This is a genomic window from Sporolactobacillus terrae (genome assembly GCF_019930545.1).
GTDB lineage: Bacteria > Bacillota > Bacilli > Bacillales > Sporolactobacillaceae > Sporolactobacillus > Sporolactobacillus terrae.
Map to the genome: position 1 here is coordinate 230,687 of NZ_CP082837.1, position 230,686 is coordinate 461,372.

The following is a 230,686-nucleotide window of genomic DNA, read 5'->3' on the forward strand; positions in this document are numbered from 1 at the left end:
CTAAAAATGCAAAGGGTTCGTTTGACTGAAAATTGCTGCCCCTGCGTTTAGTTTAGCTTAGCTTATCAACAGAAAAACGGTCCAAATCCGATAAATATCAATGGGTTTGGACCGTTTATGGCTGCAAAACATTAGCCTGTTTCTAACGTCAAGCATCAACGGTATGGTGCTGTTTGTTGAGCTCGCGAATGATCTGAGTCTCGTGTTTGTCAACATGGTGAAAACACAGGGCAAGGGCAGCAATGGCAAAGCCAATGGCCGGCAGCCAGACAAAGTTGAATTCGATTGCAGTCAGAGCCGCTGAAGACTGAACGGTACCAGGTGTATAGCCTGCATGGGACATGATCAATGCGGATACGGCACCACCGATGCCCATGCCGAATTTCGCTGCAAAGCTTGAAGCGGATGTAAGCAGTCCTTGCGCACGTACGCCACTTCTCCATTCACCGTAATCAACCGTGTCGGCAAGCATCACCGACATCAGTCCGAAGATGAAGCCGAACCCTAATTGAACGACGATGGTTCCGCTAATAACGGCGGTAATGTTACTTGCATGAGCACCAATGCCGGTGATCATTTGGCCGAAAATTCCGAGTCCAAGTCCTAACGCCATTGTGTTGCGTTTCCCGCTATGTTTCGCTATCATCGGGATAAAAAAGATCGAAATCATCGAAACAAAACTAAGCGACATCACAATTGGAACCAAGTCGGAACGGTTCAGATTATAATTAAAATAATAAACGGTGGTTTGCTGCCGAATTGTAAAAGCAAGAAAATAAATCAAGTTGATGATGATCATCACAAACCAGGGAATGTTGCCTTTTATCGCTTTAATCCCATCTTTAAAACGGACAATACCTTTGCTGGATTGCACCCGTTCTCTCGTGTTTTTAAACGTGATTAGGAACATGACCAGAGCGATACCAGCAAAAATCATCATCGTTAAGAAAAATCCTTTTTTGTCATTTCCACTTCCTAAAACGCTTACAATTGGAAGCGCAGCAACAGATACAACGAGACTACCCACGTTACCGCAGATGGAGCGTACAGAGCCAAGCACGGTTCGTTCTTGGCTGTTACTGGTCAGACTCGGCAAGATCGAGGTGATGGGAATATTGATCCCTGAATAGAGAATACCAACAAGGATATAAGTGACATAAGCATAGATGACTTTTCCTGCCGGACTTAAATCCGGGGTCGTGAATGTAAGAACAGCCAAAACGGAGAAAGGGACGGCCAGCCATAGAAAATAAGGGCGGCTTTTGCCCCACTTGGTGTTGGTACGATCGATGAGAATACCGAAGAGCGGTCCATCGAAGGCATCAATCGCTCTGGCTACAAGAAACAATGTACCAACGGTCGCAACGCTTAATCCATAGACATCGGTGTAAAAGTACATTAAGTAAGTGGTAATCAAACCAAATACGAGATTACTCGCTGTATCACTTAAACCATAGCTTACGCGCTCTTTCCATGAAACAACATTGTTCATGATTCACCCTCCTAGGTTTTATGAATGATACGAAAAAGCAGTTAAGAAAATCTCAAATCAATAGTAAACGCTTACGTAAAACGTTTACATCGCTAATGTATTCTGATTCTTTAAAAATGTCAAGCTGAAAATCTGGAACTGTCTCTTCTTTTTAAAGCAAAAATTCATAAAAAAAGTCCGGTGGATAGCTCGAAAATTCACCAAAAGGATGCTTTGCGGGTCAAAAAAACTTGACAAAATGAAGAAAAGTATGTAATTTTAGCCTTGAGTAAACGTTTACAAAAAGGTGATCCAATGAATGCGACGATTAAAGACGTTGCCCGTGCAGCAAAGGTTTCCATCGCGACCGTCTCACGAATCTTGAATAATCAACCCGGTTATAGTTTGAAAACAAAACAACGCGTGCTCAAAGCGATCAAGACCTTGAACTATCAGCCCAATGCTGTTGCGAGAGGCTTGATCAATAAAAAAACGAGAACGCTGGGGATTCTTGTTCCCAATGTATCGAGCATGTTTTCATCGCTGCTTCTAAAAGGTGTTGAGGATGCAGCCTATACGAGAGGGTATAGTGTGATCATGTGTCATACCGCAAACAGTGGTGTGCGAACGATGGATTACCTGCATGTTTTGAAAGAAAAACGGGTGGATGGGCTGCTTTTTACCAGTGAAGTACTTAAGGACGCTTATTATGATGAGATTCGCAGAATGGGTGTTCCGCTTGTGTTGCTGGCGACGCAGTCTTTGAACGATTCGATTCCCTACGTGAAAGTGGATGACCGGATGGCTGCTTATCATGCAGTCCGTTATCTTATCGCAAAAGGACACACGAAAATTGGCATGATCAGTGGGAATAAAGAGGATCGGATCGCCGGGCAGCCAAGAATCGACGGATTTATCCAAGCATTGAAGGATCACAACCTTTCCTTTAATCAGAAGCAGATTGTCTACGGGCCCAGTTTTTCTTTTGATGATGGAAAACGATTATTGCTGGACCTGCTCAGTAAAAACAGGGGATTAACCGCCATCTTTGCGGCCAGTGATTTTCTAGCCGTTGGGGCACTCTCAGCGGCTTATTCCTCTGGGCTGCGTGTTCCTGATGATCTATCAATTATCGGTTACGACAATCTGGAAATTGCAAAAATGTCGCTTCCACCATTAACGACAGTAGGACAGCCGCTTTTTCAAATTGGAAGTGTCGGCGGCATGATGCTGATCGACATTATTGAGGACAAAGGAAATGTCGAAGGACGGATTCTGCCGCATCAAATTATTGAGCGGCAAACGGTCAGCGAACGATCAAAAGCGTTGACTGAGAAAAATTATGATAAGCAATGAAAATGAGCCCTTTTTTTTACAAAGGGGGTATGAAGAGCGTTTTGCTTCTCTTTTTTGGTGGATGAACGTAAACGTTTACGATGATCACTTTAACTTTAGAGAAAGGGTGGTTTTAATGGAAAAGAACTGGTGGAAAGAAAGTGTTGTCTATCAAATCTACCCGCGCAGTTTCAAAGACAGTAATGGAGACGGTATCGGTGATCTGCCGGGAATCTTGTCTAAACTCGATTATCTGAAAGCATTAGGTATCGATGTCGTCTGGCTTTCGCCCGTCTATCAATCGCCAAATGATGATAATGGATATGACATCAGCAATTACCGGGAAATTATGGATGATTTCGGTACTTTAGAAGACTGGGAGAAGCTGCTTCAGGGCATGCATGAACGCGGGATCCGTCTGGTTATGGATCTCGTTGTTAATCATACTTCCGACGAGCACGCGTACTTTGTTGAATCACGCAAATCAAAGGATAATCCTTATCGCGATTACTATATCTGGCGCCCACCGTTAAATGGGAAGCAGCCAACGGATTGGACCTCCGCATTCAGCGGTTCGGCATGGGCCTATGATGAACGCACGGGTGAGTATTACCTTCATCTGTTCTCGAAAAAACAGCCCGATCTGAATTGGGAAAATCCGAAAGTCCGCCATTCCGTATTTGAGATGATGAAATTCTGGCTGGATAAGGGTGTTGACGGATTCCGGATGGATGTCATCAATATGATTTCAAAAACAGAGTTCCTCGCGCCTTACGATGAATTTGTTAACGGTACTGCAAAAAACAAGGCTTATCAGCCGAACGGTCCTCGCGTTCATGATTATCTGCAGGAAATGAACCGTACCGTCCTGTCTAAGTACGACATCATGACCGTTGGTGAATGCCCAGGTGTCACGCCGGAAATTGCGCAGCGCTATACCGGTACCGATCGCAAAGAGCTCAACATGGTTTTTCAGTTTGAACATATGGGGCTTGATCATCAAGAAGGAAAAGAAAAATGGGATTTGAAGCCTCTTAATCTATTAGACTTAAAAGAAAACCTGAGCAAATGGCAGAAGGCCCTTCATGAAAAGGGTTGGAACAGTCTGTACTGGAACAATCATGATCAGCCGCGGATTGTTTCTCGGTTCGGCAATGACGGAGAGTATCGCGCGGAATCGGCTAAAATGCTGGGCACTTTACTGCACATGATGCAGGGGACACCCTATATTTATCAGGGCGAGGAAATTGGGATGACCGATGTCCGTTTTCCGGCCATTGATGATTATCGCGACATTGAAACATTGAACATGTATCAGGAACGTGTCCACGAACAAGGCGCCGATCCTGCAGAGGTCATGCGGTCAATCTATGCCAAGAGCAGGGACAATGCACGGACGCCGATGCAATGGGACGACTCGGAACAAGCCGGGTTTACATCCGGAACGCCGTGGATTGCCGTTAATCCCAATTATCCATCGATCAATGTGAAGCAAGCGCTCGAAGACAAACAATCGATTTTCTATTATTATAAGAAATTGATTGCACTGCGCAAGAAATATGAGATCATCGTCTACGGTGACTACGCGTTGATCTTGCCGGAGCATCCGCATGTTTTTGCTTATCAACGTACCCTGAATGGTCAGATGCTGCTCGTCCTCTGCAATTTTTATGAGAATAAAGAAACGGTTACTCTACCTGAGTTTTCAAAGTACAGCACGGAGCAACTTCTAATCAGCAACTATCCCGATGATGGAGCAAGCGAGCTCATCGAAACGCTTGAGCTAAAGCCGTATGAAGCCAAGGTCTATCTGTGTTCTTAACGGCTGAAAAATAAATGAAATAAAGCCAACAAAAGGCAGAATGCTGAGAAACCAGCTTCTGCTTTTTGTGTAAACTGATTTCCTATGGATGATTAAGTTCGATGCTTGTTTAGAAACAGCGTCACAAATTGGATGACCTTGTCACGCTCATCGCCTTGACAAATGTGATGCCGCGCATGAGGCAGATAGTGCAGTTCTTTTTCGTTCGAAGCAGCCGCGTGAAAAATCAGTTCAGCGCTTTTCGGATCGATGGTTTCATCCCGTTTCCCGTGAATGATGCAAATTGGGACATGAATGTTATGGAAAATCCGTTTTGCCTGCCCGACCACTTTGCGAAACTGAAAGACATTGGCAACCGGAATCTTTTGAGTGAATTGCGAAGGGTTGAGCAGTTCCGGATCATCGTCTTCCGGTCTTCTTTTCTTCCGTTGATGAAATCTTTCCCATCTCATTTTGAAGACATGAGGGGTCAGCACATAAACAGCTGGAGAAAGCAAGACAAGAGAAGCGATCGGATACTTGGAAGCCATAATTGAGGCGATCATCGCACCCATTGAAAAACCGATCAGATGAATTTCTTTCTTATCGTCTTTTGCGCGTGTAACCATTTTTTCAATCGCTTGCAGCCAGTCTCGCGCAGTGATCTTTTCCATATGCTTTTTGTCCCGATCATGACCGGGCAAAAGCGGGGTGATGACATCAAATCCGGAATGTTCGAGCGCGTGCGCCAGCGGTTCCACTTCCCAAGGATTTTCGGCGAATCCATGAATAATAATGCATAATGGTTGCTTCATTTAATCACTTCCTTACACTCCTAGTCTGCCGTGTCCACAGTGCATCATTCCAGATTGCCCCAAAAAAATTGAATAAAAACAAACAGTTTGGGGGAAATTAGGTGCAATTCATTTCTCTGAGGTGACCGCGATGTCCTATTTCAAGGTAGATGATTGCCAACTCTACTACAACGTTCAAGGTCAAGGAATTCCGATCCTTTTCGTTCATCCTCCTTTACTGACCCATTTCAATTTTTTAAATCAAATGAAGGAACTATCTAAGAGTTATCAGATCATTACTTTCGACATACGCGGTCATGGAAGAAGTTCAGCAACGGATGAGGCCTTGACTTACCCACTCATCGCGGATGATATGCTGCATTTGCTTGATCATCTGAACATTCCTCAGGCCTATATCTGCGGTTATTCAACCGGCGGATCAATCGCGCTCGAGTTTTTCTTGAAGTATCAGAACCGGGCATTGGGCGGAATCCTGGTCAGCGGACTGTCTGAAGTCAGCAACGCGGCATTAAAAAGTAAACTGGTTCTGGCAGCGACACTCGCACGTTTCAAGGCGCTTTCTCTATTAGGTTTCTATATTGCCGGAACAAATATGGCGACACTTTCTTCGTTTTGGAAAATGTTGCGGGAAGAACGACGAGGATCGGGGAAAAATGTGGCCGAGTACTATCAATACAGTCTCTCCTACACCTGCACCAGTCAATTGAATCAGATTCAACTGCCCATATTACTGATTTTTGGGCGCCAAGATCACGGATTTTTTCGTTACGCAAAAATACTGCATGAACACCTGCCGAATAACGAACTGAAATGGATTCAAAACGTCAAACACCAAATTCCAACAAAGGCGGCGTCAGAACTCAACCGCTTTATTAAAGAGTTTGTAAAAAAGAAAGCAGCTAAGTAATGATGCGCTTTTCGATAGGACCTTTGATCAGGTCGCCGATGGTCACTAAAAAACGCGCAAAGCACAAAAAAACACAAGATTATGAAGATCCTGCGCTTTTTTACGTAAAATATGCCACCTCAGCATCTGGAAAATAGTGATGGATGTAGCCTTCAATTGTTTCTTGCAGCAGTGCTTCATCTTCTTTTTGATAGATGTATTTTCCGATCCCGTAGCGTCCCCATTTATAGCGGCGTTCGTCTTTATTCATGACCAGTTTTGAATTCGGGTAATTCTTTTCAATCACGCGTTTGGCCGGACCGGTGAAGCGATGCTGGATGAGTTCAAATGTGATCGGAACGGCCGTTTTTTCCGGAAACTGGTCATGCAGTGTTTCAAAAAGCTGGCGGTAGCCTTCCTGCCAGCCATCGTGAATGTAGATCGGTGCAATAATAAAGCCAAGCGGATAGCCGGCATCAGACACCTTTTTTGCCGCTTCGATCCGTTCAACTAGGCGGGATGTTCCTGCTTCGAAAAATTTAATCACGTACGCATCATTGAGGCTGAAACGAAATCGGGTTCGTCCGTTGTGTCGCGCGTCTAGTAAATGATCCACATGAGCGAACTTTGTCACAAAGCGCAGCTCGCCGAGATCTCGCGCGCCAAAAAATTCGATTGCCTTTTTCAGAGAATGGGTCAAGTGGTCAATGCCGACGATGTCAGAAGTACATGCCGCTTCGAATCGTGTGATCTCAGGTGCTCGTTCGGCCATGTATTGATCGGCGCGTTCGAGAATTTCATCGACGTTGACATAAGTTCTTATATACGGTTTCGATCCCATTGTGGTCTGCAGGTAGCAATAGTGGCAGTGACCCATGCATCCGGTTGCAAGCGGAATGGCATATTCGGCTGAAGGTTTGGAGCTTTGGAAGTCTAAGGTCTTTCTCACGCCAACGACCAAAGTTGATTTGGCGTTACGGTATTTTTGAAAATCATTATTCCCAGGTAAATTGCGTACTTGATTATGCGAGGTCGTTTCACGAATCTCGATCCCCATATTTTCAAATTTATCCTTTAGCGTTTGACCAAGCGGGTAGTCCAACGCACGTGGCTCAATGTAGACAAGCTGGGGAACAAAGGGCTTTACCATGAGTACTGCGCATCTCCTTAATCTTCATCATATATTTGCTTATATACGCGTTTCGCGTCGTCGATCGTTGGGAACACCGCGTCATCCTCGGCAAATTCATAGTACATATCATTTAGGGAGAGCACCTTGTCCTCTTTTTTATTCGGATTTTCAACTACTTCTGCTTCCTGAATCAATGTAGCGGTTGCTGTGTGCGGATTTCGGCAAATGACATAGACAAGATCGCCAACCCGTGTCTCCTCTTTTTTCAAATGGTTTACCCCCCGTTCAAATCGTATATCTATTAATTATGTCCAGAAAAAAACGGATTATGTTCTGGAATCAAGGCAGTGATTATAGAGACTCCTCAACGGCCAGAACCTCCATTTAATATGCTTTTTTTCTTGATTAGTAAAAAAGGCATGGTGTTTCTTGTCGAAACATGTCTAATATGCTTTGTTTGATGAAAATTCCCCATTAATTCAGGAGTTTTGGCTGTGTTCAAGGAGCCGTCACATTTTGTATACTACCAGTAACCAAGAAAAAACATCTCCGGTGAGACCCATACACGAAACACCTCAAGATTTTCTTCATTTTTCTTTCAAGCATAACGATGGCTAAGCGCAAAACCGTCTCAGGACGGATCCATATAATTTAAGAACTGTGATTTTTGAAGACTCTTGCATAACGCAAAGGTCGCTCCATTCTGTGAAGGTTCCAACACACATGCGACAAAACAAGGAGGCTATTTATTATGGCAGGACAAATTCGATTAACTCCAGAAGAATTGCGCAGTTACGCGGCTAAATATGGTCAGGAATCATCGAACACAGGCGAACTGATCGGTCGTCTCGACGGGATGATCAATCAACTGGCCCAAGTTTGGGAAGGTGCGTCCAGCCGCGCGTTCAAGGACCAATACGAACGGCTCCGTCCTTCATTCCAACAGATGCAGCAGCTCCTGGAAGACGTGAATCACCAACTCGCCAAGAGCGCGACGATCCTCGAAGATACCGACAACCAGATTGCCGGACAAATTAACGCTTAACGCGATACAAACAAAAGGACCGGGCTCTAGGTGGAGTCCGGTTTTTTTACATAGGTAATAAAGTTTATCGTTTTGCCTCGCTGGTACGACGATCAGGTAAGCGCAAATCCAAATCTGAAAAATAACCGGAAAAATCACCTTTATTTACCTGCGAAACAAGCGCCATGATGCATTTAAGCGGAAAATCTCCGTTATTTATAAAGGACCTAAATCCCCTGTGAATCTAGGGTTCAAGGTCAAAAGAAAGGAGGTGCGTCCCATGGGCGCATCGGCAACATTGAAGGCGATTTCCCGCACGCTGGCTCATCAGTCGGCAGCGGTGGACGACCAAATTGATCGATTAAAGCGAGCAAACCGCAAGCTGGGTCAGGAACAAGCGGCAGGGATGCATGCACTGCGCATCCTGACCAAGCCGGAACTTGGCTCGGATTGGACCGGATCCAAGGCGCGCACATTCCAAAAGAAACGTGATGTTGCTCAGGACAAACTGCGCGCGAAATTAACAACCAGTGTGGACAGTTATCAGCAGCGCATTGAGGCGAAAATCCATGAGTTGCAGCTGAAACGCGATTTTCTCGCCGGAACGCGTGCGATGGCCTACGAGGCAAGCGACTTGCTTCATAAAGGTGAAAAGGCAGCAGACACTCTGGAACATAAGTTATCTAAAATTAAAGGGCGGTTGTTCTAATGGTCCAAATTGAACTCAATACTCATGTTACAGAAGCACGTATTGCAGCGGCAGAGCAGGCACGCCAAGGTGTAGTGCCGCTCCAATCCGTCTCCTGCGGACGAAATCATCTCGCCGCGACCTCTGCTTGGCAGGAAGGCGAGCGGATGATGGCACAGCTTTTATCCGCCTACCTTGCTGGTGTACAAAAAAACATCTCCGATACGCAGGCGAACGTTGCGCTTCTGCAACGACAGGATGAGGCGATTAAATGAGAGCAAACCTAGGCGGTGCTTCTGGTTCGGCCACCGATACGCAAACGTATACGGCCGAATCGCTGATCGCGGCCGCTAAAGCACATGCCGCGCACTATCAAACGCTGCGTGGCCAATTCCATACCTTGCGTCACGCGTTCCAGCAAATCTCAGGACTTGGCCCTGACTTTCAGGGGAAAGGCGCCGAGGCAATCAAACAGTTCTATACCGCGCAAGTGAATGTGGTTGACGCCTGGCTACGGCTGATTGATAAGAAGATTGCCTACTACCAAGGCGTTTCCGGAACGATTGAGGAGAAAAATTTGGCTGGCGACACGCAGATTCAAGTGCCCTTTCTGAATGAAGATTTATCCATGGGGTATGCGCGCGCCAAAGAAATGGTGAGAGAACAACGGGCGGACATTTCCAAAACCCTAAGTAGTATTTCCGATCTGGTACCGATCAATGTCTTCTCCAACCATGAGGTGGATCAGGCACTGGACGTCGCCGATAAAAAACGTGCGCAAACGGTGCTTGACGTTCAGGATCTCGACCAGAACCTGACCAATGAATACCGACAAGTGAATGAAGACCTGCCCTACATCGCGTCGCTGTATGGCGAGCTGATCAATGCTACGCGGCAAGGCGCGGACGTTCAGCCGATGCACTTTAATGCGCAAGCCTACCACGACAGCAAAATCGTTCACGTTCAAGATGAAATGAAAAAGGAGACACAACACTATCTCCGGTACAAGCAGCAGCAGGAAACGGTTCGTGAGATGGAGAAGCAAAGAGAAGCGGAAGTCAACCGGCCATGGTATCAAAAGGCGGGTTCCGCTGTTGCCACATTTGCCGGTGAGCTCTCCGGCTATTATGATTATCTTAGAGCGGTCGAGGGTGTTGATCCGGAGACCGGACGAAAGCTGAGCGCCGGCGAACGCGTAGCCGCCGGGGCCATGGCGGCCTCAACATTCATCCCAATCATCGGCTGGGGCGGACGGATTGCCAAAGGCGGCGCGGCCATCTACAAAACGGCGCGCGGCATGGAAGCAGCCGGAAAAGCACTAAATGCCAACGAACAAGCAAACCGAACGCTCAAGGTCCTCAGCCAAAGTGAAAAAGGAATCAACGCCCTGTTCGCTGCAAACGGCATCACCCAAGCCGCCACCGGCAGAGATCTGTTCGGCAAGCAACTGACCAAGGAAGAGCAACAAAACAGCCTCCTTCAAGGCGTGTTCATGATGAACCTCTTCACCCGGAAACTCGTCATCTCACCTGTACAGAAAGCGATCGTGCATGAGCAAGGGCAAGCGTTTAAAGACCATGTGACTAAGATTGTGCACAATGCAAGAGGGACTGTGCGGTCAAGTAAATGGAAACCGGCGATGACCGGAGTATCCAATGGCTTCACGAAGATGGGTGATGATGTAGAGGATACAGCGAAAACGCATCGCATGGCGAAAAGTGAAATGGATGTTACCCAAGCAGACGAAGTGAGCAAAGATAAAATTGAAGGTTCAAGAAAAAATGAAGTTCATGGTATCGAACTAGATAGATCTAACCATGGAAGATATACAAACAGATTAGATTATTTGCATAATAAATTTGGAGCAATGTCTGCAAGTGAATTACACGCTGAAATTAATAGGCGTCAGTTAAGAAGAATGTTAGAAGATTATAGTCCATCTGATTATGCGAGAAACTGGCAGGGAAGTACTCCTTATTTTGGAATAGATGAGTATGTAGATAAATTTTATTCAAAGGGTACCGTACTATATGCAGGAGAACCATCTCCTTCAGGGTATTTTTCAGAAAATGAGGTTATCTTGAACTCCGGAAAGGATGCACAAAAACTCTTTGAGGGTCTACAAGTAAAACCCTTTTTTGCTGAAGGTATGGATAAAGCGATTTACAGAGAGAAAATGGGAGCATATCGATTAAATGCTGATTTAATAGGAGCAAATGGTTTCGCAAAAGCAAATCCACAGTTTGGAAAAGGTGGCTTAGAACAAATTTTTATGCCTGATTTTCAAGAGTTATTGCATAATAAATTTATAAGTAGAATTGATGGTGGAGAAATAGAGCTGAAAAATATAGAGGTATCATTAGATGAGTATGACGAAATGTTAGAGAAAGTAGAATTATTATCTAAATGAAATAGTTTAAGAGGTGTTTAAGTTATGAATAGCAACGGAGAAATAAGTGAGGGTTTGGGGCCAAATATTACAAAGGAAAAATTTTTAAGTCATTTTGGGACAAAGTTATATTGTAATAATTCTACTAAGAATATTTTTCGATTTAAGGAAACGATTAAAATTAATGATGCATCATTTTGGATAAATGTTATTTTTGATGACAATCGAATGAAAATAGTTGAATTAAGTGATGCTAATGAAACATTTCAAAACTCATATAATGATTGGTCGAATTATCGAAACAAGAAAAAAAGAGAAGCACACGATAGGTGGCTCTTACAACAATTAGGGAGACCGGTTGAAAAAAAAACAAATGCATTAACTTTTAATCGGAGTTGGGGAAGTGCTACTTCCTATACTGATATGAAAAATGGCGAAGTGAAAATTATGATATCTTATAAATAAATTAGCTTGCAAGTCTTCTAAAGAATCACAGGAACAAAAATGATGAATGCCAAAAGCTAGTAAAGGTGAACAATGTATGGAGTATCTAAATCTCATTTTAAGCAAATAGGCTATTCTTTACTCTGTAACCACGCCACGCTCCAAAGAATCAATAAGTAAAATTTGAAGAAGTAAGAGACTATGTTTACTTAATTCATATGGGACCAATTAAATAAAAGACAATAATAACAGCACCTTATCATAAATCATAAATGTGAGAGTGCTCTTTTTTTGCTTAAATGTAAGGTGAGCAAAAGCAGCGCAGCCATCTACAAAACGGCGCGCGGCATGGAAGCAGCCGGAAAAGCACTAAATGCCAACGAACAAGCAAACCGAACGCTCAAGGTCCTCAGCCAAAGTGAAAAAGGAATCAACGCCCTGTTCGCTGCAAACGGCATCACCCAAGCCGCCACCGGCAGAGATCTGTTCGGCAAGCAACTGACCAAGGAAGAGTAACAAAACAGCCTCCTTCAAGGCGTGTTCATGATGAACCTCTTCACCCGGAAACTCGTCATCTCACCTGCACAGAAAGCGATCGTGCATGAGCAAGGGCAAGCGTTTAAAGACCATGTGACTAAGATTGTGCACAATGCAAGTGAGGCTGTGGGGGCAAGTAAATGGAAACCGGCAATGGCCGGAGTATCCAATGATTTCGCCAAGATAAGTGATGGTGCGGAGAATATAGTGAAGACGCGTAGTATGGCGAAAGTTGATGAGGTTAGGAAATCCAGCGGGGCTAACAGTAGTTTTACACCTAAAAAAGTGGTTCTAAGTAATGGAGAGATAGCTTTTACTTCTAAAGAAGGTGTACTTGTGCGTTCGTCGAATTATTTGGATGAAGCAGGTAACATTAAATGGCCAGAAGCAGATGGTTTTGTTGTTGACAGTAATGGCAAAGCTATAACCTTTAACGCCAATCTAAAATCAGGTCAAATTATTGATAGATATGGTGATGTAACAGGGAGGTTTACTAGTCCTTTGGTTAACGGAGAACCAATACCCTATGATTCTAGAGCCCTTCCATATCCGGAAAGTACTATGGGTTATCATAGATATGAAGTTGTTAAAGACATAAATATTGAAAATATGACCAAAGGTTTTGAACGGTTATCACAATTGGAGAAAACTGAATTAAGTATTTTGATGGAAAGATATAATTTTTCATTAGCTGATATGGCAAATGCACAAAAAGGGACAATATCAGAAGTCTTCGGTTCTGGTGGGGGAATTCAAATTAAATTTGAGTCATCAGTTGATTGGTATGAAAAATTAGGACTGATAAAGGAGATAAAATAATGGATATGCTCAGTGATAAAAAAAAATTACTTAATAGAGAAATTCAGAAATTAGGTTATGATAGTCTACGTGTAGCTATTTTTAATCAAAAAGATAAGAATAGGATGGAGTGGCAAACAAGAATTGAGTATGATTTAGATACAGGAATATATCAAATTTATTCTTTGGGAGATAGAGCTAGTTTGATTGGAAAAATCACTAATTATACAGACTTTGACAGTGCAAAAAATATTTTTTTAAATAAATTAGAATTAACGGTCAAGTATAATAAGTTAAGGGTTAGCAGAGGGAAACAGCCAGAGTACTCTTCTCCACTATGGGACGGTGAATGACAGACAATTAAATTTTATTCTTGCTGCAAGAATAAAATTTTGATAGTCAATTAATAACTAAAACTTGAAACATCAATAACATCCTTCATTCCTCGTCAGATAACGAAAATCAATCGGCCATGGTATCAAAAGGCGGGTTCCGCTGTTGCCACATTTGCCGGCGAGCTGTCCGGCTACTATGATTATCTTAGAGCGGTTGAAGGCGTTGATCCGGAGACCGGACGAAAGCTGAGCGCCGGCGAACGCGTAGCCGCCGGGGCCATGGCGGTCTCAACATTCATTCCAATCATCGGCTGGGGCGGACGGATTGCCAAAGGCGGCGCGGCCATCTACAAAACGGCGCGCGGCATGGAAGCAGCCGGAAAAGCACTAAATGCCAACGAACAAGCAAACCGAACGCTCAAGGTCCTCAGCCAAAGTGAAAAAGGAATCAACGCCCTGCTCGCTGCAAACGGCATCACCCAAGCCGCGACTGGCAGAGACCTGTTTGGCAAACAGCTGACCAAGAAAGAGCAAAGAAGCAGCCTCTTTCAAGGCGTGTTCATGATGAACCTCTTCACCCGGAAACTCGTCATCTCACCTGCACAGAAAGCGATCGTGCATGAGCAAGGCCAGGCGTTTAAAGACCATGTGACAAAGATTGTGCACAATGCAAGTGAGGCTGTGGGGGCAAGTAAATGGAAACCGGCAATGGCCGGAGTATCCAATGATTTCGCCAAGATAAGTGATGGTGCGGAGAATATAGCGAAGACGCATCATATGGCGAAAGTTGATGGGTATGGGAATTTTAGTGAGGTTGAGAAAGCGAGTAGACTTGATGGAACTTTAATAAGAGATTATGTTAGGGATATAGAAATACAAACTGGTAGAAAGCTAAATAATTCTCAGGAGAAAAACTGAAAAATGCTCTTAGAAACAATAAGTACACCAAACTATCTACGCAAGAAACCAAAATACACAGACGAAAATTTAATAGAATAAAGGATTCGTTAATTAATGAATGGGAGGAGAATACCGATCAAAAATGGCCAACGTATGAGGAGGATGTTCTTTCTGAGAAAACCGGAAAGGTTCTCAGAAAGAAGGGAGATCCTTATGATGCTCACCATATAATTGAAAACTCATATGGCGGAGAACATGAATGGTGGAATATGCATCCTGCTAGGTTCCCAAATGAACACCAAACTGGAATACATGGTTCTGAATCACCAGCTAGTGAACTATTCAAATAAATTTTTAAGGGGGAAATTTTTATGAATTACGAATACTTAGTGACTAATAAAAATAATACCTTTTTTCCAGTATCACTAAACGAAATAGAAGGGGTTGAGAAGGAACTATCTTTGAAAATTCCTAAAGAGCTGAAAAATTTTTTCCTAAATGTTGGTTATGGATTTATTAATAAAAATAAATATAACATTAATCGTTTGATGGACCCGTATTCTATAAGAGATTTCAAATTAAAACAAAATGATTATGAATTTTTTCCTGATATTGAGGTTTATGATGATTTAGAAGATGAATTAATTTTTTTTGAAGCAAATGAAACTGCGATGATATCAATAAAATTATCCGATGCTGAACAAAGCCAGATTTATTATGATGATTCTAAAATTGCAGATTCGTTGGAAGAATTTTTGGGGAAAATATCAGAAAATGATATGTATTACATGAATCTAATAGGTTGATTGTCCAAATGGATATCATTTAAAATCATGAAATAGCGCTCTCTTAAGGTTTACAGATAAGCAGCTTGCATCTGTATCCTTAGAGAGTTTTTTATTTATTCACGCCGCCCATCAATTAAAAATCTGGCCTACATTGCATCACTGTATGGCGAGCTGATCAATGCCACTACAAGCAGCAGCAGGAAACGGTTCGTGAGATGGAGAAGCAAAGAGAAGCGAAAATCAATCGGCCATGGTATCAAAAGGCGGGTTCTGCTGTTGCCACATTTGCCGGCGAGCTGTCCGGCTATTATGATTATCTTAGAGCGGTTGAAGGCGTTGATCCCGAGACCGGACGAAAGCTGAGCGCCGCCGGAGCCATGGCAGCCTCAACGTTCATCCCGATCATCGGCTGGGGCGGACGGATTGCCAAAGGCGGCGCAGCCATCTACAAAACGGCGCGCGGCATGGAGGCAGCCGGCAAAGCACTAAATGCCTACGACCAAGCAAACCGAACGCTCAAGGTCCTCAGCCAAAGTGAAAAAGGAATCAACGCCCTGCTCGCTGCAAACGGCATCACCCAAGCCGCGACCGGCAGAGACCTGTTTGGCAAACAGCTGACCAAGGAAGAGCAACAAAACAGCCTCCTTCAAGGCGTGTTCATGATGAACCTCTTCACCCGGAAACTCGTCATCTCACCTGCACAGAAAGCGATCGTGCATGAGCAGGGTCAAGCGTTTAAAGACCATGTGACTAAGATTGTGCACAATGCAAGAGGGACTGTGCGGTCAAGTAAATGGAAACCGGCGATGACCGGAGTATCCAAGGGCTTCACGAAGATGGGTGATGATGTAGAGGATACAGCGAAAACGCATCGCATGGCGAAAGTTGATGGGTATGGGAATTTTAGTGAGATTGAGAAAGCGAGTAGACTTGATGGAACTTTAATAAGAGATTATGTTAGGGATATAGAAATACAAACTGGTAGAAAGTTAAATAATTCTCAGGTAGAAAAACTGAAAAATGCTCTTAGACCTGCATTTTTCGATTATAATTAACGAAGCAACACGTTGGGGTGATTGCGATCGTGGCATATGCGAAACAAGGGCAGTGCCATGATATGGTGATGCTTGAGCGTCCGCATCAATTGGGTAAGGAGATCGAAATTCTGATCAGCAAGACGAATTGAGTGATTGAAACGGGAGGAAGAAAAGATGCAGACCCCGCATAAGAGAAAGACATTGTTTTGTTATGTACTGATCGTTTTGCAACTGTTTCTCGGCATTGGTGCACTGTTTGGCGGCGGACTATTAATGATTGCTCCGGACGGCTCTCTGCTTGGCATGCCTTTATCGCTGCTCAAGTACAGTTCCTTTAACACTTATTTAATTCCTGGAGCGATATTATTTTTCGCGTTGGGCGTTTATCCCGTGCTTGTCGCTGTCTTTTTGATGACTGAAAAGCCCTTGCGTTTAGCAGAAACCGTGAATCTTTACAAGGAGACACACTGGACGTGGATGCACTCGCTTTATATCGGTTTCATCCTCATTATCTGGCTAACCATCGAGATCTATATTTTGCAAGGGATTGCGATCGTGCATCTCGTGTACATGTTTCTTGGACTCGCGATCCAGGCAGTTACGCTGCTGCCTTCGGTGAAAGCGCACTATACGGACACGGTGAGTGGGTAATGAGCAGGAGGCGTGGTTTGTGGATGCTCACTAAGCGAGGCTACCCCCTCAAACTTGTGACAAACCCGCGGGGAGTTGTAATGAATCAAACGCAGCAACGGGATGATGAGCGATTTGCTTTTTTTTTCACGTTAATGCGCACCTCGTCGAAAAGTGTACGCGGTTTTCTGTACAATAAAAAGGTGATACAATGAAGCAATGTTAGAGACAAAAATTATGAAGAAAAGTGATCGATAATGAACATAGCTGTATTTGATTCCGGCATTGGCGGCATGACCGTTTTGCAGCAAATTAGGAAACTAATGCCGAATGAAGATTTTCTCTACTATGCAGATACTGCGCATATTCCGTATGGAGAAAAGCCGAAAAATGAATTGAAAACGTATATTTTTGAAGCGGTTGATTTTCTCGTTGCCCGTGACATCAAAGCGCTGGTAGTTGCCTGTAATACGGCAACCAGTGCGGCGATTGAGGACTTGCGCAAGAACTATCCGATTCCAATAATCGGAATTGAACCGGCTGTCAAGCCCGCAGTGATTGAAAGCGAACCGGAGAAGAAAAAAGTTCTGGTAATGGCGACGAGGCTGACGCTAAAGGAAGAAAAATATCACCGCCTGGTTGAACGGATCGACACGCATGACATTGTCGACCCGCTTCCGATGCCGAAACTGGTTGAATTTGCGGAAGCGTTCGATTTTAACCCGGATGATATTGTTCCTTATTTACAGAAGCAGCTGCAACCGTTTGACCTGAATCAGTATGGCACGGTAGTGCTTGGCTGTACCCATTTCCCGATTTTTAAAGACATCATTGAGCAGCAGTTTCCTAAAGAAACCCATGTCATTGACGGCAGCCTAGGCACCGCACAGAATCTGAGACGAACGCTGGAAAAGCTTCATCAAATCGGCGGCGGCAGTGGTAAAATTACCTTCTTTAAATCTGGTGTGGCAGTCAAGGATGAAGAAACGTTAGCACTTTATGATCAGCTCTTGGAAAAGTTGAATGCAATCCTTTGATTGCAGGAACATAAGTAACCAAAAACAATCCGCTCTGACGACCTAGCGGATTGTTTTTTAGTCTTCAATCGTTAAGATAACTTTGTACTGATAAACCATGCATCATCAAGGGGTTATGACGTTTATTCAGAAAATTAATAATATTGTATAATTATTGACAAGTGAATTTTTTATGGCTATAATATTTTTATCCTTATATTCGTTCGTGATCTTGGATTCTTCCGTTAACCGGCGGAAAGCCCCTGGGGTCATCCGAATGGATAGAAGAACGATAGTAAAGCGCAGATTAACAAATCCTTATTGATCTGCAGGAATAGAGATCCGCGCATTGGGTTCTAATCGTCATCGATGATGATAGCCGTAAAATCGTTTAGATCATGATTTTTGGATAAATCAGCCGCTTTGTCTAAATGTCCTAGACAAAATCCAGCTCCTATGATTTTATAGAGCTGGATTTTATACATTTTTAATGCCTTTGAAAATTAATTTTCTGAAAAATAATTCAAGTCTAAAACAAATGCCAATTTTAAATAAGGGAAGGTTCCTCTATGCTGCGCTTTGTCTTAAATCGTTTTCTTGCAATGATCTTAACACTATGGGTAATTGCTACATTGACATTCTTGCTCATGCATGCGATTCCCGGATCACCCTTTAATAATTTGAACGGGAAAGTATTGAGTGATGCTGCAGTGAAAAACCTTGAGGCACATTACCATATTGATCAACCGCTGCCGATTCAGTACTTCATTTATCTTAAATCGATTGCAACGTTTACATATGGCCCGTCGATCAAGCAGCCTGCTCAAACGGTGAATGATCTGCTGGGCAGAGGTTTTCCGGTGTCGTTTGAACTGGGCATGTGGGCGCTTGTTGTGGCTGTTCTCACAGGTGTTTTGCTCGGAATATTTGCCGCATTAAAGCATAATGGCTTGATTGACTATCTGGCGATGACGCTGGCGGTTCTCGGCATTTCGATTCCAAACTTTGTCCTGGCAACACTGCTGATCCAGGAATTTGCCGTGAATCTTCATTTGCTTCCAGCCGGTACATGGCAAGGACTTTCGTACATGATTATGCCGATTATTGCGCTCGCAACCGGTCCAATGGCGATTATTGCGCGGCTGATCCGCTCCAGCATGCTGGAAGTTCTGACACAGGATTATATACGAACGGCTCAGGCTAAGGGGTTGCCCCCGTTTATCATTGTGATGAAGCATGCATTGAAAAATGCCCTTCTTCCTGTGGTTACCGTACTTGGAACCTTGGCGGCAAGTATTTTGACCGGAACGTTCGTTATTGAGAAAATTTTTGCAATCCCCGGGATGGGGAAATACTTTGTCGACAGCATTAATTCAAGGGATTATCCCGTCATTATGGGGACGACGATGTTCTACAGTGCATTGCTGATCTTGATGCTTTTTCTCGTCGATCTCGCTTACGGATGGCTTGATCCGCGAATCAAGCAAAGCAAGGAGGGGAGCAAATGACTCCTTCAAAGGGGATGCAAGAAAAAATAACGGCTCAGAATGTTCCGAATGCATGGTTTCACCTTCTTGATCGCAAAAAAACGGTACAACAATCGCTTGTCCGGCCGAGTGTTTCATATTGGAGCGATGCGTGGATTCAGCTTAAGAAAAATAAATTAGCGATGCTTGGTTTGGGTTTCCTGATTTTGCTGGGGATTGCCGCGCTCTTTGGACCGATTTTATCGCCGTACTCGGTGACTGCACAGCATTTAACTTTGCAGAACTTGGCGCCTTCGCCTAGTCATTGGTTCGGCACCGATGAACTCGGACGTGATGTGTTTACACGGACTTGGTACGGCGCACGCATCTCATTATTCGTCGGTGTGGTTGCTGCATTGGTTGATCTTCTCATTGGTGTTGCATATGGCGGAATCTCAGGTTATATCGGCGGGAAAACGGATCTTGTGATGATGCGAATCATTGAGATCCTTTACGGACTGCCTTATCTCTTGGTCGTCATTTTACTCATGGTTGTCATGGGCCCCAGCTTATTAACGATTATCGTCGCCTTGACGGTGACGGGATGGACGGGCATGGCGCGAATTGTCAGAGGGCAAGTGCTTCAACTGAAAAATTATGAGTTTGTTACGGCGTCCAAATCCTTCGGAAGTAAGCCCTGGCGTATTGTGCGAAAAAATTTAATACCCAATACAATGGGTCCGATTATTGTTCAAATGACATTAACCGTTCCATCCGCTATTTTTTCCGAAGCTTTTTTAAGTTTTCTTGGATTGGGCGTCCAGGCGCCTTTTGCAAGTTGGGGCGTCATGGCAAATGATGGTTTATCTGCGCTGCTTGCCGGATATTGGTGGCGTTTGTTTTTCCCGGCACTCTTTATTTCGTTAACTATGTTTGCGTTCAATATTCTTGGTGACGGCTTGCAAGACGCACTCGATCCGAAGTTAAGGAGATGATCCCCTGTGAAGAAACCATTGGGCAAGCTGCTTGAAGTGAAGAATCTGCATGTTTCTTTTCAGACGCATGGCGGAGAAGTCCATGCGGTTCGGGGTGTTGATTTTGACATTGAGCAAGGCGAAACGCTGGCGATTGTCGGCGAATCCGGATGCGGCAAGAGTGTCACGTCTCTGGCCGTGATGGGGCTGATTCCGAAACCACATGGGAAAATTGTCGCGGGATCGATTCAATTCAAGGGCACCGAGATCAGCACGCTTTCAGCAAAGAGGATGCGGCGCATTCAAGGCTCGGATCTATCGATGATTTTTCAAGATCCGATGACCGCGCTGAATCCGACCTTAACGATTGGCTCTCAGCTTACTGAAGGCATTATCTATCAAAAAAAATTATCCCGACAAGCGGCCCATCAGAAAGCGATTGAAATGCTTGAATTAGTTGGTTTATCCAATGCGGAGCAGCGCATGAAACAATACCCGCATCAATTCAGCGGTGGGATGCGGCAGCGAATTGTCATTGCCATGGCGTTAATTTGCAAGCCAAGCCTGATCATTGCCGATGAACCGACGACGGCACTTGATGTAACGATTCAAGCGCAAATCTTGGAGCTGTTCGATCAAATTCAGGAAGAGACAAACGTCTCCATGATCATGATCACGCATGATTTAGGTGTTGTTGCCAAAACCGCAGATCGCGTTGCGGTGATGTATGCCGGAAAAATTGTCGAGATGGGCGACAAACGCGATATTTTCTACCATGCCAAACATCCCTACACGCAGGCATTGCTGAATGCGATTGTCCGTCTCGATTTGCCCTCGGACACCTTAAAGCCGATTGAAGGGGCGCCGCCGGATTTATTTGCGCCGCCGCAGGGCTGTTCGTTTTGCGACCGCTGTCCGTTTGCAATGGAAGTTTGCCGTCATGTTCAACCGCCTACGACTGCAGTTGATGATCACCATACTGCGGATTGCTGGCTTTTAGATAAAAGAGCAGATGCTGCTTTGGCAAAAGGTTGAAATCTATTAATAACGGGAGGAATTCATTTGAAAAAGTTGTGTAAGAACGGTTTCATGCTGGGTATGGCTCTTTTACTCGTGTTCGTGCTTGGCGCGTGTACCGCAAAGCCGAATTCATCAAATGAAAAGTCAGATGGCAAACAGGTTTTGAAGTTGAACAATGGCGCAGAGCCAACATCATTTAATCCGCCGATCGGTTTTGATGCTCAATCTTGGAATGCGCTGAACAACTTGATGGAAGGGCTGACGCGTCTCGGTAAAGATCACGAACCACATCCGGCATCTGCTGAAAAGTGGGATGTTTCTTCGGATGGCAAGACCTATACCTTCCATATTCGCAAAGATGCGAAATGGGATAATGGTGACGACTTAACGGCCGGAGACTTTGAATATGCATGGAAACAACTCTTAAATCCGTCAACCGGCTCACCGGCTGCGTTTCTCGGTTACCTCATTGAAGGCGGCGAAGCCTATAATATGAAAAAAGGCTCTGCCGATGCTGTACAAGTGAAAGCCGTTGATGACAAAACCTTAAAGGTTACGCTGACCGCACCGCAGTCCTATTTTCTTAATATGATCTCGAACCCGGCGTTCTTTCCGGTGAATCAAAAAGTTGCGGAAAAGAATCCGAAGTGGTATGCCAATGCCAAGACATTCGTTGGAAATGGTCCCTTTAAGCTTGCTTCCTGGAAGCATGATTCAAACATGGTCTTTAAAAAGAGCACGACCTACTGGGATAAGAAAAGCGTGAAGCTTGACGAAGTCGATTGGGCAATGGTTAACGATACCAACACTGAGTACCAAATGTATAAAACGGGTGACCTCGACTCGGCGAGTGTTCCGCCGGATCTGGCCAATCAGCTGTTTAAAGAAGGCAAAGTTAAGGTTGACCCGCAAGCCGGCACCTATTTCTTTAGCATGAATGTGAAGATGAAGCCTTTTGATAATGCCAAAATCAGAAAAGCGTTTGCGCTTGCCGTGGATAACAAGCAAATTGTCGATTATGTCGTGAAGCAGAAAAATGATCCGGCGTACGGTTTTGTTTCTCCCGGATTTAAAGATCCGAGCGGGGAGGATTTCCGTAGTCACAATGGCAATCTTTATAAATATGACCCTTCAGAAGCGAAAAAACTGCTTGCAGAAGGGATGAAAGAAGAAGGCTACAAGACGCTGCCGCCAATTACGCTGACCTACAATACAACCGATATTAATAAAGCCATTGCAGAAGCAGTACAGGAAATGTACAAGAAGAATCTCGGCGTATCGGTGAAACTGGCCAACATGGAATGGAATGTTTACGGCGTGGATCAAAAGAAAGGCAAATTCCAATTCTCACGCGGTTCTTTCCTCGCGGATTACGGCGATCCGATCAACTTCCTTGAAAACTTCATCACCGGCATGCCGATGAACAGCATGCAGTGGAGCAACAAGGAATACGATCAGCTGATCAAACAGGCGAAGAATGAGAAAGACGATGCGAAACGTTATGCGCTGATGTATCAAGCAGAAAAGCTGCTCATCAAAGAAATGCCGCTGTTCCCGGTTTATTTCTACAATCAAAGTGAACTGCAAAACAGCAAGGTTAAAGGCATCGTTCGTCATCCGGTCGGTTATATGGAATTGAAATGGGCCACCAAGTCGAACTAACCGTTGCCCCTATGGCTCATGTTTCATCAAGCCGTTTTCCGCGCTTGTGGAAAACGGCTTTTCACAGGAAAAGAAAGTATAGAATTTGCCCTGTCTTCAAATCAATAGCTCAGTGTCTTGACCGAGAATCAAAGCGGAGGTGTGGTGCGCCCGCGGCAAGCGAGTAACCGAAGCGACGATTCAGCACCGAAAAGACACGAAACCATCACATGTGGCTGGAGATAAAGGACCAAGCACAGCTTGGTTTTTCTCACAGGTAAAGAAAGTTTATGATTTTGCTTTGGTGTAGAACGATAAGCGGCAATTTCATCAATAAGAGTTAGCTCGAGACACGAAAGCGCGAGACGCCTGCGGGAACAGCGAGCCAAGGAAGACCCCGCAGATCAATTGCGTGTCCGAGGAGGCTTCCGGATCGCCCGCGGCAAGCGAGCAGCTGGAGTGTCGTTTGTGCACAAGGTGATGAACAAAGCCCGAATGGAAGGCGGAAGTAAGGACCGGGCGCTTTTTGCCCGATTTTTCTTAAAAGACAAAACGATCATGCAATAGGAATTGAAAAGCGGATTGATCCGGTGCAACACGGACGAGTATTCTGCAGATCGAAAAATGCATTTGGGCATATAGGCTTTTGTGGAAGGAATGATGGCTGATGGGGACCTCCCCGCTTCTAAAAATAGACCACTTGAAAAAATATTTTGAGGTTGATCGAAATCAAACTTTGAAAGCCGTTGATGATGTTTCGATCGCCATAAATTCTGGTGAAACACTGGGCATTGTCGGCGAATCCGGCTGCGGTAAATCGACACTCGGCCGCACAATCATGGGGCTTTATGATAAAACAGAGGGACATATTGCGTTCAATGGCCGCGCGGTCGATCAAATGACGGCTTCAGAACAGTTTCGGCTGCGTCGCAACATGCAGATGATTTTTCAGGATCCCTATGCCTCTTTGAATCCGCGTTCAACCGTGCTGGAACTGATCGCTGAACCGCTGGATATTCACAAAGCTTATCAGAACGGTAAGGAACGCAGAGCAAAAGTGGAACAGCTGCTTGAGGAGGTCGGCTTAAATGTCAGCTTTCTGAATCGATACCCGCATGAATTCAGTGGCGGCCAAAGGCAGCGTATTGGGATTGCACGTGCGTTGGCACTTGATCCTGAATTCGTTATTGCCGATGAACCGATCTCTGCTTTGGACGTATCGGTACAGGCCCAGGTGGTTTTTCTCTTGAAACGGCTTCAAGAAGAAAAGGGCTTGACGATGATGTTCATCGCTCATGATCTCTCGATGGTTAAATACATCAGTAACCGAATTGGGGTCATGTACCTTGGTCATCTTGTCGAGTTGACGACAAGTGAGGCATTGTATGAGAAACCGCTGCATCCGTACACGCAGGCACTGCTTTCAGCCATTCCGATTCCTGATCCCGACATCGAAGAAAAAAGGGAACGGATTATTTTAAAGGGAGAAATTCCAAGCCCAATCGATCCGCCAAGCGGCTGTATTTTCCGAACCCGCTGTCCGTTTGCCATGGATGTGTGTGCAGAGAAACGTCCGGCGTTTGTGGAAGTGGAAAATGGCCATTTTGCAGCCTGTCATCTTCACACCAAGAAAACGCCGAAAGTCACCATTCGTGCTTAAGCTGCGATTCTAGCCGTTCTGCAAGGCGATTGTTTCATCACTCTTCCGCTAAGCCATGATCACTCTCTTTTTTACTGCCTCTCTAATTCGGAGAGGTTTTTTATTATTTAAGTGTGCAGCGGATAAGGGTGTCTCAAAAGTCAATTGACTTTTGAGACACCCTTAAAAAAACGTCTATTTTGGGATTAAGCGCGAAGATGCGAGACGCCTGCGGAGCGTTCCCGTTGATCGCGAACCAAAGGAGAGCCTGCAGGCTTTACAGGATCAGCTGAGGAGGCTCCTGGATCGCCCGCGGTTGCGCTCTGTTGATCGAGCAATCGGAGCACAGTATAAATCCAACCCCCTTTTGGATCGTCCGGGGTCGCCTTAGTTTAAAAACCATTTTTCAAGGATCTGTGCGACGCCATCCTCATCATTTGTACCGGTACGCATTGTTGCATCTTTTTCTAATCCTGGTGTTGCATTGCCCATTGCAACCGAGTAGCCGCAAGCCTTGAAAAGATCGAGGTCATTCCAATCATCACCAAAGGCTGCAACCTGGCGCATTGAAATGGCATGTTTTTGACAAATTGCTGAGACTGCGCTTGCTTTAGATATCTGTTTTTCCATAATTTGCAGCAGTTCGCCTGCATCGGTTTCAACGACACTCAGCTGCGCTCCAAAATTCATGATATAGTGCTTTGTCTCTGTGGAACAGTGAAAAAGTAGCAGTTTATTTGCGGGAATCGATGCAAGTCTTTTTTCTGAGACAATGGTCGGCGGAACAAACATGTGCTTGCGGTTTTGTTCATAAACGGCGTTTGACAGAGCGTATAGTACGTCCTCAGATTCAATAGACAGTTTATCTTGTTCCTTGTTGCGGCAAACTTGGGTAATGATTTTTGCGGCGATTGCCGGGGAAATCGTGAAGCTCGATGTATTGCCACTAAGATCACGACAATAAGCGCCATTATAATAAACAGCGGAGACATTCTTCATAATGATAGAAGGAAGCAACGCTTTTACCGAACGTGGCGGACGAGCCGTCGCGATAAATAGCGCGATGCCTAATTGCCCGCAGCGCAGCAAAGCGTTTTGTGTCCGTTCTGATAGTTTCTTTCGAGAATTGAGCAGCGTACCGTCTAGATCAAAGACGAGTGCGCGAATGGATCGGAAATGGTTCATCGATCGCTCACCTCTTGCCTTTCTGTTATCATGCTAGTATCAGAGTGCATGCCGCTTTTTTTCGTGTGTTTTGCTTGAAGGAAGTGTACAGGAGAACCTGAGAAGTGTCAATGATTGCGGACCGGTAAACGAGTGATCCCAGCCATTTTTTATCGCTTTTTCGAAATGAAAAATGCCCACTTCAGCGCAACAGATCGCATGCATCTGTTGAGGCGAAGGGGCTTTTGATTTTATAGAGTGTTTTGGGAGTTGTTTTCGTTAATGATCAGATCAGTGAGATTCGGTTGTTGTTCTGAATCGGGATCAGATGCGCCCGCGTCAGCACCGGCAGTAATAATTGTAGTAATATAGTCAGCAGGATTGTCTCAATCGGCAGCATCACGAGATTTTTGATTAAGCTGTTGACAAAGAAAAACCAGTAGCCTTTGCCAAAAAGCATTTGACTCCAAAGGCATCCGAGACCAACGTTCACACCCAAGTTGACAACGAGCTTGGCAGTAAAAAGACGCAAAACGGAGATCCGTCTTCGATAGAGAAACAAGCCATAGATGAAACAACCAAGGATGGAAGAAAGCGTATAACCAGGGAAAAAGACACCGAATGGGTGGGCGATGTAGCCGACAAGATCCATTACAGCACCGGCAAAGATGCCAAGTAACGGACCATAGATCATGGAGCCGAAAGCAACGATGAGAAACGTGAAGGAAAGATGCAGATTCTGAGCAATAGGGATGGAGAAATAACCGATCACAACACTGAGCGCAACGATGATTGCTGCAAACGTCAGCCGGTTCAATTTGCGTAGTTCCGCAGCGGATGCCTTCCAGTAGGCAGCGGTAAATACAGAAAAATCTTTATCCATTATAAAATCCTCCTCATGTTTGGCAAGGTTGCCACATAAGGGAGGACAAAGCTCCGATATGCGGCAGCGGGATGCGATTCTTGCACGGCAAACGGTGCCAGCACCGTTTTTCGTCCCGGGGACAACTCCCCGTCCCCCAGGCACGTAACCCACAACAATCTACTCTGCCATTGATCAACTCTATTTTAGTCAATTCTAGCGACTAACGCAATTATTTTAAGGATGGATTGATGCTGGAGAGGCAGAGCATGATCCGGATCAATGCCGGTGGGGAAATTTGCGATTCCTCGATCAGTATTGTAATCTGCTTGTCTATTGTTAAACTAAAAGAAATGAAGAAGTGAGTGCCTCTGTCCCAGTCTGAATACGGAGGACTTGGCTACCGATACACAGAAAGGCGCGCTTATGACGTACCTCAATCACTTAAACGCGTTTTAGTAGGAAGGGAAAAAGAATTTTGTGAAACATTTTGCCTATAGATTTTTACAATGGCTCGTCTTTCTTGGCGAATGGCTGCTGTTTTTCAAACTCATGGAGTTGACACCTTTGCTGTATCTGTCGGGATTCATCGAATGCTTATCTATCCTTCTTGTTACGATTCTTGCATTCGCAGTGACCGTCATTGTCTTTCGTAATCGTTAGTTCTCGTGAGGAGTGAATCGAATGAATGTTTCGGAAAAGCGTGTCGAAGCTTCTGGGCATAAGATTAATTATACGCACATCGACGTGGGCTCAAATGCGGTATGCTTCATGTTTTCCGGTATCGGCTATTTGTACGACAAACCGCTTCTATACTATGCGACGATGGAAATGCTTGAGCATGGCATCGATGTCGTTCATGTGCACTATCATTTTAAGAAAAAAATACTGAAAAAATCTTTTGCAAAAAAATGTCAGGACATGATGAACGTTATTCGGCCGGTCATCGATGCGGTTCTGGCGGATCAGGCCTATGAACGCTGCCTGTTTTTAGGTAAATCGATCGGTACGATTCCGATTGCCGGCGCGCTAGTAAATCAGGAAAAATTTAACGATGCTCCGATTATTTTGTTGACGCCGCTGATCACGTATGATGAAGTGTTCATGAACTTGCTCGAATGCAGGCATCAAGGATTGCTTGCGATTGGTGATAGAGATCGTTTTTACGATGCAGACCGGGTGAAGCAGTTAAAGCGGACGCATTTGACTATTGAGGTTATCCGTAATGCCGATCACTCGCTGAATGTCGGCACATTGGATACCGCTGTCTCCATTACAGCACTGGCTCAGGTGATGAGAAGTCTTGATGCAGTGATTCAAAAGTTTAAACTACAAGGGTGAATGTGATGATTCGTTATGAAGGAAAACAAATCGTTGTTCGGGACTGGATACCGGCAGACAAGGACGATTGGATCTACTGGACGTCGCCAGGCCGGTACTGGCAAACGTTTGACGGCCCGTATTACCCGCGCCGATCAAAAGAGGAAGTGGTTGAACAGGTCGAGGCCCATTATGAAAAAATAAGCAATGGCACATTAGCATCGCCACGAACCCGGCTAGCGATTGCCGATAAAAGGACGGACAAGTTGCTCGGGAATGTCGGCTGGTATTGGGAGAGCAAGGAGACGAACTGGCTATGTGCCGGGATCGCCATTTTTGATCCAAAGTTCTGGGGCGACGGACGCGGCTATGAAGCCTTTGGTTTATGGACCGATTATCTGTTTCAAGCGATGCCGGAGATCGTTCGCGTTGACCTGCGCACCTGGTCCGGGAACTTTGGCATGATGAAGCTGGCGGAGAAGCTCGGCTATACCAAAGAAGCCTGCTTCCGCAAAGCGCGCATTGTTGACGGAAACTATTATGATTCAATTGGATTCGGCGTACTGCGCGAAGAGTGGGAAGCCTGGCATCCTGAAGGATTTCAAAAGGAATTGGTGGATCAGGCTTCATCCTAAAATTCACTTTATGCGGAAGTGGTAACGAAACGTTTTAAAAGCGTTTGATACAACTTTACCGGCATTAGCTACGCTTTTTCGTGCGTTTGATACAACTTTTCCGATTTTGGATACAACTTCCTGCGTTTGCTTTATTGCGGATTTAAACGATTAAGAAAATCTTTATAGAGAAGGAGGCTCCCCTTGAATGGAAGCCTCCTTTTTCTGTTATTTTGATGCTGATTATCATTTTTTACTTGATTTTTTTCTTGCCTTTAACCGGCGCAACAACTAAAGGAACGACTTTGCCTTTGTTGACATCAATCAACCCAAAGTCGGTGATTTTCAGTGCCGGGCTGACGGCTAGGGAGTGTGTGCACAAGGACATGATCGGATTGTAGTGAACATACCCCAGCTGCTTCATTGTGCTGCGTAATTGAGCGACCGCTTGGCCTGCTTCTTCAAAGGGCAGTTCGGTAAGAATACCGCCGAGCGGAAGTGCAAGCATGGATAGGACGCGGCCGTCACGTACAACGCAAATGCCGCCTTGATGACGGATGACCGCATTGGCGGCTCGTGTCATATCGGATGTGTTATGACCAATGACCATCAAGTCATGATTATCATGGGAATAGGTGGTCGCAATCGCACCTTCTTTGATCGTGTCGCCGCTAACCAGACCGAATCCCTTGTTGCCGTTCTTGCCATACCGTTCGAATACGCTGATTAACGCATAGGGACTCGACGCCCAATCCAGTTGTTCATTTCTAATCATCAATGTGTCGAACGTTTCTTCAGTAAACGTTGTTCCATCCTTAACGTCCATGATTCGGCAGCGATAACGCCCATCCGGGTAGGAGAGACGCACATTAAAGTCCTTTTCAGATAACGGCGCAAGTTTCACAGATTGATAAAATGCCTGCGGAAATTGACCGCTATGTGGATGATCAGCAGCTGAATACTCAGCATCATAAACTCTTTTTCCCTTTTTAAATACCGATGCGATCGTAAATGCTTTGAGCGAGGAGAGCAGGACAAAATCAGCGAACCGTCCGGGACTGATTGCACCGCGATCCGATAGTTTCATGCGCTGTGCCGGAGCGTATGTACTTGCATAAATCGCATCTTCAGGACGCATGCCCATCTGAATCGCTTTTTTAACAAGATGATTCAAATGACCGGTTTGGGCGAAAGAATCCATCATGACGTCATCAGTGACGAAGCAGAAATGTTCCTTAAACTCATCATGATCGATCAAATAATGCATGACCTCTTCCGACATCGACTTTTCCTGAATTTCAACGAAAACGCCTTGCTTGAAACGCTCCTTGAGACCTTCAACCGTTTGCAGTGTGTGATCTGAATTCACGCCTGCATAGACGACTCTGCTAAGATCAAGGTCAAGCAGTTTTGGGACATGTCCTTCAATAATCATCTCCGGGTAATGGGTCTTTATATGATGAATAATGCGGCTGATCTTTGCGTTCGGCTTTGAAATCACATCAACGTAGTTCATCACTTCACCGAGGCATCTGACCTTGCCGCTCTGAATTAATTCATCAATCGCTTTTATATCAATGTCGCCGCCATTCGTTTCCAGGCTTGTCGCAGGAACGGAGCTAGGAATGGCATAGAACATATCCGCAGTGCAAGATTCGCTGGCACGGATCATTGCTTGAACCCCTTTTAAACCGAAAACATTAGCGATTTCGTGAGGCTCAGGGATAATGGTGGTGACTCCGTTTTTGATTAAACCGTATGAAAAGGTACTCGGGGTTACCATTGAACTTTCGATGTGCAGGTGAATATCAATCAGACCGGGAATAAGATAGCCGCCATTCCCGTCCATTGTTTCCGATGCGTCGAATTGATCGATTGATTCCGTTCCCACGTAGAGAACGCGATCACCGCAAACCGCAACATCTGCTTTGATAAACTTTTTTAAGAAACTGTTGAATACATTGACATGTTTGATTAAACGATCAACATGCATGATGAGACCTCCTATTAATCAACGTTGACCAGCTTGTCCATTGGAAAGAAAAGATGAATCGTGGTTCCAACCGCAAGTGGCTCGGTTTCGCTGCCGCAATTGACGTGGAAAACGCCGAGCGGGGTGAGCACCTTGTACTGGTAGGCTTTTCCCAAGAACGTACTCAGCTGGATTTGTCCGGTCAAGAAATTCTCGCCAGCTGTCTTGGCATCCGCAGGGGCACACAGTTCGATATCATCCGGACGGATCGCCAATTTAAGTGAGGTTTCCGACTGCACGTCGGCATTTGGCGTTGTACGAAATTGTCCATGCGCTGTGGAAAAAACAACGTCATTGCCGTCGTTGGCGCGTTTGCTACAGGTAATGAAATTTTTAAAACCGATAAATTGGGCGACAAATTCGCTTTTCGGATAGCGATAGATTTTTTTCGGCTGGTCGATCTGTTCAATCATTCCATGATTTAAGATCGCGACTTTATCGGAAATTGAGAAGCATTCTTCCTGATCATGAGAGACATAAATGGCGGTAATTCCCAGTTCTTGCTGAATGCGACGAATTTCTTCGCGCATCGTCACACGCAAGTTTGCATCGAGGTTGCTTAACGGCTCGTCAAAGAGCAGAAGATCCGGTTCGATAACCAGTGCGCGGGCGATCGCTACCCGTTGTCGTTGTCCTCCTGATAATTCAGCGGGAAAACGTTTCTCGAAACCCGTTAGATTGACGACTTGAAGGATGGCTTTTATTTTCTTTTCAATCGTTTTTTTGTCCATTTTGCGCAGACGAAGACCAAACGCGATATTATCAAAAACTGTTAGATGCGGGAATAAGGCATAGTTTTGAAAGACGAAGCCGAAATGGCGTTTGTTGATCGGCAGGCGTGTGTAGTCTTTTGCGTTAAATAGAAACTGTCCTGTTTTTGCTTGCAAAAAGCCGGCAATCAGGCGCAATGTCGTGGTTTTTCCGCAGCCGCTCGGACCTAAGAGCGACAGAAGCTCGCCCTTTTCCACCGTTAAATTGAGATCTTTTAAAATCGTATTTGGACCGTAAGCGACGGATACATCATTTAGAGAAAGAAGTGACATCAGTATGCCTCCCTTAGTTTTTCGTGAAGTAGGATAAGCCCATTAATCGTTCGATTACATACATTAATGCAGCGGTCAGCAGCATCATCAGTACGGAAATGGCTGCGATGGTCGGATCAAAATAGTTCTGCACATATTGCAGCATCTGGATCGGCAGCGTACTGACACCGGGTCCGGTCATGAAAATTGAGATGTCGACGTTATTAAAGGATTCCAAGAATGCCAGCACCACAGCAGCGATTAATCCGGAGCGAATGTTGGGCAGGACAACTTTGAAAAAAGTGGCAAACCTGCTTGCGCCAAGACTGATTGCTGCTTCCTCGATTGAAAAATCAAAATTTGCTAAGCTTGATGCGATGACACGAATGATAAACGGCAGCATGATGATGGCGTGCCCAATTAATAGACCGGTGTAAATGGAAAACTGGTAGGCAACAATCACGTATTTGAGCAGAGCAAATCCCAGTACAATGCCGGGAATCAGCAAAGGCGAGATGAAGAGCGAATTTAAAAATTTCTTACCCCAGAATGGATAGCGGCTGAGTGCGTACGCTGCTGGCAGCCCAACCAATAATGCAATTAAATTGCCGATAATCGAAACAATCATTGATGTTTTAAAGGTTGAGAGAAACCCTTCAGTCTCGAAAATATGCCGGTACCAGTGAAACGACCAGCTTTTCGGCGGGAAGCTAAGGTAGCTGTCTGCACCGAATGAGGTCACAATAATAATCGCCAGCGGACCGAGCAGAAAAATGAATGTGAGAATGGTAAACAGAGCAAGAACGGGATTGTGTTGCTTCATCGACCGTTACCCCCTTGAATTTAATTTGTTGGCAGCCAAATTCATCAGCCCAACAATGGTAAAGGTGACAGCTACCATGATCGTTGCGACACTGGAAGCAGTATGCCAGTCATTTAAGGTCATTGCATTCTGATAGAGATAGACAGAGATGACTTGTTCTTTGCCTCCTAAAAGTGCTGGCGTGGTATAAGCAGTCAGACTGCCAACGAACACCAAGATGCTGCCAATAATCAGCCCGGGCACGCATAGTGGAAAAATAATTTTGCGAAATGCGACGAAACGGGAAGCACCCAGACTTTCCGCGGCTTGTACCAAATCATCACTGATGTTCTCCATCACACCGACCAAAGAAATGATCATTAATGGTAAAAACAAATGAACCAAGCCAATAATCATCGACGTCGGCGTGTATAAAAGGTTGAGCGGCTCCTTGATTAGGTGCAGATTCAGAAGCAGTTCATTCAGAAGGCCTTTTTTGCCTAAAATGATCATCCAGCTGAATGATCGGACAATTGCACTCGTCAATAATGGAAAGACCGACAGTCCGATTAAGACGGATTTGATTCGACCATGCAGTTTCGCGATATAGTAAGCAACAGGCAAGCTGATTACGATACACAGCAGTGTGGTAAGGAGGCTTACTTTCAGCGTGTTGATCAGAATTTGAATGAAATACTTATTTTTAAAGAATTCCATGTATCCATTAAAGGAGATCTGCCCTTGATCGCTAAACGTCGAACGGATAATCAAAACAATAGGGATAATCATAAACAAAAAGAGAAAAACAAGACCGGGCAGTAAAAATAAAAAAGCTTTATTTTTCTTCATGAAACGATTCTCCTTTTAAGGTTTGCACGAAAAGATTTAAAAAGCGTTCACTCTGAACCGCGGTACAGACATGAATCGTTGCTGCCTTGCCCCAGCGATTCTGAAAGTCGCAAATCGTCTGTCCGTCACATAAATCACTGTTTGTTTCAACATCCACATAGTATGCCTGCTTCTGGAGGAGTGACGGATCAAGGGCAGCACCGACAGCGAGCGGGTCATGCAAGGCACAGGCGCGCACGCCGGTACGCCTTTCCGACACCGCAAGATATTGTGCGGTTGCCTGCCGAACGAATGCTCCAAAAGGAGAGGAATCCAGCTTCAGAAGATGCTTTTCGTTTAAACGGACTTGCCGAGTGACATCCAGTCCAACAAGCGTAATCGGGAGACCGGAGTGAAAGACAATTTTTGCTGCTTCCGGATCGACATACATGTTGAACTCGGCAACGGGCGTGATGTTTCCATAACCCTGTACAACGCCGCCCATGATGACCGTTTCTTTAACTAGAGCGGCGATCTCCGGTTTTCTCGTCAGTGCTCGAGCAAGATTGGTCAGTGGAGCAGTCATGATTAGCGTCAGCTCATGAGGATTTTCCTCGATTTTCTGAATAAGAAAATCGATTGCATCTTCTCCTTCAGAAAGCCGTACCGGTTGATTGGCGAGCGCCCCACCTAATCCGTCCTTTCCATGGACGCGATGCTCATAAACCGGGGTGCGGTTCAATGGTTTCTCAGATCCTTTGCGTACCGGAATGGACGGTTCAGGATTCATCCATTGAATGACTTTGTTGGTGTTGAGAAAAGCCTGATCAAGTGAGACATTGCCTGAGGTCACGGTAATGCCGAGAATATCAAAGGCATGGGATTGTACGGCTAAGATGAGCGCAAGTGCATCATCAACTCCGGTATCTACATCTAATAGAACCTTTTTCTTTGTCATTGGCTTAACCCTCCTGATGGCCGAGAAAATCAAATGGGTGAGCCAGATTCTGGATCACCCATTTGATTTTTCAGGCAAGAAATCGTTTGTTCTCAAGTGGCGGACAATCAATTAGTGAATTTCTTGATTCCAGCGATTGGTCCAAGATTTCAGATTTTTATTAACGAATGCCATGTCCATTTTTTTCAATGACTGAATTGCATCAGATCCATAAGTAAGTCCGGAAGCTTGTGCATTGGTTAACTTAACCGTCTGATTCGTTGGCGAGTCAATTTTCGCTTTGGCAGATCGCTCTTGGGCTTCTTTACTGATGACCCAGTTCATGAATTTTTCCGCGAGTGCTTTGTGTTTTGTACCTTTGACGAGGTTAACCGTGTTTTGAATTGCATAGGCGCCTTCTGAAGGGACAACGAATTTCGCAGCAGGTTCTGCTTTTTTTATATCGCCAAAATACATTTCCATCATTGGTCCGGCGGCCGCTTCACCTTGTGAAAACATATTTACGAATTCAGAGGTTTGGTTGTAATATTTAACGACCTTTTTATTCAGTTCGTTTAAGTTGTTAAAGGCATGATCCTCATTAAAAGTATTACCGGAATGACTTGAAGCGATGTCAACAAGCATTGGCCCGGATGTTGACGTAATATTTGGCAGTGTCAATTTTCCTTTTAATTCAGGTTTCCACAGATCTTTCCAAGAATTAATCGGTGTTTTCACTGATTTCGTGTTATAGACGATACCAAGTCGTGAAATCGTATAAGCCGGACCATAGGATTTGCCAAGCGGTGCTTGAGCGATCGGGTACAGTTCTTTAAGATGGGTTAGCTTGCTTGAACCAATTTTTTCAAAAAGGCCTTCATCAATCGCTTGCTGAGCAAAGTAGTCCGACAGATACATAATATCTACCTTCGAGTTGCCTTGACGAATTTTATTCAGCCGATCCGCATTGTTTCCGGATTCTACAACAATTTTGACATGGTTCTCTTTTTCGAATGGCGCATAAATTTCTTTGTTGAAGAAATCTTGATCAAAACCCCAAGTCGAAACGACGAGTTCCGTGGGCCCTTTGCCGGATTTGTTTGATGAACTGCATCCTGATAAGGCGAGCATGGCAACGAGTACTGCAGAGACAATGACACTGAGTTTTTTCATGAGTATTTTCTTCCCCCAATAGCGGATGGTTTATATAAAATGAATAGTACCGGTGGTTAGCGTTTGGATTGAGCCGTGCCAATCCAATACAACAAAAAAATCTGAACCCCGAAATTCCGGTTGTTCAGACTATGAGAGGGGAGCCTTAAGAACCCTAGTCGAGGATTCTTGAACTCCTTTTTCTTCATAGTCCGATGTTTGCAGTGGTATCGGGTAGAGACGCCCGGACCGTATTACCGGGCATATATGAATAGCTATTCAGTTGTAAAAAAACAAAGAGACTCCCGGTTAGAAATGAAGCATTTCCAACCAAGAGCCCTTTCTCGTAAACAAAAAACAGCCACTTGACAGATCAATAATGTGGGACCTGCAATTAAGAATCAATCAAAAATGCGGGAACCCGGCTATTTGATTTTAATCGGATGTAATCACGTTAGTGATTGTCCAAGGGGTTGACGGATCGTAATCCCGTAGAACCGTTTCGACCGATAAACCCAGTTCAATCTCTAAACGTTCTCTAAGTCGCTTTTTAAAAATCCGCGACATTTGTGCATCGACTTCTTGCTGCAAAGAGGGAACTTCCTGCTCCAAAATCCGAGAGCGGGGAGAGCGCCGATGCTTCGAGCGGAAAACGATCAAGTCCTCCAGAATTTCAACCCGAAGCAGTACCGCACCCATTCCGAATAATTCTTTTGAAATCTGATTGTAGATTCGAGATAGGTTTTTCTTCAAGTCGCTCGAGTCATTTGAAATGGTGATCACCTTACAATCAAGCATACTATTGGGTACTCGGTTATTATAAAATAGAATGTTCCGGTTATGCAAGTATCTTTTTGGAAAAAGACGAATAATAGATGGAAGATAATTAGATACGTTCGGACTTTGAATGCGCAATTACGCAGTAGTCATCAGAAATTGGGAGTATAAGTCCCTATTTCAATGAAAAAGGCATAGCCATGGTCTTAGCAGACGTTATGTACTTTGCGTAAAACGTATGGACTTGAAAATGACAACGATACAGAGAATCATCGGAAAGTACGTAAATCATTCGCTCTCATCAATGGTAAACCGGACCACTTGATTGTTTTTTGTTGGCGTGATGTATTTTCGGATTGGAAGATCTTGCTTAGTTTCGGCAGGTGCATGGTGATTCGCGGTTTCTTTGTGTTTCTTTTTCATGGCTTGGATCGGATTGTTGACGGAAGCTGACAGATCGATCCGATACTCAGATTCTTTGTCTAGAAGAAAGGATGCCGTTGTCTTTTTTATCCAATTGATCCGATAATACATGAGCGTGTTGGGATCTGGATGCGTTTTGTTGATACTGATTCCGAAGTAGTGAAAACGTCCGGTATGATCTTCAATGTGAATCATTACGTTCACTTTTTTTACTTGAAGCGGCAAGTCTTTTGTTGGATGAGCCTGCGTACATCCTAATAAAAGAATGACTAGCCCGATAAACAGCAAGCAGATTTCTTCATGTTTTTCCCACCTCGCTCTTTGTATTATAATAATCTTTAGAAAGATCGGAAAGATGTGACCTTTGTGAACTACATCGGTACTAAAGTACCGAGCTTCTGGGAACACTGCTTACTTACTCCTGATCTTTCAATCAGGAGCAGAGGTTACAGTTCTTTTACCAAGGCTTATACCAAGCCCATTGTTTAAGATGTTTTTCGCTGCGTTTATGTCGCGGTCATGATGTGTTTGGCACGAAGGACACGTCCATTCCCGGATGTCTAACGTGTGTTTCCCATCATCATGCCCACAATGAGAACAGATTTGTGAGGTCTTGTGGGGATTAACGACAATAAGCTGCTTCCCATACCAAGCACTTTTGTACTCAAGCATCCGGCGCAGTTCCCGCCAGGCTTGGTTTGCGATTGCCCGTGCCAACTTGTGATTGTGCAGCATATTTTGGGTTTTTAAATTTTCAATAACGAGCAGATCATACTTTTTAACCAGTTGCGTCGTAATCTGATGCAGATAATTCTGGCGTTGATTGGCGATTTTTTCATGATAGTTGGCTACCATTAACTTAGCTTTTTGAACGTTTTTAAAGTCGGAAAACTGCCTTGGATGGAGCACGTGATTGCGGTTGTCCCAGGCCATTTCTTTTTTCGCTCGTAAGCTGCGTCTTGCGAATCGTTTTTCCCAATAACGCTTTTTTGGGGCGAGCTTTTTATCAAACCGAATACTGGGGAATCTAATGCCATCCGAACCGATGAGCAAATCACTGACGCCCATATCTAAGCCGATTTGCTTATTTGTTTTCTCAAATGCTTGGTTTTCGCATTCGACGAGTAAGACGGCGTAGTATTTACCGGTAAACGATTGTTTGATCGTCACTGATTTAATGGTATCGGGGATGGATATTCCTGTTTTAAGACGCATCACGCCTAGTTTGGGGCATTTTAGGTAATGAGGTGCGACCTGCCTTATGTTCTGATTGACGCATTTCGATTGATAGGATTGCTTTAAAAACTTCTTTGACTTGAACTTTGGGAACCCGCGCTTCTCTTTAAAGAATTTTTTATAGGCTTCAATTAAATCATGATTGGTGGCCTGAAGGCTTGTACTTTCTGCTTCTTTTAACCAGGGGAATTCGTTCTTCAATGCAGGAAGCAACAGATTTAAGGCATAGGCATTTAAAAATGGGGCTTGTGGGTTGTTTTTATAGCGCTCGATCAGCATGTTCAGCATTTGATTCCAAACAAAGCGGTTATAACCAAAGTTTAAGTGCATCATTAATTTCTGTTTTTCGTTTGGGTAGATGCGTACTTTAAGTCCTTTTAAGGTCATGGATTCACCTCTTTTCACGACTTAATTATAGCACGTACGTTCGTTTTTTAACAACGATTTAAACGGTTACCAAACAAAGAACGGAGACCCTAGACGCCGATTCACCTAGGTAATGAATTGCCGAGTTTTCTCAGGCTGGTCTCCTCTATAAAGTGTCGGCTGGGGTTTCGCTCATCATTCATGGCGGGGGACACCGCCATGAATGATTTGAATGCTGTGGTGAAAGCGTTCTGAAGGGAGTGGATGATGTTGTCATCTGTTTATTTCCGCGAAGTTCAAAAAATGAAGCAATGGTGGTTATGGATTGTGGTTCTGGGCATTTCGGGACTCATTTGGTATGGCTTTATCAGTCAGATTTTTTTCAATAAACCGTTTGGCACGAATCCAATGCCCAATGCGATGATGATTGTTTTCTTTATTATTTTCGGGTGTGTTTTTCCGATCTTTTTTGCTCAAGTGCGTTTAACATGCGAAGTGAGAAAGGATGGGCTTTATGTCTGTTTTTTTCCGTTTCACCTTCGTCCGCGATGCTTCGGGTGGAATGCAATAAGTAGCTATCGAATCATTGACGATCAGCCAATGTCCAGGTTTGGCGGCTGGGGTATCCGATTCAATCTCCGTGGTGAGAAAGCATACACGGTAAGTGGTACGCAGGCGATCGAACTCGTCTTGAACGCTGGACAAATCGTTGTCATCGGTTCGTCCAATGCCGCAAAACTGAAAAATTCGATGGATTTCGCACATAGAATGTAAACTATATATTGCATATTATGTAATATATAGTTTACAATATTGTTATGGAGGTGATCCTATTCTTTGATGAATTCTGTAAAACATGCTCGGATGGAGAGGGGCATGACGCAAGTGCAACTTGCAGAAAAAACTGGGGTAACTCGGCAGACCATTAGTCTTATTGAAAAAGGAAAATATAACCCGACGCTTAAATTATGTTTGTCAATTTGTTACGCCGTAGGCAAATCACTGGATCAACTTTTTTGGGTAAACGAGGGGGAAAAACGTGAAGAAAATTACCGATGAACGATTAATCCTTGTCAATTTAAAAAACATTCGTATTGCTTTTGTATGCCAAACGCTTGGCATTCTTGCAACCTTATTTTACACAGCGTTTCGCAGTGGAGCAGATATTGCGTTTCAATCACCCTTATTTTTTGTCTTAATCATGACAAATGTACTTCTCATCTTTCTACAAATGAGGGTAACAGCCGATGTTGAGGAAACCGAGAGAAAACGAAAGAAAGTCCTGCCGTACTATGCTTGTGTCCTCATATCGCTGGCTGTCGGGGCGATCATTGGCACGGTTGCTTGGACTTTTGATCGCCAGCACCCGTTAAGTGCGTGGATCATCGGTATCGTATTTTTTGTCTGCTTTCTTGCTTCCTATTCGCTGATGTACTTCTTAAAGAAAAAACGCAGCGAAGATGATGATGAATGAGCGTTTAAAAAAGGAGGCGGTTCTGCGTGGGGTTCTTTTCACGATTAAAGCAGAATTATGTTTTCAAATGTTCGGAATGCGGCAAGACAATTGAACCTGGTGAATTTATGTGTGTGATGGCCAAATCGCCGGAAAAGGCTTGGTATGGCGTCACTGAAACCGTCATTCATCGTTTTGTTAAAGATACAGGCGGGAAGATCTATTGCAAGGCGTGTTTTGAACGCAACTATGGAGAATAGAGCGAAGAACTGTTTTTAAATCGTCACGTTTCCGGCAAGGAGTGAACCACGATGAACCTCAGAAAGTCAGATTTTCATCAACAATGCGTTCTCGTGATCAACTCAGAGGCGGCACTTTAATACAACTTTATTTTTGAATGCGCTTACTTTTCTATATTTTTAATGAATCCGCTTTTCAAATCATAGTGTAAATGAGTTCGACCATTTTTTCTAAAAAAATGGTTGTATTCCGTTGTTGAATCTCAAAAAAGGGTAAAGATAAGTGAACGGATTATTTGTTGTGAAGGAAGGATGGTGCGACGCATTGAACTGGTTTTCACAAAATGCAGAACAAGTGCTGCAGGAGCTCAATGTCGATCCGAAGCAAGGGCTCTCGGATGCAGAGATTCAATCAAGACTTGAGAAATACGGCGAGAATAAATTAAAGGGCAAGAAAAAGAAAAGCCTGGCTGCACTTTTTTTTGCTCAGCTTAAGGATATGTTGATTTATGTATTGCTCGGGGCGGCAGTGATCACGCTGCTGATCGGCGAGTATGCCGACGCGATCATTATTTTGCTTGTTGTTCTTTTGAATGCGGTCATCGGTGTCTTTCAGGAGTTTAAAGCGGAGAAAGCGATCGAAGCACTGCAAAAAATGACGACGCCTCGCGCCTTGGTGCGCCGCAATGGCGCTGTTGTTGAAATTGATTCCAAGGAGATTGTTCCCGGTGATATTGTTGTGCTTGATGCAGGGCGGTATATTCCTGCCGATCTCCGTTTAACGGAGAGTGCCAATTTGCAAATTGAGGAATCGGCGCTGACCGGCGAATCCGTTCCCTCAGAAAAGCATGCGGCGCGTCTTTTTGAGGATCCGAAAACCCCGCTTGGCGATCTCGCCAACATGGCGTTTATGTCGACACTTGTGACCTACGGACGTGCGGAAGGCGTGGTCGTAGGGACGGGGATGAATACTGAAATTGGCAAAATTGCCAAAGGACTTGACGAAACGCAGACAGATCTGACACCGCTGCAGAAACGGCTGGCCGGGCTGGGAAAAACACTTGGCTATCTTGCGATTGGCATCTGTGTGCTGATTTTCATCATTGCACTCATCCAACGGCGGGATTTATTTGAAATGTTTCTTACCGCGATCAGTCTGGCCGTCGCTGCGATTCCGGAGGGCCTTCCAGCGATTGTCGCCATTGTGTTGGCACTAGGTGTGACGCGCATGTCGAAAATCAACGCGATTGTTAAACGACTTCCGGCGGTTGAAACCCTCGGGTCGGTAAACATTATTTGTTCGGATAAAACAGGAACACTGACGCAAAACAAAATGACGGTCTTGCATGTGTATACCCACCGCAAATTTCTTGATGTTCCCTCTGAAGGAACGGCGACTGCATCGGAAAGTACGCAGAAAAAATTAATTCAGACTATGGTGCTTTGTAATGATGCAACGCTTGATGATGGCGAAGGCACCGGCGACCCAACCGAGATTGCATTAGTCGTTTTGGGAAATAAATACCATTTCCCAAAACGTGAGCTGGAAGCGGCACATGAACGTGTGGCGGAACGGCCGTTTGACTCGGATCGCAAGCTGATGTCAACGGTTAACAAAGAGGGCGACCACTACCGCGTTCATACGAAGGGGGCTTTCGACAGTATTTTAAAGATCGCCACGCATGCGCTGGTTAATGGTGAAAAAGTGCCGCTTACCGACGACCTTAAAGCGGATTTTCTCAGAGCCGCTGAAGAGATGTCCGATCAAGCCTTACGTGTGCTTGGTGCGGCCTATAAGGATAGCGATGAAGTGGTTGAACCGGATCAGATGGAAAACGACCTGACGATTCTTGGATTGGTGGGAATGATCGATCCGCCGCGCCTCGAAGTAAAGGACGCGATCCGTCAAGCGAAAGAAGCAGGCATTACGCCGGTGATGATTACCGGTGATCACCAGCATACCGCTGCGGCCATTGCGATGCAGCTTGGTATGGCCGAATCACTCGATCAATCCATTTCCGGTAGCCAGCTGGATGCGATGAGTGATGATGAATTGAAGCAAAAAATTAATCATTACCGCGTCTTCTCCCGTGTATCTCCGGAGCATAAGGTGAAGATCGTCAACGCGTTCCGGTCTCACGGCAACATCGTATCGATGACCGGTGACGGGGTCAATGATGCCCCGTCACTCAAAAATGCGGACATTGGTGTGGCGATGGGGATTACCGGTACCGATGTTTCCAAAGGCGCAAGCGACATGATTCTAACCGATGATAATTTCACGACCATTGTTGCGGCAATCCGCGAAGGGCGCAACATCTACAATAACATTAAAAAATCCGTTGTTTTTCTGCTTTCCTGTAACTTAGGCGAGATTGTGGCGATATTAGCATCTGTACTCTTTTTCTGGCCGATGCCGCTTTTGCCGACCCAAATTTTATGGATTAACTTGATCACGGATACATTTCCGGCCATCGCACTTGGCGTCGATCCGGGCGACAACGATGTGATGAAGAAGAAACCGCGTAATCCAAAAGAAAGTTTCTTTGCCGGTGGAGCCGCTTTTCGTGCTATTATTGGCGGACTGCTGATCGGCATTTTGACCTTGGTTGCTTTCTACTTTGGTTTGAATGAGCATGGGTACCAGCTTTGGTCCGGCGCAATTCCGGAAGATGTCCTCACCTATGCAGAGACGATGGCATTCGTTGTCCTTGCTGTATCGCAGCTGTTCTATTCGTTGTCGATGCGCAGTGCAACGCATTCGATTCTTCACGTCGGGCTGTTTTCAAATAAATACTTGATCGGCGCGATCATCCTCGGAATTGTTTTGCAATTTGCCGTAATCTCCATCCCGATCCTCGCCGGCGCCTTCCATGTGCAAATGCTGACGCTGCGCGATTGGATTATTGTGATTGCCTTTGCGTTAGTACCGCTTGTCGTTAATGAAATAATTAAGGTATTTACACGCTACGTCAAGTAAATAAAATCATTTGAAAAGCCATGAGCGTCAAGCGTTCATGGCTTTTTTGCGAGCGAAAATCCTTCACTATGCGGGGGAGTATCTAAATACCATCCTTTGGTGGTTTTGATTTTGTAATGTGTTTATTGAAAATCGGTAAATTGTATTGTGAATACAGATTATTAATAATTATAATTAATTTGTTGAAAATTCAAGTACTCCACAAACAAATTTATTTATTTGTTTGACCCATTTCTTATTATGGTTGTTTCCTCTACAGAAGCCTGCACACCGTTGTATTCCATCATTGAAATCTGAAACAGCCCTACACCCATTAATAAAAATAGCAAATTATCTTTTAATTGGTAGATTCTTCGTTTTCTACACTTTTTAACTTTTATTTACTTAGTCATATTGATTCAAACGCGCAACATTAAGGAGGTGATTAAAGAGGCTCACTCATTTTAAGATTTTCATTCAAGAACAAGAGGAATTGGAGGTGCATACAGTAGTTCAATCCAATCAAAATGAAGAAAGAGACAGGACCAAGAAGACTTCGCAAATCAATTAAGGAACTTGTAATAAGTTCAAATCTCATTATATGAGGAGCTAATAAAATGACATTAAAAAAGTTAGTGCCTTTTATTGCGGTTTTTGTTGTAGCATTGATATTTGGCGGAACTCATGCATTTGCGGAGGATAACAAGAGTAACCCGATAAATCTTTTAACAGATAAACAAAAAGTTGAATTTAAAGAAGATATCAAAAAAATTGAAAATAGTGCTGATAACAAAAAAACTTTAAACGATGAACAGAAAAAAGAATTGGCACAGGATCTAATTAATATTGAAAAAGTAAAAAATAAAGGTGTTGACAAAGAACAAGTTTCTAAGACGTTACCGGTGATCAAAAAAGCAGATCCCGAAAAGTACAATAATATCAGCGCGGAATTGAGTGCGAAATCTGCAAGTGTTAAGGGACGTATGGGAACTAATGGTGATGTACTTGTTACTTATGACAATAAATTTATTGTTTGGCGTCATGGGCACGCGGCTATTGTATTGCATGATAATAACAAAATTGTTGAAGCTTGGCCTGATGAAGGAGTTAGAGTAGCAAAAAATAATTGGGGTGATCGTTTCAGTTCGCATAAAAAGTTTTATATCTTACACGCGGGGGCACAAAGGTATACTGCAGCTCAATCCTATGCCTATAGTAAAAGAAGGAAACCATACTCACTGCTTGTATCAAAAGGAGATAAAAGTGCCTATTACTGCTCGCAACTTGTGTGGCAATCATGGAGACCCCAAAGGTTTAATCTAGATAGTAATGGTGGTTTTTTTGTCACTCCCGCTGATCTGGAAAATGATTCACAAACGGTTCAATATTAACATTTCTTAATAAAGAGCAAATTTCGTTATAAAAACAGTATACCTATGACTCAGAGAAGCGGTGCGCTGAATGATCTTCAGTATACCGTTAATACCTAAAAATAAGGGTAATTTCTCTGAGCCTTTTGTTCAACGAAGTATTCTCAGGAGGATTAATAATATGGAGAATTCACCCATATGGTTAGACGTCATTTTTTGCTCGTTTTTACTGGCAACGCTGCTTGGTCTACTTTTCTGCCTATTTCGCAGACGAAGAATTATTTTTTCTCTTTTTGCACTCTTCGCGCTCATAACTGCTCCGCTAACGTTTATGCTCGTTGCATTAGGACGTGCAGAAAATTTTAATGAATTTGAATGGCTGATCCATGAGGCCGTTCATGGTTCGCCCATTGCCATTTATTCCGTTGCCGGTTTCCTCTATTTATTTTTATGGTGGGGGTTGATCTTAAAAAACACGATCAAATGGACCCGTACAAGAATAATCATTTTATGCATTGCGGCGGCACTCCTTATTTCCGCTTACCCGGTCATTCACTGGATTGACGAACTGACCCGTTCTCCAATCAGCATTCAAAACTATTCATTTATTTATTCGCATCCATTTGATGGCACCAGTTATTTCATCACAACGCAAAGTGGGAAACATTTCGTGACAAATCCGCTTGATGTCGGCGATATTGAATCGATACAGAGCAATCGTATTAAGTCAGGCAGTTATTACCTGATCAGCACTCATGCGAAGGCTTATTATTTACTGGAACAACACAGTACCAAATTAATCGAGGAAAAAACGCCGCAACCGTTAACCTTTTTAGTAAATGGTCCAAAGCTGACCATAATGTCCTACAACGAATCCGTAAATCACAATGTACTGCATGTGGACGATGGGAGATATCAAAAAAAGTATAACTTGCCCTTTACCGGATATTTAGAAACGGCTTTATATACGGATCAATCAATATATGTACTGAATGATTCCATTGACAAAGATCAATCCGTTGTAGCGGTTATTAATCGAGAGAATGGAAAGGTGATCAAACAAATTAAGCTCAATGAGAACGCAATGAGTTTGATCCGTTTTAACGATAAACTTGTCATTGATACACGCCATCAATTGTCCACTATTGATTTGAAAGACAATTATCACGTGAAGCGAGTGAATTATCCTACCGAACCTGACGCACCATCAAATAGTCTGTATGTTTTCAACAACAATTTGTATGCAACATTTGTCGATCAAAACGAACGTGTGCATGTGTGGAAAGTGAATGAGAATTTTAAAACATTGAGTGATAAAAAAATCGATTTGCCTTCAATAGGATTACTGTCTTCAATAAAGTTTTCCAACCGGAAATTATATTTGCTCACTCAATACAATGGTGATGAAAAGGGAACTGAAGCTCAATTCGGAGGCAAATTTACCGCCTATAACATTGACACGTTAAAGCAGGAGTTTAGCTTCCGTATACCCAAAAGGAAAGTTAAGGTTCAGGACTTCGTTGTCAGATAAGATAGCTAGGCTCTAAACAAAATGTACCCGATTCGAGATGTTTCTGATTTACCATCACGGTGTGCACGGACTTGTGACCGATCTTCACCCACTAAATTTAGTCAACTTGTTCTTATGCGCGCGCCCATTCGGCAATTTCACGAATATCATCGGGTGAGGTGCGGCAGCAGCCGCCGATCAGTGATGCTCCGGCCTTTGCCCACATTTGAGAGGCTTCGTAAAAACTTGGACGATGCTTTGATGAAATCCAGATTTTCTTAATCGGATGATATTTCTCACCGGAGTTTGGATAAGCGACAATTGGCTTGTTTGTTGCTGCTCGGATAGCAGTTATCGCATGCTCAATTTTCATCATCGAAAAGCAGTTCACGCCAATGGCTGCGATTTGATCGTTGTCCTTGAAAAATGCGGCGGCTTCGGCAAGCGGCGTTCCGTCGCATAGATGCTCGGGGTCTTTCAAACTGAACGACAGCCAGGCTTCATCTTGAGGAAAGGCATCACGCAGCAGTTTGGCAAGTGCCTGAGTCTCTGCAAAGTTCGGCATGGTCTCAAAAGCGAAAAGATCTGTACCCGCTTTTTTTAATAGCTGCATACGCGATTGATGAAACATACGGTAGCCGCCTTCGTTCAAGGTATAGTCTCCGCTATATTCAGAACCATCGGCGAGGTATGCGCCGTAAGGACCAACGCTTCCAGCGATCAGCGGATAAGGGCGTGATGCCTGCTGCTGCGGGGAGAGGCTCGCCCAAAATTCGGCGCGTGCATGAGCGGCAAGCTGAACCGTTTTGCAAATAATCTGCTCTGCTTCTTGTTCCGAATAGCCGCTTTGCTGGAAGCCAAGCAACGTTGCTTGATACGTATTGGTGGTTGCAATATCGGCCCCGGACTTGAAATAGTCCAGATGCACCTGTTTGACAATCTCGGGATGTTCTTGAATAATAGCGGCCGACCACAGCTCGCTGTCCAGCGCGATCCCATGCTTTTCAATCTCCGTTGCCATTGCACCATCGAGAATGATCGGATTGTATTGTTTCAGCAGTTTGCTTAATTTCGTCTGTGTCATGGATAGCCTTCTTTCTATGGGACTTCTTTTATTATACAAGATAAACTTTATTGATAAATTGAATAATAGAGGCGATCAACCCCTTCATCAATTTTATCGAGAGGCAGGTTGGCGAAGCCCAGAATGAATGCTGGTTTTGAATAAAGATAGGATCCATCAAGACAATAGGGCTTAAGGTTATACAGTTCCAGTTTACATGATTTGGCACGATGTGCGATCTCGTCAATTGTTCGCCTGGTATCAAACGCTGCGGTGAAATGGAGGCCAGCGTTTGCACCATGCATGGTCATTAACGATCCAAAGCGATTTTTTAAGTGCTTAATGAGTTTTTTTTGCCGTTCAATGTAAACCTGTTTCATATGCTTAATATGTTTGCGGTATGCACCTGAATCAATAAACTGCTGTACGGTCAGTTGTCCTAATGCGTTGCTCGTAGACATGATGAAACTGCATTTTTCTCGATACTTTTTCAGTAAATGCTGAGGAAGAATCATGTAGCTCAAGCGCAATCCGGGCAGAAGTGACTTAGAGAAGGTTCCGAAATAGATGACTCGACCACAGCTATCAAGCCCTTGAAGTGATGGAATGGTATCGGTTTGATATTTAAATTCACTATCATAATCATCTTCAATGATATACCTGTTTTCCGACTCGGCAGCCCAGTTGAGTAATTGTATGCGTCTGGAAATCGGCATCACGACGCCTGACGGAAATTGATGGGAAGGCGTAACATAGACAACATTTGGATTGGTCTTTCTTAAAAGATTGATTGATATCCCTTTATGATCCAAAATGATCGTTTTTAAACGCATCTGTTCCATCTTTAGTAATTCATAGATGCGCCGATATCCAGGGTTTTCCATCGCATATAATGTGCTTTCGTCAAATAATTGCCGCAGTATATAAAAGAGAAATTGAGTGCCTCCTCCTAAAACAATTTGCTCTGGAAAGCATTTTACGCCTCGCGTGACTGAAAGGAATCGGCTGATTGTTTGACGCACAGAATAAATCCCTTGAGGAAAGCGGGAGGAATCATCGTTCAGTTCTAATTGACTGCGTTTTAAGGCCGTGTGCTCACAGGCGAGCCAGCTGTCGAACGGGAAAATAGACCGGTCAACAGACATATGTGAAAAAGATATCCAATTTTTCTTGGATGCTCTATCTTCAATCAGACTTGGATCAAGAGCTGGGGGAACATCTTTAGAAAGGGGGAGTGTATCTAATTTTTCCACATAAAAACCACTCCGTTCAATGGCATAGATATAGCCCTCTTCCAGTAATTGTTGATATGCTCCGTTAACTGAATTAACACTAACACGTAAGGTATCAGCCAATTCTCGCTTGGATGGCAGTTTTTCGTGCGGTAAGAAATGGTGAAGAAGAATATCTTTCTTTAATTGCTTGTAAATTTGTCTGTATATATATTCATTTGAATGAAGATCGATCGATAATGCGAGCATAGGATCCCTCTGATACCATAATTTTTTGAATTTTGATACTATACATAATACCAAATAATTTGCAAAATATCTATTAAAGGGAGTGAGCAAAGTGGTGAAAGAATTGTTGGAAGGAAATCTAACAAAAAAGTGGCAGGATAAACGGGATCGATACGTTGCTTCCGCTGTAGGAAATGGGAATCGGCATATTGCAGCAGAAGCTAAAGGGGCATTGGTCACCGATATTGATGGGAATGCATTCATTGATTTTGCCGGAGCGATTGGTGTTCAAAATGTAGGGCATTGTCATCCAAAAGTGATTAAAGCGGTAAAAGAACAACTCGAACATTTTATCCATCCAGGGTTTAATGTCATGATGTATCCGGGATACATTGAACTCTGTAAACGTTTATGTGAAATTGTTCCAGGAGAATTTGCCAAAAAAGCGATTTTACTCAACTCCGGGGCAGAAGCGGTTGAAAACGCGGTGAAAATTGCTCGCGCTTATACCGGCAGACAAGCTGTCGTGACCTTTGATCGTGCTTTTCATGGAAGAACCAACCTTACCATGAGCATGACAAGCAAAGTGAAACCGTACAAGTTTGGCTTTGGACCTTTTGCACCGGAAACCTATAAGGCACCGTATCCTTATGACTATCGCAAACCTGAGGGAATCTCTAGTGAGGATTATGACGAGACAATGATTGAACAATTTAACGATTTCTTCTTAAGTCAAGTTTCGCCTGAATTGGTTGCCTGCATCGTGATGGAGCCTGTTCAGGGTGAAGGAGGATTTATTATTCCTTCAAAACGATTTGTTAAATACGTCCGTGATTTTTGTACCGAGCATGGTATTGTCTTTATTGCAGACGAAATTCAGGCTGGATTTGCCCGTACAGGCAAAATGTTTTCCATTGAACACTTTGATGTGGTTCCGGATTTAATGACTATCTCTAAATCAATTGCTGCTGGATTCCCGCTAAGCGGCGTTGTCGGAAAGGCTGAGATGATCGACTCTTGCGGATTAAAAGGATCACTTGGTGGAACCTATTGTGGTAGTCCCATTGCCTGCGCTGCGGCACTTGCGGTGCTCGACATCATTGAAGAGGAGCATCTCATTGAGCGTGCGGAAAAAATCGGTGCGATCATTGAAGCGCGTGCTGAGGAATGGGCAGATACGTATCACTCGATTGGCGATATTCGTAGACTTGGTGCAATGGTTGCAATTGAATTTGTTAAAGATAAACAAAGTAAAGAACCGGACAAGGAACTTGTGAAGCGACTTGTAACCTATTGTAACCAGCATGGTTTGTTATTACTTGATGCCGGTTTGAAAGGAAATTGCATTCGCTTCCTATCCCCGCTTACGATTACAGAGGTTCAATTGAATCAAGGACTCGCTATCATTGAGGACGCTTTAAATTCGATATAATACATTCGGTTTTTATTCTGAATCGGCGTACGATCGATATTATCGATTGAAAATTAAAATATTGTGTTATGATTTGATAACTATGAAAATTTAGGAGGATTAATTCATGAAGCGATGGTTGCTATCTTTCCTTTCTCTTGTTTTGATCGTTGGCGTTCTATCCGCTTGTGGATCGAATGGATCGAGCAGTTCAGGTTCAAAGGACTCTTCATCCAGTAAATCAAGCGATACGTTGGCAGCTGCTAAAAAGAAGGGCGTGCTTGTTGTCGGTTCTTCCAATGATGCACCGTTTGCCTTTATTGATCAGAAAACAAAAAAGTTCACGGGTATCGATGCTGAGATTATTAAAGAAGTTGCCCGAAGACTTGGAATTCCAAAAGTAGAAATGAAACAGACAAAATTCGAGAATTTGCTTCTTGAGTTGAATAACAAGAATATCGATTTAGTCACTGATGCCATGTACATTAATCCGCAACGCGAAAAGATCGCTAAATTTACCACAGTATGGTACACCGAAGGCGAAGCATTCATCATTCCCAAAAAATCATCAATCAAAAGCGCAAATGATTTGAAAAATAAAGTAATCGGCGCTCAGAAAGGTACGGCGTTCTATGATTTTGCAAATAAAATGAAAAAAGAAGGCAAAATCAAGCAGGTCAATGTTTTTGGTTCGCAATCGGATCTGCTTTTGGCAGCGAATACGGGTAAAATTGATGCGCTAGTAACGGATGGAGCAGTAGCGGCTTACAGTTTAAAACAAGATCCTTCATTGAATTTAAAAATTCTTGATCCCTACACGCCTCAAGCAGCCGGAATGATTGGTGCTGCAGCAAGAAAGAGTGATACCAAGCTCGTTAACGCAATCAATAAGCAAATCAATAACTTGAAGGAGAATGGATTTATTAAAAAAATACTCAAGAAATACGGTATGCCTGATAACTATTTCGTTCCAGTTCAAGACTAATACAGTGTTCAATCTAAAATCAGAGTTGTTCTTTCTTCATCAAAGATTAACTCTGATTTCTACTATTGTTAGAGGTGAGTCGGTAAAGGCCGGCTAGCGAGAATTGATTGATGAATGAGGTGCTAAAGAATGGAGATACTCAGTCATTTGGATTTTTCTACTGCATTAAACGAGTTAACACCGGAGTTATGGCAAGGGTTGCTCATTGCACTTGAGGCGACAGTTGGTGGATTTGTGCTTGCCGTTATCCTTAGTGTTCTGCTTGCAGTTGGACGTCTGTCGAAATATAAATTTTTAAGAGGAATCCTTGTTGTGCTATTGGAAATTGTACGCGGAACGCCGCTTCTTGTTCAGCTTGTTTATATGTTTTATGTCGTTCCTTTACTTGTTTCCTTGATCGTTCAATTTTTTATCCCAAACTATCAATTTCAATTAAATCCACTTCTTGCCGGGATTCTTGGTCTAGGCATTAACTATGGCTGTTATTTGTCAGAAGTGGTTCGGGCAGCGATCCTGTCCATTGATAAAGGTCAGACGGAGGCAGCCTTGGCGCTTGGCTATACACGTCGTCAAGCATTATGGTCCATTGTAATCCCGCAGGCAACGCGTCAAGCCATTCCGGTTTTTGGAAACTATCTGATTATGATGATTAAAGACACATCGCTGCTTGCTTTTATTACGGTAAATGAATTGCTTTTACGGACACAAGCCTATGCATCGCAAACCTTTTTAACCATCGAATCTTATACAATTTTGGCAATCGCATACCTGATTCTCAGTCTTCCGCTGTCTCAGATTGTCCGATTGCTTGAAAAGAGGTCTTCAAAACATGCCTAAACCAATGATTGAAGTGACTCAGCTCCGTAAGTCATTTGGTGTTCATGAAATATTGAAGGGGATTGATCTAACGATTCGCCAGGGGGAAATCGTTGTCATCATTGGGCCATCTGGTTCGGGAAAGTCTACCTTGCTTCGTTGTCTAAACTGCTTGGAACTGCCAACTTCCGGTAGGGTTAAGGTAGAAGGCGAAAAATTTGCAGATGAATCTGGAAAATATAATGAAAAACGTGTGGCAAGACTTCGAACAGAGATCGGAATGGTTTTTCAAAGTTTTAATCTCTTTCCAATGATGACTTCCATTCAAAACGTGATGGCCGCACAAATAAAAATAAGAAAAAAAACAGCAGAAGCAGCCAAAACAAATGCAGAAAAATATCTAAAAAAGGTTGGACTCGCCGAGCGGATGAATCACTACCCGAGCCAGCTTTCAGGAGGACAGAAACAAAGAGTCGCGATTGCGCGTGCACTGGCTATGGAGCCTAATATTATGCTGTTTGACGAAGCGACTTCAGCACTTGATCCTGAATTAGTTGGTGAAGTCCTCAAGGTTATCCGTGAACTTGCTGATGAAGGAATGACGATGGTTCTTGTCACACATGAAATGCGTTTCGCTGAGGAGATTGGTGATCGAATTATTTTTATGGATAAGGGTGTCATTGTCGAAGAAGGGGAACCAAGTGAACTTTTCAATCATCCAAAGCATGAACGAACGAAGCGATTTATTAATCAGGTCCTTCATCCTGAATCCGAAAAGACGTTGATTTAACGGCTGTATGACGTGCTTTAGCTCACGGGTAGCTGATCCGCATTGAACAAACCTAAAAATTCAAAAGCTAGCTATGACTCGTCAAAGCAGTGCTTACTTAATGAAGTGGCGAGCTCATTTCATAAACGGCGCAATTAGTATGCTTCTTATCGGTGCGAGTCAGCCAGTAAAGGATTTCAGAGAATACTTAGAATGTACCAATCTGCCCTTAGACAATAAAAGCGTTTCTCGTGGACTTGAACTTGGCTACGTTTGACTTCGAATCGCGGTCGACTGTATCTTTCAACCGCCCGTGCAGGAGAAGATACAAAAAATACATGATCGATTATGGAGATCATTTTTTCTGAACGATAAGTTTATGATGGAATAGGGGCGGGATGAATAAGTAGATGGATGTTTGTTGGAGGTGACAATTCCTCCAACTTTTTTCACGGCAACAAAAGATGAGCATTTGATCTGATCAGCTTTCGCGTGCGTTTCTTAATCCAATCCATTTAACAATCCTTTGAATTATTTGTGAAAAACATGTGAACGTCACCCGATTAAAAGTCAAATTACTCAAAAACAACCTTGACAATAGTTTATGGGCAGACTAAGATGAAGCTGTAAAAAGAAAGGGCTTACAAAACTAACGCTGATTGATGAAACGGAAAGACGATGGGCGTTTTATTTTTTGGAATTAAAGTAAGCGCTTTATTTTGTGACCCGACTTGTCGACAAGTATACCGAAGCAAGGGATGTTCATGAATCGTGAACCGTCATGCCTGTAATAAAAAGGTATGGATCAGCCGTCGAATGACGGTGTATGGCGAACCCTCTTTAAGAGACCGTGAAGGGACGAAAACAGAAGCTGCTGTTTTCTAAAGCTCAGAGACATTTCGTTGTTGTTTGGTTGCGTGAATGTAAGCTACAATAGCCTTGTAGTGACACAGTTTTCACAATCAAATGCTCGAGTGAATGAATCGGAGCGACAGGAGAATGGACGATGTTGAAGTTTCCGTCAATGTGGCTAAAAAATGCTTCACTAGGCGATCAAATTGCCAATGAATTACGCCTTAGGATCTTAGAGAATCAGATTAAACCCGGAGAGGTTTTATCAGAAAATAACATTGCCGGGCAGTATGGAACGAGCCGCTCACCGGTTCGCGATGCACTCAAAGCACTTTCTTTAGATGGATTAATTCGGCTTGAACGGATGGGGGCGGTTGTTCTTGGCATGAGTCTAGACGATATTCAAGAACTGTATGATATCCGTGAAATGATCGAAAATTTTGCGCAACAAAAGGTTTCAAAAAAAAATGTGCGTTTTTTGGTTCAAGCGTTACAGCAAAATATTGATAAAATGGAACTTGCAGCAAAGTATGATGATCATAGTGAGTTCGCTTACTATGACCTGCTCTTTCATGAGACCATTGTGCGCCATGCGGAGCATAAGCGTTTGCTGAACCTTTGGAACAGCATGAAGCCGCTTCTGATGTCCGTGATTCTTGTTACAACTGAACGCGTTTTTGCGCAAAGTGAGGAACATGTGCGTTGGGTCGTGGGAAAACATCAACGCATCGTTGAGGCAATTGAGTCGCAGAATGATGGGCTGATTACGAAAACGGTCGGCCGTTATTTTGACGATTCAAAGCATACATTAACGGAATCGTTCAACGACGTTAACCGTCCGAAATAATCCGTATTTGCTTCAGAAAAAAATGCCGCACATCTTGTCGACAAGTCGACAGCTTAAGACTAATTTGTAAGCGTTTTATTAAAGAAATTTCAAAATGTGATGATTTTCACAAAAAGGAGGAGTTATAATGAGTGACTACATGATCGGTGCGGATATCGGCACAACAAGCACCAAAGCAGTCCTTTATAAGACGGATGGAACGATTGTCGCCTACTCAAATATGGGCTATCCCCTCTATACACCGGATGCGTTTACTGCAGAACAAGATCCGGAAGAGATTTTCACTGCAGTTCTTTCAGCAATACGCGAAGTGGTTGCTAAGGGCGGGGTTTCACCCCAATCGATTGCTTTTGTCTCCTTCAGTTGTGCGATGCACAGTTTAGTTCCGGTGGATGCTGAGGGCAAGCCTTTGATGCGCTGCATGACTTGGGCCGATAATCGCAGTATTGAATGGTGCGACAAAATTAAGAGGACGATGGACGGACACGCCATTTATATGAAAACAGGGACACCGATCCACCCAATGTCGCCACTTCCAAAACTCGTATGGATGAAAAACGAACGGGCGGAACTTTTTAATCAAACAAAGAAATTTATATCGATTAAAGAATACATCTTTTACAAATTATTTCACACCTATGTTGTTGATTATTCGATTGCTTCAAGTACAGGGCTGTTTGCCATGAAGACACTGACCTGGGACAAAGACGCCTTGGCTGTCGCAGGGATCACGGAGGCGAATCTTTCCGAACTGGTACCGACGACCCATCAAATGGTCGGCATGGATCCGGTTTATGCCGAGCAAATGGGCCTGAATGCATCGACACCGTTTGTTCTTGGCGCAAGTGACGGCGTTTTGTCAAACTTAGGCGTTAACGCGATTGATCCGGGTGTCGTTGCGGTCACGATTGGAACCAGCGGCGCGATTCGTACGGTGGCCGACAAACCTTCGGCAGATCCGAAAGAGCGCCTCTTCTGCTATGTCCTGACTGAGGATAAATGGGTCATCGGCGGCCCGGTGAATAACGGTGGCGGCGTGTTGCGTTGGGCAAGAGATGAATTTGCCGCTGCCGAAGTGGAGACCGCAAAACGGCTCGGCATTAGTCCTTACGAAGTACTGACGCGCATGGCGGCGCGTGTAAAGGCAGGGTCGGACGGATTAATTTTCCAGCCTTATTTCAGTGGCGAACGGGCGCCGTTATGGAACCCCAATGCCCGCGGTGCTTTCTTTGGCTTGACCTTGCACCATCAGAAACAGCATATGATTCGTGCCGTCCTTGAAGGGATTATCTACAATTTGTACAGCGTGATGCTGGCGATGCGCGAGCGGACCGGCGAACCGAAAAAAATTCAGGCAACCGGCGGATTTGCACGTTCAGCGTTGTGGCGTCAAATGATGGCCGATATTTTCGCACAGCCGGTTAATGTGCCGGAAAGTTTCGAGAGTTCATGCCTCGGCGCTGCGGTGCTCGGCTTGTATGCAACAGGGCGCGTCGACAGTCTGAGTGCGGTAGCGCAAATGGTTGGATCGGTGCACAGTCACGAACCCATCATGGAAAATGTTGAAACCTACCAGCAGCTGTTTCCTGTTTTCCTGCGCCTGTCTCGCAAACTTGAGGATGAGTGGTCGGCAATCGCCGCTTTTCAGCACAAGCAAGTGGATGCGTGAGTTTGTACAACAATTAAAGTCAAAATCTTTCGACAAAAAATTGAGGGGGATAAGATCATGCACAACCGTTTATCACAAATTCAACCCTACACACGGGCTATATTAAAAGGACATCTTTGCTCAAGCGGCGTTCCTTATTCCATGATGGATCGACCGATCATTGCCATCGCCAATTCATGGAATGAAATTGTACCGGGGCATGTTCACCTAAGAGAACTGGCCGATCATATTAAAAAAGGCGTGCTCGAGGCAGGCGGCTATCCGCTTGAATTTAATACGATCGCAGTCTGCGACGGGATCGCGCAAGGTCACGACGGCATGAAATATTCACTGCCGAGCCGCGATGTGATTGCCGACAGTGTTGAAACAATGATTCGCGCACATGAGATCTTTGACGGAATGGTCATGATCAGTTCGTGTGACAAAATCGTACCGGGCATGTTGATGAGTGCGGCACGGCTGAATCTTCCAACGCTTGTCTTTCTCGGCGGCGTGATGCCGAACTACATTAAACCGAAGGAATCGAAAGCCGCGCGTCAGGAGTTCTTAAGCGGCAGTCTGGATGAGCAAGGCCTTGTCGCGGTAACACGCAAATATTATCCATGCGCCGGCGTCTGCCCATTCCTTGGTACGGCAAATACAATGCAAGGCTTATCCGAGGCATTAGGGATGGCACTGCCGAATTCGTCGTGGATGAGAGCGCTTTCCCAAGAGCAGCTTCATGCTGCGGAAGATGCGGGTCGCCGTGCGGTTGAACTGGTCAAAAAGAAAATTCGCGTGCGTGATATTTTAACGAAGGAAGCTTTTGAAAACGCTATCTCAGTACTTTTGGCGATGGGCGGTTCGCTGAATGCTTGTCTGCATTTGCCGGCCATTGCCAAAGAGATTGGCATCGACTTGCCGTTGGATGTGTTCGACCGCATCAGTCGCAAAGTACCGTTTATTGCAGCGGTGACCCCGAATAACAACAATTTCACAACCAATGATCTGCAGCGTGCCGGCGGTGTTCCAGCAATCATGAAGGAACTCAGTCCGCTGCTTCATCTTGATGCATTGACCGTTACCGGCGAGACCGTTAAAGAGAATGTAGCGGGTGCACGGGTTAAAGATCGCGAAATCATTCATCCGCTTGACGCGCCGATTGAAGCGGAGGGCGGCATTGCGGTTCTGAAAGGGAACTTGGCCGAGGATGGTGCACTGATCAAGCAATCGGCGGTTCCGGAAGATTTAATGGCTTTTCAAGGGAAGGCGATTGTCTTTGACTCGGAGGAGCAATTTGATGAAGCCTATCACAACGGAGCGATTCAGGAAAACCAAGTGGTCGTGATTCGTTATGAAGGGCCAAAAGGCGGTCCGGGCATGCGCGAATTACACCGCTGCACAGAGATTCTCTCACGCTACAAGAAAATTGCGCTGATCACGGACGGACGCTTCTCCGGTGCTTCAGCAGGCTTATCGGTTGGCTATATGAGCCCTGAAGCTGCGGAAGGCGGTCCCTTGGCGCTGGTGCGCAACGGTGACCCAATCGCGATTGATGTACCCAATCGTGATTTGACCTTGCTGGTTGATGACGAAACGCTGGAAAAACGAAAAAAGGAAATCAAAGAACCAAATAAAGATGCGAGCAAATTTTTATCACTCTACGCCTCCAGTACGGCCTCTGCAGCACATGGGGCGGTTCGAACCACTTTGAAAGAGGGGAAAACGTATGCTGAAAAAATATGAAACCTTGAACAAACTGAATCAAAAGCGTCTGGTCGCCGTGATTCGCGGGAAGAACGCAGAGGATGCAGTAGCGATCGGTCAGGCAGCGATCAACGGCGGTATTGAAAGTTTAGAGGTGACGCTGACCACACCAAACGGCCTGACGGCATTGCAGCAATTGAAGAAAAAGGAAAAAACGGCGGTGATTGGTGCCGGTTCGGTGCTTGATCCAGAAACGGCTCGCCTGTCGATCATCTACGGCGCTGACTTCATCGTAAGCCCTAATTTTTCAAAAGCAATCAGCGAAGTGTGCAACCTTTATTCGATCCCGTATCTCCCCGGCTGCTTTACGGTGACCGAGATCACCGAAGCGCTTCGTTCCGGCGTTGATGTGATTAAAGCTTTCCCCGGGAGCGTGGCTGGACTTGGTTTCATAAAAAGTATCCATGGTCCGATTCCAAATGTCGCGATCATGCCGACCGGCGGCGTCAATCTGCAAAATGTTGACGAGTGGCTGAATCAAGGCGCTTACGCGGTTGGGATCGGAAGCGTGCTGACCAAAGGTGCAGAAAATGGCAACTATCATGCAGTTGAAGAAAATGCGCACGCGTTCACCGATAAAGTAGGCGTGCTTAACTTCTAGTTCAGTGAGAACCTACCTGTAAATGGAGATGATTCAAGATGAGCAGTATCTATTTGATCAGTATTACGGTTCTGGCCATTGGTCTCGTTATTCTTGGTGTCACCTGGTTTAAATGGCATGCATTTATCAGTTTATCGGTTGCAAGTCTGTTTCTCGGCATTGCTGCCGGACTACCGCTTATGAAAATAGCACAAAGCTATGAAACGGGTGTCGGCGGTATTTTGAGTTCATTGCTTGGTATTCTGGCACTGGGTACGATTTTGGGAAAAATGATGTCGGAATCCGGTGCAGGTCTGCAAATCGCCCAATTTTTTACGCGGGCGTTCGGCGACCGCTTGCTGCCGTGGGCGACTTTTTTTGCCGGTTTAATTATTAGTATTCCCGTATTCTTTGAAGTTGGGCTTGTTATTTTGCTTCCGCTGGTGATTGCAATTCAGAAAACGACAAAGAAGCGTTTGTTGCTGATTGCCATACCAATGATTTCAGCGTTATCAATCTCACACGGGATTGTTCCGCCGCATCCAGGCGCGATGGCCGCCATTGGTATTTTTCACGCAGATGTTGGTCAGGTACTCATCTATTCCTTACTTGTTTCGCTTCCTGCCGGGATCATTGGCGGTCCGATTTTTGCTTACTACATTAGTAAGCGCATACAACCTGTTTCGGAACCTAAAGTGGTTGCTGCCAATGTGTCGGCCAAAACGTATCCGTCAACCTTCGTTTCTTTTTTCACGATTCTTTTGCCGATCATCTTGATGATTGGCGCGGTCGCGGTTCCATTTATTTCAATGCCAGGCTGGCTAGCCGATCTGCTGAATTTTCTCGGACATCCGTTAATTGCTTTGCTTGTCTCCGTCTTCGTTTCCTATTATCTACTTGGTATTCGCCGCGGGATCGGCCGCAAGTTGATTGAAAAGCTGACCGGCGATTCGCTTGCACCGCTCGCATCGATTATGATGATTATCGGAGCCGGCGGTGCATTCAAGCAAGTGCTGATCGCTTCCGGCGTCGGCGGTGCCATTGCTGAATTAGCAACAAATTGGCAGCTTTCACCGCTCGTCATGGCCTTCGTTGTCGCTGGTTTAATTCGGATTGCGACCGGGTCGGCAACGGTTGCGCTGACGACAGCAGCCGGAATTGTTGCGCCGATCGTCGCCAATATGACCGGCGTCAATCTGCCGTTACTGGTGATTGCCACCGGAGCCGGATCGCTGATGTTCTCTCACGTGAACGATGCCGGGTTCTGGCTGGTAAAGGAATACCTGGGACTTAGCGTCAAGCAGACTTTTAAAGTTTGGACGGTATTGGAGACGCTGCTGTCTTTTGCAGCATTTGCTCTTGTTCTCGTACTTGATCTGTTTATCTGAAGACAAAAGAAAACCCGAACGTGCTACGGCTGCGTTCGGATTTTTTGCTTTTGGATTTACTTGAGACCGGCAATTAGGACTCAGCCGGCGTCTAAAGATTCGGCTGGGCCAAGTTTTCTTTACCCTTTGTAGGCAACGCATGAGACTTCGACTTGTGCACCTTTTGGTAAGGCAGCAACTTGAACCGCACAGCGCGCCGGCAGAATCTCACCGCTGAAATAGTCCGAGTAAACGCTGTTGACGGCCGCAAAATCATTGATGTCGGCCAGGTATACGGTTGCGCTAACGACGTTGGAAAAGTCGAGATCGGCTTCGTTCAGCACGGCTTTTAAATTTTCAAAGACGCGCTTTGCCTGCACGTCGATAGCGTCTTCAACGATCGTTCCAGTTGCCGGGTTGAGCGGAATCTGTCCGGACGCAAATAGAAAATCACCGGCCTGAACACCTTGGGAATAAGGACCGACCGCTTTTGGTGCATGGTTTGTTGCGATTTGTTTCTTCATGGGGAACAACCTCCTTGGTATGTAAGCGTCTGCGGTGAATGAGACGCAATCACAAGTTTTCTATTAGTTTAGCACAGTTGAACGAAAATCGTAGCAAACAGGAGAAAAGTCGTATGTGTCAAGCTTTTCTCGGAACTCTTTATTGGGAAAGAGCTTCTTAATTCTAAATTTGTACACCTTAGGTATAAAATCATATTTTTTAGGCAAACGTAAGCACTTTGTTCAGTTTGCCTACTGCACTCGAAGAGGACGCGTTGGTTCCAATTCGACCGCGATGGGCACCAATAGACGGAACCGTAGGTTCCTTCAACAAGGATGCAATTCGTATCATTTTTTTTATGATTCGTTCGTCGCGTTTGGTCGGAATGAACGAAGAAAGATACGCCGCTTTTAACGTCCCGTTACGTATACCTTGAATAACCTTAACCATGCCTTCTTCCGACTCACCCCAGTGCATGCCACGCTTTTTCATGCGGAACGTCAAATGCCGTTGATTGGATTCCATAGCACCCAATCTCCCCGCATTTTCGGGAAGCGTTTCTTTTGCCATAATTTCTCGCCAGTCAAACAGACGATCCCAGTGTCCTATCAGATATTGCTTTACCTTTTCGACTTGCTTAATACGCTCATCCTCGTCTAAATTACTTTCATACGTATCCAGTAACAGGATGACCTCTGTACGGTCTTTTCTCTGAATCGCCTGTTGTATACGGGTGATCCATGCCTTATCACCGTGTAGTGAACGAATAAGGGATTGGGCAACATGAAACGCATCAAGTTGAACCCAAATACGTTTGTGTGACCCACAAAAAGCATCTTTAAAATGAGCTTCGTCATAGCCTACTCCTCCGTCACTATTAGCGACAACTTGTGTCTGCCATAAGCGATAGAGCTGTTCGACTGCGGCTCCAACCTGTTCCCAAAAAGTATCCAGTCCCTTGCTTGTCATGACCGCGTAAGGCTCTTTCAGGAGCCGCCGTTTTCCATTCTTCACCCAACCCTCATATAAAATGAAATGCTTGATTTCAATATGTTGGCGCTTTTTCAATCCCCGGACAAAGGTTCCATCAGCCTCCGCAAAGAGAAAATTCGGCTGCCTTTTTCCATCTAATTCTCCATTCTCTGCTTGGATGACAAGCTCCTGATCCTGCTTTTCTTGAGCTTCGCCGACGGCTCGAACACAGCGCATGACGGTAGTGTGACTCATTTGAACCTGAGTCCACGTTGCTAAAGTCTTCACGACCTCCCGACAAGTCATACGGCTGGCTAAAGTTGCTGTTTCATACTCAACATTTGGCGAATACCGCATGTGCTTTCTCAACCTCAGAAGGTTATCCAACGGATAACAGGCATGACCCTCCGGGTTAATCATACGCGTATGATACAGCGTCACAGGTCCAAATAAAAATTGGAGAACACGTTGATCTTTATGGCTGTCTACTTTTCATCCCTCAGCTTGTTTCTCCCGAGTGATTGCTTGATCAAGCAAAGAAAATACCTGTTCAACACTGCGCCTCATAAATTGGTACATATAGGCGGTTGCCTCTTCCTCAAACGCCAAAAGGCTCGTTTGGTTCTTCCAAATTTCTAATAAATCTTTTATACTATCCATTGAGAGAAGGCCTCTATTCCTGATGTATTCACCTTGGTCGGTATACATTTAGAATAAGGAGCCTTCTCCTTTTCGTCCAGTCAAAATTGGACTAAAAAGAAATAAAGAAAGAACTGCATGCCATCGCATCCTCTTACGCCCACATCAAATTTATCCCCCGAGAAACATTTTACACATAGAGAAAAGTCGTATCAAACGAAGTCAATTTTGTATCAAACAAGCCAAAAGTCGTAGCAAACCGCTTAAAAGCAGTATCAAAGAATAGAAGCGTTCATCTTTTTCAATTGTGCTCACCATTTTAAAACCGCACCTCCTACTTCTTAAATGTAGGGGGTGATAAAGATGGCAACGAGCAAAATCATTGCATCGGTATTCGTGATGAATTTGAACGGCGGCTTGGATGATCAGGGAAAGCCGGTGACGCTAAGTAAATCGTTCCGCAATATTAAAGCGGAGGCGGCTCCGGACAGTCTGCTGACGATTGCGCAGAAACTTGCGCCACTTCAGCAGCATGAACTGATTTCCGTCGAACGCAACGACACGACCGACATTCTAGCCTGACCAAAACGATGGACAAGTCCATCAGAGAAAGGAGGGATCAATGAATGAAAAAACTGAATCTCGTTTTTTTGAATGCCGAAGGAAAAAGTGTGACCTTGTCATTGAATGATCCGGTTGAACCGGCGGATCCGGCTGCGATTAAAGCTGCGATGAATACAATCCTCGCGGAGCAGGTGTTCCAGTCGACTGGCGGCGAGCTTGTTGCCCTTAAGTCGGCGCGCATTTCGGAAAACAACACAACACCAATTGAATTGGAGGTATAACGGTTTGGTCAGAAGCCGGGGCGAATATGCATTGCATGCTCCGGCTTTTCGATCGACGTGGAAAGGAGGCTTTCGCATGGAGGTGTGGTTCTCAATGATTAAGGACGTCGGTTTTCCGGCTGTCGTCACCTTTTTCCTCTTGCACCGGATTGAAGGCAAGTTGGATGAGCTGATCCAGTCCGTCCGCCTGCTCCCGATCAATCAGGAGACCGACCGGACAGAAGAACGACTTCAGAAACAGGCATAAAAAAAGCGGTACGTGTTGCTTCGGCAGGCGTACCGCTTTTCGTGGACGCTCCTTGTTTCGCGCGCATTACAGCTGAAAATGGAAGAACGATGGGGAGAAATCTGCATTGCTGCGAATGATCAACTATTTTACAATAAATAATGAAGCATTCGATCTAATCCGGGGGGATACGTGTGAAAAAAAGCAATGCAAAAAAATTCACCTTTCTTCTATTGCTCACCTACTCCGTTGTTTCAGTACTTGGACGATTTATCGATCATCTCTATTTTGCAAAATCCGATCCGGCGTATTCACTTTTACATGATTTAGTTTCCAGTGCGATAACCTTTGTTCTGTCCTGCATCTTTGCAAGTCTATTTTTTAAATTCATTTATCCAAGGGGAGAAGACAATTAAACCTATGGACTGAGCTTACCCGGTTCACCTACTTGGAGCGTGCAAGACAATCCGCCTTGTGCTTCTTTGATTGAATGAGATCGCTTTGCAGTGTTGGTTGCTGCTTATTAACCCAGTTTTGTCATCAATTGGTTGGCAAAACTGGTTTTAGTTTGTCTTGCCTCAGACCACTGCGGCTCCGTATAATAAATATGTAGCAAAGAGGCTTTCAGATAGCACCATATGTAAGCGCTTAATATAAAGACTGTTTCATAACGTATCGCAAAGTGCGAGGGTTTTATTTTTGTTAAACTAGAAAGCGCTTACGTGAAAAAGGTCACTTTGAAAACCGTTCACGTCGATTCACGACTTCAGGCAACAAACAAAGGAGGTAACACCTATGTCTGCAGGTTCAGGTGTAAAAGTTAAAGTTCAGAAGTTCGGTAATTTCCTAAGTTCAATGATTCTGCCGAACATCGGCGCCTTCATCGCATGGGGACTGATTACAGCACTTTTCATTCCAACTGGCTGGCTGCCGAACAAGGCACTAGCAGAACTCGTTGATCCAACCGTAACCTATCTGCTTCCAATTCTGATTGGTTATTCCGGTGGGAAATTAGTCTTTGATCATCGAGGCGGCGTGGTCGGCGCAATCGCAACGGCCGGTGTCATTATCGGTACCGATATCCCGATGTTCCTCGGTGCGATGATTATGGGACCGCTTGGCGGTTATGTCATTAAAAAATTCGATAAAATGGTTGAGGGCAAAATAAAAACCGGATTTGAAATGCTCGTTGATAATTTCTCAGCCGGCATTCTCGGCGCACTGCTTGCCATTCTTGCTTTTCTCGGTATCGGGCCGGTCGTCGATGCGGTCAGTGCCGCTCTGGCATCCGGTGTTGAAAGGTTGGTTGGCGCAGGCTTGCTTCCGCTTGCAAGTTTGTTCATTGAACCCGGTAAGGTACTCTTCCTGAATAACGCCATCAACCATGGTGTATTAACACCGATTGCGGTTGAGCAGGCACGTCAGTACGGAAGTTCGGTACTTTTCCTACTTGAAGCAAACCCAGGTCCTGGGCTCGGCATTCTGCTTGCTTACAGCTTTTTCGGCAAAGGCAATGCGAAGAAGTCTGCACCTGGTGCGGCGATCATTCATTTCTTTGGCGGAATTCATGAAATCTATTTCCCTTACATTTTAATGAAACCGCTTTTATTCATTGCAACAATCGTTGCCGGTATGAGTGGTATTTTTACACTGGTTACGCTGAAAGGCGGGCTGGTTGGTCCGGCTTCACCAGGCAGCTTTATCGCTATGCTCGCCGTAACACCGAAATCCTTTGGCAGCTTTGCGGCAAATATTGCGGCTGTATGCGTTGCGACGATCGTCTCTTTTGCGATCGGCAGTCTCATTTTGAAAACCGATAAAGCGGGTAATGAAAACCTTGAAGAAGCAACCCGGAAAATGGAGAGCATGAAAGGCAAGAAGAGCCGCGTTTCCGGTGTGCTTACCGATTCGAAGACGCTCGATCCGCAAGCGGTGAAGAAGATTGTCTTCGCGTGCGATGCCGGCATGGGTTCCAGCGCGATGGGCGCTTCGCTGCTGAGAAAAAAGGTGAAAGCCGCCGGTCTGGCGATCAATGTCACCAATACAGCGGTAAGTTCCATTCCAAGCGATGCACAGATCGTCGTCACGCAGTCTGAGCTGACGCCGCGTGCAAAAGAAAAAGCACCGGATGCTTATCATGTGTCGGTTGATAACTTCTTAAGCAGCCCATCCTATGACCTGTTAATCAATCAATTAAGTAGAGGCGAAAAGGCAGAGCCGGAGGCAGCGGAAGAATCAAGCGTTGCGCCATTTGTTGACGGTGATATCCTTCGCAAAGAAAATGTGTTTATCAACCAATCATTTAAAAGCAAAGAAGAAGTGATTCGCTTTGCCGGACAGAAACTGGTGGAAGGCGGCTATGTAAAACCATCCTATGTCGAAGGGATGATTGCTCGCGACCAGCTGATGTCGACGTATATGGGCAACGGAATCGCCATTCCGCATGGCACAGAAGAAGTGAAAAAAGAAGTGCTGGCTTCTGGTATTGTGATCATTCAGATTCCAGAAAGTGTTGATTTTAACGGAAACAAGGTTCGGCTTGTCTTCGGCATTGCCGGAAAGAACAACAGCCATTTGGAAATTCTGTCTAAAATTGCGGTCGCTTGCTCGGATGTCATTAACGTTGGTGAAATGGTTCGTGCACAATCGGTCGATGAACTGATCACGGTGATTAACCATGCGGTCGCGCAAAATGCGTGATCGTTCCTGCGGGTAATCGATCAATCACTGTGCTACGATTGAAGAAAAAAGGCGGATGAATCCGATGGTCTTGACGAACCGGGAAAAAATGATTTTAGAGCTGCTCTTGAAAACAAGTGGCAAGCATTCGGCGCTTTCAATCGCCAGTTATTTGCAGGTGAGCGTTCGTACAGTCCGGCGCGATCTGAAAAATATTGAACGACTTTTGGCGCCACAGGGCTTGCAGCTGGTTCAAAATAAAGACAAAAGTCTTTGCATCCAAGGGGCGAATCAGGCGGTTTTCAAGCTGGTTCAGGAGTTGTCGAACGTGCAGCCGGTCGACCTTTCGGCGAAGGAGCGAAAGCTGTTCTTGTTTCTGAAATTATTTCAAAGCGATGAATCGATGAAAACGGGTCCGCTTGCCCATGAGTTGGCCATCTCATCAACGACACTCACAAGTGATTTGGACGATTTATCCGACTGGACGAATGACTTTGGTCTAACACTTTCACGGAAACGCGGCGTTGGCATTCAATTGATTGGGTCTGAACGGGCGAAACGAACAGCACTGGCTAATTTCTATTTATTCTACTTTAACGAGAATTTGATCGAAGCGATTTTTCAGCTCAATCATCAGACGTTGGCAGAAGATCAGCTCGTTCTTCATTATTTTAAGGCCAATCATCTGATTGTGATTGATCAGGCGATGAAAAGCAATATGAAAACACTCTATGCAGAGCTCGCCGACAGCGACTACATCAGTTTTCTAATCCAGGTGTGTATCGCTGTTCAGCGCTACGCATCCGGTCATCCGCTTCAGGTTGACGATCAGACAGAATCAATCAGCACAGAAATGGAAGCGTTGCCTTTTGTTGGGAAAATCGCCGCTATTGTTAAAAATCAGCTGCGGATCGACTTGCCGGTGCAAGAAAAGGCATTTATGGTCACGCTGCTGAAAGGATCGCGACTGCAGAATGCGGAATCGATTTATTTTGACCAAGTGATTACCGGAAAAGCGATTAAAAAGTTGATCCAGCATGTGTCACAAGCGCTTCATGTGGATTTGACCAATGACTTTTCACTGTTTCAAGGATTAATGGCGCATCTTGAACCGTCATTGTTTCGAATTCGCAAGGATTTGGCGTCTGTGAATCCGCTTACGAAACAAATCAAGACTCAATATTCTGTTCTGTTTCAGATCATAGAGCGCTCGCTGCGGGAGGTCTTTCAGTCCATTCGCTTTCCTGATGATGAAATTGCCTACATTGTTCTGCATTTCGGTTCGGCATTGGAGCAACGCAAACAGAAACGAAGCATTCGTGCATTAGTTGTTTGTCCAACCGGAATCGGCGCATCGAAAATGTTGGCGTCACGCCTTAAAAAGGAAATGAAAGAGCTTTACTCAATTAAGATTGCTTCCATTCATGATATGGAGAAGCTTGAACTCGATCAGTTTGATTTGATCCTGTCGACCGTCCATTTGCCGAAACAGAAGATCCCATGCCTGTTTGTCAATCCACTGCTCAGCCAGGCCGATATTGAGGCAATTAAACAGGTGACCGACCGAATCGCAGGCAAGAAGGGACAATCGCTGTTTTTGACGGATCAGGAGCAAATTCAAGAAGAAACGGGCGATCATTCGTTGGAGCAACTCATGGATGAGATCGATCGTCTTCAAGCGGGTATTCGCGCGATAATGAAAACTTTTAAAGTGATTCGTCCCAAAGGTGCCGAAACGACTCAAGCGATTTTGCAGATGCTGTTATCACAAGCAGCAGATGATTTGCTTGTCAGTGATGTTTCGCGCGTGCTCTGCCGATTGATCGAGCGGGAACAACTCGCCGGTCTCGGCATTCCAGGTACCGACATGGCCCTGTTTCATTGCCGTGATCGAGCTGTTCGATCACTCTGCTTTCGCATCGCTCATCTCAACGAACCGATCGAGCTTGCGGCGATGGACGGCGGCAGGATCCCGGTGCGCAACATTCTGCTCCTGCTTGCTCCTGAAACGCTGCATCCAATGGAGCAAGAAGTGATTCGTACCGTAAGTAGCTCATTAGTCGACGATCGTGAAAGCACGCTGATTTTCGCTTCAGCGAATGAAACGACGATCCGTGCCAAATTGGAAGCCAATTTTTATCAACTACTGATTCATAAATTTAAATGAAAAGGAATGAGGATCATGAAGGAAGTTGTACATTTTGGTGCAGGCAATATTGGAAGAGGATTTATCGGCGCTTTATTTTCAGAATCAGGCTATCACGTTTCGTTTGTGGATATTGCAGAGCCGATTATTAACGCATTAAACGAAAAGCAAACCTATAAGGTCAGAACCGCTGCTGAGCATCCGGAGACGATCACGATTACCAACGTTTCCGGGATCAACAGCAAAACGAACCCGGATCAGGTTGTTGCAGCAATCGGTAAGGCGGAGTATCTGACAACGGCAATCGGGCCGAAAGTGTTGCCGTTCATCGCGCCACTGATCGCCAAGGGACTAAAAGAACGGTTGACGCATACAAATGATAAAATCTATGTGATTGCTTGCGAAAATCAGATCAACGCGACCGATTTGTTAAAAAAAGAAGTTCTGAAAGCGCTTGACGAAGCAACAACGAAAAAGCTAAATGGCAAAGTCTTCTTCTTAAACTCAGCAGTTGACCGTATTGTTCCGCTGCAGCACAATGACGAACTACTCGATGTACTCGTTGAAGACTATCGTGAATGGATCGTTGAAACGAACGAACAATTACCACAAGTAAAAGGGATGCAAATCGTACCGGATCTTGCGCCGTACATTGAGCGCAAACTGTTCACGGTAAATACCGGGCATGCGACCACCGCTTATTTCGGCTACCAAGCGGGGAAAAAGAAGATTCATCAAGCCTTGCAGGATCCGGAACTGTATCAGGATGTTAAGGCAACGATTGAAGAAACCGGAGCCTATCTGATCAAGCAGTACGGCTTTAAGCCTGAGGTACATGAACAGTATATTGAAAAGATTCTGCACCGTTTCCAGAATCCGAAATTAAATGATGACGTAACCCGTGTCGGTCGCTCACCACTGCGCAAACTGGGCGCCGAAGACCGTCTGGTAAAACCGGCACGTGAAGCACAGAAACTCGGGTTGTCGTTCACGCATCTTGCGAAAGTCATGGCAGCAGCGCTGCACTTCGATTACAGTGAAGATGCGGAGGCAGAAAGTTTGCAACATCAATTGAAACAAAAAGGTGTGCATGCTGTTCTTCATGATGTAAGCGGTCTCGAAGCAGAGGACCCGATCGCAAAAGAAGTCGTTCATTACTATGAAAACATTAATCTGCTCAAAAAATAAGTTTCAATAGCAAAAGCGCCCTGCCGAATTGCGGTAGGGCGTTTCGCATAAATTTTGTCACAATGCATAAGCATGGCATCAAAAGCAGAGAAATCCTGAAGTTAAAGTGAAATGTCGAAAAGTTAAAGCAAAATCCTGAAAAGTTATGCATTCGCCATAATCTAGTGTCTGGGCTGAGCATCAAAAGCGGAGGCCTGGCAAAGCCAAGTTTTCTAATAATCAAAACGCCATGCTGCGAGGCATGGCGTTTGCAAAAGAGGTATTTCGTTTGTCAACACAGTCGATTAATCAGCGGACAGCGCGTCAATCGGATTCAGTCGTGAAGCGCGTCTTGCCGGCAACAGTGCGGCAATAAACGAGATCACCAGAGCGATAATGACTGTTGAAATAATGTTCGCTGCTGTAATCTGAACCATGTTGAATTTAACAATATTATAGAGCAAGTGATTGAGCAGTGCGCTAAATCCGTAAGCAAAGATAAGTGCGAGAGCTGCCGAGAACAAGCCGATCAGAATCGACTCAGCGGTAAACAGTCGACGAATATCCTTCTTACGTTGTCCGAGTGCACGCAGAATGCCGATTTCTTTCGTCCGTTCCGATACAGACATATACATGGTCACAATGATCATAAGGGCAGAAACCACGAGTGAAATGCCGGCAATTGCTGAGAGCACGATCGAGGCGATTTGCACGTATTGATTTACCGTGTCCAAAATGTCGCCGACGGTAATTGCACCATAGGTGTATTTTCCGTTATCTTCCAATCCTTGAATCGTTTTCGCGACCCCTTTGACATAGGTCGGATCGGTGACATTGACGGAGACAAAGTTCGCTTTTGTCTCACCTTTACTCTTTTCGATCAGTTCACGCATGGTGTGGTAGTTCGTTATTGCCGGCAAACTTGCCTGTCCACTTTTAACGAATCCAACAACCTTAAGTTTTCCCTTGATCTGAATCGGCTGGTTTTTCTCATTAATCCATTGCAACGTGAGGTTGATCGTTTTGCCTTGCAGTTTCTTGTACGACTTGGCGCTTGTCAGCGCGATTGCCTCGTTCTTATTAATTACAATCTCGTTGTCTCCGGGTACACGGCCCGTTTCAACCGTGTCGTCGGCAAACGCTTTTGTCCACGTCTGGATTCCTGAGCTGTTTGAATTCTTTTCGTTATAGGACAGGGTATATGTGCTGAGCTGATAACCCGGTTCAACCTTGTCAACATGCTTTAAATCGCGCAGACGATCAACCTGATCGTCTGTGATCAGCAGCTTCGATGGGTCACTGGCAAATTGCTGCATGGACTGCTGCAGTTCAGCGCTGCCCATTTTCTTACCTGTCGGGTTCTTCATCACTGTAATCGAATTCGGATTGACCATTGAATTGATTTGGTCTTGAATAAAAGCATTGACCCCATTGCCTAAACCGCTAAAGAGCAGCACGGCGAACAGACCGATCGCGGTACCTAGCATAATAAGTGAATTACGCCAGAAATTAAAGGTGAGGTGTTTGAACGCATTTTTATAACTTGCCCCTGCAGAAAGCGCTTTTGCCTGAAAGTCGTTCTGAGCGTCAGTCGGCACTTCATAGGCGGGTTTGAGCCGTGTGTCGCCATCGATTTTTCCATCGGTAAGATGAACAATGCGTGTGCCGTGGTTGGCAACCTCTTGGGAGTGCGTGACGGCGATAACCAATTTTCCTTCCTCAGCAATTTGTTCCAAGAGCTTGAGAACCTCTGCGGTGTTCTTGGAGTCCAAAGCGCCTGTCGGTTCGTCTGCAATGATAATTTCAGGATCGCTGGCCAGCGCACGAGCAATGGCCACGCGCTGCTTTTGACCGCCGGAAAGTTGACTCGGGCGTTTCTTCAAATGCTGGCCCAGGCCGACCTTTTTCAGTAAGGCGATTGCCCGTTCCTTTCGCTGGCCGCCGTTCAGCGTCGTCATATCTAAAGAGACTAAAACATTTTCAACAATGTTGAGATGACTAATCAGATTATACGATTGATAAATGTAGCCGATCGTACGGCGGCGGTAGTTATCCAGCTGCTTTTCTTTAGTATGGTCCAGCAGCTTTCCGTCAACCGTTACTTGACCGGTAAATTTGCGATCCAATCCACCGATGATGTTCATCAGGGTTGATTTACCGCCCCCGGATTCGCCTAATATTGAAACGAATTCGCCGCGTTCGAGTTGGAGGTCAATACCCTTCAGGACGGGAAATTTTTCTTTTCCAAGATAGTATGCTTTATGAATGTCGTGTAATTCGAGAAAGGCCATATGTTTCCTCCTTTAATGTACAATACATGTTCCAATATAAAAAAACTAAAACAAAAAGTCAACAACGTTTTAGTTTTTTTGACAAAATACACGCTTTTTCTTAGAATAATTTAATAGAAAGAGAAGATGAGTAAGAAAGTGTGGATGAGCAACCAATGAGACGAAGCGAACGAAAGGACATGATGCGTGAACATATTCTAAAGGCTGCCGCTGAAATGTATCTAGAGGCGGACCCAGAAGCCATTAAAATGCGTGAATTAGCGCGAACCATTGGCATTTCATCAGCGACGCTCTACAGCTATTTTTCAAGCAAAGATGAACTGGCCCAGGCGGTTGTGATGCGCCTGATGACGAGGTATCGCGATCAATTTATGGAGGATTTAAATGACCCATCACGAACATTTCCGGAAATCCTGAAGCGGATGCAGCTTTTTTCCCAACAAGCAAAGCGTAGTGTGAATGGAAAGATGATCGATCTCATCTTCAAAATGTACCAAGACAATAATGAAATGAATCGTCTCTTTGATAGTCAGAGCGATTTTTGGAAGCGCTTTGTTTCACGTGGCCGTCAGGATGGTTATATTGCCGATGATCTAAGTGATACGGCGGTATTTATTTATATCGATATGTTCTTTCAGTACTTTCGCAATTCGCACCATATGGACAAGTTCAAAATGACGCCGCAATCGCTACAGAAAATTGACCATGAATTGGACACAATGTTTTACCGCGGGCTGTTTGGTGTTAAAGGTGCCTGCGCCGATCCTAACGTGAAGCCGAATAAAAACGACTAAATCAGTTTGGGATCGGCACTCTAGATATGGAAAAAGCGCCGTGTTATCCCTTAGCGTTTCTTAAACCGATTCGCTGTCGCTATGCAATGGTGAATGTAGATCCGGGGTTAGCGAGTGTCGTTTCGATTGCGACCCCACAAATTGCTGCATTGGGATCATCAGCGCCATTTTAACACCTATTGTAACGAATTGAGTAGATAAGCGAAATCAAGTGAAACTCAAATAGTGCAGAAAAAGTGATAGTCGGAGATTAATGATCGAGTGGTTCTAGAGCTCTTGCAAAAGCGAAACACGAGAACCAACAAAAAGAGAGATCGCTATGTAGAATGGTACCTGTAGTTAGGACACTTGAAAAAGAGTGTTTTATCTATAGGTGTTTTTTTATATACTTGAATTTCAAGCTTTGAAGAAAGAGGCCATCATGGAATAAATAGTAAGTTAGATTTGCAACTTCATCATATAGAGAAATTCATTTTTTTGCAAACAAAAAGGAGCAACACCTAGTGTCTGCTCCTTTTTGTTCAACTCAGCCTCACACACGTAGCAAGGAAACCAATACCTAAATAGATCTTATCTTACATTCATCATAATTCACCTTGTTTTATTGTCAATTTTTCATAGAATGAAGCTAACATTCAGAAACCGAAAGATGATATGAAGCAGACAAATCCAGAGTCAGATGAGGAGAGATAATTCTTCAATAGGGCAATAAATCGGATCGTGACATAGTGCGTATAGAAAAGACCGAACCCCTTATAGACCAAGGAGTTCGGTCTTTTTCGTTATTACCCCATCTGGATTCGAACCAGAGCATCACGGAATCAGAATCCGTTGCCTTACCGCTTGGCCATGGGGTAATGAATCAGAACAAGAAATATTATAACCAGAATGGATAAATAATGCAAGGATTTTTATAAAAAAGTTGAAAAGGATTGAACGACCGAGCGGTTCGGACTCGAGCAAACCGAACCCAAAGCATGCGGCGTTGTCATTTTATACTTAGGGAAATGCAGGGGGTACCATTCCGGAAAAAAGTTTGGCGGAAATAAGCGGGTTATAGGAAATTAATTTCACAGAAAATAATGAAAAATAATACTTGTAAGGGGTTGCACAAGAAAGGGCAACCGCTTACAATGGAAACTGTAAGAAAAACTAAACCGGTTTAGTTAATCGATTAACAAGGAAAGGGAGTGATGAATGATGAATGAAGAACCGCGAGAGCAAAATGGATTTCCTCATGAACTCTACGACAGTCTGATGAATGGAATCCGCCACATGATTCCCTTTGTAGTCGGCGGCGGAATTCTCATGGCCGTATCCTTTATGTTCGGCGTCAATGCAGCCGATGTTAAAGATCCTTCCTATAGTCCGGTCGCAGCGCTTCTTTATACAATTGGGCACGGCAACGGTTTTGCACTGATGGTTCCGATTCTTGCCGGATTTATTGCTTACGGGATTTCGGGAACACTGGCGCTTGCGCCGGGAATGATCGGCGGATTGATTGCTGCAAGTACGGGCAGCGGATTTTTCGGTGGCATCCTGGCCGGCTATCTATCCGGTTATTTTATCCGTTTGTTAAATCAACTGTGTCGCAAGTTCCCGAAAGGTCTGGTGAATTTGCGCAATGTCCTGCTTTACCCGGTTGTCAGTGTCCTTTTCACCGGTGTGGTGATGTATGAGGTCGTTGCCTATCCGATGAGCGTGTTCAATAACTGGCTTGTCGCTTGCCTCAGCAGTTTCCAAGGATCGAGCCTTGAGATTCTTGGCCTGATCCTTGGGGCGATGATGGCTGTTGATCTTGGCGGGCCGATTAACAAGGCTGCCTACACCTTTGGACTTGCGATGATTAGCGCAGGCAACTACTATCCAATGGCTGCGATTATGGCCGGCGGACTGGTTCCGCCAATTGGCATCGGTCTTGCTACGGTCCTTTTTAAAAAGAAATTTGATGCTGAGGACCGTGACCAAGGGAAAACCTATTTCTTACTTGGCGCAAGTTTCATTACCGAAAGTGCGATGCCGGTTGCGGCTAAAGATGTCTTCCGAATCATTCCGTCGTCAATTGTTGGTTCGGCAATTGCCGGTGTGATGACGATGGCGTTCCATGTCGCACTTCCCGCGCCGCATGGTGGGTTGTTCGTTCTTCCAGTCGTTCAGGGCGGATTGACGCAGCAAATGCTGTACCTTCTCTCCATTTTAACAGGCGTTGTGGTCACGGCACTGATGATCGGGCTGCTTCGAAAAAATATAACTGAGAAACAGTCGGATGCAAAGAAGGAGGATGAACCGTCTCCTCTCCCGGCCGCATTAAAAGGATGAACCGCTTGACCCTTTAAAGGCAGCAGCTATAATAAGAGCAATAACGAATGGATGAGCGATTGAGCGAAGCGGAGGAATCGTGATGGGGCGAGATGAGAAGACGTCAAAGCATGCGACAATAGCGATGGTGGCAGAGAAAGCAGGGGTTTCAACCACCACGGTTTCCCGCTATCTTAATGAAAAATATGAGTATATGTCATTGAAAACAAGAAAGAAAATCAAGCACGTGATTGAGGAATTGAACTATCGGCCGAGCAACATTGCCCGCGGACTGAAATCTAAGAAAACGAACCTAATCGGCGTTGTGGTTGCCGATATTGAAAATCCGTTTTCTTCCATGATGATGAAAGGCGTGAACGATGTATGCAAAACGCGTCACTATCACATGCTGATCCTGAATACAGACAATAGCCAGAAGAGCGAAAATGACGGCATTCGTTCACTGATCGATCACAATGTCGATGCGCTTCTGATTAATCCGACCGGTTATACGAGTCCGATCTATACCAAATTAAAAGAAAGTAGGCTTCCAATCGTACTCATTGATCGCCAGATTGAACACTTTCTGTTTGATTCGGTCACATCCAACAACTATGACGTTACTTATCAGGCGACCAACTATTTAATTCAAAACAATTATTCGCGTATTTATTTTGTCACGGAGAATATAGATAGTATCAGCACACGCTCACAACGAAAAAAAGCAGTGGAGGATGCTTTGCGCGCGAAACACTTGCCGCAAGAGCACATTCTTCTGACCATTGATCGCGCCAACACCCTTGCCATTAAGGAACAGCTGATTAAACTGAAACGCACCAATCAAAATGAGAAAATGGCACTGTTTGCGGTAAATGGTCAGGTACTGCTGCTCTTGCTGCAGCTGCTCTACCAGTTGCGTTGGAGCATCCCCGCTGAGATCGGCATTTACGGTTACGATGACTGGGGCTGGGGTGAGCTGATTCGGCCAGGAATCACAGTAATTCAGCAAGATCCATATGGCATGGGAACCAAAGCGGCTGAATTACTGATTGACCGTCTTGAAGGAAAACGAACGGGCCGCCCGGAGCTGTTTGAACTGCCGGCCAATTTACTGATTCGCGGGTCTACCGAATGATAACGCTTTATTTGGAAATGAATGTAACCGTTTTAGTTAATCGATACACATAGAGAAAGGGGTGTATTTCAATGAGAGCGCTGTTTTTGAACACATTGATTTTTCAGAAGGATTTGCAAGCGAAGAAGAAGCGTCAATCCGAGCTCTTTCAGACTGCAAAGGCGCTTGGTGTTTCCGGAATTGAAGTGCGACGTGAATACTTTTTTGAAAACGGTTCATTAAATTGGAAAGAATTGAAGCGATGCGGTCAGGAAGCGGAGCGAACAGGATTGCGCGTGTTCTATTCGATACCTGAAAAATTGTTCGTCAACGGAACCTGTTCGGATCATTTAGAAGATTATTTAAAAGAAGCTGCCCTGCTTCATGCTGAAAGTGCCAAACTTAATATTGGCGAACCGGGCGAAATCAATGAAGCACAATGTGAACAGTTGGAACGATTGATCTGCAACTACTCGGTTCAGATTACGATTGAAAATGATCAAACCGAGGAAAATGGCCAGCTGAAATTTGTAAGCGCTGCCCTAGAAAGCTTGAAAGACAGTTTGATCGGGTATACGTTTGACTCAGGAAACTGGCTTTGGCAAGGCATCGATCCATTTGAGGCAGCACGTCGTGTCGGAAATGTGGCAACGATTTTTCATCTGAAGGATGTTGCGACGAAGGGCGGGCTGCACACCGTATTGCTTGGGCAAGGTGCGATTGATTGGAAAAAGGTATTGGCCGAATGTCCGGACGATGTCCCGGTTGTCCTTGAGTATCCGATCGACACACGCGACGAATTGAAGGATGAACTCGTGAAAATCAGAACGGTCTTGAGCGAACGGAAAGAGGGTGCAAACTCATGAGCGAAGTGATCACAATTGGCGAACCCATGATTATGTTTGTTGCAGATGCGGCAGGTGATCTGAAAAATGTGCAGCATTTCACACGCTATATTGCCGGAGCCGAAGTGAATGTGTCGGTTGGTGTCACGCGTTTGGGCCACCAAGTTTCTCTGATTAGCGAAGTCGGTCATGATCCGTTCGGTGCTTATATACGCCAGTTTCTTGAGCGAGAAGGGATTGAAACCGAGGCTGTTGCCATATCGGGGGATCATCCGACCGGGTTCCAACTGAAAAGCAAAACGGAGGTGGATGATCCGGAGGTGGTTTATTTCCGTAAGGGATCGGCAGCATCACGTCTCAACGCTGAGAGTATCGAGCGCTTTGATTTCAGCGGTGCAAAGCTGCTTCATTTAACGGGCATTTTCCCGGCACTAAGCGCAGAAACCTTTGACGCAACGTTGAAACTGATTGAAAAAGCCCGCGAAAATCATCTTTTAATTACCTTTGATCCTAACTTGCGTCCGACGCTATGGAGCGATGAAGCAACGATGGTCAAGCGCATCAACCAGCTGGCTGGACGGTGCGATGTTGTTTTGCCGGGATTCCGCGAAGGCAAACGTTTGACTGGAAGGACGAAGCGCGAAGCAATTGCTGACTTTTACCTCAGTAACGGCGCAAAAACGGTCATTATTAAGCTCGGCAGCACCGGAGCGTATTGCAAACGACAGCAGCCGGACGGCCAAGTTGCGGAAACACTCGTTCCTTCATTCCGAGTCGATCACGTTGTGGATACGGTCGGTGCAGGAGACGGATTCGCGGTTGGAGTCATCACCGGACTTTTGGAAGCGCTACCGGATAAAAAAATCCTGGAACGCGCCAATGCGATCGGTGCCATTCAGGTGCAGCACATCAGCGACAATGAGGCCTTGCCGAGCCGGGAGCAGCTTGCCGCGTTTATTAAACAGACGGCATTCCAAACTCTGGAAAACCAAGCAAATGACGGATTGCAGGCAATCTGATTTCGATTAAGGAAAGTGGTGACAGGAATGAAACTGCAAATTGCAATTGATCGTGTGTCACTCGAGCAGGCGGAACTGCTGACCCGGAAGCTGGCACCCTACGCGGACATTATCGAGGCGGGCACTTCTTTAATTAAAGACTACGGATTTCAGGCGCTCGAAAGATTGAAACCAGCTGCCGGCGCAGCAAAATTGCTCGGTGATGCCAAGACCATTGACGAAGGGGCATATGAATTCCGCCAAGGCTACAAGCACAAGGCTGATCTTTTGACCGTCATGGGCGCTTCTTCGGTAGCAACTTTGCAAACGTGTTACGACGTTGCAGAAGCAAGCGGAACAGAAATGATGATTGATCTTTTGGAATGCAGGCCTGAGAAAGTGGCACAAATGGTTCATTTTCCCAATGCGATCTATTGCCTGCATACATCGGTCGATCAAGGGGCTAGTGTCGATCCGAATCAAGAGGTACTCGCATTTAAGAAAGCGTTTCCTATGATTCAACGGGTCGCGATTGCCGGCGGCATTAATTTAGAAACACTTGCCGGTATGGCAGAAGCCAATCCGGAAATTGTGATCGTTGGCTCTGGCATTGTGAAGAAAGATGATCCCGTTTCTGCAGCAAAACAATTCAGAAAGGTGATGCAGGAGACATGCAAGTATTCGATGTGATTTTAAAGGAAATTGAAGACGTGATTGGTCAAGTCGATGAAGCGGATTTAGACGCAGCAATGGCGCTGATCCAAAAAGATACACGTATTTTCGTCGACGGTTCAGGCAGAAGCGGCTTTCAGGCCAAGGGATTTGCGATGCGCTTGATGCACATTGGCTACTCATCCCATGTCATTGGCGAGACGGTCACCCCGTCAATCGCGGCGGGCGATGTTTATTTCGCTGTTTCTGGATCAGGCAAGACCAAAAATGTTGTGAATGACACGCGCGCGGCAAAAGAACAAGGACTGACGGTGATTGCAGCGACCAGTAAAATAGATTCACCCCTTGCCGAACTTGCTGATTGTACCCTTGTGATTCCCGGCGCAACCAAAGGCGACAAAAACAAAAAGTCGGTGCAACTGCTCAGTTCACTATTCGATCAGGCCGTACACATTACACTTGATGCCTTGTGCCTCAAGCTCAGCCGCCGCGATCATACGAGTGAAGCGGATGCTGCGAAAATGCATACCAACGTTGAATGAGCAACGCAATCGATAAAGCTTAAAACCAATAAGGAGGAATTTAGAATGGATCAACTCAATGTGAAAATTTACGCAGACGGGGCAAAACTGGAGGATATGCTTGCTGCTTACAAATCAGGATTTGTGAGTGGATTTACAACCAACCCAAGCCTGATGAAAAAAGCAGGAGTCGCAGATTATGTTGCCTTCGCAAAAAAGGTTGTGGAAAAAATCCCGGATTTGCCGCTCTCTTTTGAAGTGTTCGCCGATGATTTTGAAACGATGGAAAAGGAAGCCGAAAAAATTCACACATTCGGCAAGAACGTCTACATCAAGATTCCGATTACCAACACCAAAGGCGAATCCTCAATTCCGCTGATTGAAAAACTGCAGGACAAAGGCTACTCGCTAAATGTTACGGCGATTCTGACCATCAAACAGGTTGAGGAGACAGTTGCTGCGTTGAACCCGGATGTCGACAATATTGTCTCAGTTTTTGCCGGGCGTATCGCCGATACCGGCCGTGACCCGATTCCATACATGAAGCAGTCGGTTGACATCTGCCGCACGAAAAAAGGTGCAAACCTGCTCTGGGCCAGCTCGCGTGAACTGTTCAATGTTTACGAAGCCGATCGCCTCGGTGTCGACATCATTACTTGCACGCCGGAAATCATTAGCAAACTGAAAAAAGTCGGTAAACCGCTGGAACAGGTTTCTCTGGATACGGTGAAAGGGTTCAACACGGATATTCAAACACTCGGTTATACGATTTTAACGGATAAAGAAACTTCAGAATCGGTTTCTAAATAAGAGAAGCAAAAAGAAGGAGTGCTTGCTATGACAACAGAAATTGAGCAATTGTCCATCGATACGATTCGCACATTATCCATTGATGCCATTGACAAGGCAAACTCCGGTCACCCGGGGTTGCCGATGGGCGCAGCGCCGATGGCTTATACGTTGTGGGCAAAGAAACTGAAGCACAATCCTGCCGATCCGAAATGGTTCAACCGCGACCGTTTCGTGCTTTCCGCCGGCCACGGCTCAATGCTCCTCTACAGTCTGCTGCATGTATTCAACTACGGACTTCCACTGGATGAGCTGAAGAGGTTCCGCCAATGGGGCAGCCGGACGCCGGGTCATCCGGAGTACGGGCATACGGTTGGTGTTGAAGCGACGACGGGACCGCTTGGGCAAGGGATTGCGATGGCCGTCGGAATGGCGATGGCTGAAGCTCATTTGGCAGCGACGTACAATCGCGACGGATTTGCGGTGATTGATCATTACACATACGCACTCTGCGGCGACGGCGACTTGATGGAAGGGGTTGCTTCGGAAGCGGCTTCGCTGGCCGGCCGACTCAAACTGGGTAAGCTGGTGCTGCTCTATGATTCGAATAATATTTCGCTTGATGGCAAACTGAACATGTCGTTCAGCGAAAATGTGCGCCAGCGTTTCGAAGCGTACGGTTGGCAAACGTTGCTTGTTGAAGACGGCAACGATGTCGAAGCTGTTCAGACGGCGCTTGATCAAGCGACCGCCGACAGTGCACGGCCGACATTGATTGAGGTGCGCACAACGATCGGCTATGGTTCGCCGCATTTGGCGGGTACCAATAAAGTCCACGGCAATCCGCTCGGCGCCGAGGAAACAGCAGAAACAAAAAAAGCCTACGGCTGGAATCACGAACCGTTCTACGTTCCGGAAGCGGTTCGGGTACATTTCAAACAGCTAAATGAAGAGCAAGCAAAAGCTGAAGCAGCTTGGAAAAAGAGGATTGATGCTTACGCTGAAGCCTATCCGCAACTCGCCAATCAGCTTAAGGCAGCGATCAAAGGTGAACTTGCCGCTGATTATGCAGATGCACTTCCGCAATACGCGTCCGGAACGAAAAAAGCGACGCGGCAAACCTCTGGAGAAGTCATCAACGCGTTGGCAAAAACCGTCCCGAACCTGTTTGGCGGTGCTGCTGATCTGGCTTCCTCAACGAAAACCACAATTAAAGAGGGCGGCGAGTTCCTGCCCGGCGCTTATGAAGGACGCAATATCTGGTTCGGCGTTCGTGAATTTGCGATGAGTGCCGCAGTGAACGGACTGGCACTGCATGGCGGCGTCATTCCGTTTGGCTCAACCTTCTTCACGTTCTCAGACTATGCGAAACCGGCGATTCGACTCGCTGCATTGATGGGGCTTCCGTCAATCTTCGTCTTTACCCATGATTCAATCGCCGTCGGGGAAGACGGTCCGACCCATGAGCCGATTGAACAGCTTGCCGGTTTGCGGGCGATTCCGAACCTGAACGTTTTGCGGCCGGCCGACGGCAATGAAGTACGCGAAGCGTGGAAAATCGCGCTGGAAAGCCGCAACCGTCCAACAGTTCTCGTACTGACCCGTCAAAACGTGCCGACACTGGATGGCGAGGTTGACGGCGCCGATGAAGGGGTACGCCGCGGCGGGTATGTTGTCAGTGAAGCAAAGGGCGGCAAACCGGCCGGAATCCTGATTGCAACCGGTTCTGAAGTTGGGCTTGCTTACGAAGCGCAGCAGCTGCTTGAAACAGAAGGCATTCATGTACGTGTAGTCAGTCTCCCATCATGGGAGCGATTCCGTGAGCAGCCGGATGCTTATAAAGAAGCAGTACTCCCCGCCGCAACGACTGCCCGTGTCGGGATCGAAATGGCTGCATCAACCGGCTGGCATGAATTTGTCGGCAGCGATGGTGCACTTTTAACCATCGACCGTTTTGGTGCTTCGGCACCCGCAGCGATTGTCACAAAAGCATATGGATTCACTCCTGAAAATGCGGCAGAGCTGCTCAAAAAAACGGTTGCCAAGCGCCAAGTGATTTCCTGATAAAAAGAGCACCACTTATATAAGCGGAGTCATAGAGAGATTGTCTCCCTTCTTGATGGATACATGAAGGAAGACATTTTTTAAACCATTTAATGTAAGCGCTATCTAAAGAGGCTTGTGCAGAATGATGCAGAGCGATTGGGCAGATCCATTGTTACGCCGGGCATTTAATCCGTTCATTTCAGAAAACTGATCAGAAGAGAGGTCAATTCTTATGAAAAGCAATGGCTTGTCACCTACCCGTTGGGCCCGATTAATTCCAATTGTCTTTATCACCTACAGTCTTGCCTATCTTGACCGCGCCAACTATAGCTTCGGGGCCGCTTCAGGCATGGCGGCCGATCTGAAAATTACCGCAGCCGTGTCATCGCTGCTGGGCGCTTTATTCTTTCTCGGTTACTTTTTCTTCCAAGTGCCAAGCGCAAGTTATGCTGAAAAACGCAGTGCCAAGAAACTCGTTTTCTGGTCGCTGATCGTCTGGGGGATTCTTGCGAGTCTAATTGGCGTTGTCACCAACATTTATATGCTGCTTGTGATCCGCTTCCTGCTTGGCATTGTTGAGGCAGCGGTCATGCCGGCCATGCTCGTTTTTCTCAGCCATTGGTTTACCGGTGAGGAGCGGTCCCGAGCCAATACCTTTTTGATTCTGGGCAATCCGATCACGGTGCTCTGGATGTCGGTCGTATCGGGATATCTATTGAGCAGCTTCGGCTGGCGCTGGATGTTCATCATTGAAGGCCTTCCGTCGATTTTGTGGGCGTTTATCTGGTGGAAGCTGGTTGATGATAAGCCAAGTGAAGCCAAATGGCTGAAGGATCATGAGAAACAAGCACTCAATCAGGCATTGGCCGATGAACAGAAAAAGTTAAAATCGGTTCCTAATTATCGTGAAGCGTTTAAGCAGAAGTCGGTGATTTTCCTGTGTTTGCAATACTTTTTTTGGAGTATTGGTGTCTACGGCTTTGTCATGTGGTTGCCGTCGATCATTAAATCAGCGCCGAACATCAGCATCGTTGAAACCGGCTGGCTCTCATCTGCACCTTATCTTCTGGCAGCCGTGCTCATGGTCGTTGCGTCCTTTTTTTCTGATCGTTTGCAGATGCGGAAACGGTTTGTTTGGCCATTCTTGCTCGTCGGCGGGCTTGCCTTCTATGCTTCGTATTTAATTGGGTCGTCAAATTTTTGGCTTTCCTTTACGCTCATGGTAATTGCCGGCGGCGCAATGTATGCTCCGTACGGACCGTTTTTTGCGATTGTTCCTGAACTTTTGCCGCGCAATGTTGCCGGAGGTGCAATGGCTTTGATTAACAGTATGGGCGCGCTCGGTTCTTTTGTCGGCGCCTATTTTGTCGGTTTTCTAAATGGGGTTACAGGGGGATTTTCCGCGTCCTATATCTTCATGTCGATTTCGCTCGGTCTCGCTGTGATCTTTACGATTATTGTAAAAGCCGCTAGAGGACATTCGGCAGATGACGGACCGATCCGCCCGGATGATGCTGCACTGGCGGAAAAATAAGCATTAGGGAAGAGATGACGAATGATGAACGAAAAACTGATTGCGTGTATTCAGTTGGAGCGTATTGTGCCTCTGTTTCGAAAGAAATCGCAGGCCTTTATCTCGGCACTCGTGCCTGTGCTTGCGCAGACAGGCTTTCATACAGTAGAGATTACGATGGAATCCAGCGAAGCAGCAGCATCCATCCATGCGATCAAACGTGACGAGCCAAGCATTTTTGTTGGTGCGGGAACGGTAAAAACCGTAGCAGATGTGGATCGGGCATTGGATGCCGGCGCAGACTTTATCGTCACGCCAATCTTCGATGAGACAGTGATTGCGTATATGAATGAAAAAAATGTACCGTTCATTCCAGGTGCGTACAGTCCGTCTGAAATCTTTCACGCGTATCGGCAAGGCGCTGCACTTGTAAAAGTGTTTCCCGGATCCACGCTCGGTCCAGATTTTATCCGCAACCTGCGCGGTCCACTTAGTGAAATTCCGCTGATGGTCACCGGCGGAATTACCTTGGAGAATTGTGCGGAATTTCTGGATGCCGGTGCCGCAGCAGTAGGCGTCGGCTCATCACTCATTCCGAAACAAGCGGTGCAGGGAAAGGATTGGGCGGCCGCCCGCCATTCGTTGGAAGCTTGGAAGCGAGCAGCTCATGGAACGGTGAAAAATAAATAACGGATTTGAATTTTTGAAGCGCGCCGAATCGTTTGGCGCGCTTTTTTTTGCAGGTAGAGAAAGTCTATCGTTTTGCCTAGCGGGTACGACGATTAGCGTCATAAAAGTGGAACTTCTGCTAAATAAAGGAACTTCTGCTAAATAAAGGAACTTCCGCTAAGTACGCATACGTCCTGTATGCAATGCGGAAGTCACCGCATCCTGCGGAAGTACGAGAGTGCGAGGCGCCTGCGGAGTGCCTCTGTTGGTCGCAGTCAAAGGAGCCCTGCGGAAAGTAAGGTATAATAGAGAAAGAATCGTTGACTCGAGAGGAGGGGAGGCGACAGGGGATGTGCCTGTCGCTCGTGATGAATAAGCCTATGGAACATGTACCACAAACGATCGACATTTATCATGCACGGACGCACAACTTGAAAGACGTGACGCTGCATATTCCGCTACGGAAGCAGGTGGCGATTGCCGGGCTGTCCGGATCAGGAAAGTCTTCTCTAGCGATGGGCGTGCTCTATGCAGAAGGCAGCCGCCGTTACCTCGAAGGATTGTCCGCTTTCACGCGCCGCAAACTGCATCAAATGGAACAGGCAGATGCGGAAAAAATTGATTTTCTCCCACCGGCGTTGGCATTGCGGCAGCGGCCGCCAAAGCTGGGACGGCGCAGTACGGTGGGAACGGTTACGGAAATTTATAATTTGCTACGGCTGATGTTTTCCCGGCTGGGGACGCATCGCTGCCCAAACGGACATCCAATTCCACCGACGCTCGCGGCAATTTTAAATGAAACCTGCACATGTCCGATCTGCGGCGCCGCCTTTCCGCTGCCTGCAGCCGAAACCTTTGCCTTCAACTCGGCGCTTGGAGCATGCCCGGCTTGCGGTGGACTCGGGGAGCGTGCCGAAGCCGATCCGTCACGCGTGATTTCTGATCCAAACAAGACGATCGACCAAGGGACAGTAGCATCTTGGAGAGCGGCCGGCCGCGGCTACACCGTGCGCTTAGTTCGTCAATTGGGCGTGCGTACGGATGTTCCATGGAAGGATTTGAGTAAAGAAGAGCAGGAAATTGTGCTGTGCGGCAAATCGACGAAGCGGCCGCTGATCTTCCACAATCGGCAGACGGGCGAAGAATATCCGATCGAGTTCGCCTATGCGAATGCGGTCGAAGCCGTTCGTCAGGCGCTGACCGGCGATAAAAATCAGACGCGTTATGCACGAATGAAAAAATTCTTGAGTGTGCGTCCGTGTGAACAGTGCCATGGCACAAGGCTGCGTTCAGAAGCGCTTCAAACCCGCTTGCTTGGCCGATCAATTTCTGAAGCAGCTGCGTTCACGATTGATGAGCTTGCTCAATTTGCTGATCGATTACCGAAAAAACTTGATGCAGAACTTCAACCGATTGCAGAAAAACTCGCGACACAGATGTGCCTTGAGCTAGCACCCATTCATGAGCTAGGTATCGGCTACCTAACCCTCGATCGTGCGGGCAATACGCTGTCAACAGGTGAACGGCAGCGTTTAGAACTGCTTGGCATGGCGAAAAGCCGTTCAACAGGCATTCTGTATGTGTTGGATGAACCATCCGTTGGTCTGCATCCGGCCAATGTCGCCGGACTGCAGCGGATCATGCGTCGGATGGTGGCCAATGGCAACAGCCTCGTTGTTGTTGATCATAATCTTGCGCTCATTCGCAGCGCCGATTATATGATTGAAATGGGTCCTGGTGCCGGTGAATGCGGCGGACATGTAGTCGCTGAAGGAACGCCGGCGGAGGTTGCCGCCATGCCCGATTCGCTGACCGGCGCCTTTTTATCACGAAGACGCACTGTTCAGGGCAGGCAGCAGAGGTCCCTAGCCGAAGACCAAGCATTTCTGCATATGACCGTCAAGAATCTGCACAACCTGCATCATCTGTCGGCCAAGTTCCCGCTGCATCGCATGACTGCTGTGACCGGTGTTTCCGGTGCAGGTAAAACCGCACTTGTTCAAGAGAGTCTCGTCCCGGCTATCCGTGCCGGACTGACGAGAAAAGAGCTGCCGGCACATCTTGCCCGCTTAACCGGCGCCGAGTCAATCAAACGGCTTTTACTGGTCGATGCGGCACCGATCGGACGCAATGCGCGCTCAACGCCAGCAACATACAGCGGTATTTTTGACGATATCCGCACGCTGTTTGCTAAGGTATCTGAAAAAAGGAAGATACGGCACAGTGCCGGCTATTTTTCATTCAATGTTAAAGGCGGGCGCTGCGAAACATGCGAAGGACGCGGCGAGTTGACACTCGACATGCAGTACTTGCCGGAGCAGCGTGTGCGCTGTCCGCAATGCAAAGGAACGCGCTACCAACCGGAAGCCTTGTCCATCCACTATAAAGGAAAATCGATTGCCGATGTTTTAGCGATGAACGTTGATGAGGCAGTAAACTTTTTTATCGATCAGCCCAAACTTGCAGATGTACTGCGGCTGCTTCAGGAAGTTGGGCTTGGCTATTTGCGGCTTGGTGAAGCGACGCCTGCACTTTCAGGTGGCGAAGCGCAGCGCCTGCGGCTTGCCGGCGAGCTGAAACGGCATCGTTCCGGAACGCTTTATGTGCTTGATGAACCGTCGACCGGTCTGCATGCGTACAATATCGAGACGCTGCTTGATGTCTTGGATCGTTTGATGGCTGACGATTCAACCGTGATCTTGATCGATCACGATCCTGATTTGATTGCCAATTGCGATTATGTGATCGATCTTGGTCCCGGCGGCGGACCGAATGGCGGGACAATTATCGCTGAGGGCACACCGCAGCAAATCGCTGAAAATCCGCGCAGCTTAACCGGCGTTTACCTCGCAAAACGGTCGGCGGAATCAAGAAACTAGGCGAATCGGCTGAGCGGTATTGATCGGCATTTCCTTTTCGTGGCATAATAAAAGGAAAAGGGTTCCTTCACCCCTAAACAGGACATCAAGGGGATTCGTAACATCGACTAAAATGATTTTCTCATTTCGGGGGTCATTGTACTATAAATGAGAAAACTAGAGGAGAGATAATGATGCGTTTGGTTTTATTATCCGGCGGTTCAGGAAAGCGATTATGGCCACTGTCAAATGATGCACGCTCGAAACAGTTTCTGCGTGTGCTTGAAGATCAGGAAAAACATTTGTCTTCAATGGTGCAGCGGGTCTTCGGACAGTTGAATGAAGTCGGTCTCGGCGAGTCGACAGTGATCGCGACCGGAAAAGGTCAGGTGGAGATGCTGGAGAGTCAGCTTGGAAAGGAGGTACCGCTGATCGTCGAACCGGAACGGCGCGATACCTTCCCGGCCATTGCCCTCGCAGCTTCCTACCTGTACACGATGACCAATGCATCCCTGGATGATGCGGTTGCCGTGCTTCCTGTCGATCCTTACGTGGACACCGCCTTCTTTAAACGCATTCTTGATTTGGAAAAACTGCTTGGCGAAACAAAAGCAGATTTGGCACTGATGGGCGTGAAACCGACGTATCCATCGGAAAAATACGGCTATATTGTGCCAGAGACGAGTGAAAATAAAGGCTACATTAAAGTGGATCATTTCACGGAAAAACCGGATACCGAACAGGCGAAACAGTTGATTCGCAAATCGGCACTTTGGAACTGCGGCGTGTTTGCCTTCCGGCTCAACTATGTCATCTCAATTCTGGAATCACTCGGTCTGCCGCTGAACTATGAAGAATTGGCGCAGCAATTCGCCAAGCTGCCGAAAATAAGCTTTGACTATGCGGTCGTTGAAAAGGCAAAAAATATTGTTGCACTACCGTATGACGGCTTTTGGAAAGACCTCGGCACTTGGAACACGTTGACCGAAGAAATGGCAACCAAGCAAATCGGCAATGGGATCGTCAGCGACGATTCAGCCAATACTCATTTGATCAACGAACTGGATATTCCGGTCACTGTACTTGGCGTGTCGAATACGATCGTTGCCGTCAGCCCGGATGGTATTCTGGTTTCGGACAAGGAACAAAGCCCACGCATCAAAGAAGTAATGAAGGGTTTCCAGCAGCGTCCAATGTACGAAGAACGCAAATGGGGCTCCTACCGAGTGCTTGACTACACACGCTACTCGGCCAACAATGAAGAAGTGCTGACCAAGAAGATCAAGATCACGGAAGGCGCCAACCTGAGCTATCATTGCCACCGTATGCGCAAGGAAGTTTGGACGATTATTAAAGGCAGCGGCCGCTATGCGGAAAACGGCGTCATCCGTTCGATTAAACCGGGTGATGTTGTGATTGTCACGGCGGAAACGTTGCATGCAATCAAAGCAGATGAAGCGCTTGAGTTGATCGAAGTACAAATCGGCAGTCAGCTGATTGAGGAAGACATTGACCGTAAACTGCTGACCTGGGAAGAAATCGAAGCGAGCTGCGCCCAAGTGCGCGGTTAATCATAAAAATTAAGAAGGCGTCTTAAAGGTCCATCATTGGCTTTGAGACGCTTTTTTCTTAAGCTGAGCATGAGGAAGCTTTAATGATGAACATGCTGCCGAAGTCGCGATCCAGGTGAGATCCCGCAAACCTTTTTGGAATCATCTCTTAATTTTGTATCAAAAGTTATGCAAACCGACACCAATTAGAAATGATGCAGAGGGGATTAAGATGAATCACGAAACAGCTCAAAATTCAAGAAAACGTTTGACTGCGGATTGTTCCAAATGCTTTGGACTCTGCTGCACGGCACTGAATATGATTGTATCAAGCGATTTTCCCATTAATAAGGCGGCAGGAACTCCGTGTGATCACCTGCAATCGAATTATGCGTGCCGTATTCATAGGAACTTACGCGAGAAAGGCTTTAAAGGCTGTACGGTCTACGATTGCTTGGGGGCTGGACAATTTGTCTCACAAATCACGTTTAAAGGGCAAAACTGGCGCGATCATCCTAAGCTTGGCACAATCATGTTCCAAGTCTTTCCTGTTATGGAGCAAATCCATGAAATGATCGCATATACAGTTGAGGCGCTATCGTATGATCTACCGCATGCTTTGACCGATAAATTGTGCAGTCAATTAAAAAAGTTGCGGGATATAACCAAATGTGAGGCTGAATACTTGTTATCTCTTGATCTGGTCAAGCTCAGAGCCCCTTTAAACGAATTGCTCACAAAAATAAGTGCATCAGTTCGAGCAAATTACATTGAAAAACTGCCTACCCCGAAAAGTTATGAGGAGTATGATCATGGAGGAAGCGACTGGATAGGCAAACAATTAAGCGGCAAGGACTTACGCGCATTTCATTTTAGAGGTGCTTATTTAATTGCTGCGGATTTACGCCATGCAGATTTAAGAGCTGTCGATTTTATTGGTGCCGACTTGCGCGATGCCGATTTAAGTGGAGCAAATTTGATGACGAGTATGTTTTTAACGCAAATGCAGATCAATTCGGCAAAAGGTAATATGAAGACGATCTTACCTTTTTATATCAAACGACCATTACATTGGAGCCATTAGAAGGCGATCCAGTGAACCATCAGAGTTATCTATTCCAGACAGTAAATGTGATTACTGATCGCCCCATGTGTTCAATGCATCCTGAGCACGAGCATCTTTACGATCCAATAAATTATGGCTATGTATCGAGTACCCTTTCAGCTGATGGTGAAGAAAGAGATGCTTATGGGATCGGTGAATTTGAACCTCTATCAAACGGTTATCGCAATCGTCCATAGAAAAAATGATGATGATGATAAAAAGGTCGTGACAAATAAAACGCATAGGTACAGCAAACAACAAATCATGGCATTGGTAGAATTTCAAGAACGTTTTTTTGACTCAGAAATCATCATGGATTAACGTTTATCTAAAAGAAATTTAGTATACTCCTCTGTACCAGTGTATAGTTGACAGAAGATGAGCAAAGCAGATTTCTTCAAAATAAGACGTGATTAAAGTAGTATTAATCGAAAAAGGTGATGCTTCTATGCTGTTTCACTATCATTTTTGGACACCTTTTATTGAAGAAACTGAAGAATTTTATAAAGCGAATGGTTTTCATGTATCTCAAAGAATTGGGAGATATCAAAATGAATTTCAATCGTTTAATCCGCCACAAACGTGGGAGGATTTCAGAAATAAGCCTATACTTTTTCGAATTATTGAAATGAAAAAGGGTGCAATAAACATCACATTCGGTTTTGGTAAAAAAGTAAGATTTGATCATATTGGCTTTTTAGTGTCGGATGATGATCGTCGAAAAATCATTGACAGTGCCAAGCAAATGCATCGAAATATTCAGGTCAATGAAAGAAGAACTTTTATTGGAACTCCCTATGGTTTTCGAATTGAATTGCAGACCAACCATGATGTCGTGGAATCAGAAGATAGCCCAATTAGCATTCATGAATTAGACATAAGCACCACATCGAAAGATTTCCAGCAGTTCTTTATCAAACTATTTAAGAAAGATATGTCTGAGATCGTGCCAATTTTTGGAGACAAAACAACAATTACTCGAGCAGTAATAAATCATATCAGCTTAAAAATTGCAACAGATCCTAATGGAGTCACACTGCAAAATAAGACGATTGCGTAACATGCTCTGTAATGTAACAAGCAAGGTAAAACGCAGCGTGTAATCGGCAAATTTATTGAATCACGCTCCTTTTTCCTAACCAATCGTTTTTGTGCTAGAATGCTTAATGTATAGGACGTTTGCTTCCATAATCCAATTGGATTGTGCGTGGATACATAATTTTATCGAAAAAGGAAGGTTGGATGATGAACGAAATCAATGTTCGTGCAAATAAAGAATCGTTTTTGGCCGATCTTGCGACGCTGATTGCGATCCCGAGCACGAAGGATGCAAGTCAGGCAAAGGAAGGCGCACCATTTGGACCGGGGCCGTTGGCGGCGCTGGAGAAGGTACTGGAATTTGGTAAACGCGATGGTTTCCGCACGAAGTTGCTGCAAGGTTATGCCGGCTATATTGAATACGGTCCGGAAGATGCTGAGGATTATATTGCGGTGCTGGGGCACGTCGATGTCGTGCCTGCTACCGGTAAATGGTCTCATGATCCTTTTACTGCATATGTCGAGGACGGTACGTTGTATGCACGAGGCGCGATTGACGACAAGGGGCCGACAATGGCTGCTTATTATGCGCTGAAGGCGTTGAAAGATGCCGCCGTGCCGGTGAAACATCGCATCCGTCTTGTGATCGGATCGGATGAGGAGAGCGGCTGCGAATGTATGGAAAAATACAACGAGCTGGAACCGATGTCGCTGTTCGGTTTTGCACCGGATGCGGAATTTCCGCTGATCTTCGCCGAAAAAGGACAGATTCGTGCTTGGATCAAGCTGCCTCAGCAAGCAGGTGATGCGCCGGTTCATCTGGCCGCCTTCTATTCTGGTGAACGGATTAACATGGTACCCGACCATGCTTACGCTGTACTTTCTGGCCCTGAGGCAGAAAAGTGGTCTGAAAAAGCACAAGCCGAATTAACCGCGAAGAATATTCCATTTGCTGTGGAAAGAATAGAGGAAGGCATTAAGCTGACCGCTAAAGGAAAATCCTACCATGGGTCTGTACCGTCCGGGGGTGTTAACGCCGCTTTCTTGCTCGCAAAAGCATTGAAGGATCTGCCGCTTATTCCGACTGAACAAGGCTTTATTGATCTGCTGGCGGACACACTGTACAATGATTTTGCAGGTGAACGTCTTGGCATCAAGTTCCATGATGATGTTTCCGGTGATTTGACGGTCAATGTCGGTGTCGTTCGGTTCAGTGCAGAGGGCGGTACGGTTTCACTCGATATTCGCTGTCCAATCAAAGCGTCTTTGAGCGAATTGAGTGCGACGCTAAAAGAATCGGTTGAAAAGCTTGGTTTGTCGATCAGCGAGCTTGGCACGAGTGACCCGCTCTACATGGATCCGAAACATCCTGCCGTTCAGATTCTCAAAACGGTTTATGAAAAACATATGGGATTGAATAACGTCGAATTGTTGACCAGTGGCGGCGGTACGTACGCGCAATACTTGGATGCCGGCGTCGCATTCGGTGCCTGCATGCCGAACTATCCATACACGGGTCATGAAGTGGATGAGCATGTGCGCGTTGAAGATTTGTTCGTTGCATCGGAGATCTATGCCGATGCCATGGCTGAACTCGGTAATCTTGAAAAATAAACCGCTGCCTAGTCAAAGAAAGACAGCTGCTGAATAGAATAACGGTAAGCAAAACGAGGGAAATGCACAGCGCTTTTCCTCGTTTTTTTACAGGCAAAGAAAGTACATGATTTTGCCCTGTTTTCAAGCCAATAGACCCGTGTCTTGCCCAAGAATCAAAGCGGAGATGCTCTGGCGCCTGCGGGATCGCGCCTAGTTGATGCGTGCCAGCGAGTAATCGAAGCGATGATTCAGCACCGAAAAGACACGAGTCCATCACACATGGCTGGAGATAAAGGACCAAGCACAGCTTGGTTTTTCAATGCAGGATAAGAAAGTATATGATTTTGACCTGTCTTCAAACCAATAGCCCAGTGTCTTGGCCGAGAAACAAAGCGGAGGTGCGAGACGCCTGCGGGAACAGCGTGCCAGCGAGACCCCGCAGATACCTACCTGTCTGAGGAGGCTCGCGGTGCGCCCGCGGCAAGCGAGTAACCGAAGCGGCGATTCAGCACCGAAAAGACACGAGTCCATCACACATGGTTGGAGATTAAGGACCGGGCGTATTTTGCCCGGTTTTTCTTAGTATCAAGCCGTTCGCGGAGGAATGAATCCGAGAACGCGTATCAAACCGTATGCAACACGTATCGAACGAATGGGATGCGCATTAAACCTGAAAAGGGGTAGCGAATCAAAGCATTCACTTGCATTTCACAGCATCCCTGATAGAATGTGGGGAGACATAGGAAGAAATCGATGACTGCCTAAAACTACGCGCGTAACGTTAACTCTGCAACTGCGCCGGTGACTCATGCAATGATCAGCTCGTTGGAGGATTGACGAACAAATGACAAAGGGATTGCTTTGGCTCTGCACTTCAGTACTATTAAATGCATTTGGAAATGCGCTGACGGTGAAGGCGGCGTTTGGCTCGGCGCCATGGACGGCAGCGAGTCTCAATATTTCGAGCGCTACAGGTTTGACTGTTGGAACCGTACTGATCATTATGGGGCTTGTGGTGCTCGTGGCGGACGACTTGCTCAGACAGCATTGGAACGGGATCAAAGATGTCTTTAACTTTCTGTATATGATGTCGTTCGGGTATTTGATCGATTTGTGGCTGCTGGTGATGCAGCCGATTACTGTAAATAGTTGGCTGCTGCGCGTGATTGTCTGCGTGATCGGCGTACTCTGTATCGCAGCCGCGCTATCCATCTATTTCAAGGTGAATCTGGTCTTGCATCCATTTGATGATATGCTGAAAATTTTGCGTGAAAAGTATCTAAAGGGTAATGTGGTCTTGGCACAGCGGATTTCACTCGGCATTCCGCTGGCTATTGGTCTTGCGGTTGGACTTTTTCGTCATGAACTGGTTGGCATTAATCTCGGCACCTTAATCAGCTTCCTATGCATGGGGTATTTTATTCTCTTCTTTGACCGTTTCCTCCCCGTGCATGTGAACCGCGAGGCGGTGCTGCATCACCGAATGCATCGAGCGCATCCCGCAAAATAGTCTCAAGTAAAAGGCTATGTGTAAAATGTTTCTCGGGGGATAAATTTGATGTGGGCGTAAGAGGATGCGATGGCATGCAGTTCTTTCTTTATTTCTTTTTAGTCTAATTTTGACTGGACGAAAAGGAGAAGGCTCCTTATTCTAAATGTATACCGACCAAGGTGAATACATCAGGAATAGAGGCCTTCTCTCAATGGATAGTATAAAAGATTTATTAGAAATTTGGAAGAACCAAACGAGCCTTTTGGCGTTTGAGGAAGAGGCAACCGCGATTGACTTGACATTTTTTAAACCGAGACTAATAATAAATGTACGAAAATAAAAAAAGCAATGAAGAGAAGAAGTAGTGCCTTTGCTTTTTCACAGAGAGCTCCGGTTGGTGAAAAGGAGTATCAGCAAAAGCGCGAACATGGCCTCTGAGCTGCGTGACTGAATAATGGATTTTCCTGAAGTAAGCCGCGACGAGTTAAGGTTCTCGTTATAAAAACCGGAGTTTATGCACGCCTCGTGCATGTACTCGCTGAGACCGGTCATGTGAATGCCCGGTAAAACAAGGTGGTACCACGGAAATGAACCCCCGTCCTTAGTCGTTCGATTAAGGGCGGGGTTTTTGATTGTTCGATTTTAATTGGATCATTGTGGAAAGATAGAAAAAAGGAAAGGTGATTGTGATGAAGCATGCATTGGTATTTCAAACCGACTTTGGACTTGTGGACGGAGCGGTCTGCGCGATGTACGGCGTAGCGAATTCGATCGATCCGACCTTAAAAATTTATGATCTGACGCATGATATTCCACAGTATAACATTTGGGAGGCTTCTTACCGTCTGCGCCAGACCATTGATTATTGGCCGGAAGGCACGGTATTCGTGTCCGTCGTTGATCCTGGCGTCGGATCGACACGCCGAAGCGTGATTGCCCGAACCCAACGCAATCAATACATCATTACACCGGACAATGGGACATTGACGCATATCAAACGCATTGAAGGGATCGAGAGTGTGCGCACTTTCGATGAGAAGGCAAATAAACTGCCGACAGCCGGCGAATCGTTTACGTTTTTCGGTCGTGATATTTATGCATTCAACGGAGCAAAGTTAGCGGCAGGGCAAATTGACTATGAACATTTTGGCAAAACGGTTCCGGTCGAGTCGCTGGTTGAACTGCCGATTGTTCCCGCATATCGTGAGGATCATCACGTACAAGGAACAATTGATGTACTCGATGTCCGTTTCGGTAACCTGTGGACCAATATCGATCACCAGCTCTTCCATGAACTGGATGTGGCACGTGGCGATCGGTTAGCGGTCAAGATAAAGAATGACACACGGAAAGTCTATGAGAATACGGTGGTGTTTGCCCAATCATTTGCCGAGGTGGCGATCGGCGAGCCGCTGCTGTATATCAATTCGCTTGAAAATATTGGTGTGGCAATCAATCAGGGTTCCTTTGCTAAAGCGTACAACATCGGTACCGGCACAAATTGGCGCCTGTCGCTTTGTAAGGCGTGACGCTATATCGATGAGCAATAACCGTTAATGGATTGGATTAAAAAGAAAAGTGCTTCCGGCGTATCCAGGAAGCACTTTTCTCTATGGACAGATGGCTGTAAAAAAAGGCCTCGGCTTAAACAATATCCAGCGGAACTTTGCGTGAGGGACGCGGGAAGGTGCGATCAAGTTCCTCAATTTCTTCCGTGGACAAGCGAATTGCCGCGGTCTGTGCATTCAGCAGCACATGTTCCGGTCTCGCTGCTTTCGGAATAGCAAGAATTCCATCGCGCTCCGCATGGCGCACCGTCCAGGCAAGCAGAATTTGAAGCATCGTTGCCGCGTGCGCTTCTGCAATTTGGTTCAGCGTACGGCTTTTCAAAAGTTTTGCTTTCAGTGAACCGGCTTCGGCGAGCGGGCAGTAGGCCATGATCGGGACCTGGTGCGCGCGCAGCCATGGCAGCAAATCGACTTCAATACCGCGGGAGCCGAGATGGTAGAGCACTTGGTTGACGGCGCAATTTTTTCCACCGGGTACCGACCACAGTTCTTGCATAGCTTTTGTGTCAAAATTGGAGACACCCCATCGTAAAATTTTGCCTGCTTTCTTCAATGCTTCCATGCCGCGCACCGTTTCCTCTAGCGGTGTTCCGCCGCGCCAATGAAGCAAATAGAGATCCAGATGGTCGGTTTTAAGCCGTTTCAAGCTGTTGTCGCAAGCCTTAATAAGTTTTTCGCGCGTGGCATGACTCGGATAGGCTTTGCTGACGAGAAAGATAGCATCGCGTTGATCGGCCAATGCCTCGCCAATGAGCGATTCAGAGCGTCCTTCGCCATACATTTCTGCCGTATCGATCAGCGTCATTCCAAGCCGTACGCCAAGCCTAAGTGCCTCGATTTCCGTATCGCGTTTGCTCCAATCCTCGCCCATATGCCAAGTGCCTTGTCCGAGAATCGGTAGTTTCGTGCCGTCGGGAAGTGTCAGACGGCGTTTGCCGACTTCTTTTCTGATTGTATCAACGGTTTCGTTTTCCAATGATGCTCAGCCTCCTTGATCAATGGGACTTTCGGTTCAGCCATTTCAGACCTTCACGTTTGCTCAACGGCTTGAGCGGATGCTCATGAATAAAGCGGCCAACGGTATCGGGAGCGGTCTTTGCGTATTCACGTAATGCCCATCCGATCGCCTTTTTAATGAAAAATTGATCCGAATCTGCATTGAGTAAAATGTAGCGGAAGAGCAGTGCTTCATCAGTCTGCGCTTTGAATTTCAATTGGAAGAGCAGCGCGGCACGGCGCAGCCACAGATGATCGCTGATGATCCAGGGTTCGGCATAACGCTGGATGAGCTGCGGATCACGAGCAAACAGTGGACCGCAGCATTGCGGGGCGATGCAGTCGACCGTGTCCCACCAAGACTTGCTCGTGATCATCCATTCAAGGAGCGGTAAATGCTCGCGGTTGAGCTGTTTTTTAAGACGAACAAGCAGATCCAGTGCGGCATAGTGGCATTCACGATTTGGATGGCTCCAAAGTGTTTTGACAGCAATCTCAATTTGATTTGCTTCCGGTAGACCGTATTGCTTGATAAAGTCACGCACAGCGGCACGCCGTTCCGGAGTCTTAATGCCGAAAAAAGGGAATTGATCACGCATATAGCGGGCCATCGCCCGTGCATTTTCCTGATTTTGCTTTGCCGCGAAACTGCGGAGCAGCGGCTGAAGATCATAGCTCATGCCAATCGCCTTTCTACATTCCGGCGACGCTTGAAACGCATCGCTTTTCTTTCACTCTATCATCCCACAAATTCCATTACGTGACGAATGATATGATCAAAGCTGAGCTTCGAGTAGTCTTATTGTAAAATAGAAGGGTCCATTAAGTTTGCGAGAATGTCAGACAAGGAGCTCCTAAAATGTTTTCCACCTCTATGAAAAAAATGATTCATTCGGACTATACGAAAGTCTTTCTGCTTTGTCTCATCTCTTCAGGAATGATGTTCCTTCCTTCAATTATTGCAAGCAAAGGTTTATTCACGCTGGTTGGCGATTTCAATTATCAGCAGATTCCGTTTAATATGCTCAGTAACCGGGCGATTAAGAGCGGGGACTGGTTCTGGAACTGGTCCACGGACTTGGGCAGTAATTTTATTGCTTCGTACAGCTTCTATACGTTAGGCAGTCCGTTCTTTTGGCTGAGTCTGATTTTTCCGGCTTCCTTCTTCCCTTATGTGGTCGGACCGATGTTTCTGTTGAAATACTGCATCGCCGGAGTAACCGCGTACGGCTATATGCGCCGCTATGTTACCGACAGTCGTTACGCAATAATTGGTGCACTTTTGTATGCTTTTTCCGGCTTTTCCGCGGTGAACCTGATGTTCAATCATTTTCACGATGTTGTCGCGTTCTTTCCGCTGCTGCTTGCCGGTTTCGACCGGCTCGTATCGGATCGCAAAAAAGGTTGGTTTGCTGCAGCAGTGGCGTTGAATGCAACGCTGAATTTCTTCTTTTTCATCGGTGAAGTGGTTTTTTTAATCGTCTATTACTTGTTGCGCTATGTTTGTGAGGACTGGCGGCAATCACTGTGCCGGCTGCCGCGGATCATCTGGGAAGGGCTGCTTGGGATTGGTATGGCTTGTCTGCTGTTTCTCCCGGCCATTCTGTTTACGTTGCAGAATCCGCGCTTGGACGCGTTTCTTTACGGCCCCAATGCGCTTGTTTACAGCGGATCGCGCTATCTGGCACTGATCAAAGCATTTGTGATGCCAGCCGACCTGATGCCGCATCAATCCGCCATCTATCCATCGGACTTCTCATCAAGCAGCGCCTATCTGCCGCTGTTCGGTCCGGTTCTGGTGCTCGCACAAATGTTTGCCGGAAAGGGTTGGATGCGCCGCCTTATGATTGCCTGTCTCATTATGGCTGCCATACCGCTGTTAAACAGTTTGTTCTATGTACTGAATTCCTCGTATTACGCACGTTGGTTTTACATGCCGGTACTGATTATGGCGCTCATGTCGGCAGTTGCACTTGAGCGGCGTGCGGAGATTCCGCTCAAAAAAAGCTTGCTGATTTGTGCATCGATCCTTGCGGTGCTTGCGGCGTTTCTTCTGTTCTATCCGTGGAGTGAAAGTCAGCGCAGCGCGGTTTTTCATTACGATCAATTTCTATTTTACTTCGTGGCTGCAGCAGCAGGGCTTTTGGCGACCTATGCTCTTGTCGGACGCTTCCGTCATGCGAAACACGGGTATGCGCTCATGCTGACGGTATTGGTTATTTTTTGCGGCGGACTGGGTTTGTTTAATATTTTTGCAACGCACAGCATTTATGATTATCAAAAAGGTGAGGCAGCTTATAACATGGTGGTGAGGACCGGATCAGAGTTGAAGCAGCGCTTGCCCAAGGATGAAGACTACCGGATTCGGATCAGTGATGATGGATGGAATTTGGCGATGGTCGCTGGTCTGCCAACGGTTAATTCGTTCACGAGTATGGTGAACGGTTCAATTTTTGAATTCTACCAATCGATCGGTTCACCAAGAGGGGTGAAAACGATCATTCCTCAAGAAGCGTACGGTTTGAATCCGCTGCTTTCGGAACGCTTTTATGTCAGCACGACAAAGATTGACGGCGAGAAGCCTTTTACACAATTTTTTAATGGAACCGGCTGGATCTACGTCTATGAGAATAAGGATACGCTGCCGATTGGCTTTACGTACGATTACTATGTGACTGAGAGCCGTTTTCAACACATTCCAGATGATGACAAGCATCTTGTTTTACTGCGTGCTGTCGTGATCAGAGACCGTGACGTGTCAAAGGTGAAAAATTATTTAATTCCCTTACCGGACAGCCAGTTGTTTACGACCGGAAAGGGGGAGTACTCTGAAGATTTACAGGCACGAGCGAAGGAAGCGGCAACCACGTTCACACGCGATCGGCACGGGTTCACGGCGGATATTCATGCCAACGTCGACAAGTACGCCTTTTTCAGCGTACCGTATGATAGAGGCTGGTCGGCAACGGTAGATGGCGTTCCTGTACAGATCCTCGACGCCGATGGAATGATGATTGTTCCTGTTGGCGACGGCAATAACCATATTCGCTTTACGTACCGGACGCCGGGACTTGCTTCCGGTGCAGCGATCGCGACTGGCTCCTGGGTTGTTTTTGCGGTGTATGGGTATGCCGATCGCCTTTTCTTCCGCAGACGCACACAGACAACGCGTGAGCTGACCGAATGAGCATTGTCAGGGAATGCTCCCGTGCGAAAACGTGATCTTGCCCAGTTTTTCATTTGGCGGGTGGGTCACGTTTTTTTACAATTAAAGGGTAATAAAGGCTGTGATTTTTGGTCACGCAAAAGACAGCGCATCAAACGCGCAGATGCTCTGGAGCCGGCGGGACAGCGAGCAATCGGAGCGTAGACAAAAATCAACTTGGTTTCTCTTAATGACTTCTTCGCAACAAAGCGTTACTGCGTCAATGGGTTGTATCGACAAATCACTGAATTCTTGCTAGAATAACAAGCGCGTGTCTGTTTTTAGAAAAAGGGAATGATAAAAACAAAAGGAACGGATGAAGGATGGAGGTTTTGGAAGGTGACAACAAACGGGACTGGAGATGGGCTAACCGTGAGGCGTTTTATCAATAACGTACTCACAGGACTTGCGATTGGTATCGTTGCAGGGCTGGTTCCATCCGCCTTGCTGAGCGAAATTTGCAAGGCACTGGCGCCGCATGCACCGATTTTCGCAATCGTTCTGCAAATTGTAACAACCATTATGTTTACAGTGCCTTTACTGATCGGCACGGCCATTGCATTTAAATTCAATTTGAATCCGATACAAATGGTTTCGGTTGCCTCTGCGACCTATATCGGTTCCGGCGCGCTTGTGTTTTCCTCAACCGGCGTGCAGGTAAGCGGCATGGGCGATTTGATCAACACGATGCTGACGGCAAGTTTGGCGGTTGGGGTCATCCTGATCATCGGCGATCGGCTAAAAGCATTTGCACCGCTCGTTCTGCCGACGATTGTCTGCATCGTCTCGGGCGGGATTGGGCTTTGGATTCTGCCTTTTGTACGCAGCATCACAACGCTGGTCGGACATCTTGTTGACAGCTATTTTGCACTTGCCCCAGTGTTAATGGGAATTCTCGTTGCGGTCAGCTTTTCGATTATTATTCTTTCACCCATTTCAACGGTCGCGATTGCGACGGCGATCGGCATGAGCGGGATCGCATCCGGAGCCGGAAATCTTGGTGTTGTCGCTGCCGCGATCGGAATGTTCATCGGCAGCTTGCGGGTGAATCCAATTGGGCTTTCGCTTTCAGCATTGCTTGGGACACCGAAAATTATGATTGCTGCCGTCGTCCGCAAACCGGTGATCATGGTTCCGGTGCTTTTGAATGCGGCTGTACTGGGCATACTTGCTGTTGTCTTCCAAATTCAAGGAACGCCAATCAGTGCCGGTTTCGGCTTTTCCGGTCTTGTCGGACCGATCAACGCCGTGCGCTTTATGCCGGGCGGCGCAACCGGGGCAAATCTGTTGCTTCTGATTTTCATATTCTTGATTATTCCATTTGTTTGCGGTTGGTTCTTCGAATGGATCTGCCGTACGAAGCTGCATCTCTATTCAAAAGAGGACTATATCGAAAAACCATAAAGGAAAAAAGAAGGAGCACCGATATCTGCGGATGTCGGTGCTTTTCAGTAGGGGACACCGTTTTGCTCGATTATTCCAATAATTATGAACAAAATGTGAAAAAGATATTTTTTCTGAAAATAAAGGCGGTTAAATAATTGAAAGTTGTGCCAATATTTGTATAATAATAGGTATAAGAGCAGGGGCATTGATCCTCTGCTTTGAAAGTTCTTCTCTCCTTTAGAAACCGCTGAATGTTTTTCCCCGGGGGCGGTGGATTCCACTCAAATGCTGTTGTGTCTGTGTTTATGAATACGATCAGGAAAGAGGTTATTGAATGAAAACAGAAAAAAACTACATTATTCGTCCTGAGACCATGGCGCTGGTTCCTTGTGAATTATCGGATGGAGACCGAGGCACCCTTGTGATCGAAGAATCAGCACAACGCTACGTCAAGGCGCTTCCTAAAACGATTGTCGCACAGTCTTGCGGCTATTATGGCTCTACCTATAGTGGTAGAAAAAAAGTAGCTGTGGAAATGGGCTACAAAAGTATGCCCCCGATTTGTGTTTGCGGCGAACTCGGTATTGTGTTCCTGTCTTCGATGACGGAACGTTCGGACACCTGTGCTTGGCTGTCCTTCTCACATGTCCGACAATGGTCGGACAATGAACAAAAAGGGAGTGTGGCGGTCATGCTGTCGCGCGGAAAACACATTGAGCTGCCCATGCATGCGCGTCCGTTCGGAGGGCGAGTAATGCGCGCGATGCAATACGCGCATCAGCTTCGCGAGCGAATGACTGTCTATGATGATGCAGAATCCTCAAAAACGAATGATGAGCCGAAACGGTTTGGTTTTAAAGAAAATGGCACCTTTTATATTGTAGATTCTGTTCGCGAAGATGAATAAATGGGTAAACCATGACAAAAATCCTGGGATGGCGATACGCCGAGTCTCAGGATTTTTTGCGGATAAAGAGAGTATGTGATTTTTGGTCACGCAAAAGACTGTGCATCAAACGCGCAGATGCTCTGGCGCCTGCGGATCGCGCCTTGTTGATGCAAGCCAAGGAAGACCGCGCAGATTCCTGCCTGTTTGAGGAGGCTCGCGGTGCGCCCGCGGCAAGCGAGTAACCGAAGCGGCGAGATTCAGCACCGAAAAGACATGAGCCCATCACACATGATTTAAGATTAAGGTTTTTAATGCGGCGATGAAATGTGAGGCACAGGTAGAATGCCGCGCGAATTAAGATTCGCTATTTGCCGGGAGCGAAACGGTGTCGCTATTTGCGATCAGCTGTTACGTGCTTAAAGGCGCATTGAGTTCGCGCACGACGGTCGCAACAATGAATAACCGTAAAAAGGGTCATACTAGAAGTGTTCATGACTTCGTCATATTGGTTGCGCTTGCAGAAAATGGAATAAAAAAAATATCTGTTATACTGAAACTGTAATATAACAGATGAAAAAAAGGAGAATTATTGTATGACAAAGCGTTTCCTTTTCATTTCTGACTTTGATGGTACGTTATCCGATAAAGATTTTTTTCATGTACTCATTAACCGCCATTTTGCTGATCAAGCGGAGAAGCTATATGAAGACTGGGACCAGAAGGTTATGACCGATCTTGAGTATCTCAGCCGCTTATTCAGCCGCGCTGACCGTGACCAGCAGGAGCTTGATGAAGATATTGATGCCGTTCCTTTTGATCCGGATGCCAAAGCGGTGATTGAGCAGGTCAAGAAGCTTGGCGGTGATTTTGTTGTCATTAGTGCTGGTACAGATTATTACATTAAACGGATTTTTGAGAAACAGGGTATAACAGATGTACCGGTTTATTCGAATCCCGGTGTGTATGCAGATCGAGGCATTCAATTGCAGGTAGACCCTAACGGCCCGTATTTCTCAGAACTGTATGGAATCGATAAGCAGAAACTCGCCACGGACTTGATGAAAGATTATGAATTGGTTTTTTATGCAGGCGACAGCGGCCCCGACTTAAAGGCGGCGCTGTTGACGGATACAATTTTCGCCAAAGGCAAGTTGCAGCCGCTGCTCGATCAAGAACACAGAGACTATGTTGCGATCAATAATTTTAAGGATGTTGCAAATTATCTATCCACTCATGAGGAGGCAATCATCAATGGCGGTCGATAATCATCAGATTGTTGTTCCATCATTACTCGATGTGCGCAAGGGAAATTTAGCCAATCTCGGTCGTATGCTTGCGCGTCATCAATTCAGCAAGGTTGTTCTTTTTTTCGGGACGGGTTTAATTGAGATGCTTGGCGATAAAGTATTGGGGTCGATGAAACAAGCCGGAATTGAGGTGCTTGAGCAAAAGGAAGTCGGTGATATTGATATCGATCACGTCGTAGACGACGCTTTTCAGCTTCCGGCACAAACCGAAGCTGTGGTCGGCATCGGCGGAGGCAAGGCATTGGATGCCGCAAAATATACCGCATTGTTGCGCAAATGGCCGTTTATCAGTGTTCCTACATCGACGTCAAATGATGGTTTTTCCAGTTCCAATACGTCGCTGACGATTCATGGACGGCGCATTTCGGTACATGCGAAGATGCCCTACGGAATCGTGATTGATGTCGATGTCATCAGAAATGCTCCGGAATGCTTTATCTACTCCGGAGTTGGCGATCTTGTATCGAAAATTACCGCGGCTGAAGACTGGATCTTTGAGGAAAAGAACGGCGTGACGCGGGTTGATGACTGTGCCCTGATGCTTTCGAAAAAAGCGGTAAACAGCTTTGTTCGGACTGATTTTGGTACGATTCGTGACGACCTTTTCATTAAAGAATTGGTAGATTCGCTGACCATGGCCGGGATATCGATGGAGATTGCCGGCAGCAGTGCGCCGACCAGTGGCAGTGAGCATTTGATTTCGCATGCACTTGACACCTATGGCTCGAAACCACAGCTGCACGGCATTCAAGTTGGCGTGGCCAGCTATCTCATGAGCAAGGTGCAGGATCACCGTTATGAACGCATCACCAAGGTCCTTCAAGATACCGGGTTCTTTACGTTCGCCAAATCCGCCGGGATGACGGTTGCTGATTTTGATATGGCGATTGATCGTGCTCCGGAAATGAAACCGATGCGCTGCACGTATCTGCACCGGGCGGAATATCGTGACCGCGCGCACCACATTCTGCATGAGGATCCGATTTTGCAAGACATTTTGCTTTAAAGAACAACAGACCATTTTCCTCAAGAGGCAGGCTGCTGTCTCTTTTTTTTGTGGTCTAAAAGGGAGATTCGTTTAGGCGCAGTCTTGCCCCGTTTTTCTACTGATTTAGTATTGAGAACGCCTTGAATCTCAAGGTATAATGAATGAAAAGGTTTCAATGCTCGACACCAATGAACAACCATTATGTGGAGGCAAAGAAAGGGGCTTACGGCGATGAGTACGATATTATATAATGACCGTTTTATAGACCGCAGTCAGGGGAAAGTAGATATGGAGGATCGCGGCTATCAGTTTGGCGATGGGATCTATGAAGCGCTGCGCGTATATAATGGAAAAATGTTTCTGCTTGATCTGCATATGAAACGACTGGAACGGAGTGCGCGCGAACTGCGGCTTGCACTGCCTTACGCTACTGACCATTTGGCGGAAAATCTGGATAAGCTGATCAAGGAAAATGCCATGGACTACGGTTACGTTTACTTCCAGATCACGCGCGGGGCGATTGCACGCAAACACCGGTTCCCGGAGCAGCCGATCGATACCGTGCTGACCGCCAGTGTTGAGGCGACCGATAAGGATGAGGATCTGCACGCAGACGGGATCAAGGTCAGTTTGCTTGATGACATCCGCTGGCTGCGCTGTGATATCAAGACGTTGAACCTGCTCGGCAATGTGCTGGCAAATCAAGAAGCGTTTGAACGCGGTGCCGCTGACGCGATTCTTCACCGCGACGGTGTTGTTACCGAAGGCACAACCTGTAACGTATTCATGGTGAAAGACGGCGTTTTGATCACGCATCCTGCCGACCATTTTATTTTGAACGGCATTACCCGTATCTTTGTGCTCCAGCTTGCCGAGCGGCTGGGGATTCCGGTTGACGAACGCACGTATACAACGGCTGAACTTCTGGCTGCAGACGAAGTGTTTCTCACGAGTACCGGCGTACGCGTGACTCCGGTGCTGCAAATCGATGATCGACAGGTTGCAGGCGGAAAACCGGGACCGATCACCAACCGACTGCTCGAAGCGTTTAATCAGGATGTGGAACAATTTGTTACGGCCGTAAACGCGTAAAGCAAGGCGTTTTGAAAATCAAAGAAATCATGATCCACAAGTTAATGGAAATGAGGGTTGATTCATGGCTGCGTCGATTCGCGCATCACTTCGTTCGGTTAAGCAACAATTGAATGGAAAAACTTCTGATTTTCTTGGAAGAAGTGAGGATTGCGAAAAAGTGTCGCTGTGCTGCGTCTGAGACCCTTTTTGAGATGAAAAGAGTCTGTAACGGCATTGTGCCGGGTGCAGGCTCTTTTTGTTGTGCTCTTGAAGAAAGGCGGGATTTTGCTTGAAATGGCGCGATTGGGACATTAATTTAAAAGTACGATTGATTGGCGAAGGATTTTTTAATCTTCTCTTTTGGATGTTTTTTCCGTTTATGGCAATCTATTTTTCGGATCATTTTGGACAGGAGACAGCCGGATTGCTGCTGATTTTATCGCAGGTGATCGGTACGGCGATTGGCTTGCTTGGCGGCTATTGTGCCGATCATTTCGGTCGCAAACGAATGATGGTTTTTTCAGCGGTTGGCCAAGCGGTTTGCTTTGCACTCTTTGCGCTTGCCAACTCACCATGGCTGACGTCGCCTTGGGTAACCTTCATCAGCTTTTCACTGCTTGGTCTGTTCGGCCAATTGTATCAGCCGGCCAGCCACGCGATGATCGCCGATGTTGTCCCTGAGCATGATCGAGCCGGCATTTTTGCCGTTTTTTATACGTCGATCAATGTGATGGTTGTCATCGGTCCGTTACTCGGCGCGATCTTCTTTTTCGATTATCGCTTCGGCTTTCTTGTCGTTTGCACACTGGTCAGTGTTGTGCTCGTCGGGGTACTGCAACACTGGATCCATGAGACGGTACCAATGAAAAAAGCGGCGGAACACCTGAAAGAAAATAAAAAATGGCTGCATCATCTGAAGGATCAGCTTGGCGATTACAGAGTGATCTTCAATGATCGTATTTTTCTGCTCTATATCTTAGCCGGGGTTCTGGTTGCGCAAACCTTTTTGCAGCTGGATCTCTTGATTGCCGTATACACAACGGATCGGGTGCCGCTGCAGACGCTGTTCTCATTTCGCGGTTGGCAGCTGACTGTTGACGGAAAAAATCTGTTTAGTCTAATGGTCTCTATGAACGGGTTGTGTGTGGCTTTGCTGACGGTGAGCGTGACAAAATGGATGACCAAGTTCCGGGAGCGTAATGTGTTCATGGTCTCGGCTTTTTGCTATGGGGTGGCCATGATTCTTATGGGGGCAACGATCAATGCTTGGCTGCTTCTGGCAGCGATTGTTTTGTTCTCCTGGGCAGAGCTGATGACGGTTGGCGTGCAGGACAGTTTCATTGCCAAACTTGCGCCGGAACATTTGCGCGGGCAATACTTTGCTGCGGCCGGGCTGCGCTTTTCGCTTGGTCGGACGATTGCGCCGATAGCCATACCCATGACCATCTGGTTCGGCTATTCGTGGACCTTTTTCATTCTGGCGGGCATCGCCTATCTTGGAATGATGATCTATGGCCTCATGTTCTCGATGTTTTACCGCCAGAAAATGCCGGTTGCAGAAAAAAATATTTCATAAAATATTCACTGGATGCGTAGGGTTGAAAACGGTATCAGAGCCGGCATAACGACTTTTGATGCTGCTTTTTGCATGTAACTCGATTGTGACCCAAGTGTGAGCAACCGGAGTATACACAGACACCGTAACTGCAAAAGACTCGGACTGGTTTGGACGGTCTTTCGTAAGTGACTAAATCTGAGGTATCATTAATTCAGATGCAACAATCAAATTCAATTGATTGAACGCTGGCAAGGATCATAGAATGGGACAAAGGGTATCAGAATGCGTAAAAGGAGGCTTTGCACATGGGAGAACGTGATTGGTGGAAAGAAATCGCTGTTTACCAAGTTTATCCTAAGAGTTTCAAAGATGCGAATGATGATGGAAGTGGCGACCTTAAAGGGATCATTGAAAAACTGGATTATCTGCAAAATCTCGGTATTGAGGCAATCTGGATCAATCCGGTTTACCAATCGCCGATGGTGGATAACGGCTACGACATCATGGACTACAAAGCAATTCACCCACAGTTCGGAACGATGCAGGATATGGATCAGCTGATTAGTGAGGCGGGAAAGCGCGGGATGCGCATTGTCATGGACCTTGTCCTTAATCATACCTCAAACCAGCATCCTTGGTTCCTTGAATCAAAGCGCAGCCGTACGAATGCAAAAAAAGATTGGTATATTTGGCGGGACCCAAAGCCGGACGGCACCGCCCCGACCAACTGGCGCGCAGAGTTTGGCGGTTCCTCTTGGACGTTTGATGAGCAGCGAGGCCAGTATTACTTGCACTGCTTTGCAGCGGAGCAGCCGGATTTGAATTGGGCTAATCCGGATGTGCGGGCAGCAATCTATGAATTTATCACGTTCTGGCTAGAGAAAGGTGTCGGCGGATTTCGACTTGATGCCATTACTTACATCAAAAAGCCGGAACGATTTACAGATCTGCCGCCGAATGGAGAGGATGGATTGGCACCGGTCGGACGCGCCTCGCTGAATCAGCCTGGAATCTTGGACTACCTGCACGAAATGAAGGCGCGCACCTTTGACAACTATGACATTTTTACCGTCGCTGAAGCGCCCGGCGTTCCGGCAGAACAGATTCCGCAGTTCACCGGGGAAAACGGCGTGTTCTCAATGCTGATCGAGTTCGATCATATCAATATGGGGGTCGGATCGGAACAGAAATGGTACGAGCCGATGCCTTGGTCGCTTACCGATTTGAAACAGATTGTCTCGAAAAGTCAGCACTTTGTCAATAAAAGCGGCTGGTCCGCACTCTATCTGGAAAATCATGATTCGCCGCGCTCAATCAACAGCTACCTCGGTGATCAAGCCGTGAAGGCGGGGACAATTTCGGCGAAACTGCTGGCGACCTTTTACACGCTGCTGAAAGGGACACCGTATATTTATCAAGGCCAAGAGCTTGGCATGACAAATGTGCATTATCCATCCATTGATAAATACGACGACCTTTCGTCGCTTAATCAGTACCGTTCGGCGATCCGGGAAGGGTGCTCCGAGCAAGAAGCGCTCGAAGCCGTTTGGCACTTCAGCCGCGACAACAGCCGAACACCGATGCAGTGGAGTGACCAAGTATATGCCGGTTTTTCCACTCAGAAACCTTGGCTTGGCGTGCATCCGAACTTTGTACGCGTGAACGCACAAGCGGAGCTGCGCAATCCGGATTCGCTTTACTATTATTATCAAAAATTGATTCGACTTCGTAAAAGCAGCCGGGCATTGCGTTATGGCGACTACGCGCTTTTGAAACCAGATCACGAACACGTGTGGGCGTATACGCGCAGCTGCAGTCGCGAAAAAATGCTTGTCATTCTTAACTTCAGCGATACATTGGTGGACTTTCCTTCTTCGCAGGAATTGGTACAAGCGGCAACGAAACTGGTGCTTGGGAATGTTTCGCAGCGTTTACCGGATCACGAGAATAAGATGCAGTTGAAACCGTATGAAGCACGTGTTTATCTCGTGAAATAAACACAAAAAAATTGGATCAGCGTCGAGCTGATCCAATTTTTTGCTGAAGATCATCAATGTTTTCCGAGAAGGCTTCCGGATCGCCAGCGGTCGCGCCCTGTTGATGCGAGCAATCGGAGCGTACACAAAAATCAGAATGGTTTTAGGACTAAGGGCAGCTTGGTTTTTCTCATCAGCCTACCGTTTGTTACGGTAGAGGTACATCGTAACCGGCGCGAAAATCAGGATGAGTACAGCGGAGACGACGAGTACCCAGATGATCTGCATCCCATTGACCTGACCACCCATTAATTGGCGAAGCGACGTGGTCAGAATCGATACCGGGTTGATGTTGACGAAGGCACGTAGCCAGCCGGGCATAGTGGCCGGATCAACAAAAATGTTGCTGGCAAAGGTCACCGGGAACAGCAGCGTCATGCTAATGCCCATCACGGCCTTCGTTGTTTGCAAAATCAGGCCAAGCATCGTGAACACCCAGGAGAGACTGAACGAGAAAATCAGGACGAGCATGATGCCGGCAACAACGCCGAGCACGCTGCCTGCCGGACGGAACCCGAGAATAAGTCCTAGAATGATAACAATGATCGATGCAAGTGTATACCGTACCGTATCGGCAAGAAGTGCGCCGACCAGTGGAGACGGTCCCCAGATCGGCATTGAACGGAAGCGGTCAAAGGTTCCTTTTGAAATGTCTTCATTGAGTGAGACGCCTGTATAAACCGTGGTGAAAACAACCGTCTGTACCAGAATACCGGGAATTAAGAATTGCAGATAGTCGGTGGTTGAACCGGCAAGCGCGCCGCCAAACAAATATGTGAACATGAGCGTAAACATGACCGGGAAAAAGGTGACGTCAAGAAGCTGCTCGGGAACATATTTTATTTTCAGCAAGGCGCGCCAAGTAAAGGCAAGGGATGTTGCAAAACCGTTCGGATGCGGCGGTCGCTTGTGATCGACAAGTGCCGCGCGCATTTTGTTCATTTGTTGTTCGCTATTCATTTCGACGCACCTTCTTTTTGTGGGCTGTCTTCTGCAGGTTTGCCGGTAAGCGTTAAGAACACTTCGTCAAGGCTTGGCTGGCCGAGTGAGAATTCGCTGACCCTGATTTGATGGTCGCTCAGCATCGTCAGCGCTTTTGCCGCATTATCCGTATCCGAGAGCTGGGCGGAGAGTGCCAATGGGTCGGAGGACAGGTGCACCGATGTGCCTAGTGTCGTGCTGAGCAATTGCTGCGCCTCGGCACGTGCTGCAGCGTCGATTAAGCGGACGTGCAGGATGCCAGTTCCGACGGAGGCTTTTAATTCGCTGCTTGTCCCCTCAGCGATGATTTTTCCATGATCGATGACGGCGATCCGGTCGGCAAGTTGATCGGCTTCATCTAGATATTGCGTCGTCAAGAGGACAGTCGTTCCAGTGCTGACGAGCGCACGAACAATATCCCAAATTTGATTGCGGCTGCGCGGATCGAGTCCGGTTGTCGGCTCGTCTAGAAAGAGCAGCTTTGGACGCACGACCATACTGGCGGCGATGTCGAGACGGCGTCTCATACCGCCGGAATACTTTTTCACCTGACGTTTCGCGGCGTCCTGCAAATCAAAAGCGTCCAGCAGCTCTGCCGCACGTTCCTTCGAGTCCCTGCGTGTATAACCCATCAATCGAGCAATCAGCATTAGATTCTCTGTTCCTGAGAGGTCTTCATCAACGGAGGCGAATTGGCCGGTCAGACTGACGCACGCGCGCACGGCATCCTGCTCCTTAAATAAATCATGACCGAAGATTTTTGCCGTGCCTCCATCGGGCTTGAGTAAGGTCGCCAGCATTTTCATTGTGGTCGTTTTTCCGGCGCCGTTCGGACCGAGAAAACCGTAAACCGTTCCTTGAGGAATGGCCAGGTTGATCCCGTCAACCGCGCGATGCTTTCCAAAACGCTTAACAAGATCGGCCGCCTCAATGGCAAGTGACTGATCCTTTTGATTCATCACGTTTTTCATAGTTTCCTCCAAATCATCTGTTTGAGCTGTTCAATGAACGAATACCCTTTTTTAGGTGAATCTGTGTCAATTATATGAAACTTTGCAGATAAAGGCGAATCTGAAGGCGATTGAAAAAGTGCAAAGTGACTGATAAAACCTGTAAAGTGACTGATAAACGTTTCAAAGTGACCGATAAAATTTGCAAAGCGGCTGATAAAACCCCAAAAGTGACCGATAAAATTAAATCTTGAAACGGACCGATACTGATGGAGAAATCGAATGCCTAGTCACACTGACTAATTCAGACAGCTGCTTTTGGTTATGTTTACGCATGACAAAGCCGCTGTTTTTTATTATTCTGATCTTAATGAATTTTTTTCTGACGAGGTGAACGGTTGATGGATGGTCAAGACAGTTTGGGTGCGTTTGTAACCGATGGATTAAACCTTGCGCCGCTGGGAAACGGTGTACTGAACGGAACGGTTTTTGCTGCAAAAGATGTGTTTGCGGTTCAGGGACATGTAGCTTCCGCGGGACAGCCGCTTTGGGCGAGCACTCATCCTGCTGCCGAAGTACATGCGCCGGTCATCAAAAGCTTACTGGAAAGCGGCGCGCGCTTACGCGGAATGACGGTTACCGATGAGTTAATGTACAGCCTCAAAGGAGACAACATCCACTATCCGCCGACGATTAATCCACGTGTGCCCGATGCTTACTCCGGAGGCTCCTCAAGTGGATCGGCGGTGGCCACTGCTTCAGAAGCGGTTGACTTCGCCATCGGTACCGATACCGGCGGATCGGTGCGTATTCCCTCTTCCTATTGCGGGTTGTTCGGCATTCGCCCGTCGCACGGAGCGGTTTCTTTGGAAGGCGTCGTTCCGCTGGCGCCGAGTTTCGACACGGTCGGCTGGATGGCTCGAAGCGCTGAACTGCTTGAGCGTGTGGGTTCCTGTCTGTTGCCGGAAACCGTATCAGCATCCTTCCAGCACTTTTATCAATTAAACGAAGCATGGGCTCAGATTGATCATCCGTCGGTGCTTCAATTGCTTCGCACATTCATCAAAAAGCATCTTTCAGATCTGAAGATTGAGCCGACTCAGCTCCCGCTGGCTAAACCGGCGGAACTTGCGGAAACGTTTCGCGTCCTGCAAGGCTACGAAGCTTGGCAATCACATGGCCTGTGGATCAAGCAAAATCATCCCCACTTTGCCAGCGATGTCGGCGGCCGATTCGAAGCTGCATCGAAAATGAAAAAAAATAAAGCTTACCAGCAGGCGGCAGCGACGAAACAGCAATTCACCGAGAAAATACGTGCGTTCCTCGGCAGCGATGGACTGTTAATCGTCCCGACGACCTATGGACCGGCACCGAAACGAAGTGCCGAAGCTGAAGAAAGCGATAAAGTCCGCGCGCGCACGATGCGCTTGACCTGTATTGCCGGCGTATCCGGACTGCCACAAGTGACTGTACCTATTCTTGAGTCGGCTGCCCCGATCGGCTTATCCTTCATTTCCGGCTACGGCACCGATCGGCAGTTGCTTGCGTTTGTGAGAAACGTGTTTGGCTAACTTAAAAAGAAGGTATCTAAAAAAACGGTTGTCTCCGGTCAACAGACTTTTGAGACAACCGCTTAATTTTTTGTTCATCTAGCTCTTTTTTTCGACCGGTCATGCCTCTGTTTTCTTCGGCCATTTACCGAAAAATTCAGGCGTGTCATAGTTGAAATAATCTTCGAGATAAGCTTCGCGCGTGTCGGCGAACAGCTCATCGGCGACTGCTGCGGTGATGAGCGGGAGGCTGTATTTCATTCCGGATAGTGCGGAGGCAGACAAGCCGCAGCTGATCATACCGGAATAATTGAACGCGTAAAGCCCATGCAGCAGTGCTTCGCCCTTTGTATCCCGCCCCAAGTAAGCAAAGCCGGGGCTCAGATATGGATGGGCATCGAGCACGGGACTGGCGATTGCTTCCGGTGCTTTATAGCGGTCTCCCCAGCGGAGAATGTACGGTTCCAGCGTGCTTAGTTCGGGACGCAGTGCCGGATCGGTGCGTAATCCGGTACTGATAATTAAAAAGTCGAAAAGAAAACTGCCTTTTGCGGTTAAAACACGCACCCCCTCACCTAAGGGCTGAACGTCAAGCCATGGCGAACCAAGATGCAGCGTGAAGCCCGGCCGTGCGGCAGCACGGTTAAACGTGTCGTTGGTCGGCGGCTGATTCAGGTTGAAAAAATGGGCCATGACTGCATATTTCTCAGCATCCGGCAGCGTGTGATAGTGCTCAATCAATCCCGATGGTTCCATTTGCCGAATCGGATTGACGCGCGGGAGCTGTTTACGTCGAACGAAAACATGTGCTTCGGCCGCCCCTTCGGTCAATGCGTAATTCGCATTGTCAAAAGCCGAAGACCCGCCGCCAAGTATGGCGATCTTCTTTCCTTTTAGTGCATTGAAATCAATCGATTCCGAAGTATGCGCATAGAGATGCTTCGGCAGCTTATCGCGAATTATTGCCGGCACATACCATTGCCCGCCGCCTTGGATGCCGGTCGCTAGAATGACTTTGCGCGCGAGCAGTGTCGCCGATGGTGCACCGGCGCCTGTGAGATGCAGGCGATGAATGCCGGCTTTTGCCGGGTCAATTCGTGTTAGTTTGACCTGATTGATCACCGGAAGGTTCAGGATTTGCCGGTACCAGCACAGATAATCCATCCAGTCACGACGAGCGATTTTGTCCATCGCATTCCAGGAATCTTCACCGAATTGAGCCTCCCACCAAGAACGGAAGGTCAACGAGGGGATGCCGTAATCAATCGGGGTCAGCTGTTTCGGTGTTCTCAGCGTCATCATGCGTGCGTAGGTGATCCATGGCCCTTCGCAGCCTTGTGGATTTTCATCGATCACGAGAATGTTCGTCATGCGTTTACGAATCAAGCCAAAAGCGATCCCCAGCCCGCACTGCCCCGCGCCGACAATAACGGCATCGTAGACATGACCATCGGGGTGGAGCGTTTCATGGACCCAATTCGAACAACGGTCGAGTCCAAGATAGGAAAGATCCGTTTTCACGCGTTGGTTTAATGCGTGAAGGCTCATGTTCAACAGCACCTCTATTCGAAAAGTTTTGATTTATCTCATTATTCGATTTAATCCTAACGGATCCTGAGTAGCGTTTCAATCACGATGCATCTAAATTTTCTTGCAAAATTTAGATAACATAACTAGAACAGAAATGATCCTTGCGCTATAATACTTACATTATAAAAATATTTTAAAAATTTAATGATTTGTTTTTCAAGCTGATCCGATGGAAATTTTCCGACCATGATTCACGGCTGCTTTTCTAGAGCCGAAACTGATTCACAGAATAGGAGGTGCTGAATATGAGGGTCTCCGAACTTTTTCAGATACCGATATTCAGTGAATTCAAACTCATTGCCGGCGAAAAAGGTGTCGATCGTGAACTGCAGAATGTCAATATGATGGATGCGCCGGACATTATCGACTATTTAAAGCCGAACGATTGGCTGATCACCACAGGCTATCATTTGCGTAACAATCCCGACTTTTTTTACACACTTGTTGCGCAGATGGCGGAGCGAGGCTGTGCCGCGCTCGGGATCAAGACACGCCGTTTTATGAATGACATTCCGGAAGCGGTTGTTCAGCTAGCCAATGCGTGTTCGTTTCCGCTGATCGATTTGCCTAATAGTCTTTCACTGGTTGATATCGGCAATCAGACGTTGACGCAGATCCTGAATACGCGTACAAAGGAGCTTCAATTTGCGATTGATACGCACCAACAGTTTACCGAACACATTATGAGCGGTGAGAGCACGGATCGGCTGTTGAAACGCTTGTCCGATATGATCGGTTTTCCCACGATCCTGTTGGATTCCTATTTAAAAATTATCGCGGCGTCAAATCGGGCATTCGCTCATGGAACTTTTTCCGATCGACTGGCTGATTTTGAACAAACCCTTTTTCAGCAGAAAGCAAACTTTGCTTCATTTTCACAACTGGATACCCGCCAGACTTACTCCTTATTTGTGATTTATACCTATAAGAAAAAACGTTGTTTTCTGCTTGTCTGCGGTCATGTGCCGCTTTCCGACCGGTTGCTGACACTGACCGTGGAGCAGGCGATGAACGTGTTGGCATTCGAGCTGATGAAGGATGAAGCGCTAAAGCAGACCGAGCGCAAAGTGCGCGATGCTTTCTTCACCAACCTGATCCTAGGAGCGTTTTCGACAAGCGATGAATTGATCAGCCGGGCAACAGAATTCGGTCTGGCAGACCGTCAGCGCTCGGTTTGCGTGGTCGGCGAACTGGATGCCGATGCCGATCCGATTAGTTATACGCATTTCCAGATGGAAACCGACGAGGTCTATGCCTTCTTGGAAGGGGAGATCGCCGCATTGCCGTTTGCTGCGCATCTTTTTGTCCGCGATCATAGTTGTGCCGTCATTTTTGAAGTTGTGGCCTCCGGAGATAATGGTCTGCGTTTTTTGACGCCCTATCTGAAGAAAATTCAGGAGCGTGTCGTACGCTTTTTTTCACATACGCTGTCCTTTGGGCTTAGCCATCCGTTTAGCAGTCTGGAAGATTTGCCAAATGCATTTCACGAAGCGGCGGATGCCCTTCACGCCGGCGCGCAGATGGGCAAGCGCGCGTTTCTGCAAATCTATCAATCGCGCGGAATTCGCGATTTATTGCACCGGATACCAACTGAGGAATTGAGCGCACTCTACGAGCAGACGCTGCAAGCCCTTGCCCATCCGAAAAAGGAAGAGGAGCAGGTGCTGCTGCATACACTCTTTGTCTATCTCGAATCCAATTGTCAGATTTCAGAGACGGCAAAGAAGTTGTTTGTTCATCGAAATACGGTCATTTACCGGATCGACAAATGTGAAAATCTGCTTGGCGCTGATTTGAAGGATCCGGATACCATCTTTCAGATTCGTTTCGCTTTGCGGATGAAGCCGCTGATTGAACGTTCAAGCGCAACTGGACTGCGAAACCCTTTCAAAAATTAACAAAACGAAAAGGAGGCAGGTCGGTGAACCTAGATGAATTGAATGATGCTGCAGAAGCTGTGTTTGTGCATCAGCTGGGAGGTATTTTCGAACAGTCGCCGTGGATCGTGCGTGAAGCAGCGAAAAAACGGCCGTTTGCTTCTAGAGACGACTTGTTTCAGGCGATGGCGGCAATCGTTGCCTCAGCGGGTGCAGAGCGGCAAGAAGCCTTGATTCAGGCGCACCCGCGCCTCGGTACGGCAAAGCAAATGACCGAGCAATCCGGCGAGGAACAAAAGACCGCTGGTTTGCACGATCTTCCGAAGGGTGAAGCTGAGCAGCTGAAAACGTTGAATCAGCAGTATGAAGCACGCTTTGATATTCCCTTCATCATGGCGGTGCGCGGAAAATCAAAGCCAGCGATTGTTGCTGCATTAAAAGAACGATTGATGCATGCGCGTGCAGACGAGTTTAATCGGGCTTTAGCAGAAATTTTAAAAATTGCACGATTCCGTCTGGACGATGTCCTGGAAGTGACGAAGCAGTGAAGAAGGAATAAGGAGGGGCATAATGGGCGAATTGACCACACATATTCTTGATTTGACGCAGGGAAAGCCGGCGTCAAATGTTCAAATTGATCTCTATGAGGTCAACGGGGACGCGTTGACCTTCCTGAAAAGCACGGCGACCAATCACGACGGACGGCTCGATGCACCGCTGATTGACGCATCAGCGTTCGGCGCAGGTGTTTATGAGCTGCACGTACATATCGGCGCTTATTTTCGCAACGCGAAGCTAGCCGCAAGCGTGCCCGCGTTTCTCGACATCGTTACGGTTCGTTTCGGTGTGGATGATCCGGGACGAAACTATCATGTGCCGCTGCTCGTTTCGCCGTGGGGCTACCAAGTCTATCGCGGCAGTTGAACGGGAAATTCCTGCGCAAATCGAGCCCATAAAAACCCTCCGGCTGTAACCATGTCGGAGGGTTTTTGGTTTGATAAAGGTTGCCAGTGGAGAAAACTCAGTTCTTTAGTGATGAGATGAATCCTCACCTTGAGCAACTTGTTGATCGCAGGCCGAGGGGGGCCGCAGGGAATCGTATACTCGGAAGGCTCCGGAATCGCCCGCGGTTGTGCTCGGTTGATGCGAGCACCAAATGGCATGCCCGAAAAGTAAAAAGCGAAATGCCGAAGTTAAAGCGAAATCCTCAAAAGTAAAAGCGAAACGCTGCATGGAAGAGGAACTTTCGCTAGTTAAAAATGAACTTTCGCTAAGTACGCATACGTCCTGTATGCAACGCGAAAGTCATCACATCCTGTGAAAGTATGTCCTGCATGCAAGGCGAAAGCCACTACATCCTGCGGAAGTAAGAACTGAGTTTCGCCCGATTTTTCTGATCAGCGCAGCAGATAAGCGAGCCTATCAAACTTCTTTTGCTGCGCTTGTTTCGGCGATCATTTGCTTTGAAGCAGCGTCGATTGGCTCTGCAGAAGTACGACGTCCGGCATTTAAAATAAGATTGAGAATAAGAGCGGTAAGACTTCCTGCAACAATGCCATTATTTGTGAGAATCTGAATCAGACTTGGAAAATGAGCGAATAGTGCCGGCTGCACCGTAACCCCCATGCCAATGCCGACGGCACAAGCGACGATCAGCAAGTTTTCCTGACGTGAAAAATCAACTTTTCCGAGCATACGCACACCGCTAGCAATGACCATGCCGAACATGGCCAGCGTTGCACCGCCGATGACCGCGTTTGGAATGAGGACGGTAATCGCACCAATTTTCGGAATCAGGCCTAGGGCAACCAAAGCAACACCGCAGACCACGGTGACGCTGCGTGATTTCACCCGGGTCATCTGAACCAGACCAACGTTCTGTGAAAAAGTGGTATAAGGAAAAGCATTGAAAAAACCACCGAGCAGGATTGCCAGACCTTCAGCGCGATAGCCGTGCTGCATTGCTTTTTCATCTATTTTTTTCCCACAAATCTCACTTAAAGCCAGATAGACGCCGGTTGTTTCAATCATGCTGACAATCCCAACGATTGACATGGCGATAATCGCATCAAGATGAAAGGTCGGCGCACCGAAACTGAACGGAGCGATCAAACTGAACCAGCCGGATTGGCCGACCGATGAAAAATCAACTTTTCCCATAAATGCGGCAGCGATGGTACCGATAACAATACTGAGCAGGATCGAAATTGTCTGCATAAACCCTTTAAAAAAGCGATTCATGATGATGATCAGAGCGAGTACACCGAAGCCGAGTGTCAGATTTTGAGGGCTTCCAAAGTCCTTCACGCCGACCCCGCCGCCAAGGTTGTTAATCGCAACCGGAATCAGTGTGATTCCGATGATCATGACTACGGATCCGACAACAACCGGCGGAAAGAGCGAACGGATTTTTCCGAAGAAGGTGGAAAGCGCCAGCACAACTAAACCGGCGATGAGAATGGCACCGCATATTCCAGGCATTCCATATGCTTTTCCGATGATAATCATCGGCGAGACAGCGGTGAAGGTACAGCCCATCACAATCGGCAAACCGATACCGAAAAAGCGATTTTTCCATGCCTGAAGCAATGTGGCAATGCCGCAGGCAACCAAGTCGATGGAAACAAGCAAGGCGAGTTCGGCTCCGTTAAGTCCGACCGCGCCGCCGACAATCAGTGGTACGATGACGGCGCCGCCGTACATCGCCAGCATATGCTGGATCCCAAGTGAAACTATTTTTCCTTTTGAATGGGTCTGTTCCATTCTTTTCACACTCCTCATGGTCTATTTATTGTTCGTAGGTTTCAGCTTGCTTCATGTTCTTCTTTTGCAGGATCGCCGTTAAAGGGGGTCCCGCTCATTTTAATGGATTCAGTCGGGCAGCCTTCGCAGGCGTCGATAACGTCATCGATCTGGGCTTCAGGAATTTCCTTTGTTCCCTGATTATCATCAAGCAGGACGTGCGATGTACCGTCCTCATCGTATCCGAAAATATCCGGAGCAGCACATCCGCAGGCCCCGCAAGCGATGCATGTGTCTTTGTCGACAATCACATAGTGCATAAGCTGTACCTCCTTGTTTTGCTGGAATCAAAGCAGGCATGGAAGGCATCTGATCAATCGCTTCTTAACTGGTGTAGATCTTGCCAAGTCCCATCTCCTTCAACCGTTTCCGGTAAGCGATCGATGTTTTATCCGCCATGATATGCGCTTCTGCCTGCAAATCGAGCGGCAGCTCTTCCGGCTTCTGATTCTCGACCATTTCCCGATCTTCATTAAAAATTTTTAAGTTGAACGCGCAGGCATCTTCAATCGAGAGCGTTTTATCGAAGTTTTGGGCAATTGGGCAGAAGAGACGTGTTTTGCGGGCGGAGATCGGACTTGCGGCGTTCAGAATCCAAAGCTGCTTACCCTCTGGAAAATGAACGATCAGCCGGGCGCAGAGCGGAGGATAGATGTCGTATTCACGCAGCCATTTGAATCCTTCAGGGGATGGATCGGCCATCCCTTTTGGATAATTGCTCACTGTGCTGAGGTAATCGGTGTGGATGCCTTCCGCCGTGCGCGACACTTTGTAACTCGGAACGAATGCGTTGTTGCGATCGGCAAACGTTGCGGTATGCACCCAAGCAAAGTGAGCAACATCAACAAAACCTTCAATCTGCCGGCCTGCCGATCCATTAATGTCGATTGTTGGTGCTAAAAAGGAAATATAATCTTCATTTCCCCAAATTGGAAATGGCGGCACGTGATCCGCTTCACCGGCGAGGGTGGTCCAGACCAAACCATAGCGTTCAACAACCGGATAAACGCTCAGGCAGAGCCGCGGCGATATTTTTGCCTCCGGATGGGCGGGAATCGACACGCACTGCCCGTCAGCACTGTAACTAAACCCATGATAAGGACAGACAATGTTGTCATCTTCCACCCAGCCCATGCTGAGCGGGGTTCCGCGATGGATGCACAAGTCGCGGGCAACCACCGCTTTTCCTTTTGCGCGATAAACCACCAATGCAACATCAAGCAGTGTGACCGCAAGCGGCTGATCGCTGACTTGAGCGCTCTCGGCCACCGGATACCAATAGTTTATCAGAACATTCCAGTCTTGCGGGGCAAAGGTACAATCGGTTGGATAAGGGGTTTTCCTTTTGACGTTTGTTGCCGTCATCACAAACCGCCTCCTGTTCTGTTTGATTGTTGAAAAGTTTATAACAAGTCTGAAAAAATAGGAATTACCGTGTTAAATAATCTAACAAATTTATGCCTTTTTTGTAGCTTTAGCCTACACGTTTGATTTTTGTTGTAGGATGTGACAGAAATGTGAACGGATGATTGGCGTATTTTCGCTGCAAGGCAATCGTCGCGAAAGTCACCGCATCCTGTGAAAGAAAGGACTCAGCTTACAGGTAAGGAACGTTTATGATTTTTGGTTATGTAAAAGCCAGTGCATCAATGCGCAGATGCTCTGGCGCCCGCGCTAAGCGAGCAATCGGTGCGTACCCGTGCACAAGTGATAAATCAAAGCCGCAGCAAAAGGAACTTTCGCTAAGTGCTATCTTGAAGAGCGACGGCGACTTTTTAGCCAATGTAACCAATCGATATTAGAAAAATTGGACTATTTTATAATGGTCTCATCGCTATTGTTTGCTAAAATAATCCTATTCCTAATCGGGGTATGTTAGGAGATCTAACGCAGAAAGAAGGCGAGGAGTGATGATGGATCAAGCCTCAAAGACATTAAAAGACGATCTCCGTCAAGCGATTAACTGGCTCGCGTCGTTTGGTAAAACCGAAAATGACGGGGTCACGCGGCTGCTTTACGATGAGGCTTGGCAACGGGCACAGCAGGCGCTCGCGCAGAAAATGAATAACTCAGGTCTGCTTGTGCGATTCGACGATGTAGGCAACCTGTTCGGACGATTGCCGGGTACTGAGGACAAAGCGCCTGTAATCTTGACCGGGTCACATCTTGATACCGTTGTTGACGGCGGTAAATATGACGGCGCATTCGGTGTACTGGCTTCTTTGCTGGCGGTCGATCGGTTAAGACAGCAATTCGGCGCGCCGAAACGCACATTGGAAGTTGTGGCGCTGTGCGAGGAGGAAGGCAGCCGATTTCCAATTTCCTTCTGGGGTTCCGGGAGCATTACCGGAGCCTATCAGCAGTCCGATGCGGCCGGGTTGGAGGACTCATCCGGTGTCCGCTTTATCGATGCGATGCAGCAAGCCGGCTTCGGCAAAGGCGATTATCCGGCGCCTACGCGCAATGATATTGCTTGTTTTATCGAGACGCATGTCGAACAAGGGATCACGCTTGAGCTTGAACAGAACACATGGGCGGCGGTAACGCATATTGTCGGTCAACAACGTTACACCATCACGTTGACCGGTGAGAGTAACCATGCAGGAACGACACCAATGGATCGGCGTCACGATACCGTCTATGCGGCCGCACGAATGATCGCGCATGTGATCCGCCGGGCTGAGCAAGCGCAGAATGGACTGGTCGCAACGGTTGGACGCATCAAAGTGGCACCCAATGTACCTAACGTCGTCCCCGGAAGCTGCAGCTTTACCCTTGATATTCGTCATCATCAATCCGATGTCATAAATCGTTTCAGCGGTCAAGCGGTTGCCGATTTTCGGCAGCAGGCGCGAAAAGCGGGAATTTCGATTCAAATAACAAAATGGATGGATGCGCTCCCGGTGCCGCTTGATCCGAAACTTGCGGAACTAGGCTATTCCTTAGCGCAGAAAGCGGGGATACCGTGCAAGAAAATGGTGAGCGGTGCCGGGCATGATTCGCAGATTTTCGGCAGCTACTGTCCGACGGCACTACTGTTTGTTCCAAGCCACAACGGCATCAGCCATTCGCCAAATGAATTTACGAAGCTTGATGACCTGGAAACCGGTGTTCAGATGTTAATAAAGCTTTTGCATCATTTAGCCTATTAATCTAAAAAAACATGTTTGTCCGATCTGCCACAGGCGTCGCATTGGCTTATTGAAGCGATGCTGATCTCATCAGCACGAGGAGCCAAATTTTAAACGTTCTGATTTTGCAAGAAAAATCTTACGATAAAAAAGTGAAAGAAGTGAGTGTTGTGTCGCGTTATCCTATGCTCCAGACACCGCCGAGGATGATCATGACCCCAGGGCCGGTCGCGGTTGATCCGCGTGTTCTGCGTGCGATGTCCTTGCCGATTCTTGGTCAATTCGACCCTGCGTTTACGAAGATCATGAATGAAGTGATGGTGATGCTGCGCGCATCGTTTCAGACGAAAAATCATTGGGCACACCCGATTGACGGAACATCACGCGCCGGATTGGAAGCAATGATTGCCAGTCTCGTTGAACCTGGAGATCGAATGCTTGTCCCGATCTACGGACGCTTTGGTGATCTGTTTGTTGAAATCGGCGAGCGCTATGGCGCAGAGATCCACACCTTGAACTGCCCATGGGGGACGGTTTTTGATCCGGAAGCGATCATTGCTGAAATTAAAAAGGTAAGGCCGAAAGTAGTCGCACTGGTTCACGGGGAAACTTCCACAGGACGGATGCAGCCGTTGGCGGAAGTAGGTAAGGCTTGCCGCGAGCTGGATGTTTTGCTCGTCGTTGATGCAGTTGCAACCTATTGCGGCGCGGATGTGCGTGCCGATGAATGGAACATTGATGCGCTGATCGGCGGCGCGCAAAAATGCTTGTCGATTCCATCGGGCATTGTCCCATTGACGTACAATGATCGCGTGGATCAAGTAATTAAGCGTCGTAAAAAAGTGGAACGCGGGATTGCAACGGACGCCGACCGGCTGGCCGGATCAAGCACGCCGGTTCGTAGCAACTATTTTGATCTGAGCCAGCTGCAGGATTACTGGAGCGAGCGGCGTCTTAACCACCATACAGAGGCGACATCAATGGAGTATGCACTGCATGAAGGGTTGCGGCTCGTTTTAGAAGAGGGGCTGGAAAATCGTTTTAAACGGCACAAGGTGAACGAGGCGGCATTGATGGCAGGCGTGGAAGCAATGGGGCTCCGCTTGTTCGGCGATCCGAAGTGCAAAATGCCTACGGTAACCTGCGTCTCCGTGCCGGACGGTGTGAACGCCGATGCGGTTCGTGACATTTTGCTCAACCACTTCGGCATTGAAATTGCCGGCTCGTTCGGCGCGCTGCAAGGCAAGATCTGGCGTATCGGCACGATGGGCTATGCCTGCCGTGAAGACTGCGTGCTGCATGTGCTTGCCGGACTCGAAGCAGCACTGATTCGCTGCGGTGCCAAGATTGACCGTGGTAAAGCATTGCAAGCGGCTATGGATGTCTATACTCAGAAGCAGATAGCTGTAGAAAATTAAACGCACGGTTGCTTGAATGACAGAAATGAAGAGGCATGCAAGCAAATCATTTGATAAAAGCAATGAGGAGGGGCGGTAAACGTGATGGCCTATGATCTGCTGATAAAAAACGGTTCGGTTGTGCTCAGTGATGAAGTGACGAAATTAGATCTTGCCATAAAAGAGGGGCGGATCGTTGCGCTCGGTGAAGCGATCGACGGTGAAGCGCAGCAGGTAATCGATGCAGAAGGAAAAACAGTTTTTCCCGGCATGATCGATATTCATGTTCATTTTGATGATCCCGGACGTACGCAATGGGAAGGGTTTGAGACGGGCTCGGCAATGCTCGCTGCCGGCGGCTGTACTGCTTTTTTCGACATGCCCTTGAATGGAATTCCGTCGACCGTTACGAAACAAGCGTTTGAGGATAAAGTGGCGCTCGGTGAAGCGAAATCGTGCATCGATTTTGCGCTTTGGGGCGGTCTTGTTCCCGATCATCTCGACGATCTGCAGGATTTGTTCGATTGCGGGGCCATCGGTTTCAAAGCATTTCTCTCACCATCGGGCAACGCTGAATTCAAATCCGTGGATGACTTGTCTCTGCTTGCCGGTATGCGAAAAATAGCCGAGTTCGGCGGTATTCTGGCACTGCATTCCGAGAGTGCACCAATGGTTACTTTTCTGCAGCAGGAAAAATTGAATCAAGGACGAACCGGCTTTGATGACTATGCCGAATCACGCCCGCCGCTCGCCGAAGTCGAAGCGGTTTCGCGTGCACTCCTCTTTGCTGAATTAACCGGCTGCGCGCTTCACTTTGTACATATCAGCACCGTCAGAGCCGTTCAGCGCATCCAAGCGGCGAAAAAGGCAGGGCTCAACGTTACACTGGAAACCTGTCCCCATTATTTGCTCTATAATCACGATGATTTCAAAAAGCGTGGTGTTGTCGGAAAATGTGCGCCGCCACTGCGCAGTGAAGCCGAACGGATCGGCTTGACGGATCGGCTCCTGCAGGGGCAAATCGATCTCATTTCTTCCGATCACTCCCCCTGTGAGTGGAAGGATAAAGACAAAGAAAATCTATTTGAAGCCTGGGGCGGCATCAGCGGTGGTCAATTCTCATTGCTGAGCGCGATTGAAATTGCTCTAGATCATGAAATCTCACTGACGAAGGTCGCCGAATGGACGGCGCGCCATCCCGCCGAGCGCTTTGGCTTGTCGGCATGTAAAGGAGCAATCGCCATTGGAAAAGATGCCGATCTGGCGATTGTCGATTTGAACCAAACGGAGCGGGTCACCCGTGAACGCTTGCTGCAACGGAACGCGTTCAGTTTGTACGAGGGTCGCATCTTCCCGGCAAAGGTGCTGACCACGATCAACCGCGGTACCGTCGTTTATTCTGAGGGAAAGATTAACAGCAGCGCCCGCGGTCGCTGGATCTCGGCAAAAGCATAACAACTAAAACGACGAAGCGATACCCACAATGTGCGGCATCGCTTTTTTTCGTAGGAGTCACATAATTGCTCGGGCGCCCGCGGTCGTGCCCTGTTGATGCGAGCGGCTGGAGTGACCGTCAGACAAAAGATTGTGGGCGCCAAGCCGGCATCCTGCGGAAGTAAGGACCGGGCGTAACTTGGTTTTTCTAACGTTAATGATTGTAATAAAATATAACATTATAAATCCAGCGTTTGTTTAAATTAATTAATTTTAGAAAAACATTTAGTTGTCTTGACTAATGACGAGCATAATTTTCTGTACTAATCTATATATTGTGAAAATTAATAACGTTAGTTGTTAGGAATCCGAACAATGAAGCTGTTGAATCCGTTGCGGAAAGCGGCGGATCGTGCCGAGCGTGTTTGTGCATTTAACTGAAAGAAGGGTTATGGATGGAGAAAGCCAGTCAAGCTATTTTCACAGGAACGGTTTCAAGCGCCAGTCACCGTCTGTACAACGAAGATTTAGCACCGGCACGCGAGCGGCGCTGGACGACTTACAGTCTGCTCTCGATGTGGATGTCCGACGTGCACAGCATCGGGACCTATACGTTCGCGGCGGGGCTCTTTTTTCTCGGTTTAACCGGCTGGGAAGTGCTTGTTGCGGAAATTATTGGTGCAGTTGTGGTGATGTATTTGGCAAATATGACCGGTGTTGCCGGAACGAAGCTCGGGGTTCCTTATCCCGTGCTCTCGCGTATTTCCTTTGGTGTGTTTGGAGGGAATGTGCCGGCTTTGATTCGCGGGATCATTGCGATTTTCTGGTATGGCATTCAAACGTATCTGTCTTCGGTCGCCGTTGTTGCGATCCTGCTTTTGATCTTTCCAGATATGAAGTCGATGATGGGGACAACTTTTCTCGGACTGTCTGCTCCTGGCTGGATCGGTTTTCTGTTCCTTTGGGCTTTGCAATTTTTCATTTTTAACTATGGAATGGAATTTATCCGAAAGTTTGATAACTTTTGTGGACCGGTTGTCTATGCGATGATGCTGATCTTAATCGGATGGATGACGTTTAAGGCGGGCGGCAAAATCGATATCGGTGCCAGTCCGGTAAAGGTTTCTTCCGGCCAAGCAATTGTCCAATTCTTCAGTGCCATTTCGCTTGTCATCGCATACTTTTCAACCATCATTCTCAATGTCAGCGACTTTACTCGCTTTTCTCCATCAGTAAAAACAACAAAACGCGGCAATTTCTGGGGACTTCCTGTCAACTTTACGGCCTTTTCGCTGGCCAGCGTGGTGATCACGGCCGGAACTATTACCGTTTTCGGAAAGGCGATTACCGATCCGGTGCTGCTGATTCAGCGTGTCGACAATCCCTTTTTCCTGATCGTCGGTGCGCTGGTTTTCATCATTGCCACAATGGGGGTTAACATTGTGGCGAATCTCGTTTCGCCGGCTTATGATTTTGCCAATGTTGCGCCGAAACGGATTAACTTCCGGCGTGGAGCGATGATTACTTCGGTTCTGTCGGTGGTGGTCATGCCATGGCAAGTGTATGCCAATCCAATTGCCGTAAACTATTTTCTTGGCGGTCTAGGCGCTTTTCTCGGCCCGATTTTTGCGATTATTATCGTTGACTATTATTTAATTAAACACGGGAAAATCAACGTTCAGGACTTGTATCAAGAAGGTGCCGATCATGCCTATTGGTATACAAAAGGCTATCATATGAAAGCATTTGCTGCGTTTCTGATCGGTGTCGTGATTACAGTTCCTCTGGCATTGTTCCCTGCATTTTCAGCAGTCGCTGCGTTCTCATGGCCGATCGGCGTCCTCGTGACAGGCGTTGTTTATCGCATATTCATGCCAAACCACAGCTTGGTAAAATCCGATGCAGCGGTGACGGATGCGCAGTAAAGTCAACCATTTGCTACGAGACGAACCAAAATAACAAGTCGCCTCAAACGTCATTTTTGACGGTGAGGCACTTTTTTTGCTCATCGGGTCTGAGAAAAGTGTGACACATCGCTTCGAATAACCATCGATTTCCTGTCACAAAAAGAATGGTATAATAGAAAACGGATTGTATAGAACGGGGGACGATTTCAGAGATGGATAAAACACCGCTTTTTCTAGAACCTGCGCTTCATGAAAAAATCTGGGGAGGATCGCGTCTGCGTGATGTGTTCGGTTACACGATTCCAAGTGAAACGACCGGCGAATGTTGGGGCATTTCCGCGCACCCGAACGGACCGGCCGTGATTAAAAACGGAACGCTTTCCGGAAAAACCTTGGCCGATGCCTGGGCATCAAATAGAGAGCTGTTCGACAACTACTCAGGCGACGACTTTCCGCTGCTGACGAAAATACTGGACGCGCGGACGGATCTGTCGGTACAGGTACATCCGGATGACGCCTATGCGCAAACGCACGAGCATGTACCGTTCGGAAAAACGGAGTGCTGGTACATCATTGATTGTGATGAAGATTCGGAAATTGTGTACGGCCATACGGCGCAAACACGTGAAGAATTTAAGCAGGACGTTGCTGAGAAAAAGTGGGACAGCCTGCTGCGCCGTGTCAAAGTGAAACCGGGCGACTTTTTTTATGTGCCAAGCGGAACGATTCATGCCATCTGCGGCGGCTGTCTGATTCTTGAAACGCAGCAGAGCTCGGATACAACCTACCGCGTTTATGATTATGACCGTCCGGGTTCAGATGGAAAACCGCGCGAACTGCACATCCAGCAATCGATTGATGTTGCCAACTGTCCGCATGTTGACCCAAGTCTGACCTACCATGTTCGTCAAGAAGCGGAGGCAAAGTTCACCGAATTGCTTCGTGAGCATCTTTTTACCGTATCGCATTGGGATGTACGCGGCCGCACCGAACCAATCCAGAAGAATTGGCCGTTTCTGTTAATGAGTGTTCTTGATGGGAAAGGCACGCTGCAAATCGAGGGCACGCGCTATGATCTGAAAAAAGGCGATCATCTGGTTGTACCTGCTGCGGTTCAAACGCTGCAGCTGCTCGGCACCATGGATTTGATCGTCTCCAATCCGGTATAACATGAGGCGAAAGCGAAAAAGGCCGACAATCTTGGTCGTTGGCGCTTCACATTCAGATGGTGCGCTTCCGTTTGCAGGTGTGCAGATTGCCAACCGCGCGCACCGCAACCGTAGAAAAGCGGCGGTGGTCAGCAGCTGCACTCAAGGAACGGCGCGTGTATTTTTTCTGCACAGCAGCGGGGAAACGCTTGGAGAAGAGGAACTGCCGATTGTGAAACGGAGCATCATGCGCAGCAGCGTGATTTTACTGCTGCAGCATGCGGCGGTCGGTGTTGCCCTGCAAGCAGCGGCGATTGCCAAAACGCATAATGTGAATGTGATGATCGATCCTGATCCGATGCTTGCCTTGCCGGAAAAGATCAAGCGGGCAGCGGATCAATTGCTGCAGGCAAAGCAGCAACGACGCGCCACTGTGAAAAAATGGAAAAAAAGACGTATCAAATAAAAAGGAGCAAGGGGTTTACGGCCTCTTGCTCCTTAATCGTTTCAATTAGTGCTTTTTCAGCAAATCATAGATGGTTGCAAAATCATAATCACCTTTTCCCTGCTGCTGGCAGAGTCCGTAAAACGCTTTGACCAGATTAGATAGTGGCAGCGCAAAGCCATGTCCGTATGCTTCTTCAGAAGCCAGTTCCATATCCTTATAGATACTGTTGACTTTAAAATCGGCATTCTCGAAGTCTTCCTTCAGCATCTTGTTTTCCTTGAAATGAAGGATCGGTGCTGCGGTTGGCCCGGCGAAGAGCGATTGAATGACGCCTTCCTTGTCCAGACCGAGACGCTCTCCGAATGCGACTGCTTCTGCAAACGCGGCAACCGATTGGCCGAGCATCAGATTGTTGACAAGCTTCATCGCGGTTCCGGCTCCATTCGCTCCTTTATGATGGACGGCTTTGCCCATCACATTGAGCAGCGGATGAACTTCTTCAAGATCAGCGGCATCGCCACCAACAAAGAAGAGCAGTTCGCCCTTTTCAGCCGGTCCCGTTGATCCGGCAACCGGCGCGTCTAGAAAGCGAATCTTTTTCTCGTTCGCACGCTTTGCTAACTGTACCGACTGTGTCGGACTGATCGTGCTGCTGTCGATCCAAAGACTGCCCGGCTTCATGCCGGCGAGCAGTCCCTGTTCGCCATAGGCAACGGCATCAACTGCTTTCGGATCGGCAAGCATCGTGAACACGATGTCTGCTTGGCTGCCGACTTCCTTAGGGGATGACGTACCCTTTGCGCCTTTCTCAATCAGTGGCTGCATTTTTGACTGGGTACGATTGTAGATGACAAGATCATTTCCTGCATCGAGCAGGCGGCCGGCCATGCGGCTGCCCATGAGTCCAATTCCGATAAAACCGATCATTCGTTGGTTCTCCTTCCTTGCGGTACCGCAAAAGCAGTACCGCCGCGTGTCAACGTCTTTTCTACAAAAAGCATAGCACACGCGGTGGAAAATACACATTAAATTGCCTTATCTCAAAGGTTCGGCATCAACAGTGTCATGTTATAATGAGAACAGCTATTGCTTGAAAAACGGAGGTTATTTTTTTGATTGAACTTATTGCTACTGCAGAGTCATTGGAGCAGGCAGAAGCGCTTTTGGACGTGGGCGCGGATCGGCTTTACATTGGTGGGCATCCCTTTGGTCTTCGCCTGCCGCAGCCGCTCAGTCTCGAACAAATCGAAGACGTGATCAAGCGAGCGCATCAGCGCGGCAAGAAGGTCACGGTTTCGTGTAACGCCTTGATGCACAATCAGCAGATCGCGCAGCTGCCGGACTACTTGCAGAAGTTAGCCGATTTCGGTGCCGATGCGGTTGCAATCGGTGATCCGGGCGCGATGTTTACACTAAAAGAATTGAAACTGGAACTGCCGTTTGTTTACGATGCAGGAACACTTGTGACCTCGGCAGAACAAATCGCTTTTTGGGTCAATCAAGGCGCTTCCGGGGCGGTTGCCGCTCGCGAGCTAACCTTGAAGGAGTTGTTTGCGATGCAGAAGAAACTCAAGCAGCCGGTTGAAGTTCAGGTCTATGGCCCGACCTGCATCCATCAATCAGGGCGGCCGCTGCTTACCAATTATTTCACCTATACCCATGCGGAAGCGCCCGATCAACAATTGTTTTTGCGTGATCCGAAAAATGCAGACAGCCAGTATCCGATTTTCGAGGATGAAGACGGGACACATATTTTCTCGACTGAAGATCTGTCGCTGATTGGTCAGCTCGGCGCGATGCAGGAACATGGATTAAAGACATGGAAGCTGGATGGTGTACTGCTTCACGGTGACCGCTTTGTCCGCATTGTTGCACTGTTTGATGAAGCAAGACGTGCAGTCGAGGCGGGCGCGTTTGTTCCGGAAAGCTTTGCCAACCGATTGGCTAAACTGCAGCCGGCACACCGTCCACTCGGCACCGGCTTTTATTTGAAGAATCCTGAAGATGTCCATTGATCTAGGCAGAGGAGCTCAGAACTACAGCAAGGGAGAACGAACATGACAGTAATAAAAAATAAACCAGAGGTACTTGCGCCGGCAGGTAATCTGGAAAAATTAAAAATGGCGATTCGTTATGGCGCAGATGCGGTTTATATCGGCGGACAAGCCTATGGATTGCGCTCACGTGCCGGAAACTTTTCCTATGAAGAGATGGCGGAAGGGGTTGCGTTTGCTCACGCGCGCGGCGCGAAAGTATTTGTTGCGGCGAATATGGTGACGCACGAAGGCGATGCCGGAGGCGCTGATGCGTTTTTCAAAACGTTGCAATCTATCGGCATCGACGCGGTGATCATTTCTGATCCGGCAATGATTACGATCTGTGCACAAGCGGCACCGGGTTTGGCGATTCATCTGTCCACACAGGCGTCGGCAACCAATTATAAAACGCTTGAATTCTGGAAAAGCCTCGGTTTGGAACGGGTCGTTCTTGCCCGCGAAGTAGGTATTGAAGAAATACGCGAAATGCGCCGCCATACGGATATTGAGATTGAAGCGTTTGTTCATGGCGCGATGTGTATCGCTTATTCCGGACGCTGCACCCTTTCCAATCATATGGTAAATCGCGACGCCAATCGCGGCGGCTGCGCGCAATCCTGCCGCTGGAAATATGACCTATTCGACATGGATGAGGGCGAGGCGCGCAGCCACATACAGGACGGCGAGCCGTTCTCAATGAGCGCCGTTGATCTGGCGATGCTGCGTCACCTGCCGGATATGATCGACGCCGGCGTGAACAGTCTTAAAATTGAGGGGCGAATGAAGTCGATTCATTACGTATCGACCGTTGCCAATGTCTATCGGAATGCGGTTGACGCATATTGTGAGGATCCGGAACACTTCCGCTTCGATCCGGCATGGGAAGAGGAGATCTGGAAAGTGGCTCAGCGTGATCTGTCGACCGGCTTCTATTATGGTGTTCCTGGCGAGAAGGAGCAGCTGTTCGGCAAGCCGCGCAAGATTCCGAAATACACGTTTGCCGCGCAAGTGCTCGACTATAATCCGGAGACGCATCTGGCTACCTTAGAGCAGCGCAATCATTTCGGTGTCGGTGAAGAAGTGGAATTCTACGGACCAGGTTTTGTCCATTTTAAACAGACGGTACGCGATCTGTGGAACGAAGACGGCGAGCCGATCGATCGGGCACCGAATCCGATGATGACCGTCACCATGACCGTCGATGCACCGGTTGAACCTTACTTCTTAATGCGAAAAAAGTGAGAGATGATTTAAGAGAACCTTCGTTCAGCTTGAGCGGAGGTTTTTTGCGTGCGCCCGCCATCGACGACAGCTGATGCACTAAGCCGCGAGACCCTTAATCGAGCTAAGCTTTACACGTTTTCGCTACGACTTTAACGAGGTTAGGTACGACTTTAACGAGGTTAGGTACAACTTTGACTGATTGCCTGTAACCGTTTAGTTTGCCAGTTCCAATACGATTTTCCGTAATCGCTGCATGGCCTGCTCCATTTCTTGCAATGATGCGTAGGCATAGGATAGCCGCAAGTAGCGGCGCGCGTTGCGATCATAGAGAACACCTGGATTGATCAGTACATCGTGACGCAAAGCGGCTTCAAAGAGCAGCTTAGGATCAATCGCCGGGAGCAGCTCCAGCCAGATGTAAAACCCGCCTGAAGGAATTTGCCATTGGCCGAGATCGGCAAAGTAGGTATGAAGCAGATCAACGAGATGATTGCGTCGCATGCGCAGCTGTTTGCGAACAAAGGCCGCATGTTCCTGATAGAGTCCGGTTCGCAGGCATTCCGCAGCCGCTAATTGCGCTAAGGAACTCGATCCATAGTCGCTTTGCATTTTAATGTCGGCGAGTCGTTCAATCACCGCTTCAGGACCAACGATCCAGCCGATTCTCAGTCCTGCGCTCAGCACTTTAGACATGCTGCCAACATAGAGGACGTTTCCAGAACGATCCATACTTTTCAAGGATGGGGGAGGAGGCGCGTCCAGCCAGAGTTCACGGTACACATCATCCTCGATAATCGGCAGCTGTTCCTGCTGGCAGACGGAAAGCAGCTGTTGCCTTCGCTTCTCCGGCATGAGCGCGCCGGTCGGATTATCAAAAGAAGGGATCGTATAAAGAATGACGCCATGATATTTTCGTTTGCACGCCGCCAAACGTTCCGGCTGCAGGCCTTCATGATCGCTTGGCAGACCAATGAAACGCATGCCTAAGGATTGAAAAACGTGAACGGAGTAAAGGTAAGAGGGCTTTGCGAGCAGCAACGATGAACCGCGGTCAAGTAATCCGCTTGAAATAAGCTGCAGGGCTTGCAGGGCTCCGGATACCACAAGAATGGAAGAAGGAGAGGCATTGATGCCGTCTGTTTTCAGATGGCGGGACAGCGCTTCACGCAGATGAAGCGCTCCTTTGGGTTCCTGATAGCCGAGTGAAAGTAGGTTTGGCGATAGCGCTTTAACTAATTCAGTGAATTTTTCGCTGGGCAGCAGTTCGGGACTGAGCTCGCCGGTTCCCATGCGAATCACCCTTGGATTAAATTCGGCTTGATTGATTTTTTGGATCATCGGAAGATTCGGTTTGTATCGGCCGGCTTCAACATAAGTGCCCCAGTCGGTTGCTTTCTTCTGCGCCATGAGGCTCCAGGTGCTATTAATCACGCGCGTACCGCCGCCGCGCCTGCCCCTCAATCAGTCCTTGTGCAGCTAGAGACTCAAGTGCAGTAATGATGGTGCTGCGATTCACATGAAAAAAAGAGGCAAGTGCGCGTTGCGATGGAAGTTTGGCACCGCTCGCCCACTCGCCGCTTGTTATTTTTTCTGCAATATAGTCTTGAATTTGACGGTACAAAGGGATAGCCGACTGGCGCTTCAATGGCATTGTTCTTCCTCCACTACTTGGTTGGCAGTCAATAGTTAATGAAAAGGCCAACTGCCTAATTTATCTATAATTTTATCATGATTTGGCTGGGTTAAAGAAAAAAGTTTGGTTGGAGACTTTTTTCTTTTTTTCAATCAAAATAAGGACTGGGGACTTATGAAACTTCAAGGGGGTTCGTCAATGCTTTCAGCTGTTATTCATGGCTTTATTCTCGCAATTGGGCTGATCTTGCCGCTTGGCGCTCAGAATATTTTTATCTTTAATCAAGGGGCACGGGCGCCGCGGATTACCGGCGCACTGGCGGCAATTATTGCCGCAGCGTTTTCGGACACATTACTCATTTTTCTAGCGGTCTCCGGAGCTTCGATGCTGCTCTTTTCCGATCCGCGCGTGCAACGGCTCATTATGGCGGGTGGCGTTCTTTTTTTAATCTGGATCGGGTTCTCAATTTGGAAGGAGCAGGCAAATATAAAGCCGAATCACGCAGAATTATTTGCGGCGAAAAAACAAGTAACCTTTGCGCTCTCGGTGTCGTTGCTCAATCCGCATGCGCTTTTGGATACCATCGGCGTGATTGGAACGAACGCACTCAATTACAGCGGCAGTGAAAAATGGGCCTTTGCTGCTGCTTGTGCGTCGGTCTCTTGGCTGTGGTTTTTCGGACTTGCCTGGTGCGGGCATGGGGTGGGCAAGATCAGTGACGGCACGCGCATCCGATCCCTCGTAAATAAGCTGTCAGCTGTGATGATTTGGGGCATTGCACTTTATCTCGCCTTTTCCTTGTTGCCGCGCTAAAGGAACATCCGTGGTTAACGGTATGTGGTCATGCGCACCTTGAATTTTCCGAAAAAAAAGACTACGATAGTGTTAGCAGTCGAATCAAGCGAGTGCTAATTCCTGTATCACGCGTAACAATCAATTTAAAGGAGTGCGATGTTGATATGAGTGAACAGGTAGCCTATGTAAGTACGTATTTGCCTCAACGGTGCGGGATTGCAACCTATACCTATCATCTAAGACAGGGCGTTCAGAAAGCGAAACGTGATGCGCTCGATGACCCGGTTGTTGTCATCAAGGACAAAGACACCGTGTATCCGAACGATCCGTTTTCCAACTGGGCGATTGAGAAAGAAAACCGCGCCGCGTATGCATGCGTCGCTGAGAAACTGAATCAAAGTTCGGTGAAAGTTGTGTCGCTGCAACATGAGTTTGGCATTTTCGGCGGAAATGCCGGTGCCTATATTCTTGATTTTGTACGCGCTTTAAAAAAACCGCTGGTCACAACCTTTCATACCGTTTTTAAAATGCCGCAAGAACCGTATGCCTCGATTCAGCGGGAGCTGGCCCAGCGAAGTGCTCGGATCGTGGTGATGAATCATAAAGCCATTTCTTATCTTAAAAACAGCTTCCATATTCCGGAAGATAAAATCGTCTTTATTCCTCATGGCACGCCGACCCCTGATCTGAAAAAACGCAACCCCTTTCGTGAGCAGGTTGGCTGGACCGACCGCAAAGTAATCATGACCTTCGGCTTTCTCAGCCGCAACAAAGGGATTGAAGCCGTTTTACGCGCGCTTCCGGAGGTGATTAAAAAAGTGCCGAACGCCCTCTATGTGATCATTGGCCAGACGCATCCCAACGTCAAACGGCAAGAAGGCGAAACATACCGCAATGAGTTAAAAACGTTCATCGATCAGCATCAGCTGCAGAATCATGTACAAATGATCGACGCCTTTATGACGGAGGACGATTTGGTTCACTATATAACCGCGTGCGATCTTTATATCACCCCGTATCCGGGAATGGATCAGATCACAAGCGGGACGCTCGCTTATGCGATTGGCCTTGGCCGCCCAATCTTAACAACGCCGTACCGCTATGCGCAGGATCTGCTCAAAGACAATCAAGAATTATTTGTTGCGTATCATGATCAAGCAGGCTGGATTGAAAAAATCGATACCTTGCTTGCTGATGACAGACTGCGCGCCTCCTACCAGGCGAAAATGGCTCAAATTGGCTTGCCGATGAGCTGGCCGCAGGTCGGCAAAAAATATCGTCAGGTTTTTTTAGAAGCCATTCAAAATGTATTGCTTTCCGGGGTGGAGCCGATTGCCAAAACGCAAAATTGAGTTGACGCATCTTAAACGGATGACGGACGATACCGGGATCGTCGAGCATGCACTGGGCAACATTCCGCGTCGCGGCGAAGGCTACGCTACCGATGACAACGCCCGCGCACTATGGCTGACCTGCAATTGGCAGCACAGGATTGCTTCTGACCCGGCAATGCGCGGCGAGGCGGAAGAACTGCAACGTCTGGCGGAAATCTATTTGTCATTTCTGTGTCATGCGCAGCAACCGGACGGCCACTTTCATAACAATTACAGCTACGACCGTTCGCCGGAAGCAGAGGAGCCCTCGGACGACTGTTTCGGCAGGTCACTTTGGGGCTGCGCGGTTGCAAGCCTGAATCTGCCTCATCCGGACAGCCGTTTTGCCGCGGCGACGCTTTTTCAAAATGGATTTCGTGCTGCAGAAATGCTCAAACACTTGCGCGGCAAGGCGTACACGCTAGCAGCAACAAGTCTCCTGCTTTCATGTAACAATGAACTGAGTCATTTGCCGCGGTTCCAGAACTTCATTCGTGAGCAGGCGCCTGAGCGGGTGGAAGCACTGGAAGCGCAGCTTCTGACTGCCTATGAACAGAATGCCGATGGCGACTGGCAATGGTTCGAACCGATGATGACTTATGGAAACGGTGTACTGCCTTGGGCGCTGTTCCATTCGTATCAAGTAACCGGAAACAGCGACGCATTGTTGATCGCTGAGGAAACACTCGACTTCCTGATTGACAAAATGACTGGGGAAGAGGGACGAATCCGGCCGATCGGCAATCGTACATGGTGTACACCGGATCACTGTGACCACTGGGATCAGCAGCCGCTCGAAGTAATGAAATTGGCGCTCGCTGCCGGGCAAGCGTACGCCGCACTGAGTAATCCGGAGCACTATTTATCCGTAATTAAGAGATGCCGCGCCTGGTTTCATGGAGAAAACGACCTGCAGCAACCGCTTGCTGATTTCAACGGCGGTTGCCATGACGGGCTGGAGCCAAGCGGTATGAACCGCAATCAAGGTGCGGAGTCGACAATTGCTTACTTGATGACCGAACTTATTTACGCGAGCAGCAGAGAAAAGGTATTATCGAAAGCATAGCTTGGCAATAAAAGAGAAAAATAAAGCATGAAAACAATGCATGTGCATTTTAGCTGGGAGGTAGCTGTGCTGCTTCTAAATCGATTTAACTTGCTCGGTGGTTGGAATCCGATCGTCAATCGGACTTCAGCCGCCGAGTTTTTCTTGTTTTGCGTTGCCGAGTCAATGAAATTGCTGTGTAACCATTGTTGCGTAGGCAGACTGGTCGAATAAGCTGCTTTCTAAATAGATTGTGTAGATATTTATTTTTTATTGCAGCACATTATGAAAATAATTTTACAAAATGGGCATGAAATGATGTCAATATATGATCCGTATGTTATTATATTGATAACTTATAAGAATGATTGATAGGCATGGCATGGTGTTTAACAAGGGCCTGATGTTCGCTTAAGCGGATTATTTTCCTTCAGCAGGACAAGTCATGTACATTAGTTTATAGGATTAACTTTCTACTTGTGCCTTATTTTCTTCTGCAGCCCGGTACATAGGTCTTGTCTGCAAAACTTTTTAATAAAGGAGATGTTCATGTGACTGATGCAAAAAAAGCAGAGCGCAAGCAGTCGCGTTATATTGCTAGTAATATATTAAAAGGCTCTTTAGGAAACATGATTGAGTGGTATGACTGGTATGTCTATGCCGCTTTTGCTGTCTACTTTTCGACGGACTTCTTTCCATCCGGTGATACAACCACGCAACTGCTGAACACGGCTGCCATATTCGCGATCGGTTTCTTAATGCGGCCGATTGGGAGTCTGATCATGGGGCGTTATGCCGATCGACATGGTCGTCGCGCGGCCTTAACCCTTTCGATTCTGATTATGGCGAGTGGTTCACTGATTATTGCCGCGACGCCGAACTATCAAACGATTGGCATTGCCGCTCCGATTATTTTGATCCTTGCACGGCTCTTCCAAGGATTGTCTCTTGGCGGGGAATACGGCACCTCAGCGACCTATCTGTCTGAAATGGCGAACAAAGGCCGCCGCGGTTTCTATTCCAGTTTCCAGTATGTGACGCTTGTCGGCGGTCAGCTCGTTGCTCTTGGCGTTCAAATCATCCTGCAATTATGGCTTAATGATGCCCAGCTTCGTGCTTGGGGCTGGCGAATTCCATTCATCATCGGAGCGCTTGGCGCACTGATCGTTCTGTGGCTGCGCTTGTCCATGGACGAATCCGAACAATTTAAGAATATGGCGAAAAGCAAGACGAAAAAAGATGCCGGAACCCTTAAGGCATTGCTGAAGTACCCGAGAGCTGTCCTGACCGTTGTCGGCTTGACACTTGGCGGTACCGTCGCTTTCTATACGTACACCACCTACCTGCAGAAATTCATGATTAACTCGGTTGGTCTTGATAAAGAGGTTGTCAGCATCATCAACTTTGTTGCGCTGCTCATCTTCCTGATCATGCAGCCGCTCGCCGGACTTCTGTCCGACCATATTGGGCGCAAACCGCTGCTGTTCTTCTTTGGCATTAGCGGTACGGTCTTGACTGTGCCTCTGTTTATGCTTATGCACAGCTCGCACAGCGTGACAGCAGCATTCTTACTGATGATGGTTGGCTTGATCATCGTTACCGGCTACACGTCAATCAATGCGATCGTTAAGGCCGAACTATTCCCAACGGAAATCCGCGCACTCGGCGTTGGCCTCCCATACGGCTTGACGGTAGCGATCTTCGGTGGTACTGCTGAATTTGTCGCCTTGTGGTTTAAGAGCCTCGGCATCGAAACCCTGTTCTTCTTTTACGTCGCCGGCTGCATCTTCATCAGTCTGATCGTTTACTGGCGCATGCAAGAATCCTCGAAGACATCGTATATTGAGGCAGAGATGATGGAGTGAGAGTTGGGATAAAATTAATAGAGGATAACAACTCCATATGATGTGATATGATCCCCTTTGAGTTGACAGATGAAATATTACAAATCTGTTGATTCAAGGGGATCATTTTATGTCTAATAGGGCTGGCTTTCTGCGGAGGAAAAACTGGTGGCGGTTAAAGATATTGTGGAAGGGAGAGAATCGCTAGGACAAGCAGCACGGAATAGTGGCGTTTCTAGGTGTACAGTCAAAGATCGGCTGCGTAAATATGATGAGTCTGGTATTGAGGGATTGAAAGATACTCATACGTGGAAAAGAACAAATCACCCTTTTGAAGGGTGGTTATGATTTACAATATGCATCCCTATAAATAGGAGACGCAACAAGGATAACCCCCAAAGTAATAAATACGCTTACTTTACTAGGCGTTGAAATGCTCGCTATGTTCTTTGTCCATGATGGCCAAAGTAATAAATACGCTTACTTTACTAGCCATAAAAATTTATGCCTACAATTGCTTGACTCAACCTAAACTCTATCTTAGGCTGATGGTTATTGAGAAATTGTGGTATAATTTAGTAGAAATATAGTTTGAATTTACTAGTTCTTCATTATTAAACAAAAAGTAAATTGCCAAAAGGAGAACGATGATGCGATTATGCATTTTATGTGATTTACAAAATGAACAAATCCCGGTAGATTACAGAAGAAAGGTACTTAGTTTGTTAAAATTAGGTTTGTCTAATACAAACAACTCACTCTACAATACCCTATATGGACTAGGGAGTAATAAGCAAAAAGACTTTGCATACAGTGCTTATATTCCTGCTCCTAAGTTCACCCAAGAAACGATTATCATAAAAGACAAAAAATTGATCATTAATTTTTCTACTAGTGATCTTGAAATTGGCATCAATGTTTATAACGCTTTTATCAATCTTCGGAAAAAACCAGTTCCATTCTCCAAAAATAATACAATCATAATTAAAGATGTCATTATTAAAAAAGAAAAACAAATTTATGATAAAAGAGTCATCTTTAAAACAATGTCTCCACTAGTTGCTAGAGATCATAACCCAAAGACAAAAAAAGATTGGTATTTTATCCATGATGACAATTCCTGGTCAGACATATTAAAACGAAATCTATCTTTTCAGCTTAAGAACAGTTCAATTCACGTTCCATTGACCGATATTGAGCAGATGAAAATACAGTCAGCAGCCATGAAAAAAACGGTTATTAAACTATACGATGTGCATGTTACATGTTCCTTAGGGACATTTAGTGTAGAATCTAAGCCTTATTTATTAAATTATCTTTACCAAACAGGTCTTGGAAGTCATAGAGGACTGGGATTTGGAATGTTGGATATTGTCTAAGGTGGTGCGAGTATGGGTGAGACAAACATAGAAGTTACGCTTAACGAGTGGCTTTACAATGCAGGCGTTGTTGGATTTGTGAATATCGTTGGAAAAGATAATGTGACGATCGTCGATAATAGCACCATTTCTTTTTCAAAAGACGTGCTTTTAGACTTTGAAGACAAGTATTTTGACTACTTCATCAATACATACAAAAAACAACTGCCTTGGTATAAAATCATATCTTATGAATCTGAAATGCAAAGGTATGAAGATAATAACTTTGATACATTTGATGAACAGGCTCTTGAGCGGTTAAACAAGTATATTAAAGATACTGTAAAAAAATATATTAAAAGCAATAGTTATAAAGCTGCATATCAACTAATGAACAGTGAAACAGATCTACTAGCTTTAGAAAAGAAATTAAAGCCGGTTACGACTCCTAAAAAATCGGAAACATTTTTAGATGAGAAGGAATTTATTTTAAATGAAGTAAAAGAAAGACTTCCAATACTGAAAGAAATCATTACTTGTTGCAAAAGTAAAGAGGGGCGTAAATATTTAGCTGGGAAAAATATTATTTATAATCAAATCAAAAATGCGTGGAATGGCGTTTGTTTTTTGAATCCACAAACCAAAGAAAAAGATATGTACGTCGATTTCAAAAATCATTTTGTTGTTCCAACAGAAGAGTATTTTGAAGTAGATGATCCAAAAAGAAAGTATCATTGTTTTGTTTGTGATCGACCAGTAAAAAATCTAAGTATGGATTTGAGTTTCCTTAACCAAACGGGTTTCGATACGAATCGAAAATCATCACACGTATGGAATTTTACGAATGATGTTGGGATATGTCCATTTTGCCGACTGATTTATTCATGTGTTCCTGCTGGATTTACGTATGTCTATAATAGGGGCTTATTTGTTAATGACAGTACAACCGTTATCAATTTACTACGAGTCAATGAAAATATAAAGTTGAATACTCTAGAACAAAATGATACGGCCGTTCGCTCTGTGAACACATACTATGCATTAACAAAAGCTATGCAAGAGCAATTTACTGGAAAAATAAATTATGAGCTTGCTGATATTCAAATTGTGCGTTACGAAAATGAATGTTATCATTTCAACATTTTATCCCGATTAGCATTATCTGTATTAAAACAATCGAAGGAATCAACTAATAGGTTATTATATACAGGTTATAGAGAGGGAAATGTGAATTTTAACCTCTATGAATTGGTTATGGAGCATCTATTTAACAAGGTGAATTTATTTACGACTATTCATAAACTGATTGTTTATAAGCTGTCAAATGTTCCAAACTTGTATTATAACATCAGCCATGTTAATCAGATATTGGAAATTAACACGAACTTTTTAAGGGGGATTGGATACATGGAAGGTTTAGTAAAAGAAGAAGTGAGAAAAGCTAATCAATTCGGCTATTACTTTCGAAAAGCCTACAAGAATAAGGGGGCAGATAATAAACTATCAGGAATCAGTTATAAATTGCTTAATGCGTTAAAAACAAGCAATATAAACATGTTTATGGATGTTCTATTAAGTTGTTATTCCTATCTCAAACAGCAAGTACCTCAATTATTTCTTCAGGTTTTCACTAGTGACGAAACATTTAAGACTATTGGTTATGCTTTTGTAGCGGGAATTATTGATCATAAAAATGAAGAAGGACGTGAATCAAAATGAATCCAAAAGGGCTAACGATGACCATTATTTTTCAAGCAGAAAGTGCAAATTATGGTGAATCCATTGGTAATGTAGCTTCTTTGAAAAAAATGTCAAGAAATAATGGCGATCAGTATACCTATATTTCACGTCAAGCACTTCGGTATAATATGATTGAACAGCTTGGAGAAATCACTACACCTGTGTCAGCGGAAGGAAGCGGAGATAAGACGGTAGTTCAGTTCGCACCTGAAGCAACGATCGACAAATATCCAGAGATTGATTTTTTTGGTTATCTTAAGACAGAGAAGGGATCTGGCGGTAAAAAAAGGTCAGCTAAGGTTCGTTTATCTAATGCCATTTCGTTAGAAACGTTTAAGGGTGATCTGGACTTTTTAACGAATAAGGGACTTGCTGATCGTCTAGAAACAAATATGAATTTAGCTCAATCCGAAATTCACAGATCCTATTATTGTTATACAGTGGTCATGGATTTAGATCAAATTGGGATTGACGGTAAAGTAGAAATAGCCAGCAACGAGAAAGCAAGGCGTGTCAATAAACTTCTAGATACAATTTCGCTGTTATATCGGGATATACGTGGGAGACGTGAGGATTTAAAACCGTTGTTTGTGGTTGGTGGTGTTTATGACGTGAAAAATCCTGTATTCCAAAATACTGTTAAGCTGGAGAATAACCGGTTAAATGTCGAGCAAATAAAGGACGTTCTTTATGATGGCATTAAGGAAAACACCTATTATGGCTTAGTTAAAGGAACTTTTTCTAATGATGGTGAAATTCGTGAATCTTTTGATGTAGCATCTATTCCGGATTTTTTCAGAACGCTAAAAGATAAGGTTATTGATTATTATGAAAGCAATTAAAGTGAAGTTATGGCAAGACCTAGTTAATTATAAGAAACCGACGAGTTTTCAATTGAAAGAAACATACCCACTTCCTCCATTTTCAACGGTAATCGGGATGATTCATAATCTGTGTCAATATGATACGTATCATGAGATGAAAGTGAGCATTCAAGGGAAATACTTTTCAAAGACGAATGATCTTGCGACACGCTATGAGTTTAAGAATGGGATGAAATATGATGCTAAACGCCATCAACTGAAGGTTGGGGATTATGGGATCAGTAGAGGGGTATCCACTACAGAATTGTTAGTTGATGTCGAGTTGGTGCTACATATTATTCCAAAAGACCAATCCATCGTCACTGAAATTTATGATGCCTTTTTACATCCTTGGGAGTATCCCTCTCTTGGACGCAGAGAAGATATCGCTGTGATTAAACAAGTGAAAATTGTTGAGGTAGAAAAGCAGGTGTTATCAAAAGATAAACGATTGGGAAAAAATTGTGGAGCCTATGTCCCTATAGAATGGGTGGAGAATCGGAACGTTCTTTTTAAAAACCGTCAACAGGGAATCAGTGATTTAGGTACACGCTATCTGTTGACTAGGAACTATGAGCTAGTGAATTACGGAACGAAAAAAAATCCTAAAGTCTTTCGTAAATGGAATAAGCAAGAAGTGTACTATGCAACATATCTATCCGCACCAAGAAAAAGCCAGGTCTATATTGATAATGATGAAAATGATCAAAATATTGTTTTTATTGTTTGAATAATGACTAGGGGATAAAAATTTTATATCTTCTTTTTATTCATTTCAAGAAAAGGATAAGTGTAAGATGAATCAATATCTTGCTAAATCAGATCCAAAAGAGACAATCATTGAACATACGGAAAATTTATTGAAAAATGTTTCTTTACTTAAATCACTATACCCCAATGTTAAGGTTGATTGGTATCTTCTAAAACTAGTGTGTTTAGTGCATGATCTAGGGAAAATGAATGCGTTATTTCAAAATAAATTAAATGGGAAACGATCTCGGAATGAAATCCCACATGGATATTTGAGTTTAGCGTTTATTGATTATGAAAAGTTGGAATATAAAGGGTACTCTGAAGACCAAATCAAAATTGTTTATCAAGCGATTGCTTATCATCATGAACGTCCCATTACTTTTGAAGAAGAAGTTTGGCGAGAAGCCATGGCAAAGATGGAAAGAGAAGTAGATGGCTTTCATTACAATCGATTAGATGATCCATTGTTCTTTGATCCCGATTTTTCAGATGCCTTTTTTTGCTTAAATGAAAGAACATATTCGAATAAAGACTATGATTCTTTCATCGATTACGTTATGCTAAAAGGTCTATTAAATAGAATGGACTACGCGGCTAGTGCCCATGTTGAGGTTGAACATATCAACAATTTTTTAAATGATGCAATGAATCAGTTGGGGTATAAATGGAATGTTTTGCAGACTTATATGCAAGCGGAACAAGACCATAATGTTATTGTCATCGCTCAAACAGGCATGGGAAAAACAGAGGCAGGCTTGCTATGGCTGGGAAATAACAAGGGCTTTTTTACTTTACCTTTAAAAGCTGCTATTAATGCCATTTACTATCGTATTACCGAAAACATCGTAAAAGAAAATAAAGAAAACAGGGTGGGTCTTCTACATAGTGAAACCTATGGTCAATATTTAAATCGAAAAGAAGAGCTTGAAGGAGAAATTGAGGAATATGTGACTAAAACCAAACAACTATCCTTGCCATTGACCATATGTACATTAGATCAGATATTTGATTTTGTATATCGTTATCCTGGATTTGAGCCCAAGCTTGCTACTTTATCCTATTCAAGAGTGATTATTGATGAAATTCAAATGTATTCATCAGATCTGCTTGCTTATTTAATACTCGGTTTATCGACGATTTCAAAATTTGGCGGTAAATTTGCTATTCTTACAGCGACTTTACCAGGCATCGTTGTGGATTTATTAGAAAAACAAAAGGTGACATTTAAAAAGCCTAAAATCTTTGTTAATAATCAAATCCGTCATAGTGTAAAGGTTATTCATGAAGAGATTACCGCACCCGTAATCAAACAGAAATACCACGATAATAAGATATTGGTTATATGTAATACGGTGAAGCAAGCCAAACAAATGTATGATGTGTTATCTGAAGAATATGGCGATGAAGTTTATATATTACATAGTCAGTTTATTAAAAAAGATCGAAAAGAGAAAGAAAAACAAATATTTGACTTTGGTCAACGTGAAAATAAATGTCATGGGATTTGGGTCACAACACAGGTGGTTGAAGCATCGTTAGACATTGATTTTGACCTTTTATTTACTGAACTAACAGATTTGAATGGCTTATTTCAGCGAATGGGACGCTGCTATCGAAAGCGCAACTTAGATGTTTCTTATAATTGTTATGTCTTTGACGGTGGAAATAAGTACTGTAGTGGTGTTGGTCATGTTGTAGATAAAGATATTTTTAGCTTATCCAAAGATTTATTAAAAAGTATAGACGGAAAAATAACAGAGCAACGTAAAGTTGACCTTATCCAAATGCTTTATTCAACAGAAGTACTAGAGAAAACGGACTACTATAAAGACATCTTATCAACAATCAAATATGTTCAAAGTTATAATGATTTTGAGTTACCGAAAGAGAAGGTCAAACACCTCTTTCGAAATATCAACTCACGAACGGTTATTCCTAAAGATGTGTTTCTCGCCAATCAAGAAGAAATAAAAGCCTATATTGATACTCTACAGAGACCGCAAAGGGGATTAAATAAATCAGAGAAAGCACAATTACGAAAAGAAAAAACTGAAGCAAGGATTAAATTTGCTGATTTCACAGTGGATCTACCGGGTTATTTAGTGAAAAATCAATTTGTCACACCAAAAAAAATAAATGATTATGAATGGTACGAGCTGTTTGATTGCGTTTATGACGACAAAGGAGTAACGGGTCGAAAATCAGAAACGAATTTTGATGACTTTACATTTTAAAAAGGGGCATATCAATGCGGGTAACTGGTGCAATGTTTTATTATTATTTTGTTTGTCGTCGTAAGCTTTGGTTATTTGCACATGATTTGCGTTATGAAGATACAGATGAAAATGTTGTTCTCGGACGATTACTCGATCAATCGAGTTATGAGCGTGAAACAAAGCATATTATGATTGACGGTACGGTTAATGTTGATTTTATACAAGATTGGACTATCCTTCATGAAGTGAAAAAAAGCCGATCCATTGAAGAAGCGTCAATATGGCAAGCAAAATATTACTTATATTTTTTACAAGAGCGCGGTATAGAAATTAAAAAGGCGATCCTAGACTACCCTAAACTCCGGAAAAGACAGAAGGTTGCACTTACTCAAAATGATCGAGCAACTATTCAATGTACTTTAGAAGATATCGAGAAAATTATAACACTTAGAACCGCGCCAGACATTATTGAACAGCCTATTTGTAGAAAATGTGCATACTTTGAATATTGCTATATATGAGGCGGGAGGTGCTATTGTGTATGCCAGAAAGCTATTATCTTTTTTCAAATGGTGTTTTGAAAAGGAAAGACAACGTCGTGCGTTTAACTGCCCCAAATGGAAAATTCAAAGATTTAAAGATAGAAATGACAAGAGATATTTTTTTGCTCGGCGAAGTCGATGTTAATACAAAATGTCTCAATTACCTTGGGCAATTAAGTATACCGGTTCATTTTTTTAATTATTATGGTTTTTATACGGGTAGTTTCTGTCCGCGTGAGACAAATGTGTCAGGGCATTTATTAGTAAACCAAGTTGAACATTACTCTGATTTAAGTAAACGCATTATTCTAGCACGTGAGTTCGTAAAAGGCAGCTGTTATAATATGATGCGCAATTTACGATACTATCGCCAAAGAGGGAAAGATGTCAATAAACAAATCATTGAAATGAAAAAACTACAGAAAGAGATAGAACGAACTAAAAATGTTCAAGAATTACTTGGAATTGAAGGAAATATTAGAAAACACTACTATAACGCATGGAATGTCATTGTTAATCAACAAATTGATTTTACAAAGCGCGTCAAACATCCACCCGATAATATGATTAACACGCTAATCTCTTATCTGAACGCTTTAATTTACAGTAGCTGTTTATCGGAGATATACGTCACACAACTCAATCCAACAATCAGTTATTTACATAGTGCAAGTACAAGAAGATTCTCACTTTGCTTAGACATCTCGGAAATTTTTAAACCGTTGATTGCCGATCGAATTATTTTTTCTATGCTCAATAAACACGAAATCACGGAAAAAGATTTTAAAAAAGAATCTAATTATTATTTTTTGAATGAAAAGGCTAGAAAGCGTATCCTACGCGTTTTTGATGAACGAATGAAAGAAACAATAACTCATCGTGTGCTAAGAAGAAAGGTTTCTTATCGACGATTAATCCGATTAGAATGTTATAAATTGATCAAACACATGACTGGTGATAAAAAATATGAAAGTTTCAAAATTTGGTGGTAACGATGTATGTTATTTTAGTTTATGATATTTCAACTGAAGGAAACGGTGCAAAGGTATTGCGTCATGTATTTAAAACGAGCAAAAAATATTTGACCAATGTCCAGAAATCTGTATTCGAAGGTGAAATAACACCTGCTTTATTAGAGCAGCTTAGACTGGAACTTAATCAATTTATTAGATCAGATTTAGATTCAGTTGTTGTTTTTTCAAGTAGGCAAGAGAAATGGTTGGAAAAAAGTTTTTGGGGTATGGAGGATGATAAAACGTCAAATTTCTTTTAAAGCTAAATCTGTCTGTCGACCTTAGGTAACGTAAAAATAACCGTAGATCGACAGACACTCAGAAACTGTTGGTACTACAATAATTCGATGCAATTTTAATTACTATCGATTATCAAAGCATGACTAATGGTGTGACTAAAGTTTAGGTCGACAGAAATTGGTCTACTAAGGTATGATATATAAGGATTTCAAACGGGTCTGTTTTAATCTACGTATCATGAAATGTAAATGTTTATAATTGTGATAGCCAGTAACATGCCATTTCGTTTTAATCTACGTATCATGAAATGTAAATCACGGGCTGTCCGCGCCTTTGAAGCTGTCCGATGCGTTTTAATCTACGTATCATGAAATGTAAATAAAGAGCTTGCACGCGTGATACAGCTAAAGGATATGTTTTAATCTACGTATCATGAAATGTAAATTACGACGTCGGCGATACTTGGACGCAAACGGGTTCTGTTTTAATCTACGTATCATGAAATGTAAATATAATCTTTCCTTTTTGTAGTGCGGCACCTGTTGGAGTTTTAATCTACGTATCATGAAATGTAAATCTGTTTGACGGAGCAACTGCACTAATGAATGGCGATGGTTTTAATCTACGTATCATGAAATGTAAATTTCGTTCAGCTTGATATAAGACTGTTCACATTCGGTTTTAATCTACGTATCATGAAATGTAAATCTGGCAGGCAGCGGCCGTAAGCATAGTTACCAACATAGTTTTAATCTACGTATCATGAAATGTAAATGTCAGCGTATTAACGGTCGATGCATCAGCCTTAAAGTTTTAATCTACGTATCATGAAATGTAAATATGATTTTCTCCGTCATCGAAATAGTAAACGTGTAGTTTTAATCTACGTATCATGAAATGTAAATTTATCTGAGATTGCAAACGATATCTATCGCCTGAGTGTTTGATTGAAATAATGCTTTATCACTGCCAAAAGCCGTCTCATCAGCGTCGCACTCCTTGTGAGTGCGTGGATTGAAATCTCTTCTCGTAAACGTCTCACAAATCCGGCACAAGTCGCACTCTTCATAAGTGAGTCAATTGACATTTTTTTCATCTCCATATTCCGTGTTCTAATAGTAACCAATGTATACAAACCGCCGTGGATTCAGATAATAATGCTATGTGTCTGATGAGGTGAGGGGTATGGATATGGCTGTTAACGTCAGAGTCTCGAGTGTTGAATTACAGAACTGCAAAAATGTTGTTCAAGGTAAGCTGTATTTTCCTTGTTCGAAAAGTCATTCGCTGAAACGTGCGGATGTGCTGGGTGTGTATGGGCAAAACGGGTCGGGCAAAACGGCGATTGTTTCGGCGTTTCAAGTGGTGCGCACGCTGCTGAACGGTGGGCCGCTTGAGTCGGGCATTGACCGGTTGATCTATCAGCGCAGCGATACGGCGCGTTTTCTTTTTACCTTCTTGATTGGAATGGCGAACAAACACTATGAGGTTGTCTATGATTTTTCCCTGACGAAACGTGATCTGGATGCCGATGATGCAGTGAATTTGGCCAATGATCGTCAGCGCGATCCGGTGACCGTTACCCATGAGGAAATTCGTTACAAGCAATTGGTAAAGGGCGCGCGGTACAGGACCTTAATTGCATTTACGCAAGCAGGACGGGAAACAAAAGCGGCGCCTAATACGGTTGCGTCAAAGATGCGATCAAGAAAAGATGATCGCTTCGTTTCATACAAAGTGAGTGCTGTTTTGGCGCAACAGCAGCATACTTCATTCATTTTTCGTAAGGACAATTTTGGCTTGCTTGAGCAGACTTTGGATGAATTGCCCTATCAACTGGTGCGGGCGTTGAAGCAGGTGTTCGCTGCGCGGCTGTTTGTGCTCAGCAATCATGATTCAGGGAGGTCGCTTGCCGATGTGTCGATTCCGATTCACTATAGCAGCACTAATAAAGAGGACTACGGTGTGATTGAACTGCCGATCAATCATCCGAAAAAGGTGGACCGAAAGACTTATGAGCTGCTGACGCAGATGTTTCAAGCGATTAGCAAAATTCTCAAAGAAATAGTGCCCGGATTGACCGTGGAGGTAAGAAAGCTTGGCGATCAGATCATGGAGGGCGGCGGTAGGGGCGTACGCATCGAATTAGCCGCACGGCGCGAAGGGCGCCTGCTTCCGATTTCCTGTGAATCGGACGGTATCAAGAAACTGGTGGCTGTACTTAGTTCATTGATCGTGATGTACAACGATATGAATGCCTGTATCGTGATCGACGAACTGGATGCCGGTATTTACGAATTTCTGCTTGGCGAACTGGTGAAAATTCTCAAGGACAGCGGCAAAGGACAGCTTCTGTTTACCTCGCACAATCTCAGGCTGTTGGAAGTGCTTGAGAAGGACAATCTTGTCTTCACTTCAGCTAATCCGGAAAATCGCTACATTGTCTTGAAAGGGATTCGCGACAGCAGCAACATCCGTGATGTCTACCTTCGTGCCATTCAGCTCGGGAACGATGGCGACGAGGTTTATCAACCGACCGATCGTTACGAGATCATGGAGGCATTTGATGAGGCAGGTGAACAAAACAATGCCTAAAAAAGTCCTTGTCTTTCTTGTTGAAGGCGTTTCTGATGAGCGTGCGCTGGCGGCCATTCGCCGATATGTTCCCGACAAGTACAGGGTCGCTATCCATGTGACCCATGGCGATCTGTTTACACGACCGGGCATACGCAAAAATGTGAAGGGACGCGTGGGTGACCAGGTGCGCAAAATGATGCATGAAACGAAATACCGCAAACAAGAGATCGCGGCAGTCATTCAGGTGACCGATACGGATGGTACATTTGTTGCTGCGGACGATGTGAGGGTGAACGCATCGGTTGGGCGCGCGCCGGTCTACCAAGAATCAGGAATTATGGTGGCAAATTCGGGCATTCAGCAGTATATTCAAAAAAGGAATCGAATCAAAGCCTCAGAGCTGCACACGATGCGAACGTCCGATGAAATCATGGCGGGAATCTACTATTTTCTCCTCTATTTTTCTTGTAATCTGGATCATGTGATGCATCATAAACGCAATATGACGATTGAGGAAAAAATCAATCAATCCCGTGCATTTGAACAGGCATGCCGAGAAGATCCGCAACATTTTTATTATTTTTTTCATAACCAGCCGTTTGCAGTTGCCGGTTCAATTGATGAGACCTGGAGCTTCATTGAAAAAGGAATGCATTCGCTGCAACGGTATACTAATTTTCAATTAGTTTTTGATCTGTTGGATTCGCTGGAAAAGAGCAAGCCACGCTCTGAAAAAAAGAATTAGGGGGACAATTCATGGATCAGAGGATAGGTACGAGCGCGCGTGCGCAATGGGAAAAGTCGGAGCCGGTGATCCGTACTCTGGAGGCGTGCGAAGACGTGTTATGGCTGAATCCAGCCTATGACAGCAAGCCGCGTCCTTGGTGTCGGCGGATGATGTTGCCGATGCCGAAGCGCGCCTGCGCCGATTTGCACCCTATCTGGTAAAAGCATTCCCGGAAACCCGAGGCAGCGAAGGGATCATTGAGTCGCCGATCTATGCGCTGCCTTCCTTTCAAAAATGGCTGGATCAGCAGCTAAAGAGGCAGGTTCCCGGTACATTTTTAATGAAGGCAGACAGTGAACTGCCGATTTCTGGTTCGATTAAAGCGCGCGGCGGGATCTATGAGGTGCTGAAAACCGCGGAAGATCTAGCAATCCGCGCGGGACGTCTCAGTAAAAACGAAAACTACGCTTGCCTTGCTGAGGCAACGTTCCGCGCGTTCTTCGCCAATTATGCGTTAGCCGTTGGTTCGACCGGCAATTTGGGACTGAGTATCGGCATTGTCGGGGCGAAACTTGGTTTTCAAACCACTGTACACATGTCGCGCGATGCCAGCGCTTGGAAAAAGAGAATGCTTCGTAAGCAAGGGGCATCGGTCAAAGAATATGAGTCGGATTACAGTAAAGCGGTTCAAGAAGGGCGCAATCAAGCGCGCCAAGATCCGCACTGTCATTTTATTGATGATGAACAATCAAACGATTTGTTTGTCGGCTATGCGACTGCCGGCGCGCGGCTGCAGCGTCAATTGAGCAAGTCAGGCGTGGTCGTTGATCGCGACCACCCGTTGTTTGTTTATCTGCCATGCGGCGTTGGCGGCGCCCCCGGTGGTGTGACCCTTGGGCTAAAGCAGGTTTTTGGCGATGCGGTCCATGTCTTCTTTGTTGAGCCGACGCATGCGCCGTGCTTTTTACTCGGTTTGCTTACCGGGCTTCACGACAAGGTCTCTGTTTGCGATTTTGGATTAGACAATCGCACGGCGGCCGATGGACTTGCCGTGCCACGCCCCTCAGCATTCGCTGGAAAAGCGGTTGGTTCGTTGATTTCCGGATGCATGACGGTCCAGGATTCCGATTTGTTTCGAATCCTCAAGGCGCTGAAAGACACAGAAAATCATTGGATTGAACCTTCAGCAGCTGCCGGATTCATCGGTCCGAAACGGCTCCTCAGCACTAAGGAAGGCAAACGTTATTTAGAACGCCATGAGCTGGTCGCTAAAATGAATCAAGCGGTTCACTTGTTTTGGGCGACCGGCGGCGGGATGGTTCCGCAAAAAAATAGGGATGCCTACTATAATCAGGCATCCCGAATTTAATCGGTCACTTTTGATCGTCGTGACTGGTATACTCATTTGGCACCTCGTGACCGTCACTGTGATTTTTTTGTTGTGCAAGCCGGCCATTTCGGTGCTCTCCGGTGTTTTCCCGCGTCTTAAACTGGCGTTTCAATTCTTGTTCTTTGTTCATGGATTTACCTCCTTTTTATCACTATAGTTTTCCCGTTATTCATCCGGTTATGTTTAACCTTTTTTCATTTTGATCGAATGCTTGAGTATGGAAGCGTGCAACAAGTGTTTGCAAAATTTTTTTCAGCAGATACGGAAACATCGTGCGAAGCCGTTGCGTAGTGTTTTTAAAGGCGTGAAAAGCAGTATTTTCAGGCTGCGGCAAAATACCTCTGCACCAGCCGGTGGTATTTACGTTATAATTGAAAATTAATGAAGCATTTGTAAAAAAAAATTTACAATAATGATGTGAAAACGATGATTCTTGCGCTGTGAGAAAACTTTTTATAGATACATATTTATGATGGGAGATGGAAAAATGCTGAAAAATCGTAAAGCGTTCTTTTTCTGGCTCGTCCTTATTCTAGTGATTATCGGCTTAATCTACAAAGGCTCATCGACCCCCTATGCCGAACAGGATCTCCAGCCGTTTTTAAAGGCACATTTCCAGTGGACAGCGGAAACCTTTCCGCATGTTGATTTCTACTACAGCGGGCAGCATGTGACCTCTGATGACCCGTATGCACTGTTTGAATTTGTGTTTCGCAAGGCAAGCCATGTGGCAGAATACTGCTTACTGACCTTTATGCTGATCAATCTGTTCATGACAACGGTGATGCCGCGTCTGCTTTGCTACCTTTGCGGACCGGCCATTTCACTTTGCTATGCCATGTTCGATGAATGGCATCAGACTTTTGTGCCGGGACGTACCGGACATCTGATCGATACGTTTACCTTTGATTTTTCAGGCATGGTTCTGGCGATGGTGATCGTATTTCTGCTCGACGTGTACTATTACCTGTTTTACACTGGCAGTCATCAGCCGCAACGGACGACGCATTTTGGGCAGAGTCAGCGTGAATAAGGCAAAACGCTTTAAACCTTTTAAGGTTATAAACCGATATAAAGAGCGTATAGTCACTTCAGTTTGTGAATGGTAAACGATTGGTTTTTTTGCGGGAGGAATCATCGGTGGAAACTTCAGAGAAGAACAATAAAAACAACAAACGAACGCCAAGGAGGTACAACCTCCACAGTGCTTATTTTGCGATCTTTTGTCTTGGCGCTCTAGCCACTGCTTTTCTATTCTATTTCTTTGGGCGCAATGAATGGCTGATCGCTGCGTTTGGCGCAGCGGTCGCAGTCCTTATTATTGGTGTTGCTTCCTTATATGGCATTTTCAACGCCTATAATCTTCGCGTAAAACGGCTGCGGGCAGCCGTGAGCAAAGCAGAGGAAGGAGATCTGCAAACGATCGCTCATGATACGGAAAACGATGAATTGTCGCGGCTTGCTGCAGACATCAACCGCATGATTCAGACGAACCACGCGCGTGTCGGTATGATGACGGATGTTTCTGAGAAGGTGAAGAATGCATCGCAAACGATTGCGGCCAATGTCGAAGAACATCGCGCCTCCTCAAGCGAGATCGGATCGGCGATGAGTGAAATTGCCGCAGGTGCCTCGGATCAAGCGGAACTCATGAGCAAAAATAAACAGGCAACCGATCAGTTAAAAGAACGGACGAACGAGATTGAAGAACAAACTGCTCTGATGAGTACCGGGGCAGAGCAGCTTATCGACGTCTCGGACCGAAATAAACAATCGGTCACTAAGCTGCGCAAGCACTCGGAACGCACAATCAGTGCAACCGCGGACATTATCGATGCCATTGCTTCATTAGAGGCACGCTCGAAAAATGTCGGTCAGATTATAACGGATGTATCGGAAATTGCCGGGCAGACCAATCTTTTGGCGCTAAATGCGGCAATTGAAGCGGCACGTGCCGGTGAACAGGGAAAAGGATTTGCCGTTGTTGCGGATGAAGTGCGTAAATTGTCGGAACAGACGGATCAAGCGCTGAACGAAATCTCTGAATTAATTAATGGCATTCGCGCCGACACGGCGCACACCGTCACCTTTGCCGGCAAGACGAGCAAAGTGCTTGAAGAACAGTTTGTCGTTGTCGCCGACTTTGAAAAAGCTTCAGCACAGATTACGGAGGCTGTTGCGGAGAACCGGAAACAAATCGGCATGATCACAGCATCGATTAAAGAGATGTCGGAACGCACTCAGGAGATCAAGACAACCATCGACGGCATGGCACAAATCAGCGAGCAGAACGCGGCAGGTACCGAACAAGCAACGGCATCGATCGAGGAGCAAACCGCCGGGCTGGATCATCTAAGCAAGCTGGCAGCCGATTTGGAGAGCGATGCAGAAGCGATTCGTGCGATGCTATGCAGTGACAGGCAAACAAAATAAAGAGAAGCCGGCGTGCAATTTCGGCAGATTTAGGGGGAGAGATACTTGGGGAAAAAAGAAACAAAAAAAGATAAAAAGTTAAGGAACAAACCGCACCGCATTGAAGAGAAGGATAATCGTGTGATCCGTTTTATTCAGCATCTCTTTGGCTACATAAACGGACGGGCGTTGCAGAATATGAGCCTTCGCAAGCAGCTGCTGATTCCAATCGTGTCGGTAATGGTGATCGTCAGCATCATTGGTGCAGCATTCAGTTATTTCTATGGTGCACGATTGATTCGTGAACAGCTGACCACCGCAACAACTCAGCAGCTGAACGCCACCGATCAAACGTTTAATACCTATTTTGACGATGCGCAGTCGGTTGTCCGTCAGTTTACGATAAACCCAATGTTAAACAACGTGGACAAAAATTTTAATCAAATACAGCAAAGCTTTGAAAATGTACTCAGTTCAAATACCAAGTACCAGGCATTAACTTATGCTTCTGCAAAAAAGGACATTGTCCGTTCGCCGCTTTATTTCTTTTCAAGCAGCTATGACCCAACGGCAGAAAGATGGTACCAGGAAGGGGCCGCCGGTAAGGGCAAGTCCATTTGGACGGACCCCTATATTGACCAAGTGACCAAGCAGAATGTTGTCAGTGTTGAACAGGCAGTGGTTGACGGCAATCGTGTCAAAGGTGTCATCAAAATGGATCTGTTCATCCAATCGATTGTTCGTGAGGTCAGTGCTTCAAAACTGGGCGACAACGGCTATGCCGCGTTGCTGGATAGCAAGGGGACCTATATTGCATCAGCAAACCAGGATCAAGTCGGCAAAAGTGTTGCCAAACAGGATTTTTATAAAAAAATGCATCAAATGGGGAAGAACGGAAGTTTTTATGCAACGATTGACGGCGTAAAACGGCTGGTCGTGTTCAAAACAAATAAAACTTCCGGTTGGACGCTGCTCGGGATCATTGATAATGGCGAAATCGCCAACAAAGCGAATCTAATCGCACTGCCGTCTGTGTTAACCATTTTAATCATCATTGCGGTTGCCATCTTGTATATCATCTATGTGTTCGGCGTCATGCTTAAACGATTGAAGAAGATTCAAACGGCAGCAGGTAAAATTGAAAAGGGCGATTTGACGGTTGTCATCCCGATTGAAGGCAAAGATGAATTTGCGCAATTGACGCACAGCATCAACGCGCTTGCCCGTACGAACCGTCAAGCACTGAAAAAGATGGCGGATGTATCGCAACAGATTACCGGCGCATCACAGACCTTGGTTGCCAGCAGTGAGGAAAACGTAGCTTCGGCGAATGAAATCACTGCTACTGTGACGGAAATTGCGGCAGGAGCGTCGAATCAATCGGCCTCAATCGATGAAAGCCAAGCGTCACTTCAGAAGTTGTTGCAACAAGTAAACCAAATTGATCAGCAAAGTAAAGAGGCACTTGCTGGAGCCAACCAGATGAAGGATCATGCGAGTGGCGGACGCGAGAAAATGAATCATTTGTCCAGCCAGTCGAGGTCGTCGGCGGATACGACCCACAAAATCATCACTACGGTGCAGAAGCTTGATGAGCATGCAAAAAATGTGCACCAGATTGTTGATGTTCTCGATGGTATTGCGCGAAGAACCAATCTGTTGTCGCTGAACGCAAGCATTGAAGCGGCACATGCAGGCGAACATGGCAAGGGATTTGCCGTTGTCGCAGGTGAAATTCGCAAGCTGGCTCAGCAAACCAACGATTCTTTAAAAGAAGTAACCGCGTCGGTTCAATCAATGAATGAAGAAATTAAGCAGGCCGTTGCCTATTGTGATCAGACCGCTACGGTCCTTCAAGGTCAGACTAATGCAGTCTCAGAATCAAATCATGCATTTAAGGAAATCGAGAAAACGATTCAACAAAATGTTAAAGGCATGGAGACGATTGCCGATGCGATCATCATGACGCATCAACAAATTGAACAGGTCACACAAGGTGCACAAACGATTGCCGCAACGAGCGAGGAGACCGCGGCAAGCACGGAAGAAATGAGCGCATCTGTTCAAGAACAGACCGCATCAATGGAAGAGCTGAACCGGCTTGCCGGTGAGCTAGAACAACAAGCACAAATCATGCAAGAAGAAATCAAACGGTTTAAAATTTAAGCAATCTAGTAAAAAAAGTCACCCTAGTACATCGGGTGACTTTTTTTGGTATCCAATAGAGCGGCACGCCAGGGGAGGAAGGCATCGTGAATAACGGTTTGCTTGGCGCTTTTTCGTTTGTTTCAGATCACCCAGTTGCCGCTGCGGAAGATTGGAGTTAGCGTTCCGTCTGTAGCCTCAGCATCGATGTCCAACTCGCCGGATCCAATCATGAAGTCAACATGCATCAAGCTTTGGTTGGCCCCGTGCGTGCTTAACTCGTCTAAGGTCATCTTCCGACCGCCTTGATAATTAAACGGGTAGGAGTGACCGATCGCGAGGTGGCATGAAGCATTTTCATCAAACAACGTATTATAGAAAATCAAATTTGTATCCGAGATCGGTGAGTGATGCGGGACTAACGAAACTTCGCCAAGGTAATGCGAGCCTTCATCCGTTTCAATGATCTGACGCAGTGTATCCAAACCTTGCTTTGCAGCATAATCAACAATTTTTCCCTCTTTAAATGTGAGTGAGAACTGATTGATCAGGTTTCCGCCGAAGTTGAGCGGCTTCGTACTTGCAACGGTACCGTTTACTCCTGTTTTCAGCGGCAAGGTGAAGATTTCTTCAGTTGGCATATTCGGCTGGAACGGAATGCCCTGATCGTTAACCATTCCACCGCCCGCCCACAGATGCTTGTCAGGAAGCTCAATCACAAGATCTGTGCCCGGACCCTTGTAGTGCAGTTTTTTAAACCGCGCCGAGTTGAAGTCATCCAGTTTGTCGCTTAAGGACTGGATATGCTTTTTCCATGCAGTCTCAGGGTCGGCTGCATCCGCACGTGTAATCGCAAAGATCTGTTTCCATAGTGCATCGATGCGTTCATCAGCAGGGAGGTCCGGGAAGATCTTTTTCGACCAGGCCAGCGTTGGCACTGAGATAATCGTCCAGCTAACCTTCGCGCTGCTCTTATCATTTGAGAATTGCTTGTTTGCTGCTGCAGCCGCCTTTTGCGCTGCGGCAATTCGTTTCGCGTCAATGCCGTTCAGCAGATCAGGATTCGGCGAGTAAATATAAAGAAACGCAGCCTTTTGATCCGACAGTTCTTGATGTGCGCGAGCTTTCCATGTCGGGAACGTATTTAACGATGCTTCAGGAGCAAGGCTGAGTCTGAGGCGGGTCAATGCTTCATCATTCCATTCGACATAAACATTTCGCGCGCCGGCTTCATAAGCTTTTTTCACGACCTTACGCACAATCTCCGGCGATTCAATTGGTGCGAAGATCATGACTTCCTGATCCTTCTGCACATTTAAGCCAACTTTAACCGTAATATCGGCGTAGTGATCGAGCAGTTTTTCAAAATTTTCCATTGAGTGAGGCACCTCCACAATCCAACATCACGTTTCTGTGCAGCGTTATATGTCGCAGCACAAATCATTATCATTCTATCACAGTGGATCAGGATGGGCATAAACAAGCGGTTTCATACCGAGTGCCCAAATAGAAATTTAGGAGAGACGCATTTTGGGGCGTATGCATAGGATAGGAATGAACCCACGGAGGTGATGAGGACTATGGGAGCTCCAGTAGGATTTGGTAATAACTCAGGCTTCGCATTGGTGGTTGTTTTATTCATTCTTTTGATTATCATTGGTGCAACTTGGGTTTGCTAAAAACGAAAGGATCGGACGGTTGCGAGCCCGGCCGATCTTTTTACTACATAACGCGCTTATAAACAAGGCGAAAGATTGCAGCTTTTCGCTGTTGAAATTCGCTTTCAGATAGTGCTTGCGGATATTGCATCAGCCGAAGCCGAACACGATCGCCGGTACGGCGCAAGTCCGGTTGTACATAACCAAATGAGCTAAGCATAAATCCGTTGCGCTGGTAAAACTGGATGCGGCGTTCAGCCAGTTCCGTTTCAGGCTCTTCCACCTCGAGCAGCACCGGTCTGTCTGCTTGTCTCAAATAGGCTTTGAGCATTTGTCCGCCGATGCCTTTTCCGCGCAGCTTCGGGGCGACTGCAAAGTGTTCGATAAACAGAAAATCGCGAAACGCCCACTCTGCGATAAATCCTTCAAGAAAACGATTCGCCGCATCATAACGCGCCCATAGTGTAAATGCATCTTCATTGAGCAAGTCATATTCGTGATCGCGCGGACGCACTTCCACGCTTGGAAAAGACTGTTCCATAATTTGAAAAAACAGGTCGAAATCTTCGTGTCGTAACGGCTGCAAATTTTGATTCATCAGTATTCTCCTTTTCAAGTGACCCAGGGTATCTCCGAATCATTTTACGCGATGAAAAAATAGGTGACCCTCCAAAGATATGCTGCAATGCTTTAAGGAGACCGCCACAGGGGCAGTCTCCTTAAGCGAACGATCTATTTTGTCCATCCATCGGCTTATTCGTGTTTTTTGCGTATCGCTTTATGAATTTTCTTCCAGCGTGCTTTTTCTTTGAGGCGTTCTTGAACGTTATTCTTGCGCCGGATAAAAGCGAGTTCGCGCTGTAATTTCAGATAACTGTCGTAACGCGACTGGCTGAGCGCACCAGTGTTCAGCGCTTCTTGAACAGCGCAGCCCGGCTCATTCTGATGCGAGCAGTCGCGGAACCGGCACCGAACAGCCAGCGTTTCAATGTCGGTAAAACTGTGGTCAAGCGAATCCTCCGAAGCTGTCCACAGTTGCAGCTCGCGCATCCCCGGGGTGTCAATAATGACCCCACCATTCGGCAGCACAATCAGTTCGCGGCTCGTGGTTGTATGCCGACCGCGATCATCGTCCGCGCGAGCGGCGTTTACCTTTTGAATGATCTCGCCGCACAGCCAGTTTGTCATTGTTGATTTTCCGACCCCGGATGAACCGAGAAAAACAACCGTTTTCCCTTCGCCAAGATATGCGCCCAGTTGCTCTTTTCCGGTATCTGCGATGGCGCTTACGGTAATAATCGGCACCCCGAACGCAACTTCCTGTACGGAAGCGACTTTAGCATCGAGATCGGCACAAAGGTCGGCTTTGCTGAGTAGCACAACCGGATTGGCACCACTGTCCCAAGCCATGGTCAGGTAGCGTTCCAGTCTGCGAACATTAAAGTCGTGATTCAGCGCCATAACGAGAAAGGCTGTGTCAATGTTGGCAGCAACAATTTGTTCGACTGTTGTTGAACCGGCTGCTTTCCGTGAAAATTTGCTGAAGCGCGGCAGGACGCGGTCAATGGCTGCCTTGTGTTCAGAAGGACGCTCGCGGCAGACAACCCAATCGCCGACAGCAGGGAAATCTTCGCGTCCGTTAGCCTGGTGGCGAAATTTACCGGTCACCTCGGCGAGATAGCTGCCCTGCTCGGTCATCAGTTTGTACTGCCCTTTGTATTCTGAGAACACGCGACCAAACGATTGATCATGATTAAGCGTAAGAGAGCACTTTTCTATATACTGATTCCAGCCATATTTTTCAAGTTTCAATGGATATCCCCCGTTTTTATAAGAAAATTAGGTATTAAAAAAAGACCGTCTGCACGGTCTTTCCATAATGAGTACGACCATGCAAGCAGCCGCCCATCCCTAATCGTCAATAGAAACGTCAGTGATTCCCGTGGATCGGGGATCGGCGGCAGAAGACAATTGAAGTTAATGAGGTCTTGCGGATTCTGCTTGCCATAATACATATCCCCTTTCCTAAAGTCTTTTTACACCTTCATTCATTATAAGTGAGGCAAACTGGCTTGTAAAGCGGTTACTGAAAAGGCATTGTCGGGACAAGCGCTGCATAGGATGGCGATAGGGACCATTTTAGGCAATGCTAGAGGGGGCATGAGCGATGGTGAAACGGAAAGTGATGGGGATCCTGCAGGTCGCGGCAACTTTTGTGGGGACCGTCGTTGGCGCAGGATTTGCCTCAGGCAGAGAGATCATTCAATTTTTCACCCAATATCATGCGTTCGGTACGATTGGTGCCGTGTTCAGTGGCCTGATCATGACCTGGATCGGCACGAAAATGATGGTTTATGCAAAACGAATGAATGCTTACTCGTTTAATGAGCTGCTGATCCGCATGTTGGGCGAGCAGGTCGGCAGTATCATCCAAGCACTTCTTTTTTTTATCACACTCGGTATGACCGGCGTCATGCTTGCCGGAGCCGGGGCGCTCTTCGGTGAGCAGCTTGGACTCAATCGCCAGTTGGGTAGTTTGCTGGTGCTATTGATCGGCATCTTTTTCGTGTTCAAAGGGTTGCGCGGGCTGCTGTTTATCAATTCTCTGGTTGTTCCGCTGTTGCTCTTTTTTGTTGTCCTCACGTTTTGGACGAACCAAGCCGGCCCGCAAACGTTTCCGGAAAGCGGACAAATCCGCTGGATGCTGGCCGCTTTTAATTATGCCGCCTATAACCTTTCTATGGCGCTGATTGTCCTCGTTCCAATGGCACGCGATATCGATGATGAACAGGTGATATTCGGCGGCGGTATCCTTGGCGGGGCAATACTTGGCGGACTTCTCTTGCTTGCTCATCTCATGATGATCGGGCGTCCCGGGATCGATCTTTTCGAGATGCCGATGGCGGAGATGGTACGACCGCTTGGGATGGTGATGAATTACGCATTTATTGCTGTGATCTTCGGCGAAATCTTAACGACTTTTGTCGGCAATATCTTTGGATTGACGCGGCAGCTGCACAGCGTTTTTCCTAAATTTTTTTCGATCCGGCTGGCGATGCTTGCCCTCATCCTGTGCACGTTTGTGATTGGACAATTCGGCTATGGATCGCTGATTGCCACGCTTTATCCTTTGTACGGCGCGCTTTGTTCCGCTTTGTTCCTCTATATGTTCTTCGTTCGGCTCCCGCGGCGTCCGCAGTGAATGCTGATGAATAAAATTAAATTTTGCAACTATGGCGTTTTAGTGAAAAATAAGTTGAAATCTGCTTGGAAATACAGTAGGTTAAGTCTATAAGAGTTTCTCTCATGAAACATCTATTGATTGAGTGAAAAAGGAGGAGAGTCATGTCCGATCAAAAGTGTTCGAAGACCGGACAGTATCGATTCGAAAATCAAGGAATGAAAAAAAGACAAGCTTCCGAACGATTCGGAGCCGAACCAGAAACGCAGTCCTTTGAGCAAGCAGTTGGGGAAGCAAAGGGCTGGAGGCAGATGCTTCCGTTTATCGGTCCAGCCTTCATCGCAGCCGTTGCGTATATCGATCCCGGCAATTATGCGACAAATATTCAGGCCGGATCACAATATGGCTACTTGCTTTTATGGGTCGTCATTGTCTCGAACGTGATGGCTATTCTTATTCAAATGCTGTCAGCGAAGCTGGGCATTGCGACGGCACACAATTTGCCGGAAATTATTCGTGATCGATGGTCAAAGAAGGTTTCCTTTTTTTATTGGATTCAAGGGGAAGTCATGATTATGGCGACCGATCTTGCCGAATTTATTGGTGCCGCGCTCGGTTTTCATCTCGTTTTCGGTATGCCAATGATCCCGGCTGCCCTTTTGACCGCTGTCTGTGCACTCTTGATTCTTACTTTTCAGGTGAAAGGATTCCGGCCGCTTGAAATGGTCATCGCGATGATGGTTTTTATTGTCGTCATCGCATTCAGTTGTGAAATTCTTTTTTCTTTACCCGAGTTCAAACCGTTTGTCCAGGGGTTTGTTCCGAAATTCCAAGGCAGCGAGAGCGTCTTGCTTGCGGCAGGCATTCTTGGCGCAACGGTGATGCCGCATGCGATCTACATGCACTCAGGGCTTACCTGCCGCCGGGTCATCGGTCGTAATGCGCAAGAGCGGAAGAAGATTTTTCGCTTTGAACAGATTGATATATTGATTGCCATGGTGATCGCCGGTATTATTAATGCGATTATGCTGACGGTCGCCGGATCCACCTTTTTCGGCAAAGAAGTGATTGATGACCTGTCCGTTGCTTTTCATGAATTCAGCAATTATATTGCTCCAATGGCCGGCATCCTGTTCGGAGTGGGGCTGCTGTCTGCAGGACTGTCAAGCTCGTCGGTTGGGACGCTTGCGGGGGACATCATGATGCAGGGGTTCATACATAAACGTATTCCCGTCTTCATTCGCCGTATCTGCTCGATGCTGCCGCCGCTGATCTTGATTATATCTGGAGCCAATGCAACAAAGGCTCTCGTGATCAGTCAGGTTGTCTTGTCTTTCGGCATTGCGCTCGCTATTATTCCGTTGGTCATTTTTACGAGCAAGAAAACGATCATGGGTCTACTTGTGAATCATAAGTTGACGACAGCCGCTGCATGGGGGATTGCGGTCATTGTCATTTGCTTGAATCTTTTCTTGCTGTACCAAACTTTTTTTGGTTAAGCAGCGCCGTGTACGTCGGTTTGTCAGAAAAAATTTTGTTCACAAGATTATTGCATTTATCAAATTGACTTTATGACAGATAATGACGTAAAATGAAGATTGTGAGATAAAAACGATTGACCGCATCTGCTTTTCGGCGGTTGTTAGTCGTTTATTTATAGCTTGGGACAGTTTTTTCCCAAAAAATTCTTGGAGGTTATACTTAATGGTTAAAATGACTAAAGGCAAGTTTGAATTCCTCGAACAATTGTCTGACAAGAACGGCGTCATTGCTGCATTGGCAATCGACCAACGTGGTTCATTGAAAAGAATGATCGGCGCAGCACAAGGTAAAGACGCTACGGTTGAAGAACTTGCGGATTTCAAAACACTTGTTTCAAGAGAATTAACACCATATGCAAGCGCAATTCTGCTTGATCCTGAATACGGTATTCCTGCCGGCAAAGCACGCGCAGCTTCTTGCGGTCTGCTGACATCTTATGAAAAGACAGGTTATGACGCTACAGAACCTGGCCGTATTCCGGACCTCCTTCCTAACTGGTCTGTAAAGCGCATCAAAGAAAACGGCGGTACTGCTGTTAAACTGCTCGTTTACTTTGATCCGGATGAACCAGATGAAATCAACGATGTAAAGAAAGCCTTCGTAGAACGCATTGGTTCTGAATGCAAGGCTGAAGATATTCCGTTGTTCTTCGAAATCGTTACTTATGACGAAAAGATCACGGACAAAGAAGAATATGCAAAAGTTAAACCGCAAAAGGTTCTTGACTCGATCAAAGTCTTCACACAAGAACGCTACGGTATCGACGTTCTGAAATTGGAAGTTCCTGTTGACATGAGCCGTGTTGAAGGTGTCGGCGAAAACAAACCGGTTTACACTGCTGAAGAAGCAAAGAACTACTTCCTCGAAGTTGACAAGCTGACAACGATTCCTTACATCTGGCTGAGTGCAGGCGTTTCAACGGAACTCTTCCAAAAGACGCTTGTATTTGCACATGATGCAGGTGCAAAATACAACGGCGTTCTTTGTGGCCGTGCAACATGGCGCGACGGCGTTGAAGCTTACGGCAAGGGCGGAGAAAAAGGCGCTGTTGAATGGCTTCAAACGCAAGGTAGGAAGAACGTTGAAGAACTTAACGCTATTCTTGCTGAAAATGCAACACCTTGGTATGAAAAATTCGGCGGCAAAGACAAGATCGAAGTTGTTGACTGATTGAATGCCCAATCATGCTTGATAAGAGACGCAGCGAAATCATTCGCTGCGTTTTTTTTTCTGACAGGATAAGAAAGCATAAGGTTTTGCCCTGTCTTCAAACCAATAGACCCGTGTCTTGACCGAAAATCAAAGCGTAGCTGCGAGACGCCAGCGGGAACAACGATCACACGAGCCAAGGGAGCCTCACAAGCATTTTGCTAAGCGTATACGCCCTAAGCCCAACGCGGAAGTCACCGCATCCTGCGGAAGTAGGAACTTCCATTAAAGGCGTGATTTACCAAGTATTTCTAATGAATACGATTGGAACCCCTGAATCGCAGTGAACGAAACGAAAAATATGCTTTGATGGACAATAATTCGCTTTTAGCAGCATTTCACATCGATTCATGAACATGGTATGATCTGAATGTAGCGAATTTTGGCGAAGCAGCGGTGAATTTAAGAGAAAAGGGAAGAGACTATGAAGAAAAAAATACTACTGACGATTGGGAGTATCATCGTTATCCTGTTTGCAGCAGGAGCGGGCTACGTTTGGTGGATGTACCATTCCGTTGCATCAACTGCAGGAGATATGTATGAAACGTCGGCAGGCAAGGGTAATCATAAAGCCGTCACCAATAAAAAGCCAATCAGTCTGCTTTTATTAGGCGTTGATGAACGTCAGGGCGACCATGGGCGCTCGGATACAATGATTGCGACAACCTTAAATCCGAACACGAAAACCATGCAAATGATCTCGATCCCACGTGATACGCGAACCGAAATCGTGGGGCGAGGAACCTATGATAAGATCAATGCGGCGTATGCCTATGGTGGAACGAAAATGGCTGAGAGCACGGCGGAAAAGTTCTTAGGCGACATCCCATTTGATTTTTACATTAAGATCAATATGGAAGGCATGCGTGACCTTGTCGATGCAGTCGGAGGCGTGACGGTCAATAACAAATTGGACTGGCATGATGAAGGCTATTATAAAAAAGGCTATCATTACGCGAAGGGCCAGATCAATTTGGACACCGGTGCAAAAGCAATGGGCTATGTACGGATGCGCCATCTTGACCCGCAGGGGGATTTTGGACGTAACGAGCGGCAGCGTGAGGTCATCATGGCGATTGTCAATAAGATGGCGAATGTCTCTTCAGTGACCCGCTACAGCCAAATTCTTGACGCATTGGGAGACAACGTGAAAACCAATTTAACTTTTGATGACATGAAAAATTTGGCGTTTAACTATCGTGATGCGCGTGAAAACATGATTAATTATGAAGTTAAAGGTAACGGACAAATGGTCAACGGCGTTTACTACTTGGTTGTGGATTCCGCAGAACAGCAGCGCGTCCATGACATGATTAATGAACAGCTTGGAAATAACTAAACGTAAAGAAAAGAAGAACGGACAGTTTTGCGCGAAGCGCAGGGCTGTCCGTTTTTGAGTAAAGCAGAAAAAAGATACCATTTTCGGCGAAATCGTCGCCATGGCCGCATCTAGATACCACCGGAATTCCAAAGGCGTCCTCGTGCGGATCATAAGAATCCGGCAAATGATAGAATATTTAAGTGCGAACCTGGCTAACTACATAGTGCTTCATATTACGGATGAGCTCACTGCAATTGGTGCTTAATCGGAAACGATTTGCCCGCCTATCATTTGCAAGCGTGCCGGACTGACTTCCATGAACAAAGATGTTCAAATCTGGAAACTCATCGTGAATCTTGGCAGTCAGCTGAATAAGCAAAGGCGTTTGCGATTTGTCTGCACAATAAAAGGCAAGAAATTTAGCCTTTTTCAGCTTCACTATTTCAGAAATCATCGAGATATCTTCGATTTCAGCGAGGAGTTCAGTTTTCCATCCATTAATGGTGAAGAGGTCGTTCATCAGCTTGGTTCGCGCCAATCCTTGAATTGAATCGAGATTAACAATGACGATTTCACCCATTGTGGGCGTGCGCAGCTGGCGTGTAATATCCATCATCTTCCAACTGATCAAGCGAACAACTGTAGACGATGCAACCATATATTGAGCTTTGAGCAGCTGGTTCAGGGTAAGCATGTGCGCAATCTCGTCCATCGCGTGTTCAAACAGCTTGATGAAAACCTCTTCAATACGCATGCCATCGGACATCGTGTCCAGACACTCAAGTGCTTTTAAGTGATCGCCGTCAATCAAGTAGTGAACAAATGCGCTCCATGTTTGTCTCTGCTGCTCAATGAAGTCGCGACTGTCCCAGCCGATGATTGTTTTTACCGTTACAGAAAGGTCGCTTGGTAACTGGATGACCTGACCGGTTTTCCATAGTTTAATTTTGGGGAGAATATCGGAGACCGTTGGATCAGCGAGAACAATTCCAGATTCTCCATTGGTAAGAACAACTTTCGTTGCCGGCGGGAACATATGGATAAAATTGATAAATAAGTGACACATCGATTGGTCAAATAAGTGTTTGGTGTAACTGTCAACCAAAAGAATTTGCATCGCTTTTGTCGCGAGCATCGGTTTTCGGTAAGAGCGATTCATTGTGAGTGCAGAGTAGACATCGACAATCATCATCAAGATTAAATGATGGTCGCTGATGTCTACATGCAAATGATCGGGATAACCGCTTCCGTTTAACCGTTCATGGTGTGAACGAGCAACGCAGCAGGTTTCTTCCGGAAAATTCATTTTCTTAAGCAATCGGTACCCATTGAGTGTATGTTCGGTAATTCTCTGGTATTCACGCTGAGTCAGTTTGCCCTTTTTTAATAGAATTTCGACCGGCGTGTACAGCTTTCCGATATCATGAAGCAGGCATCCGAGCATGAACGCTTGACTGATTTTCCAATTCACATGCTTGAAAAACAGACTCGTCAGGACAAACACATCAAGCGAGTGAATATAACACACAGGATCCCATTGCTTCAAACAGTCCATAAGAAAACGAACGGTGGAATTTGAATAGAACTTAAGGTACAGTTCGCGTACCCACTGGTAGGAAGCTTCAGAATGAAGAATCCGTCCATAGCGTAATTCATCCGCTATCTGTGTCATTTCATTCTGAAACTGTGCCGTCAGTTCTTTGTGCTGATGCTCAGGCAGCTGCGCCTTTGGAATGAATGTACTTTGAAACGGAGCAAATGCCGGAGCATCGAAAACACTGACCGAGCGTACTCCTTTTCGGTGTAAATAGTTGATGAGTTCGGAAGTGACCAGCATTCCGGTCCGGAAGAGCACCGATGAATTGATATAAATGTCTTTGGCTAAAATGCTCCCGTCCTTCAAGTTTTCAAGCTTAATGACTTTAGGCATAATAGCCTCTCACTCCCATGCACTAACTCCGTCTGAGTATTGGTTTGAAATTAGAAACCCCTTTCATAAGGGGGATGAAGCTACAGCTGATCAATGGCTATCAACCGATTCGCCTCAATTCGACAATAGGTAACAATTTACATTGTATCAAGTGTACAAAAAAAACGAAAGAGAAAGATTTAACATAATTTGGAGATAAGTTTTTCTCTTTAAGCTTTGAGGGAAAGTGCTGCGCTAAATTAAGATGTATCGGGTGCTTTGTCGCTGAAGTTTTTTCCGCATCGGTAAGTCAATCAGAATGAGTTGCGCAGCTTAGCTGTCCCATGAACTTTGCGTTTTGCTGTAGTGAATCCATAGATTCTCTTTAAATTTTTGTCGATCATGCCGATATAGAAAGGAGAACAGTATTAGCGCAGCAGAAAGGGTTGACTTACATGGATGTGGCAACAGTCATCGGCTTGCTGGTCGGATTGCTTTCGTTAGTCGTCGGATTTCTTCTTGAAGGCGGCGAGCTGATTGCATTATTAAAAATTACTGCCTTTTTGATCGTTTTCGGAGGGACAATCGGTGCGGTTATTGTCAGTTTTCCCGGAAAAGTATTGGCAAAAGTTCCATTTATCCTAAAATATGCCTTTCAAGGGAAGAAAGAACGTCCGAGCGATACCGTCGTGCAGCTGATTCATTTGGCAAACGTATCACGACGCGAAGGACTGTTGGCTTTGGAAGGGGAGCAGGATTCTTTTGAGAAGGACCCGTTCATGTCTAATGGCATTCAAATGGTGGTCGACGGTGTCGATTCCGATGCGATCGATGATATACTGAATCGAGATATTGAACTCTATGAACAGAAAATTCTTTCCATAGGCCGGATCTTTGAATCGGCAGGAGGCTATGCACCGACGATGGGGATCATCGGTACGGTTATGGGCCTAGTCCATGTCTTAGGAAGCTTGGAAAACGCTACGGAACTAGGACCGGCAATTGCAGTGGCCTTTATCGCAACGCTTTATGGGGTCGGCAGTGCCAATGTGATCTATTTGCCGCTTTATACGAAGATCAAAAACAACTTAGCAAGCGAAGTAATGATCCGCCAGTTGAAAACAGAGGGGATTCTCTCCATACAATACGGCGAAAATACGATGATTTTGAAGAAGAAACTTTATGCATTTCTGAGTGAAGATGAATGTCGAAAGGTCGAGCAGCAGCTTTCAAGTGATAATGGTGACGGAGCGGCTTCGGGAGCGTTCCAAGAAGCGGGTCAACTATGAGCAGACCGAACAGAAGGCGCAGGCGCTATACTCGGACCGAAGAACCAAGCCACAATTCAGAACGCTGGCTCGTTACCTATTCCGACTTGATCACTTTACTGCTGGTCTTTTTTATTGTCATGTACTCAATGAGTTCGATTGAAAATCAAAAATTTAATGCGATCGTTTCTTCACTGAGAACTTCTTTTCACGGCGACTCGCTTTTAGAAGGACTCGGATATCCGAGTGTGGATAAGGGACAGACCAAACCAACCGTTCCTCTGGACAAAGAGCCTGAGAATGTTAGCGACGCGAAAAAGAAAAAAGATAATCAGCATCTGGACAAGCTCTATGTTCAGCTGGATCAATACATTAAGGAAAATAATCTGGATCCCGACGTCTCGCTGACTGAAACGCAGCGCGGCGTGCAACTGACCTTCCGGGAAAAAATCTTGTTTGATCTTGGAAAGGCAGACTTGAAAAGCAATGCCCAGTCGGTACTGAATCGAATCGGGACGATCCTCAAAAGTGTAGCGAATGAGATCAGCGTCGAGGGGTATACAGACAATACACCTTTTCGCGACAAGAGTAAGGGCATCCGTTCCAATTGGGAATTATCGGGACTTCGCGCGCAGACGGTGATGAATTATTTGATTGATAAGGACGGGCTTGAAGCAAAACGCATGCATTTTGTCGGTTACGGGGAATACCGTCCGATCGTGAAAAATGATACCGATGCGCATAAAGCGATGAACCGTCGTGTCAATATTGTAGTCATTCGTGAAGGAAAATCTGAATGATTTGCACTGTTTGTCCATGAAACGATTGCATCAAGGTACATGAATGGATTATAGTAAATTCAGAATCATTTTTTCGTACATACTGTGTAATCTAAGGGTGAACAACAATGAAAAAAGTAGCACTACTTGTCTTTTTTGTCCTCTGTCTTGCAAGCGTGATCGGTGGTAAGCTGTATTGGAACCATAAGATCGACCGCGTAAAAGCAGCCAGCCTTGCACAAAGCAAACAGGATTCTGCGCGTCTGCAGGGGCTCAGCACGGACGATTCAGATCAGCGCAGTTTTGAAAAGAAGCTCGCAAAGCTTCCTGAGTCTGTAAAGAAGGCCGCTGAAAAAGCAAATCAGAAGAATGGACATGTTCAGATTGTGATGATTGGCGGAAAAAGTGAACAGGAATTGGCTGCTCAACTGCAGCAGACGTTTGACAACAGATTTGGCGAATCGCTTTTTTCAGTAACCGTCAAAACCATTGACGGACTGAATTCACTGAATGTGATGAAAAAAAGTGCAGATTTGCTCAAACCTGCACAGGGCAGTCCTGATTTAGTGCTGTATACGCCGCCAATTTACGCGGATGACCGCAGTGTCAGTACCGGAGATACGCAGACGGTCGTGAGGATGATTGCCGAACAGCTAAGCAAAAAGTATAAGCACGCCGCTTTCTTCTTAAACCCGCCTAATTACTCATCGCAACTTCCTTATATGAATGAACGCATCGATGAATTGACAGATGAGGCGGATAACCAAAAGATTTCAGTGGTGAAGTATTTATCAGAGTGGCCAAAAGAAGCAAAGCGTGCCGATGTTGTCGCGGCCGATGGTCATACGATGAACAAGTCCGGGCAAAAAATTTGGCTTGATTCCATCACGAAACAATGGGGACTTAAATAAAGGCAAACAAAACAAACCAGCATCTGGATCGAAACATCCAAATGCTGGTTTTCTTGTGCCTGATCAACTGTATTTGCGCGCGTGTCGTAACGAAGACGTATTGAATAGAGCGGGGATTATTTCCCGGGAAACCGACACGAGTTGACCGCGCATTTTTTGGAAAACGTTGTAAAAAGCGAATGCCTTGCATCTCATCTAAGCAAATTGGACCCAATGTGGCGCCTTAACAATCGATGTGTTAGCGATTTTCCGCCATAAATTGTTCGATTTCATCCGTTGTCCGTGGGAGCCCGGTCGTCAGAACTTCAGCGCCGGTTTCCGTAATCAGAAGATCATCCTCAATACGGATGCCGATACTTTCTTCAGGAATATACAAGCCCGGCTCGTTTGTGATCACTTCGCCGGCAGCAAGTTCCATGTCGCGGTACGGTCCCACATCGTGTGTATCGAGCCCGAGCGAGTGGCTGACGCCGTGAAAATAATAGTTGCTCAATTCATCAGCGGATTGGATCAAGCCAATTTTCATTAACTCTTCCGCATAAAATTCGCGAGTAAATGCATTTAGCGCTTGAAAAGCAACCCCTGGTTTTGCCATTTTCGACACTTCCTGATTGCAGCGCAGCACAATGTCATAGATCGTTTTCTGACGCGCCGTGAAATGCCCGTTTACCGGGAACGTGTAGCTGATGTCGCCGTTATAATACTTGTACTGCGCACCAAGATCCAATAAGACCAGACTGCCGTCATTTACGGTGCTGCTGTTTTCCGAGTAGTGAAGTACGGTTCCGTTAAAACCACCGGCGAGAATGGTCGGAAAAGCGAACTGGGTGCAGCCGCAGCTTTTCAGCACAAAATTGAAATAGGCTTCAAGTTCATATTCCCTCATCCCTGGTTTTGCATTGGCCATCACGTATTTGATGCCATCAGCGGTTATTTTCCCGGCTTCGCGAATCAATTCAATTTCTTCACGTGACTTGATCACTCGGAATTTACAAATCGTCGGATACAGATTGTGAATCGAGAGATAGGGATAGGATACGGCTGCGCGAGCAGCAAATTTGTTTGCCGGTTTCGATGGGAATTCCCATGACTTTGTTTCCAAGTCGGCGTATAAATGTTTGTAGACACGGGCGTCCAGTTCTGAGCGAATGTAACGGTCGAATTTATCGAGCAGTTCGATATTCTGCACACCGGAGGCTTCCTGAGCTGCGTTTGGAGTGATTGTTTCACCGACCCAGCGCGCCATCCATGGATCCGCACGCTGAATGAACAAGGTTTCCTCAACCTTGCCGCCAAATTTTGCGGCAACAAAGATCACTTTCGGTTCGGTAATCCCCGTCATGTAGTAGAAATTGCGGTTTGGATAAAACGGATAGCTCTCGTCTGCGGATTGATGTGCAGCTTCTCCGGCAAACAAAAGGACGAGCGATTGATCTTCCAGTTTTTGATAAAGCTTTTCACGGTTGCGGATAAAAAAATGTTTCTCCATGGAACTCCCTCTTTCATCGAAAAGTATGTCCTCTCTTATTCTATCACCGCGCATCAAGAGTGGGGCGGAACACGCTTTTCTTTATGGTTCCATTTCAACCAGATCACTTTGGCGAAAAATTGTGCATGACCGATGACGTTTCGCTTCCACATTCTGCGCGGCTCAAGTGCCATCCGGAATAGCCATTCAAGGTTTAAGCGGCGCATGATTTTCGGTGCTCGCGGTTTGATGCCTGAAGCAAAATCAATGAATCCGCCCACGGCAATGCGAAAGTGCGGTTTTAAGGTAGCAGCGTTGCGATCAATAAACTGCTCTTGAAGCGGCATACCCATACCGACAAGCAGGACCTCAGCATTCGAATGATTGATCGCTTCGACGATTGACTGCTCCGAATCAAAATAGCCGCTGTGCGTGCCGGCAATGACCAGATTGGGGTGCTGTGCGATTAATTTTTGCGCTGCAGCACGGACCGTTTCCTGCGTCGATCCAAGCAGATAAACAGAACAATGGTGCGCCGCGCACTGGTCAAGTAAACGCGGAATCAGGTCTGTCCCATTTAAATTTTCATCAAGATCAATGCCCCACAGTTTCGCACCTAGTTTGACCCCGATTCCGTCATTGAGCAGGTAATCTGCGCGATTAAGGACAGCACCATAGTCAGGATCTTTTTGTGCGATGTTGTAGCCGTGATCGTTTAAGAAGTAGAGGTTCATGGGTTTGCGTTCGCGAAGCGCATTGCAAAAAACAGTGATAAATTCTTGTTTGCGCTTAAATTGATTCATGCTGATGGTACCAAGCTGTTTTTTTTCGTACATGAAATCCCGTCCTTATTTAATGAAGCAAAAGTTATGTACTGTACTATGTTATTTTATCCGTAAAACAATGCGTGGAATCATCAAAAAAATCCCGAATTTGATCCGTTCTACTGCTAATATTGTAAACTATTTATAACAGATTGTGTTGAAGGTTTGGAGATTGTAAAGTTATTTGCACCATTGCCTTTACAATGTGGTATAATTCCGTATGAACGAGTTTGAAAGAAAAGTTGTTTCATACATGCTGCAAATCTGAAATTATTGATGAAAGCGGGCTGAAACGATGGTCTATGTGACGTTTTTTATTTGTTTTCTTGCTGCGGTAGCTTTGACACCTCTGGTCAGGAAACTGGCGATTCGCATCGGCGCAACCGATCTTCCCAATGCCCGTAAAGTGCACAAAAAGCTTATGCCGCGTATGGGCGGTTTGGCAATATATCTAGCATTTCTTATCGGCATTTTCATTATGTGGCCGGACAGTAGCTTCACGCTCCCACTGATTATCGGCAGTGTAATTATTATTATTACCGGTATCTTGGACGATATGTACTCATTGTCACCGCGGGTAAAGATGGTCGCGCATTTCTTTGCTGCGCTGGTGATTGTGCAGAGCGGGATTTCCGTTACCTTTATTAATCTGCCGTTTAACGGCGTACTGCATCTGTACTGGCTCAGCGTTCCGCTGACGCTGCTTTGGATCATGGGGATTACCAATGCGATTAATTTAATTGATGGTCTGGACGGACTGGCTGTCGGTGTATCCAGCATTGTACTCATGACCATCGCCGGATTGGCGCTAACCGAGGGCAATGTGTTTGTGTTCACGGTGAGTACGATTCTGCTCGGCAGTACGCTCGGTTTTCTGCCGTATAATTTCCATCCGGCAAAGATTTTCATGGGCGATACCGGAAGCTATTTCCTTGGCTATGTAATCTCTGTCTTGGCTTTGCTTGGTTTTAAAAATGTGACGCTCTTTTCACTTGTGGTGCCGATCATTCTCTTGGCAGTTCCAATTTCCGATACGCTGTTTGCAATCGTCCGTCGATTGGTAAACAAAAAGCCGCTGACAGCACCGGATAAATCGCACTTGCATCATTGTCTGCTGCGTTACGGATTTTCGCAGCGCCAGACGGTCGTTCTCATCTACGGGATGAGCGCGATGTTCGCCCTGGCAGCGATCCTGTTTTCGACCTCGACCTTGCTCGGCTCGATGATCATCATTATTGGGGTTATGCTGGTGATTGAACTGGTCGTTGAGGGTGTCGGTTTGGTAAGTGCCGGTTACAAGCCTTTGCTGAACACGTATAAACGGCTGCTTGCCCTTGCTAAAGTCAAATAATCATATGTTCATAAGTGATAAAGAAACAGTGGATCGGCTAATGAAAGTCGATCCACTGTTTTTTTTACAGGTAAAGAACGTTTATGATTTTGCCCCGTCTTCAAGCCAATAGACCAGGGTCTTGACCGAGAATCAAAGCGGAGGTGCACTGACGCCTGCGGGATTGCGCTTAGTTGATGCGTGCCAGCGAGACTCGCAGATTCCTGCCTGAAGAGGCTCGCGGTTCGCCCGCGGCAGGCGAGCAGCTGGAGTGTCGTTCAAGCATCGTGTTGATGAATAAAAGGTGCATTCTGATTCGTGTCAAGGGGACTCGCAGGAACGAAACGACCAAGCGGGGGCAAAATACGTTTGCAAAAGATCCTCGGAGAGCAGATAGGGAGCCGGTTAATGGATGGAGTATGTGATGAAACAAGAGGAACAAGAAAGGCTGCTTAATGGTTTCTCAACCATCAAGCAGCCTTTTTGATACACTTTTTTTCATGATGCTCAATCGCTTAATTATTCGGTGATTCAGAGGAATCTGTTGCAAGTCCTGCGTTTGATGAGTCGGTACCGGCGGCATGATGATTGGTTATGTCGGTATTCATGCTGCTCTCAGTAGGATCGCTTGTTGCTGTCGTCTGATAATTGAGCTGCTCGCGCAGTTCGTTGCGCAGTGTCGTTAAATAGTTCTCATCAAGTGCAAAATAGTAGGTTCCGGTGCTGCTGTCATCGGTTCCCTTGAGCTGCTCCATCTTGATCGATGAAAGGGAACCAGCGTAGTGACGTAAGTTCAGCATTTGGCCGAAGGTTAGGTTTGTTTCAAAATTATGATCAAGAGAATCGATGACCTTACTGTACTTTGTTGCCGAAGAGAGTTGCGCACTTTTTTTGACAATGGCTTCAATCATCTGCATTTGCCGTTTACCGCGGCCAAAATCGCCGCCGGCGCCCGGTGATTTACGGTTGCGGACCAAGGCAAGGGCCTGTTCCCCATTAAGCTGCTGTTTGCCCGGTTCAAGTACAATCGCATCTTTGCCTTTTTTATCCTTACTGTTCTGGGTGACCAGCTTGACCGGAACATCCATTTCAACACCGCCGAGTGCATTGATGATTTTTATGAACGCATTGAAGTCCACCTGCACGTAATAATCAACCGGTACCTTGAATAAGTTCTCGACTGTGGCGATGGTGTAATCCGCACCTTCATTGTTGTTGGCGTCGCCGTAGGCATGGGCATGTGTAATTTTTGAGACCCCGTAGCTGCTCGGACCATCCGGCGTCATGATTTGAACTTTGGAGTCACGTGGAATGCTAACCATATGCACCTTGCTCGTATCGTGGTTAAAGGTCGCAAGCACAAGGGCATCGGAACGACTCGGTTCATTTTTTCGTTTATCGATCCCAATAAATAAAATTGAAAAATCATCCTTAACCGGATCAACTTTCTCAGCGCGGAGATTCGATTTAGCGCCACGTGCCAGCTGGTTCTGGGCATTATCGGTCACATTCTGTAATTTCTTGATTAAATGATAGCCGTAAGCAGCGCCGCTTCCTGCTAATACAAGGAGAACGGTTAATACAATAATCAGGATCTTTCGTCGTTTGCCGTGCTTTTTCTTCTTTTGACTGTCTGTTCTGCTCAATGTCATGGTACGCGTATTCTCCTTCAAGTACTAGGTTTCACAGATATGAGCAACGTAAAAAATACGTTCAGTTCGCAAATCGGCGTGATTACAATAGCTTTATTTTACCGAAGCCGGCTGTTTCCAGCAATTAAAAATTTGAACTTTTTCGGCAAATTTCGCAGAAGCTGAGCAGAGCATTTAGGAACACGTCTGTTGATCGTGTTTTTTACGAATGACTTATAAGGAATCATCAAGCTGTTCCCCAGGATTTGGGACTGGCTCTTGGACATAGCATTCTCTCATTTTCTGCGTTACAGCCTTGGCACTTGTCAGTTCGGTAATCCAATCAACAAATGCCTCTGAGTCCGATTGGTTTGAATAAAGGATAAAGGTGACCTTGTCGCTGTAGCGGACATCTTTCAAAGGATAGATGGATCCGTGCAGTTTGTTTTCTAACGTACCGCTGAGATGATAGTCGACGGTTACTGACCATTCATCCGCAGGGACTTGGCGGATGACTTCTGCAGCGTTAAGTCCATGACTTGCTGCATGCGCATAAGCACGTATCAAACCGCCGGCGCCGAGCTTGATTCCGCCGAAATAACGGGTCACGATAACAAGAACATTGCAAACGCCGCGTTTTTTTAACACATCAAGCATCGGAACACCGGCAGTACCGCTTGGTTCTCCGTCATCGCTTGCTTTTTGGATTTCTTGCTTCTTTCCTATGATATAGGCAAAGCAATGATGAGTTGCTTTCCAGTGTTGCTTGCGCACACGTTGAATGTATACTTCAGCCTCTTCCTCCGTTTTCACCGCGAATACGGCACTGATGAATCGAGAGCGTTTGATTTCCATTTCAGCCTGTGCGTCTTTTCGAACGGTAATGTATGTGTCCAAAGTCATAAATGGACTCCTTTCTCGCGGCTTACTCGCCGGGTTGCACAACTTTTTCAGCATAAGCATATATCTTGAAAAGCTCAGGATCAGTACCGAAAATAGAAGTGGGCTCGCCGTATGAAAAGAGAGGGAGATAAGCAAGCTTTCCCCCCACTCCTTAATTCGACAAATGTTGACAGTATTGCGACCGTACCTTGAAAATTATTTCGTTTACGTGGATCTCTATCACTCTATATCCATGGTAACATTTGCACTTGTCAACCGATTCAATTTAAGAAACAATGGGTATAGGTACTCGTAAATGGGACAGGCAACCCCGATCCGCAGGGTTTCACACCTCTTGCGCCTGCAACGTTCTTGCTACACCAATATTTGGTTGATGCCGTATGAAGAAATAGTACGATTTACCTATACATAGATAGGCATTTTGTGGCTAGCGGTTCGGCGCCTGTTCCGATACATTTATTATGGAGGCAAATTATGTCAACCAGCAAACCAATAAACGATGTACTTGATGCAGCACATTTGGATCATATTATTAATAGTATGATTGAAAATGTCAGCGACAGCAAATCTCAAATCTTTGAGATTAGTGAAGAGTCCCGCAGAGAGCATGATGCGCTGGTTAAAGAACTCCACCTTGTAAAAAAAGAGCTTAAAGGGATTATTGAACGAAGCGACGCACTCGAAGTTGGATCACGAAAGTCGAGAAATCATTTAGCAGAGATCAGCAGTGCTTTTAATCAGTTCGGAGAAGCAGACATCCGCAGCGCCTATGAAACGGCAAACACCATTCAGAACCAATTGACGATCGTTCGAGAAATGGAACGACAGATGAAGCACAGGCGTAATGAAATCGAACGTCGGCTGATTCAATTATCGGCCACCATCGAGAAGGCCGATGCCTTGATTGGACGAGTTACGGTTGTACTGAATTATTTAACGAGTGATTTGAAGCAAGTAGGTAAAGTGGTCGCCAGTGCACGGGAGCAGCGAGCGTTTGGACTTCAAATGATTGAAGCGCTTGAAGAAGAGAGAAAAAGACTTGCACGTGAGATTCACGATGGACCTGCCCAAACGCTGGCACAAGTACTGCTTGGTCTCGATGTGGTTGACCGCGTCGGAAAAAAAGAAGGAATGGCTGCATCACAGGCAGAATTACAGAAGTATCGGGTGATGGTACAAGGGGCGCTGGGCGAAGTGCGCAGAATTATTTATGATCTGCGGCCGATGAGTCTCGATGATTTAGGACTTGTACCAACACTGCAAAAGTACATGCATCGCGTAAGCGGAGATTTTCCATCGATTGCGATTCACTTTGAGACGCTTGGGAAGGAAAAGAGGCTTCAGTCGAAAATCGAAGCCGCGCTATTCCGATTGATACAAGAGTCGGTTCAAAATGCTTGCGCCCATGCAAAGCCGACACAAATTAATATAAGGATCGAATACAGATCAGACAAGGTCCTCATTTTGGTTACCGACGATGGTATTGGCTTTGATCAGTCCGAATCCAAAGAAGGGAGTTATGGACTGATCGGAATGAGGGAACGTGCTGAACTATTGAATGGAGAGCTCATCATTCATTCAAAAGCCGGAAAAGGGACCAAAGTACTGATTCATATACCCTTACAGAAGGAAGACGAGCTCAATTAACAAGATCAACGAATGAGTACAGTCCCGTAGTTCATTCGCGGAGAGGTAAAAAAGAGAGGTGAAAAACTGCTGCAGCCAGGGATAAGCGGCAAGTATGCCGTTTGTTTTGCAACAGAATGAAACATGACGAATGTGCGACCAAAGGTAACAACGATTGCATTAATTGATGATCACCGCCTTTTTCGTGAAGGCGTTAAGCGAATACTTGATATGGAAAGCGATTTTGAGGTCGTTGCCGAGGGTGATGACGGAGTTACGGCTGAGCAATTGATTGAGAAAGCAGAGCCTGATGTGGTTTTGATGGATATTAACATGCCGAAACTGAACGGTGTCGAAGCAACGCGGCAGCTGATTCGCAATCATCCTGATTTAAAAGTCATCATTCTATCGATCCATGATGATGAAAGCTATGTCACGCATGTGCTGAAGTCCGGGGCACTCGGTTATCTGCTTAAAGAAATGGATGCGGATTCAATGATTGAAGCCGTGCGTATTGTGGCACAAGGCGGCGCTTATATTCATCCGAAAGTAACCCATAATCTTGTGAATGAATTCAGACGTTTGGCAACGCGCGGCTATTCCTCAGAACCTTCAGGATTCAGAGATTTGGAGTACCGTCCGCCGTTGCATATTCTCACCCATCGTGAATGTGAAGTCCTGCAGTTGATGGCCGATGGAAAAAGTAACCGAGCAATCGGTGAGCATCTTTACATCAGTGAAAAGACGGTTAAGAATCATGTCAGCAATATCCTTCAGAAGATGGGTGTCGAAGACCGAACCCAAGCCGTCGTCGAAGCAATCAAAAACGGCTGGGTAAAAATCTATTGATCGAGAATCGAGAGAGTGTCTCAACTGTTGAGACACTCTCTTTTTCAGTTAAAGGACTTTTGACTAGCCCGCGGCAAAATTTTAGAAGAAAATAACGAAATGATAAAGGGTTTTGTCCAGTTTTGTCGAACATGTAGTATATAGATCAGAGTGAAGTTCCCCACTTTTTGACCCACGCACCGCCGTCTGTCTCTCAGCCATGCAGCATCCTCATTTATTCTCCGAAAGAAGGTTTTCCTATGCTCCTACTCTCTCGTCATCTTGACCAAGCCCCACACTACCACGCCGATGTGCAGCATTTTCTCTTTGGCCGTGAATGTCGTGCTGAGGATCTCCCGTTTTCTGAAAAACTCATTCGTGCCCATGTGAAAAATGGATTTATAGCGATCCGTCCGGGGATTATACCATTGAACGAAACCATTTTTGATTTGCTGAGTATCCGTAAAAAATGGCTGTGCGCCCGCTGCGGTAACCGCGATCAAGAAGCATTTGCCTTTTGCAGCTGCGCGCGCTGCGGGAAAAAGTGTGCCTATTGCCGCCATTGTCTGAATATGGGGATTATCCGCTCTTGCACGCAGCTGGTGACTTGGCAAGGCCCTGAACCGAGAGTTGACCAGGCTTTTCTCGATGGACGACCGCTCTGCAAATGGGAGGGCGTCTTATCCAATGAACAGCAGGCTGCGGCGACAGCGATGAAGCGTACGCTCGCTGCCCGTGAATCATTTCTCCTGTGGGCAGTGACCGGTTCAGGAAAAACGGAAATTATGTACCCGGCAATCGACTGGCAGCTCCGGCAAGGGCATCATGTCGCGCTGGCAACGCCGCGCACAGATGTTGTCCGCGAACTTTTGCCCCGACTTCGTGACGCCTTTCCCGAGGTTCCGATCAGCGGGCTCTACGGCGGTAGTGAGGAAGAGGACTTGCATGCGCCGCTGGTCATTTCAACAGCACATCAGCTGATCCGCTATGCAGATCGCTTTGACTGTGTGTTGATTGATGAAGTGGATGCTTTTCCTTTTCACTTTGATCCGATGCTGGAGTATGCCGTGCGCAAGGCGGCAAAACCTGGAACGCCGTTTGCTTACCTGTCGGCAACCCCTCCTTCAGCATTGAAAAATCGTTTCCTATCCGGCAAGCTCAAGGGCAGAAAACTAGCACGCCGCTATCACGGGCATCCGCTCCCCATTCCCAGCTTTCGCTGGATCGGTGCATGGCAGAAACTGGTGCAACGAGGCAAACTGCCCGGCGTGCTGCAGGAATGGTTGAAGAATAAGATGGAGGCGCAGCAGCAAGTCTTCGTTTTCGTTCCTTCGGTGAGCGCTGCTGCCGCTCTAACCGAACTTCTGCAGAGAAACGGATTCAGTCGCAGCGCCGGTGTGCATTCAGGGGATCCATTGCGGCACCAAAAAGTCGCTGACTTTCGCGCCGGCAAACTGCGCCTATTGGTCACAACAACGATTTTGGAACGCGGCGTCACCATCGCAAATGTGCAGGTAGGTGTGGTTGGTGCGGATGATCCGGTTTTTGACGAAGCGGCGCTTGTGCAGATATCCGGTCGCGTGGGCCGTTCTGCAGCACATCCAAATGGCGACGTGATCTTTTTTCACAATGGAAAGACGCTGTCCATGGTACACGCCGTTCGGCATATGGTGCAGATGAATCAGGAAGGCGGCCGCTGATGGAACGCTGTCTTTTTTGTGGTGAAATGCGCGGCGATCCGCTTTCGTTTCACAATTTATTTTCTCCTGACTATGCACCGGGATTTTGTCTTTCCTGTCGGGAGCAGCTGATTCCGATCGATGCGCGGCATTGCTGCTGCTTATGCGGGCGCGACTTGTCACGCCTTAATCGGGATCGGGTTGTTGAAAATCGATGCAGCGACTGCGTGAAGTGGGCGAGAAGCGGACGAAATGGCCTGTACGTCAGCAATCGGGCGATTTATCACTATAATCCGTTCCTTAAAGAGATGATCAATCAATTTAAATTTCGTGGTGATGTCCGTTTGGCTGATGGATTTGCGGTTGAGTTGAAGCGTGCTTATCGGCATTGCGAGCGGGAGCAGTCGGGCATTTTTAAAAGAAAACCGTCCTTTCTGTTAGTACCGGTACCACTAAGTTCGGAGCGCCTTTTGGAACGAGGGTTTAATCAAGCGGATGTTCTTGCTCGGCAGATCGGTGCGCCGATTGTTCAGGCGCTCGTACGCGTCAGGGATGAGGCAAAACAGAGCAAGAAAAGCAGAGCAGAGCGCATGCGTTTGCGCGCGACCCCCTTTCGATTAAACGAGAAGGCCGCAGTTCGCCTTTCGGGTCATAAAATTCTGCTGATCGATGACATCTACACGACGGGCGCCACGATGCGGCTTGCCTCAGAAGCACTTGCAACTGCAAGACCGCATTCCATTCGTTCCCTGACCTTAATTCATGGATGAAAAAAAGGGTTGACCGATTGAAAACGGCAACCCAATTCAATGGAAGATTATGCTGAATGCCGGACGCTGATCGCTTGTCTGCCCATTTGTTCCCAAGACTTAATGAACGCCTTGCGATCGGCTGCGGTATTCTTTTTTCCAAGCGGATCGTTGAAGACGATATGGGTTTGATCATAACCGGTCACCAACACCGCGTGTTCCTGATAGGTGATTTTAACTGTACCCGCGTCGGTGCGCCAATACTGAAAGGCGTGCTCGGACAATGGACGGAAATGTGCATTGGTAATCACAAGAACCGGTTTTCCTTTCTGAAGTTGAGCAAGTACTGCATCATCGAAGGATTTTCCGCTTAAATCAACGACTGCCTCTGGAAGATAATCGCGCCCGAGTCGAGCTAAGGGCTCATGGTAAACGCCGTACCCATGTTCATGAAGATGCTCCATACTCCCGACAAAGCCTTCATGGGGATTTCCGAATCGCTGGTTTTGCCGGTAGGGTACGTGATGAATGTTCCGAGCAAGTTCCATTTTATCTACAGATACCCCCGCTTGCTGCAGCAGCATTGCGAGCGAAGTTACTTCACAGCCGCGCGGCAACTCCGGATTTTGACGAATATGCGGTGCATGAATAAGAACGGATTTTTCCCGCGCAGCATGGTTTTCGTGTTGAGGCGTTTTGTACGCTGCATTTGTTACCGCGTATTCTTTTTTCTTTGTCTCGTGCGCTGGTAAATGAAGCGTGACAAACAGGACAGCACATGCGACACTAAACATAAAAAACAAACGCAGTCCATGAGTTCGAAACACCTGCATCAAGCCATCTCCTTTGCATAAAAAATGCTTTAGAACAGAAAGGTTGAGGCGCTTGCGGGTACGCGTTTATTATCCATCATAAACGACCGTTCTATGCGGGATCGATTGTTTGCAGGAGCAGTCGATCAATTGGCTAAAGGATGACGCATTTTTGCCGATAATAAAATGAAGGTAAAGATCAATTAGGAGGAATTACAGTGGCTGAACTGGAAAATTGTAAAGGATGCGGAAAACTGTTCGTCCGCGTATCTTCTCCTTATTGTCCGGCATGTCTCAAAAAACAGGAAGCGCAGTTTGAACAGGTTTACCGCTATATTCGCCAGCAGGAGCATCGAATGGCGACGGTTTCCCAAGTTCACGAAGCAACGGATGTAGCGGTGAATTTGATTTATCAATGGATTCGCGAGGGCAGATTGAAACCATCGATCTTTCAAAACCTGGGCTACCCATGCCGCTCGTGCGGGAAAATGATTCAAAACGGTGTGCTTTGCGATGACTGCCTCAAGAAACTGGAACATGACATTGATCAGGATGACGATGAACACGATGCGGCGCTTAAGGCGAATCGAGTCAAGACCTACTATACACGTGGTGAGTCGAGGCACAACTAAAGAATTTTACGTCTTAACCGATATAAAATAGGGAAACAATATAAGTAAAAATGATGCTGGGATGAGGTGAACCCGTTGAAAATTAATCGCTACCAGCCGATACAAAATTACACGACTAATTATCAGGCGGCAAAACGCGGCGAAACGCCAAGTAAAACGCGTAATACCAGTGATAAAGTTGAAATATCGCCAACCGCAAAACGATTACAGGGCACAGATAAACTGGAGCGCGCCAGACAAGAAAAGGTAGAGCGCTTAAAACAGCAAATCGAAAACGGCACGTATCAAGTCTCGTCAAAAAGTATTGCTGAGAAAATGTACGGATTCTGGAACAATAAATAAGCTGCGGCAATAGGGAGTGAACCGACATGTCTGTGAATCAAATGAAGCAGGTTCTTGCAGCGATGATTCAATGCCACGATGCACTTTACAAAACGGCCGAGCAAAAAAGAGACGCCATTAAAGCTGGAAACGCCAAGGCGGTCGGCAACATCACCGAAAAGGAAACGCCGCTTGTCGAAGCATTAAGTCGTTTTGAAGCGCAGCGGGTAAAGATTATGCGCGAGGACCTTGGACCTGAATCGGAACAGGCATCTTTTTCCGAGTGGGCGGCAGCCATCCTTCCCGAAGAGCAGCGTGACGAATGGGAAAAGCTGTACTTGGAACTGGCAAGCCGGGTCTATGCGCTAAAACAAGCCAATACCTTGAATCAAACGCTCTTGCGTGATTCACTTTTGTGGGTAAATTTAAATCTCGGCTTATTGAAGCCGAAAACACATACATTGAACAATTATCACAATCCAAGAGTCGGACAAACACCGACGTCTGCAATCAGTGGACGGATTGATTCTCGAACATAATGAAAGCGGAGGTGTGCGGCGGTGATTCCGATTTTCTCGAGCTTAAACATGATGCAGCGCGCGTTGCAAGTCACACAATCAGCAATTCAAACAACAGGACATAATATCTCAAATGCGAATACAGACGGTTTCTCGCGCCAAAGGGTTAATTTGACCACTTGGCTTCCCTATCCGGGTACCGGGATTAATGCCGCTAGAGGCGCAGGACAGATTGGTACCGGGGTAAATGATGAAGCGGTTGTTCGTATCCGCGACCAATTTGTTGATCTTCAGGTGCGTGATAACGGCAACCAAAACGGCTACTGGAGCGCATTGAGCGATGCATACAGCCAGATGGAAGATATTATGAATGAACCAACGGACTCCGGCCTTTCCACGGGATTGGACGGATTCTGGCAATCACTGCAGGATTTGGCCAGCAACTCAGGAACAAGCGGCACAGGTACAGTCGTGTTGCAAAAGGGAGCGGCCGTTGCCGATACCTTTAACTATTTGGCCGTTTCTTTGGGCAAGGTGCAAGACAATCTGAATCAGCAGATTACCGAAAATGTCGGCCTGATCAATAATTACGCAGATCAGATTAATGCGCTGAATCAACAAATTAACAAACAGGAGGCCAATGGTTTTCTGGCCAACGATCTCTATGATGAGCGCGATTTGCTGACCGACAAACTCGCCCAATTAGCGAACATAAAAGTATCAAAAGTTAAGAGTGACGGCAATCCGTCTCCGCTTGCCGAAGGAAGATATACAATTGAACTTGCCGATGCAAACGGGAATACGCTCGGAACGTTGGTCAATGGCGAAACGCTGACCGATTCGACGCTTAACGCTTCGATTACAAATGCTGATTCGTCGCAGCCTCATGTGACAGTTGCGCTTGACGGTGATGCAGTTGATGGTTTCGCGGGGAAACTGCAAGGGCTGATTGATGCCTACACTAAAGATTACCCAAGTGTATTGCAGAGTCTGGACAACATGGCAAGTAAACTGGCTGATGCATTCAATGCTGTTTATGAACAGACGGCCGGTTATGACTCAGGTAAGGGTACGTTCTTCCTCGGCACAAACGATGGAACGGAAACGGGAGCGTTCACAGCGAAAACCATTCACGTGAATGAAGCCCTCTCCGGCACCGACATTACGGCGGCCAATGCAGGTCAGCCGAGCGGAGACAACAGCGGCGCACAAGCACTGGCCGATGTGATTGCAACCAATACATATACCATAGACCCCGACGGCGAATCCGTCACATTGAAAAGTTATTTGCAAAGTCTAGTCGGACAAATCGGTGTCAATGCGCAATCGGCAAACCAATTCACGAGCAATACGCAGACGATGCTGGATGCGGCGCAAAATCGCCGCTCCTCGATCAGCGGCGTGTCGCTGGATGAGGAACTGACCAATCTGATTCAGTTCCAACATTCCTATGGTGCAGCCGCAAAGGTTGTCACGACTTTAGATACCTTACTCGATACATTAATCAATAAGATGGGAGGCTGATGAACCATGCGTGTGACCCAAGGCATGATGACCAATCAAGTATTGCGAAATATTTCGAACGGCTACAGTAAAGTTTCAGAATACAACGACCAGCTGTCATCCGGCAAAAAGATTACACGGCCATCTCAAGATCCGGTCGTTGCCACGATGGGCATTGCCTACCGTACCGATGTCAGCCACGTCAATCAGTATCAGAAGAATGTCACCAACGCTTATAAATGGCTCGACAGTTCGGATGACACCTTGCAGCAAGTGAACGATGTGCTCAATCGCATTCGCGAGTTAACCAATGAAGCCAGTACGGATACGTACACCGCTGATCAGCGCAAAGCGATCGGTACCGAAGTCGATCAACTGACCACCCAGTTGGTCACGCTCGGCAATACGCAAGTTGGCGGTCAGTACATTTTCAGCGGCAGCGATTCGGCAAACCCATTGCTAACCCTTAACGACGGAAATGTTCAAATAAATGATGATGCTATAGATAATCCGGACTTCTCGGTTGCGGTCAATGACGGCATTCAAATGGCGATTAATGTGAATCCGAACCAAGTTTTTACGAGCGATCTTTTTGCAAATCTCAACCAGTTAAAAGACGATCTGAACAATGGTGCATCAGGTGAAACAATCAGCGCACACCTCACGGAAATCGATACCCATTTGGAGCAAGTTGGCACGGCGCAGGCAGATTTAGGTGCGAAAACGAATCGGATTGACTTGATTCAAAATCGCCTGAATGAGCAAAAGACGGTTGCGACGAAAATTATGTCCACCAATGAAGATGCAGATTACGCAGAAACCATCATTAATTTAAATACTCAGCAGAATGTTTATAATGCTTCGCTATCTGTTGGTGCGAAGATTATTCAAACATCGCTCGTTGATTTTCTGCGCTGATCGTTTGCATGAAAAAGAGGGATGAACATGACGAAAATTCTCCCACATCTTGAAATGCACCAGCAGTTTGGCAAGATTGCGATTCACTCTGAAAGGGCAAACCTCGCCCTTCATCAGTCGCCGGCAGAACAGTCGATTCAGCAGCCCAAAGCGACGATGTCGCTCGAACGGACGCCTGCCAAAGTCAGTATCGATCAATCCAATGGCTGGCATAATCTTGACCTGAAATCGGCTCGGGTTCGAATCGCGGAGGCTGCGGATGCCGGACTTCAAGCCATCCGTGATGGGATTGTACGCCGGGCACAAGAGGGAGACGAATTGCTGCATATTGAACGCAGCAAGGGGAAAAATCTGATCGCCAAACAAGCGGCAGATCGTGCCCATACCGCGGTGATCGGTACCCATTATCAAACCGGCAATACCCCGGCATCCGAAGCCGTTCATTATGAAGTTTCACCTGCACGCCTTCAGGTGGACTGGCAGACGCATGCACCGATCCTATCGGCTGTTCCACACGCCCCAGAAGCCTCCTTTCAGCCGGGACAAGCCGTGACTTCGATGGCTCAGTACCCGTCGCTTGAGATTCAAGCGGTGGGAATTTTTGTTGATGAGAAAGGATGAACCATGTCGATGATCATACAAACCAAATATTTTGGCGAGTCAGAAATTAATGATACAGACATCGTCACATTCGCATCCGGCATTCCTGGATTCGCTCAAGACAAACGCTTCATCCTGCAGTCGTTCAGTGAAGCTTTTTCAATTCTGCAGTCCGCAGACGACGCGAAGGTTGCCTTCGTTGTGACGTCGCCTTTTCTCTTTTTTAAAGATTACAGCGTGGATCTACCCGATCATTTCATTAAGCAGCTTGACGTTCAATCGCAAGAGGATGTTGCGGTTTGGGTGATTGTCAGTGCAGCGAAACCATTCTCAAAATCAACCGTTAATCTGAAAGCACCGGTTATTGTGAATGTACGAAAAAAGTTGGGGAAACAGTATATTCCTGAGCGCTCTCCCTATGCACTAAAGACACCGCTCGCAGCAGCGCTTAAGGAAGAGAAGGTGTGAGCGATGCTTATTTTAACCCGAAAGCAAGGCGAATCGATCCGAATCGGCGATGACATCGAAGTGAATGTTGTTTCTGTTTCAGGTGATCAAGTCAAGCTTGGCATTACAGCGCCGCGATCGATTGATGTGAATCGCAGTGAAATCTATGAAGCCATTCTGAACGAGAACAGCAACGCCGTACACGGCGGACTTTCCGAAGATGTTCTGAATGCGATGAAGGCAATGAAAAAGAAGAAGCCGTAATCAAAACACGGGTGCGCCCGTGTTTTTTGCCGTATTTTTACAGGCTTGAATGTACGAAAAGAAGAATCCCTATTCCCTAAAGGTGTCGAGAAGTATCTGAAACGAAGTGCCAATACGATTAAAAAAAGTATTTTTTCACAGATAAAGCCGTTTATGATTTTTGCTTTGTGGGATAACGATCAGTGGCATGAAAGAGGAATTTTCGCTAAAAGTGTCCTGTGCACGATCCGGAAATGTTGTTTAAGCCTATTGTTGATGAATGAAAGCCGCATTCAGAGTGACGGTAAAGGACTAGGCATAGCTTAGTTTTTCTTAAAAGATGCTGATTCCCGATCCGGTTCGGTTGAGAGATCAAGTGAAGCGGCCAATCGGATAAATAGACGGAGAGATTCCGCGCTTATCAAATGATGGGTATCCTTTTCATCTCCTATTCCGTGATGACTGATAGAAAAGTTTTATAATAAAGGCTAATTAGTTACTTCGCCTTGAAACAATAGTCCTAAAGTGACAAAATAAACAATGCACAACAGTATAATCGAAATGGCACACTTATTGAAAGATAAGGTCGCAAAGCCACGGGCCTAAGGCAATGCGCTAGGGCAGCCGGGCTGCCGAAAGAAAGAATTCATGGTGTTGGTACTCCACTGTCAATTTCGGCGCCGTTTTGAATCAAAAGAGGCGATGGAAATATGAGACTTTTTCAACTCCTTCGAGGTAAGAACTTTTCCTATCATTATCAACCGGTTATCAAATTAAGCAATGGCGACATTGCCGGATTAGAAGCCTTGTTTCGTCCGCATTTTTTTCGTAATCCGGAGCAAGCATTTCAGCAGGCAAAGAAGAAAAATAAATTGTTTGAACTTGATGTATGCGCTTTGGATAAGGCCGTACAGACTTTTCGCAAAAGCAGGCTATTGCCGCCTATAAAACTGTTTGTCGCTCTTTATCCGTCAACCATGATGAATCCACGATTCGTTCCAATACTTCTTCAAATCATCCATCGCTATGCGATTCCCGCCAAACAACTTATTTTGGAAATTGTTGCGCATGAAACCATCGACAATCTTTCTGAATTAAGAGCGGCCATACAACAATTGAAAAAAATGGGCTTTACGATCGCATTGGACGATATGGGAAAAGGCAGCGATAATATCTACCGCACGATTGATCTGGCTGTTGATTATATGAAGCTCGATCTGTATCTTTCGAAGGATTTAGCCCAATCCGATCAAAAACAAGCTTATGTGCGTTTTCTTATCCGCTATTGCAAACGGTTTGATGTAAAACTGATCCTAAAGGGGATCGAGAATGAACGTGATTTACACTCTGCATGTTCCCTTGGTGTCGTGTATGGACAAGGTGCTGCAATACATAAGCCGCGTCCGATTAAGTTTTGGACGGAAGAGGTGAATCCAAATGGCGGAAAATCTCAACCTTTTGCTTGGAATAGGGATTGAGGCAGTTGGTTTAATGATTGTGATCATTTGCTGTATTCGTCATTACAACAAAGTGATCACGCGTGATCATGAAGTAATCACTGAATTAAGACGCAGACTTTATAACTAGACAGCAGTCAAGGAGCGGCGTGCTCATTATCGAATCAAACTCGACGGCGAGAAATGTCACGTACGCATCCTTGATTTTGGTGAACAACCCTTGCAGCGGTTAAATAATCAATCGATCGATGCTGAAATGCTTGATCTCAGCATTGGTGGGATGAAAATGAGATGCCGTATTGACTTTCCCGTAAAGGAAAAAGTCTTGGTCGCGATCACTTTCTCGGAAGAGGATGAAACGCCCATCCATGTCAAGGGGATCGTGAAACGCAAAGAAACGAAGCATGGCCGCCGAGCGATTAATTATGGGATACAGTTTACTCATTTAAGTGCGAAAAAGGAAACAGAAATTCAATCGTATATGAATAAGAAAGACCTATCAAGAAAACAGCTCGTACGGTCTTCTGCCCGATAATAGTGGACATGAAGACGGTCTGGAAAAGAGGATTGATCAAATTTAATTAAGGTGTGCAAAGCATGATGCGACGATAAAGGAATTGATGATCATGACGATTGAGCAGCTCGAAACGTTCCTTGCAGTAGCAGAACACAAGGGATTTCACCATGCAGCGCAAAAACTGTATCTGACTCAGCCATCGGTCAGTTCGCGTATCAAAACACTAGAAAAAGAATTAAATGTGTCTTTATTTGTACGCCATGGCCGATATATTTCCTTGTCTGAACAGGGATTGAAACTGCTGCCCTATGCAATCGGAATTATTCGGCTCTATGACGAGGCAAGGGGTGCTCTAAACGGGCAAACACTTGGCTAAGAAGTTTCATTGTTTTTGACAGAAAACGGCCTTCGCGTTAAAATGAAACAAATTAAATGAATGCGGGTCGTGCTTTGCCCATAGAATTGAATTATTCTTTTATTTTTCGAATTATTATAAATTGTAACAAAGTTCCTCCTAACGTAATAATATGGACAAAACACATTTTTTCGAGATGAGGAAACGAATGCTCTGTCCTGTTTTCTCAAACAGCGCTGCTTACATTGACTGTTCCAATGAGTGAGAGAGAAAAGGAGGATGTCAGCCATGATGAATCATCTAAATTGCGACAAAGTCGATGACTATTTGGATCTGCTGCTTTACGCCAAGAAAATTAAGGATGTGGAATGGCAGCAAGAGATTAAGGAACGTTTGCTTGCTTACCTTGAAGAATCGGAAGCACGCAGGCAGCAAAGAATGACCGATCTGCGTATTAAGTTAAGCTATGTGAACCGCAGAATTCTGGTCTTGTATCAGCAATTGCGCAAACGCAATGTCGAACTCACCGAGAAGATCACCAATGAACTGTATGCTCTGAAGGAACGGCGGATGGAGTTGGAAGCAGAGATTGGTCAGATGCGAGAGCAGAATCGGCGCATTAGCTGAATAGATGATGAATGAAAAGGCTCGCACTCCGCTTGGGGGAGGCGAGCCTTTTTCTGATGCGCTTGATTTTAGACACGCTCCCGGGTGTGCTTTAGGGATGAAGCGAATCCTCGTCAGGTCGGAGGGATGAGCCGCTTCAGCTGATTGAGATCGCGTTCTAATGTCGCTGGAGTATCATTCAGTCCGAGGGCAAGTTCTTTTTGAAGCCTTCGCGCCATTGTTTTCATGGTCGCATAGGTCAGCCCGCCGGAGGCGACGCCGCCTAATATGGGCACGGCTTTGGATACGCCTCGTGCAAAGGTACGCTTGCTGATCTTCTTTCCGAAAAATGCAGCGACTTTTTTAATCAGCGGATAATAGAGCGTTTGCTCAAGCGCCTTTTGCGGGATACATTCAAGGACGCGCGTAGAGAGCTTTGATGATAAAACGCGCAGCATCGCTCCAGTTCCGCTGACGCCGAGCATCGCGCCTAAGTAGAGCAGCAGGGTTTCACGGCCTTTTTCTGTCGAGGCGTCCCAAAGCTCTTCGCGACCATAAAGATAGCCGAGCTCTTGGGCAAGACGGAGTGCAACTGCGTAAAACTGCGTCGTATCTGCGGGAAGGGTTGCTGCAATCGCCAACCCTCCAGGCATGCCGGTGGCAAACGAGATCGTCGAGCTTCGCCAGGTTGCGTTTTTTATCAGCAGCTCTGCCCGCCGATCAAGCTCAGCTCGGCCGAAATAGCGCAGCGGTCCTTCGTCAAGCAAACGTTCGCTATCTTCGTTTGCAAACGTACGCTGAAAGAAATCGTTACGATTCACTTTTATTCCCGGTATTTTTAAGATCAAGTTAAGCAGTGAATGCGTTACTTTTACGGCTTGCATCGCGAGTCGCCCCTTTCATTTTACAGGTAGTGTCCTTAAGTTTAACGTGTTTACTGCATACTGTTTCCTGCAACGCCGTGTTTCATTTATTGGAGCTGAAAAGATTGGCCGTTAACGTTCAAACCTCATAAACGACGACTACGTGAATCTTGCTGTTAATTGGACGGCAAGCGGGTAAACTAACTGCACAATACTGGACGAAGAGCGAAGGAAGAAGAGATGAATGTCGAACGTTAAGAACTATACCCCTTACTGGCCGAAAATCGTAATTTTTTGGGGTGCGGGGACAACACAGCCGCTTAACATCAAGACAACGAGTGAGCTTGGGCAAATCTTTCAAACGCTTGCGGAGCATAACAAAAATTTGCGCGCGGCCATTGATCAGACGCTGCCGGAAGCCGAGGAGCAGGTGCGGCGCGAATTAGATGCTTTACTAAAGCTGATCAACTTTGAGGATCCGGACGGAGAACAAACGGCAAGCGAAGTTCTCGGCATTCCAAAGGCACGTGCGCACCATCTGCAAATGCTCTATGACTGGAACGCCGTCAAATTGGCGATTGAGCGCTGTCCGAGAAATTCAGAGCATCACTTTAGCCTCGACGACCTTTTTAATTTGCTGGATCTGCATATTCATGCGCATCAAGGCATTGAAGTCGGGGACCGGTTTATCACACTGGACCGCTTGATCGCTGCCAGGCGCACATTATTGATGCTGACGCAGCTGATTCATGCAGTTGGTTATCAAAAGTTGCTGCATGATCAGAACTTGCGCCTGATGTATCAGCAATACCATCAATTTACGTTGCTCCTTGCTAAGCGTATGCATGAGGAAGGGCTGAGCCGCGCAGCAAAAGGGATTTCGCTCGACGATCGCGCGTTTTACTTGTTTAGTTATGCTGTGGTTTCAATGAATTGGGACCCGCTTTTACTTTGGCTGATTTTTAACAGTCATAAGGAACAAAATATGGCAGCTGCCGGGAAAATCGGCAAATACGACGAACCGATGAAATTGTTTAACGATCTTGCTCATTTTATTGCGGTGCGTCAAGTTGACGGCGCAACGCCTGCTGCTTGGTTTCCGATGAACGAGACGGCCGTGCAGCAGCTCAATGACCTGCGCTATCCAACCGGACGGCGGGTTCGAATCGGAAAATTCTATTTTCCACATGGCTGTCACGGATTTCGCAGATGCCCGAAATGCGGCAAACTGACCTTTTATTTAGGCGATGAATGGCGGATCGATTCGCCCTGCCTGTTTCCGCCACAAATTTTGCCGTCGCTGTCTCAGCAAAAACCGCGTTCACGCGAGGAGAAAAAGGCGATAGAGGCGGGAATTTTTGATGCGGTTCAATGCACGTATTGCGGCACGATCACCGAGACGCATCATACGGCAATCGCGATGCAGTCGCAACTAAAACCTGAGCAGCCGTCATTCATTCAGGAAATTCAGAACGATATGCGTGTTGCTATCGAACATGCGCGCCATATTATTTTTGCCGGCTATTCACTTCCAGACGATGATTTTATTGACCGAATCATGCTGTCGGCGCGGCGGAAAATGGACGGGGAACAGGTCAAGTGTTCGATCATTAATTTTGATCCGCACGCAACAGAGGGCTGGATGTACGGTCAGGCGCTGCACGCGTTCTGCAGCGCGCACCCCAACGCCAGTTTAGCCAGCACGTGCAGCCGAGTTGCCGCTATTTTTGGAGAAGAAAATATTCGCGGCTACGGTGCCGGGTTTCCGCAAGTGTTTCTGAAAAACGGTCGTGCCGATCCGCAAAAAGTTGCTGAGATGCTGCGGGTGTGGTGAATGATGGAAAAGATTTATACCCTTGCAAGGGTGCAGTGTTTACCGGCGAATAAAATTCTGGACGACCTGAGCGATCACCTGCATCTCTGCCTGTCCGTACCGTTGATCAATGGGCAACGCAGCCAAATTTTCGGCTAAGTGATGCTCGAAACGATCGGCGGGAATGCGCGATGCAGTTTCTTCCCAGAAATCATCCGTATAAATGCCTTGTTCGATCAGAACCTGCTTCAATTGACTGCCGCGATCAATTAAAAACGGATAGCATAGCGGACCGTTGACGTCACGAAAATCGGTTTGTAATTGATTGTATTTTCCAATGTGTTCATGCAGGAAACGCAAATTTGCATTTCGGACTGCACGTACGCGGGCATAATCGATGCTTGTCAGGATACGCTGCGTTGTGCGTGCCATCGCATGCATCCCGCATGTGTCCAGGTAATGCTCATTTTGCTGGAACAGCGCTTCCGCAGAAGCACTGCCCATATCCATCTGCTTCAAGAGCGCATCGCATCGATAATAGGATGGATCACGTTCTAGCGCAATCCGCTCTTTTGCATCGGTATATAAATAACCGCCGTCCGGCACGCCAAAGAACTTGCGTGCGGAGTACAGCGTGTCCGCGTGAGCGATTGGCCGTTCAAAAAACGCTTGCGTATTGTCAATGATGACCCGGTCGTTTGTACGGCAGACGTCATGTACATTTTTACCGTTCACACCAAAATAGTTTACATAATAAAGGCAGGTGTCCGGCTCCGAATCCCGATCAAGCACCGGCGCGAACCGCGCGTCAATGGGGTAGAAAATAGGCGTCACGCCCAGCCTTTTGATCGGTTGCAGGACACTGTCGCAAAGATAGGCAGGCAAATATATTTTGTTATAATGGCGCACGCGCAGCACATACTCGAGCGCATAACGCGCGCTGTTGAGATGCACTGCCTGCTGGTGGTATTCCGATTTATTCGGCAGTTCAAGTGAGAAAAAGCCACCGATGATTTTGGACGGTTTCGTCATGACAATCACCTGTTCAATGGAAATGTGTTGGTCCATCATTATAAGAAAAACCAAGTGTGCTTGGTCCTTAAACTCTCTCTGTGTACGCTCCGATTGCTCGCTTGCCGCGGGCGCACCGCGAGCCTCTTCGTAAACACATTACCTGCATGCTCAAAAAGGGTGTCTCAAAGTTAAAAACGGAGTTGGACGACACCCTTTTCTTAGTAAGTAATCGGCTGACGCGAGACCATCAAAACAAGCCAGCTTTACGGCTGACGGCTCATTGCCGCAAACATGGCTTCTCTCGTTTCGCTGAGTTTCGGTAGTTCATCGGATTTGCTGCAGATAATGCCTAGTTTTCGGCACAGCGAAACGAGCGCGTAGTAAAGCTCTTGATTTGAGATGAGGATCCCGCTCGGACGCTGTCCTGTCTCTTGAATCAACGTGACGAGAAATTGCTGAGCGGTGCGTGCAAACTCCTCCGTTGTTAAGCATTGATCCGGGGACGCTAAATCGTGGAGCAAAACTTGTCCTGTAAAGTGATCAACCGCAAGCTGCAGCCATGGAAGCGTTGGTCTTGGATCATCATTTGTTGATGCAATCGAAAAGGGCGTGTAGTTCCCGTCCATTTCGACCCAGGATCTGTTTTGCCGCGCCTTTTTCTTCAAGCGCTGAAGATCAACTTGGTTGGGGTAGAGCGGTGCATTTTGTTTTAGCAAAGAGCCGTCCATTTCAGCGTTCGGTTGAATCTGTTCTTCTTCCCATGATTCCGCACCGGATGCGTCTTGTCCATATTTTCTAAGCAGAAGTGCGCCCTCTTGATAAAAAGGAACGTCATCCGGCTGCTTTTGATGGTCCCAAGCGATCGCCGTCACTTTACGAATGAGTTCCGTGAACCGCGTGATTTCCTCGCCTTGAGGAATCCATGCTTGGTAACCGGGCGACTTAACACGCAGCATTGGCCAACATTTGCGTGCCTCAAGATCGGCGCCCAATTCATCGAGCAGTAGCCGATCCTCATCTGGAAACGTTCCATAGCGGCACAGCGACAGGCTGAACAGTTGTGCGGGCGCTGTTTCGGGTGTACGCATCGTGCCGCTGAACATTTGCTCAAGCATTGCCAACCCCTGATCGCCGACATAGATCGCAAGTCCGAACTCATCGGCATTTGCACCAAGCACGGAACAATAGTAACGACGCGAATCATCGGGCAGCTCAAGCGCAAAAATCTGATCTGAATTTAACCAGTGCCACGGTTCATGCGCGGCATACATTTCTGCAGCATCAAGAAGCATGCGCCAAGCGCTCTGCCATTCGGATTTAAACGAAAAAGGCAGCGGTTCCTGTTCTTGACGCCTCCTATAAATGCTTAATAATTCATTGACTTCGTTCACCGCATCATGCTGATCCAGAATCGGTTCCTCATCAGGATCATCCGTGACGAGCTGATCATTAAAAAAAGTGATCATCCCTTTACCGCATTTGATGCAGCAAGGCAAGCGATCATCAACCGGACTTTTTAAGGGCTCAAGTAAAATCTCGATTTGCTCCGGTCGATCGGGAAGAAAACAGCGCCCCTTATCTCCGGGCTCAATTAAGTAATCGGAAACGAATGATGTATCCTCGTTGAAAATACCGGAATGAGCTTCATACAGCGGATCTTCTTCCTGACCAAAACTGACAAATGCAACCGTAACTTTTTCAGAATCAACGGAATAGCCGAGGCGTTTCGGCAGCTCAATGATTGCGTCTTCATGGAGATAACTGATGACGTCATTGATGTACGCATGCAGCTCGCCGACTGTAACCATACTGTCTGCTTGAAGCCGCATCCAAACCGGCGGCTTACTGCCCTTTATCGAAATTTTTAATTGTATGTTCATCGCCAGACCTCCGGTAAATTAATCGATCAATTGGCTAAATTTTTGCCAACAAAAAAGCGGTTTCCAATTCTATTATAAGAGAAACTGGCAAATTTAGACAGGGTGGCGAGAGAGGACGAGTCAACGCTGCGGCTTTAAAGGTCAAGAAACGGATTTAATCCGTCCTCGTGTAAGTGTGCGTTTATACTCGTGGTGAGTTCGGACCGCGAGCGTATCGGCTCATAGACTTGAACAAGATCTTTTTCATAGGGATCATAAACCCATGGCTTATGATGCGCAATGTAGGAACCGAGATGCTTAGAAACCGTGGTACACATTGGGTATTTAACCCCTTTTTGCGGAGGAATAATCTGTTCAACGAAAAGATTAAACTTCATAGTTTGCAGTTCATCTTGATAGAAAAGCCGCCCCATGAATCCGCGCGAATTGGAAAAGCAATCGGAAAAGCGACACTGCTGCTCGCATTGCAGCAGCGAGCGGTCGGGGGCATCAGCAGGCGAAAGCACAAAGTGATGTGTCCCTTGAGCAGACAAATCAAACGCATAGCAAATCGCATCATATAACGTTGCAAAGGTTACGGTTTCATCCAATTGCAGCCGTATCCACAGCAGCTGGTCGTACTCCTTTAAAACAATTTTTAATTGATAAATCATGCATGATCACAGGCTTTCTTCAAAATTAATCAATACACTTGCCCGCTATTGACCATTAAATAATTGATACCTGCGCGTTGAACTTAAGCCAGCAAACGTATTTTGCGACCGATGAAGCAGATTGTACCATTGAGGGTATAGAATGAATAGAGTAATCAGCAACATGAATAAGCGATACGGATCGAACAAAATCAAAAGGGAGCGTCGGACATGAGCAATGATTCTGAAAAACGCCTAGTAAAGGACTTAACACTGATGTTGCTGTATTTGACTTCATGGGAAGAGCGCGACGATGGTTACAGCTATCGAAGAAGCTGGAAGGGCTATGACTTCGACACACTGAATGAACTCGCAAAAGAGGAACTGCTCAGCGGAAGTCATAAAGCGAAATCCGTTTACCTTTCGGAAGAAGGAACAGAATTGGCAAAAAAACTACTGAAAAACTATCGAATAAGCGATCAAGAATAGCGATCAGATCGTTCAAATGACAATTGCTAAACTTTGTAAAGCACTTAAATAGATGGAAATGGCCATAAACGCTTGCTTAAAAAACAGGACTTAATCCTCATTTTCATAAAATAAAGCCACAAAATAGCCACAATCTTATTGTGCAGCGTTAAAATGGATTAAAATCGAAATCAATTACAACCCCATACCTAACTCCATATCGGGAGGCTCATCCATTGAAGACTATGAAACTCGTGATCCCCACGCTTATCCTATCCATACTCTTAGGAGGCTGCTCCACTTTGGAAAATGACCATCAAGGCACTTCATCGACGAAGAAAGAACAAGAAAAACACTATGAAAACAATTTTATAAGCGTGCAAAAGTACACCGGCCAAGGCTACTCACTCGATGGCGGTGAGGAAAACGATAAAATCGCGGAAGCCCACCGCGCTGAGGTTGTAAAAGCTGCCGAACAGTTCTTTTTAAAGAAATATAAAACCAAAGTCAAAGTCCATAACCTCGTTGGCAACAAATATGGCGTGACTGTGTTTGTGGAATCAATAGGTGAACCGCATTTTTATGCACATGCCGTTGTTCCAATCAATGATCAGAAAGTTGATACGGATAATGTGATCTCAGAAAAGGGGAAGGTTGAAGAGGCAATCCGAGGCGGTATATATGCGATGGTTTATGATCGAGAATTTCAAAACCTAGATGATTATTTGAAAAGATTCACAAAAAAGTATCCAGTGGTAGGGGTCACAAAAGAGGCTGAGGAAAATATAGGTGGCCGTGGTTTTAGTACGGTCTTTTATTACACAACAATTATTGATGATGCGATTTCTGTGAATGTGATTCGCATGTATTTAGAGCATCCAGATTGGACAAAAAGTGAGTGGAAGAAAGCATTGAAGAATGCAAAGATTGATCCCCAATACGCCTATGTAGCAGTTCAGCTGTTTATGAAAACACCGGATACAAATCCAGATAAGAAGGCATTTCAACAACTAGTTTCAGTTATTGATAAAATGAAGGACTTTCCACCTGGATCATACAGTATATACCTTCATGATAATCAAATAGGGAAAAGAACTGGACGAGGGAATCAGAAACATATGTTGGAGAGAAGTGTTCCTCATGAGATTATTAAGTACTGAAATGGAGGTGACGGACAATGATCACAATAGTCAAGAAGAGAATAAAAAAATTAATTAATCCAACAATGGATGAAGATTTAGTTGAATTAGCAGGATATCATGCATATCATCTATATAATAACAACTCTGTTTATGTCAATGGGAGAAAATATAGAGTAATAAATATAGTAGACTCCAAAGAAGATAATTATGGGCTTAATGCAATGACCGTTCAAAATATCGGAACAGGCGAATTCACGGTCGTTTTCGTCGGAACTGATAAAAAGCAGCCTATGGATTTAATCACCGACATCCAACTTCTGAATAGCGCAGAACCGGAACAACTAAAGGCTGCGCGCACTTATTTTGATCGGCTGAATGAAAAATATGGGGAAAATCTGTGTGCGGCAATTCCTTGGGCGGCGCGCTTGCAAATGCAGTAGCGGTCCATCACAAGAACGTTCGTGCCGTGACGCTCGATCCGGCTATTTTACCGGAAGGCATGGTGAAAACGAATCACAAGTATCCGAATGTCACCAACTATTTCACCAAGTATGACGGTCTGACGCGTGGTGAGCTGGGGTTAAATCTGAGCGATCGTTTTCCCGGCAGAATCTATCGAATTAATTCTGGGGTGCCTCATTTCTCCAGAGCGTTTGCTTCAAATCATGTGGGCTATAATGGCGACGGTCCGCAATATATTGAAATCGGCAAAAAAGATGAACCGGGTTACGGCAAAATCGCTATTGCTGCCGACGAGCATATTGTCACAAGTATTTGGACCGGTGAGCCATTGTACGGAGGCGGGTCCGGACAAATCAAGATCAACAAAGCAAATTTGGACACGCTTGCGGATGCGCTGAGCAGCCAAGTGTTAGAGCGCCTCAATCGTGCGAGTGAGTATATCCAGAATGCCAACGAAATTGTTGCGTCTGAAAAAGCGCAACGGACACGTCGCTTGGCGAAGCTTCAAAAACACTTTGAGACGATTCTTGAGGATGGGTTTGGCAACAGCCCGCTGTTTAAAGGGATGACAACCGGTGGATATATGATTCAGAGTGTGCTCGATCATCTGCAGCAGCAGTTGCTGAATGTGGATATTTGCGTCCGTGCGATTGAGTCCGCGATCTTCTCCCCACCGGCAAAAATCGCGAAATTTGTCTCGGCAAAACATCTTGGCTTGTCCGGATTAATTGACCAAGCCCTGCGCTCGGTTCATGAGCTGCGCCATCATTTTGATCAATTCAGTCGCAATACGTCCAAGATCGTGAAGCACGACATTCCGCACTTGATTGCGGATGAAGCGACAGGCGCCGTTGATGCCGTTGCTGACGCATTCTATAAACATGAAGTCATTGTCGGCAAGAACCATAAAAAGCTGTACCGTCAGATTGAAGCCTATCGGAAACAGGTCAGAGAAACCGGCAGAAATTTTCAGGCAACCGATGTTGCTATAGCGGTGGGAATCCGCAGTGGAGCGGCTCCATCCCACCAAAGCGCTGTTCATTCCTCCGCAGTCGCTGCCCTTGAATCATCAAAGTATCTGCCTTATAAAACAAAAACGAAAGCGCTTCAAGTCGGTCACGCAAAAAGCGAACTCATGATTGAGTTACAAGCGAAGCTGAACTCGATCGCAGGCACCATTTATGGGGCATTAACTACCTTGGAAGGCATCTCCGAATCCATTTCCTGCGGCCTCAAATTTGCTGGTCACGCCATCTGGTACGGATCGCTGCCAACCATGCTGGTTGCATGGTTTACCGATTGGGACGACCAGATTAATCGAAAAATCCGCCATGCCATGAAGCCATTGGACGATTTCGCAGACACCGTTCATGCCCTCAAAAAAGGGATCGCCTACCTCAATGCCTACCTTCCCAACCTGACTGCGGAATACGCACCCTTTATTGAGAACGCCATTTTTAAAAATGACCGCTACGCCGACGTCATCACCTACAACGGCGCAGCCGCCGACACCCTAGAAGAAATGGAACTACTCTTCCAAGACACCGTCCATCAATTTTCCGGTCAAGAAGCCAAAGCCATTACCGCACTAGAATCTCAATCAAAAAAGATCCTAAAAAACATCCAACAGCTGCACAGCGACGTCCAGCGCGGGGCGTAAAGCAGAAGAACATTGCTTAAGTTAAGCTGCATTCATCCTATCCATATCTTAGCCGCACATTCTTCGATGAATGCGCTTGAGTATCCGAATTATGCCATTCAATGCGATTACGTTATAAGAAATAAACAATTAAATCTACGGGAATATACGTTCTTGGCTAATGCTGTTCATAGGACAATAAAAATTCATGGGCGGTTGCCGTGCCTCTCTTTTGTATGAGGGAGGTGCGGTCAATGACGACACATGAGGCATCTTCCCTAATGATGCAATTTGCGGTGCTTGTGCTGATTATTGTGCCATCTAAAAACAGAAAATAATCCCCCCAAGACTTCGCCATAGTCCAGCAAATGGGCGTTCTTTCAGAAACTCAGTCAAGCAGCGAATTCAACAGGGGACATTTATCATTGGAGTGATATCGATCTGGGGGGATTTCGAATCCTGGCAAGAGTACGGAAAGATTTCTTCCCGGATCTTTATCCATACCGAATGAATGAACAGGAGCTGATGAACTATTCAGCTTATACCCTTCCCATTAAAGGAGCCTATCTTGAAATGTTGAAAGGATTACTGGAAGTTCCGGAGTTATCAGATTGTTACTCGTGCCTGTCTTTCATGCTGGAGCACAAAGTGAAACTGGAGCAGGAAGCTATGATTGAATAACGAGTCTGAAAACTGAGACAATGAAAAGGGTTTTAGTTATACTTAGTAATAAAATAGTTATAATAAAAAGAAAAAAATATCGAAAATGCTGTTTTAAAGCCCTTTTTTTATTACTTAGTTAATGTTGCATTAGAAATAAAAAGTAATAAAAAGCTGATGAATAGGTGAATTTTGAGAAGCAATCATTCAAAAAGAATCAGTTGGGAGCGGAATGATTTGGATTTAAAAAAATATTGCAACATCTGATTTCTTTACCTTCTGAAAATGAATGGTTTGAATTTAAAGAGGCAAAGAAAGATTACACCTTCGATAAAATTGGTCAGTACTTTTCTGCACTCAGTAACGAAGCCAATCTAAAAGCACAATCTAAAGGGTGGTTGGTATTTGGTGTAGTGGATAAAACGAGAGAGATCATAGGAACACATTATAGAGAAAATCGTGCGCAGCTTGACCAATTAAAGTTAGAAATTGCAAGTCGGACAAATGGGTTGACTTTTAACGAAATTCATGAATTAGCAGTAGCGGGCGAGAGAGTGATCATGTTTGAAATTCCTGCAGCTCTTAAAGGAATTCCAACTTCTTGGAATGGTCATTTTTTTGGTAGAGATGGAGAATCTTTAGGTCCCTTAAAATTGAATGAAATTGATTTAATTCGGGGTGAAGCGAGAAATCATGACTGGTCAGCAGAGATTTGCTCTGAAGCAACGATTAATGATTTAGATAAGCACCCAATTGAGAAAGCAAGAGACGAATATAAAAAGAAGGCATCCAGATCTTCAAAGTGAAGTTGATCAATGGGATGATATTGTCTTTCTCAATAAAGCTAAAGTAACGATAAAAGGCAACATAACCAATGCGGCAATAATTTTGCTGGGAAAGCCTGAGTCAGAGGCATTTCTATTACCATCTATAGCAAAAATGAGTTGGATCTTAAGAAATGATCAGAACATTGGACAGGATTATGAGCATTTTGGTCCTCCGTTTTTATTAAATACCAGTCGGTTATTTGGTAAAATACGTAATTTAAAGATTAGACAAATGCCAGGGCAAAGTTTATTTCCACTTGAAATAGACAAGTATGACTCCTATGTTATTCGGGAGGCCTTGCATAACTTTATCGCTCATCAGGATTATGAATTATGCGGACGAATTAATGTTGTTGAATACCCTGATGAATTACTTTTTACAAATTTGGGCAGATTTATACCTAAAACTGTGGAGAATGTAATTAAGCAAGATGCTCCACAGGAATTCTATAGGAATCCATGGCTAGCCAGTGTAATGGTAAATTTAAATATGATCGATACGATAGGCAGTGGCATTAAGAAAATGTTTTTACAACAGAAGAGTAGATTTCTTCCGTTGCCTGAGTATGATTTGAATGAACATGAAAAAGTGAAAGTAACCATTTTTGGGAAAATATTGGATGCCAATTATACAAATGTCTTGATTAATCGATCTGATCTTGATCTATCTATGGTTATGGCACTTGATCGGATACAAAAAAAACAGATGGTTGATAAGGATATAGTAAATGAGCTACGAAAGAAACACCTAGTTGAAGGAAGATATCCAAACGTATATGTATCATCACGAATCGCAAAATTAACCGATGATAAGTCATCATATATAAAGAATCGTGCTTTTGATAACCAACACTACAAGAGATTGATCCTGTCATTCATTGAAGAATACGGCTCGGCATCAAGACAGGATATCAATGATTTATTAATGGATAAAGTTTCTGACGCATTAAGTGAAAAACAAAAACTTAGTAAAATCAATAATCTTATATATGAAATGTCGTGTAAAGATAATACGATAAGCAATACAGGATCCAAAAGGAAGTCAAGATGGGAAAAGCTATAATAAAAAATCAATAAACAAGACCATTGCTGTCGATTTTGTGTGTCTATAGGAATTTACACAGCCACTCCGTATTCTGTTTGTTGAAAACGGTAGTGGCTATATATTTTTTAACACATCAAAACATTGAAAGTACTTATAATAAACGCCATGAATTTTTGAAGATATATTTTTAAGCTTAGTAGGACGAAACAGCAAGTAAAATCCATTGTTTCGGTTGCGCGATCAGCCCCTAAAAAACAATAAGAACTAAAATCAGCATCAGCAGTAAAGCCAGCTATACAGCTTTCCGTTTATGATCCCCCATTTTTAATGATCCAGAAGCAAACAAATACTCCATTCAAAATTAAACCCATGCCGTGTGATGCCTGAGGTAGGAATGTCAACAAGGCTCAAGCACAACAACGTAAAGATATATCTTCATACGGGTCACCATCCATGTTCTTTAAAGACAGGTACTTTGAAGGATAAAATCCTATTTTTTGTAAAAAAGAAGAAAAAAAGTCGCTATATGGAGAATGTTAGGATAAACCATCTCCTACGAAAGTAGTGATCTAATGACCATTGCCGAGCTTCATGGAAAACTGCCCACATTAGAAGCCAAGGAAGACCTGCTGACTTCGGACGTTTTCTCCACTTTTCGTTACCTACCTGTCAATCGAGCACTCATTCCATTTCTCAGAAAAGCAATCAATACCCGGTCCGGACAACCCATCAGCAATGTTTTTACGGATTGTCTGACGGCGGACTATGTCTTCTGGCCGAAAACCACGCGCTACAAACGCGAGCCGGATGTGCTGATCCTAATCACGCGCAAGACCAAGGCGCCAATCGCCACTATTATTGAAGCAAAATTTTACAGTGGACGGAGTGACGCCAATCGTACGCAATCAAAGCAGGAGTTCAAGGCATATGATGGCGATCAATTGGCCGAGCAATACGTCGATCTGATGAAAAACGAGATGGATCTCAACAAGCAGCAGAAGCAAATGCTGCACGAATCCGACCATCGTTTTCTCCTGTTTGTTACCGCGCATGATACGCTGCCAAGAAAAATAACCGATGATTCACTCAATAAACTGCTTAAGCATGACCCGGATGCCCATTCCCTTTACTGGGTGAACTGGCAAACTGCTTTCGATGTCGCTAAAGAGACACTTGAAGCTCAAATTCTCGATGACGGACAACGTTTCCTGCTTGAAGATCTACGCGATTTACTGCAGCGCAAAGGACTTACATCATTTCAAGGCTTCCATCCACCAGCCAAACTGATTCAGCCGAAACACTATTTCTGGAGGGACACGCAATGAGCATTGGAGAAGAAATGAAACATGTCTACGACGAGATGGTCAAAATCTACACAGGAGTGGGAAAACTCATCTCAGTCATCGAAGGTGAATTCAATAGAAAAGGCTGGACAGCAGTGGGCGACCATGGAGTCACCTGGGACCGCTCATCTAGTTATGAGTCTCCGGAATTCTGGCTGCCTTACTTCATGCAGCGCGTTTACACCAAAAGCAGCAATCAAAAAGGCGTCGCATTCAACATCCTCTTTGACGGCCTCGACGAAGATCATCAAATTACCTATCCGATTCTGTCATGCGCCGTGGCGGAGCGAAAAGATGGAGAGCGAGAATCTTACAAATTACTAATTGATCATTTCAAGGGAATGACGGAATCCTCCTATTGAAAGTATGGGGGATGGCTAAAGAAAGACGTGGCAGAAAGTGCAGTTGCATCATACATAGATCCGATACTTATTCACACAAAGGATATGCAGAGCAGATAGGAAAGAGCAAATTGAAATTTTATTGAATGGATTATTGCTTTGGCTATTTTCTACAAATAATAAAAAAATCTATATAAAAATACTTTAAGCCTATTATTCAGAACCCGATAAACTTATTGTACTAGTTCATATATCCTGATTTGGAAATTGCTATAAATCTTGTTGCTTAGAGGGAGCTAAATAATCATATGGAACAATTCAATGCATATTTGCAGTCAGAGGGGGAAGTTGGCGTGTTAGATGTCTCAAGTTGATAGATTCTTTATTGCATAATCTAATGTCTGAATGAATGAGAGGGATAATCCATGATTTCGAACACCGCAAATCAAAACATCGAACTTGATAAAATAGAAGCTGACTTTGATTTTGAAGAAATTGAAGGTTCTTTATCGAAACGTCTCGAAGAAAGTTTTTCTGATTTGAATCTATTGGAGGCAGGTAGAGAAAAAATCTCTGATCCGGACTCATTAGGTAAAACAGTCCTTGATGAAATTTGGAAACAGTTCGGAAATCAAATTGGTCTCGACATGACTAATGAGTCATTAATCCAAAAATACGATAGAGAACATCCTGAGCCGTATAAGGATAATATTGATAAAAAGGTTATGCAAGATAAACGATATATAGAAGCAAATAAGACCATGAAGGAACAACAACAAGCTGGAAAATTGAAGGACGCATACACAGGAAGAGACTTAAAATCTGGGGAGAAAGCTAATTTAGATCATGTTGTATCAAAAAAAGAATTATATGATAACCAACGAAGAAAGCAGGCCAATTTAAGTGTGGCCGATCTTGCAAATAAGCAAGAGAATTTAAAACCTACCAATGAATCGTTAAACAAGAGTAAAGGTGCCAAAAGTATTAAAAAATATGTTGAAACGCGTGAAACTAGAGAAAAAACACTTATTACACAAAATGAAAGAGCAAGTAAGAAGGTTATGGAATCTAATAAATCTGAGACTGAAAAACGTTGGCAAATAGAAAAAAATAACAAACTATTAAATGACAAACTCGCCGCGGATGATGATTTGATGATGAAAGCCGATAAGGAAGCAAGAAAAGCAATTAATAGAGATATTCATATTAATGCGGCGAAAGAAGTTGGGAAAAAGGTCGGAAAAGATACTTTAAAGACAATGGCTATTTCAGCATTATTTACGTTGCTCAAAGAAATCATAAACGGTTTAGTTCGTTTTATTAAAACGAAGGCTAAGTCGTTTAATGGATTCTTAACTGGAATGAGAGAATCGTTAAAATCATTCTTTTCAAAAATTCTAAGCGTTGTCCAAAACGGTGTATCGACGTTGATTGGTACTATTTTGTCTGAAATATTTGGACCAATTGTCAGCGCATTCAAGAAACTTTCAAGCTTAATCAAGCAAGGTGTTTCATCGGTTATTAATGCTGTGAATTTTTTGCAGAGTAATAAGAATAAACCATTGGCGGTCAAAGTTGCACAAGTTGGCAAAATTATTACAGCTGGCTTAGTCGGTGGTAGTGCAATTTTCTTAGGAGAAGTGTTCGAAAAATTTTTATTATCTGTTCCAGGGATGCAAATTCAGATTCCCATGATTGGTACGTTAGCAAATATGATTGGATTATTTCTCTCAAGTTTAGTTTCGGGATTAATTGGTTCAATTATTCTAAATATTATTGATAAATTCATCGCCAAAAAGTTAAAAGAAGAAAGTGACCGAAAAATAATTGATAAGAAAAACGAGACTATGAATCTTCAACAAGCACAACGATTTATAGCTGAAAACCATGTGGTTGCAACAAAAGACAATGCTATGAGAGAAATTGCTGAAAACCACGCATTAGCAAAAGAACTCATACAGCAGTCGCTTGCAGAAATATTCGATGATAGTAAAACAGAAAGTAAACAGAATGCTGATACAATCAGTGAAAATCAACGTGATTTAGCACAAATGCAGAAAGATTTAGAAGACTTAATTTAAGGTGATGAAAGATGCTGAATAAAATTGAAAACAAGGAAGAGCAAAATGTCAATAGTATACATAGTGAAATAATAACTACCAGAGCTGATGAATTCAATCGAAAGAAAAATGAATTGAAGATATTTGGTGGAAATTTACCTGATGAAGCAAAGCTACCTAGTGTCCCCACTACTGGTGGAATGTTCGATTTGTTTGATTATAAAGTGACTGGAACTGACTTGAATAAGCTTACTAAGGGCATTCAAGATAAAATGATTGAGCAAAATCGGATTCTTGTAAGGAATATTCAAGAGTTCAATACAATTTACGATACCTTTTCTGCACTAGATAAAGAATACATTCAAGGAATTTTAGTTTCACTTAAGGCTGCTAGAGAAGCTAATGCAAAAGCACTTAAGGGAGTTGCGGGTGTTCAAACGAATCAGAACGAGATTAATCATATTATTAATCAACAGAAACAAGTAATAGAAGTTCTGAAAAAATTCAAACAAAAGATTGAAAAGATAGAACATTTGGAAGATATTGATAAAATTTTTGCTGATTTTTATATAATTCAAAGTAGTGTTGAAGCGATAGAAACTAGCGTATCATCAAAGGTTAAAATTCAGGAAGAAACAATATCAAACATTAATACCGAAATGAAATCGTTGCACTTATTATATTCAAGACTCGATGGGAAAATAGATAATCAAAATGAGCTGCAAGATAAACAGTTCGATGATGTGAACCAAATAATTTCAAAGCACGCTGACAGTATAAGTAGTGCTGAAGCAGTTATTGAAGATAACAAAGCAAAAATTCTTGAACTTACTGACAAAGTAACAATTAATGGAGAAAAAGTGACCTCTCTAGCTAAGGCGGTAGATGATACTAAGAAAACTATTAGTGAAGTTGTGGCAAAAGTTCTCTCTGATGTGGATAAAAAAATTGATTCAACAAATATTAAAATTGCCAAAAATATGACGAGAGTTGAGGGGAGACTTAATAATCTCCATCTTGAAATAGAAAAGCATTCAGGAAGTTTGACTGAACGAGTTGATTCAAAATTGTCGGCAGCCAAAAAAGAAATTACTGTTCTTAGTCAACAGGTAAAGAATCTATCTAAAAGTTTAAAAACTACAAGGATTATTTCATTGATTAATATTATTATAGTATGTGTTCTGATGATTTTGATTGTAAGTGAGGTACTATGATGATTTCGGATAATTACAAACATCAGTTGGTTAAAGGAACCAGGCAAATAGATCTATCATTAGGACGAGACTCTGAATTTGAAAAATTGGCCCAAGAAATAACCGATGAACAAAACGATAAAGCTATATTAGAATTAATCAAAAATTTAGGAGTGTTATCTAAACAGCAATTTTTACCTAATAAGATTGATCAAAAACAGGAAAAACTTATTGAGATTTTATGCGCATTTCTGGGAGCTTCAAAAGTTGATGGACTATTTCAAACTCTAAAGGAATCATCTAATATTTCTGTAGATGAGATACTCATCCAATTAGATGAACTAGTTGGTTTGGAACATGTAAAACAACAGGTTCGTGATTTGATTGATTTTAATCAGATACAACAATTACGAGTGAAAAATGGATTGAAAAAATCGAATAAAACCTTACATATGGCATTTCTAGGCAACCCTGGAACAGCTAAAACTACTGTTGCTCGTATTGTTGGAAGAATGTATAAAGCGATCGGTTTATTGAGCAAAGGACAATTCATTGAAGCAAGCAGAACGGATTTAATAGCGGAGTACCAAGGACAGACAGCAATCAAAGTGAAAAGATTAATTAACCGAGCTAGAGGAGGCGTTCTATTTATAGATGAAGCGTATAGTATTACTGAAAACGATCATAGTGATAGTTACGGAAGAGAAAGTCTTACTGAGTTAACGAAAGCTCTTGAAGATTACCGAGATGATTTGGTAGTCATAGTTGCAGGATACACTGACTTGATGGAAAAGTTTTTTGAATCAAATCCAGGGCTAAAATCGAGATTTAATACTTTTATTTCATTCAATGATTATTCCCTTGATGAACTTGTAGAGATATTCAAATACACTTGCAAGCAAAATGACTATAGCGTAGAAGGACAAGCTATTGCTAGTGTTCGTGATTGGTTGTGGGCAAAGTTAGATAAAAAAAATGAACATTTCTCAAATGGACGATTAGTTCGCAATTTATTTGATGACATAACGTTGAATCAGTCGAAAAGGTTGTCCGCACTGAAAAGTGAAATTAGTAAGGAGATGTTACTTTTGTTAATAGCAGAAGACGTTCCAACAACATGAGATGGGCTTTGTAAGACGGAACTCGTATGTTCTCCTAGAGTAGGGCTTGTCCACATTCACCTACTTAAGGTGAAATGATACAAAATTCCTAGTCAAAAGACTAGTGCGCATGCGAAAATTTAATTCCCGAGAGACTATTAATTACTGTGAGGTGTTTAAAATGCCTGCAACAATTATTAAAAATTTTAATCCAAATGATCCTAGAACAGAAGGAGAAAAATATTTATTAGAGGTATTTAGAACAAGTCTTAGATTTGAAGGCTGGACAGTATTTGAACAGCCCCATATTAATTCTATGAAACCTGATTTTGTCTTAACTCATCCCCAAAAAGGTATTTTAATTATAGAAGTAAGGATTGGAATTTAAACTCTGAGGTATACAGTAAAAATGGTTATATCCGTGGTACCGATGGAATTTATTATAAAAGCAATCCTATAAATCAAGTCGAGTATTATAAAAGAAATATTTTGCATTATCAGCTGCTTTCGAGTGTCGATTTATCTGAAAAGTTTCCACGTTATTTTTCATGTATTGAAACCATTGTTTATTTTCACTATGCAACTAAACAGGCAGCCATGAAATATTGCAATGCTTTTGGAAGCTACACAAAAGTATGGACTAAAATAGATATAGATTATATAGGGAACTTCGCAAATCGTTTAAATCAAAAAGAACATACATATGCATCCTAGATTCCCGTTACACATCACTAGGTAGTGGGACACCCAGTGCTTCATAAATTTTCTTCTGCGCGGTCAAAATCTCACCCACTTTTAGTGCCTGGCCTGGGGATTCAAAGGCCTCGATCACATCTAATTTATCGAATAAAGATTGAATCGTGTAGTCTTTGAAAAGCTTCTGTGCCTGCATTTTTTTCTTGATCTGCGCAAGCAAAATCAACCCAACAAAACTCACAAAAAGCTTCCCGTCTAACATGGCTTCTGATGAAACCAACATGCGACGTAAGTTCAGCCGCTCTTTTATGTCTCCAAAGCACTTCTCAATGGGATCTTTTCCCCAATAAAGTTCGAGGGCTTGGATGGCATCCATTTTTTCATTGGAAAGCAGGGAGAAATACCCGTAGTACCGCTTGGCCTTCTCAACCATTTGATGATTGACGGTAATCTGTGCCCCTCGCTTTGGTGTTGATTTAACCGTGAAATACTTTTTGTAAAAGGCTTCGTGTTCCGGAACGCGCTGCCCGTTTTTCAGTTCTTGATGATGGCGCATCAGCTTGCGATCAAACTTTTTCTGATCTTCTGCCGCTTGATCGACATTGTAGTACAGATGCAGATAAACGCGGCGCTTCTCTTTGAGCGTATCTCCTTTATATGGCCGATCCTGCGTGTAGTCCCAGTCCGTTCTCACCGTCAGGGCATAAAGATCGTACTGCTCATCCAGATTTTCGAAGGTATCGAGCGCGTCATAGACTTGATCAAGTTCATGACGTACCCAAGATAATGAGGGACGGACGGCAATCAAAAACTTCAGATGTTCCTTCATCAAAGCGTTAATATTGGTCGCACTGTAAAAGCCTCGATCCATCACCAGCTTGACCTTTTCAAAACCGAGGGTTTTGAAATCGCCTAAAAGGTTCAAAACCGTTTTGACATCAGGAATATTCCCAGCTAATTTCCGATAATAGAAGGGTAATCCGCTGGTTTCACCAAAGATGAGGGCTAAGTTGATTTGGGGAAGACGATCATCTTCCTTGTTCTTGCCATAGGCGACCTGTTTGAGCACTTCGGAATAGCTCGAGATACTGGTCGTATCATAAGCCCAATACTCATCCTCATGACAACGCTGCTTGCGACGTGAGAAAAACTGGTTCTTGCCCGCTTCAGAGATGGATGAAAAAACAATGCTGCTGCGCTGAGAAGTCACATTTTTCCCGTACGGATGCTTATGTAGATGATCCCATTTCTCAAAACGAGTCAGAGGATTCGGGTGTTCCAAAATCATATAATAGGCAAGCGACAGAATCTGTTGATAATGCCTTGGAAAACAGGTCTTGAGATCCTCAGTGAGTCCAAGCTGTTCACCGATTTGATCCAGTAAATAGGTGGCTCCGTAAAAAACACGCTTCGCTTCAGCAGCAGGAGTGGGACCTCGTTGAGGCTTTTCCTCAGATGTTTGCCTGCGTCGTTTCCCTCGCCCGTCTGTAGGGATTATTTTTCCCGTCTTTTCATCGACACGTCCAATGAGTTTGCGTCTTGAACGCGGTTGTTTCTTCTCTTTATCCCAGTACGATTCCGATTCGTAAGCATAGGTGAGTCCGCTACGCTTGTCTTTTTGCCTGATGATCGCCATTTTTAGCCACCTACCTAGTGATGTAATTATAACGCATAACTAGGTAGGAGGGAAGCAAAAAAAGCCCCCAAATCCCCATGTAATCAACCTTTTTGAGGGCTTGGGGAAAATCATAGTGTGGAGATACGGGAATCCAGGGTATAACAACAATGCTGTATATTGCCATTGAATAGGGACAGCTGTGCCAAGTTTTTGGGACAGTAAAGACATCAAATTGGGACAGTTAGGACATGTGAGGGACACCTCCTGTATAATGAGCTTGCACCTAGTGGTGTAAATCCATTACAGGAGGTTTTTTTAATGATCAAATACCGTGAAATTTTGCGGCTTCATGCTCAGGGATTTAGCCATCGGCATATTGCTTCGAGCTGCGGATGTTCGAAGAATACCATTGGCAATGTCCTGAGGCGGGCTGGAGAGAAAGGAGTCTCATGGCCACTGGATAAGGACATGGATAATCCTGAACTCCAGAATATTCTTTTTCCTGAAAAGCATCGATCTGAGATGAGACGTCCACCGGATTGTAGCTATCTCCACCAGGAAATGGCTCGAAGCGGAGTGACCCTGTCATTGCTTTGGCATGAATATGTAGAAACGTGTAGACAAAACAAGGAGATCCCTTACAGTTATCGGCAATTCTGTCGTTTTTACAACAGCTATGTGATAAAGACCAAAGCAACCATGAGAATTAAAAGAAAGCCTGGTGAAGCAATGGAAGTGGATTGGGCAGGTCAAACTGCTTCAATTCAGGATTCTATCACCGGACAGACCATTCCTGCTTACGTCTTCATATCTGTGTTACCTTGTAGTCAATATGCTTACGTCGAGGCATTTCTATCCATGGATACACCAAGCTGGATAACCGCTCATATCCATGCCCTGCAGTTTTTCGGTGGGGTTCCCCGAATGATTATTCCTGACAATTTAAAGACTGGTGTTGAACGATCATCCTCAACAGACCCGGTGATCAATCGCTCGTATCAGGAAATGGCTGAGCATTATCAAACAGCGATTGTTCCTGCCAGGGTTCGCCACCCGAAGGACAAACCCAATGTAGAAGGGGGTGTTCGAATCATATCAACTTGGATTATTGCCTCCCTGAGAAACGGTCAATACTTTTCGATTTCCGAGCTGAATCAAGCGATAAGAGAGAAATTAACGGAATATAATGAGAAGCCCTTTCAGAAAAAAGATGGAAGCAGGCAATCCGCTTTTGCGGAGGAGGAGAAGTTTGCCCTTCTCCCTTTACCTGCTTCCTCATACGAATTAGCGACATGGAAAAAAGCTACCGTACCCTTTGATTATCACATATCTGTAGAAAAAATGTACTATTCCGTTCCCTATGAATACATGAAACACCAGGTGGATGTTCGAGTGACCCGAAACATGATCGAAATCTATTTTAATCACTTCCGCGTTGCTTCGCATATCAGACTTTATGGGAAGAAAGGTCAGCTATCTACCAATCCCGAGCATATGCCCGATAAACATAAGGATTATTTATCGATGAACCGAGATTATTTTATGTCCTGGGCTAAGGAAGTCGGGGTTCATACACTCATTACTGTAAAAGCGATTCTCGCTTCATACAAAGTAGAAAAACAGGCACTTAAATCATGTTCATCACTCACAAAACTAGCAGATAAATACTCTGTAGAACGCCTCGAACGGGCATGTGGACGTGCCTTAGACTATTCGCCAAGACCCAATCTGAACAGTATTAAGACCATTTTAAAAACAGGTCAGGATAAACAACAACTAGACTCTATCAATCCACCAAAATCAAATACAAATCAAAGCGATACTCACGGTTTCGTTAGAGGTGCAGCCTACTATGGGAGGAAAGAAAAATGACGAGCGAAAATACCTTATCAAAATTATATGATATGAGATTGACCGCTATGGCTGAACAATATAGCGAGCAATTACGCGATAGCCAATACAATGATTTATCATTCGAAGATCGATTCAGTCTCTTAGTGGATCGTGAGTGGGATCGAAGAAAGAACAACAAACTGGATCGCCTGATTAAGAAGGCAGGATTTCGATATAATCAAGCCTGTATTGAAGACATTGAATATCATCCTGATCGCAAACTGGACAAAACTCAGATTCTACGATTAGCCTCCGGACAATACATTCAGGACAAGCATAACTTGATCATTCAAGGGGCTTCTGGGAACGGAAAATCCTATCTCTCTTGTGCTTTTGGCATGGCGGCCTGTCGACAGTTTTATACAGTGAAATATACTCGTCTGCCTGATTTACTCGATGAGCTAGCCGTTGCCAGAGGAGAAGGGATTTTCCAAAAAGTCATGAAGTTATATCGCAAAGTCGATCTTCTTATCCTGGATGAATGGCTACTCACCCCATTGAGAGAAAACGAAGCACGTGATTTACTGGAAATTATCGAGACTCGACATCAAGTGTCCTCAACGATTTTCTGTTCTCAATTTGATGCACAAGGATGGTATGAAAATATTGGCCAGGCAACCCTCGCCGATGCCATTCTCGATCGTATCATTCACGATTCATACACCATCTTAATTGATGGAGAAGTGTCCATGAGAGAAAGACACGGATTAAAAGAATAAGAAAAATGGGTCGCAGAGGCATCATCTACGGATGATCCCTCTGCATTTTTAGCTCTGCCTGTCCCTCGCATGGCACACATGTCCCTCGTTTATGTCCTAAGTGTCCCAAAAACATGGCATAACTGGGCTTTTGCGATGGCAATATACAATGCCACTAGTTTATTCCGCAACTATTGGTTTAGGATATTCGGCAAAAACAGTACTTGAAGCAAAACAAAATGATAAAAAAGTTTCAAATGAAGAAATTAAAAAGATTGCTAAAGATTATGCAAAAAATGCCCGACAAGAAAAAAGAATATTGGTCTTGCAAGTCTAAAAAGTGAATTGAATGAATTGAAGCAACAAGGTCTCGTCTTCGAGCAGTATAAGGATACTATTAATCAAAGAAAAGTAGATATAAATGAACTCGAATTAACTAACAAACACTTACAAAACCAAGTTAAATCATTAGCTCAAGAGTTAAATAAAAGAATTCCGGAAGATGAAGTTGATGAAATTCTAACAGTTCTAGAAAAAGAAGCACTTCAGAACACAGATCTAAAACAAAAAATAGTAACCTTAGGATCAGAAATAGAGTCTAACAAACTTAAAATATCTCGATTATCAAATAAAAGAATGAACGGTCTAAAAACGAGGTTAACAACAGTATACTCAAATATTAATATCTCTGAAAAGTCATACAAATAAACAAGTTAGAAACAAGACGTTTTCATCTATTGGGAAAGCAAATCGGCCTTCTTCAATACAGACCTGAGAAAGCAAACTTTCGCGACAAGATTCAAGGAACTAATGTTCGAGAAATAGGTTTTGATAGGGGATGGTAGGATATATGTGACAAATGATGGGAATAAGTTTACAATTCAAAAGGTTGGGAATAAGTCCACGCAATTAAAGGATATTGATTGGCTCAAATTAAAAAGAATTCGATTTTAACTATTCGGGGGGAAGATTAATGACTAAATATAGAATTATTGGCAAAATTATTGGTGTAAAAGAAGACAATGATAATAAATCTCAGATTAGAATTTGTGCCACCTCGGAATTTTCAATATGTACTGAAAAGATACTGCCGGACAAATCAAATAAAATGTTTAATTCATGGATTCCTTTACAGGGATTTGGGACCACAGAGCAATACGATTGTATTACAAAAGAGAACATGATCTTGCCGCTTCCACAAACAACATGGTTAACGATTAGTTCAGACAAACTATCAAAATTCATACTAGATCAATACAAGTCTTCAACGTTATTGTTATTTACTATGTTCTATGCGGGCGAACGTAACGGGTACGTCATTAAGGGTGTTGAACTAACGGATGATCTGAAATGAATGCAAATACCCAATATAAGCCTTACTGGCCGGAAACAGTGATTTTTTGGGGAGCGGGCGCAACACAAGGCCTTGGAATGTTAATGACGAAACAAATCGGTAATGTGTTCCATACACTATCCGGGTTATCAAATTCAAAGACTAATCAAGTAGATATTGCAACTATTCAAGAAGCGTTACCGGATGCAACGAATAAAATTATTGATGAATTGAAAGATTTCTTGACAATCATTGATTTGAGACAATCAGATACTAAAAGAGAACAAGCAAGAAATAATCTTGGATTTAATGTAAAACGTGCGGAGAGACTTGCCCGTTTGTATGATTGGAGTGCTGTTATACAAGTTATCGAACGTTGCCCAGGAATCAATGCCGGGAGCTTAGCACTTCAGGATCTGTATAATTTACTCGATATGCATATCAAGTCGCAGAACGGTATTGAGGTGGATGGTGAATTTATTACTCTTGATCGCTTAATTTCGGCCAGAAGAACAGTTGATATGCTCACTCAACTTTTTCATGCAATAAGTTATCAGAAAATGATAAAAGATGACACAAGTAAACACATTTATCGCCAATACTATGGCTTTGCCAAGTTATTGGCAGACCGTATGAAAAGAGAGGGTCTAGAAAGAGCGAGAAAAGGAAATTTGGATTCACGAGATTTTTATTTGTTTAGTTACGCAGTAATATCGATGAACTGGGATCCAATCTTGCTCTGGTTAATATTTAATGCGCATCGAGAAGCTAATGACTCAGCCTTTAGACCCAACATTGGTATGCCACCTCAGCCTATGAAATTGTTTAATGATCTTGCACATTTTATGGCTGTTAGGAAGGTTAATGGCGGTACTCCCGGCGCTTGGTTCCCAATGAATGAAACAGCAGTCCAAAGGCTTAATGATCCGGATCATCATACAGACAGACGAGTAAGGATAGGAAAATTTTACTTTCCCCATGGTTGTCATGGATTTAGACAATGTCCCAAATGTGGCAAGCTAACTTTCTATCTTGGAAATGACTGGACGTTTGATTCGGATAGTTTATTTCCTCCTCAAATCATTCCATCATTATCGCCGAAAAAAGCACGTTCTACTGAAGAGGAAAAGGCAATAAAAGGTGGTGTGTATGATGCAGTTCAGTGCACACATTGCGGACAAATAACAGAAGCTCATCATACACCGTTGGTCATGCAAACCAATTTCAAAGGTGGTAATCCATCATTCATTGAAGAAATTCAGAGTGATATGAAGGTGGCGTTAGAGAAAGCTAAGCATATTATTTTTGCAGGTTATTCTCTTCCGACTGATGATTTTATTTATCGTAGCATACTGGCGACCCGACACAATATGAAAGGCGCGGTGAAGTGCTCAGTTATCGGCTATTCCGAGGGGGCGAAAGACAAGTGGTTGTATGATAAAGATATGCAACTCGATAAACCACAGGATAATTCCGAATTTATCAAAACATGCAAACGTGTTGCAGATATATTCGGTAAGAAGAATGTCCGTGGATATGCGAATGGAATTCCTAATGTGTTTTTGAAAAACGGACAGGCGGACAATCGGAAAGTCGAGGAAATGTTAGACCTATGGTGATAGAAACTGATCATTCCATCGCATGAAAAATATGAAAAAGCATCCTAGTCTACTAAACATCTTTTTGCTCTTGTCGATATATAAAATGTAAGGAGATTGGGAAGGCGCCTTCCCGATTGCCAAATTCCACATGGACGTGGGAATTCACAATTCAAGGAGGAAACAAGTTATGATTATCAATCACAACATTGCTGCGTTGAACACGCTCAATAACTTGAGCAAAAACACAGCAGCTACTCAAAAATCTCTTGAAAAACTTTCTTCAGGTCTTCGTATCAACCGTGCCGGTGATGATGCTGCAGGTCTCGCTATTTCTGAAAAAATGCGTGGACAGATTCGCGGTTTGGATATGGCAAGTAAGAATGCACAGGATGGTACATCCTTAATTCAGACTGCTGAAGGAGCTTTAAACGAGACCCACTCTATTCTACAAAGAATGAGAGAACTGGCCGTTCAGTCATCAAACGACACGAATACCGCTTCTGATCGAGAAGAGATTCAAAAAGAAATTAGCCAGCTGACTTCAGAAGTCGATCGAATTGCTGACACCACAGAATTCAACACTAAAAAATTATTAACTGGCTCTATAGGTGTTCAGACATCAAATGGTGAAAATATCACGAAACTTAATGTGGGAGCAGCTACTAAATCTGGCACATTAAATTTCACCACAGCTGATGCAACGATGGCAACCCAAGCTTCAGCTACTATAAATATTGCTACAGGAACAACCGCAGCAGCGGATGGCACATTAAACATTACTGCTAACGGTCAAACTTATAATGTAGGTTTCAGTGCTGGACAGACATTTGATGATATTGCGAAAAATATTTCTAGTACCGTAGATGGTTATACAGCTACATTTGACCAAACTACTTCAGACTTAGCGATCACGTCAGATGATGCTAATGCAGATCAATCAATATCTGTTGCAGAAGCTGTAGCAAACACATTGGATGGATCTGATCACACAACCGCTGAGGCTGGCACTGGGACAAATGCTAGTGGGTTAACTGCGGCAGGTGCGTCATTCGCTTATCAAGGGAATAATGTTACGGTAACTTCTGGTGACTTTACGGGCTTACAGTTTACCTTAGCCTCGGAAGGAGCAACTGCGGCTGTAAATGGTAGCTCCATTACAGTTAGTGGTGGTTTAACTTTCCAAATTGGTGCGAATGAAGATCAGAATTTAAATCTATCTATTAATGCTATGGATTCACAAAATCTTGGAATTTCACAAGTTGATGTTACTACTCAAGCTGGTGCGAACAGCGCCATTTCAAAAATTGATAATGCGATTGGTTCAGTTTCAAGTGAACGTGCGAAACTCGGTGCTTATCAAAACCGTTTGGAACACACGATCAATAACCTTGGTACATCTTCCGAAAACCTAACTGCTGCTGAATCACGTATTCGTGACGTTGATATGGCCAAGGAAATGAGCAACTTTACAAAGAACAACATCCTGAACCAGGCTGCTCAAGCTATGCTCGCTCAATCAAATCAGCTTCCTCAGGGTGTTCTGCAGCTGCTGCGGTAATCATCGTTTTAATCGGAAGGGTCTCCAATTTTTGGAGGCTCTTTTTTGTTTTCTCTTATATAATTCTTCTGTAGCCGTTCTTAAACTTTTCTTCCGATCAACCGATATTACTATTAGATGATTTAAGATGGTAGGTTGAGGAGGGCTGGCCATGGATGGGGATCTGACGGTGAGTCCATCGGTGGGAAGTAGTCAATTATCAGAGATGCAGCAGTCTGGTGAGGGAAGAATAAATGAGATTCAATTGTTACCCAATAAAGACAGGACGGGCAAAGAAGAGAGAATTTATCAATCTTTTAATAAGAAGCAATTAGGGGATCTCGTTACAGAGGCGAACAAATTGCTGAAGCCGCAGCTGACACAGATGCATTATGTATTGCATGATAAACTGGATGAGTATTATGTACGGGTTGAAGATGTGCGGACGCATCAGGTGATTCGCGAAATTCCCCCAAAGAAATTCATGGACATGTACGCAGCAATCGCTGAAAAATTAGGTTTGATTATTAATAAGCGCGTTTAATGAAGAGGTGAATACAATGGCAGATTCAAGTTCAAGTGGTGCTTCAATAGATTCAATAAATAGTATGATTGGCGCTAGTAATTCAAGCCGTGTGAGCGGTCTTGCAAGTGGTATGGATATAGATAGCATTGTAGCTAAACTAATGACAGCGGAAAGCCAGCCACTCGTCCAGATGCAGCAGAATCTGCAGTTGACGGAATGGCAGCGTGATGATTATCGTTCGATGAATACACTGCTCAGCAATCTTCAAACGACAACACAGAAACTGAAGCTACAAGGACCGTTTTTAGCAAAAACAGCAACATCAAGTGATTTGTCTAAAGTGACGGCAACGGGTGGAGCAAATTCCGGAAATGTGTCCTATACGCTCTCCGATGTGACTTTGGCTACGGCTGCACATAATCAAAGTAGCGACTCAATTGTGACAGACAAAACAAAATTTGATTCGTCCGCATACTTATCGACACAATCGGAAACTATCGGTGAATTGACCAACCCAATTGAATTTTCAATTAAGACATATACTGATGGTCAGGCAACAACTCATGACTTCTCATATGATCCGTCGACTACATCGCTTGATAAAATCATGTCGGATATAACAAGTTCAAATATTGGTGTAAATGCTTTTTATGACGCAGCAACCGGAAAAATTTCAATGACGCGTACAGCGACTGGAGATAATCATCCGGATCTAAAAGATGCTGGCGGAAAAGTTACGCAACACAATTCTGAAATTGAATTCAGTGGGGATTTTCTCACCACAACTTTGAATATGGATTCAAAGCAGGAGCAGGATGGAACAGATGCCAATTTTACTCTGAATGGCCTAAAAACCTCGCGCCATTCAAATACCTTTACGGTCAGTGGTGTAACCTTTAATTTGCAGAGTTCATTTACCAATGCAGTTTCTGTCAACATTAATACCGATGTTGATTCTGTGTATAAAACCATTACTGACTTTGTCGACCAATACAACGACACAATCAAACAAGTTAATGACAAAATCTCTGAAAAACGTAATCGCAGCTATGCTCCGCTTACTGATGCTCAGAAATCGAGCATGAAAGACTCGGACATTACCAACTGGACCGACAAAGCGAAGTCGGGCATGCTGGCCAATGACAGCATTCTCAGCAGCGCGCTGAGTCAGCTCCGTACCAATTTGTATTCACCGGTGAGTGGAACGAGCAATTCGAAGATGGATCAGCTTGCGGAAATCGGGATTACCACGAGTAACAATTATCTTGATCACGGCAAGTTGGTGATCGATGAGGACAAGCTGAAAGCAGCGATCAGTACTAATCCTCAAGCGGTCATGGAACTGTTCACGAAAACCGGGGACACGACTTCGGAACAAGGGATTATGCAACGGCTAAACACGACGTTAAAGAATACGATGGATCGGATTGAGGATAAAGCCGGGAACACGAGTATGACCTATACGCAGTATTCGATGGGCAAATCGATTGATGATATGAATGACCGGATTGATGCGTTTAAGTTGCGGCTTCAGGATATTCAAGCGCGCTACTATAATCAATTTGATGCGATGGAAGCGGCGATTAACCAAGCGAATAGTCAGGCGGGGTATTTGCAACAATTTATGGGACAACAAGTGTAAGGAGGGCCAGCAATGCCAGCAAGTGCATACAAATCTTATCAACAAAATTCAGTCCTTACGGCGACGCCGGGAGAGCTGACCTTGATGCTCTATAATGGATGCATTAAGTTTATTCGTCAAGCAAAACTGGCTATGGAACAGGACAAAATCGAAGAAAAGAACACATATATTCAAAAAGCACAGAAGATTATCCGTGAATTGATGGTGACGCTTGATCAAAAACAGGATGTAGCCAAAAGCATGATGCAGATGTACGATTATATGAATCGCCGCTTGATTGACGCAAACATCAAGAATGATGCGTCAATTTTAGATGAAGTGGAAGGCTATGCGGTTGACTTTCGCGACACATGGAAGCAAGTCATTGAAATTACGCAGAAGAATCAGCCGAAGCGGGATCGTGTGTGATGGTTCTTCTGAGGATTTACGATCTTTCACTTGAACTTGAACAGCTTGTGAGTGGCTACACACGTGAGCAGCGTGATCCGTTTCTTGCGGAGCTGCAGCAATTGCTTGATCAGCGCGAAGTTTTGCTGAAACAGCTTCCGGCCAGCCCGACTGAAGCAGAACGGGAATTAGGAAAACGCGTTCAGGCAATCAATCGGCGGATTGATGAACCGCTTAAGCGGATTAAACGGGAAATTGCCCGTGACATGAATCAATTCCGACAACGGAAACAAACCGTCAATCGTTACCGGAATCCATACACCGGGCCAACGAAAGATGGAATGTTTTTAGATAAACGAGAGTGAGGATCACCGCATACGCCGGTGATTTTTCTTTTGCACCAATATTCCACACATTCATATACTGAGATCATTGAAATGATTTGGGCTCGTTTTTTTCCGTTACATAAACAAAACGCCCACCCGCTGCGGTGAGCGGATGGGCGCATTCGGCGCTAGTTATTCGGCGGCAACTGCTTCGCCTTGGTTGTCTGTATTGAGACTTGCGAGGAACTGCAAGTAATTGTACGTTGATTCTTTTTCATCTTCATTGAGCTTTTCGAACAATTCGATGATTTCTTCCTTTTTGACGGACATGGTCAAAACCCCTTTGATGAGATATGGTCAATGTCAGTTCTATAACCGATACGTTATAAATGAAATCCAAGCTAATGTGAGATTATCTGACAACGAATAAGGTGTCCACGTTTAAGAAAAAGTTGGAAAAGCTGCGGTAAATGATGCAGTTTTTCTTGTTTGCGTTATTATTATATGAGCTATTCCCAGCAGGGTCAATACAATTCAGCGCTTTTGCACGCTTATGTTTAATTGGAATGTTGCATGTGATTAATACCTTTTACGCATGGATGGGGGCGTGGTTTACAGCGGCTTTCTTTGTCGAAAGGATATAAAAGAACGCGCAATTTGTAAGAAAATTTTGTCTGTATGGCAGGAAATCGAATTGAAATGGCGAATCTATATAGTATTGAAGGGAGGCTTTCTCATGGATCTTATTATTCGCGGAGAGAACATCACGGTGACACCTTCTTTGCAGGATTATGCAGAGAAGAGAATCAGCAAACTGGAAAAGTACTTCAATGAGCCGATTAAGACGAGCGCACGGGTGAACTTGCGTGTGCACAACACAGATCAAGTGGTCGAAGTGACGATTCCGCTTCAAGGCCTTCTCCTAAGAGCTGAAGTGGGTGAGGAAGATCTTTATACAGCAATTGACGGTGCGGTTACCAAACTGGAACGCCAGATCAAGAAGCATAAGACGAAGATCAACCGCAAGAGCCGTCAAGGGTTGCGTCAGGCGGTTCAGAACGCAAGCAGCGATATAACAGCAACGAAGCCGACTGAAGAAGATACGCTCGACGTTGTCCGCAGAAAGCATTTTGTGTTTAAGCCAATGACTGTCGAAGAGGCAATCCTGCAAATGGATATGCTCGGACATTCCTTCTATGTGTTTAACAATGCGGAGGATAACTCAGCCGCAGTGGTCTACCGCCGCAAGGATGGACGGTACGGCTTGATTGACCAAGTGTAACCCAGTTGATTAGCATAAAATGAAGAAGAGATTCGCCTAGGCGAATCTCTTCTTTTTGTCAGGATAGAAAAGTATATGATTATGCCCCATCTTCAAACCAATAGACTAGTGTCTTGGCCGAGAATCAAAGCAGAGGTACTCTGGCGCCTGCGGGATCGCGCCTTGTTGATGCGTGTCAGCGAGACCCCGCAGATAAATTGCGTGTCCGAGGAGGCTCGCGGTGCGCCCGCGGCAAGCGAGTAACCGAAGCGGCGATTCAGCACCGAAAAGACACGAGTCCATCACACATGTATGAAGAAACTTTCTTAAAGGAACTTTCGCTAAGTGCGCATACGTCCTGTATGCAACGCGAAAGTCATCACATCCTGTGAAAGTACGTCCTGTATGCAACGCGAAAGCCACCGCATCCTGCGGAAGTAAGGACCGGGCGTTTTTTGCCCGGATTCTCTTACAAAAGTTAAGGATTTTGCTTTGGTGTACAACGATAAGCGACATTTCATCAATAAGAGTTAGGTCAAGACATGAAAGCGCGAGACGCCTGCGGGAGTGCAGGCCAAAGGAGACCCCGCAGATAAATTGCGTGTCCGAGGAGGCTCCTGGACTGCCCGCGGCAAGCGAGCAGCTGAAGTGTCGTTCATGCACAAGGTGATGAATGAAAGCCGCATCCTGCGGAAGTAAGGACTAGGCGTAGCCTAGTCCTTCTTAGGCAAAGCGTTTTTTCGACAGCACAGACGATTCGGCAACTGACTGATAAAAATTGCAAACTGACCGATAAAATCCCGAAACTGACTGATAAAAATCGCAAACCGGTCGATAAAATCGCCAAACTGACCGATAAAATCCCGAAACTGGCTGATAAACGTGCCAAACGCGACGGATAACCAGTCCCAGACCCGGCGTCCGCCTCATCCCCAAACGGCCCGTTCTGTTTTCATAGCGCCCGTTTTGACGTATAATAGAAAATGTTGGTTTTTACCTAATGAGCGGAATGCGTGCCCCTGAAAATGGGGCGATTTTGCGAACATCTGAATAGGGAGTCTGCGTGCGCTTGCCGCAGAAGCAGTTCTCGCTTTCAGGCAATTGTCACCATAGGGGAATATTGTTAAAATAAAGAACATATTGATGAAGATTTTTTTCGGACAGGTTCAGATGTGAACGTTTGACACAGGAATGACTCTGAGGGTGCGGCAAGTTTCGCCAAATCAGAAATAATAAATGAGGTGTATGCAGGCATGATAGGAATGCTTAAACGAGTGCTCGGAGACACGAGTCTCCGCAAACTCAGCAAGATGGAAAAAATCGCGCATCAGATTGACAACATGGCTGATGACTATAAGGCGCTGAGTGATGATGCGCTTCAGGCGAAGACGCCGGAATTCAAGCAGCGCCTGGAAAATGGTGAAACGCTTGATGACTTGCTGCCGGAAGCCTTTGCGGTTGTTCGCGAAGCATCAACGCGTATTCTGGGCATGACGCCTTACTACGTTCAGTTGATTGGTGCGATTGCGCTCCATCAAGGCAATATCGCCGAGATGAAAACCGGTGAAGGGAAAACGCTCGTTGCGACAATGCCGCTTTATTTGAACGCGCTGGAAGGCAAAGGCGCTCATCTGGTTACGGTCAACGACTATCTGGCTTCGCGTGATGCGGAGCAGATGGGGCTGTTGTACAACTTTCTCGGCATGTCGGTCGGCCTGAACCGCAACGGCTTGAATCCGGAAGAGAAGCGGGAAGCCTATGCTGCCGACATTACGTACGGGACGAACAGTGAATTCGGCTTCGACTACCTGCGCGACAACATGGTGCTTTATAAGGAAGAACGCGTGCAGCGACCGTTGAATTTTGCGATTGTCGATGAAGTCGACTCGATTCTAGTTGACGAGGCGCGGACACCGTTGATTATTTCCGGCAATGCGGAGAAATCGACCGATCTGTATGTGCGCGCCAATCAGTTTGCCCGTCTCCTGACTGAGAAGCAGGACTTCACGGTTGATCTGAAGACGAAATCCGTGCAGCTGACAGAAGAAGGCATGACGAAGGCAGAGAAATTCTTCGGCATCAAGAACTTATACGATTATTCAAACGTCAACATCAATCACCACGTGAGCGAAGCGATGAAGGCGCATGCGATCATGCATCGCGATCAGGATTACGTGGTTAAAGACGGCGAGATTGTGATTGTCGATCCGTTCACCGGCCGTCTGATGCAGGGACGCCGCTACAGCGAAGGACTGCACCAAGCGATTGAAGCCAAGGAAGGTCTTGATATTCAGAGTGAAAGCAAGACACTGGCAACGATCACGCTGCAGAACTTTTTCCGGATGTATCAAAAGCTTTCCGGGATGACCGGTACGGCGAAGACCGAAGAAGAAGAATTCCAGAGTATCTATAACATGGATGTTATCGAAATTCCGACTAACAAACCGATGATTCGTAAAGACAATCCGGATTTGATCTATAAAACGCAAAAGGGTAAATTTAACGCGGTTGTTGAAGAGATTGCGAAGCTGTATCACCGCGGTCAGCCGGTGCTCGTTGGTACCGTCGCCGTTGAAACGTCGGAATTGATTTCTAAACTTCTGAAGCGCAAAAGTATCCCGCACAACGTCTTGAACGCGAAGAACCATGCCCGTGAAGCAGAAATCATTGAAAATGCCGGCCAAGCGGGTTCGGTAACAATCGCCACCAACATGGCCGGCCGTGGTACCGACATTAAGCTTGGCGAAGGGGTTGCCGATCTTGGCGGTCTGTTTATCTTGGGTACCGAGCGTCACGAGTCGCGTCGTATTGACAACCAGTTGCGTGGGCGTTCCGGTCGTCAAGGTGACCCGGGGGAATCCCGTTTCTATCTGTCACTTGAAGACGACTTGATGAAGCGCTTCGGTTCTGATAAATTAAAGAACTGGATGGAAAAAATCGGCATGGACGACTCGGCGCCGATCGAAAGCAAGCTGGTCAGCCGTTCGGTTGAAGCCGCTCAGAAACGTGTCGAAGGCAATAACTTCGATGCGCGTAAACAGCTGTTGAAATTCGACGACGTCATGCGCCAACAGCGTGAAATCATCTACAAGCAGCGTATGGAAGTGCTTGAATCGAAAGATCTTCGTCCGGAAATTGAAGGGATGATGAAGTCGGTCATCGAAAACGTTGTGAACGCTCATACACCGGAAAAAGAAGTGCCGGAAGATTGGGATCTTCAAGCAGTTGTCGATTACCTGAACGGGATGATCTTCAGCGAAGGCGTGCTTTCGCTGAAAGATCTTGATGGTAAAGATCCCGAAGAAATGATCGATGATCTGTACGAAAAGGCGCTTGCCCGCTATGATGAGAAAGAAGCGGCTTTCACGCCGGAACGGATGCGCGAATTTGAGCGCGTGATCACACTGCGTACGGTAGATACCAAGTGGATGGATCACATTGATGCGATGGAACAGCTCCGCGAAGGCATCTATCTGCGCGCCTATGGTCAGGTCGACCCATACCGTGCATACAATATTGAAGGTTTCAAGATGTTCGAAGAAATGGTCGCCAGCATCGATGAAGAAATCGTCAACTTCCTGATGAAGGCGGAGTTGCGCGAGGAACAGCCGATTCAGCGTGAAAACGTAACGCATGGTTTGCGCGTGATTTCCGGCGGCCAGGACGACGAACCGGTGAAGAAGAAGCCGATCAAGCGCAAAGTCCACGTCGGCCGTAACGATCCATGCCCATGCGGCAGCGGTAAAAAATACAAAAACTGCCACGGAAAATGATCTGTGGGTAAGAAAGTAGGATGAACATGGATTTACCAGAAATGAAACACGAAATTGATGAGATGGAAACCCGTCTCAAAGCGTTTAGGGGGTCTCTTTGACTTAGATAACAAGAAAGCAAGGATCGCCGAATTGGATGAGAAAATGACGATGCCCGGCTTCTGGGATGATAATGAAAAAGCGCAGAAGGTCATCGACGAGTCCAACGATTTGAAGGGCAAGGTTGACAGTTTGACCGACCTGCAAAACAAATTCGAAGATCTGCAAGTGGCTTACGAGTTAGTCAAAGAAGAGAACGATGCGGATCTGAAAGCGGAACTGGAAGAGTCGCTCGGCGAAGCGCGGGACGCGTTCAACCGCTATGAAACGCGGCTGCTGCTAAGCGGTCCGCACGACCGCAACAACGCGATCTTGGAACTGCATCCCGGCGCAGGCGGTACCGAAGCTCAAGACTGGGCGTCAATGCTGCTGCGTATGTATACGCGCTGGGCGGAACGCAAAGGTTTCGCGGTTGAAACACTCGACTACTTGCCGGGTGATGAAGCCGGCGTTAAAAGTGTCACCCTGCTCATCAAAGGAACCGATGCGTACGGTTACTTAAAAGCGGAAAAAGGGATTCACCGTTTAGTGCGCATCTCACCGTTTGACGCAGCCGGGCGCCGACACACATCCTTTGTTTCCTGCGAAGTGGTGCCGGAACTCGATGATGATATTGAAATCGAAGTCCGTCCGGAAGACTTGAGAGTCGACGTATTCCGTTCCAGCGGCGCCGGCGGACAGCATATCAACAAAACATCGTCTGCGGTCCGCATGACGCACCTTCCAACCGGGATCGTCGTCAGCTGCCAGTCGGAACGATCACAGTTCCAAAACCGCGATCAAGCGATGAAGATGTTGAAATCGCGCCTGTTTCAATTGGAAGAGGAGAAAAAGGAAGCAGAAATGGCTGCACTCCACGGCGAACAAAAGGAAATCGGCTGGGGCAGCCAGATCCGCTCCTATGTGTTCCACCCATACTCTATGGTTAAGGATCACCGCACCAACGTCGAAATCGGCAATGTGGACCGCGTCATGGACGGCGACATCGATCCATTCATCGATGCTTACCTCCGACTCCACCTATGAATCAAATAATCGAAAAGGAACCGGCGATCCGGTTCCTTTTTTTCCGTTTTCGGGTAATTAAATCCAGTTATTATAGCGATTGCAGACAAAATGACAGCGTTACCAACGAAACATGTAACGAACAGCTGAAAACGCGTATCAACCGCGGTAAAAGTTGTATCAAACGAACGAAAAGTTGTATCAAAAGCATTGAAAATCGTATCAAAATTGACGCTACACCTCAACTTGTATCAACCGGATCCAAATTCGTATCAACCGCGGTAAAAGTTGTATCAAACGAACGAAAAGTTGTATCAAAAGCATTGAAACGCGTATCGAAGTCAGGCTAACACCTTAACTTGTATCAACCGGATCCAAATTCGTATCAACCGCGGTAAAAGTTGTATCAAACGAACGAAAAGTCGTATCAAAAGCATTGAAAATCGTATCAAAATTGACGCTACACCGCAATTTGTATCAACCGGATCCAAACTCGTATCAACCGCGGTAAAAGTTGTATCAAACGAACGAAAAGTTGTATCAAAAGCATTGAAAATCGTATCAAAATTGATGCTACACCTCAACTTGTATCAAACGAATCCAAACTCGTATCAACCGCGGTAAAAGTAGTATCAAACGAACGAGAACTCGTATCAAACCGATGTAAACGCATATCTAGCTTGTTCCTGCACCGCGATTTGAAGCAATGGTTCCTTTCGATAAAATGATTTCCTGTCTAATTTTTGTTGACCGCATGGCGATTTTTGTCTTAAAATAGACACATTCGGCCATTTTCGAAAGAAGGAGTATTGAACTTCATGCAGGTGTTTGGAAAGAGAGACAAGCATGCTGTTCCTAACCGAGGGAAAACAGCAATGCTTCTTGATTATGTATGGGTCATTTTTGGAACGTTTGTTGTCGGCCTTTCGTTCAATGCTTTTATGTTGCCGACGCATATCGCCTCCGGCGGAGTAGCCGGAATCGGTATTGTTCTTCACTGGACGCTTGGTTGGGAGCCGTCCTATGTGCTTTGGGCGATCAATCTGCCCGTGTTTTTCTTGGGGTTGTTTGTGCTCGGGCGCAGTTTCGGTTATCTTGACTACACGATGAAGACGCTGCTTGGTTCCGTGATGCTGCCGTTCTTTATTTTTGTTACGGCGAATGTGCCGGCGGCGACGGGCAGTTCGCTGCTCGGCGCTTTGTTTGGCGGTGTCGGTACCGGTGTGGGGCTTGGCTTGGTGTTCCGCGGCCGCGGATCAACCGGCGGTACGGCGCTTGCCGGGCAGATCATTCAGAAATTCAGCGGCATTTCGCTTGGTTTCTGTGTGTCGCTGTTGGATACGATGATTGTGCTGACTTCGGCGTTTTTCATGTCGCTTGAGGCGGCGCTTTATGCACTGATCAGTATCTATATCACCGCTAAAATGATTGATGTGGTGCAGCTCGGTTTCAATACCGAGAAAATGGCGCTGATTATTTCCGAGAAAGAGGATGAAATGCGTCAAGGAATTTTAGAAGAGATTGACCGCGGTGTGACGCGAATTATCAGCCAGGGCGGCTACACCGGCGATGATCGGCCGATGTTGATGACCGTTGTTTCGCAAAGCGAGCTGACTCATCTGAAGCAGCTCGTTCGCTCGATTGATTCGGATGCTTTTTTCATTATCACGAATGCGACGGAAGTCTTTGGAAAAGGATTTTATACGCGCAGCTGATGGTGTCCAAGTTTGAAAATGAACGATCTGTGAACGATCGGATTCAAATCAACAGGTTGCATGTGCGGCTTGAGAAATAATGAAGCAGAGACGAGTCATTTTTGCGTATGATGAAAAAGTAAGACATTGAATGACGGCTTTTGAATAAAAAAATCATTTAACCGGTTTGAAAAAGGAGTCGGACACATTGGGAAAAATTACTGTTGGGGTTCTCTTTGGCGGACAGTCATCAGAACACAAAGTTTCGCTGAAATCAGCGTATACAATCATTACAAATCTTGATCGGGAAAACTATGAGCCGGTTCTGATTGGCATCGCCGAAGATGGAAAATGGAAGCTCTATGAAGGACCATTGGAAGCGATTCCGCAAGACACATGGGAGCAATCCGATTGTACGCCGGTTATGCTGCTTCCTGATCCGAGTCAGCATGGCCTTTTGAAAACAGCTGGCGGCGTGTCCGAGAAGCTTCATTTGGATGTTGTTTTTCCGGTATTGCATGGCAAAAACGGCGAGGATGGAAAGATTCAAAGCCTGCTTGAACTCGCCGGCATTCCTTACGTTGGCTGCGGCGTCTTGAGCTCGGCGATGTGCATGGATAAGGACGTCTCGCATCGCGTTGTGAAAGAAGCCGGCATCCGCGTGCCTGAGTCGATTGCTTTGACCGGTGCGATTTCTGAAGAGCAGTTGGCAAAAGTGATGACCGGTTTCAATTATCCGGTATTCGTTAAACCGGTAAGCGGGGGCTCCTCATACGGCGTCACTAAGGTTGAGGAAAAGAGCAAGCTTGTTGCAGCGATCCGTGAAGCGCAGAAGTATGATACGAAGATCGGAATTGAAGAAGGAATCGACGGCTGCGAGGTTGGCTGCTCGATTCTCGGTCACGGCGATGACTTGACGGTGGGTGAAGTCGATCAAATCGTTGTGACGAACGGCTATTTCCACATTCATCAGGACATGTTCAAGAAGACCGGACTTGAGAACGCCAGCATCCATGTACCGGCACAGCTGCCTCAAGCGGTGCAGGAAAAGATCAAGGACACTGCGAAAGCGATTTTCCGCGCGCTCTGCTGCACCGGAATTGCGCGGGTCGATCTGTTCCTGACGCCTGACAATGAAGTGGTCTTTAACGAAGTCAACACAATGCCGGGCTTCACCAGTTACAGCCGCTACCCGCGCATGATGGAAGCAGCCGGCATCAGCGTCACTGAAATCACCGACCATGCCATTCAATTAGCCCTTGAGAACGCGAATTAAACCGTCTCTGTAAAACGAAAGACAGGAAAGTGTGTGAAAAAATCAGCTGAAAAGCTGATTTTTTTTGTCCCTTTATTGCTTGGCACTCTAAATCGGCGGGTATACCGATTTTTCGACATGATTCGTTTTTGTTTTGAAATTGAATTGTAATAATTTTCATCGGAATTTGCCGGGGATGGAATGCTATAATGTTTAGTGTTGGATGACTTGCATCCTTATTTACGAATGAAATGGGATTTTGCTCGTCTTTGATTTTTCAATTTGGGTAACCCTCCCAATTTCTCAATGGATGCGAATGTTTTACATAGAAACGTATAATCAGACAGATTTTTTGGTTTTGCGACAAAAGGCAAGAAAAAGGATTTTGGGGGAAGAGACTGTATGAGTGACGCAATTGTAATGCAGAATGTCTGGAAAGCCTATCCCAATGGGGTAATGGCACTAAACGGCATCGATCTGTCTGTCAAGCAGGGCGAATTCGTCTACATCGTTGGTCCGAGTGGGGCCGGGAAGTCGACTTTTATAAAAATGATTTTCAGAGAATTGAAACCGACGCGAGGGAAAATCTTTGTCAATAGCAAGAATATCGCGAATCTGCGTGAACGTCAGGTTCCTTATCTGCGCCGCAAGATCGGGATCGTGTTTCAGGATTTTCGACTGCTGCCGAAACTGACGGTCTATGAAAATGTGGCGTTTGCGTTGGAAGTGATTGAGGAACATCCGCGCCAAATTAAAAAGCGTGTGATGGACGTATTGGATCTGGTTGGGTTGAAGCACAAACTGAGGTCGTTTCCAAACCAGCTTTCCGGAGGCGAGCAGCAGCGTGTCTCAATCGCGCGCTCGATTGTGAACCGGCCGCCGGTACTGATTGCCGATGAACCGACCGGGAACTTGGATCCGGAAACCTCGTGGCAGATTATGGACGTGTTCAAACGGATTAATGATCAAGGGACAACGATTATCATGGCAACCCACAACCGTGATATTGTCAACAAGGTGCGTCACAGAGTATTAGCCCTCGAAGGCGGCATGATTGTGCGCGACCAGCAGGAAGGTGACTATGGCTATGAAGATTAGAACGATGCGAAGACATGTGAATGAAAGCTTTAAAAGTCTAGGACGGAACGGTTGGATGACCTTCGCATCCGTCAGTGCCGTCACGGTGTCTCTCGTTCTGGTCGGACTGTTCCTAATGGTCATGTTCAACTTGAATAAGATTGCCGGTGACATTGAGAGTGACGTCGAAGTGCGCGTGTACTTGGATCAGTCAATCAGTCAATCCGAGCAAGATGCTTTGGCGACAGAACTGAAGGGAATCAAAAACGTTCAGGAAGTCCGTTTTCAGTCGAAAAAAGAAGGCTTGAACAATCTGTTGGAAAGCCTTGGAAACGATAAGAAGAGTTTCACCGATCTGCAGAAAGAAAATCCGCTGCCGAATGCGTTTATTTTAAAAACAAAACAGCCGGAGCAGACGATTGCAGTAGCGAAAAAGGCGGAACAGCTTCCCAATGTTACCGATGTCCGCTACGGTAAAGGAACGGTTGAAAGATTGTTCAGCTTCATCAGAATTGCGCGCAATGTTGGGATTGTGCTGATTCTCGGATTGCTGTTCACATCCGTTTTCCTGATTGCCAATACCATCAAATTGACCATCGTTGCTCGCCGCAGCGAGATCGAAATCATGAAGCTGGTCGGAGCGACAAACGCGTTCGTTCGCTGGCCATACTTTATTGAAGGCCTTGTCATGGGTGTGATGGGATCAATTCTTCCAATTGTATTGGTTATGGTTGTCTACCGACTTGCCTATTATAATCTTGGGGGCGACTTGCAGCAGATGTTCATCAAGCTGATTCCATATCATACAATGGTTACGAATTTAAGCTTGCTGCTTGTGGCCATTGGCGCCTTGATTGGCGTTTGGGGCAGCTTGAACTCGGTACGCAAGTTCTTGAAAGTCTAAGCCATTCTTGGGCCGCCGGCACTGATCGGCGGTTTTTTTTATTCCACTATTGGTCGTGTGTATTTATTCGCCAAGACAAGTGGACCGCATTGGGGTATGATAAAAATTAAGTGCACATGCCTGAGAAGCTGTGCCAAAGGAAAAACCGTGTTGATTGAGGAGGCATTTCTTTATGAAAAAGTTCAGCGGCAAAGTGGTCGCTTTGCTGATGGCGATCTCACT

Annotated in this window: 205 protein-coding genes, 1 tRNA gene, 4 pseudogenes, 1 CRISPR repeat array, 3 riboswitches and 1 other annotated feature (1 of these 215 only partly in view); of the genes and pseudogenes, 162 read left to right on the forward strand and 48 right to left on the reverse strand. The window is 45.6% G+C overall.

Annotation, left to right across the window (positions count from 1 at the left end):
* Positions 1-148: 148 nt before the first annotated feature.
* Positions 149-1,492, reverse strand: a complete 1,344-nt coding sequence (locus K7399_RS01010; protein WP_128166293.1) for a glycoside-pentoside-hexuronide (GPH):cation symporter — start codon at positions 1,490-1,492, stop codon at positions 149-151.
* Positions 1,493-1,786: 294 nt separating this feature from the next.
* Here K7399_RS01010 and K7399_RS01015 point away from each other — a divergent pair, with 294 nt between their 5' ends.
* Together K7399_RS01015 and K7399_RS01020 are read left to right on the forward strand one after the other, a co-directional pair.
* Positions 1,787-2,827, forward strand: a complete 1,041-nt coding sequence (locus tag K7399_RS01015) for a LacI family DNA-binding transcriptional regulator (protein ID WP_128166295.1) — start codon at positions 1,787-1,789, stop codon at positions 2,825-2,827.
* Positions 2,828-2,942: 115 nt separating this feature from the next.
* Positions 2,943-4,628, forward strand: a complete 1,686-nt coding sequence (locus tag K7399_RS01020) for a glycoside hydrolase family 13 protein (RefSeq protein ID WP_128166297.1) — start codon at positions 2,943-2,945, stop codon at positions 4,626-4,628.
* 92 nt (positions 4,629-4,720) lie between these two features.
* Here the strand turns inward: K7399_RS01020 and K7399_RS01025 are convergent, their stop codons facing one another.
* A complete protein-coding gene (locus K7399_RS01025) occupies positions 4,721-5,422 on the reverse strand; it encodes an alpha/beta hydrolase (RefSeq protein ID WP_128166299.1) in 702 nt (233 codons plus the stop codon).
* 130 nt (positions 5,423-5,552) lie between these two features.
* Between K7399_RS01025 and K7399_RS01030 the strand changes: the two genes are divergently transcribed.
* The gene (locus tag K7399_RS01030; protein WP_128166301.1) at positions 5,553-6,329 is read left to right on the forward strand and encodes an alpha/beta fold hydrolase; all 777 of its coding nucleotides are present in this window, start codon (positions 5,553-5,555) and stop codon (positions 6,327-6,329) included.
* Between the two features lie 100 nt (positions 6,330-6,429).
* Here the strand turns inward: K7399_RS01030 and splB are convergent, their stop codons facing one another.
* Positions 6,430-7,458 carry a spore photoproduct lyase gene (splB, locus tag K7399_RS01035; RefSeq protein WP_128166303.1) on the reverse strand — a complete coding sequence of 343 codons (1,029 nt, stop codon included), beginning with the start codon at positions 7,456-7,458 and terminating at the stop codon, positions 6,430-6,432.
* A gap of 17 nt (positions 7,459-7,475) precedes the next feature.
* Positions 7,476-7,709, reverse strand: coding sequence for a transcriptional regulator SplA domain-containing protein (locus tag K7399_RS01040; RefSeq protein WP_028975713.1), 234 nt, complete (start codon positions 7,707-7,709; stop codon positions 7,476-7,478).
* Positions 7,710-8,191: 482 nt separating this feature from the next.
* On the opposite strand from K7399_RS01040, the gene K7399_RS01045 reads away from it, so the two are divergent.
* From K7399_RS01045 to K7399_RS01135, 18 genes are all read left to right on the forward strand, one after another.
* A complete protein-coding gene (locus K7399_RS01045; RefSeq protein ID WP_028983688.1) occupies positions 8,192-8,485 on the forward strand; it encodes a WXG100 family type VII secretion target in 294 nt (97 codons plus the stop codon).
* 259 nt (positions 8,486-8,744) lie between these two features.
* Entirely contained in the window at positions 8,745-9,173 is a 429-nt protein-coding gene (locus K7399_RS01050) for a DUF5082 family protein (protein WP_128166307.1), read from the forward strand.
* The gene (locus K7399_RS01055; RefSeq protein WP_128166309.1) at positions 9,173-9,427 is read left to right on the forward strand and encodes a DUF5344 family protein; all 255 of its coding nucleotides are present in this window, start codon (positions 9,173-9,175) and stop codon (positions 9,425-9,427) included. The genes K7399_RS01050 and K7399_RS01055 overlap by 1 nt, the downstream gene beginning before the upstream one ends.
* Complete coding sequence (locus K7399_RS01060; RefSeq protein WP_128166311.1) at positions 9,424-11,562, forward strand: ribonuclease YeeF family protein; 2,139 nt, start codon at positions 9,424-9,426, stop codon at positions 11,560-11,562. Before K7399_RS01055 ends, K7399_RS01060 begins: the two co-directional genes overlap by 4 nt.
* A 24-nt stretch (positions 11,563-11,586) precedes the next feature.
* Entirely contained in the window at positions 11,587-12,006 is a 420-nt protein-coding gene (locus K7399_RS01065) for a hypothetical protein (protein ID WP_037562638.1), read from the forward strand.
* Between the two features lie 270 nt (positions 12,007-12,276).
* Entirely contained in the window at positions 12,277-12,501 is a 225-nt protein-coding gene (locus K7399_RS01070; protein WP_028975710.1) for a hypothetical protein, read from the forward strand.
* Between the two features lie 81 nt (positions 12,502-12,582).
* Entirely contained in the window at positions 12,583-13,341 is a 759-nt protein-coding gene (locus K7399_RS01075) for a TNT domain-containing protein (RefSeq protein ID WP_206612222.1), read from the forward strand.
* On the forward strand, positions 13,341-13,673 hold the full coding sequence (locus tag K7399_RS01080; RefSeq protein WP_028975708.1) for an Imm59 family immunity protein: 333 nt from the start codon (positions 13,341-13,343) through the stop codon (positions 13,671-13,673). The genes K7399_RS01075 and K7399_RS01080 overlap by 1 nt, the downstream gene beginning before the upstream one ends.
* A 108-nt stretch (positions 13,674-13,781) precedes the next feature.
* On the forward strand, positions 13,782-14,573 hold the full coding sequence (locus K7399_RS16195; RefSeq protein ID WP_276530164.1) for a pre-toxin TG domain-containing protein: 792 nt from the start codon (positions 13,782-13,784) through the stop codon (positions 14,571-14,573).
* A 353-nt stretch (positions 14,574-14,926) separates the two neighbouring features.
* Entirely contained in the window at positions 14,927-15,361 is a 435-nt protein-coding gene (locus K7399_RS01095; RefSeq protein ID WP_028975706.1) for an SMI1/KNR4 family protein, read from the forward strand.
* 197 nt (positions 15,362-15,558) lie between these two features.
* Complete coding sequence (locus tag K7399_RS01100) at positions 15,559-16,398, forward strand: pre-toxin TG domain-containing protein (RefSeq protein WP_028975705.1); 840 nt, start codon at positions 15,559-15,561, stop codon at positions 16,396-16,398.
* 156 nt (positions 16,399-16,554) lie between these two features.
* On the forward strand, positions 16,555-17,031 hold the full coding sequence (locus K7399_RS01105; RefSeq protein ID WP_028975704.1) for a hypothetical protein: 477 nt from the start codon (positions 16,555-16,557) through the stop codon (positions 17,029-17,031).
* Between the two features lie 236 nt (positions 17,032-17,267).
* A complete protein-coding gene (gene murI, locus K7399_RS01110; protein WP_028975703.1) occupies positions 17,268-18,047 on the forward strand; it encodes a glutamate racemase in 780 nt (259 codons plus the stop codon).
* A gap of 548 nt (positions 18,048-18,595) precedes the next feature.
* Positions 18,596-19,534, forward strand: coding sequence for an ABC transporter permease (locus tag K7399_RS01115; protein WP_028975702.1), 939 nt, complete (start codon positions 18,596-18,598; stop codon positions 19,532-19,534).
* A gap of 14 nt (positions 19,535-19,548) precedes the next feature.
* Positions 19,549-20,487, forward strand: coding sequence for an ABC transporter permease (locus K7399_RS01120; RefSeq protein ID WP_028975701.1), 939 nt, complete (start codon positions 19,549-19,551; stop codon positions 20,485-20,487).
* A gap of 18 nt (positions 20,488-20,505) precedes the next feature.
* Positions 20,506-21,501, forward strand: coding sequence for an ABC transporter ATP-binding protein (locus tag K7399_RS01125; protein WP_028975700.1), 996 nt, complete (start codon positions 20,506-20,508; stop codon positions 21,499-21,501).
* Between the two features lie 54 nt (positions 21,502-21,555).
* The gene (locus K7399_RS01130; RefSeq protein WP_037562652.1) at positions 21,556-23,148 is read left to right on the forward strand and encodes a peptide ABC transporter substrate-binding protein; all 1,593 of its coding nucleotides are present in this window, start codon (positions 21,556-21,558) and stop codon (positions 23,146-23,148) included.
* A 646-nt stretch (positions 23,149-23,794) separates the two neighbouring features.
* Positions 23,795-24,787, forward strand: coding sequence for an ABC transporter ATP-binding protein (locus K7399_RS01135; RefSeq protein ID WP_028976195.1), 993 nt, complete (start codon positions 23,795-23,797; stop codon positions 24,785-24,787).
* A 366-nt stretch (positions 24,788-25,153) separates the two neighbouring features.
* Here K7399_RS01135 and K7399_RS01140 read toward each other — a convergent pair whose 3' ends face one another.
* Both K7399_RS01140 and K7399_RS01145 read right to left on the reverse strand, forming a co-directional pair.
* On the reverse strand, positions 25,154-25,951 hold the full coding sequence (locus tag K7399_RS01140) for an HAD family hydrolase (protein ID WP_028976196.1): 798 nt from the start codon (positions 25,949-25,951) through the stop codon (positions 25,154-25,156).
* Positions 25,952-26,216: 265 nt separating this feature from the next.
* Complete coding sequence (locus tag K7399_RS01145; protein WP_028976197.1) at positions 26,217-26,813, reverse strand: folate family ECF transporter S component; 597 nt, start codon at positions 26,811-26,813, stop codon at positions 26,217-26,219.
* A 62-nt stretch (positions 26,814-26,875) separates the two neighbouring features.
* Positions 26,876-26,982: riboswitch (THF riboswitch) on the reverse strand.
* A gap of 494 nt (positions 26,983-27,476) precedes the next feature.
* Here K7399_RS01145 and K7399_RS01150 point away from each other — a divergent pair.
* The gene (locus K7399_RS01150; protein ID WP_028976199.1) at positions 27,477-28,133 is read left to right on the forward strand and encodes an alpha/beta family hydrolase; all 657 of its coding nucleotides are present in this window, start codon (positions 27,477-27,479) and stop codon (positions 28,131-28,133) included.
* A 5-nt stretch (positions 28,134-28,138) separates the two neighbouring features.
* Positions 28,139-28,747, forward strand: a complete 609-nt coding sequence (locus tag K7399_RS01155; protein WP_051577807.1) for a GNAT family N-acetyltransferase — start codon at positions 28,139-28,141, stop codon at positions 28,745-28,747.
* Between the two features lie 232 nt (positions 28,748-28,979).
* On the opposite strand, the gene K7399_RS01160 is transcribed toward K7399_RS01155, so the two are convergent.
* The 9 genes from K7399_RS01160 to K7399_RS01200 all read right to left on the reverse strand — a co-directional run bounded on the left by K7399_RS01160 (position 28,980) and on the right by K7399_RS01200 (position 38,322).
* Positions 28,980-30,719 carry an adenine deaminase C-terminal domain-containing protein gene (locus K7399_RS01160; RefSeq protein WP_028976200.1) on the reverse strand — a complete coding sequence of 580 codons (1,740 nt, stop codon included), beginning with the start codon at positions 30,717-30,719 and terminating at the stop codon, positions 28,980-28,982.
* Positions 30,720-30,733: 14 nt separating this feature from the next.
* Complete coding sequence (locus K7399_RS01165; RefSeq protein WP_028976201.1) at positions 30,734-31,801, reverse strand: ABC transporter ATP-binding protein; 1,068 nt, start codon at positions 31,799-31,801, stop codon at positions 30,734-30,736.
* 13 nt (positions 31,802-31,814) lie between these two features.
* Complete coding sequence (locus K7399_RS01170; protein WP_028976202.1) at positions 31,815-32,603, reverse strand: ABC transporter permease; 789 nt, start codon at positions 32,601-32,603, stop codon at positions 31,815-31,817.
* 6 nt (positions 32,604-32,609) lie between these two features.
* Entirely contained in the window at positions 32,610-33,431 is an 822-nt protein-coding gene (locus K7399_RS01175) for an ABC transporter permease (RefSeq protein WP_028976203.1), read from the reverse strand.
* Positions 33,418-34,368, reverse strand: coding sequence for a nucleoside hydrolase (locus K7399_RS01180; protein ID WP_028976204.1), 951 nt, complete (start codon positions 34,366-34,368; stop codon positions 33,418-33,420). Before K7399_RS01180 ends, K7399_RS01175 begins: the two co-directional genes overlap by 14 nt.
* Before the next feature lie 111 nt (positions 34,369-34,479).
* Positions 34,480-35,520, reverse strand: coding sequence for an ABC transporter substrate-binding protein (locus tag K7399_RS01185; RefSeq protein WP_028976205.1), 1,041 nt, complete (start codon positions 35,518-35,520; stop codon positions 34,480-34,482).
* A 167-nt stretch (positions 35,521-35,687) separates the two neighbouring features.
* Positions 35,688-35,790: riboswitch (purine riboswitch) on the reverse strand.
* Between the two features lie 144 nt (positions 35,791-35,934).
* A complete protein-coding gene (locus K7399_RS01190) occupies positions 35,935-36,297 on the reverse strand; it encodes a Na-translocating system protein MpsC family protein (RefSeq protein WP_037562960.1) in 363 nt (120 codons plus the stop codon).
* 267 nt (positions 36,298-36,564) lie between these two features.
* Complete coding sequence (locus K7399_RS01195) at positions 36,565-36,987, reverse strand: hypothetical protein (protein ID WP_223362451.1); 423 nt, start codon at positions 36,985-36,987, stop codon at positions 36,565-36,567.
* A gap of 141 nt (positions 36,988-37,128) precedes the next feature.
* On the reverse strand, positions 37,129-38,322 hold the full coding sequence (locus tag K7399_RS01200) for an RNA-guided endonuclease TnpB family protein (RefSeq protein WP_028976208.1): 1,194 nt from the start codon (positions 38,320-38,322) through the stop codon (positions 37,129-37,131).
* A gap of 246 nt (positions 38,323-38,568) precedes the next feature.
* Between K7399_RS01200 and K7399_RS01205 the strand changes: the two genes are divergently transcribed.
* The 7 genes from K7399_RS01205 to K7399_RS01235 all read left to right on the forward strand — a co-directional run bounded on the left by K7399_RS01205 (position 38,569) and on the right by K7399_RS01235 (position 45,853).
* On the forward strand, positions 38,569-39,075 hold the full coding sequence (locus tag K7399_RS01205; RefSeq protein ID WP_051577808.1) for a DUF6141 family protein: 507 nt from the start codon (positions 38,569-38,571) through the stop codon (positions 39,073-39,075).
* Positions 39,076-39,141: 66 nt separating this feature from the next.
* On the forward strand, positions 39,142-39,360 hold the full coding sequence (locus K7399_RS01210) for a helix-turn-helix transcriptional regulator (RefSeq protein WP_415640323.1): 219 nt from the start codon (positions 39,142-39,144) through the stop codon (positions 39,358-39,360).
* Positions 39,341-39,775, forward strand: a complete 435-nt coding sequence (locus K7399_RS01215) for a hypothetical protein (protein WP_010023978.1) — start codon at positions 39,341-39,343, stop codon at positions 39,773-39,775. Before K7399_RS01210 ends, K7399_RS01215 begins: the two co-directional genes overlap by 20 nt.
* Before the next feature lie 26 nt (positions 39,776-39,801).
* Positions 39,802-40,014 (forward strand): hypothetical protein, encoded by a 213-nt coding sequence (locus tag K7399_RS01220; RefSeq protein WP_028976211.1) that lies wholly within the window; start codon positions 39,802-39,804, stop codon positions 40,012-40,014.
* Between the two features lie 304 nt (positions 40,015-40,318).
* Positions 40,319-42,973 (forward strand): cation-translocating P-type ATPase, encoded by a 2,655-nt coding sequence (locus K7399_RS01225; protein ID WP_028976212.1) that lies wholly within the window; start codon positions 40,319-40,321, stop codon positions 42,971-42,973.
* 596 nt (positions 42,974-43,569) lie between these two features.
* On the forward strand, positions 43,570-44,343 hold the full coding sequence (locus K7399_RS01230) for a YiiX/YebB-like N1pC/P60 family cysteine hydrolase (RefSeq protein WP_028976213.1): 774 nt from the start codon (positions 43,570-43,572) through the stop codon (positions 44,341-44,343).
* 160 nt (positions 44,344-44,503) lie between these two features.
* Entirely contained in the window at positions 44,504-45,853 is a 1,350-nt protein-coding gene (locus K7399_RS01235; RefSeq protein ID WP_028976214.1) for a hypothetical protein, read from the forward strand.
* Positions 45,854-45,965: 112 nt separating this feature from the next.
* Here K7399_RS01235 and mmuM read toward each other — a convergent pair whose 3' ends face one another.
* Together mmuM and gabR are read right to left on the reverse strand one after the other, a co-directional pair.
* Positions 45,966-46,916, reverse strand: coding sequence for a homocysteine S-methyltransferase (mmuM, locus tag K7399_RS01240; protein ID WP_028976215.1), 951 nt, complete (start codon positions 46,914-46,916; stop codon positions 45,966-45,968).
* 47 nt (positions 46,917-46,963) lie between these two features.
* Entirely contained in the window at positions 46,964-48,376 is a 1,413-nt protein-coding gene (gabR, locus tag K7399_RS01245) for a MocR-like transcriptional regulator GabR (RefSeq protein WP_028976216.1), read from the reverse strand.
* Between the two features lie 94 nt (positions 48,377-48,470).
* Between gabR and gabT the strand changes: the two genes are divergently transcribed.
* The 9 genes from gabT to K7399_RS01290 all read left to right on the forward strand — a co-directional run bounded on the left by gabT (position 48,471) and on the right by K7399_RS01290 (position 59,418).
* Complete coding sequence (gabT, locus tag K7399_RS01250) at positions 48,471-49,787, forward strand: 4-aminobutyrate--2-oxoglutarate transaminase (RefSeq protein ID WP_037562968.1); 1,317 nt, start codon at positions 48,471-48,473, stop codon at positions 49,785-49,787.
* A 106-nt stretch (positions 49,788-49,893) separates the two neighbouring features.
* On the forward strand, positions 49,894-50,751 hold the full coding sequence (locus K7399_RS01255; RefSeq protein WP_028976218.1) for a substrate-binding periplasmic protein: 858 nt from the start codon (positions 49,894-49,896) through the stop codon (positions 50,749-50,751).
* A 129-nt stretch (positions 50,752-50,880) separates the two neighbouring features.
* Entirely contained in the window at positions 50,881-51,588 is a 708-nt protein-coding gene (locus tag K7399_RS01260) for an amino acid ABC transporter permease (RefSeq protein ID WP_028976219.1), read from the forward strand.
* Between the two features lie 4 nt (positions 51,589-51,592).
* Entirely contained in the window at positions 51,593-52,357 is a 765-nt protein-coding gene (locus K7399_RS01265; protein ID WP_037562970.1) for an amino acid ABC transporter ATP-binding protein, read from the forward strand.
* Positions 52,358-53,342: 985 nt separating this feature from the next.
* Positions 53,343-54,035 (forward strand): GntR family transcriptional regulator, encoded by a 693-nt coding sequence (locus tag K7399_RS01270; protein WP_028976220.1) that lies wholly within the window; start codon positions 53,343-53,345, stop codon positions 54,033-54,035.
* A 127-nt stretch (positions 54,036-54,162) separates the two neighbouring features.
* Entirely contained in the window at positions 54,163-55,704 is a 1,542-nt protein-coding gene (gene gntK / locus K7399_RS01275; RefSeq protein ID WP_028976221.1) for a gluconokinase, read from the forward strand.
* A 57-nt stretch (positions 55,705-55,761) separates the two neighbouring features.
* On the forward strand, positions 55,762-57,429 hold the full coding sequence (gene ilvD, locus K7399_RS01280) for a dihydroxy-acid dehydratase (protein ID WP_037562962.1): 1,668 nt from the start codon (positions 55,762-55,764) through the stop codon (positions 57,427-57,429).
* Complete coding sequence (locus tag K7399_RS01285; RefSeq protein WP_028976222.1) at positions 57,413-58,051, forward strand: bifunctional 2-keto-4-hydroxyglutarate aldolase/2-keto-3-deoxy-6-phosphogluconate aldolase; 639 nt, start codon at positions 57,413-57,415, stop codon at positions 58,049-58,051. Before ilvD ends, K7399_RS01285 begins: the two co-directional genes overlap by 17 nt.
* 38 nt (positions 58,052-58,089) lie before the next feature.
* On the forward strand, positions 58,090-59,418 hold the full coding sequence (locus K7399_RS01290) for a GntT/GntP/DsdX family permease (RefSeq protein WP_028976223.1): 1,329 nt from the start codon (positions 58,090-58,092) through the stop codon (positions 59,416-59,418).
* Positions 59,419-59,537: 119 nt separating this feature from the next.
* Here the strand turns inward: K7399_RS01290 and K7399_RS01295 are convergent, their stop codons facing one another.
* The 3 genes and pseudogenes from K7399_RS01295 to K7399_RS01305 all read right to left on the reverse strand — a co-directional run bounded on the left by K7399_RS01295 (position 59,538) and on the right by K7399_RS01305 (position 61,533).
* Positions 59,538-59,921 (reverse strand): RidA family protein, encoded by a 384-nt coding sequence (locus tag K7399_RS01295; RefSeq protein ID WP_028976224.1) that lies wholly within the window; start codon positions 59,919-59,921, stop codon positions 59,538-59,540.
* A 199-nt stretch (positions 59,922-60,120) separates the two neighbouring features.
* Positions 60,121-61,341: pseudogene (locus tag K7399_RS01300) on the reverse strand (ISLre2 family transposase); the annotation flags it as partial.
* Positions 61,342-61,365: 24 nt separating this feature from the next.
* Positions 61,366-61,533, reverse strand: coding sequence for a hypothetical protein (locus tag K7399_RS01305; protein WP_160168730.1), 168 nt, complete (start codon positions 61,531-61,533; stop codon positions 61,366-61,368).
* A gap of 342 nt (positions 61,534-61,875) precedes the next feature.
* Between K7399_RS01305 and K7399_RS01310 the strand changes: the two genes are divergently transcribed.
* From K7399_RS01310 to K7399_RS01340, 7 genes are all read left to right on the forward strand, one after another.
* Positions 61,876-62,094, forward strand: coding sequence for a DUF1659 domain-containing protein (locus K7399_RS01310; protein WP_010023995.1), 219 nt, complete (start codon positions 61,876-61,878; stop codon positions 62,092-62,094).
* A 44-nt stretch (positions 62,095-62,138) separates the two neighbouring features.
* Positions 62,139-62,357: a DUF2922 domain-containing protein gene (locus tag K7399_RS01315; protein WP_028976346.1), complete on the forward strand. Its 219-nt coding sequence runs from the start codon at positions 62,139-62,141 to the stop codon at positions 62,355-62,357.
* A gap of 76 nt (positions 62,358-62,433) precedes the next feature.
* Positions 62,434-62,604: a YvrJ family protein gene (locus K7399_RS01320; protein ID WP_010025201.1), complete on the forward strand. Its 171-nt coding sequence runs from the start codon at positions 62,434-62,436 to the stop codon at positions 62,602-62,604.
* A 173-nt stretch (positions 62,605-62,777) separates the two neighbouring features.
* Entirely contained in the window at positions 62,778-62,999 is a 222-nt protein-coding gene (locus K7399_RS01325) for a hypothetical protein (RefSeq protein WP_028983653.1), read from the forward strand.
* Between the two features lie 379 nt (positions 63,000-63,378).
* Positions 63,379-65,283 (forward strand): PTS mannitol transporter subunit IICBA, encoded by a 1,905-nt coding sequence (locus K7399_RS01330; protein WP_152080314.1) that lies wholly within the window; start codon positions 63,379-63,381, stop codon positions 65,281-65,283.
* Between the two features lie 64 nt (positions 65,284-65,347).
* The gene (locus K7399_RS01335; protein WP_139691991.1) at positions 65,348-67,429 is read left to right on the forward strand and encodes a BglG family transcription antiterminator; all 2,082 of its coding nucleotides are present in this window, start codon (positions 65,348-65,350) and stop codon (positions 67,427-67,429) included.
* 15 nt (positions 67,430-67,444) lie between these two features.
* A complete protein-coding gene (locus K7399_RS01340; RefSeq protein WP_223362453.1) occupies positions 67,445-68,596 on the forward strand; it encodes a mannitol-1-phosphate 5-dehydrogenase in 1,152 nt (383 codons plus the stop codon).
* A 284-nt stretch (positions 68,597-68,880) separates the two neighbouring features.
* On the opposite strand, the gene K7399_RS01345 is transcribed toward K7399_RS01340, so the two are convergent.
* Positions 68,881-70,866 (reverse strand): ABC transporter ATP-binding protein/permease, encoded by a 1,986-nt coding sequence (locus K7399_RS01345; protein WP_223362454.1) that lies wholly within the window; start codon positions 70,864-70,866, stop codon positions 68,881-68,883.
* 155 nt (positions 70,867-71,021) lie between these two features.
* On the opposite strand from K7399_RS01345, the gene K7399_RS01350 reads away from it, so the two are divergent.
* Positions 71,022-71,660, forward strand: a complete 639-nt coding sequence (locus K7399_RS01350) for a TetR/AcrR family transcriptional regulator (RefSeq protein ID WP_172968947.1) — start codon at positions 71,022-71,024, stop codon at positions 71,658-71,660.
* Between the two features lie 785 nt (positions 71,661-72,445).
* Here K7399_RS01350 and K7399_RS01355 read toward each other — a convergent pair.
* Positions 72,446-72,517 (reverse strand) — tRNA-Gln (locus K7399_RS01355).
* Positions 72,518-72,857: 340 nt separating this feature from the next.
* On the opposite strand from K7399_RS01355, the gene K7399_RS01360 reads away from it, so the two are divergent.
* The 18 genes from K7399_RS01360 to K7399_RS01445 all read left to right on the forward strand — a co-directional run bounded on the left by K7399_RS01360 (position 72,858) and on the right by K7399_RS01445 (position 94,293).
* A complete protein-coding gene (locus K7399_RS01360; protein WP_152080316.1) occupies positions 72,858-73,979 on the forward strand; it encodes a PTS fructose transporter subunit IIC in 1,122 nt (373 codons plus the stop codon).
* Between the two features lie 82 nt (positions 73,980-74,061).
* The gene (locus K7399_RS01365; RefSeq protein ID WP_152080317.1) at positions 74,062-75,093 is read left to right on the forward strand and encodes a LacI family DNA-binding transcriptional regulator; all 1,032 of its coding nucleotides are present in this window, start codon (positions 74,062-74,064) and stop codon (positions 75,091-75,093) included.
* Positions 75,094-75,164: 71 nt separating this feature from the next.
* Positions 75,165-75,938 (forward strand): sugar phosphate isomerase/epimerase family protein, encoded by a 774-nt coding sequence (locus tag K7399_RS01370; protein WP_028976336.1) that lies wholly within the window; start codon positions 75,165-75,167, stop codon positions 75,936-75,938.
* On the forward strand, positions 75,935-76,936 hold the full coding sequence (locus K7399_RS01375) for a sugar kinase (protein ID WP_028976335.1): 1,002 nt from the start codon (positions 75,935-75,937) through the stop codon (positions 76,934-76,936). The genes K7399_RS01370 and K7399_RS01375 overlap by 4 nt, the downstream gene beginning before the upstream one ends.
* A 27-nt stretch (positions 76,937-76,963) precedes the next feature.
* The gene (locus K7399_RS01380) at positions 76,964-77,605 is read left to right on the forward strand and encodes an orotidine 5'-phosphate decarboxylase / HUMPS family protein (protein ID WP_028976334.1); all 642 of its coding nucleotides are present in this window, start codon (positions 76,964-76,966) and stop codon (positions 77,603-77,605) included.
* Positions 77,587-78,129: a 6-phospho-3-hexuloisomerase gene (hxlB, locus tag K7399_RS01385; protein ID WP_028976333.1), complete on the forward strand. Its 543-nt coding sequence runs from the start codon at positions 77,587-77,589 to the stop codon at positions 78,127-78,129. Before K7399_RS01380 ends, hxlB begins: the two co-directional genes overlap by 19 nt.
* A gap of 45 nt (positions 78,130-78,174) precedes the next feature.
* Positions 78,175-78,918 (forward strand): transaldolase, encoded by a 744-nt coding sequence (locus K7399_RS01390; RefSeq protein ID WP_028976332.1) that lies wholly within the window; start codon positions 78,175-78,177, stop codon positions 78,916-78,918.
* 27 nt (positions 78,919-78,945) lie between these two features.
* Positions 78,946-80,961 (forward strand): transketolase, encoded by a 2,016-nt coding sequence (tkt, locus tag K7399_RS01395; protein WP_152080318.1) that lies wholly within the window; start codon positions 78,946-78,948, stop codon positions 80,959-80,961.
* Between the two features lie 214 nt (positions 80,962-81,175).
* Positions 81,176-82,477 (forward strand): MFS transporter, encoded by a 1,302-nt coding sequence (locus K7399_RS01400; protein WP_028976330.1) that lies wholly within the window; start codon positions 81,176-81,178, stop codon positions 82,475-82,477.
* A gap of 21 nt (positions 82,478-82,498) precedes the next feature.
* Positions 82,499-83,146 carry a bifunctional 4-hydroxy-2-oxoglutarate aldolase/2-dehydro-3-deoxy-phosphogluconate aldolase gene (locus tag K7399_RS01405; RefSeq protein ID WP_051577815.1) on the forward strand — a complete coding sequence of 216 codons (648 nt, stop codon included), beginning with the start codon at positions 82,499-82,501 and terminating at the stop codon, positions 83,144-83,146.
* A 329-nt stretch (positions 83,147-83,475) separates the two neighbouring features.
* Complete coding sequence (locus K7399_RS01410; RefSeq protein WP_223362455.1) at positions 83,476-86,004, forward strand: excinuclease ABC subunit UvrA; 2,529 nt, start codon at positions 83,476-83,478, stop codon at positions 86,002-86,004.
* A gap of 173 nt (positions 86,005-86,177) precedes the next feature.
* Positions 86,178-87,554, forward strand: coding sequence for a sugar phosphate nucleotidyltransferase (locus K7399_RS01415; RefSeq protein ID WP_028976327.1), 1,377 nt, complete (start codon positions 86,178-86,180; stop codon positions 87,552-87,554).
* Positions 87,555-87,852: 298 nt separating this feature from the next.
* Positions 87,853-88,617, forward strand: a complete 765-nt coding sequence (locus K7399_RS01420; RefSeq protein WP_332102982.1) for a pentapeptide repeat-containing protein — start codon at positions 87,853-87,855, stop codon at positions 88,615-88,617.
* Between the two features lie 114 nt (positions 88,618-88,731).
* Positions 88,732-88,959 (forward strand): hypothetical protein, encoded by a 228-nt coding sequence (locus tag K7399_RS01425; RefSeq protein ID WP_197737497.1) that lies wholly within the window; start codon positions 88,732-88,734, stop codon positions 88,957-88,959.
* Between the two features lie 127 nt (positions 88,960-89,086).
* A complete protein-coding gene (locus K7399_RS01430) occupies positions 89,087-89,698 on the forward strand; it encodes a hypothetical protein (RefSeq protein ID WP_028976325.1) in 612 nt (203 codons plus the stop codon).
* Positions 89,699-89,880: 182 nt separating this feature from the next.
* Positions 89,881-91,290 carry a dipeptidase PepV gene (gene pepV, locus K7399_RS01435; RefSeq protein ID WP_128166344.1) on the forward strand — a complete coding sequence of 470 codons (1,410 nt, stop codon included), beginning with the start codon at positions 89,881-89,883 and terminating at the stop codon, positions 91,288-91,290.
* 826 nt (positions 91,291-92,116) lie between these two features.
* Complete coding sequence (locus K7399_RS01440) at positions 92,117-92,782, forward strand: YczE/YyaS/YitT family protein (protein WP_028983632.1); 666 nt, start codon at positions 92,117-92,119, stop codon at positions 92,780-92,782.
* Positions 92,783-93,103: 321 nt separating this feature from the next.
* Positions 93,104-93,370, forward strand: a binding site (T-box leader).
* A gap of 80 nt (positions 93,371-93,450) precedes the next feature.
* Positions 93,451-94,293: an SAM hydrolase/SAM-dependent halogenase family protein gene (locus K7399_RS01445; protein WP_206612224.1), complete on the forward strand. Its 843-nt coding sequence runs from the start codon at positions 93,451-93,453 to the stop codon at positions 94,291-94,293.
* 115 nt (positions 94,294-94,408) lie between these two features.
* Here K7399_RS01445 and K7399_RS01450 read toward each other — a convergent pair whose 3' ends face one another.
* Complete coding sequence (locus K7399_RS01450; protein WP_128166348.1) at positions 94,409-95,308, reverse strand: aldo/keto reductase; 900 nt, start codon at positions 95,306-95,308, stop codon at positions 94,409-94,411.
* Positions 95,309-95,327: 19 nt separating this feature from the next.
* The gene (locus tag K7399_RS01455; protein WP_028977817.1) at positions 95,328-96,008 is read right to left on the reverse strand and encodes a DNA alkylation repair protein; all 681 of its coding nucleotides are present in this window, start codon (positions 96,006-96,008) and stop codon (positions 95,328-95,330) included.
* A gap of 179 nt (positions 96,009-96,187) precedes the next feature.
* Here K7399_RS01455 and K7399_RS01460 point away from each other — a divergent pair, with 179 nt between their 5' ends.
* The 8 genes from K7399_RS01460 to K7399_RS01495 all read left to right on the forward strand — a co-directional run bounded on the left by K7399_RS01460 (position 96,188) and on the right by K7399_RS01495 (position 107,732).
* A complete protein-coding gene (locus tag K7399_RS01460; RefSeq protein WP_028977816.1) occupies positions 96,188-98,515 on the forward strand; it encodes a YfhO family protein in 2,328 nt (775 codons plus the stop codon).
* Between the two features lie 357 nt (positions 98,516-98,872).
* On the forward strand, positions 98,873-99,937 hold the full coding sequence (locus K7399_RS01465; RefSeq protein ID WP_028977815.1) for a PTS sugar transporter subunit IIC: 1,065 nt from the start codon (positions 98,873-98,875) through the stop codon (positions 99,935-99,937).
* Positions 99,938-100,253: 316 nt separating this feature from the next.
* Positions 100,254-100,826: a competence protein ComK gene (locus K7399_RS01470; RefSeq protein ID WP_051578068.1), complete on the forward strand. Its 573-nt coding sequence runs from the start codon at positions 100,254-100,256 to the stop codon at positions 100,824-100,826.
* A 575-nt stretch (positions 100,827-101,401) separates the two neighbouring features.
* The gene (locus tag K7399_RS01475) at positions 101,402-102,073 is read left to right on the forward strand and encodes an MtnX-like HAD-IB family phosphatase (protein ID WP_028977813.1); all 672 of its coding nucleotides are present in this window, start codon (positions 101,402-101,404) and stop codon (positions 102,071-102,073) included.
* Positions 102,060-103,121 carry an iron-containing alcohol dehydrogenase family protein gene (locus tag K7399_RS01480; protein WP_028977812.1) on the forward strand — a complete coding sequence of 354 codons (1,062 nt, stop codon included), beginning with the start codon at positions 102,060-102,062 and terminating at the stop codon, positions 103,119-103,121. The genes K7399_RS01475 and K7399_RS01480 overlap by 14 nt, the downstream gene beginning before the upstream one ends.
* A 213-nt stretch (positions 103,122-103,334) precedes the next feature.
* Entirely contained in the window at positions 103,335-104,195 is an 861-nt protein-coding gene (gene dat, locus K7399_RS01485; RefSeq protein WP_028977811.1) for a D-amino-acid transaminase, read from the forward strand.
* 271 nt (positions 104,196-104,466) lie between these two features.
* Positions 104,467-105,753 carry an MDR family MFS transporter gene (locus tag K7399_RS01490; RefSeq protein WP_028977810.1) on the forward strand — a complete coding sequence of 429 codons (1,287 nt, stop codon included), beginning with the start codon at positions 104,467-104,469 and terminating at the stop codon, positions 105,751-105,753.
* A 287-nt stretch (positions 105,754-106,040) separates the two neighbouring features.
* On the forward strand, positions 106,041-107,732 hold the full coding sequence (locus K7399_RS01495) for a glycoside hydrolase family 13 protein (protein ID WP_028977809.1): 1,692 nt from the start codon (positions 106,041-106,043) through the stop codon (positions 107,730-107,732).
* A gap of 177 nt (positions 107,733-107,909) precedes the next feature.
* Here K7399_RS01495 and K7399_RS01500 read toward each other — a convergent pair whose 3' ends face one another.
* Positions 107,910-108,731 carry an ABC transporter permease gene (locus K7399_RS01500; RefSeq protein WP_028977808.1) on the reverse strand — a complete coding sequence of 274 codons (822 nt, stop codon included), beginning with the start codon at positions 108,729-108,731 and terminating at the stop codon, positions 107,910-107,912.
* On the reverse strand, positions 108,728-109,723 hold the full coding sequence (locus tag K7399_RS01505; protein ID WP_081791810.1) for an ATP-binding cassette domain-containing protein: 996 nt from the start codon (positions 109,721-109,723) through the stop codon (positions 108,728-108,730). Before K7399_RS01505 ends, K7399_RS01500 begins: the two co-directional genes overlap by 4 nt.
* 380 nt (positions 109,724-110,103) lie before the next feature.
* On the opposite strand from K7399_RS01505, the gene K7399_RS01510 reads away from it, so the two are divergent.
* Positions 110,104-111,273, forward strand: coding sequence for an amidase (locus K7399_RS01510; protein WP_028977806.1), 1,170 nt, complete (start codon positions 110,104-110,106; stop codon positions 111,271-111,273).
* 99 nt (positions 111,274-111,372) lie between these two features.
* On the opposite strand, the gene K7399_RS01515 is transcribed toward K7399_RS01510, so the two are convergent.
* Positions 111,373-112,800 carry an NAD(P)-binding domain-containing protein gene (locus K7399_RS01515; RefSeq protein ID WP_028977805.1) on the reverse strand — a complete coding sequence of 476 codons (1,428 nt, stop codon included), beginning with the start codon at positions 112,798-112,800 and terminating at the stop codon, positions 111,373-111,375.
* Between the two features lie 287 nt (positions 112,801-113,087).
* Between K7399_RS01515 and K7399_RS01520 the strand changes: the two genes are divergently transcribed.
* From K7399_RS01520 to uraH, 3 genes are read left to right on the forward strand one after another with little or no spacing between them, the layout of a single operon-like run.
* On the forward strand, positions 113,088-114,740 hold the full coding sequence (locus K7399_RS01520) for a PucR family transcriptional regulator (RefSeq protein WP_028977804.1): 1,653 nt from the start codon (positions 113,088-113,090) through the stop codon (positions 114,738-114,740).
* A gap of 23 nt (positions 114,741-114,763) precedes the next feature.
* Positions 114,764-115,267, forward strand: coding sequence for a 2-oxo-4-hydroxy-4-carboxy-5-ureidoimidazoline decarboxylase (gene uraD, locus K7399_RS01525; RefSeq protein ID WP_028977803.1), 504 nt, complete (start codon positions 114,764-114,766; stop codon positions 115,265-115,267).
* A gap of 22 nt (positions 115,268-115,289) precedes the next feature.
* Positions 115,290-115,643 (forward strand): hydroxyisourate hydrolase, encoded by a 354-nt coding sequence (uraH, locus tag K7399_RS01530; RefSeq protein WP_028977802.1) that lies wholly within the window; start codon positions 115,290-115,292, stop codon positions 115,641-115,643.
* Between the two features lie 498 nt (positions 115,644-116,141).
* Here uraH and K7399_RS01535 read toward each other — a convergent pair whose 3' ends face one another.
* From K7399_RS01535 to K7399_RS01545, 3 genes are all read right to left on the reverse strand, one after another.
* The gene (locus tag K7399_RS01535) at positions 116,142-117,482 is read right to left on the reverse strand and encodes a nucleobase:cation symporter-2 family protein (RefSeq protein WP_028977801.1); all 1,341 of its coding nucleotides are present in this window, start codon (positions 117,480-117,482) and stop codon (positions 116,142-116,144) included.
* A gap of 41 nt (positions 117,483-117,523) precedes the next feature.
* The gene (locus K7399_RS01540; protein WP_028977800.1) at positions 117,524-117,781 is read right to left on the reverse strand and encodes a ferredoxin; all 258 of its coding nucleotides are present in this window, start codon (positions 117,779-117,781) and stop codon (positions 117,524-117,526) included.
* A 64-nt stretch (positions 117,782-117,845) separates the two neighbouring features.
* A complete protein-coding gene (locus K7399_RS01545) occupies positions 117,846-118,886 on the reverse strand; it encodes an aromatic ring-hydroxylating oxygenase subunit alpha (protein WP_028977799.1) in 1,041 nt (346 codons plus the stop codon).
* Between the two features lie 545 nt (positions 118,887-119,431).
* On the opposite strand from K7399_RS01545, the gene allC reads away from it, so the two are divergent.
* The 6 genes from allC (at position 119,432) to K7399_RS01575 (ending at position 127,004) form a co-directional block, all read left to right on the forward strand.
* Positions 119,432-120,673: an allantoate deiminase gene (gene allC, locus K7399_RS01550; RefSeq protein ID WP_028977798.1), complete on the forward strand. Its 1,242-nt coding sequence runs from the start codon at positions 119,432-119,434 to the stop codon at positions 120,671-120,673.
* A gap of 164 nt (positions 120,674-120,837) precedes the next feature.
* Positions 120,838-122,070: a pyridoxal-phosphate-dependent aminotransferase family protein gene (locus K7399_RS01555; RefSeq protein WP_028977797.1), complete on the forward strand. Its 1,233-nt coding sequence runs from the start codon at positions 120,838-120,840 to the stop codon at positions 122,068-122,070.
* A gap of 84 nt (positions 122,071-122,154) precedes the next feature.
* Positions 122,155-123,504 (forward strand): allantoinase, encoded by a 1,350-nt coding sequence (locus K7399_RS01560; RefSeq protein WP_028977796.1) that lies wholly within the window; start codon positions 122,155-122,157, stop codon positions 123,502-123,504.
* Between the two features lie 434 nt (positions 123,505-123,938).
* A complete protein-coding gene (locus tag K7399_RS01565; RefSeq protein ID WP_028977795.1) occupies positions 123,939-125,408 on the forward strand; it encodes an NCS1 family nucleobase:cation symporter-1 in 1,470 nt (489 codons plus the stop codon).
* 194 nt (positions 125,409-125,602) lie between these two features.
* Complete coding sequence (manA, locus tag K7399_RS01570; protein WP_028977794.1) at positions 125,603-126,559, forward strand: mannose-6-phosphate isomerase, class I; 957 nt, start codon at positions 125,603-125,605, stop codon at positions 126,557-126,559.
* Between the two features lies 1 nt (position 126,560).
* Positions 126,561-127,004: a hypothetical protein gene (locus K7399_RS01575; RefSeq protein WP_128166351.1), complete on the forward strand. Its 444-nt coding sequence runs from the start codon at positions 126,561-126,563 to the stop codon at positions 127,002-127,004.
* 45 nt (positions 127,005-127,049) lie between these two features.
* On the opposite strand, the gene K7399_RS01580 is transcribed toward K7399_RS01575, so the two are convergent.
* Complete coding sequence (locus K7399_RS01580; RefSeq protein WP_028977792.1) at positions 127,050-127,913, reverse strand: NAD(P)-dependent oxidoreductase; 864 nt, start codon at positions 127,911-127,913, stop codon at positions 127,050-127,052.
* A 188-nt stretch (positions 127,914-128,101) separates the two neighbouring features.
* Here K7399_RS01580 and K7399_RS01585 point away from each other — a divergent pair, with 188 nt between their 5' ends.
* Both K7399_RS01585 and K7399_RS01590 read left to right on the forward strand, forming a co-directional pair.
* Entirely contained in the window at positions 128,102-129,001 is a 900-nt protein-coding gene (locus K7399_RS01585; RefSeq protein ID WP_028977791.1) for a peptidase U32 family protein, read from the forward strand.
* Between the two features lie 42 nt (positions 129,002-129,043).
* A complete protein-coding gene (locus tag K7399_RS01590; protein WP_028977790.1) occupies positions 129,044-130,264 on the forward strand; it encodes a peptidase U32 family protein in 1,221 nt (406 codons plus the stop codon).
* 195 nt (positions 130,265-130,459) lie between these two features.
* On the opposite strand, the pseudogene K7399_RS01595 reads toward K7399_RS01590, so the two are convergent.
* Positions 130,460-131,897 (reverse strand): annotated as a pseudogene (locus tag K7399_RS01595) (aminotransferase-like domain-containing protein).
* A gap of 180 nt (positions 131,898-132,077) precedes the next feature.
* On the opposite strand from K7399_RS01595, the gene K7399_RS01600 reads away from it, so the two are divergent.
* The 16 genes and pseudogenes from K7399_RS01600 to K7399_RS01675 all read left to right on the forward strand — a co-directional run bounded on the left by K7399_RS01600 (position 132,078) and on the right by K7399_RS01675 (position 150,334).
* On the forward strand, positions 132,078-132,692 hold the full coding sequence (locus tag K7399_RS01600) for a LysE/ArgO family amino acid transporter (RefSeq protein WP_028977789.1): 615 nt from the start codon (positions 132,078-132,080) through the stop codon (positions 132,690-132,692).
* A 146-nt stretch (positions 132,693-132,838) separates the two neighbouring features.
* A complete protein-coding gene (locus tag K7399_RS01605) occupies positions 132,839-134,026 on the forward strand; it encodes a glycosyltransferase family 4 protein (protein WP_037563849.1) in 1,188 nt (395 codons plus the stop codon).
* Complete coding sequence (locus tag K7399_RS01610) at positions 134,007-135,113, forward strand: hypothetical protein (protein ID WP_028977788.1); 1,107 nt, start codon at positions 134,007-134,009, stop codon at positions 135,111-135,113. The genes K7399_RS01605 and K7399_RS01610 overlap by 20 nt, the downstream gene beginning before the upstream one ends.
* Before the next feature lie 608 nt (positions 135,114-135,721).
* Positions 135,722-136,957, forward strand: a complete 1,236-nt coding sequence (locus tag K7399_RS01615; protein ID WP_223362578.1) for an MFS transporter — start codon at positions 135,722-135,724, stop codon at positions 136,955-136,957.
* 141 nt (positions 136,958-137,098) lie between these two features.
* Positions 137,099-137,284: pseudogene (locus K7399_RS01620) on the forward strand (helix-turn-helix domain-containing protein); the annotation flags it as partial.
* A gap of 299 nt (positions 137,285-137,583) precedes the next feature.
* Positions 137,584-138,315, forward strand: a complete 732-nt coding sequence (cas6, locus tag K7399_RS01625; RefSeq protein ID WP_081791808.1) for a CRISPR-associated endoribonuclease Cas6 — start codon at positions 137,584-137,586, stop codon at positions 138,313-138,315.
* A gap of 12 nt (positions 138,316-138,327) precedes the next feature.
* On the forward strand, positions 138,328-140,013 hold the full coding sequence (gene cas8a1 / locus K7399_RS01630; RefSeq protein WP_028977784.1) for a type I-B CRISPR-associated protein Cas8b1/Cst1: 1,686 nt from the start codon (positions 138,328-138,330) through the stop codon (positions 140,011-140,013).
* Positions 140,010-140,876 (forward strand): type I-B CRISPR-associated protein Cas7/Cst2/DevR, encoded by an 867-nt coding sequence (gene cas7i / locus K7399_RS01635; RefSeq protein ID WP_028977783.1) that lies wholly within the window; start codon positions 140,010-140,012, stop codon positions 140,874-140,876. Before cas8a1 ends, cas7i begins: the two co-directional genes overlap by 4 nt.
* The gene (gene cas5b / locus K7399_RS01640) at positions 140,854-141,627 is read left to right on the forward strand and encodes a type I-B CRISPR-associated protein Cas5b (protein ID WP_201770058.1); all 774 of its coding nucleotides are present in this window, start codon (positions 140,854-140,856) and stop codon (positions 141,625-141,627) included. Before cas7i ends, cas5b begins: the two co-directional genes overlap by 23 nt.
* A gap of 67 nt (positions 141,628-141,694) precedes the next feature.
* The gene (locus tag K7399_RS01645) at positions 141,695-143,884 is read left to right on the forward strand and encodes a CRISPR-associated helicase/endonuclease Cas3 (RefSeq protein ID WP_028977781.1); all 2,190 of its coding nucleotides are present in this window, start codon (positions 141,695-141,697) and stop codon (positions 143,882-143,884) included.
* A 14-nt stretch (positions 143,885-143,898) separates the two neighbouring features.
* Entirely contained in the window at positions 143,899-144,387 is a 489-nt protein-coding gene (cas4, locus tag K7399_RS01650; RefSeq protein WP_028977780.1) for a CRISPR-associated protein Cas4, read from the forward strand.
* Positions 144,388-144,407: 20 nt separating this feature from the next.
* Positions 144,408-145,400, forward strand: a complete 993-nt coding sequence (cas1b, locus tag K7399_RS01655; RefSeq protein ID WP_028977779.1) for a type I-B CRISPR-associated endonuclease Cas1b — start codon at positions 144,408-144,410, stop codon at positions 145,398-145,400.
* Positions 145,401-145,402: 2 nt separating this feature from the next.
* Entirely contained in the window at positions 145,403-145,681 is a 279-nt protein-coding gene (cas2, locus tag K7399_RS01660; protein ID WP_028977778.1) for a CRISPR-associated endonuclease Cas2, read from the forward strand.
* A 200-nt stretch (positions 145,682-145,881) separates the two neighbouring features.
* Positions 145,882-146,566: a CRISPR direct-repeat array (repeat unit 30 nt; unit sequence GTTTTAATCTACGTATCATGAAATGTAAAT).
* A 286-nt stretch (positions 146,567-146,852) separates the two neighbouring features.
* On the forward strand, positions 146,853-148,256 hold the full coding sequence (locus K7399_RS01665) for an AAA family ATPase (protein WP_160168734.1): 1,404 nt from the start codon (positions 146,853-146,855) through the stop codon (positions 148,254-148,256).
* The gene (locus K7399_RS01670; RefSeq protein WP_128166356.1) at positions 148,249-148,983 is read left to right on the forward strand and encodes a hypothetical protein; all 735 of its coding nucleotides are present in this window, start codon (positions 148,249-148,251) and stop codon (positions 148,981-148,983) included. Before K7399_RS01665 ends, K7399_RS01670 begins: the two co-directional genes overlap by 8 nt.
* 139 nt (positions 148,984-149,122) lie before the next feature.
* Entirely contained in the window at positions 149,123-150,334 is a 1,212-nt protein-coding gene (locus K7399_RS01675; protein WP_276530143.1) for a D-serine ammonia-lyase, read from the forward strand.
* Between the two features lie 4 nt (positions 150,335-150,338).
* Here K7399_RS01675 and K7399_RS01680 read toward each other — a convergent pair whose 3' ends face one another.
* Positions 150,339-150,485: a hypothetical protein gene (locus tag K7399_RS01680; protein WP_164875474.1), complete on the reverse strand. Its 147-nt coding sequence runs from the start codon at positions 150,483-150,485 to the stop codon at positions 150,339-150,341.
* Between the two features lie 357 nt (positions 150,486-150,842).
* Here K7399_RS01680 and K7399_RS01685 point away from each other — a divergent pair, with 357 nt between their 5' ends.
* The 3 genes from K7399_RS01685 to K7399_RS01695 all read left to right on the forward strand — a co-directional run bounded on the left by K7399_RS01685 (position 150,843) and on the right by K7399_RS01695 (position 154,933).
* Entirely contained in the window at positions 150,843-151,388 is a 546-nt protein-coding gene (locus K7399_RS01685) for a VanZ family protein (protein WP_051578066.1), read from the forward strand.
* 107 nt (positions 151,389-151,495) lie between these two features.
* Positions 151,496-152,788 (forward strand): methyl-accepting chemotaxis protein, encoded by a 1,293-nt coding sequence (locus K7399_RS01690; RefSeq protein ID WP_028977775.1) that lies wholly within the window; start codon positions 151,496-151,498, stop codon positions 152,786-152,788.
* A gap of 45 nt (positions 152,789-152,833) precedes the next feature.
* Positions 152,834-154,933: a methyl-accepting chemotaxis protein gene (locus K7399_RS01695; RefSeq protein ID WP_028977774.1), complete on the forward strand. Its 2,100-nt coding sequence runs from the start codon at positions 152,834-152,836 to the stop codon at positions 154,931-154,933.
* A 122-nt stretch (positions 154,934-155,055) separates the two neighbouring features.
* Here the strand turns inward: K7399_RS01695 and K7399_RS01700 are convergent, their stop codons facing one another.
* A complete protein-coding gene (locus K7399_RS01700; protein WP_028977773.1) occupies positions 155,056-156,288 on the reverse strand; it encodes an aminopeptidase in 1,233 nt (410 codons plus the stop codon).
* Between the two features lie 204 nt (positions 156,289-156,492).
* Between K7399_RS01700 and K7399_RS01705 the strand changes: the two genes are divergently transcribed.
* A complete protein-coding gene (locus K7399_RS01705) occupies positions 156,493-156,591 on the forward strand; it encodes a YjcZ family sporulation protein (RefSeq protein ID WP_128166358.1) in 99 nt (32 codons plus the stop codon).
* Between the two features lie 43 nt (positions 156,592-156,634).
* Here the strand turns inward: K7399_RS01705 and K7399_RS01710 are convergent, their stop codons facing one another.
* Complete coding sequence (locus tag K7399_RS01710) at positions 156,635-157,168, reverse strand: GNAT family N-acetyltransferase (RefSeq protein WP_037563845.1); 534 nt, start codon at positions 157,166-157,168, stop codon at positions 156,635-156,637.
* 155 nt (positions 157,169-157,323) lie between these two features.
* Positions 157,324-158,382: a ribosome small subunit-dependent GTPase A gene (gene rsgA, locus K7399_RS01715; protein ID WP_051578065.1), complete on the reverse strand. Its 1,059-nt coding sequence runs from the start codon at positions 158,380-158,382 to the stop codon at positions 157,324-157,326.
* Between the two features lie 355 nt (positions 158,383-158,737).
* Here rsgA and K7399_RS01720 point away from each other — a divergent pair, with 355 nt between their 5' ends.
* The 4 genes from K7399_RS01720 to K7399_RS01735 all read left to right on the forward strand — a co-directional run bounded on the left by K7399_RS01720 (position 158,738) and on the right by K7399_RS01735 (position 163,841).
* Positions 158,738-159,772 carry a YkvI family membrane protein gene (locus K7399_RS01720; protein WP_028977770.1) on the forward strand — a complete coding sequence of 345 codons (1,035 nt, stop codon included), beginning with the start codon at positions 158,738-158,740 and terminating at the stop codon, positions 159,770-159,772.
* A 197-nt stretch (positions 159,773-159,969) separates the two neighbouring features.
* Positions 159,970-161,250, forward strand: coding sequence for an Nramp family divalent metal transporter (locus K7399_RS01725; RefSeq protein ID WP_223362579.1), 1,281 nt, complete (start codon positions 159,970-159,972; stop codon positions 161,248-161,250).
* 205 nt (positions 161,251-161,455) lie between these two features.
* On the forward strand, positions 161,456-162,463 hold the full coding sequence (gene lacD, locus K7399_RS01730; protein WP_010026649.1) for a tagatose-bisphosphate aldolase: 1,008 nt from the start codon (positions 161,456-161,458) through the stop codon (positions 162,461-162,463).
* A 463-nt stretch (positions 162,464-162,926) separates the two neighbouring features.
* Positions 162,927-163,841, forward strand: a complete 915-nt coding sequence (locus tag K7399_RS01735; protein WP_139692893.1) for an LCP family glycopolymer transferase — start codon at positions 162,927-162,929, stop codon at positions 163,839-163,841.
* Positions 163,842-164,019: 178 nt separating this feature from the next.
* Here the strand turns inward: K7399_RS01735 and K7399_RS01740 are convergent, their stop codons facing one another.
* Positions 164,020-165,753, reverse strand: a complete 1,734-nt coding sequence (locus tag K7399_RS01740) for an HD-GYP domain-containing protein (protein WP_028984330.1) — start codon at positions 165,751-165,753, stop codon at positions 164,020-164,022.
* 434 nt (positions 165,754-166,187) lie between these two features.
* Between K7399_RS01740 and K7399_RS01745 the strand changes: the two genes are divergently transcribed.
* The 3 genes from K7399_RS01745 to K7399_RS01755 all read left to right on the forward strand — a co-directional run bounded on the left by K7399_RS01745 (position 166,188) and on the right by K7399_RS01755 (position 168,690).
* Entirely contained in the window at positions 166,188-167,021 is an 834-nt protein-coding gene (locus K7399_RS01745; RefSeq protein WP_028977766.1) for a flagellar motor protein, read from the forward strand.
* Positions 167,018-167,800, forward strand: a complete 783-nt coding sequence (locus K7399_RS01750; RefSeq protein WP_028977765.1) for a flagellar motor protein MotB — start codon at positions 167,018-167,020, stop codon at positions 167,798-167,800. The genes K7399_RS01745 and K7399_RS01750 overlap by 4 nt, the downstream gene beginning before the upstream one ends.
* 107 nt (positions 167,801-167,907) lie before the next feature.
* The gene (locus K7399_RS01755; protein WP_028977764.1) at positions 167,908-168,690 is read left to right on the forward strand and encodes a hypothetical protein; all 783 of its coding nucleotides are present in this window, start codon (positions 167,908-167,910) and stop codon (positions 168,688-168,690) included.
* Between the two features lie 238 nt (positions 168,691-168,928).
* Here the strand turns inward: K7399_RS01755 and K7399_RS01760 are convergent, their stop codons facing one another.
* On the reverse strand, positions 168,929-170,179 hold the full coding sequence (locus tag K7399_RS01760; RefSeq protein ID WP_028977763.1) for an aminopeptidase P family protein: 1,251 nt from the start codon (positions 170,177-170,179) through the stop codon (positions 168,929-168,931).
* Positions 170,180-170,232: 53 nt separating this feature from the next.
* Positions 170,233-170,994 carry a WecB/TagA/CpsF family glycosyltransferase gene (locus K7399_RS01765; protein WP_223362457.1) on the reverse strand — a complete coding sequence of 254 codons (762 nt, stop codon included), beginning with the start codon at positions 170,992-170,994 and terminating at the stop codon, positions 170,233-170,235.
* Positions 170,995-171,277: 283 nt separating this feature from the next.
* Between K7399_RS01765 and K7399_RS01770 the strand changes: the two genes are divergently transcribed.
* A complete protein-coding gene (locus tag K7399_RS01770) occupies positions 171,278-172,333 on the forward strand; it encodes a glycosyltransferase family 4 protein (protein WP_028977761.1) in 1,056 nt (351 codons plus the stop codon).
* A 494-nt stretch (positions 172,334-172,827) separates the two neighbouring features.
* On the opposite strand, the gene K7399_RS01775 is transcribed toward K7399_RS01770, so the two are convergent.
* Positions 172,828-173,964: an LCP family protein gene (locus tag K7399_RS01775; RefSeq protein ID WP_152080355.1), complete on the reverse strand. Its 1,137-nt coding sequence runs from the start codon at positions 173,962-173,964 to the stop codon at positions 172,828-172,830.
* Between the two features lie 213 nt (positions 173,965-174,177).
* Positions 174,178-174,846: a YigZ family protein gene (locus K7399_RS01780; protein ID WP_028984336.1), complete on the reverse strand. Its 669-nt coding sequence runs from the start codon at positions 174,844-174,846 to the stop codon at positions 174,178-174,180.
* Positions 174,847-175,320: 474 nt separating this feature from the next.
* Here K7399_RS01780 and K7399_RS01785 point away from each other — a divergent pair, with 474 nt between their 5' ends.
* The 4 genes from K7399_RS01785 (at position 175,321) to K7399_RS01800 (ending at position 179,749) form a co-directional block, all read left to right on the forward strand.
* On the forward strand, positions 175,321-176,493 hold the full coding sequence (locus K7399_RS01785) for a sensor histidine kinase (RefSeq protein ID WP_028977758.1): 1,173 nt from the start codon (positions 175,321-175,323) through the stop codon (positions 176,491-176,493).
* Positions 176,494-176,616: 123 nt separating this feature from the next.
* Complete coding sequence (locus tag K7399_RS01790; protein WP_028977757.1) at positions 176,617-177,321, forward strand: response regulator; 705 nt, start codon at positions 176,617-176,619, stop codon at positions 177,319-177,321.
* Between the two features lie 239 nt (positions 177,322-177,560).
* The gene (locus K7399_RS01795; RefSeq protein ID WP_152080356.1) at positions 177,561-179,000 is read left to right on the forward strand and encodes an ATP-dependent helicase ComFA; all 1,440 of its coding nucleotides are present in this window, start codon (positions 177,561-177,563) and stop codon (positions 178,998-179,000) included.
* Positions 179,000-179,749 carry a ComF family protein gene (locus tag K7399_RS01800; protein ID WP_037563838.1) on the forward strand — a complete coding sequence of 250 codons (750 nt, stop codon included), beginning with the start codon at positions 179,000-179,002 and terminating at the stop codon, positions 179,747-179,749. Before K7399_RS01795 ends, K7399_RS01800 begins: the two co-directional genes overlap by 1 nt.
* Before the next feature lie 47 nt (positions 179,750-179,796).
* Here K7399_RS01800 and K7399_RS01805 read toward each other — a convergent pair whose 3' ends face one another.
* On the reverse strand, positions 179,797-180,561 hold the full coding sequence (locus K7399_RS01805) for a C39 family peptidase (RefSeq protein WP_037563836.1): 765 nt from the start codon (positions 180,559-180,561) through the stop codon (positions 179,797-179,799).
* Between the two features lie 197 nt (positions 180,562-180,758).
* On the opposite strand from K7399_RS01805, the gene K7399_RS01810 reads away from it, so the two are divergent.
* The 12 genes and pseudogenes from K7399_RS01810 to K7399_RS01865 all read left to right on the forward strand — a co-directional run bounded on the left by K7399_RS01810 (position 180,759) and on the right by K7399_RS01865 (position 188,678).
* On the forward strand, positions 180,759-181,172 hold the full coding sequence (locus K7399_RS01810) for a TIGR03826 family flagellar region protein (protein ID WP_028977754.1): 414 nt from the start codon (positions 180,759-180,761) through the stop codon (positions 181,170-181,172).
* 75 nt (positions 181,173-181,247) lie between these two features.
* On the forward strand, positions 181,248-181,514 hold the full coding sequence (gene flgM, locus K7399_RS01815) for a flagellar biosynthesis anti-sigma factor FlgM (protein WP_028977753.1): 267 nt from the start codon (positions 181,248-181,250) through the stop codon (positions 181,512-181,514).
* A gap of 26 nt (positions 181,515-181,540) precedes the next feature.
* On the forward strand, positions 181,541-182,032 hold the full coding sequence (locus tag K7399_RS01820) for a flagellar protein FlgN (RefSeq protein WP_028977752.1): 492 nt from the start codon (positions 181,541-181,543) through the stop codon (positions 182,030-182,032).
* 21 nt (positions 182,033-182,053) lie between these two features.
* Positions 182,054-183,535: a flagellar hook-associated protein FlgK gene (gene flgK / locus K7399_RS01825; protein ID WP_028977751.1), complete on the forward strand. Its 1,482-nt coding sequence runs from the start codon at positions 182,054-182,056 to the stop codon at positions 183,533-183,535.
* 6 nt (positions 183,536-183,541) lie between these two features.
* Positions 183,542-184,432: a flagellar hook-associated protein FlgL gene (flgL, locus tag K7399_RS01830; protein ID WP_028977750.1), complete on the forward strand. Its 891-nt coding sequence runs from the start codon at positions 183,542-183,544 to the stop codon at positions 184,430-184,432.
* Positions 184,433-184,459: 27 nt separating this feature from the next.
* On the forward strand, positions 184,460-185,053 hold the full coding sequence (locus K7399_RS01835; protein WP_028977749.1) for a DUF6470 family protein: 594 nt from the start codon (positions 184,460-184,462) through the stop codon (positions 185,051-185,053).
* Positions 185,054-185,062: 9 nt separating this feature from the next.
* Positions 185,063-185,500 carry a flagellar assembly protein FliW gene (fliW, locus tag K7399_RS01840; protein WP_028977748.1) on the forward strand — a complete coding sequence of 146 codons (438 nt, stop codon included), beginning with the start codon at positions 185,063-185,065 and terminating at the stop codon, positions 185,498-185,500.
* Positions 185,501-185,503: 3 nt separating this feature from the next.
* Positions 185,504-185,743 (forward strand): carbon storage regulator CsrA, encoded by a 240-nt coding sequence (csrA, locus tag K7399_RS01845; RefSeq protein ID WP_028977747.1) that lies wholly within the window; start codon positions 185,504-185,506, stop codon positions 185,741-185,743.
* Positions 185,744-186,275: 532 nt separating this feature from the next.
* Positions 186,276-186,359: riboswitch (cyclic di-GMP riboswitch) on the forward strand.
* A gap of 73 nt (positions 186,360-186,432) precedes the next feature.
* Positions 186,433-187,200: an EAL domain-containing protein gene (locus K7399_RS01850; RefSeq protein WP_028977746.1), complete on the forward strand. Its 768-nt coding sequence runs from the start codon at positions 186,433-186,435 to the stop codon at positions 187,198-187,200.
* Positions 187,201-187,336: 136 nt separating this feature from the next.
* Positions 187,337-187,714: pseudogene (locus K7399_RS01855) on the forward strand (PilZ domain-containing protein); the annotation flags it as partial.
* A 91-nt stretch (positions 187,715-187,805) separates the two neighbouring features.
* Positions 187,806-188,072, forward strand: coding sequence for a LysR family transcriptional regulator (locus K7399_RS01860; RefSeq protein ID WP_028977745.1), 267 nt, complete (start codon positions 187,806-187,808; stop codon positions 188,070-188,072).
* A gap of 267 nt (positions 188,073-188,339) precedes the next feature.
* On the forward strand, positions 188,340-188,678 hold the full coding sequence (locus tag K7399_RS01865; protein WP_028977744.1) for a hypothetical protein: 339 nt from the start codon (positions 188,340-188,342) through the stop codon (positions 188,676-188,678).
* A 113-nt stretch (positions 188,679-188,791) separates the two neighbouring features.
* On the opposite strand, the gene K7399_RS01870 is transcribed toward K7399_RS01865, so the two are convergent.
* Positions 188,792-189,541, reverse strand: coding sequence for a hypothetical protein (locus K7399_RS01870; protein WP_037563834.1), 750 nt, complete (start codon positions 189,539-189,541; stop codon positions 188,792-188,794).
* Between the two features lie 223 nt (positions 189,542-189,764).
* Here K7399_RS01870 and K7399_RS01875 point away from each other — a divergent pair, with 223 nt between their 5' ends.
* Positions 189,765-191,354: a hypothetical protein gene (locus K7399_RS01875; RefSeq protein ID WP_028977743.1), complete on the forward strand. Its 1,590-nt coding sequence runs from the start codon at positions 189,765-189,767 to the stop codon at positions 191,352-191,354.
* Between the two features lie 39 nt (positions 191,355-191,393).
* Here the strand turns inward: K7399_RS01875 and K7399_RS01880 are convergent, their stop codons facing one another.
* The 3 genes from K7399_RS01880 to K7399_RS01890 form a co-directional block, all read right to left on the reverse strand.
* The gene (locus tag K7399_RS01880; protein ID WP_223362458.1) at positions 191,394-192,404 is read right to left on the reverse strand and encodes a hypothetical protein; all 1,011 of its coding nucleotides are present in this window, start codon (positions 192,402-192,404) and stop codon (positions 191,394-191,396) included.
* A gap of 206 nt (positions 192,405-192,610) precedes the next feature.
* Positions 192,611-194,227 (reverse strand): DUF7309 domain-containing protein, encoded by a 1,617-nt coding sequence (locus K7399_RS01885; RefSeq protein ID WP_028977741.1) that lies wholly within the window; start codon positions 194,225-194,227, stop codon positions 192,611-192,613.
* A 134-nt stretch (positions 194,228-194,361) separates the two neighbouring features.
* Entirely contained in the window at positions 194,362-194,880 is a 519-nt protein-coding gene (locus K7399_RS01890; RefSeq protein ID WP_028977740.1) for an IS1096 element passenger TnpR family protein, read from the reverse strand.
* Positions 194,881-195,090: 210 nt separating this feature from the next.
* Here K7399_RS01890 and K7399_RS01895 point away from each other — a divergent pair, with 210 nt between their 5' ends.
* The 13 genes from K7399_RS01895 to K7399_RS01955 all read left to right on the forward strand — a co-directional run bounded on the left by K7399_RS01895 (position 195,091) and on the right by K7399_RS01955 (position 207,527).
* Complete coding sequence (locus K7399_RS01895; RefSeq protein WP_028977739.1) at positions 195,091-195,348, forward strand: DUF6429 family protein; 258 nt, start codon at positions 195,091-195,093, stop codon at positions 195,346-195,348.
* 281 nt (positions 195,349-195,629) lie between these two features.
* Entirely contained in the window at positions 195,630-196,487 is an 858-nt protein-coding gene (locus K7399_RS01900) for a DUF1672 family protein (RefSeq protein ID WP_051578059.1), read from the forward strand.
* 17 nt (positions 196,488-196,504) lie between these two features.
* On the forward strand, positions 196,505-196,909 hold the full coding sequence (locus K7399_RS01905) for a hypothetical protein (RefSeq protein ID WP_028977737.1): 405 nt from the start codon (positions 196,505-196,507) through the stop codon (positions 196,907-196,909).
* Positions 196,867-198,591: an SA1320 family protein gene (locus K7399_RS01910; protein WP_028977736.1), complete on the forward strand. Its 1,725-nt coding sequence runs from the start codon at positions 196,867-196,869 to the stop codon at positions 198,589-198,591. Before K7399_RS01905 ends, K7399_RS01910 begins: the two co-directional genes overlap by 43 nt.
* A gap of 396 nt (positions 198,592-198,987) precedes the next feature.
* A complete protein-coding gene (locus tag K7399_RS16265; RefSeq protein ID WP_081791806.1) occupies positions 198,988-199,251 on the forward strand; it encodes a Wadjet anti-phage system protein JetD domain-containing protein in 264 nt (87 codons plus the stop codon).
* A gap of 233 nt (positions 199,252-199,484) precedes the next feature.
* Positions 199,485-200,036: an ATP-binding protein gene (locus K7399_RS01920; RefSeq protein ID WP_223362459.1), complete on the forward strand. Its 552-nt coding sequence runs from the start codon at positions 199,485-199,487 to the stop codon at positions 200,034-200,036.
* Positions 199,984-201,120: an ATP-binding protein gene (locus K7399_RS01925; protein ID WP_223362460.1), complete on the forward strand. Its 1,137-nt coding sequence runs from the start codon at positions 199,984-199,986 to the stop codon at positions 201,118-201,120. The genes K7399_RS01920 and K7399_RS01925 overlap by 53 nt, the downstream gene beginning before the upstream one ends.
* A gap of 554 nt (positions 201,121-201,674) precedes the next feature.
* Positions 201,675-202,427 (forward strand): hypothetical protein, encoded by a 753-nt coding sequence (locus K7399_RS01930; protein WP_028977735.1) that lies wholly within the window; start codon positions 201,675-201,677, stop codon positions 202,425-202,427.
* Positions 202,424-202,807: a hypothetical protein gene (locus K7399_RS01935; RefSeq protein ID WP_028977734.1), complete on the forward strand. Its 384-nt coding sequence runs from the start codon at positions 202,424-202,426 to the stop codon at positions 202,805-202,807. Before K7399_RS01930 ends, K7399_RS01935 begins: the two co-directional genes overlap by 4 nt.
* A 404-nt stretch (positions 202,808-203,211) precedes the next feature.
* Positions 203,212-204,867, forward strand: coding sequence for a hypothetical protein (locus tag K7399_RS01940; protein WP_028977733.1), 1,656 nt, complete (start codon positions 203,212-203,214; stop codon positions 204,865-204,867).
* 11 nt (positions 204,868-204,878) lie between these two features.
* The gene (locus K7399_RS01945; protein WP_051578057.1) at positions 204,879-206,060 is read left to right on the forward strand and encodes a hypothetical protein; all 1,182 of its coding nucleotides are present in this window, start codon (positions 204,879-204,881) and stop codon (positions 206,058-206,060) included.
* Entirely contained in the window at positions 206,057-207,160 is a 1,104-nt protein-coding gene (locus K7399_RS01950) for an AAA family ATPase (RefSeq protein WP_223362461.1), read from the forward strand. Before K7399_RS01945 ends, K7399_RS01950 begins: the two co-directional genes overlap by 4 nt.
* Positions 207,161-207,320: 160 nt before the next feature.
* Positions 207,321-207,527, forward strand: a complete 207-nt coding sequence (locus tag K7399_RS01955) for a hypothetical protein (protein ID WP_028977731.1) — start codon at positions 207,321-207,323, stop codon at positions 207,525-207,527.
* Positions 207,528-207,860: 333 nt separating this feature from the next.
* On the opposite strand, the gene K7399_RS01960 is transcribed toward K7399_RS01955, so the two are convergent.
* On the reverse strand, positions 207,861-209,471 hold the full coding sequence (locus tag K7399_RS01960; RefSeq protein ID WP_028977730.1) for an IS1634 family transposase: 1,611 nt from the start codon (positions 209,469-209,471) through the stop codon (positions 207,861-207,863).
* A gap of 300 nt (positions 209,472-209,771) precedes the next feature.
* Here K7399_RS01960 and istA point away from each other — a divergent pair, with 300 nt between their 5' ends.
* From istA to fliT, 11 genes are all read left to right on the forward strand, one after another.
* The gene (gene istA, locus K7399_RS01965; protein ID WP_028977443.1) at positions 209,772-211,325 is read left to right on the forward strand and encodes an IS21 family transposase; all 1,554 of its coding nucleotides are present in this window, start codon (positions 209,772-209,774) and stop codon (positions 211,323-211,325) included.
* Positions 211,322-212,065, forward strand: coding sequence for an IS21-like element helper ATPase IstB (gene istB, locus K7399_RS01970; RefSeq protein WP_028977444.1), 744 nt, complete (start codon positions 211,322-211,324; stop codon positions 212,063-212,065). Before istA ends, istB begins: the two co-directional genes overlap by 4 nt.
* 148 nt (positions 212,066-212,213) lie before the next feature.
* Entirely contained in the window at positions 212,214-212,381 is a 168-nt protein-coding gene (locus tag K7399_RS01975; protein ID WP_160168705.1) for a hypothetical protein, read from the forward strand.
* A gap of 17 nt (positions 212,382-212,398) precedes the next feature.
* Positions 212,399-212,752: a hypothetical protein gene (locus tag K7399_RS01980; protein WP_028976501.1), complete on the forward strand. Its 354-nt coding sequence runs from the start codon at positions 212,399-212,401 to the stop codon at positions 212,750-212,752.
* A gap of 265 nt (positions 212,753-213,017) precedes the next feature.
* The gene (locus K7399_RS01985) at positions 213,018-213,398 is read left to right on the forward strand and encodes a hypothetical protein (RefSeq protein ID WP_028976502.1); all 381 of its coding nucleotides are present in this window, start codon (positions 213,018-213,020) and stop codon (positions 213,396-213,398) included.
* Positions 213,395-214,996 carry a hypothetical protein gene (locus K7399_RS01990; protein ID WP_223362462.1) on the forward strand — a complete coding sequence of 534 codons (1,602 nt, stop codon included), beginning with the start codon at positions 213,395-213,397 and terminating at the stop codon, positions 214,994-214,996. Before K7399_RS01985 ends, K7399_RS01990 begins: the two co-directional genes overlap by 4 nt.
* A 169-nt stretch (positions 214,997-215,165) precedes the next feature.
* Positions 215,166-216,536, forward strand: coding sequence for a flagellin N-terminal helical domain-containing protein (locus tag K7399_RS01995; protein WP_028976503.1), 1,371 nt, complete (start codon positions 215,166-215,168; stop codon positions 216,534-216,536).
* 151 nt (positions 216,537-216,687) lie between these two features.
* Positions 216,688-217,059 (forward strand): flagellar protein FlaG, encoded by a 372-nt coding sequence (locus K7399_RS02000; protein WP_051577840.1) that lies wholly within the window; start codon positions 216,688-216,690, stop codon positions 217,057-217,059.
* 16 nt (positions 217,060-217,075) lie between these two features.
* Entirely contained in the window at positions 217,076-218,683 is a 1,608-nt protein-coding gene (locus K7399_RS02005) for a flagellar hook-associated protein 2 (RefSeq protein ID WP_037563152.1), read from the forward strand.
* A 12-nt stretch (positions 218,684-218,695) separates the two neighbouring features.
* Entirely contained in the window at positions 218,696-219,091 is a 396-nt protein-coding gene (fliS, locus tag K7399_RS02010; RefSeq protein ID WP_028976506.1) for a flagellar export chaperone FliS, read from the forward strand.
* The gene (gene fliT, locus K7399_RS02015) at positions 219,091-219,435 is read left to right on the forward strand and encodes a flagellar protein FliT (protein ID WP_028976507.1); all 345 of its coding nucleotides are present in this window, start codon (positions 219,091-219,093) and stop codon (positions 219,433-219,435) included. The genes fliS and fliT overlap by 1 nt, the downstream gene beginning before the upstream one ends.
* 153 nt (positions 219,436-219,588) lie before the next feature.
* Here the strand turns inward: fliT and K7399_RS02020 are convergent, their stop codons facing one another.
* A complete protein-coding gene (locus K7399_RS02020; RefSeq protein WP_156031551.1) occupies positions 219,589-219,726 on the reverse strand; it encodes a hypothetical protein in 138 nt (45 codons plus the stop codon).
* A 406-nt stretch (positions 219,727-220,132) separates the two neighbouring features.
* On the opposite strand from K7399_RS02020, the gene hpf reads away from it, so the two are divergent.
* From hpf to K7399_RS02060, 8 genes are all read left to right on the forward strand, one after another.
* Positions 220,133-220,678: a ribosome hibernation-promoting factor, HPF/YfiA family gene (gene hpf / locus K7399_RS02025; RefSeq protein ID WP_010023804.1), complete on the forward strand. Its 546-nt coding sequence runs from the start codon at positions 220,133-220,135 to the stop codon at positions 220,676-220,678.
* Positions 220,679-221,910: 1,232 nt separating this feature from the next.
* Positions 221,911-224,430, forward strand: a complete 2,520-nt coding sequence (secA, locus tag K7399_RS02030) for a preprotein translocase subunit SecA (RefSeq protein WP_028976508.1) — start codon at positions 221,911-221,913, stop codon at positions 224,428-224,430.
* A gap of 26 nt (positions 224,431-224,456) precedes the next feature.
* Positions 224,457-225,555, forward strand: a protein-coding gene (gene prfB / locus K7399_RS02035; RefSeq protein WP_128166406.1) for a peptide chain release factor 2 whose coding sequence is annotated in 2 segments (ribosomal slippage) — positions 224,457-224,519 and positions 224,521-225,555 — 1,098 coding nt in all. Because the reading frame shifts where the segments join, the coding sequence is not laid out codon by codon here.
* 797 nt (positions 225,556-226,352) lie between these two features.
* The gene (locus tag K7399_RS02040; RefSeq protein WP_028976511.1) at positions 226,353-227,249 is read left to right on the forward strand and encodes a YitT family protein; all 897 of its coding nucleotides are present in this window, start codon (positions 226,353-226,355) and stop codon (positions 227,247-227,249) included.
* Between the two features lie 187 nt (positions 227,250-227,436).
* Entirely contained in the window at positions 227,437-228,504 is a 1,068-nt protein-coding gene (locus K7399_RS02045; RefSeq protein WP_028976512.1) for a D-alanine--D-alanine ligase family protein, read from the forward strand.
* 381 nt (positions 228,505-228,885) lie between these two features.
* Positions 228,886-229,581, forward strand: coding sequence for a cell division ATP-binding protein FtsE (gene ftsE, locus K7399_RS02050; protein WP_028976513.1), 696 nt, complete (start codon positions 228,886-228,888; stop codon positions 229,579-229,581).
* Entirely contained in the window at positions 229,571-230,464 is an 894-nt protein-coding gene (ftsX, locus tag K7399_RS02055; protein WP_028976514.1) for a permease-like cell division protein FtsX, read from the forward strand. Before ftsE ends, ftsX begins: the two co-directional genes overlap by 11 nt.
* Before the next feature lie 172 nt (positions 230,465-230,636).
* A protein-coding gene (locus K7399_RS02060; RefSeq protein WP_028976515.1) for a S41 family peptidase crosses the window boundary here: on the forward strand, positions 230,637-230,686 show its beginning. The gene runs 1,408 nt beyond the window's last position; only the first 50 of its 1,458 coding nucleotides appear in the window; the start codon lies at positions 230,637-230,639; its stop codon lies beyond the right edge, outside the window.

Coding starts and splice junctions, on each gene's coding strand:
- K7399_RS01010 (WP_128166293.1), bottom strand. CDS start 1,492: ATGAACAATGTTGTTTCATGGAAAGAGCGCGTAAGCTATGGTTTAAGT.
- K7399_RS01015 (WP_128166295.1), top strand. CDS start 1,787: ATGAATGCGACGATTAAAGACGTTGCCCGTGCAGCAAAGGTTTCCATC.
- K7399_RS01020 (WP_128166297.1), top strand. CDS start 2,943: ATGGAAAAGAACTGGTGGAAAGAAAGTGTTGTCTATCAAATCTACCCG.
- K7399_RS01025 (WP_128166299.1), bottom strand. CDS start 5,422: ATGAAGCAACCATTATGCATTATTATTCATGGATTCGCCGAAAATCCT.
- K7399_RS01030 (WP_128166301.1), top strand. CDS start 5,553: ATGTCCTATTTCAAGGTAGATGATTGCCAACTCTACTACAACGTTCAA.
- splB (WP_128166303.1), bottom strand. CDS start 7,458: ATGGTAAAGCCCTTTGTTCCCCAGCTTGTCTACATTGAGCCACGTGCG.
- K7399_RS01045 (WP_028983688.1), top strand. CDS start 8,192: ATGGCAGGACAAATTCGATTAACTCCAGAAGAATTGCGCAGTTACGCG.
- K7399_RS01050 (WP_128166307.1), top strand. CDS start 8,745: ATGGGCGCATCGGCAACATTGAAGGCGATTTCCCGCACGCTGGCTCAT.
- K7399_RS01055 (WP_128166309.1), top strand. CDS start 9,173: ATGGTCCAAATTGAACTCAATACTCATGTTACAGAAGCACGTATTGCA.
- K7399_RS01060 (WP_128166311.1), top strand. CDS start 9,424: ATGAGAGCAAACCTAGGCGGTGCTTCTGGTTCGGCCACCGATACGCAA.
- K7399_RS01065 (WP_037562638.1), top strand. CDS start 11,587: ATGAATAGCAACGGAGAAATAAGTGAGGGTTTGGGGCCAAATATTACA.
- K7399_RS01080 (WP_028975708.1), top strand. CDS start 13,341: ATGGATATGCTCAGTGATAAAAAAAAATTACTTAATAGAGAAATTCAG.
- K7399_RS01095 (WP_028975706.1), top strand. CDS start 14,927: ATGAATTACGAATACTTAGTGACTAATAAAAATAATACCTTTTTTCCA.
- K7399_RS01100 (WP_028975705.1), top strand. CDS start 15,559: ATGGAGAAGCAAAGAGAAGCGAAAATCAATCGGCCATGGTATCAAAAG.
- K7399_RS01105 (WP_028975704.1), top strand. CDS start 16,555: ATGCAGACCCCGCATAAGAGAAAGACATTGTTTTGTTATGTACTGATC.
- murI (WP_028975703.1), top strand. CDS start 17,268: ATGAACATAGCTGTATTTGATTCCGGCATTGGCGGCATGACCGTTTTG.
- K7399_RS01115 (WP_028975702.1), top strand. CDS start 18,596: ATGCTGCGCTTTGTCTTAAATCGTTTTCTTGCAATGATCTTAACACTA.
- K7399_RS01120 (WP_028975701.1), top strand. CDS start 19,549: ATGCAAGAAAAAATAACGGCTCAGAATGTTCCGAATGCATGGTTTCAC.
- K7399_RS01130 (WP_037562652.1), top strand. CDS start 21,556: ATGCTGGGTATGGCTCTTTTACTCGTGTTCGTGCTTGGCGCGTGTACC.
- K7399_RS01135 (WP_028976195.1), top strand. CDS start 23,795: ATGGGGACCTCCCCGCTTCTAAAAATAGACCACTTGAAAAAATATTTT.
- K7399_RS01140 (WP_028976196.1), bottom strand. CDS start 25,951: ATGAACCATTTCCGATCCATTCGCGCACTCGTCTTTGATCTAGACGGT.
- K7399_RS01145 (WP_028976197.1), bottom strand. CDS start 26,813: ATGGATAAAGATTTTTCTGTATTTACCGCTGCCTACTGGAAGGCATCC.
- K7399_RS01150 (WP_028976199.1), top strand. CDS start 27,477: ATGAATGTTTCGGAAAAGCGTGTCGAAGCTTCTGGGCATAAGATTAAT.
- K7399_RS01155 (WP_051577807.1), top strand. CDS start 28,139: ATGATTCGTTATGAAGGAAAACAAATCGTTGTTCGGGACTGGATACCG.
- K7399_RS01160 (WP_028976200.1), bottom strand. CDS start 30,719: ATGCATGTTGATCGTTTAATCAAACATGTCAATGTATTCAACAGTTTC.
- K7399_RS01165 (WP_028976201.1), bottom strand. CDS start 31,801: ATGTCACTTCTTTCTCTAAATGATGTATCCGTCGCTTACGGTCCAAAT.
- K7399_RS01170 (WP_028976202.1), bottom strand. CDS start 32,603: ATGAAGCAACACAATCCCGTTCTTGCTCTGTTTACCATTCTCACATTC.
- K7399_RS01175 (WP_028976203.1), bottom strand. CDS start 33,431: ATGAAGAAAAATAAAGCTTTTTTATTTTTACTGCCCGGTCTTGTTTTT.
- K7399_RS01180 (WP_028976204.1), bottom strand. CDS start 34,368: ATGACAAAGAAAAAGGTTCTATTAGATGTAGATACCGGAGTTGATGAT.
- K7399_RS01185 (WP_028976205.1), bottom strand. CDS start 35,520: ATGAAAAAACTCAGTGTCATTGTCTCTGCAGTACTCGTTGCCATGCTC.
- K7399_RS01190 (WP_037562960.1), bottom strand. CDS start 36,297: ATGCTTGATTGTAAGGTGATCACCATTTCAAATGACTCGAGCGACTTG.
- K7399_RS01200 (WP_028976208.1), bottom strand. CDS start 38,322: ATGACCTTAAAAGGACTTAAAGTACGCATCTACCCAAACGAAAAACAG.
- K7399_RS01205 (WP_051577808.1), top strand. CDS start 38,569: ATGTTGTCATCTGTTTATTTCCGCGAAGTTCAAAAAATGAAGCAATGG.
- K7399_RS01210 (WP_415640323.1), top strand. CDS start 39,142: ATGAATTCTGTAAAACATGCTCGGATGGAGAGGGGCATGACGCAAGTG.
- K7399_RS01230 (WP_028976213.1), top strand. CDS start 43,570: ATGACATTAAAAAAGTTAGTGCCTTTTATTGCGGTTTTTGTTGTAGCA.
- K7399_RS01235 (WP_028976214.1), top strand. CDS start 44,504: ATGGAGAATTCACCCATATGGTTAGACGTCATTTTTTGCTCGTTTTTA.
- mmuM (WP_028976215.1), bottom strand. CDS start 46,916: ATGACACAGACGAAATTAAGCAAACTGCTGAAACAATACAATCCGATC.
- gabR (WP_028976216.1), bottom strand. CDS start 48,376: ATGCTCGCATTATCGATCGATCTTCATTCAAATGAATATATATACAGA.
- K7399_RS01255 (WP_028976218.1), top strand. CDS start 49,894: ATGAAGCGATGGTTGCTATCTTTCCTTTCTCTTGTTTTGATCGTTGGC.
- K7399_RS01260 (WP_028976219.1), top strand. CDS start 50,881: ATGGAGATACTCAGTCATTTGGATTTTTCTACTGCATTAAACGAGTTA.
- K7399_RS01265 (WP_037562970.1), top strand. CDS start 51,593: ATGATTGAAGTGACTCAGCTCCGTAAGTCATTTGGTGTTCATGAAATA.
- K7399_RS01270 (WP_028976220.1), top strand. CDS start 53,343: ATGTTGAAGTTTCCGTCAATGTGGCTAAAAAATGCTTCACTAGGCGAT.
- gntK (WP_028976221.1), top strand. CDS start 54,163: ATGAGTGACTACATGATCGGTGCGGATATCGGCACAACAAGCACCAAA.
- ilvD (WP_037562962.1), top strand. CDS start 55,762: ATGCACAACCGTTTATCACAAATTCAACCCTACACACGGGCTATATTA.
- K7399_RS01285 (WP_028976222.1), top strand. CDS start 57,413: ATGCTGAAAAAATATGAAACCTTGAACAAACTGAATCAAAAGCGTCTG.
- K7399_RS01290 (WP_028976223.1), top strand. CDS start 58,090: ATGAGCAGTATCTATTTGATCAGTATTACGGTTCTGGCCATTGGTCTC.
- K7399_RS01295 (WP_028976224.1), bottom strand. CDS start 59,921: ATGAAGAAACAAATCGCAACAAACCATGCACCAAAAGCGGTCGGTCCT.
- K7399_RS01305 (WP_160168730.1), bottom strand. CDS start 61,533: ATGGATAGTATAAAAGATTTATTAGAAATTTGGAAGAACCAAACGAGC.
- K7399_RS01310 (WP_010023995.1), top strand. CDS start 61,876: ATGGCAACGAGCAAAATCATTGCATCGGTATTCGTGATGAATTTGAAC.
- K7399_RS01315 (WP_028976346.1), top strand. CDS start 62,139: ATGAAAAAACTGAATCTCGTTTTTTTGAATGCCGAAGGAAAAAGTGTG.
- K7399_RS01320 (WP_010025201.1), top strand. CDS start 62,434: ATGGAGGTGTGGTTCTCAATGATTAAGGACGTCGGTTTTCCGGCTGTC.
- K7399_RS01330 (WP_152080314.1), top strand. CDS start 63,379: ATGTCTGCAGGTTCAGGTGTAAAAGTTAAAGTTCAGAAGTTCGGTAAT.
- K7399_RS01335 (WP_139691991.1), top strand. CDS start 65,348: ATGGTCTTGACGAACCGGGAAAAAATGATTTTAGAGCTGCTCTTGAAA.
- K7399_RS01340 (WP_223362453.1), top strand. CDS start 67,445: ATGAAGGAAGTTGTACATTTTGGTGCAGGCAATATTGGAAGAGGATTT.
- K7399_RS01345 (WP_223362454.1), bottom strand. CDS start 70,866: ATGGCCTTTCTCGAATTACACGACATTCATAAAGCATACTATCTTGGA.
- K7399_RS01350 (WP_172968947.1), top strand. CDS start 71,022: ATGAGACGAAGCGAACGAAAGGACATGATGCGTGAACATATTCTAAAG.
- K7399_RS01360 (WP_152080316.1), top strand. CDS start 72,858: ATGATGAATGAAGAACCGCGAGAGCAAAATGGATTTCCTCATGAACTC.
- K7399_RS01365 (WP_152080317.1), top strand. CDS start 74,062: ATGGGGCGAGATGAGAAGACGTCAAAGCATGCGACAATAGCGATGGTG.
- K7399_RS01370 (WP_028976336.1), top strand. CDS start 75,165: ATGAGAGCGCTGTTTTTGAACACATTGATTTTTCAGAAGGATTTGCAA.
- K7399_RS01375 (WP_028976335.1), top strand. CDS start 75,935: ATGAGCGAAGTGATCACAATTGGCGAACCCATGATTATGTTTGTTGCA.
- K7399_RS01380 (WP_028976334.1), top strand. CDS start 76,964: ATGAAACTGCAAATTGCAATTGATCGTGTGTCACTCGAGCAGGCGGAA.
- hxlB (WP_028976333.1), top strand. CDS start 77,587: ATGCAAGTATTCGATGTGATTTTAAAGGAAATTGAAGACGTGATTGGT.
- K7399_RS01390 (WP_028976332.1), top strand. CDS start 78,175: ATGGATCAACTCAATGTGAAAATTTACGCAGACGGGGCAAAACTGGAG.
- tkt (WP_152080318.1), top strand. CDS start 78,946: ATGACAACAGAAATTGAGCAATTGTCCATCGATACGATTCGCACATTA.
- K7399_RS01400 (WP_028976330.1), top strand. CDS start 81,176: ATGAAAAGCAATGGCTTGTCACCTACCCGTTGGGCCCGATTAATTCCA.
- K7399_RS01405 (WP_051577815.1), top strand. CDS start 82,499: ATGATGAACGAAAAACTGATTGCGTGTATTCAGTTGGAGCGTATTGTG.
- K7399_RS01410 (WP_223362455.1), top strand. CDS start 83,476: ATGTGCCTGTCGCTCGTGATGAATAAGCCTATGGAACATGTACCACAA.
- K7399_RS01415 (WP_028976327.1), top strand. CDS start 86,178: ATGCGTTTGGTTTTATTATCCGGCGGTTCAGGAAAGCGATTATGGCCA.
- K7399_RS01420 (WP_332102982.1), top strand. CDS start 87,853: ATGATTGTATCAAGCGATTTTCCCATTAATAAGGCGGCAGGAACTCCG.
- K7399_RS01425 (WP_197737497.1), top strand. CDS start 88,732: ATGGCTATGTATCGAGTACCCTTTCAGCTGATGGTGAAGAAAGAGATG.
- K7399_RS01430 (WP_028976325.1), top strand. CDS start 89,087: ATGCTGTTTCACTATCATTTTTGGACACCTTTTATTGAAGAAACTGAA.
- pepV (WP_128166344.1), top strand. CDS start 89,881: ATGATGAACGAAATCAATGTTCGTGCAAATAAAGAATCGTTTTTGGCC.
- K7399_RS01440 (WP_028983632.1), top strand. CDS start 92,117: ATGACAAAGGGATTGCTTTGGCTCTGCACTTCAGTACTATTAAATGCA.
- K7399_RS01455 (WP_028977817.1), bottom strand. CDS start 96,008: ATGAGCTATGATCTTCAGCCGCTGCTCCGCAGTTTCGCGGCAAAGCAA.
- K7399_RS01460 (WP_028977816.1), top strand. CDS start 96,188: ATGTTTTCCACCTCTATGAAAAAAATGATTCATTCGGACTATACGAAA.
- K7399_RS01470 (WP_051578068.1), top strand. CDS start 100,254: ATGAAAACAGAAAAAAACTACATTATTCGTCCTGAGACCATGGCGCTG.
- K7399_RS01475 (WP_028977813.1), top strand. CDS start 101,402: ATGACAAAGCGTTTCCTTTTCATTTCTGACTTTGATGGTACGTTATCC.
- K7399_RS01480 (WP_028977812.1), top strand. CDS start 102,060: ATGGCGGTCGATAATCATCAGATTGTTGTTCCATCATTACTCGATGTG.
- dat (WP_028977811.1), top strand. CDS start 103,335: ATGAGTACGATATTATATAATGACCGTTTTATAGACCGCAGTCAGGGG.
- K7399_RS01495 (WP_028977809.1), top strand. CDS start 106,041: ATGGGAGAACGTGATTGGTGGAAAGAAATCGCTGTTTACCAAGTTTAT.
- K7399_RS01500 (WP_028977808.1), bottom strand. CDS start 108,731: ATGAATAGCGAACAACAAATGAACAAAATGCGCGCGGCACTTGTCGAT.
- K7399_RS01505 (WP_081791810.1), bottom strand. CDS start 109,723: ATGAAAAACGTGATGAATCAAAAGGATCAGTCACTTGCCATTGAGGCG.
- K7399_RS01510 (WP_028977806.1), top strand. CDS start 110,104: ATGGATGGTCAAGACAGTTTGGGTGCGTTTGTAACCGATGGATTAAAC.
- K7399_RS01515 (WP_028977805.1), bottom strand. CDS start 112,800: ATGAGCCTTCACGCATTAAACCAACGCGTGAAAACGGATCTTTCCTAT.
- K7399_RS01520 (WP_028977804.1), top strand. CDS start 113,088: ATGAGGGTCTCCGAACTTTTTCAGATACCGATATTCAGTGAATTCAAA.
- uraH (WP_028977802.1), top strand. CDS start 115,290: ATGGGCGAATTGACCACACATATTCTTGATTTGACGCAGGGAAAGCCG.
- K7399_RS01535 (WP_028977801.1), bottom strand. CDS start 117,482: ATGGAACAGACCCATTCAAAAGGAAAAATAGTTTCACTTGGGATCCAG.
- K7399_RS01540 (WP_028977800.1), bottom strand. CDS start 117,781: ATGCACTATGTGATTGTCGACAAAGACACATGCATCGCTTGCGGGGCC.
- K7399_RS01545 (WP_028977799.1), bottom strand. CDS start 118,886: ATGACGGCAACAAACGTCAAAAGGAAAACCCCTTATCCAACCGATTGT.
- allC (WP_028977798.1), top strand. CDS start 119,432: ATGATGGATCAAGCCTCAAAGACATTAAAAGACGATCTCCGTCAAGCG.
- K7399_RS01555 (WP_028977797.1), top strand. CDS start 120,838: ATGCTCCAGACACCGCCGAGGATGATCATGACCCCAGGGCCGGTCGCG.
- K7399_RS01560 (WP_028977796.1), top strand. CDS start 122,155: ATGGCCTATGATCTGCTGATAAAAAACGGTTCGGTTGTGCTCAGTGAT.
- K7399_RS01565 (WP_028977795.1), top strand. CDS start 123,939: ATGGAGAAAGCCAGTCAAGCTATTTTCACAGGAACGGTTTCAAGCGCC.
- manA (WP_028977794.1), top strand. CDS start 125,603: ATGGATAAAACACCGCTTTTTCTAGAACCTGCGCTTCATGAAAAAATC.
- K7399_RS01575 (WP_128166351.1), top strand. CDS start 126,561: ATGAGGCGAAAGCGAAAAAGGCCGACAATCTTGGTCGTTGGCGCTTCA.
- K7399_RS01580 (WP_028977792.1), bottom strand. CDS start 127,913: ATGATCGGTTTTATCGGAATTGGACTCATGGGCAGCCGCATGGCCGGC.
- K7399_RS01590 (WP_028977790.1), top strand. CDS start 129,044: ATGACAGTAATAAAAAATAAACCAGAGGTACTTGCGCCGGCAGGTAAT.
- K7399_RS01600 (WP_028977789.1), top strand. CDS start 132,078: ATGCTTTCAGCTGTTATTCATGGCTTTATTCTCGCAATTGGGCTGATC.
- K7399_RS01605 (WP_037563849.1), top strand. CDS start 132,839: ATGAGTGAACAGGTAGCCTATGTAAGTACGTATTTGCCTCAACGGTGC.
- K7399_RS01615 (WP_223362578.1), top strand. CDS start 135,722: ATGATTGAGTGGTATGACTGGTATGTCTATGCCGCTTTTGCTGTCTAC.
- cas6 (WP_081791808.1), top strand. CDS start 137,584: ATGATGCGATTATGCATTTTATGTGATTTACAAAATGAACAAATCCCG.
- cas8a1 (WP_028977784.1), top strand. CDS start 138,328: ATGGGTGAGACAAACATAGAAGTTACGCTTAACGAGTGGCTTTACAAT.
- cas7i (WP_028977783.1), top strand. CDS start 140,010: ATGAATCCAAAAGGGCTAACGATGACCATTATTTTTCAAGCAGAAAGT.
- K7399_RS01645 (WP_028977781.1), top strand. CDS start 141,695: ATGAATCAATATCTTGCTAAATCAGATCCAAAAGAGACAATCATTGAA.
- cas4 (WP_028977780.1), top strand. CDS start 143,899: ATGCGGGTAACTGGTGCAATGTTTTATTATTATTTTGTTTGTCGTCGT.
- cas1b (WP_028977779.1), top strand. CDS start 144,408: ATGCCAGAAAGCTATTATCTTTTTTCAAATGGTGTTTTGAAAAGGAAA.
- cas2 (WP_028977778.1), top strand. CDS start 145,403: ATGTATGTTATTTTAGTTTATGATATTTCAACTGAAGGAAACGGTGCA.
- K7399_RS01665 (WP_160168734.1), top strand. CDS start 146,853: ATGGCTGTTAACGTCAGAGTCTCGAGTGTTGAATTACAGAACTGCAAA.
- K7399_RS01670 (WP_128166356.1), top strand. CDS start 148,249: ATGCCTAAAAAAGTCCTTGTCTTTCTTGTTGAAGGCGTTTCTGATGAG.
- K7399_RS01680 (WP_164875474.1), bottom strand. CDS start 150,485: ATGAACAAAGAACAAGAATTGAAACGCCAGTTTAAGACGCGGGAAAAC.
- K7399_RS01685 (WP_051578066.1), top strand. CDS start 150,843: ATGCTGAAAAATCGTAAAGCGTTCTTTTTCTGGCTCGTCCTTATTCTA.
- K7399_RS01700 (WP_028977773.1), bottom strand. CDS start 156,288: ATGGAAAATTTTGAAAAACTGCTCGATCACTACGCCGATATTACGGTT.
- K7399_RS01705 (WP_128166358.1), top strand. CDS start 156,493: ATGGGAGCTCCAGTAGGATTTGGTAATAACTCAGGCTTCGCATTGGTG.
- K7399_RS01710 (WP_037563845.1), bottom strand. CDS start 157,168: ATGAATCAAAATTTGCAGCCGTTACGACACGAAGATTTCGACCTGTTT.
- K7399_RS01720 (WP_028977770.1), top strand. CDS start 158,738: ATGGTGAAACGGAAAGTGATGGGGATCCTGCAGGTCGCGGCAACTTTT.
- K7399_RS01725 (WP_223362579.1), top strand. CDS start 159,970: ATGAAAAAAAGACAAGCTTCCGAACGATTCGGAGCCGAACCAGAAACG.
- lacD (WP_010026649.1), top strand. CDS start 161,456: ATGGTTAAAATGACTAAAGGCAAGTTTGAATTCCTCGAACAATTGTCT.
- K7399_RS01735 (WP_139692893.1), top strand. CDS start 162,927: ATGAAGAAAAAAATACTACTGACGATTGGGAGTATCATCGTTATCCTG.
- K7399_RS01740 (WP_028984330.1), bottom strand. CDS start 165,753: ATGCCTAAAGTCATTAAGCTTGAAAACTTGAAGGACGGGAGCATTTTA.
- K7399_RS01745 (WP_028977766.1), top strand. CDS start 166,188: ATGGATGTGGCAACAGTCATCGGCTTGCTGGTCGGATTGCTTTCGTTA.
- K7399_RS01750 (WP_028977765.1), top strand. CDS start 167,018: ATGAGCAGACCGAACAGAAGGCGCAGGCGCTATACTCGGACCGAAGAA.
- K7399_RS01755 (WP_028977764.1), top strand. CDS start 167,908: ATGAAAAAAGTAGCACTACTTGTCTTTTTTGTCCTCTGTCTTGCAAGC.
- K7399_RS01760 (WP_028977763.1), bottom strand. CDS start 170,179: ATGGAGAAACATTTTTTTATCCGCAACCGTGAAAAGCTTTATCAAAAA.
- K7399_RS01765 (WP_223362457.1), bottom strand. CDS start 170,994: ATGTACGAAAAAAAACAGCTTGGTACCATCAGCATGAATCAATTTAAG.
- K7399_RS01770 (WP_028977761.1), top strand. CDS start 171,278: ATGGTCTATGTGACGTTTTTTATTTGTTTTCTTGCTGCGGTAGCTTTG.
- K7399_RS01775 (WP_152080355.1), bottom strand. CDS start 173,964: ATGACATTGAGCAGAACAGACAGTCAAAAGAAGAAAAAGCACGGCAAA.
- K7399_RS01780 (WP_028984336.1), bottom strand. CDS start 174,846: ATGACTTTGGACACATACATTACCGTTCGAAAAGACGCACAGGCTGAA.
- K7399_RS01785 (WP_028977758.1), top strand. CDS start 175,321: ATGTCAACCAGCAAACCAATAAACGATGTACTTGATGCAGCACATTTG.
- K7399_RS01790 (WP_028977757.1), top strand. CDS start 176,617: ATGACGAATGTGCGACCAAAGGTAACAACGATTGCATTAATTGATGAT.
- K7399_RS01795 (WP_152080356.1), top strand. CDS start 177,561: ATGCTCCTACTCTCTCGTCATCTTGACCAAGCCCCACACTACCACGCC.
- K7399_RS01800 (WP_037563838.1), top strand. CDS start 179,000: ATGGAACGCTGTCTTTTTTGTGGTGAAATGCGCGGCGATCCGCTTTCG.
- K7399_RS01805 (WP_037563836.1), bottom strand. CDS start 180,561: ATGCAGGTGTTTCGAACTCATGGACTGCGTTTGTTTTTTATGTTTAGT.
- K7399_RS01820 (WP_028977752.1), top strand. CDS start 181,541: ATGTCTGTGAATCAAATGAAGCAGGTTCTTGCAGCGATGATTCAATGC.
- flgL (WP_028977750.1), top strand. CDS start 183,542: ATGCGTGTGACCCAAGGCATGATGACCAATCAAGTATTGCGAAATATT.
- K7399_RS01835 (WP_028977749.1), top strand. CDS start 184,460: ATGACGAAAATTCTCCCACATCTTGAAATGCACCAGCAGTTTGGCAAG.
- fliW (WP_028977748.1), top strand. CDS start 185,063: ATGATCATACAAACCAAATATTTTGGCGAGTCAGAAATTAATGATACA.
- csrA (WP_028977747.1), top strand. CDS start 185,504: ATGCTTATTTTAACCCGAAAGCAAGGCGAATCGATCCGAATCGGCGAT.
- K7399_RS01850 (WP_028977746.1), top strand. CDS start 186,433: ATGAGACTTTTTCAACTCCTTCGAGGTAAGAACTTTTCCTATCATTAT.
- K7399_RS01860 (WP_028977745.1), top strand. CDS start 187,806: ATGACGATTGAGCAGCTCGAAACGTTCCTTGCAGTAGCAGAACACAAG.
- K7399_RS01865 (WP_028977744.1), top strand. CDS start 188,340: ATGATGAATCATCTAAATTGCGACAAAGTCGATGACTATTTGGATCTG.
- K7399_RS01870 (WP_037563834.1), bottom strand. CDS start 189,541: ATGCAAGCCGTAAAAGTAACGCATTCACTGCTTAACTTGATCTTAAAA.
- K7399_RS01875 (WP_028977743.1), top strand. CDS start 189,765: ATGTCGAACGTTAAGAACTATACCCCTTACTGGCCGAAAATCGTAATT.
- K7399_RS01880 (WP_223362458.1), bottom strand. CDS start 192,404: ATGATGGACCAACACATTTCCATTGAACAGGTGATTGTCATGACGAAA.
- K7399_RS01885 (WP_028977741.1), bottom strand. CDS start 194,227: ATGAACATACAATTAAAAATTTCGATAAAGGGCAGTAAGCCGCCGGTT.
- K7399_RS01890 (WP_028977740.1), bottom strand. CDS start 194,880: ATGATTTATCAATTAAAAATTGTTTTAAAGGAGTACGACCAGCTGCTG.
- K7399_RS01895 (WP_028977739.1), top strand. CDS start 195,091: ATGAGCAATGATTCTGAAAAACGCCTAGTAAAGGACTTAACACTGATG.
- K7399_RS01905 (WP_028977737.1), top strand. CDS start 196,505: ATGATCACAATAGTCAAGAAGAGAATAAAAAAATTAATTAATCCAACA.
- K7399_RS01930 (WP_028977735.1), top strand. CDS start 201,675: ATGACCATTGCCGAGCTTCATGGAAAACTGCCCACATTAGAAGCCAAG.
- K7399_RS01935 (WP_028977734.1), top strand. CDS start 202,424: ATGAGCATTGGAGAAGAAATGAAACATGTCTACGACGAGATGGTCAAA.
- K7399_RS01940 (WP_028977733.1), top strand. CDS start 203,212: ATGATTTCGAACACCGCAAATCAAAACATCGAACTTGATAAAATAGAA.
- K7399_RS01945 (WP_051578057.1), top strand. CDS start 204,879: ATGCTGAATAAAATTGAAAACAAGGAAGAGCAAAATGTCAATAGTATA.
- K7399_RS01950 (WP_223362461.1), top strand. CDS start 206,057: ATGATGATTTCGGATAATTACAAACATCAGTTGGTTAAAGGAACCAGG.
- K7399_RS01955 (WP_028977731.1), top strand. CDS start 207,321: ATGCCTGCAACAATTATTAAAAATTTTAATCCAAATGATCCTAGAACA.
- K7399_RS01960 (WP_028977730.1), bottom strand. CDS start 209,471: ATGGCGATCATCAGGCAAAAAGACAAGCGTAGCGGACTCACCTATGCT.
- istA (WP_028977443.1), top strand. CDS start 209,772: ATGATCAAATACCGTGAAATTTTGCGGCTTCATGCTCAGGGATTTAGC.
- istB (WP_028977444.1), top strand. CDS start 211,322: ATGACGAGCGAAAATACCTTATCAAAATTATATGATATGAGATTGACC.
- K7399_RS01975 (WP_160168705.1), top strand. CDS start 212,214: ATGCCACTAGTTTATTCCGCAACTATTGGTTTAGGATATTCGGCAAAA.
- K7399_RS01985 (WP_028976502.1), top strand. CDS start 213,018: ATGACTAAATATAGAATTATTGGCAAAATTATTGGTGTAAAAGAAGAC.
- K7399_RS01990 (WP_223362462.1), top strand. CDS start 213,395: ATGAATGCAAATACCCAATATAAGCCTTACTGGCCGGAAACAGTGATT.
- K7399_RS01995 (WP_028976503.1), top strand. CDS start 215,166: ATGATTATCAATCACAACATTGCTGCGTTGAACACGCTCAATAACTTG.
- K7399_RS02000 (WP_051577840.1), top strand. CDS start 216,688: ATGGATGGGGATCTGACGGTGAGTCCATCGGTGGGAAGTAGTCAATTA.
- K7399_RS02005 (WP_037563152.1), top strand. CDS start 217,076: ATGGCAGATTCAAGTTCAAGTGGTGCTTCAATAGATTCAATAAATAGT.
- fliS (WP_028976506.1), top strand. CDS start 218,696: ATGCCAGCAAGTGCATACAAATCTTATCAACAAAATTCAGTCCTTACG.
- fliT (WP_028976507.1), top strand. CDS start 219,091: ATGGTTCTTCTGAGGATTTACGATCTTTCACTTGAACTTGAACAGCTT.
- K7399_RS02020 (WP_156031551.1), bottom strand. CDS start 219,726: ATGTCCGTCAAAAAGGAAGAAATCATCGAATTGTTCGAAAAGCTCAAT.
- hpf (WP_010023804.1), top strand. CDS start 220,133: ATGGATCTTATTATTCGCGGAGAGAACATCACGGTGACACCTTCTTTG.
- secA (WP_028976508.1), top strand. CDS start 221,911: ATGATAGGAATGCTTAAACGAGTGCTCGGAGACACGAGTCTCCGCAAA.
- K7399_RS02040 (WP_028976511.1), top strand. CDS start 226,353: ATGCAGGTGTTTGGAAAGAGAGACAAGCATGCTGTTCCTAACCGAGGG.
- ftsE (WP_028976513.1), top strand. CDS start 228,886: ATGAGTGACGCAATTGTAATGCAGAATGTCTGGAAAGCCTATCCCAAT.
- ftsX (WP_028976514.1), top strand. CDS start 229,571: ATGAAGATTAGAACGATGCGAAGACATGTGAATGAAAGCTTTAAAAGT.